At 60.4% G+C, this 227,251-nt stretch carries 210 protein-coding genes, 6 tRNA genes, 1 other RNA gene, 1 pseudogene and 1 riboswitch (2 of these 219 cut by a window edge); of the genes and pseudogenes, 107 read left to right on the top strand and 111 right to left on the bottom strand.

Annotation, left to right across the window (positions count from 1 at the left end):
* The 3 genes in view from pgaC to pgaA are tightly spaced (at most 10 nt apart) and all read right to left on the bottom strand, a layout consistent with a single transcriptional unit that may run on beyond the window.
* Window positions 1-579 carry the beginning of a poly-beta-1,6-N-acetyl-D-glucosamine synthase gene (gene pgaC / locus ACRAWE_RS01900; RefSeq protein WP_063919809.1) on the bottom strand. The gene continues 756 nt to the left of window position 1, outside the view, so only the first 579 of its 1,335 coding nucleotides appear in the window; the start codon lies at window positions 577-579; its stop codon lies beyond the left edge, outside the window.
* Window positions 576-2,582: a poly-beta-1,6-N-acetyl-D-glucosamine N-deacetylase PgaB gene (pgaB, locus tag ACRAWE_RS01895; RefSeq protein ID WP_063919810.1), complete on the bottom strand. Its 2,007-nt coding sequence runs from the start codon at window positions 2,580-2,582 to the stop codon at window positions 576-578. Before pgaB ends, pgaC begins: the two co-directional genes overlap by 4 nt.
* A 10-nt stretch (window positions 2,583-2,592) precedes the next feature.
* Entirely contained in the window at window positions 2,593-5,049 is a 2,457-nt protein-coding gene (pgaA, locus tag ACRAWE_RS01890; protein WP_071892027.1) for a poly-beta-1,6 N-acetyl-D-glucosamine export porin PgaA, read from the bottom strand.
* 581 nt (window positions 5,050-5,630) lie between these two features.
* Here pgaA and ACRAWE_RS01885 point away from each other — a divergent pair.
* The gene (locus tag ACRAWE_RS01885; protein ID WP_019453810.1) at window positions 5,631-6,068 is read left to right on the top strand and encodes a transcriptional regulator; all 438 of its coding nucleotides are present in this window, start codon (window positions 5,631-5,633) and stop codon (window positions 6,066-6,068) included.
* 557 nt (window positions 6,069-6,625) lie between these two features.
* Window positions 6,626-6,700: a membrane protein YpdK gene (gene ypdK, locus ACRAWE_RS01880; protein WP_099782600.1), complete on the top strand. Its 75-nt coding sequence runs from the start codon at window positions 6,626-6,628 to the stop codon at window positions 6,698-6,700.
* A gap of 55 nt (window positions 6,701-6,755) precedes the next feature.
* Here the strand turns inward: ypdK and ACRAWE_RS01875 are convergent, their stop codons facing one another.
* From ACRAWE_RS01875 to ACRAWE_RS01865, 3 genes are all read right to left on the bottom strand, one after another.
* Complete coding sequence (locus ACRAWE_RS01875; RefSeq protein WP_019453811.1) at window positions 6,756-7,280, bottom strand: cytochrome b; 525 nt, start codon at window positions 7,278-7,280, stop codon at window positions 6,756-6,758.
* Window positions 7,281-7,391: 111 nt separating this feature from the next.
* The gene (gene alaC / locus ACRAWE_RS01870; RefSeq protein ID WP_019453812.1) at window positions 7,392-8,621 is read right to left on the bottom strand and encodes an alanine transaminase; all 1,230 of its coding nucleotides are present in this window, start codon (window positions 8,619-8,621) and stop codon (window positions 7,392-7,394) included.
* A gap of 119 nt (window positions 8,622-8,740) precedes the next feature.
* Window positions 8,741-9,280 carry a GNAT family N-acetyltransferase gene (locus ACRAWE_RS01865; protein ID WP_019453813.1) on the bottom strand — a complete coding sequence of 180 codons (540 nt, stop codon included), beginning with the start codon at window positions 9,278-9,280 and terminating at the stop codon, window positions 8,741-8,743.
* A 168-nt stretch (window positions 9,281-9,448) separates the two neighbouring features.
* On the opposite strand from ACRAWE_RS01865, the gene ACRAWE_RS01860 reads away from it, so the two are divergent.
* The 3 genes from ACRAWE_RS01860 (at window position 9,449) to ACRAWE_RS01850 (ending at window position 13,208) form a co-directional block, all read left to right on the top strand.
* Window positions 9,449-10,693, top strand: a complete 1,245-nt coding sequence (locus ACRAWE_RS01860) for a DUF1479 domain-containing protein (RefSeq protein WP_019453814.1) — start codon at window positions 9,449-9,451, stop codon at window positions 10,691-10,693.
* 92 nt (window positions 10,694-10,785) lie between these two features.
* Entirely contained in the window at window positions 10,786-12,477 is a 1,692-nt protein-coding gene (locus tag ACRAWE_RS01855; RefSeq protein WP_432525555.1) for a LytS/YhcK type 5TM receptor domain-containing protein, read from the top strand.
* Complete coding sequence (locus tag ACRAWE_RS01850; protein WP_019453816.1) at window positions 12,474-13,208, top strand: LytR/AlgR family response regulator transcription factor; 735 nt, start codon at window positions 12,474-12,476, stop codon at window positions 13,206-13,208. The genes ACRAWE_RS01855 and ACRAWE_RS01850 overlap by 4 nt, the downstream gene beginning before the upstream one ends.
* 4 nt (window positions 13,209-13,212) lie before the next feature.
* Here the strand turns inward: ACRAWE_RS01850 and ACRAWE_RS01845 are convergent, their stop codons facing one another.
* On the bottom strand, window positions 13,213-13,545 hold the full coding sequence (locus tag ACRAWE_RS01845) for a DUF2502 domain-containing protein (RefSeq protein ID WP_019453817.1): 333 nt from the start codon (window positions 13,543-13,545) through the stop codon (window positions 13,213-13,215).
* Between the two features lie 397 nt (window positions 13,546-13,942).
* Between ACRAWE_RS01845 and ACRAWE_RS01840 the strand changes: the two genes are divergently transcribed.
* Window positions 13,943-15,172 carry an L-lactate MFS transporter gene (locus tag ACRAWE_RS01840; protein WP_019453818.1) on the top strand — a complete coding sequence of 410 codons (1,230 nt, stop codon included), beginning with the start codon at window positions 13,943-13,945 and terminating at the stop codon, window positions 15,170-15,172.
* A gap of 67 nt (window positions 15,173-15,239) precedes the next feature.
* Here the strand turns inward: ACRAWE_RS01840 and glk are convergent, their stop codons facing one another.
* The gene (gene glk / locus ACRAWE_RS01835) at window positions 15,240-16,202 is read right to left on the bottom strand and encodes a glucokinase (protein WP_063919814.1); all 963 of its coding nucleotides are present in this window, start codon (window positions 16,200-16,202) and stop codon (window positions 15,240-15,242) included.
* Window positions 16,203-16,512: 310 nt separating this feature from the next.
* On the opposite strand from glk, the gene ACRAWE_RS01830 reads away from it, so the two are divergent.
* Entirely contained in the window at window positions 16,513-17,760 is a 1,248-nt protein-coding gene (locus ACRAWE_RS01830; RefSeq protein ID WP_432524578.1) for an ion channel protein, read from the top strand.
* Here ACRAWE_RS01830 and ACRAWE_RS01825 read toward each other — a convergent pair.
* Window positions 17,757-18,449, bottom strand: a complete 693-nt coding sequence (locus ACRAWE_RS01825; RefSeq protein WP_019453821.1) for an aspartate/glutamate racemase family protein — start codon at window positions 18,447-18,449, stop codon at window positions 17,757-17,759. The genes ACRAWE_RS01830 and ACRAWE_RS01825 overlap by 4 nt on opposite strands.
* Window positions 18,450-18,516: 67 nt before the next feature.
* Window positions 18,517-18,969, bottom strand: a complete 453-nt coding sequence (locus tag ACRAWE_RS01820; RefSeq protein WP_019453822.1) for a multidrug/biocide efflux PACE transporter — start codon at window positions 18,967-18,969, stop codon at window positions 18,517-18,519.
* A gap of 98 nt (window positions 18,970-19,067) precedes the next feature.
* On the opposite strand from ACRAWE_RS01820, the gene ACRAWE_RS01815 reads away from it, so the two are divergent.
* On the top strand, window positions 19,068-19,958 hold the full coding sequence (locus ACRAWE_RS01815) for a LysR family transcriptional regulator (RefSeq protein WP_025160151.1): 891 nt from the start codon (window positions 19,068-19,070) through the stop codon (window positions 19,956-19,958).
* On the opposite strand, the gene ACRAWE_RS01810 is transcribed toward ACRAWE_RS01815, so the two are convergent.
* Window positions 19,934-21,595 (bottom strand): alpha-keto acid decarboxylase family protein, encoded by a 1,662-nt coding sequence (locus tag ACRAWE_RS01810; RefSeq protein ID WP_432524574.1) that lies wholly within the window; start codon window positions 21,593-21,595, stop codon window positions 19,934-19,936. The two genes, ACRAWE_RS01815 and ACRAWE_RS01810, sit on opposite strands and share 25 nt — an antisense overlap.
* 189 nt (window positions 21,596-21,784) lie before the next feature.
* On the opposite strand from ACRAWE_RS01810, the gene mgrA reads away from it, so the two are divergent.
* Both mgrA and ACRAWE_RS01800 read left to right on the top strand, forming a co-directional pair.
* The gene (gene mgrA, locus ACRAWE_RS01805; protein WP_063919817.1) at window positions 21,785-22,774 is read left to right on the top strand and encodes an L-glyceraldehyde 3-phosphate reductase; all 990 of its coding nucleotides are present in this window, start codon (window positions 21,785-21,787) and stop codon (window positions 22,772-22,774) included.
* 223 nt (window positions 22,775-22,997) lie between these two features.
* The gene (locus tag ACRAWE_RS01800; protein WP_063919818.1) at window positions 22,998-23,408 is read left to right on the top strand and encodes a DUF2502 domain-containing protein; all 411 of its coding nucleotides are present in this window, start codon (window positions 22,998-23,000) and stop codon (window positions 23,406-23,408) included.
* A gap of 40 nt (window positions 23,409-23,448) precedes the next feature.
* Here the strand turns inward: ACRAWE_RS01800 and ACRAWE_RS01795 are convergent, their stop codons facing one another.
* Window positions 23,449-24,684 (bottom strand): Nramp family divalent metal transporter, encoded by a 1,236-nt coding sequence (locus tag ACRAWE_RS01795; RefSeq protein ID WP_019453827.1) that lies wholly within the window; start codon window positions 24,682-24,684, stop codon window positions 23,449-23,451.
* A gap of 377 nt (window positions 24,685-25,061) precedes the next feature.
* On the opposite strand from ACRAWE_RS01795, the gene ACRAWE_RS01790 reads away from it, so the two are divergent.
* Window positions 25,062-26,249, top strand: a complete 1,188-nt coding sequence (locus ACRAWE_RS01790; RefSeq protein WP_004936373.1) for a NupC/NupG family nucleoside CNT transporter — start codon at window positions 25,062-25,064, stop codon at window positions 26,247-26,249.
* Between the two features lie 119 nt (window positions 26,250-26,368).
* Here the strand turns inward: ACRAWE_RS01790 and ACRAWE_RS01785 are convergent.
* Window positions 26,369-26,444: transfer RNA gene (locus ACRAWE_RS01785), tRNA-Ala, on the bottom strand.
* Between the two features lie 59 nt (window positions 26,445-26,503).
* Window positions 26,504-26,579, bottom strand: a tRNA-Ala gene (locus tag ACRAWE_RS01780).
* A gap of 308 nt (window positions 26,580-26,887) precedes the next feature.
* Here ACRAWE_RS01780 and ACRAWE_RS01775 point away from each other — a divergent pair.
* The gene (locus ACRAWE_RS01775) at window positions 26,888-27,673 is read left to right on the top strand and encodes a formate/nitrite transporter family protein (protein WP_432524569.1); all 786 of its coding nucleotides are present in this window, start codon (window positions 26,888-26,890) and stop codon (window positions 27,671-27,673) included.
* A gap of 70 nt (window positions 27,674-27,743) precedes the next feature.
* Here ACRAWE_RS01775 and gltX read toward each other — a convergent pair whose 3' ends face one another.
* The gene (gene gltX, locus ACRAWE_RS01770; protein ID WP_432524566.1) at window positions 27,744-29,159 is read right to left on the bottom strand and encodes a glutamate--tRNA ligase; all 1,416 of its coding nucleotides are present in this window, start codon (window positions 29,157-29,159) and stop codon (window positions 27,744-27,746) included.
* A gap of 294 nt (window positions 29,160-29,453) precedes the next feature.
* Here gltX and ACRAWE_RS01765 point away from each other — a divergent pair.
* The 9 genes from ACRAWE_RS01765 to ACRAWE_RS01725 all read left to right on the top strand — a co-directional run bounded on the left by ACRAWE_RS01765 (window position 29,454) and on the right by ACRAWE_RS01725 (window position 34,381).
* Window positions 29,454-29,529, top strand: a tRNA-Val gene (locus ACRAWE_RS01765).
* 29 nt (window positions 29,530-29,558) lie between these two features.
* Window positions 29,559-29,634: transfer RNA gene (locus tag ACRAWE_RS01760), tRNA-Val, on the top strand.
* Between the two features lie 39 nt (window positions 29,635-29,673).
* A tRNA-Val gene (locus ACRAWE_RS01755) sits at window positions 29,674-29,749 on the top strand.
* Window positions 29,750-29,756: 7 nt separating this feature from the next.
* Window positions 29,757-29,832 (top strand) — tRNA-Lys (locus ACRAWE_RS01750).
* A 75-nt stretch (window positions 29,833-29,907) separates the two neighbouring features.
* A non-coding RNA gene (locus ACRAWE_RS01745) (RtT sRNA) lies at window positions 29,908-30,032 on the top strand.
* Between the two features lie 205 nt (window positions 30,033-30,237).
* Window positions 30,238-31,245, top strand: a complete 1,008-nt coding sequence (fepB, locus tag ACRAWE_RS01740) for a Fe2+-enterobactin ABC transporter substrate-binding protein (protein WP_154746591.1) — start codon at window positions 30,238-30,240, stop codon at window positions 31,243-31,245.
* Window positions 31,246-31,461: 216 nt separating this feature from the next.
* Window positions 31,462-32,517 (top strand): Fe(3+)-siderophore ABC transporter permease, encoded by a 1,056-nt coding sequence (gene fepD, locus ACRAWE_RS01735; protein WP_019453832.1) that lies wholly within the window; start codon window positions 31,462-31,464, stop codon window positions 32,515-32,517.
* Window positions 32,517-33,554 (top strand): iron-enterobactin ABC transporter permease, encoded by a 1,038-nt coding sequence (gene fepG, locus ACRAWE_RS01730; protein WP_063919822.1) that lies wholly within the window; start codon window positions 32,517-32,519, stop codon window positions 33,552-33,554. The genes fepD and fepG overlap by 1 nt, the downstream gene beginning before the upstream one ends.
* A gap of 20 nt (window positions 33,555-33,574) precedes the next feature.
* Complete coding sequence (locus tag ACRAWE_RS01725; protein WP_004936408.1) at window positions 33,575-34,381, top strand: ABC transporter ATP-binding protein; 807 nt, start codon at window positions 33,575-33,577, stop codon at window positions 34,379-34,381.
* Between the two features lie 28 nt (window positions 34,382-34,409).
* Here ACRAWE_RS01725 and ACRAWE_RS01720 read toward each other — a convergent pair whose 3' ends face one another.
* The 3 genes from ACRAWE_RS01720 to budA all read right to left on the bottom strand — a co-directional run bounded on the left by ACRAWE_RS01720 (window position 34,410) and on the right by budA (window position 38,634).
* Window positions 34,410-35,996: an ABC transporter substrate-binding protein gene (locus ACRAWE_RS01720; RefSeq protein ID WP_019453834.1), complete on the bottom strand. Its 1,587-nt coding sequence runs from the start codon at window positions 35,994-35,996 to the stop codon at window positions 34,410-34,412.
* A gap of 140 nt (window positions 35,997-36,136) precedes the next feature.
* Window positions 36,137-37,822 carry an acetolactate synthase AlsS gene (gene alsS / locus ACRAWE_RS01715; protein WP_019453835.1) on the bottom strand — a complete coding sequence of 562 codons (1,686 nt, stop codon included), beginning with the start codon at window positions 37,820-37,822 and terminating at the stop codon, window positions 36,137-36,139.
* A 32-nt stretch (window positions 37,823-37,854) separates the two neighbouring features.
* Complete coding sequence (gene budA, locus ACRAWE_RS01710) at window positions 37,855-38,634, bottom strand: acetolactate decarboxylase (RefSeq protein ID WP_004936416.1); 780 nt, start codon at window positions 38,632-38,634, stop codon at window positions 37,855-37,857.
* A 451-nt stretch (window positions 38,635-39,085) separates the two neighbouring features.
* Here budA and ACRAWE_RS01705 point away from each other — a divergent pair, with 451 nt between their 5' ends.
* Window positions 39,086-39,988, top strand: a complete 903-nt coding sequence (locus ACRAWE_RS01705) for a LysR family transcriptional regulator (RefSeq protein WP_019453836.1) — start codon at window positions 39,086-39,088, stop codon at window positions 39,986-39,988.
* On the opposite strand, the gene eutC is transcribed toward ACRAWE_RS01705, so the two are convergent.
* Both eutC and ACRAWE_RS01695 read right to left on the bottom strand, forming a co-directional pair.
* Window positions 39,967-40,758, bottom strand: coding sequence for an ethanolamine ammonia-lyase subunit EutC (eutC, locus tag ACRAWE_RS01700; RefSeq protein ID WP_019453837.1), 792 nt, complete (start codon window positions 40,756-40,758; stop codon window positions 39,967-39,969). The genes ACRAWE_RS01705 and eutC overlap by 22 nt on opposite strands.
* On the bottom strand, window positions 40,755-42,140 hold the full coding sequence (locus tag ACRAWE_RS01695) for an ethanolamine ammonia-lyase subunit EutB (RefSeq protein ID WP_432524559.1): 1,386 nt from the start codon (window positions 42,138-42,140) through the stop codon (window positions 40,755-40,757). The genes eutC and ACRAWE_RS01695 overlap by 4 nt, the downstream gene beginning before the upstream one ends.
* 159 nt (window positions 42,141-42,299) lie before the next feature.
* On the opposite strand from ACRAWE_RS01695, the gene ACRAWE_RS01690 reads away from it, so the two are divergent.
* Together ACRAWE_RS01690 and ACRAWE_RS01685 are read left to right on the top strand one after the other, a co-directional pair.
* Entirely contained in the window at window positions 42,300-42,848 is a 549-nt protein-coding gene (locus ACRAWE_RS01690; protein WP_432524557.1) for a nucleotidyltransferase family protein, read from the top strand.
* Window positions 42,849-42,900: 52 nt separating this feature from the next.
* A complete protein-coding gene (locus ACRAWE_RS01685) occupies window positions 42,901-43,368 on the top strand; it encodes a FlxA-like family protein (RefSeq protein WP_019453840.1) in 468 nt (155 codons plus the stop codon).
* A 1-nt stretch (window position 43,369) separates the two neighbouring features.
* Here the strand turns inward: ACRAWE_RS01685 and ACRAWE_RS01680 are convergent, their stop codons facing one another.
* Window positions 43,370-44,290 carry a LysR family transcriptional regulator gene (locus ACRAWE_RS01680; RefSeq protein WP_019453841.1) on the bottom strand — a complete coding sequence of 307 codons (921 nt, stop codon included), beginning with the start codon at window positions 44,288-44,290 and terminating at the stop codon, window positions 43,370-43,372.
* Window positions 44,291-44,387: 97 nt separating this feature from the next.
* Between ACRAWE_RS01680 and ACRAWE_RS01675 the strand changes: the two genes are divergently transcribed.
* On the top strand, window positions 44,388-45,380 hold the full coding sequence (locus tag ACRAWE_RS01675) for a bile acid:sodium symporter family protein (RefSeq protein ID WP_019453842.1): 993 nt from the start codon (window positions 44,388-44,390) through the stop codon (window positions 45,378-45,380).
* 27 nt (window positions 45,381-45,407) lie between these two features.
* On the opposite strand, the gene ACRAWE_RS01670 is transcribed toward ACRAWE_RS01675, so the two are convergent.
* From ACRAWE_RS01670 to zipA, 3 genes are all read right to left on the bottom strand, one after another.
* Window positions 45,408-45,623, bottom strand: coding sequence for a DUF3820 family protein (locus ACRAWE_RS01670; RefSeq protein WP_342168960.1), 216 nt, complete (start codon window positions 45,621-45,623; stop codon window positions 45,408-45,410).
* Window positions 45,623-47,644 carry an NAD-dependent DNA ligase LigA gene (gene ligA, locus ACRAWE_RS01665; RefSeq protein WP_025160149.1) on the bottom strand — a complete coding sequence of 674 codons (2,022 nt, stop codon included), beginning with the start codon at window positions 47,642-47,644 and terminating at the stop codon, window positions 45,623-45,625. Before ligA ends, ACRAWE_RS01670 begins: the two co-directional genes overlap by 1 nt.
* A 79-nt stretch (window positions 47,645-47,723) precedes the next feature.
* Window positions 47,724-48,749 (bottom strand): cell division protein ZipA, encoded by a 1,026-nt coding sequence (gene zipA, locus ACRAWE_RS01660; protein ID WP_063919828.1) that lies wholly within the window; start codon window positions 48,747-48,749, stop codon window positions 47,724-47,726.
* 221 nt (window positions 48,750-48,970) lie between these two features.
* Here zipA and cysZ point away from each other — a divergent pair, with 221 nt between their 5' ends.
* From cysZ to crr, 5 genes are all read left to right on the top strand, one after another.
* Window positions 48,971-49,729, top strand: a complete 759-nt coding sequence (cysZ, locus tag ACRAWE_RS01655) for a sulfate transporter CysZ (protein ID WP_019453845.1) — start codon at window positions 48,971-48,973, stop codon at window positions 49,727-49,729.
* Between the two features lie 185 nt (window positions 49,730-49,914).
* Window positions 49,915-50,883 carry a cysteine synthase A gene (cysK, locus tag ACRAWE_RS01650; protein WP_016926786.1) on the top strand — a complete coding sequence of 323 codons (969 nt, stop codon included), beginning with the start codon at window positions 49,915-49,917 and terminating at the stop codon, window positions 50,881-50,883.
* Window positions 50,884-51,282: 399 nt separating this feature from the next.
* Window positions 51,283-51,540 (top strand): phosphocarrier protein Hpr, encoded by a 258-nt coding sequence (gene ptsH, locus ACRAWE_RS01645; RefSeq protein ID WP_004936458.1) that lies wholly within the window; start codon window positions 51,283-51,285, stop codon window positions 51,538-51,540.
* Between the two features lie 46 nt (window positions 51,541-51,586).
* Window positions 51,587-53,314: a phosphoenolpyruvate-protein phosphotransferase PtsI gene (gene ptsI, locus ACRAWE_RS01640; RefSeq protein ID WP_025160148.1), complete on the top strand. Its 1,728-nt coding sequence runs from the start codon at window positions 51,587-51,589 to the stop codon at window positions 53,312-53,314.
* A 49-nt stretch (window positions 53,315-53,363) separates the two neighbouring features.
* On the top strand, window positions 53,364-53,873 hold the full coding sequence (crr, locus tag ACRAWE_RS01635; protein ID WP_004936467.1) for a PTS glucose transporter subunit IIA: 510 nt from the start codon (window positions 53,364-53,366) through the stop codon (window positions 53,871-53,873).
* A gap of 76 nt (window positions 53,874-53,949) precedes the next feature.
* Here crr and ACRAWE_RS01630 read toward each other — a convergent pair whose 3' ends face one another.
* The 10 genes from ACRAWE_RS01630 to ACRAWE_RS01585 all read right to left on the bottom strand — a co-directional run bounded on the left by ACRAWE_RS01630 (window position 53,950) and on the right by ACRAWE_RS01585 (window position 63,483).
* Complete coding sequence (locus ACRAWE_RS01630; RefSeq protein ID WP_025160147.1) at window positions 53,950-55,272, bottom strand: ATP-binding protein; 1,323 nt, start codon at window positions 55,270-55,272, stop codon at window positions 53,950-53,952.
* 6 nt (window positions 55,273-55,278) lie between these two features.
* Entirely contained in the window at window positions 55,279-55,959 is a 681-nt protein-coding gene (locus tag ACRAWE_RS01625) for a response regulator transcription factor (protein WP_025303784.1), read from the bottom strand.
* 255 nt (window positions 55,960-56,214) lie between these two features.
* The gene (gene cysM / locus ACRAWE_RS01620) at window positions 56,215-57,096 is read right to left on the bottom strand and encodes a cysteine synthase CysM (RefSeq protein WP_063919973.1); all 882 of its coding nucleotides are present in this window, start codon (window positions 57,094-57,096) and stop codon (window positions 56,215-56,217) included.
* Between the two features lie 84 nt (window positions 57,097-57,180).
* Entirely contained in the window at window positions 57,181-58,269 is a 1,089-nt protein-coding gene (gene cysA, locus ACRAWE_RS01615) for a sulfate/thiosulfate ABC transporter ATP-binding protein CysA (RefSeq protein ID WP_019453850.1), read from the bottom strand.
* Window positions 58,259-59,134, bottom strand: a complete 876-nt coding sequence (gene cysW / locus ACRAWE_RS01610) for a sulfate/thiosulfate ABC transporter permease CysW (RefSeq protein WP_019453851.1) — start codon at window positions 59,132-59,134, stop codon at window positions 58,259-58,261. Before cysW ends, cysA begins: the two co-directional genes overlap by 11 nt.
* A complete protein-coding gene (gene cysT / locus ACRAWE_RS01605; protein WP_019453852.1) occupies window positions 59,134-59,973 on the bottom strand; it encodes a sulfate/thiosulfate ABC transporter permease CysT in 840 nt (279 codons plus the stop codon). Before cysT ends, cysW begins: the two co-directional genes overlap by 1 nt.
* Window positions 59,974-60,996 carry a sulfate ABC transporter substrate-binding protein gene (locus ACRAWE_RS01600; protein WP_019453853.1) on the bottom strand — a complete coding sequence of 341 codons (1,023 nt, stop codon included), beginning with the start codon at window positions 60,994-60,996 and terminating at the stop codon, window positions 59,974-59,976.
* Between the two features lie 201 nt (window positions 60,997-61,197).
* Window positions 61,198-62,097, bottom strand: coding sequence for a Dyp-type peroxidase (locus ACRAWE_RS01595; protein ID WP_432524544.1), 900 nt, complete (start codon window positions 62,095-62,097; stop codon window positions 61,198-61,200).
* Between the two features lie 177 nt (window positions 62,098-62,274).
* Window positions 62,275-62,862, bottom strand: a complete 588-nt coding sequence (locus ACRAWE_RS01590) for an RpoE-regulated lipoprotein (RefSeq protein ID WP_019453855.1) — start codon at window positions 62,860-62,862, stop codon at window positions 62,275-62,277.
* A gap of 156 nt (window positions 62,863-63,018) precedes the next feature.
* Window positions 63,019-63,483 carry a DUF2919 domain-containing protein gene (locus ACRAWE_RS01585; RefSeq protein ID WP_019453856.1) on the bottom strand — a complete coding sequence of 155 codons (465 nt, stop codon included), beginning with the start codon at window positions 63,481-63,483 and terminating at the stop codon, window positions 63,019-63,021.
* A 176-nt stretch (window positions 63,484-63,659) separates the two neighbouring features.
* Between ACRAWE_RS01585 and ACRAWE_RS01580 the strand changes: the two genes are divergently transcribed.
* Complete coding sequence (locus ACRAWE_RS01580; protein WP_019453857.1) at window positions 63,660-64,058, top strand: YgiW/YdeI family stress tolerance OB fold protein; 399 nt, start codon at window positions 63,660-63,662, stop codon at window positions 64,056-64,058.
* A 42-nt stretch (window positions 64,059-64,100) separates the two neighbouring features.
* On the opposite strand, the gene ACRAWE_RS01575 is transcribed toward ACRAWE_RS01580, so the two are convergent.
* On the bottom strand, window positions 64,101-64,526 hold the full coding sequence (locus tag ACRAWE_RS01575; RefSeq protein WP_004936504.1) for a GNAT family acetyltransferase: 426 nt from the start codon (window positions 64,524-64,526) through the stop codon (window positions 64,101-64,103).
* Window positions 64,527-64,730: 204 nt separating this feature from the next.
* Here ACRAWE_RS01575 and amiA point away from each other — a divergent pair, with 204 nt between their 5' ends.
* From amiA to ACRAWE_RS01560, 3 genes are all read left to right on the top strand, one after another.
* A complete protein-coding gene (gene amiA, locus ACRAWE_RS01570; RefSeq protein ID WP_432524541.1) occupies window positions 64,731-65,612 on the top strand; it encodes an N-acetylmuramoyl-L-alanine amidase AmiA in 882 nt (293 codons plus the stop codon).
* A gap of 65 nt (window positions 65,613-65,677) precedes the next feature.
* Window positions 65,678-66,598, top strand: coding sequence for an oxygen-dependent coproporphyrinogen oxidase (gene hemF / locus ACRAWE_RS01565; protein WP_432524538.1), 921 nt, complete (start codon window positions 65,678-65,680; stop codon window positions 66,596-66,598).
* The gene (locus tag ACRAWE_RS01560; protein ID WP_004936514.1) at window positions 66,598-67,053 is read left to right on the top strand and encodes a YaiI/YqxD family protein; all 456 of its coding nucleotides are present in this window, start codon (window positions 66,598-66,600) and stop codon (window positions 67,051-67,053) included. The genes hemF and ACRAWE_RS01560 overlap by 1 nt, the downstream gene beginning before the upstream one ends.
* Window positions 67,054-67,075: 22 nt before the next feature.
* Here ACRAWE_RS01560 and ACRAWE_RS01555 read toward each other — a convergent pair whose 3' ends face one another.
* The 4 genes from ACRAWE_RS01555 to ACRAWE_RS01540 all read right to left on the bottom strand — a co-directional run bounded on the left by ACRAWE_RS01555 (window position 67,076) and on the right by ACRAWE_RS01540 (window position 73,360).
* Window positions 67,076-69,316 (bottom strand): TonB-dependent receptor domain-containing protein, encoded by a 2,241-nt coding sequence (locus ACRAWE_RS01555; protein WP_432524536.1) that lies wholly within the window; start codon window positions 69,314-69,316, stop codon window positions 67,076-67,078.
* Window positions 69,317-69,439: 123 nt separating this feature from the next.
* The gene (locus tag ACRAWE_RS01550; protein WP_432524533.1) at window positions 69,440-71,566 is read right to left on the bottom strand and encodes a S9 family peptidase; all 2,127 of its coding nucleotides are present in this window, start codon (window positions 71,564-71,566) and stop codon (window positions 69,440-69,442) included.
* 54 nt (window positions 71,567-71,620) lie between these two features.
* On the bottom strand, window positions 71,621-72,418 hold the full coding sequence (locus ACRAWE_RS01545; RefSeq protein WP_019453862.1) for a TonB family protein: 798 nt from the start codon (window positions 72,416-72,418) through the stop codon (window positions 71,621-71,623).
* Between the two features lie 102 nt (window positions 72,419-72,520).
* Window positions 72,521-73,360 carry a ChaN family lipoprotein gene (locus ACRAWE_RS01540; RefSeq protein WP_063919835.1) on the bottom strand — a complete coding sequence of 280 codons (840 nt, stop codon included), beginning with the start codon at window positions 73,358-73,360 and terminating at the stop codon, window positions 72,521-72,523.
* Window positions 73,361-73,537: 177 nt separating this feature from the next.
* Between ACRAWE_RS01540 and mmuP the strand changes: the two genes are divergently transcribed.
* Window positions 73,538-74,947 (top strand): S-methylmethionine permease, encoded by a 1,410-nt coding sequence (mmuP, locus tag ACRAWE_RS01535; RefSeq protein ID WP_015378686.1) that lies wholly within the window; start codon window positions 73,538-73,540, stop codon window positions 74,945-74,947.
* Window positions 74,937-75,875, top strand: coding sequence for a homocysteine S-methyltransferase (mmuM, locus tag ACRAWE_RS01530; protein WP_432524530.1), 939 nt, complete (start codon window positions 74,937-74,939; stop codon window positions 75,873-75,875). Before mmuP ends, mmuM begins: the two co-directional genes overlap by 11 nt.
* Before the next feature lie 9 nt (window positions 75,876-75,884).
* Here the strand turns inward: mmuM and ACRAWE_RS01525 are convergent, their stop codons facing one another.
* The 7 genes from ACRAWE_RS01525 to ACRAWE_RS01495 form a co-directional block, all read right to left on the bottom strand.
* The gene (locus ACRAWE_RS01525; protein ID WP_019453865.1) at window positions 75,885-76,241 is read right to left on the bottom strand and encodes a type II toxin-antitoxin system death-on-curing family toxin; all 357 of its coding nucleotides are present in this window, start codon (window positions 76,239-76,241) and stop codon (window positions 75,885-75,887) included.
* Entirely contained in the window at window positions 76,238-76,447 is a 210-nt protein-coding gene (locus ACRAWE_RS01520) for a type II toxin-antitoxin system Phd/YefM family antitoxin (RefSeq protein ID WP_004936539.1), read from the bottom strand. The genes ACRAWE_RS01525 and ACRAWE_RS01520 overlap by 4 nt, the downstream gene beginning before the upstream one ends.
* Before the next feature lie 109 nt (window positions 76,448-76,556).
* The gene (gene maeB / locus ACRAWE_RS01515; RefSeq protein ID WP_016926766.1) at window positions 76,557-78,836 is read right to left on the bottom strand and encodes an NADP-dependent oxaloacetate-decarboxylating malate dehydrogenase; all 2,280 of its coding nucleotides are present in this window, start codon (window positions 78,834-78,836) and stop codon (window positions 76,557-76,559) included.
* 215 nt (window positions 78,837-79,051) lie between these two features.
* Window positions 79,052-79,225 (bottom strand): Rz1-like lysis system protein LysC, encoded by a 174-nt coding sequence (gene lysC / locus ACRAWE_RS01510; protein ID WP_172837464.1) that lies wholly within the window; start codon window positions 79,223-79,225, stop codon window positions 79,052-79,054.
* Window positions 79,206-79,586 carry a DUF2570 family protein gene (locus ACRAWE_RS01505; RefSeq protein ID WP_063919837.1) on the bottom strand — a complete coding sequence of 127 codons (381 nt, stop codon included), beginning with the start codon at window positions 79,584-79,586 and terminating at the stop codon, window positions 79,206-79,208. The genes lysC and ACRAWE_RS01505 overlap by 20 nt, the downstream gene beginning before the upstream one ends.
* Complete coding sequence (locus ACRAWE_RS01500; RefSeq protein WP_063919838.1) at window positions 79,583-79,984, bottom strand: M15 family metallopeptidase; 402 nt, start codon at window positions 79,982-79,984, stop codon at window positions 79,583-79,585. The genes ACRAWE_RS01505 and ACRAWE_RS01500 overlap by 4 nt, the downstream gene beginning before the upstream one ends.
* On the bottom strand, window positions 79,974-80,300 hold the full coding sequence (locus ACRAWE_RS01495; protein WP_004936551.1) for a phage holin, lambda family: 327 nt from the start codon (window positions 80,298-80,300) through the stop codon (window positions 79,974-79,976). Before ACRAWE_RS01495 ends, ACRAWE_RS01500 begins: the two co-directional genes overlap by 11 nt.
* Window positions 80,301-80,592: 292 nt before the next feature.
* On the opposite strand from ACRAWE_RS01495, the gene ACRAWE_RS01490 reads away from it, so the two are divergent.
* Window positions 80,593-82,092, top strand: a complete 1,500-nt coding sequence (locus ACRAWE_RS01490) for a glycosyl hydrolase family 18 protein (RefSeq protein ID WP_432524524.1) — start codon at window positions 80,593-80,595, stop codon at window positions 82,090-82,092.
* An 85-nt stretch (window positions 82,093-82,177) separates the two neighbouring features.
* Here the strand turns inward: ACRAWE_RS01490 and ACRAWE_RS01485 are convergent, their stop codons facing one another.
* Entirely contained in the window at window positions 82,178-83,119 is a 942-nt protein-coding gene (locus ACRAWE_RS01485; RefSeq protein WP_019453871.1) for a LysR family transcriptional regulator, read from the bottom strand.
* A 404-nt stretch (window positions 83,120-83,523) separates the two neighbouring features.
* Here ACRAWE_RS01485 and ACRAWE_RS01480 point away from each other — a divergent pair, with 404 nt between their 5' ends.
* Window positions 83,524-84,117, top strand: a complete 594-nt coding sequence (locus ACRAWE_RS01480; protein ID WP_019453872.1) for a lytic polysaccharide monooxygenase — start codon at window positions 83,524-83,526, stop codon at window positions 84,115-84,117.
* A 67-nt stretch (window positions 84,118-84,184) separates the two neighbouring features.
* On the opposite strand, the gene ACRAWE_RS01475 is transcribed toward ACRAWE_RS01480, so the two are convergent.
* The 6 genes from ACRAWE_RS01475 to ACRAWE_RS01450 form a co-directional block, all read right to left on the bottom strand.
* Window positions 84,185-85,147, bottom strand: coding sequence for a sugar-binding transcriptional regulator (locus ACRAWE_RS01475; protein WP_063919842.1), 963 nt, complete (start codon window positions 85,145-85,147; stop codon window positions 84,185-84,187).
* A gap of 95 nt (window positions 85,148-85,242) precedes the next feature.
* Window positions 85,243-85,899, bottom strand: a complete 657-nt coding sequence (gene dhaL, locus ACRAWE_RS01470; protein ID WP_432524521.1) for a dihydroxyacetone kinase subunit DhaL — start codon at window positions 85,897-85,899, stop codon at window positions 85,243-85,245.
* 3 nt (window positions 85,900-85,902) lie between these two features.
* On the bottom strand, window positions 85,903-86,904 hold the full coding sequence (locus tag ACRAWE_RS01465; protein ID WP_063919844.1) for a dihydroxyacetone kinase subunit DhaK: 1,002 nt from the start codon (window positions 86,902-86,904) through the stop codon (window positions 85,903-85,905).
* 29 nt (window positions 86,905-86,933) lie between these two features.
* On the bottom strand, window positions 86,934-87,704 hold the full coding sequence (locus ACRAWE_RS01460) for an SDR family oxidoreductase (RefSeq protein ID WP_154746604.1): 771 nt from the start codon (window positions 87,702-87,704) through the stop codon (window positions 86,934-86,936).
* 35 nt (window positions 87,705-87,739) lie between these two features.
* Window positions 87,740-89,008: an MFS transporter gene (locus tag ACRAWE_RS01455; RefSeq protein ID WP_154746605.1), complete on the bottom strand. Its 1,269-nt coding sequence runs from the start codon at window positions 89,006-89,008 to the stop codon at window positions 87,740-87,742.
* Window positions 89,009-89,074: 66 nt separating this feature from the next.
* Window positions 89,075-90,187, bottom strand: a complete 1,113-nt coding sequence (locus tag ACRAWE_RS01450) for an MDR/zinc-dependent alcohol dehydrogenase-like family protein (protein ID WP_063919847.1) — start codon at window positions 90,185-90,187, stop codon at window positions 89,075-89,077.
* Window positions 90,188-90,505: 318 nt separating this feature from the next.
* On the opposite strand from ACRAWE_RS01450, the gene rpiB reads away from it, so the two are divergent.
* The 3 genes from rpiB (at window position 90,506) to tkt (ending at window position 94,121) form a co-directional block, all read left to right on the top strand.
* Window positions 90,506-90,964 carry a ribose 5-phosphate isomerase B gene (gene rpiB, locus ACRAWE_RS01445; RefSeq protein ID WP_063919848.1) on the top strand — a complete coding sequence of 153 codons (459 nt, stop codon included), beginning with the start codon at window positions 90,506-90,508 and terminating at the stop codon, window positions 90,962-90,964.
* Between the two features lie 193 nt (window positions 90,965-91,157).
* Window positions 91,158-92,108, top strand: coding sequence for a transaldolase (gene tal, locus ACRAWE_RS01440; protein ID WP_019453873.1), 951 nt, complete (start codon window positions 91,158-91,160; stop codon window positions 92,106-92,108).
* A gap of 18 nt (window positions 92,109-92,126) precedes the next feature.
* Complete coding sequence (gene tkt / locus ACRAWE_RS01435) at window positions 92,127-94,121, top strand: transketolase (RefSeq protein WP_063919849.1); 1,995 nt, start codon at window positions 92,127-92,129, stop codon at window positions 94,119-94,121.
* Window positions 94,122-94,172: 51 nt separating this feature from the next.
* Here the strand turns inward: tkt and nudK are convergent, their stop codons facing one another.
* On the bottom strand, window positions 94,173-94,748 hold the full coding sequence (gene nudK, locus ACRAWE_RS01430; RefSeq protein WP_432524516.1) for a GDP-mannose pyrophosphatase NudK: 576 nt from the start codon (window positions 94,746-94,748) through the stop codon (window positions 94,173-94,175).
* Window positions 94,749-95,136: 388 nt separating this feature from the next.
* Here nudK and narQ point away from each other — a divergent pair, with 388 nt between their 5' ends.
* Both narQ and ACRAWE_RS01420 read left to right on the top strand, forming a co-directional pair.
* Window positions 95,137-96,813 carry a nitrate/nitrite two-component system sensor histidine kinase NarQ gene (gene narQ, locus ACRAWE_RS01425; protein ID WP_198636990.1) on the top strand — a complete coding sequence of 559 codons (1,677 nt, stop codon included), beginning with the start codon at window positions 95,137-95,139 and terminating at the stop codon, window positions 96,811-96,813.
* A gap of 161 nt (window positions 96,814-96,974) precedes the next feature.
* Window positions 96,975-97,607: a response regulator gene (locus ACRAWE_RS01420; RefSeq protein ID WP_063919850.1), complete on the top strand. Its 633-nt coding sequence runs from the start codon at window positions 96,975-96,977 to the stop codon at window positions 97,605-97,607.
* Window positions 97,608-97,637: 30 nt separating this feature from the next.
* On the opposite strand, the gene ACRAWE_RS01415 is transcribed toward ACRAWE_RS01420, so the two are convergent.
* Window positions 97,638-97,916 (bottom strand): winged helix-turn-helix domain-containing protein, encoded by a 279-nt coding sequence (locus ACRAWE_RS01415; protein WP_004941750.1) that lies wholly within the window; start codon window positions 97,914-97,916, stop codon window positions 97,638-97,640.
* A gap of 291 nt (window positions 97,917-98,207) precedes the next feature.
* Here ACRAWE_RS01415 and acrD point away from each other — a divergent pair, with 291 nt between their 5' ends.
* On the top strand, window positions 98,208-101,345 hold the full coding sequence (acrD, locus tag ACRAWE_RS01410) for a multidrug efflux RND transporter permease AcrD (protein WP_019453878.1): 3,138 nt from the start codon (window positions 98,208-98,210) through the stop codon (window positions 101,343-101,345).
* Window positions 101,346-101,470: 125 nt separating this feature from the next.
* Here acrD and ypfM read toward each other — a convergent pair whose 3' ends face one another.
* A complete protein-coding gene (gene ypfM / locus ACRAWE_RS01405; RefSeq protein ID WP_100396732.1) occupies window positions 101,471-101,530 on the bottom strand; it encodes a protein YpfM in 60 nt (19 codons plus the stop codon).
* 216 nt (window positions 101,531-101,746) lie between these two features.
* Here ypfM and ACRAWE_RS01400 point away from each other — a divergent pair, with 216 nt between their 5' ends.
* Complete coding sequence (locus ACRAWE_RS01400; protein WP_019453879.1) at window positions 101,747-102,226, top strand: tetratricopeptide repeat protein; 480 nt, start codon at window positions 101,747-101,749, stop codon at window positions 102,224-102,226.
* Window positions 102,227-102,235: 9 nt separating this feature from the next.
* Entirely contained in the window at window positions 102,236-102,667 is a 432-nt protein-coding gene (locus ACRAWE_RS01395; RefSeq protein WP_198637021.1) for a GNAT family N-acetyltransferase, read from the top strand.
* A 7-nt stretch (window positions 102,668-102,674) separates the two neighbouring features.
* Here ACRAWE_RS01395 and ACRAWE_RS01390 read toward each other — a convergent pair whose 3' ends face one another.
* Window positions 102,675-103,100 carry a GNAT family N-acetyltransferase gene (locus tag ACRAWE_RS01390; RefSeq protein WP_063919852.1) on the bottom strand — a complete coding sequence of 142 codons (426 nt, stop codon included), beginning with the start codon at window positions 103,098-103,100 and terminating at the stop codon, window positions 102,675-102,677.
* Window positions 103,101-103,618: 518 nt separating this feature from the next.
* On the opposite strand from ACRAWE_RS01390, the gene ACRAWE_RS01385 reads away from it, so the two are divergent.
* From ACRAWE_RS01385 to ACRAWE_RS01365, 5 genes are all read left to right on the top strand, one after another.
* Window positions 103,619-104,170, top strand: coding sequence for a helix-turn-helix transcriptional regulator (locus ACRAWE_RS01385; RefSeq protein WP_019453882.1), 552 nt, complete (start codon window positions 103,619-103,621; stop codon window positions 104,168-104,170).
* A 241-nt stretch (window positions 104,171-104,411) separates the two neighbouring features.
* Entirely contained in the window at window positions 104,412-104,798 is a 387-nt protein-coding gene (locus ACRAWE_RS01380; RefSeq protein ID WP_025159572.1) for an ArsC family reductase, read from the top strand.
* Complete coding sequence (dapE, locus tag ACRAWE_RS01375) at window positions 104,795-105,922, top strand: succinyl-diaminopimelate desuccinylase (RefSeq protein WP_063919853.1); 1,128 nt, start codon at window positions 104,795-104,797, stop codon at window positions 105,920-105,922. Before ACRAWE_RS01380 ends, dapE begins: the two co-directional genes overlap by 4 nt.
* Window positions 105,919-106,593, top strand: a complete 675-nt coding sequence (locus tag ACRAWE_RS01370) for a M15 family metallopeptidase (protein ID WP_154747552.1) — start codon at window positions 105,919-105,921, stop codon at window positions 106,591-106,593. The genes dapE and ACRAWE_RS01370 overlap by 4 nt, the downstream gene beginning before the upstream one ends.
* Before the next feature lie 2 nt (window positions 106,594-106,595).
* Window positions 106,596-106,781 carry a YpfN family protein gene (locus ACRAWE_RS01365; RefSeq protein ID WP_004941720.1) on the top strand — a complete coding sequence of 62 codons (186 nt, stop codon included), beginning with the start codon at window positions 106,596-106,598 and terminating at the stop codon, window positions 106,779-106,781.
* Between the two features lie 30 nt (window positions 106,782-106,811).
* Here the strand turns inward: ACRAWE_RS01365 and ypfH are convergent, their stop codons facing one another.
* The 6 genes from ypfH to dapA all read right to left on the bottom strand — a co-directional run bounded on the left by ypfH (window position 106,812) and on the right by dapA (window position 113,599).
* On the bottom strand, window positions 106,812-107,501 hold the full coding sequence (gene ypfH / locus ACRAWE_RS01360) for an esterase (protein WP_432524510.1): 690 nt from the start codon (window positions 107,499-107,501) through the stop codon (window positions 106,812-106,814).
* Window positions 107,502-107,621: 120 nt separating this feature from the next.
* Window positions 107,622-109,634: a tRNA(Met) cytidine acetyltransferase TmcA gene (locus ACRAWE_RS01355; RefSeq protein WP_432524508.1), complete on the bottom strand. Its 2,013-nt coding sequence runs from the start codon at window positions 109,632-109,634 to the stop codon at window positions 107,622-107,624.
* Window positions 109,635-109,688: 54 nt separating this feature from the next.
* Entirely contained in the window at window positions 109,689-110,555 is an 867-nt protein-coding gene (gene ypfJ / locus ACRAWE_RS01350) for a KPN_02809 family neutral zinc metallopeptidase (protein WP_043140420.1), read from the bottom strand.
* A gap of 209 nt (window positions 110,556-110,764) precedes the next feature.
* A complete protein-coding gene (gene purC, locus ACRAWE_RS01345; RefSeq protein WP_019453889.1) occupies window positions 110,765-111,478 on the bottom strand; it encodes a phosphoribosylaminoimidazolesuccinocarboxamide synthase in 714 nt (237 codons plus the stop codon).
* 170 nt (window positions 111,479-111,648) lie between these two features.
* On the bottom strand, window positions 111,649-112,701 hold the full coding sequence (gene bamC / locus ACRAWE_RS01340) for an outer membrane protein assembly factor BamC (protein WP_019453890.1): 1,053 nt from the start codon (window positions 112,699-112,701) through the stop codon (window positions 111,649-111,651).
* Window positions 112,702-112,717: 16 nt separating this feature from the next.
* Window positions 112,718-113,599, bottom strand: a complete 882-nt coding sequence (dapA, locus tag ACRAWE_RS01335; protein ID WP_029988781.1) for a 4-hydroxy-tetrahydrodipicolinate synthase — start codon at window positions 113,597-113,599, stop codon at window positions 112,718-112,720.
* A 110-nt stretch (window positions 113,600-113,709) separates the two neighbouring features.
* On the opposite strand from dapA, the gene ACRAWE_RS01330 reads away from it, so the two are divergent.
* Window positions 113,710-114,315: a glycine cleavage system transcriptional repressor gene (locus ACRAWE_RS01330; protein ID WP_369795937.1), complete on the top strand. Its 606-nt coding sequence runs from the start codon at window positions 113,710-113,712 to the stop codon at window positions 114,313-114,315.
* Window positions 114,316-114,317: 2 nt separating this feature from the next.
* The gene (gene bcp / locus ACRAWE_RS01325; RefSeq protein ID WP_019453893.1) at window positions 114,318-114,782 is read left to right on the top strand and encodes a thioredoxin-dependent thiol peroxidase; all 465 of its coding nucleotides are present in this window, start codon (window positions 114,318-114,320) and stop codon (window positions 114,780-114,782) included.
* 43 nt (window positions 114,783-114,825) lie between these two features.
* On the opposite strand, the gene ACRAWE_RS01320 is transcribed toward bcp, so the two are convergent.
* Window positions 114,826-115,902: an AI-2E family transporter gene (locus ACRAWE_RS01320; RefSeq protein WP_019453894.1), complete on the bottom strand. Its 1,077-nt coding sequence runs from the start codon at window positions 115,900-115,902 to the stop codon at window positions 114,826-114,828.
* Between the two features lie 806 nt (window positions 115,903-116,708).
* Here ACRAWE_RS01320 and ACRAWE_RS01315 point away from each other — a divergent pair.
* The 3 genes from ACRAWE_RS01315 (at window position 116,709) to ACRAWE_RS01305 (ending at window position 117,982) form a co-directional block, all read left to right on the top strand.
* On the top strand, window positions 116,709-116,957 hold the full coding sequence (locus tag ACRAWE_RS01315; RefSeq protein WP_232807618.1) for a hypothetical protein: 249 nt from the start codon (window positions 116,709-116,711) through the stop codon (window positions 116,955-116,957).
* 30 nt (window positions 116,958-116,987) lie between these two features.
* Window positions 116,988-117,440 (top strand): GNAT family N-acetyltransferase, encoded by a 453-nt coding sequence (locus ACRAWE_RS01310; RefSeq protein WP_019453897.1) that lies wholly within the window; start codon window positions 116,988-116,990, stop codon window positions 117,438-117,440.
* A gap of 113 nt (window positions 117,441-117,553) precedes the next feature.
* Window positions 117,554-117,982 carry a TOBE domain-containing protein gene (locus ACRAWE_RS01305; RefSeq protein ID WP_063919858.1) on the top strand — a complete coding sequence of 143 codons (429 nt, stop codon included), beginning with the start codon at window positions 117,554-117,556 and terminating at the stop codon, window positions 117,980-117,982.
* A gap of 36 nt (window positions 117,983-118,018) precedes the next feature.
* Here the strand turns inward: ACRAWE_RS01305 and ACRAWE_RS01300 are convergent, their stop codons facing one another.
* Window positions 118,019-118,636, bottom strand: a complete 618-nt coding sequence (locus tag ACRAWE_RS01300; protein WP_154747548.1) for a LysE family translocator — start codon at window positions 118,634-118,636, stop codon at window positions 118,019-118,021.
* Between the two features lie 194 nt (window positions 118,637-118,830).
* On the opposite strand from ACRAWE_RS01300, the gene ACRAWE_RS01295 reads away from it, so the two are divergent.
* A complete protein-coding gene (locus ACRAWE_RS01295) occupies window positions 118,831-119,292 on the top strand; it encodes an Lrp/AsnC family transcriptional regulator (protein WP_432524499.1) in 462 nt (153 codons plus the stop codon).
* Between the two features lie 36 nt (window positions 119,293-119,328).
* Here ACRAWE_RS01295 and ACRAWE_RS01290 read toward each other — a convergent pair whose 3' ends face one another.
* Window positions 119,329-120,537 (bottom strand): NAD(P)/FAD-dependent oxidoreductase, encoded by a 1,209-nt coding sequence (locus ACRAWE_RS01290; protein WP_432524497.1) that lies wholly within the window; start codon window positions 120,535-120,537, stop codon window positions 119,329-119,331.
* Between the two features lie 164 nt (window positions 120,538-120,701).
* Window positions 120,702-121,241, bottom strand: a complete 540-nt coding sequence (locus ACRAWE_RS01285; protein ID WP_019452431.1) for an RrF2 family transcriptional regulator — start codon at window positions 121,239-121,241, stop codon at window positions 120,702-120,704.
* Between the two features lie 85 nt (window positions 121,242-121,326).
* Between ACRAWE_RS01285 and ACRAWE_RS01280 the strand changes: the two genes are divergently transcribed.
* From ACRAWE_RS01280 to ACRAWE_RS01260, 5 genes and pseudogenes are all read left to right on the top strand, one after another.
* On the top strand, window positions 121,327-121,551 hold the full coding sequence (locus ACRAWE_RS01280) for a hypothetical protein (RefSeq protein WP_432524494.1): 225 nt from the start codon (window positions 121,327-121,329) through the stop codon (window positions 121,549-121,551).
* A gap of 29 nt (window positions 121,552-121,580) precedes the next feature.
* A complete protein-coding gene (locus ACRAWE_RS01275; RefSeq protein WP_063919860.1) occupies window positions 121,581-123,050 on the top strand; it encodes a beta-barrel assembly-enhancing protease in 1,470 nt (489 codons plus the stop codon).
* A 20-nt stretch (window positions 123,051-123,070) separates the two neighbouring features.
* Window positions 123,071-123,424, top strand: coding sequence for an arsenate reductase (glutaredoxin) (arsC, locus tag ACRAWE_RS01270; RefSeq protein ID WP_019452429.1), 354 nt, complete (start codon window positions 123,071-123,073; stop codon window positions 123,422-123,424).
* 200 nt (window positions 123,425-123,624) lie between these two features.
* Window positions 123,625-123,854, top strand: a pseudogene (locus ACRAWE_RS01265) (hypothetical protein).
* A gap of 13 nt (window positions 123,855-123,867) precedes the next feature.
* Window positions 123,868-124,413, top strand: a complete 546-nt coding sequence (locus ACRAWE_RS01260) for a helix-turn-helix transcriptional regulator (protein ID WP_063919862.1) — start codon at window positions 123,868-123,870, stop codon at window positions 124,411-124,413.
* A 7-nt stretch (window positions 124,414-124,420) separates the two neighbouring features.
* On the opposite strand, the gene hda is transcribed toward ACRAWE_RS01260, so the two are convergent.
* Window positions 124,421-125,122: a DnaA inactivator Hda gene (gene hda, locus ACRAWE_RS01255; protein WP_025159568.1), complete on the bottom strand. Its 702-nt coding sequence runs from the start codon at window positions 125,120-125,122 to the stop codon at window positions 124,421-124,423.
* Window positions 125,123-125,394: 272 nt separating this feature from the next.
* Between hda and ACRAWE_RS01250 the strand changes: the two genes are divergently transcribed.
* Together ACRAWE_RS01250 and ACRAWE_RS01245 are read left to right on the top strand one after the other, a co-directional pair.
* Window positions 125,395-125,910: an E3 ubiquitin--protein ligase gene (locus ACRAWE_RS01250; protein ID WP_154747545.1), complete on the top strand. Its 516-nt coding sequence runs from the start codon at window positions 125,395-125,397 to the stop codon at window positions 125,908-125,910.
* Between the two features lie 32 nt (window positions 125,911-125,942).
* Window positions 125,943-126,191 carry a GlsB/YeaQ/YmgE family stress response membrane protein gene (locus ACRAWE_RS01245; RefSeq protein WP_004941647.1) on the top strand — a complete coding sequence of 83 codons (249 nt, stop codon included), beginning with the start codon at window positions 125,943-125,945 and terminating at the stop codon, window positions 126,189-126,191.
* Between the two features lie 45 nt (window positions 126,192-126,236).
* On the opposite strand, the gene uraA is transcribed toward ACRAWE_RS01245, so the two are convergent.
* Together uraA and upp are read right to left on the bottom strand one after the other, a co-directional pair.
* Window positions 126,237-127,526: a uracil permease gene (gene uraA, locus ACRAWE_RS01240; RefSeq protein WP_004941645.1), complete on the bottom strand. Its 1,290-nt coding sequence runs from the start codon at window positions 127,524-127,526 to the stop codon at window positions 126,237-126,239.
* Window positions 127,527-127,733: 207 nt separating this feature from the next.
* Complete coding sequence (upp, locus tag ACRAWE_RS01235) at window positions 127,734-128,360, bottom strand: uracil phosphoribosyltransferase (RefSeq protein WP_038873707.1); 627 nt, start codon at window positions 128,358-128,360, stop codon at window positions 127,734-127,736.
* 255 nt (window positions 128,361-128,615) lie between these two features.
* On the opposite strand from upp, the gene purM reads away from it, so the two are divergent.
* The 4 genes from purM to ACRAWE_RS01215 all read left to right on the top strand — a co-directional run bounded on the left by purM (window position 128,616) and on the right by ACRAWE_RS01215 (window position 131,372).
* Window positions 128,616-129,653, top strand: coding sequence for a phosphoribosylformylglycinamidine cyclo-ligase (gene purM, locus ACRAWE_RS01230; protein WP_432524488.1), 1,038 nt, complete (start codon window positions 128,616-128,618; stop codon window positions 129,651-129,653).
* Window positions 129,653-130,291: a phosphoribosylglycinamide formyltransferase gene (gene purN, locus ACRAWE_RS01225; RefSeq protein ID WP_432524485.1), complete on the top strand. Its 639-nt coding sequence runs from the start codon at window positions 129,653-129,655 to the stop codon at window positions 130,289-130,291. The genes purM and purN overlap by 1 nt, the downstream gene beginning before the upstream one ends.
* Before the next feature lie 113 nt (window positions 130,292-130,404).
* Window positions 130,405-130,956, top strand: coding sequence for a spermidine N1-acetyltransferase (gene speG, locus ACRAWE_RS01220; protein WP_004941631.1), 552 nt, complete (start codon window positions 130,405-130,407; stop codon window positions 130,954-130,956).
* Between the two features lie 200 nt (window positions 130,957-131,156).
* Entirely contained in the window at window positions 131,157-131,372 is a 216-nt protein-coding gene (locus ACRAWE_RS01215; protein ID WP_154747544.1) for a hypothetical protein, read from the top strand.
* Between the two features lie 218 nt (window positions 131,373-131,590).
* Here ACRAWE_RS01215 and ACRAWE_RS01210 read toward each other — a convergent pair whose 3' ends face one another.
* The 6 genes from ACRAWE_RS01210 to ACRAWE_RS01185 form a co-directional block, all read right to left on the bottom strand.
* Window positions 131,591-131,953, bottom strand: a complete 363-nt coding sequence (locus ACRAWE_RS01210; protein WP_064291283.1) for a DUF596 domain-containing protein — start codon at window positions 131,951-131,953, stop codon at window positions 131,591-131,593.
* Between the two features lie 8 nt (window positions 131,954-131,961).
* Window positions 131,962-138,000 (bottom strand): DUF637 domain-containing protein, encoded by a 6,039-nt coding sequence (locus ACRAWE_RS01205; protein WP_432524482.1) that lies wholly within the window; start codon window positions 137,998-138,000, stop codon window positions 131,962-131,964.
* A 61-nt stretch (window positions 138,001-138,061) separates the two neighbouring features.
* Window positions 138,062-139,729 carry a ShlB/FhaC/HecB family hemolysin secretion/activation protein gene (locus tag ACRAWE_RS01200; RefSeq protein ID WP_432524479.1) on the bottom strand — a complete coding sequence of 556 codons (1,668 nt, stop codon included), beginning with the start codon at window positions 139,727-139,729 and terminating at the stop codon, window positions 138,062-138,064.
* Between the two features lie 189 nt (window positions 139,730-139,918).
* Window positions 139,919-140,731 carry a phosphate ABC transporter ATP-binding protein PstB gene (gene pstB / locus ACRAWE_RS01195; protein ID WP_019452422.1) on the bottom strand — a complete coding sequence of 271 codons (813 nt, stop codon included), beginning with the start codon at window positions 140,729-140,731 and terminating at the stop codon, window positions 139,919-139,921.
* Between the two features lie 28 nt (window positions 140,732-140,759).
* The gene (gene pstA, locus ACRAWE_RS01190) at window positions 140,760-142,409 is read right to left on the bottom strand and encodes a phosphate ABC transporter permease PstA (RefSeq protein WP_432524475.1); all 1,650 of its coding nucleotides are present in this window, start codon (window positions 142,407-142,409) and stop codon (window positions 140,760-140,762) included.
* Window positions 142,406-144,577: an ABC transporter permease subunit gene (locus ACRAWE_RS01185; RefSeq protein ID WP_432524472.1), complete on the bottom strand. Its 2,172-nt coding sequence runs from the start codon at window positions 144,575-144,577 to the stop codon at window positions 142,406-142,408. The genes pstA and ACRAWE_RS01185 overlap by 4 nt, the downstream gene beginning before the upstream one ends.
* Window positions 144,578-144,973: 396 nt before the next feature.
* Between ACRAWE_RS01185 and ppk1 the strand changes: the two genes are divergently transcribed.
* The 6 genes from ppk1 (at window position 144,974) to ACRAWE_RS01155 (ending at window position 154,539) form a co-directional block, all read left to right on the top strand.
* Entirely contained in the window at window positions 144,974-147,037 is a 2,064-nt protein-coding gene (ppk1, locus tag ACRAWE_RS01180; protein WP_033648827.1) for a polyphosphate kinase 1, read from the top strand.
* Between the two features lie 10 nt (window positions 147,038-147,047).
* Window positions 147,048-148,598, top strand: coding sequence for an exopolyphosphatase (gene ppx, locus ACRAWE_RS01175; RefSeq protein ID WP_019452418.1), 1,551 nt, complete (start codon window positions 147,048-147,050; stop codon window positions 148,596-148,598).
* A gap of 181 nt (window positions 148,599-148,779) precedes the next feature.
* Entirely contained in the window at window positions 148,780-148,962 is a 183-nt protein-coding gene (locus ACRAWE_RS01170) for a YfgG family protein (protein ID WP_004941600.1), read from the top strand.
* Between the two features lie 103 nt (window positions 148,963-149,065).
* A complete protein-coding gene (gene mgtE, locus ACRAWE_RS01165; protein WP_063919865.1) occupies window positions 149,066-150,499 on the top strand; it encodes a magnesium transporter in 1,434 nt (477 codons plus the stop codon).
* Window positions 150,500-150,685: 186 nt separating this feature from the next.
* Complete coding sequence (locus ACRAWE_RS01160; protein WP_432524468.1) at window positions 150,686-154,012, top strand: diguanylate cyclase; 3,327 nt, start codon at window positions 150,686-150,688, stop codon at window positions 154,010-154,012.
* Window positions 154,013-154,185: 173 nt separating this feature from the next.
* Window positions 154,186-154,539, top strand: coding sequence for a DNA-binding protein (locus ACRAWE_RS01155; protein WP_025159567.1), 354 nt, complete (start codon window positions 154,186-154,188; stop codon window positions 154,537-154,539).
* A gap of 8 nt (window positions 154,540-154,547) precedes the next feature.
* Here ACRAWE_RS01155 and alkA read toward each other — a convergent pair whose 3' ends face one another.
* The gene (gene alkA / locus ACRAWE_RS01150; protein ID WP_211130094.1) at window positions 154,548-156,038 is read right to left on the bottom strand and encodes a DNA-3-methyladenine glycosylase 2; all 1,491 of its coding nucleotides are present in this window, start codon (window positions 156,036-156,038) and stop codon (window positions 154,548-154,550) included.
* A gap of 164 nt (window positions 156,039-156,202) precedes the next feature.
* On the opposite strand from alkA, the gene yegD reads away from it, so the two are divergent.
* Both yegD and ACRAWE_RS01140 read left to right on the top strand, forming a co-directional pair.
* On the top strand, window positions 156,203-157,555 hold the full coding sequence (yegD, locus tag ACRAWE_RS01145) for a molecular chaperone (protein WP_019452412.1): 1,353 nt from the start codon (window positions 156,203-156,205) through the stop codon (window positions 157,553-157,555).
* Window positions 157,556-157,606: 51 nt separating this feature from the next.
* A complete protein-coding gene (locus tag ACRAWE_RS01140; RefSeq protein WP_063919868.1) occupies window positions 157,607-158,173 on the top strand; it encodes a GNAT family N-acetyltransferase in 567 nt (188 codons plus the stop codon).
* Here the strand turns inward: ACRAWE_RS01140 and ACRAWE_RS01135 are convergent.
* Window positions 158,170-158,787 (bottom strand): pyridoxamine 5'-phosphate oxidase family protein, encoded by a 618-nt coding sequence (locus ACRAWE_RS01135; RefSeq protein WP_019452410.1) that lies wholly within the window; start codon window positions 158,785-158,787, stop codon window positions 158,170-158,172. The genes ACRAWE_RS01140 and ACRAWE_RS01135 overlap by 4 nt on opposite strands.
* A gap of 68 nt (window positions 158,788-158,855) precedes the next feature.
* Complete coding sequence (locus tag ACRAWE_RS01130; protein ID WP_063919869.1) at window positions 158,856-159,809, bottom strand: aldo/keto reductase; 954 nt, start codon at window positions 159,807-159,809, stop codon at window positions 158,856-158,858.
* A gap of 273 nt (window positions 159,810-160,082) precedes the next feature.
* Between ACRAWE_RS01130 and ACRAWE_RS01125 the strand changes: the two genes are divergently transcribed.
* Genes ACRAWE_RS01125 through baeR form a run of 6 tightly spaced genes read left to right on the top strand, consistent with a single transcriptional unit; the run spans window position 160,083 to window position 171,056 of the window.
* Window positions 160,083-161,324, top strand: coding sequence for an MdtA/MuxA family multidrug efflux RND transporter periplasmic adaptor subunit (locus ACRAWE_RS01125; RefSeq protein ID WP_063919870.1), 1,242 nt, complete (start codon window positions 160,083-160,085; stop codon window positions 161,322-161,324).
* Window positions 161,324-164,443 (top strand): MdtB/MuxB family multidrug efflux RND transporter permease subunit, encoded by a 3,120-nt coding sequence (locus ACRAWE_RS01120; RefSeq protein ID WP_063919871.1) that lies wholly within the window; start codon window positions 161,324-161,326, stop codon window positions 164,441-164,443. The genes ACRAWE_RS01125 and ACRAWE_RS01120 overlap by 1 nt, the downstream gene beginning before the upstream one ends.
* Window positions 164,440-167,520, top strand: coding sequence for a multidrug efflux RND transporter permease subunit MdtC (gene mdtC / locus ACRAWE_RS01115; protein WP_432524462.1), 3,081 nt, complete (start codon window positions 164,440-164,442; stop codon window positions 167,518-167,520). Before ACRAWE_RS01120 ends, mdtC begins: the two co-directional genes overlap by 4 nt.
* A gap of 10 nt (window positions 167,521-167,530) precedes the next feature.
* The gene (gene mdtD / locus ACRAWE_RS01110) at window positions 167,531-168,961 is read left to right on the top strand and encodes a multidrug transporter subunit MdtD (protein WP_019452405.1); all 1,431 of its coding nucleotides are present in this window, start codon (window positions 167,531-167,533) and stop codon (window positions 168,959-168,961) included.
* The gene (baeS, locus tag ACRAWE_RS01105) at window positions 168,958-170,340 is read left to right on the top strand and encodes a two-component system sensor histidine kinase BaeS (RefSeq protein ID WP_019452404.1); all 1,383 of its coding nucleotides are present in this window, start codon (window positions 168,958-168,960) and stop codon (window positions 170,338-170,340) included. The genes mdtD and baeS overlap by 4 nt, the downstream gene beginning before the upstream one ends.
* Window positions 170,340-171,056, top strand: a complete 717-nt coding sequence (gene baeR / locus ACRAWE_RS01100) for a two-component system response regulator BaeR (RefSeq protein WP_019452403.1) — start codon at window positions 170,340-170,342, stop codon at window positions 171,054-171,056. Before baeS ends, baeR begins: the two co-directional genes overlap by 1 nt.
* A gap of 7 nt (window positions 171,057-171,063) precedes the next feature.
* Here the strand turns inward: baeR and ACRAWE_RS01095 are convergent, their stop codons facing one another.
* Together ACRAWE_RS01095 and ACRAWE_RS01090 are read right to left on the bottom strand one after the other, a co-directional pair.
* Entirely contained in the window at window positions 171,064-171,453 is a 390-nt protein-coding gene (locus ACRAWE_RS01095) for a type II toxin-antitoxin system VapC family toxin (protein ID WP_025159565.1), read from the bottom strand.
* A 3-nt stretch (window positions 171,454-171,456) separates the two neighbouring features.
* Window positions 171,457-171,720, bottom strand: coding sequence for an antitoxin (locus tag ACRAWE_RS01090; RefSeq protein ID WP_019452401.1), 264 nt, complete (start codon window positions 171,718-171,720; stop codon window positions 171,457-171,459).
* Window positions 171,721-172,058: 338 nt separating this feature from the next.
* Between ACRAWE_RS01090 and ACRAWE_RS01085 the strand changes: the two genes are divergently transcribed.
* The 11 genes from ACRAWE_RS01085 to gutQ all read left to right on the top strand — a co-directional run bounded on the left by ACRAWE_RS01085 (window position 172,059) and on the right by gutQ (window position 181,802).
* Window positions 172,059-172,397 (top strand): YegP family protein, encoded by a 339-nt coding sequence (locus ACRAWE_RS01085; protein ID WP_033644064.1) that lies wholly within the window; start codon window positions 172,059-172,061, stop codon window positions 172,395-172,397.
* 179 nt (window positions 172,398-172,576) lie between these two features.
* Window positions 172,577-173,929 (top strand): tRNA 5-hydroxyuridine modification protein YegQ, encoded by a 1,353-nt coding sequence (yegQ, locus tag ACRAWE_RS01080; protein WP_432524458.1) that lies wholly within the window; start codon window positions 172,577-172,579, stop codon window positions 173,927-173,929.
* A 467-nt stretch (window positions 173,930-174,396) separates the two neighbouring features.
* Window positions 174,397-175,302 carry a lipid kinase YegS gene (yegS, locus tag ACRAWE_RS01075; protein ID WP_019452397.1) on the top strand — a complete coding sequence of 302 codons (906 nt, stop codon included), beginning with the start codon at window positions 174,397-174,399 and terminating at the stop codon, window positions 175,300-175,302.
* 272 nt (window positions 175,303-175,574) lie between these two features.
* Window positions 175,575-176,624 (top strand): class I fructose-bisphosphate aldolase, encoded by a 1,050-nt coding sequence (gene fbaB, locus ACRAWE_RS01070; RefSeq protein WP_019452396.1) that lies wholly within the window; start codon window positions 175,575-175,577, stop codon window positions 176,622-176,624.
* A gap of 235 nt (window positions 176,625-176,859) precedes the next feature.
* On the top strand, window positions 176,860-177,408 hold the full coding sequence (gene srlA, locus ACRAWE_RS01065; RefSeq protein ID WP_004941528.1) for a PTS glucitol/sorbitol transporter subunit IIC: 549 nt from the start codon (window positions 176,860-176,862) through the stop codon (window positions 177,406-177,408).
* A 15-nt stretch (window positions 177,409-177,423) separates the two neighbouring features.
* Window positions 177,424-178,404 carry a PTS glucitol/sorbitol transporter subunit IIB gene (gene srlE / locus ACRAWE_RS01060; protein ID WP_063919872.1) on the top strand — a complete coding sequence of 327 codons (981 nt, stop codon included), beginning with the start codon at window positions 177,424-177,426 and terminating at the stop codon, window positions 178,402-178,404.
* Between the two features lie 22 nt (window positions 178,405-178,426).
* Complete coding sequence (gene srlB, locus ACRAWE_RS01055; protein WP_019452394.1) at window positions 178,427-178,789, top strand: PTS glucitol/sorbitol transporter subunit IIA; 363 nt, start codon at window positions 178,427-178,429, stop codon at window positions 178,787-178,789.
* A gap of 10 nt (window positions 178,790-178,799) precedes the next feature.
* Window positions 178,800-179,579 carry a sorbitol-6-phosphate dehydrogenase gene (srlD, locus tag ACRAWE_RS01050; protein WP_025159563.1) on the top strand — a complete coding sequence of 260 codons (780 nt, stop codon included), beginning with the start codon at window positions 178,800-178,802 and terminating at the stop codon, window positions 179,577-179,579.
* Between the two features lie 45 nt (window positions 179,580-179,624).
* A complete protein-coding gene (gene gutM, locus ACRAWE_RS01045; RefSeq protein ID WP_019452392.1) occupies window positions 179,625-179,981 on the top strand; it encodes a transcriptional regulator GutM in 357 nt (118 codons plus the stop codon).
* A gap of 83 nt (window positions 179,982-180,064) precedes the next feature.
* A complete protein-coding gene (srlR, locus tag ACRAWE_RS01040) occupies window positions 180,065-180,838 on the top strand; it encodes a glucitol operon DNA-binding transcriptional repressor SrlR (protein ID WP_019452391.1) in 774 nt (257 codons plus the stop codon).
* On the top strand, window positions 180,831-181,802 hold the full coding sequence (gene gutQ, locus ACRAWE_RS01035) for an arabinose-5-phosphate isomerase GutQ (protein ID WP_019452390.1): 972 nt from the start codon (window positions 180,831-180,833) through the stop codon (window positions 181,800-181,802). The genes srlR and gutQ overlap by 8 nt, the downstream gene beginning before the upstream one ends.
* A 39-nt stretch (window positions 181,803-181,841) precedes the next feature.
* On the opposite strand, the gene ACRAWE_RS01030 is transcribed toward gutQ, so the two are convergent.
* The 3 genes from ACRAWE_RS01030 to thiM form a co-directional block, all read right to left on the bottom strand.
* Complete coding sequence (locus tag ACRAWE_RS01030; protein ID WP_019452389.1) at window positions 181,842-182,300, bottom strand: inhibitor of vertebrate lysozyme family protein; 459 nt, start codon at window positions 182,298-182,300, stop codon at window positions 181,842-181,844.
* An 84-nt stretch (window positions 182,301-182,384) separates the two neighbouring features.
* On the bottom strand, window positions 182,385-183,185 hold the full coding sequence (thiD, locus tag ACRAWE_RS01025; RefSeq protein WP_063919875.1) for a bifunctional hydroxymethylpyrimidine kinase/phosphomethylpyrimidine kinase: 801 nt from the start codon (window positions 183,183-183,185) through the stop codon (window positions 182,385-182,387).
* Window positions 183,185-183,976, bottom strand: coding sequence for a hydroxyethylthiazole kinase (gene thiM / locus ACRAWE_RS01020; RefSeq protein ID WP_432524452.1), 792 nt, complete (start codon window positions 183,974-183,976; stop codon window positions 183,185-183,187). Before thiM ends, thiD begins: the two co-directional genes overlap by 1 nt.
* A 35-nt stretch (window positions 183,977-184,011) precedes the next feature.
* Window positions 184,012-184,108: riboswitch (TPP riboswitch) on the bottom strand.
* A gap of 11 nt (window positions 184,109-184,119) precedes the next feature.
* Here thiM and ACRAWE_RS01015 point away from each other — a divergent pair.
* On the top strand, window positions 184,120-184,311 hold the full coding sequence (locus ACRAWE_RS01015; RefSeq protein WP_019452386.1) for a hypothetical protein: 192 nt from the start codon (window positions 184,120-184,122) through the stop codon (window positions 184,309-184,311).
* A gap of 132 nt (window positions 184,312-184,443) precedes the next feature.
* Window positions 184,444-185,283: an AraC family transcriptional regulator gene (locus ACRAWE_RS01010; protein WP_063919877.1), complete on the top strand. Its 840-nt coding sequence runs from the start codon at window positions 184,444-184,446 to the stop codon at window positions 185,281-185,283.
* A 6-nt stretch (window positions 185,284-185,289) separates the two neighbouring features.
* Here ACRAWE_RS01010 and ACRAWE_RS01005 read toward each other — a convergent pair whose 3' ends face one another.
* From ACRAWE_RS01005 to ACRAWE_RS00990, 4 genes are all read right to left on the bottom strand, one after another.
* Entirely contained in the window at window positions 185,290-185,610 is a 321-nt protein-coding gene (locus ACRAWE_RS01005; RefSeq protein ID WP_019452384.1) for an AzlD domain-containing protein, read from the bottom strand.
* Window positions 185,607-186,317: an AzlC family ABC transporter permease gene (locus tag ACRAWE_RS01000; RefSeq protein WP_019452383.1), complete on the bottom strand. Its 711-nt coding sequence runs from the start codon at window positions 186,315-186,317 to the stop codon at window positions 185,607-185,609. Before ACRAWE_RS01000 ends, ACRAWE_RS01005 begins: the two co-directional genes overlap by 4 nt.
* Window positions 186,318-186,383: 66 nt before the next feature.
* The gene (gene eno / locus ACRAWE_RS00995) at window positions 186,384-187,637 is read right to left on the bottom strand and encodes a phosphopyruvate hydratase (protein WP_063919878.1); all 1,254 of its coding nucleotides are present in this window, start codon (window positions 187,635-187,637) and stop codon (window positions 186,384-186,386) included.
* Between the two features lies 1 nt (window position 187,638).
* Window positions 187,639-189,336 carry a hypothetical protein gene (locus ACRAWE_RS00990; RefSeq protein WP_432524447.1) on the bottom strand — a complete coding sequence of 566 codons (1,698 nt, stop codon included), beginning with the start codon at window positions 189,334-189,336 and terminating at the stop codon, window positions 187,639-187,641.
* 83 nt (window positions 189,337-189,419) lie between these two features.
* Here ACRAWE_RS00990 and ACRAWE_RS00985 point away from each other — a divergent pair, with 83 nt between their 5' ends.
* Window positions 189,420-189,863, top strand: a complete 444-nt coding sequence (locus ACRAWE_RS00985; protein ID WP_154747528.1) for a hypothetical protein — start codon at window positions 189,420-189,422, stop codon at window positions 189,861-189,863.
* A gap of 51 nt (window positions 189,864-189,914) precedes the next feature.
* On the opposite strand, the gene ACRAWE_RS00980 is transcribed toward ACRAWE_RS00985, so the two are convergent.
* Both ACRAWE_RS00980 and ACRAWE_RS00975 read right to left on the bottom strand, forming a co-directional pair.
* Window positions 189,915-190,313 (bottom strand): aconitase X swivel domain-containing protein, encoded by a 399-nt coding sequence (locus tag ACRAWE_RS00980; RefSeq protein WP_063919881.1) that lies wholly within the window; start codon window positions 190,311-190,313, stop codon window positions 189,915-189,917.
* On the bottom strand, window positions 190,310-191,626 hold the full coding sequence (locus ACRAWE_RS00975) for an aconitase X (RefSeq protein WP_063919882.1): 1,317 nt from the start codon (window positions 191,624-191,626) through the stop codon (window positions 190,310-190,312). The genes ACRAWE_RS00980 and ACRAWE_RS00975 overlap by 4 nt, the downstream gene beginning before the upstream one ends.
* 178 nt (window positions 191,627-191,804) lie before the next feature.
* Here ACRAWE_RS00975 and ACRAWE_RS00970 point away from each other — a divergent pair, with 178 nt between their 5' ends.
* Window positions 191,805-192,230 carry a GNAT family N-acetyltransferase gene (locus tag ACRAWE_RS00970; protein ID WP_019452377.1) on the top strand — a complete coding sequence of 142 codons (426 nt, stop codon included), beginning with the start codon at window positions 191,805-191,807 and terminating at the stop codon, window positions 192,228-192,230.
* A gap of 101 nt (window positions 192,231-192,331) precedes the next feature.
* Window positions 192,332-193,012: a class I SAM-dependent methyltransferase gene (locus ACRAWE_RS00965; RefSeq protein ID WP_432524443.1), complete on the top strand. Its 681-nt coding sequence runs from the start codon at window positions 192,332-192,334 to the stop codon at window positions 193,010-193,012.
* Here ACRAWE_RS00965 and ACRAWE_RS00960 read toward each other — a convergent pair.
* On the bottom strand, window positions 192,989-194,218 hold the full coding sequence (locus ACRAWE_RS00960) for an MFS transporter (protein WP_432524441.1): 1,230 nt from the start codon (window positions 194,216-194,218) through the stop codon (window positions 192,989-192,991). The genes ACRAWE_RS00965 and ACRAWE_RS00960 overlap by 24 nt on opposite strands.
* 94 nt (window positions 194,219-194,312) lie before the next feature.
* Here ACRAWE_RS00960 and ACRAWE_RS00955 point away from each other — a divergent pair, with 94 nt between their 5' ends.
* Both ACRAWE_RS00955 and rluF read left to right on the top strand, forming a co-directional pair.
* Complete coding sequence (locus ACRAWE_RS00955) at window positions 194,313-194,753, top strand: winged helix-turn-helix transcriptional regulator (protein ID WP_432524438.1); 441 nt, start codon at window positions 194,313-194,315, stop codon at window positions 194,751-194,753.
* Between the two features lie 105 nt (window positions 194,754-194,858).
* Window positions 194,859-195,728 carry a 23S rRNA pseudouridine(2604) synthase RluF gene (gene rluF / locus ACRAWE_RS00950; RefSeq protein ID WP_019452373.1) on the top strand — a complete coding sequence of 290 codons (870 nt, stop codon included), beginning with the start codon at window positions 194,859-194,861 and terminating at the stop codon, window positions 195,726-195,728.
* A 146-nt stretch (window positions 195,729-195,874) separates the two neighbouring features.
* Here rluF and ACRAWE_RS00945 read toward each other — a convergent pair whose 3' ends face one another.
* On the bottom strand, window positions 195,875-198,922 hold the full coding sequence (locus tag ACRAWE_RS00945) for an autotransporter domain-containing protein (protein WP_432524435.1): 3,048 nt from the start codon (window positions 198,920-198,922) through the stop codon (window positions 195,875-195,877).
* A 195-nt stretch (window positions 198,923-199,117) separates the two neighbouring features.
* Window positions 199,118-199,432, bottom strand: a complete 315-nt coding sequence (locus ACRAWE_RS00940; RefSeq protein WP_004941478.1) for a lipoprotein — start codon at window positions 199,430-199,432, stop codon at window positions 199,118-199,120.
* A 175-nt stretch (window positions 199,433-199,607) separates the two neighbouring features.
* Between ACRAWE_RS00940 and ACRAWE_RS00935 the strand changes: the two genes are divergently transcribed.
* Together ACRAWE_RS00935 and ACRAWE_RS00930 are read left to right on the top strand one after the other, a co-directional pair.
* Window positions 199,608-200,240 (top strand): response regulator transcription factor, encoded by a 633-nt coding sequence (locus tag ACRAWE_RS00935; RefSeq protein WP_154747527.1) that lies wholly within the window; start codon window positions 199,608-199,610, stop codon window positions 200,238-200,240.
* Window positions 200,237-202,018: a hybrid sensor histidine kinase/response regulator gene (locus tag ACRAWE_RS00930; protein ID WP_063919888.1), complete on the top strand. Its 1,782-nt coding sequence runs from the start codon at window positions 200,237-200,239 to the stop codon at window positions 202,016-202,018. Before ACRAWE_RS00935 ends, ACRAWE_RS00930 begins: the two co-directional genes overlap by 4 nt.
* A gap of 14 nt (window positions 202,019-202,032) precedes the next feature.
* Here the strand turns inward: ACRAWE_RS00930 and ACRAWE_RS00925 are convergent, their stop codons facing one another.
* Window positions 202,033-202,866 carry an enoyl-CoA hydratase/isomerase family protein gene (locus tag ACRAWE_RS00925; RefSeq protein ID WP_025159559.1) on the bottom strand — a complete coding sequence of 278 codons (834 nt, stop codon included), beginning with the start codon at window positions 202,864-202,866 and terminating at the stop codon, window positions 202,033-202,035.
* 123 nt (window positions 202,867-202,989) lie between these two features.
* Here ACRAWE_RS00925 and ACRAWE_RS00920 point away from each other — a divergent pair, with 123 nt between their 5' ends.
* Window positions 202,990-203,352 (top strand): winged helix-turn-helix transcriptional regulator, encoded by a 363-nt coding sequence (locus ACRAWE_RS00920; protein WP_063919889.1) that lies wholly within the window; start codon window positions 202,990-202,992, stop codon window positions 203,350-203,352.
* Between the two features lie 269 nt (window positions 203,353-203,621).
* Here the strand turns inward: ACRAWE_RS00920 and guaA are convergent, their stop codons facing one another.
* Complete coding sequence (gene guaA / locus ACRAWE_RS00915; RefSeq protein ID WP_019452367.1) at window positions 203,622-205,199, bottom strand: glutamine-hydrolyzing GMP synthase; 1,578 nt, start codon at window positions 205,197-205,199, stop codon at window positions 203,622-203,624.
* Window positions 205,200-205,300: 101 nt separating this feature from the next.
* Window positions 205,301-206,764: an IMP dehydrogenase gene (guaB, locus tag ACRAWE_RS00910; protein WP_026036091.1), complete on the bottom strand. Its 1,464-nt coding sequence runs from the start codon at window positions 206,762-206,764 to the stop codon at window positions 205,301-205,303.
* 170 nt (window positions 206,765-206,934) lie between these two features.
* Here guaB and xseA point away from each other — a divergent pair, with 170 nt between their 5' ends.
* The gene (xseA, locus tag ACRAWE_RS00905) at window positions 206,935-208,311 is read left to right on the top strand and encodes an exodeoxyribonuclease VII large subunit (protein WP_038872505.1); all 1,377 of its coding nucleotides are present in this window, start codon (window positions 206,935-206,937) and stop codon (window positions 208,309-208,311) included.
* A 3-nt stretch (window positions 208,312-208,314) separates the two neighbouring features.
* Here xseA and ACRAWE_RS00900 read toward each other — a convergent pair whose 3' ends face one another.
* Window positions 208,315-210,681, bottom strand: a complete 2,367-nt coding sequence (locus ACRAWE_RS00900) for a TIM-barrel domain-containing protein (protein WP_432524427.1) — start codon at window positions 210,679-210,681, stop codon at window positions 208,315-208,317.
* An 11-nt stretch (window positions 210,682-210,692) separates the two neighbouring features.
* A complete protein-coding gene (locus tag ACRAWE_RS00895) occupies window positions 210,693-212,003 on the bottom strand; it encodes an MFS transporter (protein WP_019452363.1) in 1,311 nt (436 codons plus the stop codon).
* A gap of 358 nt (window positions 212,004-212,361) precedes the next feature.
* Here ACRAWE_RS00895 and ACRAWE_RS00890 point away from each other — a divergent pair, with 358 nt between their 5' ends.
* From ACRAWE_RS00890 to ACRAWE_RS00880, 3 genes are all read left to right on the top strand, one after another.
* Complete coding sequence (locus ACRAWE_RS00890; RefSeq protein WP_025159557.1) at window positions 212,362-213,432, top strand: LacI family DNA-binding transcriptional regulator; 1,071 nt, start codon at window positions 212,362-212,364, stop codon at window positions 213,430-213,432.
* Between the two features lie 62 nt (window positions 213,433-213,494).
* Window positions 213,495-214,520 carry a M4 family metallopeptidase gene (locus tag ACRAWE_RS00885; protein WP_432524422.1) on the top strand — a complete coding sequence of 342 codons (1,026 nt, stop codon included), beginning with the start codon at window positions 213,495-213,497 and terminating at the stop codon, window positions 214,518-214,520.
* On the top strand, window positions 214,520-214,861 hold the full coding sequence (locus ACRAWE_RS00880) for a protealysin inhibitor emfourin (protein ID WP_019452360.1): 342 nt from the start codon (window positions 214,520-214,522) through the stop codon (window positions 214,859-214,861). Before ACRAWE_RS00885 ends, ACRAWE_RS00880 begins: the two co-directional genes overlap by 1 nt.
* Before the next feature lie 4 nt (window positions 214,862-214,865).
* Here the strand turns inward: ACRAWE_RS00880 and ACRAWE_RS00875 are convergent, their stop codons facing one another.
* The 13 genes from ACRAWE_RS00875 to pepB all read right to left on the bottom strand — a co-directional run.
* The gene (locus ACRAWE_RS00875) at window positions 214,866-215,087 is read right to left on the bottom strand and encodes a zinc ribbon domain-containing protein (RefSeq protein ID WP_019452359.1); all 222 of its coding nucleotides are present in this window, start codon (window positions 215,085-215,087) and stop codon (window positions 214,866-214,868) included.
* Between the two features lie 13 nt (window positions 215,088-215,100).
* A complete protein-coding gene (locus ACRAWE_RS00870) occupies window positions 215,101-216,057 on the bottom strand; it encodes an AEC family transporter (protein WP_019452358.1) in 957 nt (318 codons plus the stop codon).
* A 99-nt stretch (window positions 216,058-216,156) separates the two neighbouring features.
* A complete protein-coding gene (gene der / locus ACRAWE_RS00865; protein ID WP_019452357.1) occupies window positions 216,157-217,647 on the bottom strand; it encodes a ribosome biogenesis GTPase Der in 1,491 nt (496 codons plus the stop codon).
* Window positions 217,648-217,902: 255 nt separating this feature from the next.
* Entirely contained in the window at window positions 217,903-219,084 is a 1,182-nt protein-coding gene (gene bamB / locus ACRAWE_RS00860; RefSeq protein ID WP_432524419.1) for an outer membrane protein assembly factor BamB, read from the bottom strand.
* Between the two features lie 11 nt (window positions 219,085-219,095).
* Complete coding sequence (locus ACRAWE_RS00855) at window positions 219,096-219,716, bottom strand: YfgM family protein (protein WP_432524417.1); 621 nt, start codon at window positions 219,714-219,716, stop codon at window positions 219,096-219,098.
* A 13-nt stretch (window positions 219,717-219,729) separates the two neighbouring features.
* A complete protein-coding gene (gene hisS / locus ACRAWE_RS00850) occupies window positions 219,730-221,004 on the bottom strand; it encodes a histidine--tRNA ligase (protein WP_025159556.1) in 1,275 nt (424 codons plus the stop codon).
* Window positions 221,005-221,143: 139 nt separating this feature from the next.
* Window positions 221,144-222,265 carry a flavodoxin-dependent (E)-4-hydroxy-3-methylbut-2-enyl-diphosphate synthase gene (gene ispG / locus ACRAWE_RS00845; protein WP_016929756.1) on the bottom strand — a complete coding sequence of 374 codons (1,122 nt, stop codon included), beginning with the start codon at window positions 222,263-222,265 and terminating at the stop codon, window positions 221,144-221,146.
* A gap of 45 nt (window positions 222,266-222,310) precedes the next feature.
* Window positions 222,311-223,285, bottom strand: coding sequence for a cytoskeleton protein RodZ (rodZ, locus tag ACRAWE_RS00840; protein ID WP_063919891.1), 975 nt, complete (start codon window positions 223,283-223,285; stop codon window positions 222,311-222,313).
* Entirely contained in the window at window positions 223,275-224,024 is a 750-nt protein-coding gene (gene pilW / locus ACRAWE_RS00835) for a type IV pilus biogenesis/stability protein PilW (RefSeq protein ID WP_432524413.1), read from the bottom strand. Before pilW ends, rodZ begins: the two co-directional genes overlap by 11 nt.
* Before the next feature lie 98 nt (window positions 224,025-224,122).
* Window positions 224,123-225,319 carry a bifunctional tRNA (adenosine(37)-C2)-methyltransferase TrmG/ribosomal RNA large subunit methyltransferase RlmN gene (locus tag ACRAWE_RS00830; protein ID WP_004941426.1) on the bottom strand — a complete coding sequence of 399 codons (1,197 nt, stop codon included), beginning with the start codon at window positions 225,317-225,319 and terminating at the stop codon, window positions 224,123-224,125.
* A 232-nt stretch (window positions 225,320-225,551) separates the two neighbouring features.
* A complete protein-coding gene (gene ndk / locus ACRAWE_RS00825) occupies window positions 225,552-225,977 on the bottom strand; it encodes a nucleoside-diphosphate kinase (RefSeq protein ID WP_004941424.1) in 426 nt (141 codons plus the stop codon).
* A 162-nt stretch (window positions 225,978-226,139) separates the two neighbouring features.
* A complete protein-coding gene (sseB, locus tag ACRAWE_RS00820; protein ID WP_063919892.1) occupies window positions 226,140-226,970 on the bottom strand; it encodes an enhanced serine sensitivity protein SseB in 831 nt (276 codons plus the stop codon).
* Between the two features lie 89 nt (window positions 226,971-227,059).
* Window positions 227,060-227,251: the final stretch of an aminopeptidase PepB gene (gene pepB, locus ACRAWE_RS00815; RefSeq protein WP_025159553.1), read on the bottom strand. It continues 1,104 nt past the right edge of the window; 192 of the gene's 1,296 nt are visible here — the last part of the coding sequence; the start codon falls outside the window, past its right edge; the stop codon is at window positions 227,060-227,062.

Below are 227,251 nucleotides of genomic sequence, written 5' to 3'. Positions count from 1 at the left end.
CGGATTGCCGGTCACGGCGCCGACGTGCGGATTGGCCAACAGCGGCGCCACCAAATAGGCCGCCGCATCGCGATCCAGCAGCGCATCGCCGTCGATGCACACCAGAAACTCGCTGCGCGCCGCCGCCGCGCCCGCCTGCAGCGCGATCGCTTTGCCCTGATTTTGCGCCAGATGGATCACCCGCAGACGGGGGAACTCCAGCGTCAACTGATCCAGCACCTCGGCGGTGTCATCGCTGGAACCGTCGTTGATGGCGATCACTTCGATATTTTCATAGCGCTGCGCCATCGCCGCCGAAATGGTTTCACGCGCGTTCAATCCCTCGTTGAAACAGGGGATCAGCACGCTGATCGACGGGTTGCCCGGCAGCACCGGCGCGGGCATGTCCGGGCTCCAGCGCCAGTGGCGCTCGCGGTGCAGCCAGAAATAGATGCCGCCGGCGATCCAGATACCGGACATGAACAGCGGCCAGAAAAACACGAAGTTGAGCAGCACTTCGCCAGTAAACAGCAGGACGATGCCGAAAGGCACGCTCAACACCAGACACAGGATAAATAAGGCAATTAAACGATCGGTCATGGCAGTGGGAACCAGGCTGAGGACAACACCGGGCGAACGGCATCCAGCTTAGGCCGATCGTCGAGGAAGTTGTCGGGGTAATAACCAAAGCTCTGAGCGCCATTGCGCTGCAGGCGACGCATCCATTCGGCCAGCAGTTGACCGTCATCCAGGCTGATCCGGCGCTCCTTGCGCCAGTCGACGGCCTGCAACTCAAACACCGTTTTATCGAGCGCGCCGGGGTAAACGGCCACTTTGCCCACCAGTTGATCCAGCCAGCGGCCGCTGTCGGCGCGCGACACGTTTTCCATCAGCGGCATCGCCATCGGCGCCACCCAGTCGTAGGCCTGCAGGAAATCCGCCAGATTCTGGCCGAACCAGGCTTCGCTGGCAGGATCGAGCACCGGCATCGCATAGATGTTGCGCGCGGTTTGCACCTGCGGGCCGCGGATCGCCCGCACCCGCTCGGTCAGCGACTGGGTAAATGCGATCAGCGCCCGGCTCTTGAAGCGCGTCCAGCGCGCCATCGCCTGCGGATCCTGGCGTATCGCCGCCACTGAATCGGCGAAGCCGGCCTGGCGGTAGGCCGCAACGGCGTCGGGGCCAGCGTCTTCGAAGTCCGACAGCAGGGCATCGTCGTGGAACAGTATCCCTTTAAAGGTGGCGTGGGCCGCCAGATCCTCGTAGATCTCACCGATGCGCTGGCGCGCCACAGCGCTGAACGGCGACAGGCGGCGGTACTGCTTGTCGTCTACCGACAGCTGCCCGCTTTGCGGATCGAGGCGCTGTACGCGCGGCACGTCAGAGCCCAGCTCGAACGCCAGCACCGGCATCCAGGCATACACGGCCACGCCGGTGCGCGAAGAGAGCTGCCAGGAGACCCGGTTGAACAGGTCGGCCTTCATCGGCAGCCAGCGGTTGGGGAAATAGAGCTCGCGCACGTTGCCGTCGCCTTTTGGATCGGCGAACGCCTGCAGGAAAACGGTATTGATGCGCAGGTCGTAGATGCGCTGGATCAGCTTGTCGAGGTTTTTGGCCTGCTGCTGCGGATCGGGATCGTAGAGGTAGTCGAGATCGACGTGCGCCACCCGCATGATCTGCCGGTTCTGTATCTGCGTCAGCTGCTGGGCGAAGCTCGTCAGCGACGGATTGCCGGCCACCAGCATGCGCGGCACGTTCTCAGGCGCGTTGACGTCTCCCAGCCCGTTCTCCAGCGTCAGCGCCATGCGGTAACCGTGCTTGCGCGCGATGTCCAGTGCCACGCCGCCGGCCGCGCCGTAAGGCCAGACCCACACGCGCGGCGCCTTACCGGTGGCGGCGGTGATGCGCTGGGTTATCAACGCCACGTCCTTCTCGATACGTTGGCGATATTCCGCCTCGCTTTCGTAGCGGCCCTGTTTGGCGTCATACAGCCGATTAGCGACCGCCGGTTCGGTATTGCCCTGCGGGTTGGCGATGCCGCCGTAATGCGACGCGTAGGTGTGTGCGCCGATCTCCACCAGCCCGGAGTCCGACACCTCCCGCACCTGCTGCCAGGTGAGGAAGCGATCGCGCGGCGTCATCAGGCCGCCGAAGTCGACCGGCTTGCCGGCCGGCGCATCCAGCCAGACGCCGACCGGCGCCAGCACCGCCGGCCAGTTGTAGGCCTTCAGCAGCGGGAAGACCCGGCTGTAGAAGCTGCGGTAGCCGTCGTCGAAGGTCAGCAGCACCGCCTTGTTCGGCAACGCCGGGCCGCCGTTTTGCGCCTGCAGGATCTGCTCGACCGACACCGGCTGGTAGCCGTTTTGCTTCAGCCAGGCGAACTGTTCGTTGAGCGCGCTGGTGCGCACCGACATGTAGCGCTGGTCCGCCGCGCCGTCTTCCACGTCGTGATACGCCAGCACCGCGTAACGGTTGGCCGGCCACGGGCGTTCCATCGGCCCCACGGGGCGCTCCGCCGGCGGCGTGAAGCGCGGCACGTCCACCTGGCTGCAGGCGGTGGTCAGCAACGCGGCCAACACGAAAAGCGAGGATCGAATAAGCATGATTATTCCTTTAAAAACGATAATTCAGATCAAACGTCACGCCGATGTTCCGCTCGCGTTTGCCGTCGTACGGATGCTTCTCAAACTGCAGCATCGCGCCGGCGTCCAACACCCCGTTCCAGCTGATGCGCTGGCCGTAACCCAACTGGGTGATCGGCTTGCGCGCATAGTCCCGCTGCCAATAGCTGCCGGCACCGGCCTGGAACTGCTGGCTCCACTCGGTCTGATAATGGCGATACAGGGTGTGATCGAGCGTTAACGACGGCAGCAGCGTGAAGTCGCGCTTCGGGTTGTAATACGGCACGTTCTCCTGGCTGTTGCGACTGCCGGACAGCGTCAGGTTCATGTCCAGCCGATAGCGGGCGCCGGCGAGCAGCCGTTGCCGCCCTTCCAGGCCGTATTCCAGCCGGTTGTTGCCGTCCGAGAAGTGCGAAGGCGCCACGCTGGCACGCAGCTCGCGGCTTTCGTTCTGCTGCCAACGCAGCCACAGGTTACCGCCGTTGGCGCTGATGCCGTTGGTCAACGCACGCAGCGGCGTCTCGGCCGACAGCCGCGCCACCGAACCGCCGAGGCGCCATTGATCATTCAGGTCATACCAGGATGAGAGACGCAGGCCGAGCTCATTGCCGTGGCCGTAGTTGCGGTTGGCCACCTCGGCCTCCAGCCACAGATCGCGCGAGCGCCACTCGGCGCCGGCGCTGAGATCGCGATTGATGCCCTTGCCCTCCTCGAACTGGCCGGTGTTGAATCCCCAGCCGGTGAACAGCCGCCAGTTGTCGTCGATCGGCGGTGAATAGAGCGCGGCGTGAATGCCGAAATCGTGGCTGCCGCTGACCGGCCCGTCTGAATCGATGCCCTGATTGCCGCTGATGCGCAGTTCAGACATGTGGTGAATGCGGCGCGAACGCTCGAGCTGCTGAGCGGCGACGCTTTCCGGCGCGCGCTGGATGACATCGTCGGCCAGCAAATCGAGCTGCCGCCACGCCTGCAACTCCTGAGCGACATAGCCCTGCTGGATCTCCAACGGCAGGCTGCGCGGCTCCAGCCCTTCCACCTGCTTCAGCTCCTCCTCCGCGCGGCGCGGCCAGCCGCGCGCCAAATAAACGCTGGCCAAGGAGATGCGCAGACCCTGATTGCCCGGCGCCGTGCGCGCCAGATGGGTCAGCTGCCGTTCGGCCTCGGCCAGATCGCGTTGATAAACCCGCGACTGCGCCAACAGCGATTGGCCGACCAGCCAGTCATCGTTGTAGGCCAGCGTCGGCAGCTGGTACAGGCGGGTCGCGTAGGGATAGCGCTGGCTGACGCGCTGCGCCAGCAGCGCCGCCTGATCGATGCGTTCGTTCTCCGCCTGCGCGTAAAACAGATCGGTTTCGTCTTCGGCGGTCACCGCCTGCGGTGCGGCGGCGTTCAGGCGGCCGAAAATGGCCTGCGCCTTGTCCGGCTGCTGCAGATAGAGGTAGGCGGACGCCGCCCAGCGCTGGGCATAATCCGGCACCGTGCGCCCTTCCGCCTGCAGGGTTTGATACTCGCTCACCACGTCGGCCATTCGATAACGCGCCAGCAGCGCGCCAAGGCGATCGATACGCGCCTGTTGGTAGCTGTCCTGCGCCTCCGGCAGCGGCCGCCACTGCGTCAGCAGTTGGTCATAGCGCGCCAGCGCGCGATCGGCGATGACGAAACGTTCCTGTTCGCCGCGAGCATCGATAAACGACAACCGCACCAGCTCGGCGGCTTCATCCGCCTGCAGGCGCCGCTGCTGCACGGGCGGCAATGTCAGCCCCTGGCTTTCACGCAGTGCCGGATCCGCAACCCGATTCGCCGCCAGCAGCGTCACGTAATAAGCCTGAATTCCGGTGTCGGACGGCGTCAGCGCACGGGCATGGGTAACGTTTTCCAGCGCCGCCCAGCTGCGGCCGGCGGTCTGGTCCACATAGGCGCGCGTCAGATACCACGTTGCCGGCTCCAGCAGCTTCTCCGCTTTTGCTGCTTCCGTTTGCGCCTGCACATCCTGCCCGGCATCCGCCAGCGTCATCACATAGCCGCGCTGCAGACCGCCGTCGGCGGGAGCGAGCTGCAACGCCGCACGCCACAGGCGCAGCGACGGTTGCCACTGCTTCAGGTTGCGATAGGCGCGGGCCGCCGTCGCCAGACTGGCGCTATCCCGCTGCAGCGCGGCGCCGTCGGCACGCCAAAGCGCGACCACCTCTTCATCGTGGCCGGCCCAGCCGGCCACCTGGATATAATCGGCTCGCTGCTGCAGGCTCAACCCCTCCCGAGCGCGCCGCTGCGATAAATACGCCAGCACCGGCGCGGTATCACCCGACCTGGCCTGACGGATCAGTGCGTCATAGCGTTCATCCGCCAGCGCGGCGGCCGGCAGGGATAAACCGATAAACAGCAATGACGCCGCATATTTGGTGGCGTGGCGTTCGGTAAAGCGTAATGAACGCGAGTTAACTTTAGGCACGAGGCATTCCTTTAATCCGTGAGCTGCTGTCCTGGCAAAGTGGAAATGCGAGCAGGCACCCGAAAAATCGGCTAAGGCCGTCGGGTAATAAGCATGGAGTAATGAATATTTCTGTCTGGCGCACGCTTAAATAGAATCGAATGCGCCTTTGCCTAAAAAGAGTATTTTATAAATCTGCCGATGAATACCGCAGCCAGGTGATATCTGAATAAAAATGGAATTTCACAATTGTTAATAAGTGAAATAATAAAAATTAAACCCATAAAAATCATAAACATAAATTTATATCATAATCAATATTCTTACTTTCACTCTACCATGTGAAATTGTATAAAAACCGGTGTGATATTTGATTTTAATTATCATTATCACCCATCGACAGGGTTATTAATCCAAGTGACTAATTAAATAATCTTTCTTGCCGGCAAAAATAATAAGAATATTGCTCACCAGAAAATTAAATTTGCCTGCTAATAATTATTGCTTTCAATTTAAATTCCCCTACGGCTACGTTCCTGCTGGCTATCTCCCGGACATGCCGTCACAATAGCGCCTCATTCAGATTTTCATCAGGGATCGCCATGTTCAGCCACTACCCCGCCCATTACCTCTTCGACCGCGACAGCGACGCCTGGCAGATCGGTTTCCACGACTTCCCCGAGTGGCAATCGGCCTGCTATAAACGCGAAGACATCGAGCTGGAAGCGCAGGAAAGCCTGCTGGCCGCCATCGCCGCCGCGATGGACGAAGGGCTGCCCCTGCCCGCCCCTTCCCCTCTGCAAACCGATGACTTGAGGGTACACCTGCCGGCGCTGGTGGCGCTGAAGATCGAGCTGCACAACGCCATGCTGCGCAAAAACATCGGCAAAGCGGCGCTGGCGCGCCAGCTGGGATTCAACGGCGGGCAAATGGAGCGGTTGCTGGATATCGGCTACGCCTCGAAGGTTGAAGCGCTGGAACAGGCGCTGTATCTGTTGGGCTATGAAGTGCGCGTGACAATAAGCGAAGTTTGCCAATAAGTTAGCTGCAGGTAAGCAAAATATTATCCGCAAGGGCTAAATTTTCCCCAGTTGGCGCCGATGTGATCGTTACCTAATCACTTGTCGCAACAACGAAGGCTAAAAATGGAGTGGAGTCGCCGTCATATTTGGGCCGTTATTCTGCTGTCTTGTCTCGTTTTTTGGGCCATTTTGGTGACCGGCATCAACGCCCTCGCCTGAGCGCCTGCCACCGCATTGCCCCCCCCCGATTTTGCAGCCCGCCACGGCGGGCTACTTCCTGTCGCTTGCCGATGAAAAGCGTTATAAAACAGCACAGGCAGGTCAAAAAACAGCCAAAAATTGTGATCAAAAACACAGTATTGAAATCAGACCAGTATTGAGAGTACATTAGCGCCGATCCTGTCGCGGTTCAGATTTTACCTCACGGAGCATGAGGCGCGACAACCGGACAACCCGCGCTCGAGGACGTTGTTCTTTCGCTTGGAAGAACCCGCCCGACAAGCTGGTTGCCCATAAAATACTCAGCACAACAATCGGGATCATTGCTGGCGAGGACTCCAGACAGGAGTTGTTCAGTGAAATATTTTTTGATGGGCGTGTCATTCATGCTGGTTGCCTGGGTTGGCACCTTCATGTTGATGGTTGCCTGACCAGGAATACAGTCAAAGGGACGCGCAAGCGTCCCTTTGTCGTTTCAGTCTACGATTATTTTCCCGGCATCATGCGGCGCAAGGTGTCGTCCTTACGCAGGTAGTGGTGATACAGCGCCGCCAGCGCATGCGCGCCAATGATAAAGTAGCCGATGTTGGCCAACGTCTCATGCACCGTTTTGACCAACTTGCGCATCACCGGATCCGGCGTCACCCATTGCGGTACCGGCCATCCCAGCAACGTCCACGATTTTCCGCCGTAGGCCAGGGTTAACATCCCCAGCAGCGGCAACATCAAGAACACTACGTACAGCAGCCAATGGAAGATCTTGGCGCCCACTTCCTGCCATTCGGCCAACGGTGGCGTGGTCGGCGGCGCCGCGTGAAAGGTGCGCACCGCCAATCGAATCAGCATCAGGGCAAAGACCGACACCCCAAAGTTAAAGTGCAGATTTTTGACCATCGGCGCCCACTCGTCCGGCACCGAATCCTTCAGCAACATCGCCGCATAGGTGAGGATCACCATCAGCAACGTCAGCCAATGTAAAACGATTTGCGATCGCGCGTAGCGGTTGCTCATACACTCTGTCCAAAAAATAAAACTCAGCGTAGTCGAGCATAATGGGGAAATAATGAAGAAAACCTTGGGTCGGAAAAAAATAAGGCCGGGCGGGCGCCCGGCCTGACGGGATTATTTGGCGCCGCCGCCTTTGCCCGGCTTCAGCAGTCCGTCTGCGCGGAACATCGCCTTGATGCCGCGCACCGCCTGACGAATACGGTCCTGATTCTCGATCAGCGCGAAACGCACATGAGTATCGCCGTAATCGCCGAAGCCGATGCCCGGCGAGACGCAAACCTTCGCTTCCGCCAGCAGACGCTTGGCGAACTCCAGCGAGCCGAGGTGGGCATAAGGTTCGGGAATTTTCGCCCACACGTACATCGACGCCTTCGGATTTTCCACCATCCAGCCGGCCTCATGCAGCCCCTTCACCAGCACGTTGCGGCGCTGCCGATACTGTTCGGCGATATCGCGCACGCACTGCTGATCGCCTTCCAGCGCGGCGATGGCCGCCACCTGCAGCGGCGTGAAGGTGCCGTAGTCGTGATAACTTTTGATGCGCGCCAACGCGCTGACCAGCTCGGGGTTACCGACCATGAAACCGATGCGCCAGCCGGCCATGTTGTAGCTTTTCGACAGGGTGAAGAACTCCACCGCAATGTCTTTCGCCCCCGGCACCTGCATGATCGACGGCGCTTTCCAGCCGTCATAGACGATGTCGGCATAGGCCAGATCGTGGATCACCAGCACGTTGTACTGCTTGGCCAGCGCCACCACCCGTTCGAAGAAATCCAGCTCCACGCACTGCGCGGTCGGGTTGGACGGGAAGCCGAGGATCATCATTTTCGGACGCGGAATGGTTTCCCGAATGGCGCGCTCCAGCTCACCGAAGAAATCCACGCCGTCCACCAACGGCACCGAACGCACCTGTGCGCCGGCGATCACCGCGCCGTAAATGTGGATCGGGTAGCTGGGGTTCGGCACCAGCACGGTATCGCCGTGATCGAGGGTCGCCAGCATCAGGTGCGCCAGCCCCTCTTTCGAACCGATGGTGACGATGGCTTCGCTTTCCGGATCGATATCCACCTGATAACGATCGGCATACCAGCGCGAGATGGCGCGGCGCAGGCGCGGAATGCCACGCGAGGTGGAGTAACCGTGGGTGTCGTCGCGCTGGGCGACGGCGCACAGTTTTTCCACGATGTGCGGCGGAGTCGGGCCGTCGGGGTTACCCATGCTGAAGTCGATAATATCCTCGCCGCGACGGCGTGCGGCCATCTTCAGTTCGGCGGTGATGTTGAATACGTAAGGGGGAAGGCGTTCAATGCGCGTGAAACGGCGCTGTGGACTGTTATCAGCCATAGGGGATTCCTCGATAAACGTTAGCGCCCGGACCGTCCGAGCGACGCTGGCCAGCGAACTGACCGAATATCGAACATAGCGCAGCGCCGACGAGCTTGTCGATACCCGGCGCGATATTTTTATTTGCCGCCCTGAAACTCCGCCGCCAGCAGCCCGAACAGCCAGTCGTCTCGCCACTCTCCCGCCAGGCGGAAGTTATCGCGCAGCGTGCCTTCCAGCTGAAAACCGCACGACTCCAGCAGACCGCGCGAGGCGAGGTTGCCGGAGGTCACGGTAGCGGTCAGCTTGTGAAAACCGCAGGCGTTCACCGCAAAATCCAGCACCGCCCGCAGCGACTCCTTGCCATAGCCCTTGCCCTGCCCGGCAGGCAAACTGCCGTATCCCACCTCCGCTTGCCGATACGGCAGCCACTGCGGGCGAAAGCCGGTAATGCCCACCGCCTCCCCGCTGTGCTTCTCACGCATCACCAGGCACAGCCACTGATCTCCGTGTTTGTCCCAGGCCGGCAGCCGCGCGTCGAAACGCTCGCGGATCGCCGCTTCGCTGAGCGGATCGGCGATATAGCGGATCACCTCAGGATCCTGGTAAAGGCGCAGAAACAGCGGCCAGTCCTCGGCGGTTATCGACTGTAAGTGCAGACGTTCAGTGACCAGCTTCATAAAATCTCCGAAAAACGAAAAAGAGGAACTTACGAATGAAAGATATCTCTTTATTTTCCCCGATTGGTTGCCGATAATCATTCACGTTAAAACCACAAAACCATAACGTCTTGCCCGATTCCCTACAACTGCCCGCCGCAGTCACTCACGCGGCACCAGGAGAACACCATGGCCTCTTTAGTCATCGACGATATTCCGCAGGCGATTGTTAACGTCAAGCGCCAGCTGCGCCAGGCATTGCCGAACTACCGCGAAGTCTTTCAGGCGCTGGAAGAGAACATCCGCGGCCAAGTCGAACAGATCCGACGCGAGCTGGCCGCCGGCCACAATCCGGTGCCGCAGATCGACGCGGAAGATATCCTGCAGCAACGCGTCAGCGAGCAGCAGATAGCGCTGATCAAGCAGCGCGGCGCCTGCGCCATTCGCGGCGTGTTTCCGCGCGCCAAAGCCGAGGGCTGGAATCGCGAAATCGGCGACTACCTCGAGCGCAACAACTTCGTCGAGCGGTTGAAAAACGCCGCCGAAGACAACTATTTCGGCAAGCTGGCCGCCAGCAAGCCGCAAATTTACGGCATCTATTGGTCGAAACCGCAGGTTGAAGCGCGGCAGGATGCGCGCATGCACGCAGTGCAGGTGTTCCTCAACAGCCTGTGGGCCACCGAGAGCAACGGCAAACAGCATTTCGATCCGACCCGCGTCGCCACCTACGCCGATCGCACCCGCCGCCGCCCGCCGAACTCCTCGTCGCTGGGCCTGTCGCCGCACGTCGACAGCGGCACCATCGAGCGCTGGCTGGACGAAAACTTCCGCTATGTGTATCGCCACGTGTTCTCCGGCGACTGGCAACAGTACGACCCCTTCGCCGCCGACGGCCGCACCGAGGTGCGCGAGATAGCCTCCCCGGCGGTCTGCTCGATGTTCCGCACCTTCCAGGGCTGGACGGCGCTGACGCCGCAGCGCACCAACGCCGGCACGCTGAACCTGGTGCCGATCGCCAACGCCATGGCCTACGTGCTGCTGCGCGCGCTGCAGGACGACGTCGCCGACGACGATCTGTGCGATGCGGCGCCGGGCCGCGCGCTGTCGATCTCGGAAAAATGGCATCCCCTTTTATTAAGTGGGATTTCCCCTATTCCCGACCTAGAGCCGGGCGACACGGTATTTTGGCATTGCGACGTGATCCACGCGGTGGAGAACGAGCATAACGGCAAGTTCGACAGCAACGTGATGTACATCGCCGCCGCACCGGGCTGCGCGAAAAACGACGCCTACCTGCAGCGCCAACTGCCGAGCTTTATCGACGGCAGAACGCCGCCGGACTTCGCTCCCGACGACTTCGAAGTGGATTTTGACGGCCGCGCCACCGCCGATCTGCTGACGCCGCTGGGCAAAACGCAGCTCGGCATGCGCTGACCGCCGGCCTGAGCCACGGGCCTTTCTCGCTGTGGTATACTGCCGCCATCCGTAGGCCGCAGCGAGAACCCGTCGTGCACCCTTTTTTTGAAATGCTGTTGGCGGTGTTTGATCGCGCCGCGCTGATGTTGATCTGTCTGTTTTTCCTGACCCGCACCCGGCTGTTCCGCCAACTGCTGCAAAAAGAAGATCATACGCCGCTCGAACTCGGCATCGTCACGGCGATCTTCTCGCTGTTTGCGCTGTTCAGCACCTATTCCGGCATCAACGTTGAGGGATCGCTGGTCAACGTGCGCGTCATCGCCATCATGGCCGGCGGCATCCTGTTCGGCCCCTGGGTGGGGATCGTCACCGGCATCATCGCCGGTGTGCACCGCTACCTGATCGACATCGGCGGCATCACCTCGGTGCCCTGCCTTATCACCAGCATCATCGCCGGCATCAGCGCCGGCTACATCAATATCAAGGTGAAAAAAGAGCAGCGCTGGCGCGCCGGCATCGTCGGCGGCATGCTGTGCGAATCCCTCACCATGCTGCTGATCGTGCTGTGGGCCAAACCGACCGAGCTCGGGCTGGATATCGTGTCGCAGATTGCCCTGCCGATGATCCTCGGCACGGTGTGCATCGGCCTGATCGTGCTGCTGGTGCAGAGCGTCGAAGATGAAAAAGAGGTGATCGCCGCGCGTCAGGCCAAGCTGGCGCTGGATATCGCCCACAAGACGCTGCCCTATTTCCGCAATATCAACAGCGAATCGCTGGCCACCATCTGCGATATCATCCGCCAGGACATCCGCGCCGATGCGGTGGCGATCACCGATACCCATCAGGTGCTGGCCTACGTTGGCGTGGGGCGCGAAGCCTACCCGATCGGCCGCGAAGGGCTGAGCCGCGTCACCCGCGAAAGCATTCGCCACGGCAAAATCATCATCAAGAACAACCTGGAAAACCCGGCCGCGCCGCAGATCCATTCGCAGCTGGTGGTGCCGCTGTGGGAAAAAGGCGAAGTGACCGGCGCGCTGAAGATTTACTACTGCCACGCCCACCAGATCACCAACACGCTGAAGGTGATGGCGGTCGGGCTGTCGCAAATCATCTCCACGCAGATGGAGGTTTCCCGCATCGAGCACCTGCGCCAGATGGCGGACAAGGCCGAAATGCGCGCGCTGCAGAGCAAAATTAACCCGCACTTCCTGTTCAACGCGCTGAACGCCATCTCTTCCTCTATCCGGCTGAATCCGGACACCGCGCGCCAGCTGATCATCAACCTGTCGCGCTACCTGCGCTACAACCTGGAGCTGAACGACGAGCTGATCGATATCCGCAAGGAACTGCACCAGATTCAGGACTATATCGCCATCGAACAGGCGCGCTTCGGCGCCAAGCTGACGGTGATTTACGACATCGACGACGACGTCTCGGTGCGCATTCCAAGCCTGCTGATCCAGCCGCTGGTGGAGAACGCCATCGTGCACGGCATCCAGCCCTGCAAGGGGAAAGGGGTGGTGGTGATCGCGGTGAAAGATCAGGGCGACCGGGTGAAAATTTCGGTGAAGGACACCGGCCACGGCATCAACCAGGACACCATCGACCGGGTGGCGCGCAACGAGATGCCGGGCCACAATATCGGCCTGCTCAACGTGCATCATCGCGTGTCGTTGCTGTACGGTGAAGGCTTGCATATTCGCCGCCTGGAACCGGGCACCGAAATCGCGTTTTACATCAGCAAAAACGGCGGCAAACTGCATCAGGAACCGAGCGCGCCGCCGATCGGGGAGGCCTCATGAAAGCCATTATCGTGGAAGACGAATTCCTCGCGCAGGAAGAACTCAGCTACCTGATCAAGAAACACAGCAACATCGATATCGTCGCCACCTTTGAGGATGGCCTCGATGTCCTCAAATACCTGCAGACGCACCAGGTCGACGCCATTTTTCTCGACATCAACATCCCGTCCCTGGACGGCGTGCTGCTGGCGCAAAACATCAGCAAGTTCGCCCATCGGCCGTCGATCGTGTTCATCACCGCCTATAAAGAGCACGCGGTGGAAGCCTTCGAGATAGAGGCGTTCGACTATATCCTCAAGCCTTATCACGAAGCGCGCATCGTCACCATGCTGCAAAAGCTGGAGGCATTGCATCAACGCCCCGCCGGCGCGGCCGAGCCGGCCAGCGCGCCAAGCCGCGGCAGCCACAGCATCAACCTGATCAAAGACGAGCGGATCATCGTTACCGACATCAACGATATCTATTACGCCGCCGCCGATGAAAAGGTGACGCGGGTCTATACCCGCCGGGAAGAGTTCGTGATGCCGATGAACATCACCGAGTTTTACGGCCGACTGCCGGAAGAGCATTTCTTCCGCTGCCACCGCTCTTACTGCGTTAACCTGGCGAAGATCCGCGAGATCGTCCCCTGGTTCAACAATACCTACATTCTGCGGCTGAGCGATCTCGAGTTTGAAGTGCCGGTCAGCCGCAGCAAGGTGAAAGAGTTCCGCAAGCTGATGCGCCTGTAAGCGCTTACCAGCGCGGGCCCGGACGGTAGTAATAGCCCGGCGGCGGCGGTGGCGGCATGCGGTAATGCGGCCGATCGCGCCAGTCGCGCGGCGGCGGCCCGTAGTAGATCACCCGTGGTGGCGGGCCATAGTAGTAACCGCGCGGGCGTTCATACCGGTGGTGATCGGCCCACCAGCGCGGATCGCGCCAGCGATAGCCGTCCCAGTAGTGGCCGCGATTGTCGCGATCGCCGATATGCAACGACAGGCCCGGCACGTTCACGCCGATGGACACATCGGCCTGGCTCGCCAGCGGCAGCGCCAACAGCGCAGCCAGTAACAACAGCGTTTTTTTCATTTCATGGACTCCTGCAGAGCGGACCTTGTCCGATCGCAGATAACATAGTCCCGCGCTCACCGCCGCTCTATAGGCGCAATGCCGATTTACGCCTTTCAGACGCATCCTTCACAATTTCACCACAATCGTTCACCGGCGATTAACAATAAATCGTTGATATCTTTGATGTAGATCACGTGTCACCTGCGGCATTTCACGCGCTTTTCGGCGCAAAAACGGCAACTCACGCCGCATAAAATGCATTTCATTCCTTCCGTCGTGCAACTCATTCCCGATCCGCCGTCCACCGGGAGAGCCGGCCATATAATAAGCCCATACCGCGGGAACGTTGATTCACCCCGCAAATTTCAGCCAGCGGCTCACGCCCGGCAACGCACACACAGGAAGGAGACCGGCCATGAACACCAAACCGGCAAATCGCAGCTTAATCGTTCTCGGCACCATCATCTGTCAGATGGGTCTGGGCACCATCTACACCTGGAGCCTGTTCAACCAGCCGCTGGTCGACAAGTTCCATTGGGGGCTGGCGGACGTCGCCACCACCTTCTCCATCACCAGCTTCTTCCTGGCCTTCGCCACGCTGTTCGCCGGCAAACTGCAAGAGCGTTTCGGCATCCGCAACCTGACGCTGTGTGCCGGCATTCTGGTCGGCCTGGGCCTTATCGCCAGCGCCCACGTCAGCTCGCTCGACATGATCTACCTGCTGGCCGGCGTAGTGGTGGGCTTTGCGGTCGGTATCGCCTACATCTCCACCCTGTCCAACCTGATTAAGTGGTTCCCGGCCAACAAAGGCCTGATTTCCGGCATCTCCGTCGGTGCCTTCGGCAGCGGCAGCCTGCTGTTCAAATACGTCAACGCCGCCCTGATCGCCGACGTCGGTGTTTCCGGCGCCTTCTTCTACTGGGGTGTCATCGTGATGGGCCTGATCGTCGTCGGTTCGCTGCTGCTGAAAGAGCCGGTGCTGGCGACCCGCACCGCACAGCAAGGCGCCAACGGCCTGGGCAACGACTTCAGCGTGCGCCAGATGCTGGCCACCAAAGAAGCCTACCTGCTGTTCACCATCTTCTTCGCTGCCTGCATGAGCGGTCTGTACCTGATCGGCATCGTGAAAGACATGGGCGTTCAGCTGGCCGGGATGGACTTGGCTACCGCCGCCAATACCGTATCCGCCGTCGCTATCTTCAACACCGCCGGCCGCATCATCCTGGGCACGCTGTCCGATAAAGTGGGCCGTATGCGCGTCATCAGCTTCACCATGCTGGTTACCGTGCTGGCGATTGTCGCACTGAGCTTCATGACGCTGAACCACACGCTGTTCTTCATCTGCGTCGGTGCAGTAGCCTTCTGCTTCGGCGGCAACATCACCGTGTTCCCGGCGATTGTCGGCGACTTCTTCGGCCTGAAAAACCACAGCAAGAACTACGGCATCATCTACCAGGGCTTCGGCCTGGGCGCGCTGGCCGGTTCGTTCGTCGCCAAATACTTCGGCGGCTTCCACGCCACCTTCATGGTGATTGGCGTCCTGTCCGCCGCCTCCCTGCTGATTACGCTGTTCATCAAAGCGCCGAAAGCAGTGGAAGTGGAAACCGAAGAAACCGCACAGGCGGCGGAGCTGGCCAAAGCCTGATCCCCGCGAAAACGACAAGGGGCGCAACCTGTGGGTTGCGCCCCTTTTTATTGTTCTGCCGCAGAGCTTACAGCTGCATGCCCAGCGTCTGGCGCAGATGCGCGCCGGCTCCCAGCAGGCCCGGTTGGCCATGCGTGATCATGAACACCGGGATGTCGCGCACATAGTCGCGGAAGCGCCCCTTGTCTTCAAAGGCGGCGCGGAAGCCCGAAGCCTTGAAGAATTCCATAAAGCGCGGCACGATGCCGCCGGCGATGTACACGCCGCCAAAGGTGCCCAGAGTCAGCGCCAGGTTGCCGCCGAAGCGCCCCATGATCACGCAAAACAGCGACAGCGCACGGCGGCTGTCGATGCAGCTGTCGGCCAACGCCCGCTCGGTGATGTCCTTCGGCTCCAGCTTTTCCGGCAGGCGGTTGTCCGCCTTGACGATGGCGCGATAAAGGTTGACCAGGCCCGGCCCGGACAACACGCGCTCGGCGGAAACGTGCCCCACTTCCGCGCGCAGCACCTCCAGAATAATGTCCTCTTCTTCGCTGTTCGGCGCGAAATCGACATGGCCGCCCTCGCCCGGCAAGCTGACCCAGCGGCGATCGACCTGCACCAAATGGGCAACGCCCAGCCCGGTGCCGGCGCCGTACACTGCGATCGGTTTGCCCGGCTGAGCCTCGCCGCCGCCAAACTGCAGCACGTCGTCCGGCGAGAGCATCGGGATCGCCATCGAGACGGCGGTGAAATCATTGATCACCTCCAGATGACTCAGCCCCAGGCTGGCCTTCATCGCTTTGATCGAGAACGCCCAGCTGTGGTTGGTCATCGCCACCCAGTCTTCGGTCACCGGGCAGGCGATGGCGATACAGGCGTCCTGCACCTCGATATCGCACTCTTTCAGGTAGTGGCGGATCACCGCCTCCAGGCTGTCGAACTCCAGGCCGGAATAGGTTTTCGCCTGGGTAATCTCACCCGTCGCAACAGTGCACAACGCCAGGCGGGCATTGGTGCCGCCAACATCACCTACGAGGGCATAGGTCATTGATTTCGTCTCCGTAAAATGAAAAATAAACAGCTGCCCACACTGTAAAATCCTGCCGCAAAAACAACAATCACCCGCCTCGGATCTGCGCCCCAATAGCGATCCGGATCACAAAAAACGTTTCAGCTTGCCCGCCACGCCGCGTTTTGAAACAAATTGCGGCAAAAAACGCCCCCCGGCGACTGTTAACCGTCATCGACGCCGGGCAATATCAGTGCGTGCCTGCACGCCGATAGTCTGGCAAGCTGTGGCCACTGTCCAATCACCCGCTCTCCTTGCCCGGCATGGAGGCATCGACAAGGGAATACCCATGCTGCATCCGCGCGCCAATGCCATGTTGGCCTTTGCTTTGCCTGCGCTGATTATCGGTTCCGCATCCAGTCTGGTGCTGCTGTTGGTGATGAACGTCGCCGCCACACTGCAGCAATGGCTGTGGGTGACGCTGCCCGATATGCTGAGCCTGGACGCCCAGTCGCCCTGGTGGCCGGTCGCGATGCTGACGCTGACCGGCGTGGCGGTGGGCCTGATCGTGCGCTATATGCCGGGCCACGCCGGGCCGGATCCGGCGACGGAATCACTGATCGGCATGCCGCTGCCGCTTTCCGCCCTGCCGGGGCTGGGGTTGGCGCTGATCGTCGGCCTGGCCGGCGGCGTCAGCCTGGGGCCGGAGAACCCGATCACCGCCATCAATATCGCGCTGGTCGCGGCGGCTGGGGCGCGCCTGCTGCCGAAGGTGCCGCGCATGGACTGGATCATCCTGGCGGCTGCGGGCACCATCGGTGCGATGTTCGGCACCCCGGTCGCCGCCGCGCTGATCTTCTCGCAAACCCTGGCGGGCAATAACGAAACGCCGCTGTGGGATCGGCTGTTTGCCCCGTTGGTCGCCGCCGCCGCCGGCGCGGTCACCACCCAGATGTTCTTCGTGCCCAACTTCGCCCTGCAGCTCGACGCCTACGACGTGACGCGGCTGCCGGACATCTTCAGCGGCGCCATCGTGGCGCTGATCGCCATCGCACTCGGCATGGTGGCGCTGTGGTGCTTCCCGCACGTTCACCGCCTGTTCCATTCGATAAAGAACCCGGTGTTGATGTTAGGGCTGGGGGGCTTTGTGCTGGGCCTGCTGGCGCTGGTGGGCGGAGAGATTACCCTGTTCAAAGGGCTGGATGAAATGAAGCGCCTCGCGGCAGATGACGGCTATTCGGTGCCGGCACTGTTGACCATGACCCTGACCAAGCTGGCGGCGCTGGTGATCGCCGCCGCCTGCGGCTTTCGCGGCGGGCGCATCTTCCCGGCGGTGTTCGTCGGCGTGGCACTGGGGCTGATGCTGCACCAGCATGTGCCGGCGGTGCCGGCGGCGATCACCGTCTCCTGCGCCATCATGGGGCTGGTGCTGGTGGTGACGCGCGACGGCTGGCTCAGCCTGTTCATGGCGGTGGCGGTGGTGCCGGATCTGCATCTGCTGCCGGTGCTGTGCATCGTGATGCTGCCCGCCTGGCTGGCGCTGGCGGGCAAACCGTTGATGCTGGTGAACCGCCGGCAGCCGCCGCACGACGATTAGGCCAGCGCGAACGCCGCGGCGGCGCGGGCGTGGATCGCGGTGGTGTCGAACACCGGCACCGACGCATCCCGCTCGCTCACCAGCAAGCCTATTTCGGTGCAGCCGAAAATAATCCCCTGCGCGCCCTGCTGCTCCAGATCGCTGATGATCCGGCGATACTCGTCGCGCGAGGCGTCGCGAATTTTACCCAGGCACAGTTCGTCATAGATGATGCGGTGTACGATGTCGCGATCGGCGCTGACCGGCGTCACTACGTCGATGCCGTGCAACTCCTGCAGGCGGCCGCGGTAGAAGGTCTGCTCCATGGTAAAGCGCGTGCCCAGCAGCCCGACGCGGCGAATGTTTTTTTCCCGCACCTGCAGCGCCGTGGCATCGGCGATATGAATCAGCGGCAGGCCGCTGGCCTGCTCGACCGCCTCCGCCACCTTGTGCATGGTGTTGGTGCAGATCACGATAGCTTCGGCGCCGGCGGCGCGCAAAGCCACTGCAGCGGCGGCCAGCAGCCGGCCGGCACCGTCCCAATCGCCCTGGTGCTGCAAGCGTTCAACCTCCTGAAAATCGACGCTATAGAGCACGATTTTGGCCGAATGCAGCCCGCCGAGGCGCGCCTTTACCTGCTCGTTGATAGTGCGGTAATAAGGAATGGTGGATTCCCAGCTCATGCCGCCCAGCAAGCCCAACACTTTCATCATTCGTTCCTCAGCATTTTCCGACGATCCTCTGACCTTACCTGAGAATCGCCGGGCTGACGACGCCTTATTTGGCGCCGGAATTGATCGGCTGGCGCGCTTCAAACCAGCGCTGGCGCAGCGTGTCGTACAGCCAGTTGTAGGCCATGGTGTACGGCAGGAAGAACAGGAAGAAACCGATTTCCAGCATAAACGCCTGCCCCCAGGAAATGCTCAGCATCCAGGCGGCGATCGGCACCCCGATCAGGATAAAACCGGCCTCAAAGCCGACGGCGTGCAGCGCACGCACTTTCAGGTTACGCACCACCCGGCTGACCGGCCACAGACGGTCGAACACCGTGTTGTAAACCATGTTCCACAGCATCGCGACGGTGGAGAGCATCACCGCCAACGCACCGACCTGCACCATTGAGCGGTTGAGCAGCCACGCGCCCAGCGGGGCGCAAACCATCACGGCGATGGCCTCGAAACCGACGGCGTGGACGATACGTTCAATGAGAGACTTGTTTTGCAGTTGCATACATCACCTTTTATTCGACAGTTGTTGCGAAAGCCAGGTGATTATCATCGCTTTTTTGGGTAGATTAAAAATAGATTCCATCGATAAAGTAGATACATATGCACTACTCACCGGAAGCGTTACAAGCCTTTGTGGAAGCCGCCGCCCTCGGCTCATTTTCCGCCGCCGCGCGCAAGCTGCGTAAAAGCCAATCCACCGTCAGCACCGCCATCGCCAATCTGGAAGCAGACCTGGCCTTGACGCTGTTCGATCGCAGCGCGCGCCAGCCGGTGCTCACCGCCGCCGGCCGCAAAGTGTTGGGGCACGTACAGGAGATCCTGGCCGCCAGCGAGCGGCTCGATGCATTGAGCATTCAGCTGGCGGGCAACGTCGAACCGCGCCTGAGCATGGTGTTTTCCGACACTTACCAGCCCAAGCACCACGACAGCCTGATGCAGCGGTTCGAACAGCGTTATCCGGAGATTGAACTGGAATGGATGATCGCCGAAGAAGGCGACGTCATCGATCTGCTGCAGAGCGGCCGCGCGCACCTGGGCATGGTGGAAGTGCAAAAAACCTATCCGCCGGATATTGCCTTTTCCCGGCTGCCTGAACAGACCGAAATGGGGCTGTTCGTCGCCCATCAGCACCCGCTGGCGCAGGTCGCTGCGCCGACGCCGGAACAGTTATCCAGCACCCGTCAGCTGATCCTGAACACCTACACCGGCGCCGAGGCGGCCAGGCAAGGAGGATTGGTGTGGTCGGCGCCCAGCTATCTGCTGCTGCTGGAGATGGCGGAACAGGGATTCGGTTGGGCGGTGTTGCCGCACTGGCTGGTGCAGCAATACGGCCACGGCAGGCTCACCCAGCTGCGCCCGCGCGGCTGGCCCAAACTGATTTCGGTGGATGCGGTGTGGTCGAAACTGACCCCGCCGGGCCCGGCGGGGTACTGGATGCTGGAGCGGCTGTTGGAAGACGACGCGGCTCAAGCGGCGGCGTTGCGCGAATGAATCACGCGCGAGAGGGTATCGAGCAGTTCGGGGATGTCCCTCTTCGGCAGCATCACTTCGATGAAAGCCAGCCGATCGCCGTCCGCTACCTCACGCAGCGCCTGGCTCAACCCCTCAGCATCGCTGACGCGCAACGCCTTCACCGGCCGATCACCTGCCAGCGCCGCCGGCAGCTGTGTCCAATTCCAAGCCGCAATGTCATTGTAACTCTGCTCCGGCCCGTGGATGGCGCGCTCGATGGCGTACCCCTGATTATTCAGCACGAAGATCACCGGTTTAAGCCCGTCGCGCAGCATCGATCCCAGTTCCTGCACGGTGAGCTGTGCGGCGCCGTCGCCGATCAACAGCACGACCCGACGCTGCGGTTCGGCGGTTTGCACGCCGAACGCCGCCGGTAAGGTATAGCCGATCGATCCCCACAGCGCCTGCACGATCATCCGGCTGCCGCGCGGCAGCGTTAACGTGGCCGCACCAAAACAGGCCGTGCCTTGATCGGCCAGCACGATATCGTCCGGCCGCAGAAAATCCTGCATCTGTCGCCAGAAAGCGTGTTGATCCAGCCCTTCACCCGCCGCTTCCGGCAGCGGCGGGCGGACGATCGTCGGCAACGGCCAGCGCGCCGCCAGCGACAGGCTCAGGCGATGCAGCGCCAGCACGGCATCTCGCATCGGGATGCGGTTGAACCGCCGCCGCCCTACCCAGGCTTCGAACGGCTGGATATCGATGCACTTTTCCATCGGCAGATGATGAGTGAATCCCCCGGTGATGGTGTCGGTGAAGCGCACGCCAACGTTGATCACCACGTCGGCGTTTTCGATCGACTGTTGCACCGCCGGATCGCTGGCGCCGCCGCAGTAGGTGCCGACAAAACCGGCGCGGTTCTCATCCAGCACGCCCTTGCCGAGCAGCAGGCTGGCGTGTGGGATCGCCACTTCCTGCATCCAGCTATCCAGCGCCGTTTCAACGCCGAAGCGATCGGCCAAAAAATCCGCCAGCAGCGACACCCGCCGCGCCCCCAGCAGCTTTTCACGCGCCGCCGCGATAAACGCCCGCAATGCGTTTTGCGACAACCCGGCCTGACGCAGCATCAGCGGCACCGGTTTGGCCGGCAGCGGCGCTTGCGCGACGTCGCTGGGCAACATCAGGTAAACCGGGCGATGTTCCAGCAAGGCAGTAGCGATCAGGCGATCGATCTCCACGGCGGCGTTGTCGGCGGTCAGATTAGCCTGGGCAACGCTGACCTCTTTGGCGATCCGGGCGAAGTGGGTGAAGTCGCCATCCCCCAGCGAATGGTGCAGCAAATCGCCGGCGCGCTGGGCGCGCAGCGCCGGGGTGCCGACGACGTGGATCACCGGCAGATATTCGGCATAGCTGCCGGCTACGCCGTTCAGCGCGCTCAACTCACCGACGCCAAACGTGGTCAGCAGCGCCGCCGCCGGTTTGCAGCGCGCATAGCCGTCAGCCGCATAGGCGGCGTTCAACTCGTTGGCGCAACCTACCCAGCTGACCTGCGGATGCGCAATGACGTGATCGAGGAATTGCAGGTTGTAATCCCCCGGCACGCCAAAGACGTGGCGGATGCCAATCTGAGCCAGACGATCGAGCAGATAATCGGCCACCGTATAGATCTGAGTCATGATCATCACCTGTCTGCAGCTGGAGCGATTATCTTTAAGTATCGAAGATGTTGTTCAAATTTCGAACGATGGCTCTCGCCTCAATCGGCAACCTGGCGTTACATGCCGGCCTTGTGATCCTTCCCCCGGCAGCGCGGAGTGAAAACGCATACACTTAAAGCACTTCACCTCTCGTCGACAAGGATACCCATGTCCTACCAAGCCTCTCCCTCCCGTTATCAAGAGATGGAATACCGGCGCTGCGGCCGCAGCGGACTGAAGCTGCCCGCGGTCTCGCTCGGGCTGTGGCACAACTTTGGTGACGCCACGCTGTATGACAACGCCCGCGGCCTGATCCGCTGCGCCTTCGATCGCGGCATTACCCATTTCGATCTGGCTAACAACTACGGCCCGCCGCCCGGCGCCGCCGAGGAGAATTTTGGCCGCATTCTCCACGCCGATCTGCGGGCCTGGCGCGACGAGCTGATCGTTTCATCCAAAGCCGGTTACACCATGTGGCCCGGCCCCTATGGCGACTGGGGCTCGAAAAAGTACCTGGTCGCCAGTCTCGATCAGAGCCTCAAGCGCATGGGGTTGGAATATGTGGATATCTTTTATCACCATCGTCCAGACCCGGAAACGCCGCTGGAAGAAACCATGGCGGCGCTGGATCTGCTGGTGCGTCAGGGCAAAGCGCTGTATGTCGGCCTGTCCAACTACCCCGCCGAGCGCGCGCGGCAGGCGTTCGACATTCTGCAGCGCCTCGGCACGCCGTGCGTGATCCACCAGCCCAAGTATTCGATGTTGGAACGCGGACCGGAGGCGGGGTTGCTGGATGCATTGACTGAACATGGCGTCGGCGCCATCGCCTTCTCGCCGCTGGCGGGCGGCCTACTGACCGACCGCTACCTGCACGGCGTTCCGCAAGATTCCCGCGCTGCCAGCGGCAGCCGCTTCCTGCAGCCGGAACAGCTGACCGCCGAACGGCTGGACAAGATGCGCCGCCTCGACGCGCTGGCGCGGCAACGCGGGCAGAAGCTGTCGCAGATGGCCCTGGCCTGGGTGCTACGCGGCGATCGCGTCACCTCGGTGCTGATCGGCGCCAGCAAGAATGCGCAGATAGAAGACGCGGTGGGCATGCTGACCAACCGTCGCTTCAGTGAAGAAGAGCTCGCGCAGATCGAGCAAATCTTATTGTAATCGCTTACAAATAACGCCGCTCAATCGAGCGGCCATACCCCAGAAAAATCTCAAATCTCGGCCTGTGGCGTCCTTTTCAGAGTTGTTCTCAGATTCAACCCTAATTGTCGGCGCTATGATGCCGATATTGCAGTAAAAATAATGATAAGGCCGCTTTTTAAACTGATGAACGCGCTTCATAAAGTGATCAACGGCCAAGCCGCGCAAGCGGGAAGGAGAAGTCATGTTTAAACCTCTGCTCTTGGCCGCCATCCTGGCGGCGACGGTGCTGCCCGCCGCACAGCAGGCGCATGCCGAAGGCCTCAGCATCGATCTGATGCCGGGCGTTTCATTACGCATCGGCGATCAGGACAATCGCGGCCGTTATTGGGACGGTTACGACTGGCGCGATCGCGATTGGTGGCGCTCACATCAGGGGCGTTATCTCGGTGACCGCAGCCCGCGCGGCTATTACTGGGATGGCTATCGCTGGCGCGACGGCGGCTATTGGCGCAAGCATTATTACTATCACGAGGGGCGTTACCGTAAGTACGACAAGCACTACGATAAACACCACTGGAAGAAAGAGAAAAAACACCACCACGATCATGACCGCGATCGCTGGCGCCGCCACGGCGACGACGACCGCGATTAACCACGACGGGCCGGCGCAAAGCCGGCCCGCGCTGTTTCGCTTACAGCACGCTGCCGATCAGCAGATAGCCGTTCAACCCAACCACCACCACTACGATCAGTTTACCCAGGTTTTGCACCACCGGACCGTTGACCATCTCGCCCATCAGCGCCCGATTGCCGGTGAAAGCCAGCAGCGGCACCAACGCCAGCGCAATGCCGAAGCTCAGCAACACCTGGCTCAGCACCAGAATGCGCGTCGCGTCCATCCCCAGCATAATGACGATAAACGACGGCAGCATGGTCACCGCACGGCGCAGCCACAGCGGGATATGAAAATGCACGAACCCCTGCATCACCACCTGCCCCGCCAACGTGCCCACCACGGTAGAAGAGAGGCCGGCAGCCACCAGGCTCAGGCCGAACACAGTCGCGGCGGCGTGCCCGAGCAGCGGTTGCAGCGTCAGGTAGGCCACGTCGAGATCGGCGATGCCACTGTGGCCGCTGAAATGAAATGCGGCGGCAGCGGTGGCCATCATCGCCAGATTAACGAAACCGGCGATGGTCATGGCCACGGCGACGTCGACTTTGGTGGCGGCATAGCGCTCCGCCTTGTCGTGCTCGCCGCCGATTTGGGTGAGCGATGAATGCAGATAGATCACGTGCGGCATAATCGTGGCGCCCAATACCCCGGCGGCCAGGAATACCGCATCGCCGTTAGGCAAATCGGGCAGCGCCATGCCCTGCAACAGCGGCGCCAGCTGCGGTTGTGAGAACGCCAGTTCGACGATGTAGGCGGCAGCGACGAACAGCAACAGGCCACCAATCACCAGTTCCAGCGGCTTTTGCCCACGCTTTTGCAGCATCAGAATTAAAAAGGTGGCGATGCCGGTCAGCACCGCCCCCTGCAGCAGGGATACGCCAAGCAGCAACTTAAAGCCGATCGCCGCGCCGATAAACTCAGCCAGATCGGTCGCCATGGCGATGATCTCCGCCTGTACCCAATAGGCCCACACCGCCGGCCGCGGAAAGCGATCGCGAATATGCTCGGCCAGGTTTTTTCCGGTGGCGATCCCCAGCTTGGCGGACAACAGCTGGATCAGCATCGCCATCACGTTGGCCCAGACCACAACCCACAGCAGGCTGTAGCCGAACGAAGCGCCGGCCTGAATGTTGGTGGCGAAGTTGCCGGGATCGATATAGCCGATAGCGGCGATAAAGGCGGGCCCCATCAGCGAGAGTTTGATTTTTCTGGCGGAGCGACCGGAGGTGGTTTCAACCACGCGACTGTTCAGCATATGTTGAACCCTTACTGAAATTACGTTTATCTCCACTCTATATAAATGATAATAATTATCAAGCGCATTTAGAGCGGTAAAACTTATCTCTGTAATAGCCAACATTAACGGTTTTATCGTAGGGTTCAGCGCGGAGCTGGCCGATTTCCGTGCTTTTCTGATGGGATTTTGGCTGCAATACCCCTGAAAGACAGGTTAGCACAAGAATACGAATTTCCTATTCCTGCTTTAACATCTTGATTTTTTATGCTTTTACGCAACACTTTAGGAGAACTCCCACTATGATTTTCCATATTTGCAATAGAAGTCTCGTTTTTAAACGTAGCGTTACATAAAATGACAGCCGAAATTCAGCCTGCCTCAAATTTGGAGCAAACATGTCCCATATTGCGCACTTTGCGTTGGCGATAGTGGTGGTGGCGATCCTGGCCCTGTTGGTGTGCCGCGATCGCAAGAGCATCCGCATTCGTTATGTTATTCAATTACTGGTTATCGAAGTACTGCTGGCCTACTTTTTCCTGCATTCGGAAGCGGGTTTGGGCTTCGTAAAAGGATTCGCCGCGCTGTTTGACAAACTGCTCGGGTTTGCGGGACAAGGGACTGATTTCGTATTCGGCGGCATGGGCGACAAAGGCCTGGCATTCTTCTTCCTGAAGGTGCTGTGCCCGATCGTCTTCATTTCTGCGCTGATCGGTATTCTGCAGTACATCAAAGTGCTGCCGTTCATCATCCGCATTATCGGCACCGTGCTGTCGAAAGTGAACGGCATGGGCAAGCTGGAGTCGTTCAACGCCGTCAGCTCGCTGATCCTGGGGCAGTCCGAAAACTTCATCGCCTACAAGGATATCCTGGGCAAGATGTCGGAAAAGCGCATGTACACCATGGCGGCGACCGCGATGTCTACGGTATCCATGTCCATCGTCGGCGCCTACATGACCATGCTGGACGCCAAGTTCGTGGTGGCGGCGCTGGTATTGAACATGTTCAGCACCTTTATCGTACTGTCGCTGGTCAACCCGTATGACACCAATAAAGAAGAAGAGCTGCACCTCGGCAACCTGCACGAAGGCCAGAGCTTCTTCGAAATGTTGGGCGAGTACATCCTGGCCGGCTTTAAAGTAGCGATTATCGTTGCCGCGATGCTGATCGGCTTCATCGCCCTGATCGCCGCGCTTAACGGTGTGTTCAGCGCCATCTTCGGCCTGAGCTTCCAGGAGATCCTCGGCTACTTCTTCTACCCGTTCGCCTGGATCATGGGCATTCCTAAGCACGAAGCCCTGCAAGTTGGCAGCATCATGGCCACCAAGCTGGTTTCCAACGAGTTCGTGGCCATGATGGAGCTGCAGAAAGTGTCTGCCGAACTGTCGCCGCGCAGCTTGGGGATCCTGTCGGTGTTCCTGGTGTCCTTCGCCAACTTCTCTTCCATCGGTATCGTGGCCGGTGCGATCAAGGGCCTGAACGAACACCAGGGCAACGTGGTGTCGCGCTTTGGCCTGAAGCTGGTGTACGGCTCTACGCTGGTCAGCATCCTGTCCGCTTCCATCGCGGGCCTGGTGCTGGGCTAAGCCTCTCGAACCTACTGCGATAACAAGGCGCCTGCGGGCGCCTTTTTTATTGGCCTGCATCCGATGAAGATGAAAAACGAAAAGCAAAAAGCCGACCCTGAGGTCGGCTTTTTAAATGGTGGTGGAGCTAGACGGGATCGAACCGTCGACCTCTTGCATGCCATGCAAGCGCTCTCCCAGCTGAGCTATAGCCCCACAAAAGTGGTACGCATTGACCGGCGTTACGGTATCCCCAACCTTGCTGAGAAGAAGGTTGGTGGAGCTAGACGGGATCGAACCGTCGACCTCTTGCATGCCATGCAAGCGCTCTCCCAGCTGAGCTATAGCCCCGTTCCACAATCACTTTGTGCTGTGAACGGGGCGCATAATATGAAACCCGCTCAAAGCTGTCAACGGCTAAATTGAATTACTGAACCAAGCGTTGAAAAAGCCGCCAAATCAGCATGTTTGGCGCCAAAAAATCATCACTTTGCGCAGAGTTCAGCCATTTTGAGCGTTACATCTCAAAATGGCGAAAGCCCCTGCATATCACGTTGATTTTTAATTAACGGAATGTTAGTGAAATGCGCTTGAGTCGGACTCCTGCGCGGCATAGACTGCCCGCGCCTTAAACTTCATTACTATAAACCGAGTCCGTCATGTCTTTGCATTCACCAAAAGAAATCGCCACCCTCGCCGTTCAGGCCGGGGTGAACAAAAGCCGCGCCCCTCTCGCTAATCTGTTGATTCTGGGCTTTCTCGCCGGCGCCTTTATCGCTACCGGCTTTCTGCTGGATATTCACGTCATCGGCACCCTGCCGGCCGAATGGGGCTCTTTCGGCGCCCTGTTGGGCGCGGCGGTGTTCCCTATCGGCCTGATCCTCACCATTCTGGCCGGCGGCGAACTGCTGACCGGCAACATGATGACCTTGCCGATGGCCTGGTTCGCCCGCGAAATCCCCGCTATCGCCGTGCTGCGCAACTGGTTTTGGGTCACCCTGGCCAATTTCGCCGGCAGCGTGGCCGTCGCCTACTTCTTCGGCCATCTGCTGGGCCTGACCGAGGGCGCGTTTTTGCACAAAACGCTGGCCATCGCGCAGGCCAAAGTGGATGCGGACTTCCTGCACGCCTTTATTTCCGGCATCGGCTGCAACTGGCTGGTGTGCCTGGCGGTATGGTTAGCCTTCGCCAGCAGGGATGTACCGGGAAAAGTCATCGGCATGTGGTTCCCGGTCATGGCTTTTGTCGCCATCGGCTTCCAGCACGTGGTGGCGAATATGTTCATCATACCGGCGGCCATCTTTGCCGGCGGCATGGGTTGGGAGCAATACCTGCCTAACTTTGCTGCGGTATTCCTCGGCAACGCGCTGGGCGGGGCCGGCTTTGTCGGGTTGATGTATTTCCTCGCCTATCGCCCGGGATTGCCGGCCGGCGAACAAGCCTGATAAACGACAATAAAAAAGCCCCGGGATCACTCCTCGGGGCTTTTTCTTTATGGATGGCGTATCAGCCTAATCAGGCCTGCGCTTCACGCTCGGCGATGTAAGCCAGCGCCATATCGATGCGCTGCAGCGAACGCTTCTGGCCGATCGCATGCACGGTCACGTCCATGCCCGGCGACTGACCGGCGCCGGTCACCGCCACGCGCAGCGGCATGCCAACCTTGCCCATGCCGACGCCCAGCTCGTCCGCCGTACCCTGAATGGCATCATGCACGTTTTCCGGCGTCCAGACGGTGATGGCGGCCAGCTTGGTGCGCACCGTTTCCAGCGGCTGACGTGCAACCGGGCGCAGGTGTTTCTTGGCGGCGTCGGCGTCGAACTCGCTGAAGTCTTCGTAGAAGTAACGGCAAGACTCCGCCATTTCCTTCAGCGTCTTGCAACGCTCACCCAATAGCTTGACGATGTCCTTCAGTTCCGGGCCGTTGCGGGTTTCAAGACCCAGTTGCTCAACGTGCCACGCCAGATGCACCGCCACTTCTTCCGCCGGCATATGGTTGATGTAGTGGTGGTTCAGCCATTGCAGCTTCTCGGTGTTGAACGCACTGGCAGATTTGTTGATCGCTTCCAGCGTGAAGAACTCTTTCATCTCATCGATGGAGAAGATCTCCTGATCGCCGTGGGACCAGCCCAGACGCACCAGGTAATTCAGCAGCGCCTGCGGCAGGTAGCCGTCATCGCGATACTGCATCACGCCCACCGCGCCGTGGCGCTTGGACAGCTTTTTACCGTCGTCGCCGAGGATCATCGACACATGCGCGTATTCCGGCACCGGCGCGCCCAGCGCTTTGAGAATGTTGATCTGGCGCGGGGTGTTGTTGATGTGGTCTTCACCGCGGATCACATGGGTGATTTCCATGTCCCAGTCATCGACGACGACGCAGAAGTTATAGGTTGGCGAACCGTCGGTGCGGCGGATGATCAGATCGTCCAGCTCCTGGTTGCTGAATTCGATCGGGCCGCGAATTTTGTCGTCGAAAATCACCGAACCTTCCTGCGGGTTGCGGAAACGCACCACGTGCGGCTCGTCGTCGGTGTGGCTGCACTGGCTGTCGCGGCAGTGGCCGTCATAACGCGGCTTCTCGCCGTTTTCCATCTGCTTCTCGCGCAGCGCTTCCAGGCGTTCCTTGGAGCAATAGCATTTATAGGCGGTGCCCTGCTCCAGCATCTCGTCGATGACCGCGTTATAGCGATCGAAACGCTTGGTCTGGAAATACGGGCCTTCATCCCAATCCAGGTTCAACCAGTTCATGCCATCCATAATTGCGTCGATCGCGTCCTGGGTGGAGCGTTCCAGATCGGTATCTTCGATACGCAGAACGAACTCACCGCCCGCATGGCGGCTGAACAACCAGGAATAAAGTGCGGTACGCGCGCCGCCGACGTGAAGATAGCCGGTCGGGCTCGGTGCAAAACGGGTTTTGATTTTCATTGGGTTCACTGCCTTATTACGCAACGCGTGTCGGCGGTTGCCGACGATTGCTCGGAATTGAAAAAAGAGTGGACGACATTGTATCACCACGCGCTAATTCCTCAACGCCGACACGATATTGCACCGGTCGATTTCACGCGATTTGCGGCCAGTTCCGCATAACATTGCGCAAAGAATCGGCGTCTCTGGCGATAATTATCGCGCCCTGCCTAAATTTGCGGCGAACGATTGAAATCATTTTAAAAACCGTTGACTCACTTTGAACTATCCCTATAATGCGACTCCAACAAGACGGGGCGATTAGCTCAGTTGGTAGAGCATCTCCTTTACACGGAGGGGGTCGGCGGTTCGAGCCCGTCATCGCCCACCATCTTGTTGAGAAAAAATGAGAACGAATGAGGGTGATTAGCTCAGTTGGTAGAGCATCTCCTTTACACGGAGGGGGTCGGCGGTTCGAGCCCGTCATCACCCACCATCATTCTCTCGTTTAGCAGTAACCTGGAAGTCCTGAAGTGGGTGATTAGCTCAGTTGGTAGAGCATCTCCTTTACACGGAGGGGGTCGGCGGTTCGAGCCCGTCATCACCCACCACTGTTATGGGTCGTTAGCTCAGTTGGTAGAGCAGTTGACTTTTAATCAATTGGTCGCAGGTTCGAATCCTGCACGACCCACCAATTCAGAAAAAAGCGCCTTTTGGCGCTTTTTTCGTTTCTGCGCCACCTGACTCTGCCTTTATCCTCTTACTGACATGGCCCACTGAGTCGTGCGGGTGAGATCCTGCGTTCAGGTTCGAGCATCGCGCAGCGATACGACAACGCGCAACGTTGCCCGCAGGGTGAGGCCACAGGCCGAATCAATCCTGCACGACCCACCAATTCAGAAAAAAGCGCCTTTTGGCGCTTTTTTCGTTTCTGTCACTCGGCTCCCCCGCTTCTTCTTTCTATTCTTTTCTCCACCACATGCTGAGATACGAATGGTTATCATTTTGGCGGCTTGAATGGTAAATTAGCGGGCAACCCCCACGGCCACTCCGCCGTCGGATTGATACGCCTTTGTGCAAGGAAAGAAAGAGCCCGCTCATGACCCTATCCTTACGTCAGCTGTTTATTTCATTCATCGCCGTTTCCACCTTGCTGCTCAGCGGCTGCGGCCCGGACGACAAGAGCGACGAGCAGAAACCGTCCGCCCCCGCTGCCGACAGCAGTTGGCCGCGCACCATCGACAGCGCCAAAGGGAAATTTACGCTGGAAAAACCGCCGCAGCGCATCGTGTCCACCAGCGTCACCATCACCGGCACGCTGCTGGCGATCGACGCCCCAGTGGTCGCCAGCGCCGCCACCAGTCCGAATCCCCTGGTAGCCGATAAACAAGGTTTCTTTACCCAATGGAGCGAAGTGGCCAAACAGCGCCACGTCGAGCGGCTGTATCAGGTGGAGCCGAATGCCGAAGCCGTCGCCGCCGCCGCGCCGGACTTGATCGTCGTCGCCGCAACCGGCGGTGATTCTGCGTTAAAACTGTACGATCAGCTGTCTGCCATTGCGCCGACGCTGGTGCTTGATTACGGCGACAAAAGCTGGCAACAGCTGGCGAGCGAGCTCGGCGAGATCACCGGCCATGAGGCCGGCGCCAAACAGGCGGAAGATCGTTTCGAACAGCGCGTGGAGCAAGTGAAGCAGGCGATTACCCTGCCGCCGCAGCCGACCACCCCGCTGGTGTATGCCGACAATGGCCGCGAGGCCATGCTGTGGACGCCGGGCTCCGCCCAGGGCAAGCTGCTGACCCAGCTCGGCTTCCAGCTGGCCACTCCGCCGGAAAGCGCCAAAGGCAACACCAGCATGGGGAAACGCCATGACATCATCCAGATCTCCGGCGAGAAAATGGCCGAGGGCCTGAACGGTAAAACGCTGATCCTGTTCGCCACCAATGAACGCAAAGTGCAGGAGCTGTTGGCCAACCCGTTCCTCAAGCATCTGGAGCCGGTGGAGCAGCGGCACGTCTACGCCGTCGGCAACGACACCTTCCGCCTCGATTACTACAGCGCTACCAACATGCTGAACCAAATCGAGCAGTTGTTCAAAAAGCCCTGAATCACGCCGTCGGCAGGCCAATCCCCTGCCGACGCTTTCCGCAAACGGATCGGCAGTTCACATTCAATCAATTGAAATATCAATAGTTATTAACATCCTCAACGCAGCTAAACCACGAACCGACGGGTGCATGCGGGCGTAAACTCGTGCTACTATTTGGCGCCCGTTATAAACGCAAATAGCAATGAGAATAAAAATCATAAAGGAGTTACCGGTGTGAACGTACCCACTCCGACTGAGCGGACGCTTTCGTCCGCGCCGCACGCAGCTTACGCCAGTGGCTTCAAACGCATCGCCGGGTTCGGTATCGGTTTGGCGCTGTTGCTGCTGTGCGTCATTGCCAGCCTGATGCTGGGTTCCAAAGCCATTCCTTTCCATACCGTCTGGCTCAGCCTGCAGGGCGTAGCGAGCGGTTCCGACAGCACCATCATTCTCAACGCCCGGGTGCCCCGTACGCTGGCGGGCATTTTGGCCGGCATGGCGCTCGGCGCCGCCGGCGCGCTGATTCAGGCGTTGACGCGCAACCCGCTGGCCGATCCCGGCGTGCTCGGCATCAACGCCGGCGCCAGCTTCGCCGTGGTCATCGGCATCATGTTTTTCGGCGCCGCCACCACCGAAAGCTATATGGTCTACGCCTTCGCCGGCGCCGCCGTCACTACCCTGCTGGTCTACCTGATCGGCACGCTGGCGGGCGGGCGCATCAACCCGGTGCGGCTGACGTTGGCCGGCGTGGCTATCGGCGCGGTGCTGCTCGGCATCACCACCGGGCTGTCGCTGATCGATCCGCAAACCTTTGACCAACTCCGCTTCTGGCAGGCCGGCACGCTGGATATCCGCACGCTGTCCACGCTGCCGGTGACCGCCCCCGCCATTCTACTCGGCTGCCTGCTGACGCTGCTCATCGCCCGGCCGCTGAATACCATCGGCATGGGGGAAGATCTGGCTATCGCGCTCGGCGCGCGCGTGGTGCTGACTCAGGTGATCGCGGTGATCGCCATCACCTTGCTGTGCGGTGCAGCAACCGCCACCGTCGGCCCGATCAGCTTCATCGGCCTGATGGTGCCGCATATCGCTCGTTGGTGGGTCGGCCCCGACCAACGCTGGATCCTGCCCTACTCCATGCTGCTGGCGCCGATTTTACTGCTGTGCGCCGACGTGGTCGGCCGCTTGCTGGCGGCCGGTGAACTGCGGGTTTCCATCGTCGCCGCCTTTATCGGCGCGCCGGTGTTGATCTGGCTGGTGCGACGCAAGAAAACGCTGGGGGGCTTGTGATGAGTCTGCCCCACACTCTGCATATTGGCCGCCCGGACGGCATCATCAACTGGCGCATGCCGCTGCGCCTGCTGCTGGTCAACCTTTCGCTGCTGGCTTTGTGCCTGGCGATGGCGGTTGCCGCGCTGTGCTACGGCACGCTGCAGCTCTCGCTGGAGCAGGTCTTTGCCGCGCTCAGCGGCGAGGCGCCGAAAAACCTGGTGACTGTGGTCACCCAATGGCGCTTGCCTCGCATCGCCATGGCGCTGTTGTTAGGCGCCGCGCTCGGCATGAGCGGCGCCATTTTCCAGTCGATTATCCGCAACCCGCTCGGCAGCCCGGACGTGATCGGCTTTAATATGGGGGCTTACACCGGCGCGCTGATCGCCATCACCCTGTTCAACGGCGGCTACTATTACGTCGCCGGCGGCGCGCTGGCCGGCGGCATTCTCTCGGCGCTGGCCATCTATCTGCTCGCCTGGCGGCAAGGCATTGCCGGCTTCCGGTTGATCATCGTCGGCATCGCCATCAGCGCAGTGCTGGTCTCCACCAACACCTGGCTGATCATCACCGCTTCGCTCGAGCGCGCCATGGACGCCGCCATGTGGCAAGCCGGTTCGCTCAACGGCATGACCTGGCAAAAAGCCCAGCCCGCCACGGCGTTCATCGTGCTGGCGGCGGCCGCCGCGCTGCTGATGGGCAAACGGCTGCAGCTGCTGGAAATGGGCGACGACACGGCGCGCGCGCTGGGCGTCAATGCCGAAAGCAGCCGGCTGTGGCTGATGCTGTTCGGCGTCACCCTCACCGCCGCCGTCACCGCCACCGCCGGGCCGATTTCCTTTATCGCGCTGGCGGCACCCCAGATCGCCCGTCGCCTGGCCGGACAATCCTCGGTCACCCTGACCTCCTCGGCGCTGATGGGCGCGGCGTTGCTGCTCGGCGCCGACGTGGTGTCCCAACATCTTTTCGCGCCGATCCAACTGCCGGTCGGGGTCGTGACCGTCTGCATCGGCGGCCTGTACCTGATTTGGCTGCTCATTCGAGAGGCCCGCAGATGATAATGAAGAGTGATAATGCCATGAGCCACCGCCTGCACGCCTCGCACCTGAAGCTGGGCTACGACAATAAAATCATCGCTGACGATCTGAGCGTGGCGATCCCCGACGGCGCCTTCACGGTGATCGTCGGGCCGAACGCCTGCGGAAAATCGACGCTGTTGCGCGCCCTGTGCCGCCTGCTGAAACCCAGCGCCGGCGAGGTGATGCTGGACGGCAAGAACATCAGCAGCTTCGCCACCAAGGCGCTGGCGCGCGAGCTTGGCCTGCTGCCGCAAACCTCGATCGCGCCGGACAGCATCACCGTGGCGGACCTGGTGTCGCGCGGCCGCTATCCGCACCAAAGCCTGCTGAAACAGTGGACGCAGGCCGACAAACAGGCGGTGGAAGCTGCCATGGCGGCCACCAACGTCAGCCAACTGGCGGACCGCAGCGTCGACGAACTGTCCGGCGGGCAGCGTCAGCGCGTCTGGGTGGCGATGGCGCTGGCACAGCAAACCCCGCTGCTGCTGCTGGATGAGCCGACTACCTATCTGGACATCGCACACCAGATCGAGCTGCTGGATCTGTTCCGCCAGCTCAACCGCGAGCGCGGTCAAACCCTAATCGCGGTGCTGCACGATCTCAACCACGCCTGCCGCTATGCCGATCACATCATCGCCATGCGCGACGGCAAGATCGTGGCGGAAGGGAAACCGGCGGAGATCATCACCGCCGAACTGGTGGAGCGGGTGTTCGGCATGCCGTGCATGATCATCGACGATCCGCTGTCCCACACGCCGCTGGTGATCCCGCGCGGCCGCTACCACTGCGACGCGCCGCAAGCATGAAAAAGGCCGGGTTAACCCGGCCTTTTCGTTATTTCTCCAGCGACACCTGCTTGAAGATGTGTTTGCCGAATGGGTCGATTTCGTAGCCTTTTACTTCCTTGCGCACCGGTTCGAAGATAGTCGAGTGCGCGATCATCAGCGCCGGCATCTGATCGTGCATCATCACCTGCGCCTGCTGGTACATCGCCACCCGTTTGGCGTGATCGTTCTCTTCGCGCGCCTGCAGGATCAGCTGGTCGAACGGTTTGTAGCACCATTTCGCCGAGTTGGAGCCGCCGAGCGAAGCGCAGGTGAACAGCGGGCCGAAGAAGTTGTCCGGATCGCCGTTGGCGGTGGTCCAACCCATCAACGCGGTCTGGTGTTCGCCGTTTTTAATCCGCTGCAAATATTCTCCCCACTCGAAGGTGACGATGTGGGCGCGCACGCCGATTTTGGCCCAGTCGGCCTGAATCATCTCCGCCATGCGCTTGGCGTTGGGATTATAGGGCCGCTGCACCGGCATCGCCCACAGATCGATGTCGAACCCCTGGCCCAGCCCGGCCTCCTGCAACAGCTGCTTCGCCCGCTCCGGCGAATACGGATAGTCTTCAAGCTGCGCGTTGCTGCCCCATTGGGTCGGCGGCAGCAGGTTTTTGGCCGGCTGGCCGGCGCCGTGGAACACCGCATCGATGATCGCCGGTTTGTTGACCGCCAGCGCCAACGCCTGGCGCACCTTGACGTTATCCAACGGTTTCTTCTGGGTGTTGAAGGCCAGGAAGCCGATATTCAAGCCGGATTTTTCCATCACCTGGATGTTGCCGTCCTGCCGCATGCGCGCCAGATCCGCCGGATTGGGGAACGGCATCACCTGGCACTCGTTTTTTTGCAGCTTGGCGTAACGCACCGCCGCATCCGGCGTGATCGAGAACACCAGCCGGTCTATCTGCGGTTTACCTTCCCAGTAGCGATCGAACGCCTTGTAGAGGATTTTCGCGTCCTTCTGGTACTGCACCAGTTGGAACGGCCCGGTGCCGATCGGATCGTTGTCCACCCGCTGTGGCGTGCCGGCCTTCAGCATCGCGTCGGCATATTCCGCCGAAAAAAGGGTGGCGAAGTACATGCCCAGATCGGCGACGAACGGCGCCTCGGCGCGGGAGAGCTCAAAGCGCACGGTGTGGTCGTCCACCTTGACGATCCGGTCGATCAGCGTACCGAACTCCATCGACTCGAAGTTGGTGTAGGCGCCGTTGGAGACGTTGTGATAAGGGTTGTTGGCGTCCTTCTGGCGCATAAACGAGAAGATGACGTCGTCGGCGTTGAAATCGCGGGTGGGCGTAAAATATTTATTGCTCTGGAATGCCACGCCCTTGCGCAGATGGAAGGTATAGCGCTTGCCGTCCTCGCTCACCTCCCAGCTTTCCGCCAGGCTGGGTTGCAGCTCGACGGTGCCGGGTTTGAAATCCACCAGCCGGTTGTAGATCGCCGCTGAACTGGCGTCTACCGTGGTGCCGGAGGTGAACAGCTGCGGGTTGAAGCCTTCCGGTGAGCCTTCGGAACAGTAGACCAGCGTATTGGCCCGCGCGCCGCCGGCAATCGCCAACGCCAGCAGCCCGATCGTTATTGCTTTTCTTTTCATTGCGCTATCCCCAGTGGTGAAAAAACAGCCCAACGGATAGCAATAAATCATGCAGTTAGCGATGTAAAGGACAAATTCCGCGCATAAAAACGGGCAGGCGCGCAAGCGGCCTGCCCCGGTGAAACCGCGCGATGATGAAATTAAATCATCTGGCTGAAGTTCATCTGCGCCATCAGCTTATAGTTGTCGGCATAGTCGACCGGAATGGCCACCACCACCGGCCCCTGGATCGCCATCGCCTTGCGCAGCATCGGCCGCAGATCGTCCACCGACTGTACGGCGAAACCGACCGCGCCGCAGGATTCCGCGTAGGCCTTGAAGTCAATCGGCCCGAACTCCACGCCGGATTTGCGCTGGTATTTGTTCACCTCCTGCATCTCCACCATGTTGTAGGCGTTATCCACCCAGATGACGTGCACGATGTTGTTTTTCAGCCGCACCGCGGTCTCCAGCTCCATGCTCGACTGCATGAACCCGCCGTCGCCGGAGATCGACACCACCTTGTCGCCGGGGCGTACCAACGCCGCGCCGATGGCCCACGGCAACGCCACCCCCATGGTTTGCTGGCCGTTGGAGATCAACAGCTGGCGGGCGCGGAAGCTGTAAAGATAGCGGGCGATCCAGATGTGGAAGCTGCCCATGTCCACGCACAGCGTCACGTCGTCGCTGACGATGTCCTGCAGCTCCTTGACGATGCGCAGCGGGTGGATCGGCATACCGCCGCGCCGCGCGGCGCGCTCCGCCAGTTCAGTGCGTTGACGGCCGAGATCGGTGAGGATCAGTTCCACCTCGGGCGGCACGCAGACAGCCTCACTGAACGCTTCGGTCATCATGTTCAGCGTGGCGCTGATGTTGCCCACCAGCTCGACGTCCGGCCGATAGCAGGTATCGATGTCCGCCGGCAGCACGTCGAGATGCACCAGCTTCAGCCGCCCGTGGCTGTTCCACATGCAAGGATCGTATTCGATCGGATCATAGCCGACGCTCACCACCAGATCGGCCTTCTGCAGCAACTGATCGGCCGGCTGGTTGTTGAACAGACCGACGCGGCCGGCAAAACGGGCGAAGTGATTGACGTCGATCACTCCCGCCGCCTGATAGGTGCCGACCACCGGCATATGGGTGCGGTACAGCAGATGGCGCACCGCCTCGCTGTTCTCCGGCCGGCTGGCCTGCAAACCGAGCAGCAATACCGGGCATTTGGCCTGGCGGATCAGCTTCACCGCCGCCTGAATGTCGTCCGCCGCCGCGGCCCCCATGCGCGGCAAGCGGCAGCCGGCCAGCACCGGCGCCGTGACCGGTTCATTGACGATATCCATCGGCAGGCTGACGAACGACGCCCCCGGGCGGCCGAACTCGGCGCGGCGGAAGGCGTTGGCGATCACCTCGGAAATCGCCGAGCCGGCGTGCACTTCGGCGCAATACTTGGTCACCGGCCGGAACATGCTGACGGTATCCATGCTCTGGTGCGTCTGCTTCAGGCTGTCGGCGCGCTTCACCGCTCCGCCGAAGGCCACCACCGCATCCCCTTCCGAGGTGGCGGTGGCCAGCCCGGTGATCAGGTTGGAACTGCCCGGCCCGGAGGTGACCAGCGCCACCCCGGCCTTGCCGGTCAGGCGGCCGACCGCCGCCGCCATAAAGGCCGCGTTGGCCTCATGCCGCACCACCACTGTTTCGATCGACGGTGCGTCCTCCAGCGAATCGAACACCCGGTCTATCTTGGCGCCCGGAATGCCGAAAACGTGTTTGACGCCCTGCGCCTCCAGGTTTTTCACCACCAAATCGGCGCCGCATTGCCAGTCATTGCCTGTTTTTTCCTGTGCCATGGTTCCACCTCCTAAGAAAACGATCGCCGGGGTTAGCCCTCGGCGGAACGAATCGCGCGGTCCAAATCCTCTGGGCAGAGGTTGGCGCGCAAGAAATCCGCATCATGCGGCAACTGAAGATTCAGACGGGTGATGACGCCGAACTGCAGGCGGCCGTGATCGAGCTGGTAATCCAGCACGTGGCCGCCGCCGCTGCGGTCGTCGGTAACGAAATGTTCGTGATAGCCGGCCACGCCGATGCCCTGCATGTAATCCGGCGAGCGGAAACCGACCAGCGTGCCGCGCCGCTGATGGAACGAGAAGGTCGGCTGCTCTTCTATCGCTTCCAGCATCGGGCGATAGGGCCGTTCCTGACGCGGCACGGTGCGGGTTTCCACATGGCTGAACTCGCCATCAACCCTTACCGCGCAAAACAGGTTCGGCGAGGCGACCTGCTCGTCGATGCACTGGTGCAGCTGCGCCTTGGTGATTGGCCGGTCGAACTGCTGGCTGATGCTGGGCTGGAAAAAGGTGACGACGGCGAAAGGGGTTTTCTGTTGCAGACCGGCTGGGCGGGCGCTGCCGTCGGCGCGCAGCTGGTGTATTTCCTGGTCGAAGGCGATCAGTTCGCCATCCAGATGATTGAAGGTGCCGAGGCCGAAATCGCCGTGTTTGAGCAGCTCGGCAATGGTGGTTTCGCCCTCGTAGACCCCGTCAATGAGCGCGCTCATCAGCGAGATTTGATAGATTTCGCCCTCCCCGGCGTTGATCGACTGCCTGGCGAAACCCTGCGCCAAATGGCGCGCACAGGAACACCCGTGTTTTTCATTCATGACTAACTCCTCCACCAGCGCGGAATCGCGGTTCCGCGCGTTCAAAAGACCCACCGGCGGTGAGCCAAGATGCCGCCCAGGTCGCGTTCATCAGTTGGAACGATTCAGCCTGAGGCGACAAAAAAACCGGCACGGCTGGCCGGCCGATATCCAGAACTCACGGCATAATGCGTGACAGTAAAGGCTCACTAATCATTAATACCGAGTCGGATATCAAATTGAACGGTTAATCTGGTGTTGGAGCGACAATCAACTCCGCAGGCGGCTCGTGCAGCCTGGGAAAAACATCTGTTATTTAGTGCTAAGCGCCGCGAGGTTTATGCGTTTTCTCTCTATACGGCCGGGATGCGGCGGCGTTGAAGCCCGCCGTCAACCCGCAGCCAGAGTAGCCGCAGCGCCGCCGACAGAGAAGCGGGTATTCATAAGAAACGCTTTTGCATATAATGCAAAAATGAATGACGCCCGTTATGTTGAACATCTACCGATCTTTCTCGACGTGGCCCGCCTGGGCAGCTTTTCCGCCGCCGCACGCCGGTTGGGCATGGTGCCCTCCTCGCTGGTGCGCCATATCGACGCGCTGGAAAGCGCGCTCGGCGCCGCGCTGTTCGTCCGCTCCACCCGTGGGCTGCTGCTGACCGACGCCGGCGAGCTGCTGCTGACGCGCGCCGCCGCGCTGATGACGGACATTACCGGTATTCACGCCGAGCTGAGCGCGTTGAACGAAACGCCGCAGGGCACGCTGCGCATCAGCTGTCTGCCGACCTTCGGCAAAACCTATGTGTTGCCGTTGCTGCCGACACTGACAGAGCGCTATCCGCAGCTGTGGATCGATCTCGATCTGACCGAACGCCAGACCGATCCGACGCAGGAACCGCTGGACGCCGCCATCCGTATCGGCGAGCAGAAGGACAGCGCGCTGTACGCCAGCCGTATCGCCACCCAACGCTGGGTTATGTGCGCCAGCCCCGCCTACGTCGCGCGCTATGGTCTGCCGACCGATCTGGAGGCGCTGCCGCAGCACCGGCTGATCGCCCGCTACCACAAACAGCAGCCGGCCTGTTGGGCGCAGATCCTCGACGCGGCGCTGATGAGCCGCTGCACCATGGCGCTGCGCTGCGACGATTTCACCGCGCAGCGTCAGGCCGCGCTGCTCGGCCTGGGCATCGCTTTTCTACCCAACTGGGTGGTGGGGCCGGACGTGCAGAACGGACAACTGGTGCAGATGCTGGAAGATCCGCGCCATGAGCAGCAAGGCATCTACCTGCTGCGGCCAATGGCGAAGGTATCAGCCCGGCTGGCGGCCTTCACAGCCCTGCTGCAGCAAACCATCGGTCAGCCGCCCAGTTGGGCGTAAAGCGGCGTGACCCGATTGTGCAGCGCCGGGTTATCGCTCTCGTCCTTCAGCTCGATGCCGGTCAATCGCCGCTGAAACGCCTGCTCCAGCAGCCAGGCCAGGCGGAACGCCGCCTGCGGATAATCCAGCCCCTCAGGCCGCACGTTGGAGATGCAGTTGCGCTCAGAGTCTCTTCTGTGCGAGTTCGGCTCCCAGGTCAAATAGACGCCCAGGCTGTCCGGCGACGACAGCCCCGGCCGTTCGCCGATCAGTACCGCCACCGCCCGGGCTTGCAGGCATTCGCCGATCTCATCCCCCAGCGCCACCCGCGCCTGATGCGCCAGCGCCACCGGCGCGACGGCCAGCCCCAGCGTCTCGAGATAGGGCAACAGCGCCTGCAGCAACGGCAGCGCCTGGCGATGCACCGCCTTGGAGGAGAGGCCGTCCGCCACCACCAGTAACAAATCGATGCGGCGCGGCGGCAGACCGAGCAGCAGGCTGCGGCTGTCCGGCGCCAGTCGCCGCCCCAGATCCGGCCGACGCAGGTAGGCGGCGCGGTCAGCAGCCTGGCTGCGCACCGCCAGCGAGGGCCAACCGGCCTCGTGCAGATCCGCCGCCAGCCGCTCGCTGTCGAAAGGCTGATGCACCGCGTCGCGCGCCTGGGCATGGGCCAGGCCGAAGCGCAGCAGCTCGTCGGTCGGCAGGCTGGCGCCGGTGCGCCCCAGCGCGATGCGCGCATCGGTAAAGGCGCGCAGCGCATCCCAGCTGTTGACGTGTACCGGTTTGCTCATGTGCGTTCTCCCTGCAGCGCCAGCAACAGCGGGTGATTGGCGGCGGCGTCGCGCAGCCGCCCGAGCTCGTCGGTGATGTTCATCGCCACCAGCCAGGCGGCGAATTCCGGCGCGTGTTTCAGCCCCAGTAGCTCGCGGATATAAAGCGCATCATGGAACGAGGTGCTTTGGTAGTTAAGCATGATATCGTCCGCGCCCGGCACGCCGATCAGGAACGTCAGCCCGGCGGCGGCCAACAGCGTCAGCAAGGTATCCATGTCGTCCTGATCGGCTTCGGCGTGGTTGGTATAGCAGACGTCGCAGCCCAGCGGCAGGCCGAGCAGCTTGCCGCAGAAGTGGTCCTCCAGCCCGGCGCGGATGATTTGTTTGCCGTCATACAGATACTCCGGGCCGATAAACCCCACTACGGTGTTGATCAGCAGCGGCGAAAAATGGCGCGCCACCGCATAGGCGCGTGCCTCGCAGGTTTGCTGATCGACGCCGTGATGCGCGTTGGCCGACAGGCAACTGCCCTGCCCGGTTTCGAAATACATCACGTTATCGCCCAATGTGCCGCGCTTGAGGCTCAGCGCCGCCTGCTGCGCCTCCGCCAGCAGCGCCAGACTGATGCCGAAACCGCGGTTGGCCGCCTCGGTGCCGGCGATCGACTGAAACACCAGATCCACCGGCGTGCCGCGCTCCATCAGCCGCAGCGTGTTGGTCACGTGGGTCAGCACGCAGGATTGGGTGGGAATGGCGAAGCGCTGGATCACATCGTCCAGCATGTAGTTGAGTTTTTCCAGCAGCGGCAGGCTGTCGCTGGCCGGGTTGATACCGACCACCGCGTCGCCGCTGCCATACAGCAGGCCGTCCAGCATGCTGGCGGCGATGCCCTGCAGGCTGTCGGTCGGGTGATTGGGCTGCAGCCGCACGCTGAGGTGGCCCGGCAGGCCGATCGTATTGCGAAAACGCGTCACCACTCGGCATTTCTTCGCCACCAGGATCAGATCCTGATTGCGCATGATCTTGCTGACCGCCGCCGCCATCTCCGGCGTTATGCCGGCGGCCACCTGCGCCAGCATGGCGCTGTCCGCCTGCTCGCTCAGCAGCCAGTCGCGAAAATCGCCGACCGTGAGGTGCGAGATGGGCGCAAAGGCGACGGCATCGTGGCTGTCGATAATCAGGCGCGTCACCTCGTCCTGTTCGTACGGCACCAGCGGCTGCTGCAGGAACGCCTTGAGCGGCAGATCCGCCAGCGCGATGCGCGCCGCCATGCGCTCTTCGGCGCTTTGCGCTGCCACTTCCGCCAGATAATCGCCGGAACGCGCCGGCGAAGCCTTCGCCATCAGCTGGCGCAGGTCGCCGAAGCGATAACCGCGTTGGCCCAACGTTGCCTGATACATAGCCCCCTCCCTTGCCCTGCGTGACGAGATACAAGCCCTGCACCAAGTGTAGTCAGCGGGAGAAGAAAATTATTTTGCCGGCGATCGCCGCCATCATGCTTTCCCCCATTTCACCCACCGCCGCTTCGGGTTACAGTAGCCGCGAAAACGGGAGGGATGATGGATCCGCAACGGCAAATTATCGAATGGCTGCAACAAGATAACACTCGCATGGCGGCCCTGCGCACCGTGCGCAGGCTCGGCCTGAATGACTGGTGCCTCGGCGCCGGCTTTGTACGCAATCTGGTGTGGGACCGGCGGCATGGCTACGCCGTGGCGACGCCGCTCAACGATATCGACGTGATTCATTTCGATGCGGAGCGTGCGCAGGCCGAACGCGATCGCATGCTGGAAGCACGTTTGCAACAGTGGCTGCCGCAGCCGTGGTCGGTCAAGAACCAGGCGCGCATGCACCTGCGCAGCGGCCGGGCGCCCTACCACAACAGCGAAGAGGCCATCAGCTTCTGGACCGAAGTGGAAACGGCGATCGGCGCACGCCTGAACGCCGACGACAGCATCACGCTGGTGGCCCCCTTCGGGCTCGCGGCGCTGTTCAACGACACCATCACCTTCAACGTGAAAAACGGCGACCGCGCCGCCTATGCCCAGCGGGTGCTCGACAAAGGCTGGCTGCTGCGCTGGCCGCATCTGCGGCAGGTAAAGATTTAGCCGCCGCTGCCGATACCCTGAACAGCGATATACCGACTCAGGGAGAGCATCCATGTCGACCACCATCACCATGATAGTACCGATCAAAAATACCGTTCCCGGCGTCAGCAACGTGTTCAGCGCGCCGGGCCATCAGGGCGAACTGCTGATGGCCAAACCGGTCAACAACCAGCCGCAAGGCGGCAAGATGGAGAAAAACGAACGCGCCAACGGCAATGACGAACCGGTCAACCTCAACGAAAGCCGCGCCTCGGCCCGCATCAAGGCGCTGAACCGGCAGATTCAGGCGCTGCAGCAAAAGTTGGTGGAGCTAAAGGACTCCGACGCCGATCCTAAGGAAATCGAAAAGCAGAAGCAGCTGATCGAAGCGCAGATCAAGATGTTGCAGGCAGAAATCGCCCGCATCCAGAAAGAAGAAATGGAAAAGCAGCAGCAGGAGCAGATGGCAAAAGCCGCGGCGCAATCCGGCGACGGCGTAAACCGCCCAACGCCGCTCAACGCTGTGGACGTCTATATCTGAGTCAATATTCCGCGTTTTCCTGCCGGCGCTGTTGCAGCAGCGCCGCCTGCTGACGCGCCACCTGCCAGATGGCCTCCGCCGCCGGCGTCAGCGAACGGTTCTTGCGCCGCACCAGCATCAGAGCACGGTTGATCTCCGGCACCAGCCGCCGCACCCGGAGCCGCCCCCCTTCCGGCAGCGGCAACGCCAACGCCGGGAAAATGCTGATGCCGATCCCCTCCGCCACCATCGGGAACAGCGTCGCCGGATGGCCGATTTCCTGCACTACCTGCGCCTCCACGCCCTGCTGTCTCAGCGCGCTGTCGATCAGCGGTCGGCTGCCCGACGCATAGTCCTGCAACACCAGGCGGCAACCGTTCAGCGCCGACCAATGTACCGCCTGTTGCGCCGCGAACGGATGATCGTCGCGGCACAGCAACAGGAACGGCTCGTGCAGCACCGCTTCGCACTCCAGATCCACCGCCTGTACCGGATCGACCACGATGCCGAAATCCACCTCCGCGTTGCGTACGCTGTGCAGCACCTGCTGCTGCGCCTGATCGCGCAGCATGATGCGGATCTCCGGGTATTCGCGCTCACCGGCGGCGATGCACTGCGGCATCAGATGGGCGGAAATGGTTTGGCTCGTCGCCACCCGCACCGTGCCGCTGCGCTGTACGCCAAAGCTGCGCGCATCCAGCAACGCGGCCTGCAGTTCGTCCAGCAGCCGCTCGACCCGGTTGGCCAGCCGCAGGCCGGCGTCGGTCAGCACCACTTCACGCGTGGTGCGATCCAGCAGGCGCACGCCGACCTCTGCTTCCAGCTCTTTCACGCTGTGGCTGACCGCCGATTGCGTCAGACCAATCGCCTCACCGGCGCGGCTGAAACTGCCGTGGCGAGCGATGGCGACGAACACCCGCAGCTGTTTGAGTGAGTAATTCATGTGTTTTATTCATATATGAATTAAATAAATCAATTTAATTATTATATGCTCACGCGGGAGAATAGCCCCATCGATTTTCTACCCTGAGCGCACCGCCATGAGATTTCTGCCCGATCGTTTTACCCTGACGCTGATCGCCACCGTATTGCTGGCGTCGTTCCTGCCGGCGCGCGGCGAGTTCGTCGGCTGGCTCAACGCCCTGACCATCGCCGCCATCGCCCTGCTGTTCTTCATGCACGGCGCCAAGCTGTCGCGCGAGGCCATCCTGGCCGGTAGCAATAACTGGCGGCTGCATCTGTGGGTGATGTTCAGCACCTTCATCATTTTTCCGGCGCTGGGCATGCTGTTCGCCTGGTGGGCGCCGATCGACGTCAGCCCCGAGCTGTACGCCGGTTTCATCTACCTGTGCATCCTGCCCGCCACCGTGCAATCGGCCATCGCCTTCACCTCGCTGGCGGGCGGCAACGTGGCGGCGGCGGTGTGTAGCGCTTCCGCCTCCAGCCTGCTCGGGATCTTCGTGTCGCCGCTGCTGGTCGGCCTGCTGATGAATGTGCACGGCGATACCGGCAGCCTGCGGCAGGTCGGCTCGATCGTGCTGCAGCTGCTGGTGCCGTTCGTCGCCGGCCACCTGCTGCGGCCGCTGATCGGCGGCTGGATCGAACGCCATCGCCCGCTGATCGGCAAAACCGACCAGACCTCGATTCTGCTGGTGGTGTACGCCGCCTTCAGCGAAGCGGTGACGCACGGCATCTGGCATCAGGTCGGGCTTGGTTCGCTGGCGTTTATCGTCGGCGGCAGCATCGTGTTGCTGACGATCGTGCTGGTGGTGAACACTTACATGGCGCGTTGGCTGGGGTTCAGCAAGGCGGACGAGATCACCATCGTGTTCTGCGGCTCGAAGAAAAGCCTGGCGAACGGCATTCCGATGGCCAATATCCTGTTTCCGGCGGCTCAGGTGGGGATCATGGTGCTGCCGCTGATGGTGTTTCATCAGGTGCAGTTGATGACCTGCGCAGTGTTGGCGAAGAGGTACCAGCGTAAGCGGCAGACGCAACAGGCGGTGCCCAACGCACAGGCGTCGCGCGGGTAAAAAAAAGACGGGCCAAGGCCCGTCAGATCAGCTTTTCTTCAGCGGCTTGACCAGGTGGTCAAGCCCTTCGATTTTAATCGCCAGCGTCATCTCCATCAGCATGCCGAGCTTGCCTTTGGGGAATTCGCCTTTGCGAGCGAACCACAGCAGGTACTCTTCGGGCAGATCGATCAGCATCCGCCCCTGGTACTTGCCGAACGGCATCACGGTATTGGCGATCTCCAGTAGGTTTTCTTTTTCCATCAGTCACCCAGCAGGCGGATCATCTCCGCTTCATCGATCACCGCGATACCCAGCTCCTGCGCCTTCGCCAGCTTGGAACCGGCCGCCTCGCCGGCGATCACCAGGTCGGTTTTCTTCGATACGCTGCCGCTGACCTTGGCGCCCAGCGCCGTCAGGCGATCTTTGGCTTCGTCACGCGACAGCTGGCTCAGCGAGCCGGTCAGCACCACGGTTTTGCCGGCGAACGGGCTGTCTATCTCTTCCGCCACCACCACCACCGGCGCCGGCCAATGAATGCCGATCTCGGCACCCACCAGCTCGTTGATCACCTGCTGATTGAGCGCTTCATCGAGGAAGTTGCGGGTGTGTTTGGCCACCACTTCACCGACGTCCGGCACTTCTTTCAACGCCTCAATATCGGCGGCGAACAGCTTCTCCAGCGAACCGAAATGCGCCGCCAGGTTGGCAGCGGTCGCCTCACCGACCTCGCGAATGCCCAGCGCGTACAGGAAGCGGGCGAAGGTAGTCTGCTTGGATTTCTCCAGCGCGTTGACCAGGTTCTGCGCCGATTTCGGCCCCATGCGATCCAGGCCGGTCAGAATGCCGGCGGAAAGGCGGAACAGATCGGCCGGATTCTTCACGTACTCCTTGTCCACCAGCTGCTCAATGATCTTGTCGCCCATGCCCTCTACGTCCAGCGCGCGACGGGAAACGAAGTGCTTCAACGCCTCCTTGCGCTGCGCACCGCAGATCAGCCCGCCAGTGCAACGCGCCACGGCCTCGCCTTCCACGCGCTCAACGTCGGAACCGCACACCGGGCAATGCAGCGGGAACACCACTTCGCGCGCATCCTGCGGCCGGCGGTCTTCCAGCACCCCCACCACCTGCGGGATCACGTCGCCGGCGCGGCGCACGATCACCGTATCGCCGATGCGCAGCCCCAGACGCTCGATTTCATCGGCGTTGTGCAAGGTCGCGTTGCTGACGGTCACCCCGGCCACCAGCACCGGCTCAAGGCGGGCCACCGGCGTAATCGCGCCGGTGCGGCCAACCTGAAACTCCACTTCGCGCACCACGGTGATCTGCTCCTGCGCCGGGAATTTGAACGCCGTCGCCCAGCGCGGCGCGCGCGCCACGAAGCCCAGCGTTTCCTGCAGGTCGATGTCGTCAATCTTGATCACCACGCCGTCGATGTCGAAACCGAGCTGCGCGCGGTCCTGCTCGACCTGGCGATAAAACGCCAGCACTTCCTCGCTGCCGGTGCGACGCTGGGCGCGATCGCTGACCGGCAGACCCCAGGCTTTGAACTGCATCAGGCGCTCAAAGTGGCTGCGCGGCAGCTCGCCGCCTTCCAGCAGGCCAACGCCATAGCAGAAGAAGGTCAACGGACGTTTGGCGGCAATACGCGGATCGAGCTGACGCAGCGATCCGGCGGCGGCGTTGCGCGGATTGGCGAACACCTTGCCGTCTTTGCGCCGGGCTTCTTCGTTCATTTGCTCAAAACCGGCCTGCGGCATAAACACTTCGCCGCGCACTTCCACCCGGCGCGGGATGTTGTCGCCGGTCAGGCGCAGCGGGATGGCGCGGATGGTACGCACGTTGGCGGTGATGTTCTCACCGGTGGTGCCGTCGCCGCGCGTCGCCGCGCGCACCAGCTCGCCGTCTTCGTACAGCAGGCTGACCGCCAGGCCATCCAGCTTCAGTTCGCAGCAGAAGGTCAGCGGATCGCTGCTCTTGAGCCTATCTTGCACGCGCTTGTAAAACGCCAGGAAGCTCTCTTCGTCAAACACGTTGTCCAGCGACAGCATCGGCACTTCGTGACGCACCTGGTCGAACGCCGCCAGCGGTGCCGCGCCCACGCGCTGGGTCGGCGAATCGGCGGTGACCCACTCAGGATGCGCGCTCTCCAGCTCGCGCAGCTCGCGCATCAGACGGTCATATTCCGCATCCGGCACTTCCGGCGCATCCAGCACATGGTACTGGTATTCATGATGGCGCAATGTGGCTCGTAGTTGATTGATTTGTTGGATTATCGATTCCATGGCTCACCATCAAAGATAAAAAACCCCCGGCTAGCGGGGGCTTTGTTGTTACGGATGTTCAGTGCGCGCGGCAACCCGGTCAGGCGTTGTTTTCCAACACTTCACGGATGCGCGCTTTGTAGGTTTCCAGCTTCTGCGGCGTCATCATGCGGCGCTCGTCGTCCAGCACCACGCCGCCCACGTCGTCGGCGATGCGCTGCGCCGACTGCAGCATCAGCTTGAAGTTCTGATTGGCGTCGCCGTAAGACGGCACCATCATGAACATCGACACGCCCGGCGTGGAGAAGTCGGACATCATGTCAGGATCGAACGATCCCGGCTTGACCATGTTCGCCAGGCTGAACAGCACCGGGCCGCTGCCGGCCGGGCTGATATGGCGGTGGAAGATGCCCATCTCGCCAAACTGGAAGCCCGCCTGCAACACGCTCTGCAGCAGCACTTCGCCGCCGATCACGCCACCCTGATGGGCCGCGACGTGCAACACCAGCACGGTCTCTTTCAGCTTAGCCGGAATTGGCGCAACCGCCGGCTGTTGTGGCTGCGGCGCAGGTTCCTGCGCCGGCTTCGCTGCCGGCGCGGGCTGCACAGGGGCCGGTTCGGCGTGGAATGCCGGTTCCGCCACCTGCGGCGCCTCATGTTCATGCGGCAGATCGTCGACGCGCGGCTCACGGCGCGCGGCCGGTTGCGGTTGCTGCGGCTCGGCCTGTTCTTCGTCCGGCGCGTAGTTGTTCAGCAGGATGTCATCATACTCCGGCCGCTGAGACAGCGGAGGCGGTGTCTGATGAGCGGCCGGCTGAACGGCGCGGGGCGCTGGCGCAGCCGCCGGAGCGGGCTTCGGCGCGGCCACGGGTTCTTCGCGTGCGGCATCGAAATGGCCGAATGACGGCTCGTCTTGCGGGTGAGCGGCGCGCACGCGCACCTCACCGACGCCTTCTTCGAGATCGTCGATCGGAGTTTGTTCACGTTCCTTTTGGGAACGCTTGGCTGGGCGATCGCGGAAGAGCGCTGACCGTTCTTTGCGACTGGTCCACAGACCGTGCAATAACAGCGCTATTATGGCGATCGCGCCAACAACGATTAATATCAGACGCAAATCCTGCATCATTGCTATCTCTGTTGTTCCAATACATTGCCACCGCGGCAAACATTCACTCTTTAACTCTATTTGCCCGCGCACACAAGTGCAAGTCCGTGCTGAACTTTATGCCAATAAAGATGATTATACTGCCTTTTTCTGCTGGTTTTTCAGCCAACCCTACCCTAGCCAGTGGAAAATCATCCCTATATGATAATGATGCCTGTTCAGACAACGAGATAACTTAAGATATGTCCTATACGCAGCCCCCTTCCCGCCCGACCAGCGGCATTCACTATTTTGCCGAAGGCTGGCGCCTGATTTCACGCCCGGGGATTAAACGCTATGTGGTCCTGCCGTTGCTGGTCAACGTGCTGCTGATGGGCTCCGCTTTCTGGTGGCTGTTCAGCCGGCTCGGCGACTGGATCCCGGCGATGATGAGCCACGTGCCCGACTGGCTGCAATGGTTGAGCTACCTGCTGTGGCCGCTGGCGGTCGTTTCGGTGCTGCTGGTGTTCAGCTATCTGTTCAGCACCATCACCAATCTTATTGCTGCACCGTTCTGCGGCCTGCTGGCGGAACAGCTCGAAGGCAGCCTGACCGGCAAACCGCTGCCGGACACCGGCCTGCTCGGCATCGCCAAAGATCTGCCGCGCATCATGGCGCGTGAATGGCGCAAGCTGATGTATTACCTGCCGCGCGCGCTGCTGCTGCTGGCGCTGTATTTCGTGCCCGGCATCGGTCAGACGGTGGCGCCGGTGCTGTGGTTCCTGTTCAGCGCCTGGATGCTGGCGATCCAGTATTGCGACTACCCGTTCGACAACCACAAGGTGAGCTTTGCCGACATGCGCCGCGCCTTGCGCCAGCACAAAACCGACAACCTGCAGTTCGGCGCGCTGGTCAGCCTGTTCACCATGATCCCGATCCTCAATCTGGTGATCCTGCCGGTCGCCGTCTGCGGCGCCACCGCGATGTGGGTCGATCGCTACCGCTCGCAATTCGTCCGATAATCGCCGTTTTTTACCGCCGATAGCGCGGGAATTTTCGACAGGGCGCGCATTTCGCGCCCTTATCATTGTGCTTAAAACTTATTTCCTAATAACATATAGATATACCAATTCTTTACTTCCCTGCCGGTACTGTTAGCGTATGCTTTCGATGTTCCCCACATTTTCATAGAGTTAAAGGACGGGCTATGAGCAAGATATATGAAGACAACTCATTAACAATCGGCCATACGCCGCTGGTTCGTCTGAACCGTATCGGCAACGGACGCATTCTGGCCAAGGTTGAATCGCGCAACCCCAGCTTTAGCGTCAAATGCCGCATCGGTGCCAATATGATTTGGGATGCGGAACAACGCGGCGTGTTGACCGCCGGCAAGGAACTGGTAGAGCCCACCAGCGGCAACACCGGCATCGCGCTGGCCTTCGTCGCCGCCGCGCGCGGTTACAAGCTGACGCTGACCATGCCGGAAACCATGAGCATCGAGCGCCGCAAGCTGCTCAAGGCGCTGGGCGCCAACCTGGTGCTGACTGAAGGGGCGAAAGGCATGAAGGGCGCCATCGCCAAAGCGGAAGAGATCGTCGCCACCGATCCGAACCGTTACCTGATCCTGCAACAGTTCAGCAACCCGGCCAACCCGGCGATCCATGAGAAAACCACCGGCCCGGAAATCTGGGAAGACACCGATGGGGAAGTCGACGTGTTCATCTCCGGCGTCGGCACCGGCGGCACGCTAACCGGTGTCAGCCGCTACATCAAGAACACCAAAGGCAAGGCCATCACCACCGTGGCGGTCGAGCCGACCGACTCGCCGGTCATCAGCCAGGCGCTGGCCGGTGAAGAGCTGAAACCGGGCCCGCACAAGATTCAGGGTATCGGCGCCGGTTTCATTCCGGGCAACCTCGATCTGGACCTGGTGGATCGCGTCGAGAAAATCTCCAACGACGAAGCCATCAGCATGGCGCGTCGCCTGATGGACGAAGAAGGCATCCTGGCGGGCATCTCCTCCGGCGCGGCGGTCGCGGCGGCGGTAAAACTGGCCGAAGAACCGGCGTTCGCCGACAAGACCATCGTGGTGATACTGCCGTCTTCCGGCGAACGTTATTTGAGCACCGCGCTGTTTGCCGATCTGTTCACCGAGCAGGAATTGCAACAGTAATTCCAGCACTGCACAAATCGCTAAAAAAGCACCCTGCGGGGTGCTTTTTTGTGGACTGGATCAAACTTTATAGCAGTCCAAGATTGCTTTTGCCCGTCTCCTTTAGTATTTAACGGTGCATTATTTCGATGCGCAAAATTAATCACCCCCCGAGCCCGGTCAAGGCTGAATCGATTTACTCATCTGTCGCCGACGCGTCGAATCGGGCATAATGGGGAGCGGATTGGAACGACGTCTAAAGCCGAGTTTTTTGATCTGAAGTGCCTAACGCGTCGTTTTCTGTTGCATCAACGTTCGCCCCTGTCCATAGTCAGGCGCTATAACCAGGCAAGCTAAAGTCAGGCCCCTGGGCTAAACTTTAGCACCACAACATTAATCCAATAAGTTGGGGAAACATCAATGTTCCAGCAAGAAGTTACTATTACCGCTCCGAATGGTCTGCATACTCGCCCTGCCGCTCAGTTCGTTAAAGAAGCCAAAGGCTTCACGTCTGACATCACCGTGACCTCCAACGGCAAAAGCGCCAGCGCTAAAAGTCTGTTCAAACTGCAAACTCTGGGGCTGACTCAAGGGACCGTAGTGACCATCTCCGCTGAAGGTGAAGACGAGCAGAAAGCCGTTGAGCACTTGGTAAAACTGATGGCAGAGCTTGAGTAATCGGCCCGTCTTTTTAGTTAACACCAGTCAAGAGTAAGGTAGGGTTATGATTTCAGGCATTTTAGTATCACCGGGCATCGCTTTTGGTAAGGCTCTCTTGCTGAAAGAAGACGACATTGTCATCAACCGGAAAAAAATCTCTGCTGATCAAGTAGAGCAGGAAGTCTCGCGTTTTCTGGCCGGCCGCGCGAAAGCGTCCGAACAGCTGGAAGCGATCAAGACCAAAGCTGGCGAAACCTTCGGCGAAGAGAAGGAAGCTATCTTCGAAGGCCACATCATGTTGCTGGAAGACGAAGAGCTTGAGCAGGAAATCATAGCCCTAATCAAAGATGAGCTGGCCTCCGCAGACGCCGCCGCCTACACCGTGATCGAAGGTCAGGCGAAAGCGTTGGAAGAGCTGGACGACGAATACCTGAAAGAACGCGCCGCCGACGTGCGCGACATCGGCAAGCGCCTGCTGCAGAACATCCTGGGCATGCCGATCGTCGATCTGGGCTCCATTCAGGACGAAGTGATCCTGGTGGCCACCGATCTGACCCCGTCCGAGACCGCGCAGCTGAACCTGGACAAAGTGCTGGGCTTCATCACCGACCTCGGCGGCCGCACCTCCCACACCTCCATCATGGCGCGCTCCCTGGAGCTGCCGGCGATCGTCGGTACCAGCGACGTGACCAAGCAGGTGAAAAACGACGACTACCTGATTCTGGACGCGGTTAACAACAAAATTTACGTTAACCCGACCGCTGACGTTATCGATCAGCTGAAAGCCGCCCAGAACCAATACATCACCGAGAAAAACGATCTGGCCAAGCTGAAGGACCTGCCGGCGATTACGCTGGACGGCCATCAGGTTGAAGTCTGCGCCAACATCGGCACCGTGCGCGACGTCGCGGGTGCAGAGCGCAACGGCGCGGAAGGTGTCGGCCTGTATCGTACCGAATTCCTGTTCATGGACCGCGACTCGCTGCCGACCGAAGACGAGCAGTTCCAGGCTTACAAGGCCGTGGCGGAAGCCATGGGCTCGCAAGCGGTGATCGTCCGCACCATGGACATCGGCGGCGACAAAGACCTGCCGTACATGAACCTGCCGAAGGAAGAGAACCCGTTCCTCGGCTGGCGCGCCATCCGCATCGCGATGGACCGCCGTGAAATCCTGCATGCCCAGCTGCGCGCCATCCTGCGCGCCTCGGCGTTCGGCAAACTGCGCATCATGTTCCCGATGATCATCTCCGTGGAAGAAGTGCGCGATCTGAAAGGCGAAATCGAGACGCTGAAGGCGCAGCTGCGCGAAGAAGGCAAGGCGTTTGACGAGAGCATCGAAGTGGGCGTGATGGTGGAAACACCGGCTGCGGCGGTCATCGCTCACCACCTGGCGAAAGAAGTCGACTTCTTTAGTATTGGGACAAACGATCTAACCCAGTATACTCTGGCGGTAGATCGCGGCAACGAGCTGATTTCTCATCTCTATAACCCGATGTCCCCATCAGTACTTGGCCTGATTAAACAGGTTATTGATGCATCTCACGCGGAAGGCAAGTGGACCGGCATGTGCGGTGAACTGGCTGGCGATGAGCGTGCTACACTGTTGTTATTGGGCATGGGGCTGGATGAGTTCAGCATGAGTGCGATTTCAATCCCGCGCATCAAGAAAATTATTCGCAACACGAATTTCGAAGATGTGAAGGCGTTGGCAGCGCAAGCCTTGGCACAGCCAACGGCACAAGACCTGATGAATTGCGTCAATAAATTCATCGAAGAAAAAACGCTCTGCTAAACTTCCACGACACTGGAACGCCGCCCAATTTAATGCTTAGGAGAAGATCATGGGTTTGTTCGATAAACTGAAATCTCTGGTTTCTGATGACAAGAAAGACACGGGCACTATCGAGATCGTCGCTCCCCTTTCTGGCGAAATCGTCAATATCGAAGATGTGCCGGACGTAGTGTTCGCTGAAAAAATCGTTGGCGACGGTATCGCTATCAAACCGGCCGGCAACAAAATGGTTGCTCCGGTTGACGGCACCATCGGCAAGATTTTCGAAACCAACCATGCATTCTCTATCGAATCCGACAGCGGCATTGAGCTGTTCGTCCACTTCGGCATCGATACCGTAGAACTGAAAGGCGAAGGCTTCAAACGCATCGCCGAAGAAGGTCAGCGCGTCAAGAAAGGCGACGTCGTTATCGAGTTCAACCTGCCTCTGCTGGAAGAGAAAGCCAAGTCGACCCTGACGCCGGTCGTTATCTCCAACATGGACGAGATCAAAGAGCTGATCAAACTGTCCGGCAGCGTAACCGTTGGCGAAACCCCGATCATCCGCATCAAGAAGTAATCGCGGATGATCAATAAAAAACGGCGCCCTCGGCGCCGTTTTTTTTATCCCTTCGGGGTATCCCCATCTCGCTGCGTCATGACGACCAGCGCGGCACGCGCAGAGTGATGATCAGCCCCTCTTTGTCGCCGTTGCGCGCCTCAACCTGGCCGCCGTGCGCCAGCACCACCTTGCGGGTAATCGCCAGCCCAAGGCCGTAGCCCTTGCCCGACAGCGCCGATTTCACGCGCACGAAAGGATCGAAGATGCTCGACAGCTTCGATTCCTCGACGCCCGGCCCCTGATCGCTGACGGCGATCTGAAACTGATTGTCGACGCGCGACAGCGCCACCGTCACCCGCTGACCGTGGCTGGAAAAGCGCAACGCATTACGCACGACGTTATCCACCGCACGCCGCATCAGCTCCGCATTGCCCTTGACGGTGTACTCCACATCCGATTCGGCCTGCAGCACGATATCCACGCCGGGCACCTGAGCCTCGTAGCGCGCATCGCTCACCACCGCGTCCACCAGACCATACAGATCGAAATACTCTTCGTCCGGCAAGCTGCTGTGTTCGGTACGCGACAGCGCCAGCAGTTCGCCGATCATTTTGTCCAACCGCCCCGACTCATGTTCGATGCGCTTCAGCGAGGTTTCGACGTTGCCGGCATTCTGCCGCGCCAGGCCGATGGCCAACTGCAGGCGCGCCAACGGTGAACGCAGTTCGTGCGAAACATCGTGCAGCAACTGCTCACGGGCGCTGACCAGCAGCTCCAGCCGCTCGGCCATGGTATCGAAATCGCGCGCCACGTCAGACAGTTCGTCATGACGCCGCCGCATATTCGGGTACAGCCGCACCGACAGATCGCCCTGCGCCACCCGATCCAGGCCGCCGCGCAGCTGACGCATCGGGCGGGTCAGGTTCCAGGCCAGCACGGCGCTGAACAGCAAACCGCCCAGCCCGCCGACCCACAGCATCGGCGCTGGAATGTTGAAGAAGTGGGAACGCCGCTCCGGCCGATACTCTTCCCGCAGCCCGCGCACGTTATAACTCAGCCAGTACCCCTGCCCTTCTCCAGTTTGCACCCAGGCGGAAATCTCTTTCGGCATCCGCCGCCCTTCAAACACCGGTTCTTCCGGCTCAGGCGGCGGTTGGGTCATCGGCGTAACGGACAGCAGACGCCGATCGTCCTCCGGCCAGTCGCGCATCAGGGCTTCCAGCGCCGGCATGCCGCCGCTGCGCAACTGGGTGGTGGCGGAGGTCAGCAGCAAGCCGATCGCCCGCCGTGCCATGGAATTCTCCGGCGGCACATAGCGGTCGCCATAAAGAGAAAATGCCACCCACAAGGCCTGCGTCATAATGAGGAAGGTCAGCCAAAAGCCGAGCAAAATTTTCCAGAACAGTCTTCCGCGCATGTCTGGTTACCGTATGCGATAGCCGATGCTGCGCACCGTCTCGATGCTCAGCTTACTGCCGGCCAGCGCGCTCAGCTTCTGGCGAATATTGCTGATATGCACGTCTACGCTGCGATCATAGGCCTCGCGCGGGCGCCCCAGTCCTTTCTCGGACAGTTCGTCCTTCGACACCACGCGATCCGGCGCGCGCAGCAACAGCTCCAGCAGATTGAATTCCGAAGCCGTCAGATCAAACGCCTTACCCCGCCATTCGCTGCTGCGGGTAGAAGGGTTCAGCGTCAGCTCGCCGAAGCTGATGGCGGCCTCGTCGTCCGCCTCTTGCGGCCGCTCTTCGAAACGGCGCAGCACCGCGCGCAGACGCGCCACCAATTCGCGCGGATAGCATGGCTTGGGCATGTAATCGTCGGCCCCCATCTCCAGGCCAATCACCCGATCGATGTTGTCGCCTTTGGCTGTCAGCATGATGATCGGCAGCCGGCTCTTTTTACGCACGTCGCGCAGCACGTCGATGCCGCTCATGTCCGGCAGCATGATGTCGAGGATCATCGCGGTATAATCGCCCGACAGCGCGCCTTCGACCCCCGCCTTGCCGGTCAGCACCAGCGTGGCGTCGAAGCCTTCGCCCGTCAGGTATTCGCTCAGCATGGTGCCAAGCTCCAGGTCATCGTCGACCAGTAAAATTTTCATGCCTTGCTCCTTCACCGATTTTCGTTATTTTCCCGCCAATTCCGCCGGCCCGCAGCCGGTTTTACTCAATCCTTACACATCGCTCTTTGCGTCTCGCCACCGTTATTGTGGCCGCTGTTGCGCGATTTCTCTACTTCAGTCAGGGGATTGGCGCGCGAGCAGGCGATAGCCGCCGCTTCGGCGGGCCGGACAGGCAGTCTGTAACAGGGAGGTGAGAAGGCGTTTCCCGGCGGGACGCGCCGCCGGGAGGGGGACTCAGTCGAATACGCCGGTGGAGAGGTAGCGATCGCCGCGATCGCAGACGATCGCCACCACGACGCTGCCGGGGTGAGCCGCCGCGACGCGCAGGGCGCCGACTACCGCGCCACCGGAGCTGACGCCGCAGAAGATACCTTCACGCTGCGCCAACTGACGCATGGTCTGCTCGGCATCGCCCTGTTCGATATCCAGCACCTGATCCACCAGCTCCGGGCGGAAAATGCCCGGCAGGTAAGCGGGTGCCCAACGGCGAATACCGGGGATGCTGCTGCCTTCCGCCGGCTGCAGGCCGATGATCTGCACCTGCGGGTTCTGGCTCTTCAGGTAACCGCCCACCCCGGTAATGGTGCCGGTGGTGCCCATGCTGGAAACGAAGTGCGTGATGCGCCCTTCGGTCTGGCGCCAGATCTCCGGACCGGTGGTGGTGAAGTGGGCATAGGGGTTGTCCAAGTTATTGAACTGATCCAGCACCTTGCCCTGCCCCTGGCGCTGCATCTCCAGCGCCAGATCGCGCGCGCCTTCCATTCCCTGTTCACGGCTGACCAGGATCAGCTCGGCGCCGTAGGCACGCATCGCCGCCTGCCGCTCCAGGCTCATGTTCTCCGGCATCAGCAGCTTCAGCGTATAGCCTTTCAATGCAGCGATCATCGCCAGCGCAATGCCGGTGTTGCCGCTGGTGGCCTCGATCAGCACGTCGCCGGGCTTGATCTCACCGCGCAGCTCCGCCTGCTGGATCATCGCCAACGCAGCGCGATCCTTCACCGATCCCGCCGGGTTATTGCCTTCCAGTTTGACCCATACTTCGCTGCCCGCCTGGGCGGCCAGCCGTTGCAGTTTTACCAGCGGGGTATTCCCGATGCATTGTTCGAGCGTTGTCACGATCTTTGCCTGTGTGTTGTTGATGTACGTAAAGTAAAAAGGCAACCCTGGGGTTGCCTTGAATAAAAGGGCAGCTAAAACCTATCAGGCGCTTTTGGCTAACGCAACAGGTTGCAGCAGTTGATCGCCGGCATACAGCCGCGCATTGAGGCTGCCGACGTAATAGCGGCCGCCGCGCACCGGCGTGGCGTTGCCTTCCGACAGTACCACGCTGATCGGTTCCTGGTGCCAGCCGATCGGTTGCACCGTCAGCTGCCAGAAGTGGCCGCGCGGGCTGACTTCCAGCACCTGTACCGGCAGCGGGCAGCGCTCGCTGCTCTCAGTCGCCACTTCCATTTCCCACGGGCGCAGGAACAGATCGACGCTGCCCTGATGCATCGGCTGGAACGACAGCGGCCACTGGTGCGCGCCGACGAACAGCTGGGAACCGCGAATTTCGCCGTTCAGGCGGTTCACTTCCCCCATGAATTCCAGCACGAAGCGGCTGGCCGGTTCGCGCATGATTTCGATCGGCGAACCGACCTGTTCGATATTGCCCTGGCTCATCACCACGATGCGGTCGGCCACTTCCATCGCCTCTTCCTGATCGTGGGTGACGAACACGCTGGTGAACTTCAGCTCTTCATGCAACTGACGCAGCCAGCGGCGCAGCTCTTTGCGCACCTGCGCATCCAGCGCGCCGAACGGTTCGTCCAGCAGCAGAATTTGCGGTTCCACCGCCAAGGCGCGCGCCAGCGCCACGCGCTGTTTCTGGCCGCCGGACAGCTGCGACGGATAGCGGCTGGCCAGGTGGCCCAGCTGTACCATTTCCAGCAGCTGAGTGACTTTCTGTTTGATCGCCGCGGCGTTCGGACGCTCGCGACGCGGCAGTACGGTCAGGCCAAAGGCGATATTGTCGAACACCGTCATGTGGCGGAACAGCGCATAGTGCTGAAACACGAAGCCCACACGCCTGTCGCGCGCGTGCATGTGGCTGACATCGGTGCCGTGGAAGCCCAGTTTGCCGCCGCTCTGGCTTTCCAGCCCGGCGATGATGCGCAGCAGCGTGGTCTTGCCGGAACCGGACGGCCCGAGCAGCGCCACCATCTCGCCGGAAGCAATATCGAGCGAGATATCGTTCAATACCTTGGTGCGACCGAAGTACTTGTTGATGCCGTTAATCTCAATGCTCATGATTTTCCTCCCGCTCGAGACGCGCGTTCTGGCGTTCCAGACGCCACTGCAGCGCACTCTTCAAAAATAGGGTAACGATCGCCATCAGGGTCAACAGCGCGGCGGCGGTAAAGGAGCCGACGGTGTTGTAATCCTGCTGCAACAGCTCGACCTGCAGCGGCAAACTGTAGGTTTCGCCGCGAATCGAACCGGACACCACCGACACCGCGCCGAACTCGCCGATGGCGCGCGCGTTGGTCAGCACCACACCGTATAGCAACGCCCAGCGAATGTTGGGCAGCGTCACGCGGCGGAACATCTGCCAGCCGGACGCCCCCAGAAGAATGGCAGCCTCGTCTTCCTGGCTGCCCTGGCTGAGCATCATCGGCACCAGCTCGCGCACCACGAAGGGACAGGTGACGAAAATGGTCACCAGCACCATGCCCGGCCAGGAGAACATGATCTGGATGTTATGCGCGTCCAGCCAGCCGCCCAGCAGGCCGTTGCTGCCGTAAAACAGCAGGTAAATCAGCCCCGCCACCACCGGTGAAACGGCGAACGGAATGTCGATCAGCGTCAGCAGCAGCTGGCGACCGGGGAAGGTGAAACGCGTCACCAGCCACGCCAGCAAGGTGCCGAACACCAGGTTGAACGGCACGGTGATCAGCGCGATCAAGACCGTCAGCCAGATGGCGTGCAGCATGTCCGGATCGAGCAAGTTGCTCCACATCGCGCCGAACCCTTTGGAGAAGGCCTCGGCGAAAATCGACATCATCGGCACCACCAGCAGCAGCACCGAAAACAGCGCGCCGATGGCGATCAGCGTCCACTTGCCCCAGTTGACGCGCGGGCGCTCGGCGCCGTTGAAGGCGGAAACATCAGCCATCAGTGCCCTCCTCCCAAACGTCTGCCGAAGCGGCTTTGCAATACGTTAATGCTGAACAGCAGCAGCAGCGACGCCGCCAGGATCACCGAAGCGATAGCGCTGGCCGCCGGGTAATCGAACTCCTGCAAACGTACAAAAATCATCAGCGAGGTCACTTCCGTCTTCCAGGCGATGTTGCCGGCGATGAAAATCACCGCGCCGAACTCGCCCAGGCTGCGGGTAAAGGAAATGGCGGTGCCGGCCAGCAGTGCCGGCGCCACCTCGGGCAACACCACGCGGCGAAAGCTCTGCCAGCGCGTGGCGCCCAGCGTCTCGGCCGCCTCTTCGTATTCCGGCCCCAGCTCTTCCAAAACCGGCTGCACGGTGCGCACCACAAACGGCAGGCTGGTGAACGCCATCGCCACCGCGATCCCAAGCCAGGTGAAGGTGACCTTAATGTCAAAGTGCGCCAGCCACTGACCGTACCAGCCAGTGGTGGAAAACAGACCGGCCAGCGTCAGGCCGGCCACCGCCGTCGGCAGCGCGAACGGCAGATCGATCAGGCCGTCCAGCAGCGAACGGCCGGGAAAACGGTAGCGCGTCAGGATCCAGGCCATCAGCATGCCGAACACCGCGTTGAACAGGCTGGCGACGCCGGCGGCCAGCAGCGTCACTTTGTACGCCGCCACCACCTGCGGGTTGGAAATCACTTCCCAATATTGCGCCAGGCTCATCTGCGCCAGCTGCATCACCAGCGCGGTGAGCGGCAGCAGCAGGATCAGACAGGTATAAAACAGGCTGCTGCCGAGGCTGAGGCCAAATCCGGGCAGCACCCGCTTACTGGACGACAACGCCAACATTTACTTGCGCCCTGCCGCTAACAGCTGATCCAACTCGCCGCCGGTGGCGAAGTGAGTTTTCATCACCTGCGGCCAACCGCCGAACTGGTCTTCCACCCGGAACAGTTTGGTGTCCGGGAATTGCCCTTTCGCCGCCGCCATCGCTTTCTGGTCATAGACGCGGTAGTAGAAGCTGGTGATCACCTGCTGCGCCGCCGGGCTGTAGAGGTAGTTCAGATAGGCTTTGGCCGCCTGCTCGGTGCCGTTGCGCTCGACGTTTTTGTCGACCCAGGCCACAGGAAACTCCGCCAGAATATCGACCGGCGGCACGATCACTTCGTACTTGTCTTCACCGTATTGCTTACGGATGTTGTTCACTTCGGACTCGAAGCTGATCAGCACGTCGCCCAAGCCACGTTCGACGAAGGTGGTGGTCGCGCCGCGGCCACCGGTATCGAACACCAGCACGTTTTTCAGGAAACGAGTCATAAAGGCGCGGGTCTTGGCCGGATCGTTGCCGTCAGCCTGGCTGGCGGCGCCCCAGGCGGCCAGATAGGTGTAGCGGCCATTGCCGGAGGTTTTCGGATTCGGGAACACCAGCTTCACGTCGTCGCGCACCAAATCGTTCCAGGTGTGGATGCCCTTCGGGTTGTCCTTGCGCACTAAAAACGCCATAGTGGAATAGAACGGCGAGCTGTTGTTGGGCAGGCGCGCCTGCCAGTCCGCCGGGATCAGCTGCCCACGATCGTGCAGGATCTGCACGTCGGTCACCTGGTTGTACGTCACCACGTCGGCGCGCAAGCCCTGCAGGATAGCCAGCGCCTGCTTGGAGGAACCGGCGTGCGACTGTTTGATGGTCAGCTTGTCGTTCGGGTGCTGTTGATTCCACTGCTGTTCAAAGCCGGGGTTCAGCGCGACGAACAATTCACGGGAAACGTCATAAGAACTGTTCAGCAATTCCGCCGCCGACGCTGCGCCGCTCGCCAACAGCGCAGCCGCCAGCCAACCTTTCAGCACGAGATTTTTAACCCGGTTTTGTTTCATTCTGCACCTTATCACTGAGTCAGTCCTTCAGGCTTTCGCCTTATTGACGACCAGTGTATTTATAACTCGGTGCGGAGCTGTAACGCTTTTATATACCGTTTAGTGATTTACAAGCATCAAACGCTATAAGGCAGGAAAAGAGCGGCGTTTTCGGGTCGGGAATGCGGGCCGAAGCCGGGCGCGCCGGCTTCGGCAACGGCGTCAAAGTGACAGCAGGCGCGTCAGCGATGGCGCAAAGTAGTAGCTGCCGGTCACCGCTCGGCTGAAACGCAGCATCGCGTCGCGTTTGCCGTCCAGATCGCCGAACATGCTCAGCAGCTGCTGCTCGATATTGTGCAGGCGCGCGCAATAGGCGATGAAGAACAGGCCGTGCTTGCCGCTGGCGGTGCCGTAAGGCAGGCTCTGGCGCAGAATCTTCAGGCCCTTGCCGTCCTCTTTCAGATCGACACGGCTGACGTGCGAAGTATCCGGGCGCTGGTCCGCCGGCAGCTCTTCGCTGTCGTGCTTGGTGCGGCCGATGATCTGCTCCTGCTGTTCGGTGGTAAAACGCTGCCACTGGCGCAGGTTGTGCTCGTAACGTTGCACCAGCACGTAGCTGCCGCCCGCATCCTCTTCACCCTCGGCGATCGTCGCCACTGCCGGGCGCTGGTCGCCCTGCGGGTTTTCGGTGCCGTCGATGAAGCCGCTCAGATCGCGCTCTTCCACCCAGCGGAAGCCATGGGTTTCTTCTTCGATCTTGATGACGTTGCCGAACGCCGCCAACGCGCCCTGCGCCAGCGTAAAGTTGACGTCGTGGCGCAGCGACTGAATGTGGATCAGCATATCGCGCTGGGTGGCCGGCGCCAGTCCTTTGCCGAGCGGCGTAAACGGCTTCAGTTCTTTCGCGCCCTGGCCGCTGGAGAGATCGTGCCAGACGTCATAGCCGAAAGCGATAACCGCGCCGAGGCGCGCATCGGGAAACTGCTGTTGCAGCTCGCTCAACGTCTGACAAAACTGTTTGCAGCCCTGGCGCAAATCGGCGAATTCGCCCTGTACGCTGGCTTCCATAAAAATGGCGAAACGGCAGTGCTCCAGCAGAATGCCGCTCTGAACCTGTGTCATGTTGTTATCCTCAATACCAGAATCCGGCAACAGGTATGGCGGTTGACGCGCGGGTTCCCTGTTACAAACGCGCGCTATGATACCGCAAGCACGGGCGATTGCCTTGCAGCAGCGCAAAGAAAATAGGGGTAATGGCTTGAAAAGGCAGGCGCCGCGCACCGGCGCCCGTTGACAGCGTTACTGCTGCGGTTTGGCGTGCCAAACGATCTTGCTGACCGTCCAGCTTTTCAGGGTGTCGTCCGGCGGGATGATATCCTGCGCCCCGGCCCACTTGCCGCTGAAGATGTAGGTGACGTACTTGCTCTGCTCCGCCACGCACTCCACCTTGCCGGCGTCTTCGCCGCTGCCCGGTTTACAGGAACCGAACGCCTTGCTGTACATGTCGCCGAACGGCGTGCCGAGCTTGTTGCCCCACTCCGTCGCCACTTTAGGATCCATCACGTCCACCCGCTGCAGGCGCCCTTTCGGTTCGCCGGTGATCACCAGCTTCACTTCGTCGCCGGACAGCGCCTGATAGTAAGAGACGATCTGGCCGTTGTTGGTCGCCATGCCGCCGCGCAGGCGGTAGTTGCCGTCCAGCCCGTCGTTGATGGCGCTTTCCGACATCGGCGTGCCGGCGTTGAGCTTGCCGACGCCCTTGGCGCCGACCTCCAGGCTGCTGCCGAACCAGTTGAACGGCGACAGGCTGGACCAGGAGAAATTGGACATGCTCGAACAGCCGGTCAGTAACAGCGGAAGCCCTAACAGCAGGGGGCGAATATTCATCTCTAGCTCCTTAAACATCAATGGCACGGGGCGGTAACCCGCCCCTGCCGCACTCGGCGTTTTGCTGCGTGCCAGCCTCTCACAACGGCCCGCACTACGCCAACGGTTGCCTGCTTGGAGTGCGGAAAATGCGAAAAGTGCCGCACTTCTCGGCAATTAGTCAGCCTGCTCCGCCGGCGCGAAACAGGCTTTCAGGCGCGCATTCAGCAGCAGATAGCTCAGCGCCAGCGCGTCGAACAGCGCCAACGCCAACTCCAGCCCCGGCGCATCGCCGTCCTGGCGCCACAGGCTGAACAGCGAGCCGCCGAGCGACGCCAGCAGAGAGGCTGCCAACACCCAGCGCCAGCCGCGCCACAGCCGCGGCCATTGGTGGCGACGGCCGCTCAGCAAAAACGCCAGCGCCGCCGGCAGACCGAGCAGCATACCGTACCAAAAGCGTTGGGTATCCGGATAAAACAGCGCCAGCAAGCTTTCGCCCTGCTCGCGCGAAGCGCCGGCCATCACGAACAGCAGCCAGGTGCGCGCCTGCAGAATCAGCACGGCCCAAAACCCCAGCGGCAGCCGCAGCGTGCCGTGCTGATCGTAATCGTCCGGGGAAAAGCGGGGTGAGAATGGCTTCAACGGTCGTTCCTTGCCAACAGAATAAAAAGACTATGGCTACAGATGGGCGCCGGCGATGGGAATTTCAATGCGTCGGCTTAAGAAGCTCTTAAGATCGGCGTGTTTTAATCCTTATCACCAAGCAAGCACCCGATATCAGCGGGATGTGATTTTCGATAACGATAAGGAAGCGCAACATGAAAAAACTGACTCTGGCCGCTCTGATCGCGCTGTGCAGCGCACCGGTACTGGCGCAACAAGGCGGGTTCCTCGATCCGGCCGCGCCGCAGGCGCAAACACAGCCTGCTCCGCAGGGCGGTTTCTCCGGCCCCAGCGCGGCGCTGACCACCGTGGACAAGGTGAAATCGCTGAGCGACGACACCTGGGTGATGCTGCAGGGCAACATCGAACAGCGCATCGGCGACGAAACCTATACCTTCCGCGACGCCACCGGCACCCTGACGGTCGATATCGACCGCAAACGCTGGAACGGCCAGACCGTTACGCCGAAAGACAAGGTGCAGTTGGAAGGTAAAGTGGATAAAGACTGGAACAGCCTCGAAGTGGACGTGAAAACCGTCAAAAAGCTGCCGTAATGCGCTGCGGCGGGCGGTGCGACGCCGCCGCCCGCTGCCTGCTCAATATTCCTGATCTTCGATCAGCCGCTTGCCCAGGCTGGTGATGCCCTGGATCTCGTAGCCGAGCTTCTCGTACATCTCGACCACCGTGTCGTTGTCTTCGCGCACCATAATCTGGATCTTCGGGCAGCCACGGGCGATCAACTTCTTCTCCAGACGGTTGATCAACGCATTGGCGATGCCGCGCCCGCGATAGTCGGGATGCACCCCGAGGTAATAAGCCGATCCGCGGTGGCCGTCATAGCCGCCCATCACCGAACCGACCACTTCACCGCCAACCTCCGCCACCAGGAACAGCTCCGGGTCGTGGTTCAGCTTGCGCTCGATGTCCATTTCCGGATCGTTCCAGGGGCGCAGCAGATCGCAGCGCTCCCACAGGGTAATGACTTCTTCAAAGTCGTCTTGTCGAAATACGCGAATTTCCATCGATGTTGGCCGCTGTTAATTAAGGTGTTTATCTGATTATCGCGTGATTATTCACTTACGCAATATCAAACTGCGATTTACCGCGCTATTTGCCCAGAAATCGCCGGTAACAGGCGTAATAAATGGAAATAGTTATCGGGTCGATTAATGATTATCAATACGATATAACGTCGCAAAATAGAAACGTCGATGGAGCGTTGCGTAATGAAAAAGCAGGGTAAACCATTCCTCAATTTTAAACCGCTTGCCGTTTCCCCGACGCGACGCCAACTTTTGCTTTCCGGCCTGGCGGTGGCGCTGCTTGGCGTAAAAAGCCAAAGCGCCAAGGCGGAAGGCCTGCTGCGCAATCAGCACAGCAAACCGACGGCAAAACCGATCGGCGGCAAAAAGCTGGTGATGATCGATCCCGGCCACGGCGGCATCGATTCCGGCGCGGTCGGCCACGAAGGCTCGCAGGAAAAACACATCGTGCTGGAAATCGCCAACCACGTGCGCCGTTTTCTGCATGAGCACGACCACGTCGAAGCGCGCCTGACGCGCGAAGAAGACGAGTTCATTCCGCTGTTCCAGCGGGTGGAGATCGCCCACCAGCACCAGGCCGATCTGTTCATTTCGATTCACGCCGACGGCTTCACCAGCCCATCGGCCTCCGGCGCTTCGGTGTTCGCCCTGTCCAACCGCGGCGCCAGCAGCGCCATGGCGCGCTACCTGTCCAATCGTGAAAACGCCGCCGACGACGTGGCGGGCGGCAAGTACAAGGATCAGGACAACTACCTGCAGCAGGTGCTGTTCGATCTGGTGCAAACCGATACCATCAACAACAGCCTGACGCTCGGCCGCCACGTGCTCGGCCAGATCCGCCCGGTGCACCACCTGCACAGCGACAGCACCGAACAGGCGGCGTTCGCGGTGCTGAAATCGCCGTCCATTCCCTCAGTACTGGTAGAAACCTCGTTCATCACCAACCCGAACGAAGAGCGGCTGCTAGGCACCACCGCGTTTCGCGAGAAAATAGCCCGCGCCATCTCGGACGGCATCATCAATTTCTTCAATTACTTCGATGCCCACCAGCGCAAACCCCGCTGATGCCGCGGGCGGCGAATAAGAGTATACTCAGCGCCTTGTTCAGCCAGACGCTATAAAGACCCCGCATGAGTTTACCTAACATCGCTGAAGTAAAATCCTTCCTGCTGGCGCTGCAGGATCATATCTGCGCGCAGCTCGCCCAGGCCGACGGCGGCGCCACGTTCACCGAAGACCAATGGACGCGTGAAGAAGGCGGCGGTGGCCGCAGCCGCGTGCTGACCAACGGCGCGGTGTTCGAACAGGCGGGGGTCAACTTCTCGCACGTCTCCGGCGCCACCCTGCCGGCCTCGGCCACCGCGCACCGTCCGGAACTGGCCGGGCGCAGTTTCCAAGCGATGGGCGTCTCATTGGTGATCCACCCGCTCAGCCCCTACGTGCCCACCAGCCACGCCAACGTGCGCTTCTTCATCGCCGAAAAGCCGGGCGAAGCGCCGGTGTGGTGGTTCGGCGGCGGCTTTGACCTGACGCCGTTCTACGGTTTCGCAGAGGATGCCGTGCACTGGCACCGTACCGCAGCCGAGCTGTGCGCGCCGTTCGGCGACGAGGTTTACCCCAAATACAAACGGTGGTGCGACGATTACTTCTTCATCAAGCACCGCAACGAAGCGCGCGGCATCGGCGGCCTGTTCTACGACGATCTGAACACCCCGGACTTCGACCACTGTTTCGCCTTCACCCGTGCGGTGGGCCAGGGCTTCCTCGACGCCTATCTGCCGATCGTCGAAAAACGCAAGGCCTTGACCTGGGGCGAGCGCGAGCGCCAGTTCCAGCTGTATCGCCGCGGCCGCTACGTGGAGTTCAACCTGGTGTGGGATCGCGGCACGCTGTTCGGGCTGCAAACCGGCGGGCGCACCGAGTCCATTTTGATGTCGATGCCGCCGCTGGTGCGTTGGGAATATAACTACCACCCGGACGCCGACAGCCCGGAAGCGGCGCTGGCGCGCGATTTCCTGCCGGTGCGCGACTGGCTGCAGGAGCCGAAATGATGCAGATTTGGGTCGATGCGGACGCCTGTCCGAACGTGATCAAAGAGGTGCTGTTCCGCGCCGCCGATCGCACCGCCATCACCGTGACGCTGGTGGCGAACCAGCCATTGCGCACGCCGCCGTCGAAGTACATCCGTTCACTGCAGGTGGCGGCCGGCTTCGACGTGGCCGACAACGAGATCGTGCGCCGCTGCGAAGCGGGCGATCTGGTGATCACCGCCGATATTCCGCTGGCGGCGGAGGTGATAGAGAAAGGCGCGGTGGCGCTGAACCCGCGCGGCGAGCGCTATACGCCGGACACCATCCGCGAGCGCCTCAACATGCGCGATTTTATGGATACCCTGCGCGCCAGCGGCATTCAGACCGGCGGCCCGAACGCCCTGAACCAGCGCGACCGCCAGCAGTTCGCCAACGAGCTGGACAAATGGCTGCTGCAGGCGAAACGGGCGCAGTGACTGCGCCCTGCTCTGCTGCGGTTTAGAAGCGCACCTCCCCGCCGAAGATATAAGTCCGCCCACGGGCGGTGTTGGTCGGCGTCTCATACTGCGACTGCGACGGCAGCGAGTTCATCTTGTTCAGCGCGTCCGAATAGTCTTTGTCCATCAGGTTTTGCACGCTGAGCTTCAGCAACAGATTGCGATTCACCTGATAGGTGCCGTAGAGATCGATAATGGTCGGAATATGCGGTGCCGGCTCTTTCAGCAACTGCTCATTCTCATCGTAATCAGAGTCCGGCGACAGGCGCACCGCTTTGCCGGTGTATTTCACCACCCCGCCCAGCGTCAGTTTCTCGTCCAGCAGGCGTACCCCGCTGTCCAGCGTGAAGTAGAATTCCGGCAGTTCGCTGACATCACCCGCGCCGAACACGTTGCTGGCCTGGTTGGTCGGCTGGGAGGTATGCTCCTTGCTTAACGACAGCTTGGTGAAGGCGAAACCGGCGTCGTACAGCGCTTCGAGCTCCACCCCGCGCATTTTGACCGGTTCGGGGGCGTTGCTGTACATGGTCATGCTGACGTTGACGTCCGCGTTATCCCACTCTTCCTGCGTCGCCTGCGAACGGTTGCACTTCTGGCGGTTTTTACACACCAGGTAGGTTTGGCTGGATATGTAGTTTTTGATCCTGGTTTCGAAATAGACCGCTTTCAGTTGGAAGCTGTCCTGCTTGAATAACAGATCGTGGGCATTGGCATTGAACCCGCCCTGCCAGGTCTCCGCTTTTTCGCCCTTCAGGAACGGGTTCATCGACTGACCGCCGCTGTTGGCGAAGAACACCTCCTGGATATTCGGCCCGCGCATCGACTTGCTGTAGCTGACGAACGGCTGCAGCCACGGCGTGACCTGCGCCGACAGCATTACCGACGGGTTGAAACCCTGTTCATTGCGGGTGATATTGCTGGCGCCCTGCGGGAAGCATTCTACGCGCTCGTCACAGGCCGGCTTATAGCCGGAGAGGCGATAGGCGGTGTAGTTCAGATCGAAATTCCCCTGCCAGATGCCGTAGTTAGCTTGTAACCCGCTGTACAGGCTGGAAATATCCTGCTTGCCCGACATTCCCACCGGCATGCTTTCCGCCTGATCGTCATCCGTCACCAAACCGGAGGCCTTTTTCTTATACTCGTTGCGCACCAGCTTGCCGCCGTAGCTGAAGGCGAAATCGACGTCCTGCAGGCTGAAACGGCTGGTGTTGTTGATATCCAGCGCATCGGAGATGTTTTTCGCCGTGCTGTCGCTGAACCCCGCCATGTTGTCGGACATGAACTTTTGCTCGCCGCGGCTGGTGCTGGCGGTCAGGTTGAAATCTATCAGCTCGGAGAACGGCGCATAGTGGTATTTGAGGTAGAAATCGTCGCTGTCGATGTGGCGGCGGGTGATTTTATTCTGGTAGCTGCGCGCCGACAGTTCGATGCTGTTGAAGGCATCCGGCTTGATGTCCACTTTGAACAGCTGGGATTTCGGGTTCTGGCGGTAGGTTTTATCGACGTTGAACATCTCACTGTCGAAACCGGCGCCGTTTTTGTAGTTGGAGGTGATGGAGCTGCCGCTGATCGCCGCCATCGCCCCCAGGCTGCCGCCGTCGGCAAAGGCGGCGGTTTTGGCGCCGACGGCGATCATGCCGCTGCGGCCGATGCCGTTATTGCCCACCGAGAATTTGGTGCGCACGCCGAACGGGTTATCGGAAAACACCACGTCGTCCACGCCGATAGTGCGGAAGTTGGCGCTGCCCGCCAAGGCGTTGACGCCGTCGGAACCGGTGGCGTTGCCGCGCGCCACGTCGACGCCGACGATAAAGTTAGGATCGATCAGCGCCCCGAACTGGCTGGTGGGCAATCCCCCGTGCGCTGCGTCGCTCGGCGAGTTGCCGTAGTAGTTTTGCGTGATGCCATCGACCATGGTGTTGACCCGGCCGAAACCGCTCAGGCCGCGGATATTGACGCTGACCGATCCCTGGCCGGGATCGATCTGGGTATAGGTGCCCGGCATACTGCGCAGAATGCTGTCCACCGACTCCAGATTTTTGTTTTCGTCGCGCGAGCTGAATGCCCCCGGCCTGGCCAACGCGTCTTTTTCGCTGCTTTTGCCGCTGTCGGCGGCCGAGACGTTGAGCGGGCTGAACACCACGCTGCCTTTATTATTTTCCGCCTGTTCCTGCGCGGCCGCAGCCGGCCCGTGCAGCGCCAGTCCCGCGCCGATCAGGCTCGCTATCATTTTGATTTTCATATATCCCCAGAAATAGCCAATAAGGTTTGATGGCCGACAATGCCCAGCAAAAAGCCCGCCGAAAACGCGGTAAATAAGGTTGTTATTGTTTTATTGCGCCGCAGCAGGCCGCGGCGCTAAAGATTATTTCTGCGCCTGCCGATCCGCCGCCAGAATAAAGGCGTATTCCAGCGCGCCGTTTTCCAGCCGCGCCAGGCGGCCCGATTTGCCGCCATGGCCGGCGGTCATGTCGGTGGAGAGCAGCAGCAGTGAATCGCCCTGTTTGAAACGCCGCAGCTTCGCCACCCATTTGGCCGGCTCCCAATACTGCACCTGCGAGTCGTACAAACCGCTGGTGACCAGTAGGTTCGGATAACGCTGCTTGCGCACGTTGTCGTACGGGCTGTAGGACTTCATCAGCGCATAGGCGGCCGGCTGGTTCGGGTTGCCCCACTCCTCGTATTCGCCGGTGGTCAGTGGAATGCTGTCGTCCAGCATGGTGGTCACCACATCGACGAACGGCACCTGCGCCACCACCGCGTTGTACAGCTGCGGCGCCTGATTGATCACCGCCCCCATCAGCAAGCCGCCGGCGCTGCCGCCCATGGCGTAGATGCGCCCCGGCTGGCCGTAGCCGTCTTTGATCAACGCCTGGGTGGCATCGATTAAGTCGTTGAAACTGTTCGGTTTGTGCGTCAGCTTGCCCTGTTTGTACCAGCTCTGCCCCAGCTCGCCGCCGCCGCGCACGTGGATCAGCGCATAGACAAAGCCGCGATCCAGCAGGCTGATGCGGTTGGCGCTGAATGCCGGATCCATGCTCATGCCGTAAGCGCCGTAGCCGTAGACCAGCAGCGGGTTATGGCCGTTTTTGAACAGCGATGTGCGATACACCAGCGAGACCGGCACCTTCACGCCATCGCGCGCCGTTACCCAGATGCGCTCGCTGTGATACAGGCTGGGATCGACGCCTTTCACTTCCTGCTGCTTGAGCAGGGTACGCTCGCCCTTATTCAGATCCCACTCATAGGTGCGGGTCGGCGTGGTCATCGCCGAATAGCCGTAGCGCAACCGATCGCTGTCCGGCTCCGGGTTATAGCCCAGCCAGGCCATGTAGCTGGCGTCGTCGAACGGGATGGCGCGCTCGGTTTTACCGTCCCAGCTGATTTGCCGCAGCTGTACCAGCCCGTTGGCGCGTTCCTGCACCACCAGCCAGTCACGGAACAGGCTGAAGCTTTCCACCTCGTGCTGCGCCTGCGGCGCAATCAGCGTCTGCCAGGGTTTACCCGCCGCAGCCGTACGGTACAGGCCAAAATTCGGGTCCTGATGGTTGGAACGCAGATAGAACTCGCCGCGGTAGTGATCGAGGTAATACTCGCGGCCGTTTTGTCGGGCGGCGAACAACTGCGGCTCGCGCTGCGGCTGGCTGGCGTCGATCAGGCGCACTTCGGAAGTGGTATTGCCGCTGATGGTGAGTATCAGGTAATCGCGTGAGGATGAGCGGCCGAGGCTGAGGTAAAACGCCGGATCGTTTTCCTGGTACACCAGCTTATCTTGCGCCGTCGGCGTCCCGTACTGATGGCGGTAAACCTGATACGGCAACAGCGTTTGCGGGTGGTTGCGCACGTAGAACAGGGTTTGATTGTCGTTGGCCCACAGCATGTTGCCGGAGGTATTTTCCAGCGTTTCCGGCGACCAGCTGTCACTGCCTAATTCGCGCAGGGAAATGCGGTATTGGCGGCGGCCCTGCAGATCTTCGGCCACCGCCAGACGGCGGTTGTCCCGGCTGACGTCCATTGCCCCCAGTCGATAATAGGCCTGGCCGGCCGCGCGCTGATTGGCGTCCAGCAAGGTTTGCCACGGCGCGTCGGCGGTGAGCGCCTGGCGCTGATACAGCGCGAACTCTTTACCGGCGGCGTAGCTTTCCTGATAGCGATAGCCGTTGAGCTGATAGGGCACCGAACGATCGTCAGGATTCATGCGGCCCAGCATCTCCTGATACAGCGTGGCGCGCAGCTTCTGGTACGGCGCCATCATTTGCTCGGTGTAGCGGTTCTCCGCCTTCAGGTAGTCCAGCACCTTCTGCTCTTTTCGGCTGTCGTCGCGCAGCCAGTAATAATCGTCGATGCGCGTCTCGCCGTGGGCAGTTAGCACTTTCGGCGCGCGTTCCGCCAACGGCGGCTGCGGTTGCGCCAGCGCGGTGCCGGCGACGCCTAAAGAAAGCCAGAACGCGGCCGCAATGCGGCGGCGCGGGGTGAATAACAGCGGGTTCATAATCCCTCACGAAGTTTGAAAAGGCGGACGGCGGCGAGGCGGCGTCTGCCAGCATTAACGGCGGGCGTTCAGCTCCGCCAGATTGAAATCGATCGGCATCGTCACCCTGACGGCCCCCTGCTGCAGCATCTCCGGCGGCGGCGGCGGCAACGGCTGCGCGCGCGACACTACCGCCACCGCTTCCCGATCCAGCGACGCGGTGCCGGAACGCACCTGCAGGCTCACATTCGACACGCGCCCCTGCGCATCGACGCTGAAACTGACCTGCGGCATGCCGCTACGCCGGCGGCTGCGGGCATCCAGGGGATATTCCTTGATGCGGTTCAGCTTGCCCTTCACCAGACTCTCCCACGACAGCTTGGCCTGCGCGTTGCTGTTGGCATCGCTGTTGATCGGCGCGGCGGTTTGGTGGGAGAGCGTCTGCGCCTGCGGCGCGGCGGCGCTGGACGCGGCGGCACTGCGCGTCTCTTTGGCCTGTTCCTGCGGTTTCGGCTGCGCTTTTTGCGGGGGGCGGTGTTCGGCGCGCTTCTTCTGCGCCGTCACGATTTTCGCGTTATCGGCGCGCGCCAGCTTGGGCAGATCCGGCTGTTGCTGCTGCTCAGCGGGCTGCGCCGCGGCGGACTCCGCTTGCTGCACGCCCAACGGCAGCGGCTTGCTTTCCGGCGCTTCAATCTGCGCCGCCCAGCTCATCATCACCGCCGGCGGCGGCAGCACCACCGGTTCCAGCGCCGTCTGCGGCCAATAAAACAGCAATACCAACGCCGCGTGCGCCGCCAGGGCGAGCAGCAGGCCGCGCGCCCAGCGCGGCTGCGGCAGCTCAAAGGCCGGAAGGGAATAAGACTGACTTAACATAGGGGCATTAGCTTGCTTAATTGCGAATGATTGCAGATCACATTTACTAATGATAATCATTTGCAAATATAATTAACACCCCTTTTCACTGTCTTAACGTATTCATTTCACTGATGGTGTGATCCACAGGTAGTCCGCTGTGTTCGCATCAACCTGTACGCCCGGCTCTGCCAGCATCAGCACCGTCGAGGCCGCCGCCGGTTGCAGATCCCGCACGTGCAGCGGCACGCCCACCGATTTGGCGGCGTGATAGCCACCGGCGATCAACAGCGCGGGCGTGGGTGCCGCCAGCAAACGTTCCGCCATACGCCGATCGCGCTGCTGCTGGATCGCCAGCATCGCGTGCAGTTGGTCGGCCTCAATCTTGCCGCCGTGCGAAGTGCGGATGGTCTCTTCCAGCGCCTTGCGCACCGCCGGCTGCGCCGATAACTGCCCCGCCGGGAACTGCGGCTGCTGATAGAACGCCGTAATCTCGCTGCGATCCAGGTTGGCTGACCACAGCGGGTATGGCGCACGCATCGCCGCCATCGTCACCCCGCCATACAGTTCCCACTTCCAGCCCGGCTGCCAGGCGATCAGTTCCGCCACGCGGCCGTCACGCACTGTGGGATCGCTCTGCAGCCACTGCTTGACTTTGTCCACCTGCGCCTGCTGGTTCGGGTTGATCATCTCCATCAGCACGCTGCCCTGCGGCCGCCGCTGCGGCAGCTGCTGCACCAGCCATTGCTCAATCTGATGGTGGTAAGGATTGTCATGCTTTTCCCCGACGATCACCCGCGGCTGCTGCGCCAATCGCGTCAACAGCTGCTCAGGCGTCAGGGTCGCGCCGCTGTGCAGATCGGTGATATTACCCAGGTTGTCGATGCTGTTGGCCGGCGTTTGCACCGAGTTTTGGCTGCAGGCGCCGAGCGCCAACGCCGCCAATAAAATCAGATATCTCATCATGTTGCCCCATTATCGAAAATGGCGACATTATAGATAATAATTATCATTTGCATATAGATCCGACTTAACGATTTTTTTACGTGGCGATCGCCGGTGGCGCATTGCGTTGGAAAGGCATTGCGGGTATAACCAATAGCCATTCAGATATTTAGACGTCTATACGGATAGATTATTATGCACGCATCGGCGCCCGCCGCAGGGCAGTTCAAACGCAGCATGAAGGCCCGGCACCTGGTGATGTTGTCGCTGGGCGGTGTGATCGGTACCGGGCTGTTTTTCAACACCGGTTATATCATCTCTACCACCGGGGCGCTCGGCACCCTGCTGGCCTACCTGATCGGCGCGCTGGTGGTGTACCTGGTGATGCTGTGCCTGGGTGAGCTGTCGGTGGCGATGCCGGAAACCGGCGCTTTTCACGTCTATGCCTCGCGCTATCTGGGGCCGGCCACCGGCTATGCCGTCGCCTGGCTGTACTGGCTCACCTGGACAGTGGCGCTCGGCTCCAGTCTGACCGCCGCCGGATTCTGCATGCAGTACTGGTTCCCGCAGTCGCCGGTGTGGCTGTGGTGCCTGATCTTCTGCGCGGCCATTTTTCTGCTTAACGTGGTGACCACCCGCTTTTTCGCCGAAAGCGAATTCTGGTTTTCGCTGATCAAAGTGGTGACCATTCTGGCGTTTATCATTCTGGGTGGCGCCGCCATGTTCGGTCTGCTGCCGATGAAAGACGGCACCCCGGCGCCGTTCCTGCACAACCTGACCGCTTCCGGCTGGCTGCCGCACGGCACGCTGCCGATCCTGATGACCATGGTGGCGGTGAACTTCGCCTTCTCCGGCACGGAGCTGATCGGCATCGCCGCCGGTGAAACCGAGAACCCGGAAAAAGTCGTGCCGCTGGCGATCCGCACCACGGTGATCCGCCTGATGCTGTTCTTTATCGGCACCGTGTTCGTGCTGGCGGCGCTGATCCCAATGGATCAGGCGGGGATCGTCAAAAGCCCGTTCGTGCTGGTGTTTGAACGCATCGGCGTGCCTTACGCCGCCGATATCTTCAACTTCGTGATCCTGACCGCCATCCTGTCGGCGGCCAACTCCGGCCTGTACGCCTCCGGGCGCATGCTGTGGTCACTGGCCCACCAGCGCACCCTGCCGGCCTACTTCGCCCGCGTCAATGCACGCGGCATTCCGATCAATGCCCTGACCTTCAGCATGCTCGGCGGCGTCCTGGCGCTGCTGACCAGCGTGATCGCGCCGGATACGGTGTTTGTCGCCCTGTCGGCAATCTCCGGCTTTGCGGTGGTGGCGGTGTGGCTGAGCATCTGCGCCGCCCACTATGCTTTCCGCCGCGCCTACCTGCGCAGCGGCCAGCCGATAAGCGGCCTGAAATACCGCGCGCCCGGCTACCCATTGACGCCGATCCTCGGCTTTGCGCTGTGCCTGCTGGCCTGCATCGGACTGGCGTTCGATCCGGAGCAGCGCATTGCGCTCTACTGCGGGCTGCCGTTTGTCGCCCTGTGCTACCTCACCTATTTCCTGACCCGGCGCGCCGGGCAAAAAACCGCTTTGGGAGAACAACATGTCGGTTAACAACCCCGTCGCCCACCTGCTGGCCGAACAGCCCACGCTGATCCTGGACGGCGCGCTGGCCACCGAACTGGAAGCGCGCGGCTGCGATCTGACCGATCCGCTGTGGTCGGCCAAAGTGCTGATTGAAAATCCCGAGCTTATCTATCAGGTGCATCTCGATTATTTCAACGCCGGCGCCCAGTGCGCCATCACAGCCAGCTATCAGGCCACGCCGCAGGGCTTCTTGCGCCGCGGCCTGGATCAGGATCGGTCGCTGGCGCTGATCGCCAAAAGCGTGCAGCTGGCGCAACGCGCGCGCCGCGATTATCTGGCCGAACACCCGCAGGCCGCGCCGCTGCTGATCGCCGGTTCGGTAGGCCCATACGGTGCCTATCTGGCCGACGGATCGGAATACCGTGGCGACTATCGGCTGGCGCAGAATGACATGATCGCCTTCCACCGCCCGCGCCTCACCGCGCTGGCCGCCGCCGGCGTCGATCTGCTGGCCTGCGAAACGCTACCGTCTTTCGCTGAACTGCAGGCGCTGCTGACGCTGCTGCAGGAGTTCCCGACGCTCGGCGCCTGGTTCGCCTTCACCCTGCGCGACAGCCAACACCTCAGCGACGGCACGCCGCTGACGGAGGTCATGTCCGCGCTGCGCGGCAACCCGCAGGTGCTGGCCATCGGTATCAACTGCATCGCGCTGGACAAGGTCGCCCCGGCGTTGCGTCAGCTGAGCGCGCTGGCCGACAAACCGCTGCTGGTCTACCCGAACTCCGGGGAGCATTACGATGCAGTCAGCAAAACCTGGCACGCCTGCGGCAGCGAGCACGGCAGTCTGGTCGATCAGGCGGTAGAGTGGCGCGCGCTCGGCGCACAATTGATCGGCGGCTGTTGCCGCACTACCCCGCAGGATATCCGCGCCATCGCCGCGCGCTGCAAGAAATGAGAAAGGGGGTTATTCGGTTAACCGGCGCAGTTGCTCCGCGGCTTGTTCGACGTTGAGGCGGCCTTGAGCAGCCTCGACCGTGAGTTCAACCAGCTGCGCATCTTCACGCAGTGCAATGCCATTGATACCGAGAAATAACGCCATGCTTTGGAAGGCCGTGCGCTTATTGCCATCAAGAAAAATATGACCATGACTGATAGCAATGAGATAAAGTGCGGCCAAACGGTAAACGTCGGTGACGTTCTCATAGTGGTAAGCATTGAGCACGCGGTTGGCTACGGCCTCAACTTTACTGCCATCCTGGCGGCCGTGAGGCACAATTTCAGCATTGAATTCCGCAATATCCTCTGCGGTCAAAAAGATCATCTATTGGCCAGCGCCTTAATCGTATCCGCGTGTTTAGCCTGAATGCGCGCTTTCACCTTGGCTTTGACCAAAACCTCATAGTCGGCCTTACTGATGATGTAAACCTCATCGTGTCCGCGGCGCGTCACTTCCACCGGCTGTTTTTGCGCTTCCAAAAGCACCTCGGCAAGGTTGTTTCTGGCCGCCGTGTAGCTAATCGTAGTCATTTCCTTTACCTGTACATGTACATGTTTGACGATTATTTGTACCACGTCCGCTGGAAATAAAAAAGCCCCCGGCGCCAAGGGCGCAGGGGGCCAGTCACTCAGCCCGGCCTTACAACGGTTCGGTCTGGGCTTCCACTACCGCCAGCGCCACCATGTTGACGATGCGGCGCACCGAGGCGATCGGCGTCAGGATGTGCACCGGCTTGGCGACCCCCATCAGCACCGGCCCGACGGTCACCCCTTCCGAGCAGGAGACGCGCAGCAGGTTGTAGCTGATGCGCGCGGCTTCCATGTTCGGCATGATCAGCAGGTTGGCCGAGCCTTTCAGCGGGCTGTCCGGCATCAGATCGTGACGAATGCTTTCCACCAGCGCGGCATCGCCGTGCATTTCGCCGTCGATCTCCAGCTCCGGCGCCAGCTCATTCACCAGCTCCAGCGTTTTGCGCATCTTGCGCGCCGCCGGGCAGTCAGACGAGCCGAAGCTGGAATGAGACAGCAGCGCCACCTTCGGCTCAATGCCGAAGCGACGCACGGTCTCCGCCGCCATCAGGGTGATCTCCGCCAGCTGTTCCGGCGTCGGATCGTCGTTGACGTAGGTGTCGGCGATAAAGGTGTTGCCGCTCGGCAGCAACAACGCGTTCATCGCACCGGCGACGTGCGCGCCTTCACGGAAACCGAATACGTTCTTCACCACGTCGTAATGCTCGTGGTAGCTGCCGATGGTGCCGCAGATCATCGCATCCGCTTCGCCGCGATGCAGCATGATGGCGGCGATCAGCGTCGGGTTGCCGATCACCGCGCGCCGCGCCTGCTCTTGCGAAACGCCGCGGCGTTTCATGATCTGGTAGTACTCGCCCCAGTATTCGTTGAAGCGCGGATCCGACTCGTTGTTCACCACTTCGAAATCTTTGCCCGGCGTCAGCTGCAGGCCCAGCTTTTTCAAGCGCATCTCGATCACGCTCGGACGGCCGACCAGGATCGGGAAGGCCAGCCCCTGCGACACCAGCTCCTGCGTGGCGTGCAGCACGCGCTCTTCCTCGCCTTCCGCCAGCACCACCCGCTTCACCTCTTTGCGCGCCTGCGAGAAGATCGGTTTCATGAACAGGTTGGTTTTGTAGACGAACTCTGCCAGCTTCTCCACATAGGCGTCGAAGTCTTCGATCGGGCGCGTCGCCACGCCGGAGTCCATCGCCGCCTTGGCTACCGCCGGCGCGATCTTGACGATCAGGCGCGGATCGAACGGTTTCGGAATGATGTATTCCGGCCCGAAGGAGAGATCCTGGTCGTCATACGCAGAAGCCACCACGTCGCTCTGCTCCGCCAGCGCCAGATCGGCGATGGCATGCACGCAGGCCAGCTTCATCTCTTCGTTGATGGTGGTCGCGCCCACGTCGAGCGCGCCGCGGAAGATGAACGGGAAGCACAATACGTTGTTCACCTGGTTCGGGTAGTCGGAACGGCCGGTGCAGATGATGGCGTCCGGACGCACCGCTTTGGCCAGCGGCGGCAGAATTTCCGGTTCCGGGTTAGCCAGCGCCATGATCAGCGGATCGCGCGCCATGGTTTTCACCATATCCTGCGTCAGGACGCCCGGGCCGGAGCAACCGAGGAAGATGTCGGCGTTCGGGATGGCATCGCCCAACGTGCGCTGGCCGTTATCCTCGATGGCATAGGCGGCCTTGGTCTGCTCCATGTTGGCGTCGCGGCCTTTATAGATGACGCCCTTCGAGTCACAGACGGTGATGTTCTGTTGACGCAGCCCCAGCGCCACCAGCAGGTTCAGACAGGCGATAGACGCCGCGCCGGCACCGGACACCACCAAACGCACGTCGGAGATATTCTTCTTCACCACGCGCAGGCCGTTGAGCACCGCCGCAGTGGTGATGATCGCCGTGCCGTGCTGGTCGTCGTGGAACACCGGGATCTTCATGCGCTCACGCAGTTTCTGCTCGATGTAGAAACACTCCGGCGCCTTGATGTCTTCCAGGTTGATACCGCCGAAGGTCGGTTCCAACGCGGCGATAATGTCGATTAATTTGTCAGGGTTATGCTCATCCACTTCGATATCAAATACATCAATACCGGAAAACTTCTTGAACAAAACGCCCTTGCCTTCCATCACCGGCTTACCGGCCAACGCGCCGATATTGCCCAGCCCCAGTACCGCCGTGCCGTTGGAAATCACCGCCACCAGATTGCCGCGCGCGGTGTATTTGTACGCCGCCAGCGGATCTTCGGCGATCTCGAGGCAAGGCGCGGCGACGCCCGGCGAATAGGCCAGCGCCAGATCGCGCTGGGTCGCCAACGGTTTGGTGGGGGAAACCTGGATCTTCCCTGGGACAGGAAACTGATGGAAATCAAGGGCACTCTGTTTGAGCTGTTCGTCCATTATGGATTCCTTTGTTTTTTGCTTTTATGTTGAGGTAAGGCTTTGAGGCTGCGCCCTGCCGTGGGCCATGGCGCCCAGGTACAATGACAGGGCACAGCCTTGAAGTATAGTGAGAGAAACATCACAAACTTTGAAGCACGCCATAACCTTGGTCGAAATACCGTTTTAAAAGTAAAAAAAGAAGGCCTGCGGGACGAGTCAGAGAAGCGCCGCCGTCAGTGCGACGGCAGCGTGGCGCGCCAGGCGTTGAGCGTCTCCACCTGGCCGGCGCAAATGTGTAACGAGGTTTGTAACGCCAGGGTATAGCTTACCGCATCACCCCAAGTCTCCCCCTGCAGCTGCGGCTGTTCGCAGGGCGCGAACACCGACTCAGGGGGCAACAGCGGCACGGCCTGCGGCGCCGGCGGCTGGGCGCAGGAGCTCAAGCACAGCGCCAGGCAGAGGCCGAGCGGCGCAGGGATCGTTTTTAATCGCTTCACGGTATTTCCTCTGATAAGCGTCGTGTTGCTGGCGCAGCTGCTGTTCCTGCCGCTGCTGCGCCGCCATCAGCGCGCGGTTTTGCGCGTCCTGAGTCTGCAAGGTGGCGATAAGCCCCGCCTGCTGCGCCAGGCTTTTCTGCAATTCCGCCGCCTGTTGCCGCGCGGAGGCCAACTGGTGCGACAACAGCGAGCTATAGCCGCCGAGGCAAATGGCCGCCAGCAACAGCAACAACAACCCGCCCTGCGCCAGCTTCTGCAGCCAGCCGCTCATGCCGGGTAGTCCCGAAACGGCAGCTGGAAGTGCGGGCCATCCTTGAGGGTTTTCCATTCGCCGCCCCATTCGACGTTGATACAGCATTCACGCGCCGCGCGCCGTACCGCCACCGCAATCTGCGCATAGTAATCCCACTCCCAGGAGACCACGCCCGCCGGCATCGCCACCACGTCCACCGCATGGCCGGTCAGGTGGCGGCTGCGCAGCGTTTGGCTGCTGCCGGCACGCACCATTTCCCGCTGGCGTGCCATGCTGCGCAGCCCCTCGCTGACGGAAAACGGCACCAGTGAATAACGCAGCGCCAAACGAATAACGCGCACCAAATCCGGATGCACGCCACGCAGATTTTCTTCGCTGCGGGCGGTAAAGCGAATATCTTCGATGTCATTTAACATTTTTAAACCCCGTCTTTTTACCGATAAATTTTTTAATTAGGGCGTTGATGTAATCCGCCCCCATAAAACCAATCAGTACGCTGGCCAAATTCGCCCATTTTAATTCCAGGCCCATCAGCGCTAACGCATCGCGCACCGTCCAGGCCAACAGCGCACACATCGCCGCATTCAATAAGCGTCGCCGAATGCCCACGTTGCGATAGGCGCCATGTAATAACGCCATCACGCCAGCCAGAATGGCGTTCAATACCGGCTGAAGATATTCACATACTCGCTGGACTATTAAGCCAACAGCGTCAGGCTCTATGCTGGACATAGCTCATCTCCTTTTTATTTTTAATTAAATGCCAATCACGGCCGGTGGGACATCGGATAATCAGAATCTAGTTAAGGATGCTATTACAAAGCAAATGAATAAATACAGGACCTATGGTCGAATTCATTCATGCTGAACGCTGGCACAACAGATTAGCGCCCGTGGATGCGACAGTTAATAAAATTTCATTATTATCGTGATTTATTTCGACTTTTGTTTTTACGAAAAATAAACATTAATGGCGGTGGGAAATACTTCCCCATCATAAAAACATCCACTCTGGAGAAATACCATGTCCACACGCAAAGCCGTTATTGGGTATTATTTTATTCCAACCAACCAAATCAATAATTACACCGAGTCCGATACCTCCATCGTGCCATTCCCGGTATCCAACATCACGCCGGCCAAAGCCAAACAGCTGACGCACATCAACTTCTCTTTCCTGGATATCAACAGCAACCTGGAATGCGCCTGGGATCCGGCCACCAACGACGCCAAAGCGCGCGATGTGGTCAAGCGCCTGACCGCGCTCAAAGCGCACAACCCCAACCTGCGCATCATGTTCTCCATCGGCGGCTGGTACTACTCCAACGATCTGGGCGTGTCGCACGCCAACTACGTCAACGCGGTGAAAACCCCGGCGTCGCGCACCAAGTTCGCCCAATCCTGCGTACGCATCATGAAGGATTACGGCTTCGACGGCGTGGACATCGACTGGGAGTATCCGCAAGCGGCAGAAGTGGACGGCTTCATCGCCGCGCTGCAAGAGATCCGCACCCTGCTGAATCAGCAAACCGTCGCTGACGGCCGCCAGGCGCTGCCGTATCAGTTGACCATCGCCGGCGCCGGCGGCGCCTTCTTCCTGTCGCGCTATTACAGCAAGCTGGCGCAGATCGTCGCGCCGCTCGATTACATCAACCTGATGACCTACGATCTGGCCGGCCCCTGGGAGAAGATCACCAACCACCAGGCGGCGCTGTTCGGCGACGCGGCCGGGCCGACCTTCTACAATGCGCTGCGCGAAGCCAATCTGGGCTGGAGCTGGGAAGAGCTGACCCGCGCCTTCCCCAGCCAGTTCAGCCTGACGGTCGATGCCGCGGTGCAGCAACACCTGATGATGGAAGGGGTGCCGAGCGCCAAAATCGTGATGGGCGTGCCGTTTTACGGCCGCGCCTTCAAGGGCGTCAGCGGCGGCAACGGCGGGCAATACAGCAGCCACAGCACGCCGGGCGAAGATCCGTATCCGAGCACCGACTACTGGCTGGTGGGCTGCGAAGAGTGTGTGCGCGACAAGGATCCGCGTATCGCGTCCTATCGCCAGCTGGAGCAGATGCTGCAGGGCAACTACGGCTATCAGCGGTTGTGGAACGACAAGACCAAAACCCCTTACCTGTATCATGCGCAGAAAGGATTGTTCGTCACCTATGACGACGCCGAGAGCTTCAAATACAAAGCGAAGTACATCAAGCAGCAGCAGCTGGGCGGCGTGATGTTCTGGCATCTGGGGCAAGACAACCGCAACGGCGATCTGCTGGCCGCGCTGGATCGCTATTTCAACGCCGCGGACTACGACGACAGCCAGCTGGATATGGGCACCGGCCTGCGCTACACCGGCGTCGGCCCCGGCAACCTGCCGATCATGACGGCACCGGCCTACGTGCCGGGCACCATTTACGCGCAGGGCGCGCTGGTGTCCTATCAGGGTTACGTCTGGCAGACCAAGTGGGGGTACATCACCTCTGCGCCGGGTTCAGACAGCGCCTGGCTGAAGGTGGGCCGCGTGGCGTAAACCATAAAAAAACCCCGTAGCCGAATGCTGCGGGGTTTTCATTGAGTTAACCGTTTGATTTTCGCGTCCCTTCGTCTCTATTCCTTCAGTTATGGCACCATGGATAACCGCCATCCCGCACCACTTCGCGGCCCATCAGGCTGTAGACATCGCTTTTGCGCGTCAGCCGCTCATGCCACCAGTTAAACCCGGCGCCCTTGCTGGCCGGATGCCACGCCAGCCAAATCATTTCGTCGCCCTTTTGCATCTCCACCGGCACCGTCACCAGTTCACCGCTGGCCAATTCCTTTTCGATCAGCGCAGGCGGCAAAAAAGCGTGGCCGATGCCGCGCTTGAGCAGCGCCAGGTTGCTTTCCACATCGCATACCACCAGTTGACGCTGCAGAGGCAGCGTGCCGTGATTGCGTTTGGGCAGCTCATGGCTGCTGTCGGCGATCACTACCACGATGTCGTTCAGCCGCTGCTTCTTGCATACCGGCTTTCTCTGCGCCGCGAACGGGTGGGAAGGCGATACACACATCACGAAATTGAGCTTGCCGAGCATCAGGGTTTTGGCCTGCACGCTGTCGGGGATTTGGCCGATGGCGATGATCAGATCCGCCCGGTTGTTCTTCAGCGCATCCCAGGTGCCGTTCAACGCTTCCCGCTGCACAGAGATATTGGCGTTCGGGCAATGTTGAATATAGTCGCGGATATCCTGCGTCAGCGTTTCCAGCGGGAAGAAGGTGTCTACCGCCAGGCGGATATTATTGTCCAGCTTGGGGATGTTGCGCACCCGGCTTTCCAGATCCTGCACCGCATTTAAAATCCAACTGCCTTCCTGCAGGAGAAACTCCCCTTCATCCGTCAGGGTAATCATAGGGCCATTGCGATGAAAAAGTTTCACACAGAGTTTGCTTTCAATATTGGAAACCCGATAAGAGATCGCCGAAGGCGTTTTATGCAACGCCTCCGCCGCCATAGAGAAAGAGCCGGTGCTCTTGATGGTGCTGATTATTTTAATCGCGTCCAGGGATAATCTAGTCATACAAATTCCTCTTTAAAATAAAATAAGAAAAATGACACTAAATTCCCGAGGTGGTGGCGCACAAAAATCGATCAAGTCGAACAAGGGTACTCAAGGCAACAAGCAATATACTTCATAAATGAGAGCGCTATCTTAAATACTATTCATCACTACATGATATAAATTTCATCATAGCGCCGTGTTTTTACACTGTGACAGTTAAATAAATTCAGCCTAACGATCAAAGATCGTCATCATAATAATTTTCGTTAATAGCCGTTAAAACATTCCGCTCTATCGCACAACCAGAATGATAAAAATAAAACAAGCCGACAAGAAGGGTTATTCCCAATTGCGTAATTAGTCTCTCATTTTGTCGGTGAAATACGCTCAACTTACAACATAATTTCAGTCAGGAGTGACTTATGAACAAAACTTCCCGTACCCTGCTCTCTCTGGGCCTGCTGAGCGCGGCCATGTTCGGCGTTTCGCAACAGGCGAATGCCCACGGTTATGTCGAGTCGCCGGCCAGCCGCGCCTATCAGTGCAAACTGCAGCTCAACACGCAGTGCGGCAGCGTGCAATATGAACCGCAGAGCGTCGAAGGCCTGAAAGGCTTCCCGCAGGCCGGCCCGGTTGACGGCCACATCGCCAGCGCCAACAAGTCCACTTTCTTCGAGTTGGATCAGCAAACGCCGACGCGCTGGAACAAGCTCAACCTGAAAACCGGCCCGAACTCCTTTACCTGGAAGCTGACCGCACGTCACAGCACCACCAGCTGGCGCTATTTCATCACCAAACCGAACTGGGACGCTTCTCAGCCACTGACCCGCGCTTCCTTTGACCTGACGCCGTTCTGCCAGTTCAACGATGGCGGCGCCATCCCGGCCGCTCAGGTCACCCACCAGTGCAACATACCAGCAGATCGCAGCGGTTCGCACGTGATCCTTGCCGTGTGGGACATAGCCGACACCGCCAACGCCTTCTATCAGGCGATCGACGTCAACCTGAGCAACTAATCCGTCAAAAGGGGGACATCTCTGGAGGGTTCAGCCTGGCGCTGAACCCTTTTTTTTGCAGGTGCCGCTATTGCGACATGTTGAGGATAGTGCGCACATTGAGCGCGCTGGTGGCGATAATATCGATGGCGCCGGTGCGCAATGCCCCCAGAATCGCCAGCGCCTTGGTATTCTCGGAAGCAATGGCGATCACACAAGGAATTTTGCGCAGTTCATCAATGCTCAGCCCGATCACTCGGTCATTCATCACCGTGTCGACGTGCTGCCCCTGAGCGTTGAAAAAGTCATAGCCGGCGATATCGCCGATCACGCCCTGATTAAGGCTGGCGTCGATAATCTCATGCGGCGTGAACCAGCCCAACTTCACCATGTAGCTGTTTTCATTCATATCGCCAATGCCAACCAGCGCCACATCGGCTTTACGGGCGCGATCCAGCGTTTCCTTAATCGTGCCGTTCTGCATGAAAGCCTCTTTCAACGCGCGATTTTCGACGTAGGCCGGAGCATAGAGCGTCTCGCTGCTGCCGCCGAACTTCTTCGCCAAACGCCGGCTGATGTGGTCGGCGTTGATCGCATCGCCCGGACGGTGCGTGCCGCCGATGCCACAGATAAACTTGCAGTTGCGTTCCGTCACGCTGCCGACGTGATCGGCGATCGCCGCCACGTTGCGTCCCTGCCCGACCGCCAACACCATTTCGTCTTTCAACGACATTGCCAGATAGTTGGACACCAGCGCCGCCACCTGTCGCCGCTGCTCCTCTTCGTCCTGATGGTCGAGCGCAATCAGCGCGCGGCTGATGGGAAAACGCTCCAGCATTTGTTGCTCCAGCCGGGTACTGAATACCGGGTGATAACGCACGTTGATCTCGACGATGCCCTCTTCCTTGGCGCGTTTGAGCAAGCGACCGACTTTGATCCGCGAGATGCCGAACTTCTTGGCGATCTCTTCCTGCGTGATCTCATCCTGATAATAAGCCACGGCGATTTCAGTCAGCAGTTCGTTATCCTGGGACACAGTTTGTTTTTCCATCCGTTAGACGTTTCCCCACGGCAGGCCGGTTGATGATGGCGGAGGGACGATACGCCGCCCTCCGACAAGGCTGAATGCCCGCTAGTATAACGCGTTCAAGCGGCAACGGTATTCAGTCGTTGCTCCACCTCGTCCGCCAATCGGGTCAAGAGCAGACAACAAGAGACCGCACCGGCGTCCAGTACGCCGCGCGAACGCTCGCCCAGACGACTGGCGCGGCCGATTTTCGCCACCAGCTCGCGGGTGGAGTCCCGCCCGCGCTCTGCGGCGATTTTCATTTGTTCCAGCGCTGCGGCAAAGTCGTCACAGCGCCCCGCCGCTTGTTCAAATGCCGTTACCGCCGGTATCAGCGTATCCATCAGACACTTGTCGCCCACGCCCGCGCTGCTGATGTCCTGCAGTTCGCTCAATCCGCCGTGCAACATCGCCAGAAACGCCTGCTTATCCAGCACGCTGCGCTCACGAACGCTCTCCGCCATGCCCATGAACAGGCTACCGTACAACGGTCCCATCGAACCGCCGATGCCCTCCATCAGCGCATCCGAAACCGCATCGAACGCCTGCGCCAGCGTGAGCTCGCGGCCGCGAATGGCGTCGCCGCACATCGCGAATCCCTTCGACATATTAATGCCGTGATCACCGTCGCCGATGGCGCCGTCGATTTCGCTCAGGTATTCGCGGTTGCTGACAATGGTTTCTATCAGCCCCGCAACGATCTCACTGCCGTACCGGGTTGAAATTTGTTCCGTCATGATTCACTCCACCTGCGTTAAACCTAAGGATTGCGCCGGCATGTCCAGCAGCGTTTTCAGTTCGTCATCCAGCGTCATCAGCGTCAGCGTCACGCCCATCATTTCCAGCGACGTGAAGTAATTGCCGACGTAGCGCCGATGCACCCGCACGCCTTTCGCCGTCAACCGGCGCTCGATTTCGGCGTAATAGATATACAGCTCCATCACCGGCGTGGCGCCGAGCCCGGAGATCAGCAACGCCACCTCCTGGCCCTGTTCCAGCGGCATGTCGTTGAGCACGAAGTCGAGCATGGTGCCGGCCATCGCCGACGCCGACTGGATCGGCGATACCTCAATACCCGGTTCGCCGTGATGGCCGATGCCGATCTCCATCTTGCCGTCTTCGATATGAAAATTGGGTTTGCCGACCGCGGGAATGGTGCAGGAACTGAGGCCGACGCCGATCGAACGACACCGGTCGATGGCTTTTTGCGCCGCGCCGATCACGCCGTCCAGATCGTAGCCCTTGGCCGCCGCCGCCGCGCCGACCTTCCACATCAGAATTTCTCCGGCCACGCCGCGTCGCTTCTCGATTTCACTGGCCGGCGCCGAGGCGACATCATCATTGGCCACCACGGTTTTCACCCGTATGCCGGCCGCCGTGGCCTTCTTGATCGCCATCTTGACGTTCATGTTGTCGCCGGCGTAGTTGCCGTACAAACAAGCCACGCCGGCACCGCTGTCCGCCGCCTTGAAGGCGTCGAGAAACGCCCCTGCCGTAGGAGAAGAAAAAATTTCGCCAATCGCAACGGCGTCCAGCATGTTCTTGCCGACATAACCCAGGAACGCCGGCTCATGACCGGAACCGCCGCCGGTGACAATGCCCACTTTACCGGCGATCGGCGCCGCCGGGTATTTCAACACCCGCGCATTGTCGGTGGCGGCGTAATAGTTCGGATGGGCCAGCTGATAGCCCTGAATGGCGTCTTCCACTACGTGATCGGGATCGTTAATGATTCTGTTCATCGCGGCCTCTCTGTCGCCTGAATAAGGAATTATTGAATGGTGTATCCGCCGTCGACCACCAGGTTGGCGCCGGTTATCATCGCTGCCGCGTCACCGGCCAAAAACAGAGCGCTGGCGGCGATATCTTGCGGCTCGGCGAAGCGCCGCAGCGGAATTTTCTGCTTCATCTGCTCCGCTACCTCGCCAGACCAGGCTTTGCGCCCCAGCTCCGTCAAAACCACGGTGGGTGAAATGGCGTTGACCCGCACGTTGTACGGCCCCCACTCCAACGCCAGCACCTGGGTCAAGCCGATAACGCCCGCTTTGCTGGCGCAATAGGCCAGGTGATTAGGCAAAGCCACTACGCCGGCCTGCGAGGCGAGATTGATGATGCTGCCGCCGCGCTGGCGAATGAAACGGCGCCCCACCGCCTGGCAGGTGAGAAACACGCCTTTCAGATTGACCGCCAGGGTTGCATCCCACGCCGTTTCCGGCAGCTCCTCGGCCGGATGCAGCGCGACGATACCGGCGCTGTTGACCAGCACGTCCAGCCGCCCGAAATGCGCTTCGGCCTGCGCCACCGCCCGGTCCACCGAGGCCGAATCGGTCACGTCAGCCACAACGCCCAACGCCGCCTCGGCGTGCAGTTGCCGCGCCACTTCCACCACCTGCGGTGCACGGTCAAGCAGCACCACGCGTGCGCCGTTTTGCAGATAGCGTTCGGCGATCGCGAGACCGATACCCGCAGCGCCGCCGGTAATCAACGCCACCTTGCCCTGCAGCGAGAGTTCGCGTGGCGGCATAGTTTGATGATTAATCATAAATTTCCCCTTAAAACTGTGAACTTCACCATCGGTCAGGATATTTTCGCCAAACTCGCGCCGCGTTCTTCCGCCACCGTCGCGTTTTCCTTCGGCAGCGTGACGAATTTCATCAGCACGCCGCTGAACAGGTACAAGCCGGTAAAGATCCAGATCACGCCAACGGTGCCCAGGCTGCCGATAAACAGCCCCACCACCGCCGGGCCGACAAAGGTGCTCAAGCCGGCGCCCAGATTGAGAATCGACATCGCCGCGCCCTTATTGTCCGGCGCCAGCGACGGCATGATGGCCGACAATGGCACGAACGCCGCCAGGCAGGCGCCGAACAAACCGGCGGCGCAAACGGTCAGCAGGTAGTTGGCGCCGAAGAATTGCGGCACGTAGTAGAACATCAGCGTGGTCAGGGCGCAGCCGACGCAGCCGAACCACATCACCACATTGCGCCAGCCGAGACCGTCGCTGATCACGCCGAAAATCAGGTTGAAAATGATGTTGACCGTCCACAGCGCGGCGTACATCTGCAGCCAATGCGTACGGGTGAAGCCCATATCCATCATGTACATCGGCATGAATACGACGAAGCCGTAAGCCGCAGAGGTATTAATGGTGCGCACGATGCCGCCCAGGCCGATCTTCGGGTTTTCGAACGCGATGGTGATGCCTTTCAGAACGTAAGCCAGCGAGGCTTTTTCCCGATTGCCGCGCTCCGCGGTGCCTTCGCTGCGATTGAGCATCAGCGCAATCACCGCGCCCAGCACGACGAAGATAAGCGCGCTCCACAGCGTGTGGATTTCGCCGAGATAAGGCAGCATGATGCTGGAATACAGCACCCCCAACACGCTGAGCCCGCCGCTGTAGACGAACCAGAAAATCCCCACCGCCGACCCCAGCCTTTCCGGCGGCGCCTCATACGCCACCCACACCAGAAAACCGTAAGCGAACAGCGGATAACCCAAACCTCGCAGCGCATAGGTCGGCACCATGATCGACAGGTTGTTGCTCGGCAACCCGAACGTCAGAAAACACACCGAACCGAACAAAAACAGCAGCAAACCCGCCAGCATGACTCGCCGGGCGGTGAAGATCTCCGCCAATACCCCGGAAAACCAGGCGGCGATTGCGGCGGCGAAGCCATAAACGCTGAACAACAACGCCGATTCTTGAATGCTAAGCCCCTTGCCGATCAAATAAGGCGACAGCCATCCTTGCTCCAGCCCTTCGCCCATCATGAACACCAGCACGCCGGCATAGCCCAGCAGCAATTTCGGTGACAGACCAATGCGATGAATCAGTCCATGCAACATAGAACACCCCAGCACATGTGATTATGGAGGCGCGGGCTCGCCCGCACCCGAGGAACGACGCAGGCTTCAGAGGTTTGGATTGAGCACCACTTTGATTGAACCCACGCCGCGCTTCATCAGTTCGAAGCCCTCGGCGAACTGTTCCAGCGGCAACGTATGCGTCACCACGCCTTCGGTCGGCAGATCGCCATTGGCGATGCCTTCGATCACCAGCGGGTAGCAGTAAGGGCCGAGGTGCGAACCGAGCACGTCCAGCTCCTTGCGGTCGCTGATGATGCTCCAGTCGACGGTCACCGGATCTTTGAAAACGGAAAATTCGACGAAGGTGCCGAGCTTGCGAATCAGCGTCAGGCCTTGTTCCACGGACTTTTGCGCGCCGGTCGCCTCGATATAGATGTCGCAACCGTAGCCGTCGGTCATCGCTTTAATGACCGCAGGCACGTCGTCACGGGTCGGATTCAGCGTCACATCCGCGCCGAAGCGCTTCGCCAGGGCCAGACGATCGTCGGACAGATCCAGCACCACCAGCTTCGAGGGCCCGGACTTTTTGATGGCCCCGATCATGCCCAACCCCAGGGTGCCGGCCCCGGCCAACACCACGACGTCCCCCAGCTTGATATTGGCGCGCTGCACCGCATGGAAGGAGCAAGCATAGGGTTCGATCAGAATGGCTTTTTCGATCGGCAGATCGGCCGGCACATGATAGTTGATCGCCTCTTTGGTGAACTTCATGTACTCAGCCATGCCGCCGTTGACGTTTTTCTGGAAACCGTACAGGTCATGCTTTTCGCACATCCAATACTGGCCGCGGTTGCAGAAGCGGCATTGCCAGCAGGGGACAATTTGTTCTGATATCACCCGATCGCCGATCTTGAACCCCTCAACGCCATCGCCATATCCCACCACGTGGCCGATAAATTCATGACCGGGGATCATCGGCGCCTTAATATACGCCGGCTGTTTTTCATCGCCCCAGAAGCTGGGCGCCCCCTCGAACGCTTTAACATCGCCGGCGCAGATGCCGCAGGCCTCGATCTTCACCAGGATCTCTTTCGGGCCAACCTTCGGTACCGGCACCTGTTCCAGGCGGTAATCTTTAGGAGCGTACGCCACTACCGCCTTCATGATCTCGGGGATACCGTCCGCCATTTTCGCCTCTGTTATGCAGGTCTGACACATAGCACTCTCCTCTGGTAGGGTGATTTCTTTTGATCATTAACACAAACAAAGAACAAATGAACACTAACGCCAAGCGTTCAATTTGCCCACAGCGAACTTGTTAAAGTGTGATATCGCTCAAAAACCCACCTACCCAAGGATGAGTAACGCTTTAAAACCCTTAATCAGTGACACAAATCACCTTTTTAGTGGAACAAAGAAGAGCAATACGAAAAAACAAAAGATCATCAATTGAACATTTGATAAAACAGAGATACGGTAATGAACGTGGCGCCACCGAGGATCGCCGCCCTTTTCGTTATCAACCAGGAGACCGCTATGCTGCCTATCGCCATCGGCGCCGATGATGCCGCCATTGAACTCAAGGATCTGATCGTCGCCCACCTGCAACAACGGGATATCCCCGTCATTGACTACACGACGGATCGCGCCGCAGAAGCCGGGATCTATCCCGATATCGCCTATCGCGTCGCGCAGGCGATACGGGAGGAAAAACATCGGCGGGGGATCCTGCTGTGCGGCACCGGCATCGGCATGAGTATCGTGGCCAATAAAGTGCCCGGCATTCGCGCGGCGCAATGTCACGATACTTACTCCGCCCAACGGGCGCGCAAAAGCAATGATGCGCAAATCATCACGCTGGGCGCGCGGGTCATCGGCGCAGAGCTGGCGAAAACCATCGTCGATGCCTGGCTGGAATCGGAATTTGAAGGGGGCGGTTCAGCGCCGAAGGTCGAACGAATCGGCTACTACGAAAACGTGGTCGGGCGGCGTTAAACCGCTTTCAGCCTCGATGGCGGTCGCGCGCAAGCCGCGCTCCGCCTGGGTTTACTCGGCATCCATTGTTATTATCCATCGCAACAATCAGAAAAAGCGCATTTTCATTCCCGACCCGATGATGCAGTGTGTTCCCCCTATGATGAAAAAGGTTCTCATTTCCCTACGTTGAGCTTGGTCAAGGAGCTTATCAATGAATCAATTAGACGCACTCAAGCAGCTGACCACGGTGGTCGCCGACAGCGGCGATATCGAATCCATCCGCCAGTTCGAACCCCAGGACGCCACCACCAACCCTTCGCTGATCCTGAAAGCCGCCGCGCTGCCGCAGTACAAAGCGCTGATCACCGAAGCGCTGGAATATGCCCGCCGCCAGGGTGGCAGCAAGGAAACCCAGCTGATCAACGCCAGCGATAAGCTGGCGGTCAACATCGGCGTCGAGATCCTCAAAAGCGTGCCGGGCCGCATCTCTACCGAAGTGGACGCCCGTCTGTCGTTCGATCGCGGCATGTGTGTCGCCAAAGCGCGTAAGCTGATCGCCATGTATCAAGAGCAAGGCATCGACAAGTCGCGCATTCTGATCAAGCTGGCCTCCACCTGGGAAGGCATCAAAGCCGCCGAAGAGCTGGAAAAAGAAGGTATCAACACCAACCTGACGCTGCTGTTCTCTTTCGCTCAGGCCCGCGCCTGCGCCGAAGCCGGCGTGTATCTGATCTCGCCGTTCGTCGGCCGCATCTATGACTGGTATCAGGCTAAACAGCCTGCCGCCGACTACGATGCCGATCAGGATCCGGGCGTGAAGTCGGTGCGTACCATCTATGAATACTACAAGCGTCATCGTTACCAGACGGTGATCATGGGCGCCAGCTTCCGCAAGGTTGAGCAAATTCTGGCGCTGGCCGGCTGCGATCGTCTGACCATCGCGCCGAACCTGCTGGAACAGCTGAAAAACAGCGACCGGCCGGTTGAGCGCAAGCTGACCCCGTCTACCGAAGGCTTCCACCAACCGGCTCCGCTGGCCGAAGCGGAGTTCCGCTGGCTGCACAACCAGGACGCCATGGCGGTGGAGAAACTCGCCGAAGGCATTCGCCTGTTCGCCGTCGACCAGCAGAAGCTGGAAGACATGTTGGCCGCTCAACTGTAACCGTACTGGAGTTTCGTTATGTCTTCTCGTAAAGAGCTTGCCAACGCCATCCGCGTACTCAGCATGGACGCCGTACAAAAAGCAAATTCCGGCCACCCGGGTGCCCCTATGGGCATGGCGGACATCGCCGAAGTCCTGTGGCGTGACTACCTCAACCACAACCCGACTAACCCGCACTGGGCTGACCGCGACCGTTTCGTGCTCTCCAACGGCCACGGCTCCATGTTGATTTACAGCCTCCTGCACCTCACCGGCTACGACCTGCCGATGCGCGAGCTGGAGAACTTCCGTCAGCTGCATTCCAAAACCCCGGGCCACCCGGAGTACGGCTACACCCCGGGCGTTGAGACCACCACCGGCCCGCTGGGCCAGGGTATCGCCAACGCCGTCGGCTTCGCCATCGCCGAACGCACCCTGGCGGCGCAGTTCAACCGCCCTGGCCACGACATCGTCGACCACCACACCTACGCCTTCATGGGCGACGGCTGCATGATGGAAGGTATCTCGCACGAAGTCTGCTCCCTGGCCGGCACCCTCAAGCTCGGCAAGCTGACCGCTTTCTACGATGACAACGGCATCTCCATCGACGGCCACGTCGACGGCTGGTTCACCGACGACACCGCCCTGCGTTTCGAAGCCTACGGCTGGCACGTGGTGCGCAACGTCGACGGCCACAACCCGGACGCCATCAAGGCGGCGATTGAAGAAGCCCGCAAGGTGACCGACAAGCCGTCGCTGCTGATGTGCAAGACCGTTATCGGTTTCGGTTCGCCGAACAAGGCCGGCACCCATGACGTGCACGGCGCCGCGCTGGGCGCAGCTGAAGTGGCCGCCACCCGCGAAGCGCTGGGCTGGAAATACGCCGCCTTTGAAATCCCGCAGGACATCTACGCCCAGTGGGACGCCAAAGAAGCCGGTCAGGCCAAGGAAGCGGCCTGGAACGACAAGTTCGCCGCCTACGCCAAGGCCTTCCCGGAGCAGGCTGCCGAGTTCAAGCGCCGCATGAACGGCGAGCTGCCGGCCGACTGGAAAGCCGACGCCAAAGCGTTCGTGGAAAAACTGCAGGCCAACCCGGCCAACATCGCCAGCCGCAAGGCGTCGCAGAACGCGCTGGAAGCGTTCGGCAAGGTGCTGCCGGAGTTCCTGGGCGGCTCCGCCGACCTGGCGCCGAGCAACCTGACCATGTGGTCCGGCTCGAAAGCGCTGAACGTTGACCCGGCGGGCAACTACATTCATTACGGCGTGCGCGAGTTCGGCATGACCGCCATCACCAACGGCATCGCGTTGCACGGCGGCTTCCTGCCGTACTCGGCGACCTTCCTGATGTTCGTGGAATACGCCCGCAACGCGGTGCGCATGGCGGCACTGATGAAGCTGCGCAACGTGTTCGTCTACACCCACGACTCCATCGGTCTGGGCGAAGACGGCCCGACCCACCAGCCGGTGGAGCAGCTGGCGAGCCTGCGCGTGACCCCGAACATGAGCACCTGGCGCCCGTGCGACCAGGTGGAATCGGCGGTGGCGTGGCAGTACGGCATCGAGCGCAACGACGGCCCGACCACGCTGGTGTTCTCGCGCCAGAACCTGACCCAGCAGCCGCGCACCGCAGAGCAGCTGGCGAACGTGTACCGCGGCGGCTACGTGCTGAAAGACTGCGCGGGCACGCCGGACGTCATCCTGATCGCCACCGGCTCCGAAGTGGGCATCACGGTGGAAGCGGCGGACAAACTGACCGCGGCGGGCCGCAAGGTGCGCGTGGTGTCGATGCCGTCGACCGATGCGTTCGACAAGCAGGATGCGGCGTACCGCGAGTCGGTGCTGCCGGCGGCGGTAACGGCGCGCGTGGCGGTGGAAGCGGGTATCGCGGACTACTGGTACAAGTACGTGGGGCTGAACGGCGCCATCGTGGGCATGACCACCTTCGGTGAGTCGGCGCCGGCGGAGCAGCTGTTCGCCGAGTTTGGCTTCACCGTGGACAACGTGGTGGCCAAGGCGCAGGCGCTGCTGAAGTAAGCCGCCTGGCGTCAGCCGATAAAAAAGCCGGTCATCATGACCGGCTTTTTTTTATTCCATCACCCGATGAATCTGCAAATACTGCAGCAGCATGATGGTCTTGCCGTCTTTAATCCGGCCATCGGCGATCATCGCCACCGCTTCGCTGAACGGCAACTCGATCACCTCAATATCTTCATCTTCAATGCCGCCGCCGGCCGCACGACGCTCATCGTCATGGTATTCGGCGATAAAGAAGTACACGATCTCGGTCACGCCGCCCGGCGACATGTAGGCTTCGAAGATTTTCTTGACCTCGCCCACCTGAAAACCGGTCTCCTCTACCGCTTCGCGGCGCGCGCACTGCTCCGGCGAATCGGCGTCCAGCAGGCCGGCGCAGGCCTCGAGCAGCATGCCGCTCTCGTTGCCGTTGACATAGGTCGGCATGCGGAACTGGTTGGTCAGCACCACCGTGCCCTTGGCGCGGTTGTACAGCAAAATGGTGGCGCCGTTGCCGCGATCGTAGACCTCGCGCATCTGCTGTACTGAACCGCCGTTTTTGCGTTTCAGATCGAACGTATACTTGTGCAGCACATACCAGTTGTCCGACAGCAGCTCTTTCTTCACATTCTCAATTTTCGACGACATGACCCTTTTCCCTTGGTTGCAACCTGAAAATCATACCGCGATTACGCCACGCAGCGGCAGGCTATTTGCAACAAAAATCGTACCGCGTCCCGCCAGCCAAGTCGGGACTTAATATCGCTTAAAATAATGAAAAATAAGTCGAGCCCAGACGCATTACATTGCATAAAACCCAGTGCGATTCGCCCCCCAAAGACAAATCGCCAGAGGAAATCGACCCGCCGCCGAAAAACAGCGGGCATTTTGCTATTCATTTGATTGTGCAACGACAATTGTTCCCGTTTTGTTGACAACTTGATACAAATCGCGGTGCATTTTAGTTGCAAAAGTTATAGTTTTGCTTTCGAATGAAACTGGCGAAGCGCCTCACCTGAGAGAGAAGGATCCTTGATTGCTTGTTAAACGTACCGTGACCGGCAGCCTGGCCAGGGCGTTGTTCGGCATCGTGATACTGTCGGTGCTCGCCACCGGGTTGGCGTTGACCGCCGTCGCCGGCAGCCAGAGCGACGCAGAAGCGATCAATATCGCCGGTTCGCTGCGCATGCAAAGCTATCGATTGGCCTACGATCTCGACCGGCAGAGCGCCGAGCTGGAGCTGCATCTGCAGCAGTACCGGCAGTCTTTGCAGGCGCCGGCGCTGCACAAGCTGACGCGCTTCTACGTGCCCGCCGAGGTGCGCGATCATTATCTGGGGCTGCAGCAAGCGTGGCAAACGATGGAGCGGCAAATCCGCGACGGACAAGCGGCCGCCTACCGGGCGGAGGTCGCCGGCCACGTCAACCGCGTCGATCATTTCGTTTCCGCCCTGCAGCGCTATTCCGAGTTGAAACTGAGCCTGGTGGCCGTCGTCAGCATACTGGGCTACGCCGCCATCATCGGGCTGGTGTTGTTCTGCATCCGCTTTATGCGCCGCCAGGTGGTTGCGCCGCTGCAGCATCTGGTCGACGCCAGCCAGCGCGTGCAGCAACGCGATTTCAGCCACCCGCCGCTGGACGTGGCGTTGCCGAACGAACTCGGCGTGCTGTCGCAAACCTTCAGCGCCATGTCGGACGAACTGGCCCGGCTTTATCAGTCGCTGGAGCTGAAAGTACAGGAAAAGACCCAGCGTCTGCAGCAGGCCAACGAAACGCTGGAGGTGCTGTATCGCTGTTCGCAAGCGCTGAGCGTGCGCCAGATCGATCAGCAGGCGTTCGAAAATGTGCTGCGCATCGTGCGCCACAGTGAACGGCTGCGCTGCATCCGGCTGAACGTCGTGGACGATCATGGCCAGTGGCAACTGAGCGAAGGAGAAGCGGCGCCGACGCAAGCCTGGGATGCGCTGCCGATCACCCAGGGCGAAAAACCGCTGGGCGAGCTGCGCTGGCAGCCCGAAGCGCACCCGCCACATCCTCAACTGATGCAAAGCCTGGCCAACATGCTGGGCCGCGGCGTCTACTTCAACCGGGCGCAGAAGCAGCACCAGTATTTGCTGTTGATGGAAGAGCGCGCGACCATCGCCCGCGAGCTGCACGATTCGCTGGCGCAGACGCTGTCATTCCTGCGCATCCAGCTGACGCTGCTCAGGCGCACCGCCGATCGGCCGGCGGAGCAGACGATCATCGACGATTTCGATCGCACGCTGGCCGATGCCTATCGCCAGCTGCGAGAATTGCTGGCCACCTTCCGCCTCAACATTCAGGAGGCGGATCTGAACGCCGCGCTGGAGCAGCTGTTGCAGCCATTAAAGGCTCTAACCACCGCACGGATTCAGTTACACTGTCGGCTGTCATCGCAGGCGCTCAACGCCCAGCAGCAGGTGCACGCGCTGCAGATCGTGCGCGAGGCGGTGCTCAACGCCGTCAAGCACGCCGGGGCGGACGAAATCGCGGTTTGTTGCGAGGTCAACGCCGCGGGCGACAACCTATTCAGCATTACCGACGACGGTTGCGGCATCGCCAGCCTGGAGGAGCCGGAAGGACATTATGGTTTGACCATCATGAGCGAACGTGCAGCGCGATTGGGAGGAACGCTGCGTATCCGGCGCAGAAGCAGCGGCGGCACGGCGGTCTGCCTGACCTTTCCGCCCTGACCTCGCGGCTGTTCACCTTGCGTTACGGTTGCCGCCAGCCGGAATGCCGCCCGATCAGGTTTTCGGCGCAGATTGCCGCTATTTTTGAAGAGACAGTCCCACTGTGAAGCACGCCGTAGGGCGCGTTTGAGTGGCTTTACTTGCTACAGGGAGCATATTTCATGGTGATGAAGCAATACCGAGTCATGATCGTTGACGATCATCCGTTGATGCGGCGCGGCATCAAACAACTGCTGGGACTGGATGCGCGATTTGAGGTGGTGGCGGAGGCCGGCAACGGCAGCGAGGCGGTTGCGCTGGCGCTGCAGCACGCCCCGGACGTGATCTTGTTGGATCTGAACATGAAGGGCATGTCCGGATTGGATACGCTGCAGGCCCTGCGTGAGGAAGGCGTGGACGCACGCATCATCGTGCTGACGGTCTCCGACGCGCGCAGCGATCTGTATGCGCTGATCGATGCCGGCGCCGATGGCTACCTGCTGAAAGACAGCGAACCGGAGCAGCTGCTGGAACACATCAACGCCGCCGCCGAAGGGCAGAATGTGATCAGCGACGCCATGGCGGATTACCTGCTTGCACGCGGCGAGCAGCGCAATCCCTTTGCCGCCCTGACCGAACGCGAGCTGGACGTGTTGCAAGAAGTGGCGCGCGGCCTGTCCAACAAGCAGGTGGCAGCGCAGCTGCATATCTCTGAAGAAACGGTGAAAGTGCACATTCGCAACATACTGCGCAAGCTGGACGTGCGTTCCCGCGTGGCAGCGACGGTGATGTACCTGGAGCAGAAGAACCAATGATCGCCCGCCCCGGCCGTGCGCCGGGGCAGCTTACTCGATGGCGCTGAGCAGCGCCTGATGATGCTGGTGCACCCAGCTCTTGTTGAACGGCCCCCAGCTTTCCAACTGATAGAAACCGTCATTATTGCGCACACCCTGCTGCACGAACTGCAGTTCGACGCCCATGCCGGGCAGCGCCTTCAGCACATCCTGCAACGTGCGGCGCGGCCAACCGGTCAGCGCCATCAACCGCGGCACATTGGGCCGCTCACTGTGGCTGATCAGCCAGCACAAATAAAGCCGACGGGCAAATACCGGGTTAATTCCCATGCCAAGCTCCTGCTGTAAAGTGAGTCCGGTTTACTTTCCGGTTCCCTGCGACGAAGGGGCGCGCAAGGCCTTTGATAGTAATAAAAATGTCTTAATAGACGGCAATAACCGGCGCCAATGCGCCAACGCGGTTTCCCGCTACCGTTATTTACACTATCTCCTTTTTTTCTCCACGCTTTACTCGGCTATCCCGAGTAAAGTGCAATAGCGCCGGAATCCTTCCCTGCCGCTGAAATGTATAATTCTGATGCGTTTTAAAGATAGAACAAGTCATAACGAGGTTCGCGCTGCATGGCCAATTTTTTTATTGATCGCCCGATTTTCGCCTGGGTACTGGCAATTATTCTTTGCCTGACCGGGGCGTTGGCGATTTTTTCTCTGCCGGTGGAACAATACCCGAATTTAGCGCCGCCGAACGTGCGCATCAGCGCAACTTACCCAGGCGCTTCGGCGCAAACGCTGGAAAACACCGTCACGCAGATCATTGAACAGAATATGACCGGGCTCGACAACATGATGTACATGTCGTCGCAGAGCACCAATACCGGTCAGGCGACCGTCACGCTGACCTTCGAAGCCGGCACCGATCCCAACGAAGCGATGCAGCAGGTGCAAAACCAGCTGCAGGCGGCGATTAAACGCCTGCCGCAGGCGGTGCAGAATCAGGGGGTTACGGTCTCCAAATCCGGCGATACCACGCTGATGATGGTGGCGTTCGTCTCCACCGACAACAGCATGGACAAGCAGGACATCGCCGATTACATCGTCTCCAACCTGCAGGATCCGCTCAGCCGCATCAACGGCGTCGGCAGCATGGACGTGTACGGTTCGCAATACGCCATGCGCATCTGGCTCGATCCCAACAAGCTCAACAGCTACCAGCTCACCACCCAGGACGTCGTCAAAGCCATTCAGTCGCAGAACGCCCAGGTGGCGGTCGGCCAGCTGGGCGGCACGCCGTCGGTCGATAAACAGGCGCTGAACGCCACCATCAACGCCCAGTCGCAGCTCCAGACGCCGGAGCAGTTCCGCCAGATCACTCTGCGCGTCAACCAGGACGGGTCGCTGGTGACGCTGGGCAACGTCGCCACCGTCGAGCTGGGCGGCGAGAACTACAACTACCTGAGCCGCTACAACGGCATGCAGGCCGCAGGCATGAACATCAAGCTGGCCTCCGGCGCCAACGAACTGCAGACCGACCAACTGGTGAAGGACAAGATCGCCGAGCTGTCGCAATACTTCCCGCACGGGCTGGAGGCCAAAGTGGCCTATGAAACCACCCCGTTCGTCAAAGCCTCGATCAAGGACGTGGTGAAAACGCTGCTGGAAGCCATCCTGCTGGTGTTCCTGGTGATGTATCTGTTCCTGCAGAACTTCCGCGCCACGCTGATCCCCACCATCGCCGTGCCGGTGGTGCTGATGGGTACCTTCGCCATCCTTTCCGCCTGCGGCTTCAGCATCAACACCCTCACCATGTTCGCCATGGTGTTGGCGATCGGCCTGCTGGTGGACGACGCCATCGTGGTGGTGGAGAACGTCGAACGCGTGATGAGCGAGGAAGGCCTGCCGCCGCGTGAAGCCACGCGTAAATCCATGGGGCAGATCCAGAGCGCGCTGGTCGGCATCGCGCTGGTGCTGTCGGCGGTGTTCGTGCCGATGGCGTTCTTCGGCGGCACCACCGGCGCCATCTATCGCCAGTTCTCCATCACTATCGTTTCCGCCATGGTGCTGTCGGTGCTGGTGGCGATGATCCTGACGCCGGCCCTGTGCGCCACGCTGCTAAAACCGATCGCCAAGGGCCATCACCACGGCAAGCGCGGCTTCTTCGGCTGGTTCAACCGCATGTTCAACCGCAACGCCGAACGCTATGAGCGCGGCGTGGGGCGGATCCTGCACGCCAGCGGCCGCTATATGGTGATTTATCTGCTGCTGCTCGGCGGCATGGCGCTGCTGTTCATCAAGCTGCCGACCTCATTCCTGCCGCAGGAAGACCGCGGCATCTTCACCGTGCAGGTGCAGCTGCCGGCGGGATCGACCCTGCAGCAAACCTCCAAAGTGGTGGAAAAGGTCGAGCAGTATTTCCTCACCGAAGAGAAACAGGACGTGCTGTCAGTATTCGCCATCATCGGCTCCGGGCCCGGCGGCAACGGCCAAAACGTGGCGCGCCTGTTCGTGCGGCTGAAAGACTGGGATCTGCGCACCTCGGGCGCCAACAGCTCGTTCGACATCATCGACCGCGCCACGCTGGCATTCAACAAGATTAACGAAGCCCGGGTGATCGCCAGCAGCCCGCCGGCTATCACCGGCCTCGGCAACTCCTCCGGCTTCGATATGGAGTTGGAAGACCACGCCGGCCTCGGCCACGCCAAGCTGATGGCGGCGCGCGATCAGCTGCTGCAGCTGGCGGCGCAAAACCCGCTGCTGTCGCGCGTGCGCCACAACGGCCTGGACGACAGCCCGCAGCTGCAAATCGATATCGATCAGCGCAAGGCCCAGGCGCTGGGCGTATCGATCGACGACATCAACAACACCCTCTCCACCGCCTGGGGCTCGACCTACGTCAACGACTTCGTCGATCGCGGCCGGGTGAAAAAAGTCTATGTGCAGGCTGCGGCGCCGTTCCGCATGCTGCCGGATGACATCAACAAATGGTATGTGCGCAACAGCGCGGGCGGCATGGTGCCGTTCTCGGCCTTCGCCACCTCACACTGGGAGTACGGTTCGCCGCGGCTGGAGCGTTATAACGGCAGCTCGGCGCTGGAGATTGTCGGCGAGGCGGCCAACGGCGTCAGCACCGGCACCGCCATGGCGGAAATGGAGAAACTGGTCAGCCAACTGCCGACCGGCTTTGGTCTGGAATGGACAGCAATGTCCTATCAGGAACGGCTGTCCGGCTCGCAGGCGCCGGCGTTGTATGCCATCTCGCTGCTGGTGGTGTTCCTGTGCCTGGCGGCGCTGTACGAGAGCTGGTCGATACCGTTCTCGGTGATGCTGGTGGTGCCGCTGGGGGTGATCGGCGCAGTCGCCGCCACCTGGTTGCGAGGGCTGGAGAACGACGTCTATTTCCAGGTCGGCCTGTTGACCATCATTGGGCTGTCGGCGAAAAACGCCATTCTGATCGTCGAGTTCGCCAATGAGCTGAACCATAAAGGGCAGGATCTGATGTCGGCAACGCTCGACGCGTCACGCATGCGTCTGCGGCCGATCCTGATGACCTCACTGGCGTTCATCTTCGGCGTGCTGCCGATGGCCACCAGCAGCGGCGCCGGTTCCGGCAGCCAGCATGCGGTCGGCACCGGGGTGATGGGCGGCATGATCTCCGCCACCCTGCTGGCGATTTTCTTCGTGCCACTGTTCTTTGTGCTGGTGCGGCGCCGATTCCCGGGTAAAGCGCATCCGGCCACCACGACAACAGCCGCCGGCGAGTGATCGGCGGCGCATAAAAAAAGCAGCGTCGGGTTACCGATGCTGCTTTTTTCGAACGATAATCTCGTTCCCAAGGTGTTTCAGTGACTTTCCAATGACTCAACCTTGCCATCTGCTTCAACGCTGTGTCAGTTGCCCAACATCTCATCAATGAAGTCTTTCCAGTTTCCTAATTCACGATCAACCATAATACTTTACAACCTCAATTATTTGACGAAGCGGATTCTACGCCTGTTTTTTGACCATGTGAAGGGAAACGGGAACGATGCCGGGCCCGAAAACCGGGGTTAGCGCACATTTTCGTATTTATCTGATCAATGTGCAGTGCAGCTATTCCCTTGTGATATCAATTTCTCCACGATAGCGTGTAAAAGGTATAAAAATACGCCAATGGAGCCCAGTTCATGTCCACTTCTTTGTCTCTCTTAGAGTTAAAAACGCAGGGGCGCTATCAGGAAGCCACTGCGCTGGCATTACGGCAACTGGCGGAGGAGCCGGAAGCGGCAACGCTGCACTTTCAGTTGGCCTGCCTGTATGACGTGCAGGGCCTGGAGCAACAGGCCATCCCCCACTACCTCGCGGCGCTGGCTCGCGATTTGCCGTCCGCCCAGCGCCGTGAAGCCTGGCTGGGTCTCGGCAGCACTTACCGCGCTCTGGGTGAATATCCGGCTTCGCTGCGCGCTTTCGACGACGGCCTGAGCGAGTTCCCGCAGGCCAAAGAGCTGATGCTGTTTCGCGCCATGACCCGGTACAACCTGGGGGACGGTAAACAGGCCGTGGCCGATCTGTTGCTGCTGCTGGCGGAAACCTCGTCAGATGCCGACATCCGCAGTTATCAACGCGCCATTCGGCACTATGCCGCCGATCTCAGTCTTATTGGTTAGAGGAAAGCGATGGAAATCATCACGGATATGAGCCGCCGCGCCGTCGACTGGCAACGGCTGTGTGAATTGCTGGAGGCTGCCGGGCTGGGCAAACGCGATCCTCATACGCTGCAACGCGTTTACCAGCACAGTCAGTTTTGCTATTGGGGATTTATCGGCGATGAGCTGATAGCCACTGCGCATGCCATCAGCGATCTGACATCGGTCGCCTATCTGGCCGACGTGGCGATCGATCCGCGCTTTCAGGGGCAGGGGTTGGGGCGCCGGTTGATGGATCGGGTGATGCAAGATCTGGCGCCGCTCGGCAAGATATTCATCTATTCGGTGCCGGAAAAACTGGCTTTCTATAAGAAGTACGGCTTTCACGATTTAACCACCGGCATGGTGTATGCGGACGGCGCCTCCCTGCAGCGTCTGCAACAGGGGGGCTACGTGCGTTAAGCGCGCATCACAGCGTTTTGGTCATAAACACCCGGCTGGTACCCGGCGGCAGGCATGGCACCTCCCCCATTCGCCGCCAGCCATGCCGTTGATAAAAGCCCGGCGCCTGAAAACTGATGGTGTACAACACGGCGGAAAGGCAACCCCGACGGCGCCCTTCCTGCTCGAAACGGCGCAACAGTTCGCTGCCCACCCCCGCGCCGCGCAGCGCCTCCGGCAGATAAAAGAGCTCAAGAAACAGCAAGCCCAGCGAGGATCGTCCGGTAATCCCGCCCAGGACTTCACCGCTGTCGGGATCTTTTATCACCACCGCCAGCGGCTGGCGATCGCCGTAGCCGATATATTCATCGTTAAAACGGTCCAATCCGTCCGCAATACAGGACGTTATTTCCGATGTTACCCGATCGGAAATTTCGATATGGTATTCTTTCACGCCAACTCTCCGTATCAATCAACTGCGTTTGCGTTCCGATCGCAGCTTAAAACATCGCATTCTCTTTGTTTAGATTTATCTTCGCGTCAATTTTGGCGACATTACCTTATCTCCATAGCCAACGATTAAAATAAAGCCGCTATCGTCGGTAAAAACAAGAAACTTCTTAGTTATTAACCCATTAAGGCAGTGATTGCCACCCTTGACGATCGATAAAAACGATCGAATAAAAAATAATGATAGCCAATCCCTATGTTAATTCCTTTTAATCCTCGGGGTATTAATAGAGGATTTCTATTCTGTTGAGCGTTTCCCGAGCAGAGTATTGATTAAAAATAAAATTTACTCTTTATAAATCATGGTAGTATATGAGGCTTACCTTGCTTGCCGCGTCCGAGGAGGCGTCTCTGCCTGCGGCGCCAGATCAATTCAATATGAAATTATTTATATTATTTGTTTTTTTATGTTTTAAGATATCAATCCTCACCGGGAAATAGAAAGTAAAGGATTATAATAAAATGGAAATTGATATTTTCAGCGAGTGTACCTATACCGCCATCGGCATCCGGCAGCTTATCACCCAAACCTGGGGAGAAAAACGTGCGCCTGCCGGCTTTAACCGCAAAAAGGTCTGCTTTATCGATGTCACCCTCGACAATTTTGAAGCGCGCTACCGCGACGAATATGCCAACCCTAACACCTATAAAATAGTCATTATCACCGACTGTCCGCATGAAATGGTTATTGTCGACAGAAAGACCATTATATTATCAAACCTTATATCATTGAGCCGCTTCAGCCACCTGATCGGCGACTTATATAAGCGTTACAGCCACTATACCGAGCCGCCGCAACTCTCTCAGCGCGAGTCGCTGTTCCTCTCGGAATGGTCGACGGGAAAATCGCTGAGCGACATCAGCCATGCCATGAATATCCAAAGTAAAACCGCCAATCATTACAAATCGCGAATCATGAAAAAACTCGGCGCCAGCCGAATAAAACCGCTGTTGCATATTACCCGCGTACGGTGTTTAACCGATCGTTTAAACATAAGAATAAATAAAGAGTAGCCTTCTCTCCCTCAGCTCCGTCCATACGACTGGGCCTTTCGCCGGCGCCTTTCACTAGCGCCGTCGGCGAAGGCAGCCATGTAACTGCGTCGCCGGCCTCATCAATCGCACTACGGGCGCATCGTTGCTGGATCTCGTCGCTGCTTTACTGGCATTATCTCTGCTATCGCCGGGCGGCGAGAGGGCCAAAGATCGCGCCCGCCGCTCAGTATCGACTCGACGAGACAGGTAGCTTTACGCCATGGCAAATAAACCGCAACAGACAACGCTGACGATGTACGGCATCAAAAACTGCGACACCATCAAAAAAGCCCGCCGCTGGCTGGAAGATCAGGGCGTGGCCTATCATTTTCACGACTACCGCGCCGACGGCCTGGATGAACAACGGCTACGCGGCTTCGTCGCACAACTGGGCTGGGAGCCGCTGCTCAATACTCGCGGCACCACCTGGCGCAAGCTGGATGAAGCGCAGCGCAACGCCTGCGATAACGCCGATGCCGCCATCGCGCTGATGCTGGCGCAGCCGGCTATCATCAAACGCCCGCTGCTGGACGCCGGCGACGGGCGCGCCCTGCTCGGCTTCAACGCCGACGCTTATCAGCAATTTATTGCCGAGGTTGCCGTATGACTTGCCCGGTTATCGAACTGGCCCAGCAGTTGATCAAACGCCCTTCTCTCAGCCCGAATGATGAAGGCTGCCAGCAGCTGATGATTGAACGTCTACAGGCGATCGGCTTCACCGTCGAGGCGATGGACTTCGAAGACACCCAAAACTTCTGGGCATGGCGCGGCGAAGGACAAACCCTGGCGTTCGCCGGGCACACCGACGTGGTGCCGACCGGCGATGAAAAACGCTGGGATAACCCGCCGTTTGAACCGACGATCCGCGACGGCATGCTGTATGGCCGTGGCGCAGCGGACATGAAAGGGTCATTGGCCGCGATGGTAGTGGCGGCGGAACGCTTTGTCGCCGCTAATCCGCATCATCAGGGCCGCCTGGCTTTTCTGATCACCTCAGATGAAGAGGCCAGCGCCACCCACGGCACGGTTAAAGTGGTTGAAACGCTGATGGCGCGCAACGAGCGATTGGATTACTGCCTGGTCGGTGAGCCGTCCAGCACCGAGCGCGTCGGCGACGTGGTGAAGAACGGCCGTCGCGGTTCGATCACCGCCAACCTGCATATCCACGGCGTACAGGGGCACGTTGCCTATCCGCATCTGGCGGACAACCCGGTGCACCGCGCCATGCCGGCGCTGAATGAACTGGTGGCGATCGAATGGGATCGCGGCAACGAGTTCTTCCCGCCGACCAGCATGCAGATCGCCAACGTGCAGGCCGGCACCGGCAGCAACAACGTGATCCCGGGCGATCTTTATGTGCAGTTCAACTTCCGTTTCAGCACCGAACTCACCGATGCGATGATCAAACAGCGCGTGGAAGAGCTGCTGGAACGCCATCAGCTGAATTACAGCATCGAATGGCGCCTGTCCGGCCAACCCTTCCTCACCTCGCGCGGCGCGCTGGTGGATGCGGTGGTCAACGCCGTCGAGCACTATTCAGAATTGACGCCGCAGCTGCTGACCACCGGCGGCACCTCCGATGGCCGCTTCATCGCGCAAATGGGCGCGCAGGTGGTGGAGCTGGGGCCGGTCAACGCCACCATCCACAAGGTCAACGAATGCGTCAACGCCGCGGATCTGCAGCTGCTGAGCCGCATGTATCAACGCATCATGGAGCAATTGGTCGCATGATCACCGCAGAGATGCTCACTGGCCGCTCGACCGAACATCTGACGCCGCTGAGCGGCAACCATCGGCTGCAGCCGCAGGCGGCCAGCGCCTTCCTGGCGATGCAACAGGCGGCGCGCGCGGCGGGATTCGATCTCCAGCCCGCCAGCACCTTCCGCGATTTCGATCGGCAACTGGCTATCTGGAATGGCAAATTCTGCGGCCAGCGGCCAGTATTAGATAAGGACAGCCGGCCGATCGACGTCGCGCCGCTGTCCGCCGCCGAGCGCTGTGAGGCAATCCTGCGCTGGTCGGCCCTGCCGGGCGCCAGCCGCCACCACTGGGGCAGCGATCTGGACGTGTACGACCCGTCGCTGCTGCCGGAAGGGCAAAAGCTGCAGCTGGAGCCGTGGGAATATGAGGAAGGCGGTTATTTTGCGCCGCTCAACCAATGGCTGACGGCGCATATGGCCGAGTTCGGTTTCTACCGCCCCTTTACCGAAGACTGCGGCGGCGTGGCGGTGGAGCCGTGGCATCTGAGCTACCGGCCGCTGGCGCAAGAGGCCGAACATTTGCTGACCCCGGCGCTGTTGCTGGCGGCCTGGCAAGACAAGGAGGTCGCCGGTGCCGAATGGCTCGAACGCCATCTGCCATCGATTTTTTCGCGTTTCATACGCAGTGAAGGAAAGGAGTAGCTATGCAATGGTTAGCTGATTACTGGTGGATTATCCTGCTGGTTCTGGTGGGGATGGTCGTCAGCGGCATCAAGGAACTGCGCCGCGTTGACGTCAAAAGCTATCTGGCCAACAAGCCGGAGATACCGCCGCACCGCGACAACAACGCCCAGTGGGATGACGAAGACGACTGGCCGAAAAAGAAATGACAACAGGGCGCTCATCGGCGCCCTGAGTTTTTAACGGAAGGCGATCAGCTCGCCGCGCTTGCCGGACAACGCCTCGTCCCAGTAGCGCTGCGGCACATAGTAATGCAGCCTTTCCAACGCGGCGTTCATCATGTCCTGATTGATCGCATGCCCGACGTTCTCTTCCACGTCCAGCGTGAAATCCACGCCGTTGGCCCGTAACGCATCTGCCGCCGCGTGAGCGTGTTGCACCGCGATCACCGCATCCTCCTCGCCGTGGATCAAATGCACCACGCTGTCGCCGAAAGCCTGCTCAGGCAGCCGGGCGAAACGCCCGCTGAACGCCACCACGCGCCCGGCCAGCCGGGTTTCGGCTTTCAACGCCTCCAGCGCCATGATCGCCCCCTGCGAGAACCCTACCAGAGCAGTAGCGGCATAGCCCACGCCGCTCAGCTGCTGCCAATGGCGCACCACGGCCACAAACTGCGGCATCACTTCAGCGATGCGCGCCGCTCGGTTCTCTTCGGTCACATCCTGCACCGAAAACCACTGGCGCCCGGCGCCGTTGCCGAAAGCGTCGGGGCCACCGATGCTCACCACCTGTGCCTGGGGAAAATCTTTGGCGAAATAGCGGCCGATCTCCCCCATCGCCACCGGGTTGTCGCCGACACCGTGAAACAGCAAGATCAGCTGCGCCGCCGGGGTTGCCGGGCTTTGGACAACGAAATGCTCATGTTTCATCGATGACTCCTTAATAGTATTCAAATCTGGCGCAGCGACAGTCGTCGCCGCACCGCTGACAGCTACTATACGCCGCTGAGAAATCGGGAAAATCGGGTTTTATTGAGCGAGTTCTTCAATTTATTGCAACGACTGCGACCAGTCGCGCCAGTAGCGGCAGTGCTGCGCATTCAGCTGCTCCAGCGCCTGCGCCGTTTCGTGTCGCCAGTGGCGCAGCAAGGCTTTCTGGCCGTTGACGCCCGCCTGCTCCGCGCAGGCCGCCGGAGATTGCCGCCGTTGCAGGTGGCCGCGCAGCGCAGGCAGCGGCAGGTTGCTGGCCAACAGCAAGCGCTGCAACGCCCCCAGGCTGGCTTCGAGCGGCCGATGGGCGAAGGCGAAACCGGCCAGTTCGCGCCAGTCCTCTTCGCCGAGCGACGTGTCGCCGTCATCGCCCGGGATCGCCAGCACGAGTTCGACACGCTGCCGCAGCCAGGGCCAGTCGCGCGCCAGGTGCTTGTGCGCCGCATGTCGCAACGCCTCCCCTTGTTCGCTCAAAGGCAAGATGGCCATCGCGGTATAGCAGCCGCTGCTGGCCTCCGGCTTGCTGCCGATGCGCACCAGCTCGAACCCGCAGGATTGCCAAAAGCGCCATAGCGGCTCGGTATAGCCGAAGCTGACCGACAGGAAATCCAGCCCCTGCGCCTGGCGGCGTTGCCGCTCGACCAGCTGACGCGCAATGCCCTGTCGCCGCAACGCCGGCAGCGTCGCGATGCGGGTAATGCGCCGTGAGCGCAGCGTCGGCGCCCACCATTGTCCGCCATGGGCCGCCAACGACTGCGCCACCAGATTGCCGCGCGGCCGGCGCCGGCCGGCCCACACCTCGTGCGCCAACTCGGCGCTCAATCCGCCTTCGTCCACCAGCCACACGGCGCCGACCACCTCCAGCCCGGCCTGCGCCAGCCCGAAATGCATGCCGGGCGCGTCCATCAGCCGGCGCAAATCCAGAGGCGAGGTGCGGTAATGCGCGCTGCTCAGCAACGCGTAGAAGCGCGCCAGCCGCTGCGGCTCGGCGCACAGCTCAGGCTGTTCCGCCTGGCTGTAATGGATCGTCTGGCCATCCGCCGGCCAGACGGGCAGTTCGTTGAACAACAGCGCATTGTCCGTTACCCGCTCCAGCGCATCTCCCAGCGCCCAGCGCATCGGCTGTTGCAGGCTAAGCGGCTGGTAGGACGGCAGCCCGGCGCAAAATTTCAGTAAAAAACCACGACCGGTGCCTTCATAGCCCTGCACCGTGGTGGTTAACAGCACGCGCGGGAAATAGCCGATCAGCTGCTGCAACAGCGGCGCGGGGATCGCCGCCGCCTCATCCACCAGCAGCCACCCCACGGCGCTGACGTCCCCCTCCCGGCACTGCGCCAGCAAAGCATCGGGAGCCCAAAACTGCGCGCGCCCCTGCGCCCATTCCCCAGCCACCTGCGTAGCGGCGCGGCTCGGCCCGGTGATCCAGCAGATCAACGGCGACTGCGCCACCAGCATGCCGGCCAGCGTCGATTTGCCGCGGCCGCGGGCGGCGGTCAACACCCATACGCCGGATTCGGCCTGCAGCAGCGTCGTCAGTATCGCCCGTTGTTCGTCGGTCGGTTGGCCATCCGGCGGCCGCCAGTCCGCGCGCGCCGGCAGCGCGGCCAGCGCCAGAGGCGCATCCTGCCGCCAGACAGTCACTTCGCTGTCGTCAGCCAGATGGTGCTGCAGATGGTGAATGAAATGCGGAGTGGTGATCGGCTGCGGGCAATCGCTCCAGCGCAGGCTGTCGCCGTCCGGCTGCTGCGGCCATTGCCGCCATGGCGGCGTCAGCAGCAGCAGCCAGCTGCCGGCGCGCAGCGCGCCGCACAGCGCCGCCAACGCTTCCACGTCCAGCGACTGGCCGGCGTCGAACACCGCGTGCAGCCGCTCTTGCCCCAGCAATTGGCGCACCGCGCCGCTCGCCAAAGCCGCCTGACCGGGCGGCGGGTTTTCCCCCACCCACGGCCAGTCGCCCGGCAGCGTCACCGCCAGCCGCTGCGCCTGTTCGCGGCACCAGTCGGGCTCACCGCTGAGCACCAGCAGGCGCCGGATGCCCTGCCGCCGCATGAGTTGTTGCGCTGCCTGTAACATAAGGCTATCTCAATCCGAAAAAAATGCCGGAGTCAGGCTCCGGCACTTGAGGCGTTAACGGGATGCGAAGGTGTTGCAGGTATTGGGATCGCCGCTGTCGAAACCCTGTTTAAACCAGGTGTAGCGCTGCTGCGAGGTGCCGTGGGTGAAGCTGTCCGGCACCACACGCCCCTGGCTCTGCTGCTGCAGGCGATCGTCGCCAATCGCCTGCGCGGCGTTCAGCGCCGCCTGCAGGTCGCCCTCTTCCAGCATCTGCTGCTTCTCGGCGTATTTGCCCCACACGCCGGCAAAACAGTCCGCCTGCAGTTCCATTTTCACCGACAGGCGGTTTACTTCCGCCTGGCTGGCGCCCTGCTGCATCTGGCGCACCTTCGGCTCGATGCCCAACAGGTTCTGCACGTGGTGGCCGACTTCGTGCGCCACCACATAGGCCTGGGCGAAATCACCGCCGGCGCCCAGCTTGGTCTTCATATCCTGATAGAAAGACAGATCGATATACACCGTTCTGTCGCCCGGGCAGTAGAACGGCCCCATCGCCGCCTGACCGGTGCCGCAGCTGGTGCGCGTCACGCCGCGGTACATCACCAGCTTCGGCGGTTGATAGGTTTTGCCCATGCGCTGGAAAATCTCTTTCCAGTTATCCTCGGTCGAGGCCAGCACCACCGAGGTGAACTTGGCCAGCTCATCATCTTTCGGGCTGATGTTGGCGCTCTGCTGTTGACCCTGCGGTGCGACGTTACCGCCGTTCAATAGCGGTGACAGATCGATACCGTAATAGCCGGCCACCAGCACCACCACCAGAATGACAATTCCGCCCTTGCCGCGCGGCACGCGAAAGCCGCCGCCACCGCCGCCCAAACCTGAAGATTGCCCGCGACGATCCTCAACATTGTCACTTTCCCGACGCCCTTGCCAACGCATAAATATACTCCAGATATTTCCACTGCTCGTTGAAGTTGCGCCGCGATCGTAAGCGCAAAGGCAGCTTCAAGCCTGAGTGGGATAGGTTTTAGTCATCTCGCATCCATCATTATAAATGGTCTGCCGCGGAGGAAATGTAGAAATTTTCTGGAAAAACGCAGAATAGCGGGGCGATCCGGCCGGATCGCCCCGAATGGCGGTGCCAACGCTTAGTCGAGCTTCACGCCGATGCGGCGCGCCACTTCTTCGTAGGCCTCGATCAGGCCGCCCAGGCTTTGACGGAAGCGGTCTTTGTCCATCTTGTCCAGGGTGTTTTTGTCCCACAGGCGGCTGCCGTCCGGCGAGAATTCATCGCCCAGCACCACTTCGCCATTGAACAGGCCGAATTCCAGCTTGAAGTCGACCAGGATCAGGCCGGCGTCGTCGAACAGCTGGGTCAATACCTCGTTGGCGCGGTAGCTCAGCTCACGCATGCGCGCCAGGTGCTCTTTGCTCACCCAGCCGAAGGTTTCGCAGTAGGATTCGTTGACCATCGGATCGTGCATGGCGTCGTTTTTCAGGAACAGATCGAACAGCGGCGGGTTCAGCACCAGGCCTTCTTCGATGCCCAGACGCTTCACCAGCGAACCGGCGGCGCGGTTGCGGATCACGCATTCCACCGGCACCATGTCCAGTTTCTTCACCAGCACTTCGTTGTCGGACAGCAGACGCTCCATCTGGGTCGGGATGCCGGCTTCTTCCAGTTTGCTCATGATGAAATGGTTGAACTTGTTGTTCACCATGCCTTTGCGATCGAACTGCTCAATGCGCTGACCATCCAGTGCTGACGTATCGTTGCGGAACTCCAACACCAACAGATCGGGATTCTCGGTGGTGTAAACGGTTTTTGCCTTTCCGCGATACAGCTCAGCTAGCTTTTGCATCTTACTTACTCCAGTGATGTATCCCCGTTGTCTCCCGAGCGCGGCCCGAAATTAGGGGGTATAGAATTGACCTAATGAATTCTTTGGCGTGCCGGACACTATTGTGCCAAACCTGCGACGCAAACGATACCGTATAGACAAAACAAAAAGGGGCCGAGGCCCCTTTTTGATTATTTAACGCTGGTTTTACTGAAGGCAGACTGGAATGCCGCCACCAGTGCGTCGTTTTTCGACTGGGTGAGCGGTTTGCCTTTCGGATCGATAAATTGCAGGCTGGTGCGGTTGTTGAGATCGCCGACCTGCAGTTTGTAATCGCCTTCCGCCAGTTCAGGATCCTTGACGCCCAACGCATCCCAATCGCTGCTGCTCAGGGACTTGTAGGTCACGGCGACGGTGCCCTGCGGACGGCTGCGGTCACCCACTTTCATCCCCAGTTTTTCGAGCGCCGCCGGCAGGCGATCCCACACTACGGTGTACGGGCCGCGCACCACCAGCATCGGCAGGCCGGTGTCATCGGCGCCGCTCTGCACATCCAACGCGCCGAAACGGCTGGCCGTCTGGCTGCTCGCCAGGTTGTCCTGCTTGTCCAGGCCTTCGATCAGGGTGTTGATCATCATGCCGTTGTAGCGCTGGATCTCAGACTGATCGGTCACCTGCTCGGTCTTGCCCTGCTGCTGCAGGCCAACGCTTTTCACCACCAGCGCCTGCTGGTAGCCCTGTTGCTGCACGCTGATCTGATAACGGCCTTCGTACTGGTTGTCTTCGTCCAGACGGTTCCACTTCACCCAGTCGGTGGTCAGGGTCTGACCGGCGTCCTGGCGGGAAGCGATCGCGATGTTCTTCGCCTGCAGCAGGCTGACCACGCGCGACCACAGGTTCTGGTTCTGCGGGCTGTTTTCCAGCAGCAGCGTGCCGCTGTCGCCGGCGTACTGCGCGCGCGAACCGCTCAGCAGCGCCAACGGCTGCACCGGCGGACGAATGTCCAGTTGCTTGCCGACGTTGCCTTGCAGCGTCGTGGCGGGAACGTCATAGTTGCCGCTCTGCACCGGCAGGATCATGCCGGACGGCGCGTTCAGCGCCTTGAGCGGAGCCGCGTCGAGGTAAGCCTCGTCGCCGCTGACCTGGCGCTTGTAGCGCTGATCGCTGCTGCAGGCCGCCAGCATCATCACCAAAGAGATGCCCACTACTTTTGCTACCGTCGACTTTTGCAATGAATAAGCCATCAAATTTCCCTTAGAGTTACAGCAAACCGACGCTTTTCAGCGCGCGCTCCACCACCGGGCGGGCGGCTTCGCTCAACGGCGTCATCGGCAGACGCAGCGTATCGGTTGCCATCAATCCCAACGCCTTACAGGCCCACTTCACCGGAATTGGGTTTGCTTCTACAAATAGATCCTGATGCAACGGCATCAAGCGCTGATTTAAGCGGCGCGCTTCGGCAAATTTGCCCTGCGCCGCCAGCGCGCAAAGTTGCGCCATCTCGCGCGCGGCCACGTTGGCCGTCACGGAAATCACCCCTTTGCCGCCCAGTTGCATGAAGTCCAGCCCGCTGGCGTCGTCGCCGCTCAGCAAAATGAAGTCTTCATCGTCAACCAGCACTTGGATCTGACTAACGCGACTTAAGTTCCCCGTCGCTTCTTTTACAGCAACAATATTCTTGATTTTCGCCAGCCGAGCGATGGTCGGCGGCAGCATGTCGCAGCCGGTGCGCGAAGGCACGTTGTACAGGATCTGCGGCAGCTCGGTGCTCTCGGCGATCGCCTTGAAGTGCTGATACAGCCCTTCCTGCGTCGGCTTATTGTAGTACGGCGTCACCGTCAGACAGCCCACCACGCCGGTGTTGGCGAAGCGGGTGGTGAGCGCGATGGCTTCGGCGGTGGCGTTGGCGCCGGTGCCGGCGATCACCGGAATGCGGCCGTCGGCCAGCTCCAGCGTCTGCAGCACCACGTCAACGTGCTCGTCATGGGCAAGCGTTGCGGACTCGCCGGTGGTCCCTACGGAAACGATCGCCGCGGTGCCACTGGCTACATGATAATCGATCAATTTTTTTAGGCTCGCGCGATCGACAGCACCTTTGTCGTCCATCGGCGTAACCAGTGCAACAATACTTCCCGTAAACATTGGCCGTCCCCTCCACAAACAAGTCACTCATGGTACTTTTGCTGCCTATCCAAAAGCAAGCGCACAACCGCGTTGTAAGCGCTTGGCAGGCGGTTTTTTTTATGTTTACCATGGTAACCCCATTAAGCACGACAGGAAGCGCCATTTTGCCTCAGTCAGACGAACACTATCTCGTGATTACCGCGCTCGGCGCCGACCGCCCCGGAATCGTCAATACCATCACCCGCCACGTCAGCAGTTGCGGATGCAATATCGAAGATAGCCGTCTGGCCATGCTGGGAGAGGAGTTCACGTTCATCATGCTGCTGTCCGGCAGCTGGAACGCCATCACCCTGATCGAATCCACCCTGCCGCAAAAAGGCGCGGAGCTGGAGCTGCTGATCGTGATGAAACGCACAAACTCGCACGAAAGGCCGCCGATGCCGGCCACGGTGTGGGTACAGGTTGAAGTGAAGGACTCGCCGCACATCATCGAACGTTTTACCGATCTGTTCGACTCCAGCCAGATGAACATCGCCGAGCTGGTATCGCGCACGCAGCCGGCGGACGGCGACCTGCCGCCGCAGCTGTATATCCAAATCACCGCCCACAGCTCCGGCGATCGGGACGCCTCAAATATTGAGCAAGCCTTCCATCGCCTATGTACAGAATTGAACGCGCAAGGCAGTATTAGCGTGGTGAACTATCCACAGCATGATGAAAAAGATGGAGAGTAGTGATGAGCCCATTGAAAGCCGGTGACACAGCGCCGAAATTTAGTTTGCCTGACCAGGACGGTGAGGAAATTAATTTGGCCGACTTCCAGGGACAGCGAGTATTGGTCTATTTCTATCCGAAGGCGATGACGCCGGGCTGCACCGTGCAAGCCTGCGGCCTGCGGGACAACATGGAAGAATTGAAAAAGGTCGGCGTCGAAGTGCTGGGCATCAGCACCGACAAGCCGGAAAAACTGTCGCGCTTCGCCGAAAAGGAGCTGCTCAACTTCACGCTGTTGTCTGATGAAGATCATCAGGTGTCGCAACAGTTTGGCGTGTGGGGCGAGAAAACCTTCATGGGCAAGACCTACGACGGCATTCACCGCATCAGCTTCCTGATCGACGGTAACGGCAAGATTGAAAAAGTGTTTGATGACTTCAAAACCACCAATCACCACGACATCGTGCTGAGCTACCTGCAGCAGTAATCCTCACGAAGCGCAGCGCCTGCTGCGCTTCGTCTCTCCCCGGTCAGTCGGCCTTGTCTTCCAGTTCCACCCGCAGTTCATCCGGCCAGGCGTGGATCACCGCCTTCACCAGCGTCGCCAGCGGTATGGCGAAAAACACCCCCCAGAAGCCCCACATGCCGCCGAACACGATCACCGACAGGATAATCACCAGCGGATGCAGGTTGACCGCCTCGGAGAACAAAATCGGCACCAGCAGGTTGCCGTCCAGTCCCTGCACCACCAGATAGGCGACGATCAGCGTCCAGAAATCGGCGCCGACGCCCCACTGGAACAGCGCCACCACCACCACCGGTATGGTGACCAGCACCGCGCCGATGTAGGGGATCAACACCGAGAAGCCCACCAGCACCGCCAACAGCAGCGAGTAGCGCATGTCCAGCACGGCGAACACCAGGTAGGTCGCCACGCCGACAATCACCATCTCCAGCACCTTGCCGCGGATGTAGTTGGTGATCTGTTGATTCATCTCGTTCCAAACCTGGCCGGCCAGACCGCGATTGCGCGGCAGCACGCGGCGCACCGCGTTCAGCAGTTGCTCTTTGTCCTTCAACAGGAAGAACATCATCATCGGCACCAGGATCAGATAGATAGCCAGCGTCAGCAGGCCGACCAGCGATGCCAGCGAGAATTTCACCACCGATTCGCCCATGCCGGACAACCGGCTGCGCAAGTTTTCCGCCATCATGTCGATGATGCCGGCATCCACCAACGCCGGATAACGCTTCGGCAGCGTCGCGGCGAAGTTATAGAACTGATTGAGCATGCCCGGCAGATCGCTCATCAGATTGATGCCCTGCTGCCAGGCGGTCGGCGCGACGACGAACACCAGCAGCATGGCGACGCCCGCGAACACCAGCAGCATGATGCTCGCCGCCCAGGTGCGCGAACAGCCGATGCGCTGCAGGCGCGCGGTCGGCCATTCCAGCAGATAGGCCAGTACGATGGCGACCAGCAGCGGGGTCAGAATGCCGTGCAGAAAATAAAGAATGAGGAAGCCGGCGACCAGAATCACCAGCAGCGCGATAGCCTGCGGATCGGTGAAACGGCGGCGGTACCACTGTAATAACATCTCCAGCATCAGAGCGGGCTCCTCGAGATTTGACGGGCGGGCATGACGATTCCTGTGACGGGCCTGGTTAAAGCATAGATAGAACGGGCGCACGCGGGGTGCAAAGCACTCAGAGTACCCAAAGTTCGCCATACATCAACAGCGATTTGGCTGATTTTATCGCGCGGGCAGGCGATCGGCGCAAAAATCCGCAGACGCCGGTGAACGGCCCCGGGAGGGGCCGCTGAAGATTACAGCGAGGTACTGATGGAGAGAGGCGAACCGACCGCCAATGCGAACAACAACACACAGCCGATCGCGATTGCCGCCGCCAGATCATTTTTCATTGTCCCGTCCCTTGATGCTTAAAGTGATTATCGCCACGAACTCTGTCGGTTCTTACGTTGATAGCCTTTTTCGATGCACGCCGTTAAAAACCCCCGCCAGGGCGGGGGAGAAAACGTTCTGGTGCATCAAGTATTACAAGGAGGTCATGAGGGATTGCTAACCCTAAATGACTATTTCAAGCTAGGATTATTCCCAGAACATGGCAAGCGATCGCGTCGAGGTTATCCGCACTTTGAGATAAACCTCATAAAAAAATCCCGCACGGCAGCGGGATGAAGGGATGATAACGTCATGAATTTCTTGTACGAACAATGAGGCGGTATTGTCGTCATTTGGCGACAATACCGCGCCGTCACGGTGCTCACAAGGGAAATTTGACCGCCGGCAGGAAATCAGAATTTCGCCAATGCACGCGATCGTGAACCATTCGGCATCAGCGAAAAGAAATGAGATTTTCGTCAGACAGTCGCCGGAAAAAAACCGGTAGCATGGCCAACATAATCCCAGATGCGGTTGGGGGAGAGATGAACAACAAGCCGTTTGAATTTGATGAAGCGATCTGCCTGGCGATTGGGCGTGGCGTCTGTGAGGTCGTGAAGATAGGGGATGAAATCAGCGTCTTCTCCCTATTGGAAGCTATCGAAGGTTTCATCGAGCGGCAGGCGCTCAGCGAAAGCGAGGTCGCGGCGGCGGACGACGCGCTGGATCTGATCACCGGTTTGGTCCACCGCCAATAGTGATTCATTAACAAACAGAGAAGGAATACCATGGCAATACCTTCCCCACTGGTCTGGCAGCGTGCAGACTATCTCGTCAGTACCGATCCCGCCCTGCTGGATCTCGACGCCATTCATGCATTTCTGACCCGTTCGTCCTGGGCGGAAGGGATCGACAAAGAGACCGTCCGCCAGTCCCTCGCCCACAGCCTGTGCTTCGGTTTGTATCACGACGCCAGGCAGATCGGCTTCGCCCGGCTGGTCACCGATTACGCCACCTTCGGCTATCTGTGCGACGTGTACGTGCTGGAGACGCATCAAAAAAGCGGGTTGGGCCTGTGGCTAACGGAATGCTGCCAGGCCCATCCGCTGATGGCGACACTGCGACGAGTCATGCTGGTCACCAGCACCGCTCCCTGGCTCTACGAAAAAGTGGGCTACACCGCCATCAACAACCCCGATTTTGTCTGGCAGATCGCCCGGCCGGACATCTATCGACGTTAAATTTTCAGTCAAGTCACCCCGCTCCCCCTCTTTCCCCGCGCCATTGAAAGCACAGTGGTCAAGGGGCATGCCGGGCGACAAATTTTACCTTTCGCCCCTTTCAAGGAGAATCTATGCCCGTTTCAGCCCGTAACCAATTAGCCGGTACCGTGTCTTCCGTCGCCAAAGGCGCCGTCAACGACGAAGTGGAGATCACCCTGCCGGGCGGTGAGAAACTGGTGGCCATCGTGACGGTGCAAAGCCAACAGTCGCTGGGATTAACCGTCGGCAAAGAGGCCGTCGCACTGATTAAAGCGCCCTGGGTGATCCTGGCGACGGAGGATTGCGGCTTGCGTTTTTCCGCTCGCAACCAGTTTGCCGGGGAAGTCATTGCGGTTGAGCACGGCGCGGTCAACGGCACCGTCCACCTCAAAACGGACGCCGGCTTTGTGCTGACGTCGGTGATCACCAATGAAAGCCTGCAGGAAATGGCGCTGAAGAACGGCTCGCGCGCCATCGCGCTGATCAAGGCCTCATCGGTGCTGCTCGCGGTCAGAGACTGATAGCGCCAGGCCCGCGCAAGCGGGCTGTTCAAACCGCTATTTCAGCGCCTGCTCGGCCAGCAGCCCGAGGGCGATGAGGATCATCGCCGCGCCGGAAATGCGCCCCACCACCTTCGCGGCCTGCGGACGCGTGCGCAGCACCGACTGTGAACCAAACCCCACCAACAGATACACCAGGCCGCAGCTGATCAAATGCACGACGCCCAACGCCAGCATCTGCATCGGCACCGACCATGCGGCCCGGGCGTCGGTAAACTGCGGCAGCAGCGCCAGAAACAGCAGAAACACCTTGGGGTTCAGACCGCTGACGCACACGCCCTTGCCGGCCCAGCGCAGCCAGGAGTCGGAACGCTGATCCTCGCCGGCGCCCGGCACCGGCGGGTGCAGCAGCATGTTGAAGCCGATCCACAGCAGGTAAGCCGCCCCCAGCAAGGTGAGCGCCGTCAGCGCCAGCGGGTTGCCGACCAGCAGCGCGCCGACGCCCGCCACCACGATCGCAATCATCAGCAGGTGGCCGAACAGCAAGCCGGCGACGGCGGGTACCACCACGCGGCCGCGAATGCCCGCCGAGATCACATAAGCCCAATCCATACCCGGCGTGATCACCAACAGAATCGACACCGCCCAAAACGCGGCGAACAACGCGAGCGTCATGCCGGCACCCTCTCAAACGCGCCGCGCCACACCGAACAAAGAACCATTGCGCTTTCCTCGTGGAAGAAGAGCGGCCTCCGCCTGCCGCGGTGGCCGTCAAAACCGTTCAACAGATGGCAAGAATATCCTCAAGGCGTTAAAATGTGCTTTCAATTACTTGCCTGAAATCGGTGCAAACGGGGAAATTTTTCCAAATGGATAAGATTAATCGCAAAATTCTTGCTGAATTGCAGGTTGACGGCCGTTTGTCGGTGACCGAGCTGGCCGAGCGGATCGGGTTGAGCGTCTCCCCCTGCCACCGCCGGGTGCGCGCGTTAGAAGAGTCCGGCGTGATCAGGGGTTACCGCGCCCAGCTCGATCCCGGCAGCCTGGGCTATAACTTTTCTGCTCTGGTGTTCGTCACCATGCGCGAAGGCGATCGCCGCGCCGTCGAAACCTTCGAAAATGCCATGGTGGACATTCCCCAGGTGGTACAGGCACAGCGGCTGTTCGGCGATCCGGACTATCTGCTGCACGTCATCGCCCGCGATCTCCCCGCGTTTCAGCAGCTTTACGACGAGAAGCTCTCCGCCCTGCCTGGCGTGCAGCGCCTGAGCTCGACGCTGGTGATGAAAACCGTGGTGCCGGAGCGTTCGTTCCTGCCGCTGGGCAAATGACGACGGGAGCGCTGCCGCTCCCGTTTTTACTTCCCTTTAAGGCACAATCACGAAATCCGGATTGGCGACGGCAAACAATGCCTCGCGATCCGCCGCCGGTGGGTAAATCCACTGCGTGTTGATCTCCTGCTTAATCTTTTTGCCTTCCTGGCGGGTTAAGCGCACCTGGCGCTGCCAGCCTTCGGTATAGAGCGCGCCCCAGGGCCCCAGATCCAGGCAGGTCACATACTTCGGCTGGCTGTACGGATGCACCGGCAACCCCGCCAGCTCCGCCGCCGCATTGTGGCCGGCGACGCGGCCAAGGCTCAGCGCATGCTGGCAGGTCATCAGGTTGTGATTGCCAAGATCGTCGGTCGCCGCTTTCACCGTATCACCGGTCACGAAAATGCCCGCCGCCGCCGGCGCGCGCAGGAAGGCGTCGCCGATCACCCGGCCGCTGCCGTCGCGCTCGCCGGGGATCTGCTCGGTCAGCGGATGCGCCCGCACGCCCGCCGCCAGGATCACCGTGTTGGCGGCGATGCGTTCGCCGTTCGACAGCGTGGCTCCCTCGGCGTCGATAGCCGAGACGCGCAGGCCGGCCCGCATTTCCACGCCGCACTCGGTCAGCGCCTGTCGTATCACCGCCCCCGGCTCTTCGCCCATTCCGGCGCCCACTTCCGGTGCGGTATCGACGATCACCACGCGCACTTTCTCATCTTTGCCCAGCGCATCGCGCAACCTTTGCGGCATCTCCGCCGCGCTCTCCAGGCCGGTCAGCCCCGCGCCCACCACCACGGCGGTGTTGCGCGCCGGCGTCGAAGGTTTGGCCGCCAGCGCTTTGATATGGGCGTCCAAACGCTGCGCGCTTGCCAGCGTATCGACGTTGAACCCGTATTCGGCAAAGCCCGGCACCGCAGGAACGGCAAGCCGGCTGCCGGTGGCCCACACCAGGCGATCGTAGGCCAATTCAAGGCATTCTCCCGCCACCGGCGCCACCGTGAGCGTTTTGGCGGCGGCATCGATGCTTTCGACCGTTCCGGCCAGATGCCGCACGCCAACGGCGGCGAGCTGAGCGGAAATGTCCGGGTTCATGTTTTCCAACACCGCTTCATACAGGCGCGGGCGGATGGTGACCGTTGGCGTCGGCGAGACCATGAGCACCTCGATATCGTCATGCTTACCGGCGAGGGTAATGGCGCGCATGGCGGACACGGCGGCCCAAAAACCGGCAAAACCGGAACCGGCAATCACTATTTTCTGCGTCATGGGATGACTCCTTCATACAGGGTTAACCGGGCGATAAGGCTTGCCCGCAGTTTTTTCGGATGAACGATGCCGTTCCGCTCCCGTAACAGGGTGCAGAAGGCCCGCCCGCCCCTTCCGAGGAGGCGGGAATAAGTGTGTTTGCTTTCTTAAAGGAAAGGCGGAGCTTAGGTCTTGGCGCGCGCCGTTTTGCCGCTGCGCGCGGTGCGCTCCGTCATGCGCTCGTCGAGCCAGACGTTGACTTCACCGAAGAAGCCCTGCGGCGCCTTGCGGCCAAAGCGGGCGGCGACGTCGCCGAGAGTCTGCGCCGCCAGCGCATCGCGCATCGCCTTCTCCGCCTGCAGCATCACCGCATGAATAGCGCATTTGCCGGAGACAGCCCAATCCGGCGGGGAATCGTCGAACACCGCGCAGCGCCCGCGCACCTCCTGGCAATCGAACAGCGGCTTGTGCCCCTCGATGGCGTCGATGATCGCCAGAAAGCTGATCTCGTCCGCCGGACGCGCCAGCCGGTAACCGCCGCGCACCCCTTCGCTGGCGGCGACGATCCCCGCCTTTTCCAGCTTGGGGAAAATCTTGGCCAGAAAGCTGGGGGAGATGCCCTGCAGCTCAGCGAGTTCGCGGCTGCTGAGCGCGCGCTGGTTATCGCCGACCAGCCACAGCAGGCAGTGGATGCCATATTCAACGCTGGTTGTGATGTACGCCATATGTCCGTTTCGATCGTCAGTGAATCTTCAATAACGCAGACTATATGAGTCTGCGTTTATCTTGTCAATAAAACACGGATCAACTTTGTCCGCGTTTTATTGGCGATTCGTTCGGCTGACGGCGAAGAAAACGTCCTTCGAAATGAAAAATAAAACATTTTTGCCCGATTCGCGCCCGGCTAACGTTTCCTTGTCGGCGGCGGCTGACTATGATGTGATGAGCGCCGCCGCCGTGGTTTGTGAGCCGCCGCACTTTCATGCGGATTGCGCGGTGGGAATAAAGAACTCTTGTCTGCTGCTGACGTCTTAGAAATGATTATTTAAGGGAAACGCCTGACTATGACCAACCGGTTGACCAAAACCGCGTTAGCGGTGCTGCTGCTCGGCACGCTGAACGCCACCGCCCTGGCGCCAGCACAGGCGGAAAGCCAGGACCAGTTGCCGGACATGGGCACCTCCGCCGGCGGCACCCTGAGCATCGGACAAGAGCTGGCGATGGGCGATTTCTACGTGCGCCAACTGCGCGCCAGCGCCCCGCTGATCAACGATCCGCTGCTGAGTCAGTACATCAATCAGCTTGGCAACCGGCTGGTGGCCAGCGCCTATTCGGTGCGCACGCCGTTCCATTTCTATCTGGTGCGCAACGATGAGATCAACGCCTTCGCCTTCTTCGGCGGCAACGTGGTGCTGCACTCCGCGCTGTTCCGCGTCAGCGACAACGAAAGCCAGCTGGCTTCGGTGCTGGCGCACGAAATCTCGCACGTCACCCAACGCCACCTGGCGCGCGCCATGGAAGATCAGCAGCGCAACGCCCCGCTGACCTGGGTGGGTGCGCTCGGTTCCATCCTGCTGGCGATGGCCAACCCGACCATGGGCATGGCGGCGCTGAGCGGCACCCTGGCCGGCACCCAGCAAGGCATGATCAGCTTTACCCAATCGAACGAACAGGAAGCCGACCGCATCGGCATTCAGGTGCTGCAGCGCGCCGGTTTCGATCCGGAAGCGATGCCCGACTTCCTGCAGAAGCTTTCGGATCAGTCGCGCTACGCTTCCAAGCCGCCGGAAATGTTGCTGACCCACCCGTTGCCGGACAGCCGCCTCTCCGACGCGCGCAACCGCGCCAACCAGATGCCGAAACACATCGTGCAGTCTTCGCAAGACTACCTGATGGCCAAGGTGCGCTCCCTGGGCATGTACAGCTCGGAAGGTTACGGCCTGAACGAAGAGCTGCTCGGCTCGCTCAGCAGAGGCAATGTGCGTGAACAGGCAGCCGCCAAATACGGCCGCGCCATTCTGTTCTATGAAGCGAAAAAATACGACGACGCGCGCAACATCATTCAGCCGATGCTGGCGCAGGATGCGAAAAACGTCTGGCTGATCGACCTGATGACCGATATCGATCTCGGCCAGAAACGCGCACCGCAGGCCATCGCCCGCCTGCAGGCGGCCAACGCCGCCCAGAACAACAATCCGGTGCTGCAGCTCAACCTGGCCAACGCCTATGTCGAAGGCAATCAGCCGGCGCAGGCGTCGAAGATCCTGAACCGCTACACCTTTGCCCATCCGGACGATCCAAACGGATGGGATCTGCTGGCGCAGGCCAGCGCCGCTCAGGGGCTGCGCGATGAGGAGCTGTCGGCCCGCGCGGAAAGCCTGGCGCTGACCGGCCGGCTCGATCAGGCCATCGGCCTGCTCAGCAACGCCAGCTCGCTGCAGAAACTCGGCAGCCTGAAACAGGCGCGCTACGATGCGCGCATCGACCAGCTGCGCCAACTGCAACAGCGCTTCCGCCAATACCAGCGCAGCTGATTCAACAAGGAATGAACGCCATGAAAAACGTCACGATTTACCACAACCCGCGCTGCTCCAAGAGCCGTGAAACCCTGGCGCTGCTGGAGCAGCACGGCGTCGAGCCCAAGGTGGTGCTGTACCTCGATACGCCCCCTACGGTCGATGAGCTGAAAAAGCTGTTGAAGGAACTGGGCTTCGCATCGGCGCGCGATCTGATGCGTAAAAAAGAAGACCTGTACAAGGAGTTGAAGCTGGCGGACGAAAGCCTGAGCGAAGAGCAGCTGCTGGCGGCGATGACGGCGAATCCGAAACTGATCGAGCGCCCGATTGTGGTGAAAGGCAGCAAGGCGCGCATCGGCCGCCCGCCGGAGCAGGTGCTGGAGATTTTATAATCGTCCGGCAAGTCTCTTATTGAACCGCAAAATACCAATAGCCCTGAACAGGGCTATTTTTAATTGCTTGTTATATAAATATTTTTCGTCATCATCGCCCTCTCCTGCTGCTATGCTGCGCAAACGCCAAGTCTCACGGTGACACAAGCGTTGACAACCGTCAACACCCCATCTACCCTGATCGCATCACTGGACGAGCGATGAAAAAACACCCAGACAAGCACATCCAGGCGGCGTTAGCTTACGCCCTTTCTCAGGGCTGCATTTTCGCCCAGGCAGGGGACATGCTTTTGGCCGGCTGCATTGTGCCTTTGCCGGGCACCAAGAACATATGATGAGCATCTGGAGCACGCCGAAAAACCCAGAGCTGCATGCCAAACAGATCCGGCGTAAAGTCGATCACTGCCTGGCGCTGTCACAGAAAAAATAGCCGGAGAATCACCATGACGCTCTATCACTTCTCATTGACGTTGAGCGGGGTCAACGCCGACACCGCCGGGCTGGAGGATGCGCTGTTTGCGGCAGGATGCGATGACGCGCTAATCTGTTTCTACGGTAAAGCCGTCTATCTGGAATTTGATCGAGAAAGCGATAACTTTGCCCACGCCATTTGCAGCGCCATCAGCGATATTGAATCGGCAAATATTGGCGCCAACGTGATATCGGTGGATTCCAGCCTGGTAGGGGTAAGCGATATTGCCGAGCTTACTGAACTGTCTCGTCAGGCAATCGCCATGTTAAAAGACGGTACTCGCGGCCCCGGCGGTTTCCCTTCCCCGGTTCAACGGCTCGGCGGTACCTCACCGCTATGGCGCTGGGCTGATGTGGCGGCCTGGTTGGCACAACAGGGGAAAATCGACCCAAGGCTCGCAGACAATGCGCAGTGTCTGGAACACATCAACCTCGCTTTGCAACTGCGCGGCGATCGGCAACGCCAGCAGGTTGAGCACTACTGCTCCCTGCTGGAACACGCAGAAAAACAGGCTTGATGGCTCGTTACAGCCCCAGAATCTCTTTAACGAACGGGATGGTCAGCTTGCGCTGGGCGGTGATCGAGGCGCGATCGAGCTGATCGAGGGTCATAAACAGCGTGCGCATCTCGCGATCCAGCCGCTTCAGCAGGAAGCGACCCACGTCTTCCGGCAGCTCGAAGCCGCGCAGCTTGCCGCGCAGCTGCAGCGCCAGCAGTTTCTCTTCGTCCGACAGCGGCTGCAGCTTGTAGATCTGCCCCCAGTCCAGACGCGAAGCCAGATCCGGCAAACGCAGGTTCAGTTGGCGCGGCGGGCGATCCCCGGTGATGAACAGACGGGTGCGGCCGGTTTCCAGAATGCGGTTATAGAGGTTGAAGATCGCCATCTCCCACTCTTCATCGCCGGCGATGCACTCGATGTTATCGATGCAGACCAGCGCCAGCTGCTCCATGCCGTCCAACACTTCAGGCACGAAGTAAGCGCGCTTGTCGAGCGGCACATAGCCCACCGCTTCCCCTTTCTGCGAAAGCTCGGCGCAGGCCGCATGCAGCAAATGGCTGCGCCCGCCGCCTTCACGCGACCAAAAATAGATATAGCTGCCATGTTCCTGACGGACGGCGGATTGGATCGCGGCTAATAGGGATGGGTTCTCGCCCGGATAAAAACTGGCGAAAGTTTCATCATCGGGAAGATAAAGTGGCAGTGAAAGCTGTGCCGGCGTATTCAGAGAAGCACCTCAACCAAAACTGGCAGAAAAACGCGGGCAGTTTAACACAGAAAACGGCCGCTGTTGAACCGGCAGGATCTTATGCCGCAATAGTGAGCAATGCCTTAGCGTCGTTTAATCGATTGCGGCTCCCTCACCGGCAAGAATAGTCTGATATCAAACCCTAACCCCATGCCTACGCAGGTTAAATTTGTAATTTAAGTAAAACCTGACCTAGTATAGGTAGGCAAAACGCAATCACCATCAACAAGGTTTCTGCAAGGATATAGACGATGAAAGTATGGAATAAAGTGCTGTTAGCCTCCTTTATCGGGTTGTTGGTTGCCGGCTGTGATGACTCCTCCAAGGTTGACGCCAACCTGGATAAAGCCAAAGACAGCGCCGAGCAGATGAAAGACGCCGCCCAGAAAAAAGCGGACGATCTGACGGACAAGGCAAAAGCGACGGCGGATGAAATCAAAAAAGAGGCCGCCACGCAGGCTGACCAGCTGAAGGACAAAGCCTCGGCGATTAAAGATGAAGCCGCCAAGCAAGCGGACGCCATCACCAACGACGCCAAGGCCAAAGCCGCCGCGCTCAAAGATGACGCCGGCAAGCAGAGCCAGCAGTTGGTGGATCAGGCCAAGGCCATCAAGAATGACGCCATCAACGGCGCCAACGATCTGACCGAGCAGGCCAAGGCGAAAACCGAAGCCATCAAGAACAGCGCCGAAAACAAAGCGCAAGAGTTGAAACAAGAGACCGATGCGGCGGTGAACGGCAATACACAGCCGGCCACCCAGCAGTAAGCCATACTCAGCCACCAAGAGAGGAGCAGTAAATGGGGATTATTTCCTGGATTATCTTCGGCCTGATCGCCGGTATTTTGGCTAAGTGGATCATGCCCGGCAAAGACGGCGGCGGCTTTATCCTGACCGTTGTGCTGGGGATCGTCGGTGCCGTGGTCGGCGGCTATATCAGCACCTTCTTCGGCTACGGCAAGGTTGACGGCTTCAACTTCGGCAGCTTCGTGGTGGCGGTCATCGGCGCCATCGTGGTGCTGTTCGTGTACCGCAAAATTCGCAGCTAAGGCGAATGACCTATCAAAAGGGCAGCCCACGGGCTGCCCTTTTCGTTACTTCTGCTCGGCCGGTTCGTCCGGCGCGTCAAGCACCTCTTCTTCCTTGCGGAACAGGCTGATGACCTTGAACAGCAGGCTCAGGCCGATGCCGACGATGGTCGCCAGCGCCATGCCTTTCAGCTCCGCCGCGCCGATGTGCACCTTGGCGCCGCTCACGCCGATGATCAGAATCACCGAGGTCAAAATCAGGTTTTGCGCTTTGTTGTAATCCACTTTGGATTCGATCAGCACGCGAATGCCCGAGGCGCCGATCACGCCGTACAGCAGCAGGGAAACACCGCCCATCACCGGCACCGGCACCGCCTGGATCGCCGCCGCCAGCTTGCCGATGCAAGACAGCAGGATAGCCAATACCGCCGCGCCGCCGATCACCCAGGTGCTGTAAACCTTGGTGATGGCCATCACGCCGATATTCTCGCCGTAGGTGGTGTTCGGCGTGGAGCCGAAGAAGCCGGAGAACACCGTCGAGATACCGTTGGCGAACATCGAGCGGTGCAGGCCCGGATCGCGGATCAGATCTTTTTTCACGATGTTGGCGGTCACCACCAGGTGCCCGACGTGCTCGGCGATCACCACCAGCGCCGCCGGGAGGATGGTGAAGATGGCGAACCACTCAAAGCGCGGGGTGTAGAAGGTCGGCAGTGCGAACCAGTGCGCCTCGCGGATCGGGGTCAAATCCACCACGCCCATGAAGAACGACAGCGCATAGCCCACCAGCACGCCGATCAGGATCGGGATAATCGCCAGGAAGCCGCGGAACAGCACCGAGCCGAGCACCGTGACCGCCAGCGTCACCAGAGAAATGGTGATGGTGGTCGAGTCGGCGCTGGCGCCTTCCGCCGGCAGCAGCCCCGCCATGTTGGCCGCCACGCCTGCCAACTCCAGGCCGATGACGGCAACGATCGCCCCCATCGCCGCTGGCGGGAACATCACGTCCAGCCAGCCGGTGCCGGCCTTTTTCACGATCAGTGCCACCAGGCAGAACAGCACGCCGCACATGATGAAACCGCCCAACGCTACTTCGTAACCGAGCGGCAACAGCAGCAGCACCGGCGAGATAAACGCGAAGCTGGAACCGAGATAGGCCGGGATCTTGCCTTTACAGATGAACAGATACAGCAGCGTGCCGATACCGTTGAACAGCAGTACGGTCGCCGGGTTGATCTTGAACAAGATAGGCACCAGCACGGTGGCGCCGAACATGGCGAACAAGTGCTGGAAGCTGAGCGGAATGGTCTGGAGCAGCGGCGGGCGCTCGCTGACGCCGATGGCGCGACGGGTCATGTGTGCTTTTCCTCTGAGTCATTAATCGTTATGCAAGCTGAATTGTCTATGCTCAATGGATTTCAAGTTACAGCCAGGCGGCCAGGGCAATAATCCCCAGGAGCTTATATCAAATAAGTGACTGGGGTTATTGCCTGCAGCCAACAACGCTGTAGCTTGAAAGACGAAGAGCATAAAAAAGCCGACTCGTTAAGTCGGCTCAAATGTTTACTTGGTACCAAATATCTTGTCGCCCGCATCGCCCAGGCCAGGCACGATGTAGCCCTTGTCGTTCAGGCACTGATCGATGGAAGCGGTGTACAGCTCAACGTCCGGGTGCGCTTTCTCCAGCGCGGCGATGCCTTCCGGCGCCGCCACCAGCACCAGCACCTTGATGCTGTGGCAGCCGGCTTTTTTCAGCAGATCGATAGTAGCGATCATCGAACCGCCGGTGGCCAGCATCGGGTCGACGACCAGCGCCATGCGCTCTTCGATGTTGGAAACCAGCTTCTGGAAGTACGGCACCGGCTCCAGGGTTTCTTCGTCGCGGTAAACGCCCACCACGCTGATGCGCGCGCTCGGCACGTGCTCCAGCACCCCTTCCATCATACCCAGGCCTGCGCGCAGGATAGGCACCACGGTAATCTTTTTCCCTTTGATCTGTTCCACTTCAACTGGCCCGCACCAGCCTTCGATGGTGACTTTTTCCGTCTCCAGATCGGCGGTCGCTTCATAGGTCAGTAAACTACCCACTTCTGAGGCCAGCTCACGGAAGCGTTTGGTGCTGATGTCATTTTCACGCATCAGGCCAAGCTTGTGTTTTACCAGCGGGTGTTTCACCTCAACGATCTTCATCATTTTTCTCCTATTAAGGTGGTTGCGGCCAAAAAAATCGCGGGATTATACCTCCTTTTTTTCGCCGCGCCACCCACAATAGCCCGATCGGGATCAACAAAAGTTTGAATATCAGTATAGATGACGAAAAAGCAGAGCCGGTTCACAAGCCGCTCGCAAACGTTTGCCTGCGCTGTTAGAATTGCCGCGCCTTATTCCGGAATCAACATCGGAAGCACAGTTTTCAAACCGCAAATCGTCGTGGGGAATCGCGCAGTGACCGACAAAACCTCTCTCAGCTATAAAGACGCAGGTGTCGATATCGATGCAGGCAACGCATTGGTAGACCGCATCAAAGGTGTAGTTAAACAGACCCGTCGCCCGGAAGTGATGGGCGGTCTGGGCGGGTTTGGCGCCCTGTGTGCGTTGCCGCAGAAATACCGCGAGCCGGTGCTGGTTTCCGGTACCGACGGCGTGGGCACCAAGCTGCGTCTGGCGATGGATCTGAAACGCCACGACACCATCGGCATCGATCTGGTGGCGATGTGCGTCAACGATCTGGTGGTTCAGGGCGCCGAGCCGCTGTTCTTCCTCGACTACTACGCCACCGGCAAACTGGACGTAGACACTGCGGCCAGCGTGATCACCGGCATCGCCGAAGGCTGCAAACAATCCGGCTGTGCGTTGGTGGGCGGCGAAACCGCTGAAATGCCGGGCATGTACCACGGCGAAGACTACGACGTGGCTGGTTTCTGCGTCGGCGTGGTCGAAAAATCCGAGATCATCGACGGCAGCAAAGTGCAGTCCGGCGACGCGCTGATCGCTCTGGGCGCTTCCGGCCCGCACTCCAACGGTTACTCGCTGGTGCGCAAGATCCTGGAAGTGAGCAACACCGATCCGACCGTGACTCAGCTGGAAGGCAAACCGCTGGCCGACCACCTGCTGGCGCCGACCAAGATTTACGTGAAGTCCGTGCTGGAGCTGATCGAGAAGGCGGACGTCCACGCCATCGCTCACCTCACCGGCGGCGGCTTCTGGGAAAACATTCCGCGCGTGCTGCCGGAAGGCATGCAGGCGGTGATCGACGAAGCCAGCTGGCAGTGGCCGGCGGTATTCACCTGGCTGCAGCAGGCCGGTAACGTCAGCCGTCATGAAATGTACCGCACCTTCAACTGCGGCGTAGGCATGGTTATCGCCCTGCCGGAAGCCGAAGTGGAAGCGGCCATCGCGCTGCTGACCGCGGCAGGTGAAAAAGCGTGGAAAATCGGTAAACTGACCGCCTCTTCCGACGAACAACAAGTGGTCATCAACTGATGAAAAAGATCGTGGTGTTGGTCTCCGGCCAGGGGAGCAATCTCCAGGCGCTGATTGACGCCTGCCAGCAGGGTCGCATCACCGCCGAGATCGTGGCGGTGTTCAGCAACAAGGCGCAGGCTTACGGCCTGCAACGCGCCGAGGCGGCGGGCATCGCCGCCCAGGCGCTGGATGCCAAGGCTTACGCCGATCGCACAGCGTTCGACGCCGCGTTGGCGGACGCCATCGACCAGTACCAGCCCGATCTGGTGGTGCTGGCCGGCTACATGCGTATCCTCAGCCCGCAGTTCGTGCAGCGCTATGCCGGCCGCATGCTGAACATCCACCCTTCCCTGCTGCCGAAATACCCGGGGCTGCATACCCACCGTCAGGCCATCGACAACGGCGACAGCGAACACGGCACCTCGGTGCACTTCGTGACCGAACAGCTCGACGGCGGCCCGGTGATCTTGCAGGCCAAGGTGCCGATTTTCGCTGACGATGAAGAGGATGACGTGGTTGAACGGGTGCAAACCCAGGAACACACGATCTATCCACTGGTAGTGAGCTGGTTCGTCGACGGCCGCCTGGCGATGCGCGATGGCGCCGCCTGGCTGGACGGCGAACGCCTGCCTGAGCAGGGTCACGCCGCCGACTGATGCGCGCAGCCTGAACCTTGCCTAAACGGCGCCCACGCGGCGCCGTTTTTTTTCGCCTTCATCCATTCTGTGAAGTTATACTTTGCACAATTTCACGGCACAGAGGAGCCCACATGTCCAGCACTGCCAGCGTCAGGTTACGCCCATTGGAACGGGACGATCTGTCGTTCGTCCACCAGATGGACAACAACGCCAGCGTTATGCGCTATTGGTTTGAAGAACCCTACGAAGCCTTTGTCGAGCTTTCCGATCTCTACGACAAACACATCCACGATCAGAGCGAGCGCCGCTTTATCATCGAGCACGAAGGCGCCAAGGTCGGCCTGGTGGAGCTGGTGGAGATCGATCACATCCACCGCCGCGCAGAGTTCCAGATCATCATCGATCCCGCCCACCAGGGCAAAGGCTACGCCAGCACCGCCGCCCGTCTGGCGATGGACTACGGCTTCTCGGTGTTGAACCTGTACAAGCTGTACCTGATCGTCGACAAGGAGAACCCGAAGGCGATCCACATCTACAGCAAGCTGGGCTTCAACGTGGAAGGCGAGCTGATCGACGAGTTCTTCGTCAACGGCGAATACCGCACCGTGCTGCGCATGTGCATTTTCCAGCCGCAATATCTGGCGAAGTTCAAAACGCCCAATGATAAGCCGCTGGTGAAGTGAGGCTTAGCGAGAAAAAGAGAAAACCCGCCCAGGCGGGTTTTTTATTGGGAAATAAGTGGCTAGTATTAAGGGATGCTCTTTATCGTCAGGAAATAGCCTGATGAATAAAAAAATTAATAATATCCCCCAAGATAATTAATCGAAAAATAATTAATAGTGATAGTAAGAGTAACCCTCTGCCTCTACAAAGGAAAAATGCCATGACGACCGTCTCAAACCTGCTGCTTTTTATCGGCCTGACGATGCTCGCCATCGCCGCCGGGCTGAATACCTATAGCGGCTACGCGCCTGCAGATCCCAATAGCACTCAGCTATTTTCCCCGCTCTGGTGGACACGCTGGTTCCCGCTCTATGCCTCGGGGGCTGCGTTGCTGCTGGTAGGGGTGGTGCTGCGAGTTTCGGGGCGGGGACGATAAAAACCCAATTTCATCGCAGATATTGCAGAACGATATATGCGCCATATTCATTATCTAAGCGAATACTTCTGCAATGTGCATATATTGCAAACCGAATTATTTTAAAACACTAATAAAATCAATGCATTATATTTTGATTGCTGCGTAATAAAAAACCCACTTTTGCGGGTTTTTTATCACCGGTTAACAGCTTATCACGCTACTAACAGTATCAGTAACTACGTCCAATCTTGGTATCCGTCTTCATGAATCCAGACAAGGCCACCAGGGCATTCCTCTTCATAGAACCAAATGTCTTCATTTTTTGTTTTCCATTCCTCTTCTGTCTTAGGGAATACAGCTTTGTAATGTGTTAACTGTTCTTCAATGTCTCCCTCAAGGAATTGGCCATGTTTGCCTAACCTTACTCTCCCTTCAGCCATAAGGTTATTAATTAATTCGAAAAAATAGTTTTTCTTTTCTTCGTAGGACAATGTATTCCTATCAAAATTATCAGCTCTCATAGCTGACCATACGGTTCCAATGGAAGCACCGTCCAACTCTTCACTAAACAGTTTGTATTGTTCATCGCTATACAACATGGTTGCCCTCATCGAAATTTGATTTCTACTCTTTTTTTCACTTTACCTTGAAGCGCATTCAGCTGTTCATTATCTATGATATCAATCGTCCAACGTGCTTTGGTATCTTCCTTGCTACTTGAAACACTCCTAAGAGTTAATTTCTCACCTGTTTTTTCATTTAAAACCACCGTCCATAGTGCATCTTTTCTGACTTCTATTAATGGTTTCCCTCCGGCAAGAGATTGCGCATAATCGAAGATCGCCTGTTTCGATAAACTCTCAGTGGCAAACACTTTTGTATTACCTTGCTTGTTGCTGCCGCCCTCACCTAACACCTGCTCAAACTGCTGACCAAATACGTTCAGCTTACTGTCGTTCTGTTTCGGATCAAATACCTTGACCAACTGGTTAGTGTTAACCTTCTGCATGTCCCGCAGATAATCTGCCGTTTTAGTCGACAAATTCGTCCCGGCTGCCGTTTCTGCTTTGATAAAATCGGCAACCGGCTGAGTGTTGAACGTTTTTGTTTTGTATAGTTCGTCGGAAGCGTTCACCAGCTGTCGGCTCAACTTCCTCACGCTGTCTTCGGTCTTACCCAAAATCAATGTGCTGCCGGTCGTTACGGCTCCCGTACCAATGATGGCCTCAGGTGCAACAATATCTGCCGCATAAATACCGGCTTGGTTCAGGCAAAGCGCGGGGTTGGTTTTGCAACCGGCAATCGCCAATCTTGCAGCCAGAACCAATTCTGGCGCAGCTCCCACCAGCGTCATTCCCCCCGCAGTAAGTACCAGACCGCCACCACCGACGGTCGCCACTATTGCGGCAGCCTCTCGGCGAGCCACAACACGTTTTGCCGCAGCAACATCGCCTTTATCAGCGGCTAAAATATCTTTCTGATTATCCAGCGCATACTGCATCAACATATGTTCGGTCATGTTGTAGCGATAAACCGACTGCGCGCTGTCTGCAGCACTGTAGGCGCCTTCCGGCGTATGTGTTGTCAACGCCCCGGTCAAAGCCCCGATTACTCGTGCCGTTTGCTCTTTTACTTCATTGCCGTTTAACGCTTCCTGCAGACGATAGAGCTGGCGTTCCTTTTCGTTGAGATTGGCCGGTTCGAACAACGTGCTCTGCATAACGACGCCGGCCAGTTCCGCCGCCAGCGCCCCGGCAGCAGCCCCTTTACCATCGCCGCGCCCGATTTCCGCGGCGATGCCTGCCACAACCGCATGACTGACTGACTTCCCGGCCGCACCCAGAACTTCGCCGTTATCCCCAATCAGGTTGGCGCCTTCGGCTTGAACCTGGCTGCCGATGTTCGCCAGCAGCGCATTGGTCAGGTTGTCCTTGAAGCTACCACCATTGATGGCGGTATTCAGGCTGGAGCTGATGACCGATTGTCCGGCCACCCGCTGCGCCACCTTGCTCCAGTCGCCGTTGCTCAGCTGCGGCAATTTAACGCTGTTCGGGTTAAGCGGTTTGCCCGCCGCGTCCTTGCTCCAGCCCATCGCGCTGTCGAAGCCGTTGAGCGCGCCGCCGATCGCCATCGCCGTGGCGGTCGCCTTGACGTTTTCATTGCTGCCCAGCGCCTGCAGGGTTTTCGACAGGTTGCCCTGGTTCTCCACCAGCGCCACCGCCGCCTGGGAGGCCAGCGAAGACATCCCGGCCGTGACCGCGCCGCTGGTTATCGCCCCGCCGCCCACGGCGCCGGAAACGCTGGAAGCCGCCGTGGCCGCCAGTGAACTGCCAGCGGTCACCGCCGCGGCCGCAATGGCGATCACCGCCGCCACCGCCGGGTTCAGGTGCTGGCTCTTGTAATCCCAGCTGTCGTAAGCGTCTTTGACCTTGCTCCACTGCACGTCGTTGCGCTTGTTCAGATCTTTGACCCAGGTGGTGCCCGGCGTATTGCCCAGGGCGTCGATGGCGCTTTGCAGCGCCTGGCCGTTTTTCACCTTCACATCGGCGCTAACACCCTTGGCGGCCTCTACGGTCAAGGCGCCACCGGTATGGATGCTCGGCAGCACCCACTTATTGTCTTCGTACCCTTTATTGGCCTGCTTGATAAAGAAGCCTTTCGAATTGCTGACGGTCTGTTCGAAAGAGGTGTTTTTCACCGCGCGGAAGTTAACCTGTCCACGGGAGCTGGTCAGGCGCGCGTTTTGCCCGGCGGCGATTTTGCTGGCTTCATAGGTGCTGTCGTCGCGGCTCATCAGCGTGATATTGCCGGCGGCGGTAAACTCGGTAACCTTGTTGGTTACGTCATGGCGGGTCTGCTTAACCTCGGTTTTCTTGCCCCACCATTTGCGTTTGGTTTCCTTTTTCTCGTAGTGGCTGGACTCTTCCATCGCCTGGGCGTAGAGATAGCCGCCCTTGGCGGCGATATCCAAGGAACCGGTGCGGATCGCCAGTTCACGATTTCGAGCATCTTCCTGCTCTTTACGTTGTCTTTCCGCATCATGTTGGCGCTGTTTTGCTGCCAGAGCCACATTAAGTTGATTTTCGGCATCATTTTTTTCTTTCGTCTGTTGCAGAGTCTGCTGCTGGGCCTGGTCAAATGCATGTTGGGATGCATTTAGCACACTTTGCGCGTTTTTTATCGCATTCTGGCGGTCTATTAAACGCTGACGAATCTTGTCATATTCTTCTATGGTCGCTTCTTTTATCGCGTTACCGACTTTGACGCCGTCTTGAGTCGGTGCAGTGACATCTCCCCATTGAAGGACATTATTAACAAACGCCCGGCCCCCTTCTCGTAATAACCGCTCGAGGTGTGCCTGATTATCAATCAATGCCGAAGCGTCAAAGTGAACGCCCCCTCCGCTATAAACCGGCACTGAAACGAACCGGGATGATGATGACGTAATTGGATGTGCGGCAGCATCAAATAACGACAAGGTATCAGGGTGCTGACGTGCGCTACCCAATGCGTGTTTACTTGCATTTAGTTGGTTTTCGGTCTTAGTCCTATTATTTATCGTCTGTTCAAGTCGTTGCCTAGCCTCCTGAACCCGGCGTTCAGCCATTGAAAATGCAGAGTCAACCCCAGACAGGTCGATAGAAATACCTATCTGTCCAAGTTGTCCCTTAGACAGGAGTTTGGTGGCCTGAAAGAGAATGCTGCCGCCGGAAATTACCGTCATAAGGCCGCCGGCATTCAGCTCGGTCCCTTGCTGGGTGCGAGTTTCGGTAAATTCGTTGCCACCTTCTCGGTAAGTGTGGTTTTGCACCGCCTCGAAGCGCATATCGCCGCCGGAGGATAGCGTCATATTGGCGCCCGAAGTCAACCTGGCGCCGTAAGTCAGCAGTTGGTTATTCGCCGCCGCAGTCAGGTTTTTCCCGGCGCTGAGAGTAGTGACCACATGGCGGTCGTCTTTATTGTTGTCGTTGGTGGCATCAATGGCGGAATAGGCCAGATTCGATAACCATAAATTCTGCCCGGCCAGCAACGTGATGTTGCCGTTAGCGGAAAGCGCGCCACCCTGGGTGCCGATGTCGCGAGCCGAGTTAATCAGCAAATTGCCGCCGGCGTGTACCTGGCTACCCAGTTCAGGCGTGCGGGACACAGGGAAAAGCGCATTGAATCGGCCGTCAAGCTCACGGTAGTTAAGATCGGCGTTATGGGCGGCTAACAGCGTAACGTCCTTGTCCGCATTAATCTTGGTGCCGCGTAGCGCCAGATAGCCACCGCTATTGAGCAGCACCGAACCCGTTGCCCTTATTTGGCCACTGGCCAACAGTTGGTTGAAATATTCTTGCCGTTTAGCCGGAGAAACCGGCCCCCCTAATAGCGGCCCCTCCAACAACGCGCTGTTTTTGACGATTGCAATGCTGCCGTTAGCCGTCATGGCGATATTGCGGCTTTGCGGCGCCAACAGCGTATTCAGCAACGTAATGGTGCTGCCAGCCGTGAGAGACAAATCGCGTGAAGCCTCAAGGCTGCCCAACCAGCGAGAACCGTCAGGGCGGAAGTAGTGAGGTTTCTCACTGGAATGTATTTTTATCTCACCGTTTTTGGCGTTTAACGTGACGTCCTGCCCTTTCAGCTCACTTTGCCATGCGTCGATAGCGTTGACTGCCGTCAGAGACAGTTCTTTTCCGGCGGCCAAAATGCCTTGCCCAAGAACAATCCGATCTTCGGCAATCGCGGTGATATTGCCGTCAGCACGAATGATGTCAGTATTGATGATATTCGCAGCATGCAGAACAATGTTCTGCGCCTTTAAGGTTTCAGGACGTTGTAATGCTCTCACTTCATAGGGTTTATTTTCTTCTGGCGTTTGGTTTTTTATCTCTATTTTATCTTTGAAATCCGCCACCAAACTTTTTCCAGCACTTAAACTAATACGCTGTAAAACGTAGCCTACAGAATGCCAAGCCTGAACACTATCACCTCGGGTAAAGTAATTGGTTATACGTAACTCTTTAGCCGTTAATGGATTAAATGTCACTCCCCCATGTTCTTTATTGGATTTTTCATCAGGAATATAGCGAATGTAATTCAATAATGTGCCTGTAGAAGTTTGCGTATTGATAAAGCGCTGCCCCGTCAAAATAAGGTCTAAATTAGCACTCAACACACTATTATTATTATCTAATTCATCTCCATAGATATAAAGGTGCTTACCAGAAGAGATCTCTGCAGGCGCTGAATTTCCCACCACATCAAACCGAGTCTGCTGGTCGTTAACCAATACCCCCCGCTCAATATTGCTAAAATCCGCTTTTCCAAACCATTTTTCAGGTAATGGCGACGTCAACTCAGCGGTAATAATTACCGGATAATCACCGGTTTCTGCCATGACGTTCGCCACTTGCATATTTTTATCAGTTGATGTCGGTATTAGCTTAGTTTTACTAATACTCTCGACATCTCTTTTATTGCGAACCTGTTCGGCACGTATCACCAAGTCGCCGCTGTTGGTCAGGATTTTCGCCGAACGGTTCTCGACGGATTTAGCCTTGTTGCCCTGCGCATCCTTTTGGATCCACATATTTTTATTGGCGTGCAACTTGGCGTTTTCCCCCGCGTTGCGGATATGGTCGCCAAAGATACGCATATCGCCGCTGGTGCTGGTTTGCCCGTCATTCACCAGCGTCGTCGTCGCCAACGTGGCGTTGCCGTCCGCCTGCACGACAGCGCCCGGCGTAATGTGCAATCCCTTGGCGCTGACATTAAGATCACCCTTGCTGTGCGTGGTGCCGTTAAGCACCAGGTTACCGTTAACGCTCAGCGTAATATCCCGCTGTTTGCTGGTGAGGTCTTTCAGGTTCACCCCCACCCCATCCTCGTTGGCCACCAGGCGAATTTTGTTGGCGTACATGCCGCCCAGCGCTTTGGTATCGACCGCCAACTGCGGTTTGGCCCCCTCACCGGCAATCGGTTTGATGCTGCCGTCTTTGAAGCTGACGCGGTTGGCGCCCTGGGTCAGCGACAGATTTTGCGCGTTGATCTTGCCGTTCAGCTCGGTGGCGCGGCTGATGATATCGACGTAGTCGGCACCGCTGCCGTCCAGCCCTTTACCGCCGATGGTGACGCCGCCTTTTTTCACCTCCAGCGCTTCCAGCGCGCCCTGCTTGTCGAACTGCGGTTTGCCGGTGGTCAACGTCACGCCCGGCGCGTTGATAAAGCCGCAGCCGTCGCAGGTGATGCCATTCGGGTTGGCGATCATCACGTTGGCCTTGTTGCCGAACACCTCGAGCTTGCCCTGTAGCTCGGAACGACTGCCGCCGGTGACTTCGTTGATGATCAGCTCCGCGGCCTTGCCTTTGAGATTGCCGTTAGCATTCAACTGCCCGGCCAACTGCGACTGACCGCCGCCGGTGGCGTTGTTCAACACAGCTCCGGGGGCTGCCACGTTGAAATCTTTATAGCTGTTATGCGAAATGCCCGCCGCATTGGGCGTAGCGATATTGACTACCGGTACATTACCCTGCTGTACCTGTGTATTGCCGTTGGCAACGTTGATGCCGGCAGCGAATGCCGGGTGCAACGGCTGGAAAGCCGTCAGGTAGATCAGCAAATAGCTGGCGCCTCGCGCCAACGGAGGGTTGAGCTTATCCATATTCATTCCTTCGAAAGGATGTTGTTTTGAACGCCGAGGGCGTTCCTGCTGTGTGCTGGCGTTATAACGTGACGGTGGCTTGCCAGTAGGCCACCCAACGATCCGGTTGCAGGCTGTCTGGGTGCGTCAACGGTTTACCGACGGTGACCGCCTGATTGAACCAGCGGCCGCTTAGCGTGGCGCCCAGCGCCGCACCGACGACGCTGCCGCCGTCTATCTGCCCGGCGCGCCCCTGCAGCCAGCCGGCGTCTAACGCACCGGTCAAAGAGAGCGCCCCCAGCCCCGGCAACGTCCGCCATTGCCAATTGAGTTCATTGCGCCAGTACGCACCGCGATTACCGGTCAGGTACTGCTCCTTGAAGCCACGCACCGAGTATTGCCCACCGATGGAAATGCGTTCCCCGGCATACAGGTTGTCTGCGCTGGTTTGTCCGTAGGCCGAGGTCAGGTAGTAGAGAGAGGGTGCGAGCGGATAGAAATAGCTGGCGCTGAGACCAAGCTTGCGGAACTCGCTGCGCGGCGCTCCGTCGCGCTCCGGATCGTCGGCGGTAGCGCCCAGCATGCGCAACCCGCGGCTTACCGTCGGGTTCAGCGTCATATAGCCGCCGCCCGCGACCGCACTGTAATTGAGGCCCAGACTGGCGATGCTGAGCGTCGGGCTGCTGACGCCCAACCGTTCCCCCGCCAGCTTATTTTCCGTGGTACGCCGCGACAGCCCGATATCGACGGCCAGCTTACGTTTGCCATCCCGCAGCAACGTGCGGTTGGCGCCCAGACGCTGGGTCTGGTTATTGCCCTGATAGCGGTAAGCGGCACCGCTGAACGGCACCTGCTGGAAAAAATCGTTCCAGGCGTACTGGTAGCTGAACAGCCAGTAGCCATAGGGTAAGGTGACGCTGCCGTTCAGGCTGCGGCTGCGATGATGCGGGCTGAAATCGTTATTGCGCGCTGCGGAAAACGACCATTGATCGGCGAGACGCAGCGGATTATCCAGCGAGAAGGCGGCGTTCATCTGCCCGGTGCCGGTGCTTTTCTGGCCGCTGTTATCGGCGCCGAAAGAGAAAGAGACCGGTGCGCGCGTGGCGCCACGCAGCAAAACCACTTTGGAAAAGCCGGGTTGCTCGCCAGGTTGAATATCGATAGTCACCTGTTGCGACGGCAGGCGGTTGAGCTGCTCCATGCCCTGCTCGATATCGCGCAGATTCAATACGTCACCAACCAGGTCGGGAAACGCCATCTTCAACGCCAGCGTCTGCTCACCGTTTTGCGTGATGGACTCGATTCGCCCTTCGCTGGCGCTGACGGTCAACACGCCACGGGAGATATCCTGCTCCTGCAACCAGGCCTGCGAGGTGACGTAGCCGCGTTGCAGATAAGCATTGGTGGTTTCGCGCACCAGGCGGTTGATGTGCTCCAGCGTCAGACAACGCCCCTGATACGGGCGCGCCAGGCTTTCTTTTACCGACCAGGAAAGATGTTCGGCGCCCTCAAAAACAATCTGCCGCACCGGCTGGCAAACCGCCCCTGCGGCGGCCGGCTCAGGCAGCGGTAACGCCGGCAGTTCAACGTTATTTTGCAGCGCCTCGCGTTGCTGCTGGGCCTGTTCCAGCAACGTTTTCTGCTGTTGGGTAATGCTGTCGCGGTCAGCAGGGCTGGTGATTTCCGCACACCACGCCGCGCTGCAAAACGCTAATAATAGCGACCAGGCGCCAAGCCTCCATGCACACATTCAAACACATCCATTTACACTGATTTACACAGATTGGCGAATTATAAACAATTCGCTGGCTCCGTCCATGCAAATGAGAATTATTTTTATTAATGTAGCCAGTGAAAAGAGGTGCTTGGCGCGTTAGCGAGAAAATCGGAGGAAACACAAAGACGGGAAAAGGGGCGCCGTATGCAACGCCCCCAGAATTCACCCATATCGCCCGGTAATATAATCCTCGGTGCGGCGCTGGCGCGGCGAGGTGAAAATCGCGTCGGTGTCGTTGTACTCCACCAGCCGGCCCTGATGAATAAAGGCAGTGTAGTCGGAAACCCGCGCCGCCTGCTGCATGTTGTGCGTCACCAGCACCACGCTGTAGCGCTGTTTCAGCGCCGAAATCAGTTCCTCAATGGTCAGCGTGGAGATCGGATCCAGCGCCGAGGTCGGCTCGTCGAGCAGCAACACCTCCGGCTCGATGGCAATGGCGCGCGCGATCACCAGGCGCTGCTGCTGGCCGCTGGACAAGCGGAACGCATTTTCGCGCAGCCGGTCCTTCACCTCATGCCACAGCGCGGCGGCGCGCAGCGAACGCTCCACCGCTTCATCCAGCAAGCGCCGGTCGCGCACGCCCTGCAGCCGCAGGCCGTACACCACGTTTTCATAGATCGATTTCGGGAACGGGTTCGGCCGCTGGAACACCATGCCCACCCGCCGCCGCAGCGCCGCCACGTCGATCTGCGCGCCGGAGATCGCCGCGCCGTTCAGCTGCAGATCGCCCTCGATCCGGCAGTTGTCCACCAGATCGTTCATGCGGTTGAAACAGCGCAGCAGCGTCGATTTACCGCAGCCCGAAGGGCCGATCAGCGCCGTCACCCGGTGTTTCGGGATGCGCAGCGAAATATCGTGCAGCACCTGTTTGTCGCCATAAAACAGGTTCAGGCCGTTGACCGCCAGTGCGGTCTGTTCATCGTCGAGATGCTGGACATCCAGCCGGGGCAAACTGCCTGGCGTCATCAAACCCATTACGCACTCCCCAAAAATAGCGTCATTGTTACTGCGACCATGCTCGGTACCGCTCCCTCAACGAATGGCGGATGCCCATCGCCGCCAGATTCAAACTCACCACGATCGTCACCAGCAAGAAAGCGGTGGCGAACACCAGCGGCCGCGCCGCCTCTACGCTCGGGCTCTGGAACGCCATATCGTAGATCTGGAAGCTCAGGTGCATAAACTTCCGCTCCAGGTGCAGATACGGGAAAATCTCGTCCACCGGCAGCACCGGCACCGATTTAACTACCCCCACCAGCATCAGCGGCGCCGTTTCCCCGGCGGCGCGCGCCACCGCCAGAATCAAGCCGGTCATCATCGCCGGCGCCGCCATCGGCAGCACGATGCGCCACAGCGTCTCGGCCCGGCTGGCGCCCAGCGCCATCGAGCCCTGCCGCAGCGAGGTGGGAATGCGCGACAGCCCTTCCTCGGTGGCGACGATCACCACCGGCAGCGTCAGCAGCGCCAGCGTCAGCGCCGCCCACAGCACGCCGGGCGTACCGAAGGTCGGGTTGGGCAAGGACTCAGGATAGAACAGCTGATCGAGCGTGCCGCCAATCATGTAAACAAAGAAACCGAGGCCAAAAACGCCGTAGACGATCGAAGGCACCCCGGCCAGGTTGACCACCGCGATGCGGATCACCCGCGTCAGCAGATTGTTGCCGGCATATTCGTGCAGATATACCGCCGCAATTACGCCAAACGGCATCACCACGATCGACATCAGGATCACCATCAAGACCGTGCCGAAAATGGCCGGGAACACCCCGCCTTCGGTGTTCGCCTCGCGCGGGCTGTCGGTGAGGAACTTCTTCACCTGATCGCCCCAGTGCGCCAGTTTCTCGGTGGTGCTCATGGCGTTCGGGTACCAGGCATCGCGCACTTGGCTGAGCGGAATGGTCAACGTCTGGCCGTGCATGTCGCGCAACAGCAGCGCGTCACGCTGGCGATCGCGGTTCAGCCCCGCCAGGCGTTCGGACAGCTGCTGGTACTGCCGCTGCAGCTCCAGCCGCTCGGCCTTGATACCGTCCTGCGCACGGGCGTCCAGCTTATCGTCGCGCTGCAAACGCTTTTCCCGCAGCCGCAGCACGTCAAACTGTTGATTGATGCGCGCCATATCGCGGAATTGAATGTCATGCGCCTGGCGCGAGAGCGCGGCGATCTGCGGCAGCCGCTGCTGCAACGCCTGCCCCAGATTGCGGCCGGTCAGCGGTTGCCCATCCTCCAGCAGCCCCGCCAGATAGCCGTAGGCGGTGCCGTGGCTGTCGCGCTCCAGCACCAGCAGGCTGCGCGGCGTGCTCTGGCTGCGGATATCGCTGGCCAGCAAAGTGCGGAAATCTTGCCCCTCGCGCTCGCGGTTGCCGACTTTGATCAGGTAACGCTCGACGTTCTGCGCCTCGCCCGGTGGCGTCACGCCCGCCTCCGTCAGCTGGCGGCGCGAAATGCTTTGCTGCTGATACAGCTCGCCGATCACCGTCACCGGCCCGGCGCCGTTCTGATTCAGCTCAAACTGATAGACCGGGCTCGGCCAGAAATAGCGCATCCCTTGCCCGGCCAGCAGCAGCAGGATGCCGATCAGCGCCAACAGGCTGACGGCGACCGAACCGGCGGTCAGCCATATCCACGGCGACCCGCTCTTCACCCAGTTCTTCATGGCGCCTCCTGATTCGGCGTGTAGCGTTTGCGCAGCCGCAGGCGCACCGCCTCCGCCAGCGTGTTGAACACGAAGGTGAAGACAAACAGCACCAGCGCGGTCAGGAACAGCACGCGGTAATGGCTGCTGCCGGAAACCGCCTCCGGCATCTCGATGGCGATGTTGGCCGCCAGCGCCCGCAGCCCCTGGAACAGGCTGCCATCAATGATCGGCGTGTTGCCGGTGGCCATCAACACGATCATGGTTTCCCCCACCGCGCGGCCAAAGCCGATCATCAGCGCGGAGAAAATGCCGGCGCTGGCGGAAGGCAGCACCACCTTGATCACCGTCTGCCATTGAGTGGCGCCCAGAGCCAGCGAGCCCTGGCTCAAGGTGGCTGGCACGCTGAACAACGCGTCCTCCGCCAGCGAGAAGATGATCGGCACCAGCGCGAAGCCCATCGCCACGCCCACCACCAGCGCATTGCGCTGATCGTAATTATCTCCCAACCAGAAGTGCAGCGGCTCGCCGAACAGCGCTACCTCCAGCCACGGCCCCAGGCTGAACGCCAGCCACACCGTCAACGCCAGCAGCGGCAACAGCAGCAGCAGATCGACGCCCGGCCGACAGCGCGGCATCAGGCGATGAGTCAACGCGCCGCACAGCAGCACCGCCGCCGCCAACAGCAGCGGCAACGCCAGCACCGCCAACAGATACTGCTCGATGATCGGCGCCAGCCAAATGCCGGCCACCAGGCCGATCACCACCGTCGGCAGCGCGCCCATTACTTCGATGGCCGGTTTGATCACCCGCCGCAACCCCGGCGTCATAAAGTAAGCGGTATAGATGGCGCCGGCCAATGCCAGCGGAATGGCGAACAGCATCGCGTAAGCCGCCGCCTTGAAGGTGCCGAAGATCACCGGCATCAGGCTGAATTTGGGTTGGTAGCTGTCTTCACCGGAGGTCGACTGCCAGACGTAGGCCGGCTGCGGGTAATTCTCATACCACACCTTGCCCCACAGCGAACGCAAGGTGACGTCCGGGTACGGGTTGTCGAGCGCATAGCGCTGCCAGCCTTTGTCGCTCTCCAGCAGCAGGCCATCGCCGCGCGGTGCGAACGCCATCTGCCGCACCTCGGCACCCAAACGGGTATTCAGCAGCGGCTGTGGTTGAATGGTAGAGAATAGCGAGAAACCGCCGTCGGGCCGCAGGGTGGCGAACACCCGGCGGTAAGGCTCGGCCACCGTCAGCTCCTGCCCGTCGGCGCCGTGGTCGAAATGCTGCACCGGCGTCAGGCGCCAGCGCCGATCTTTTTCCACCTCGAACCACTCGCGCAGATTGCCGTCGGCACCCTTGATCAGCAGCGCGCTGCCGCCGGGCAGCGCCGTCATTTGATACGGGGCATATTCGCCCAAGGTGCGCGTTTCACGCAGCTGCAGCTGCGCGCCGTCGATTTCATAACGCGCCAACCGGTTGCCGGTCAGCAGGTATAGCTGGCGGCCATCCGGCGTCAGCACCAGTTGCTCTCCGCCTTGCTCCAGCGGGCGCTCGCTGAACTGCGGCGGCCGATCGGGGCTGAAGCGGCCGAATACCAGGCGCCGATCGTCGGTCACCCCGGCCAGCAGATACTGCCCGCGATGCGCATCCGCCAACGATAACAGCTTCAGCGGCTTACGCTGCGGATCCAGCGCCAACGGCTGTTGCCCGAGCGGGAACAGCCACTGCGGCCGACCATTTTCCGCCGTGGCGAAATCCGCGCGCGCCACCACCAACCGGCCGTCGGCCTGCGCCAGCGCAAACAGATCGCGCTCACCGGCAGCCTGCGCGAGCAGCGCCGGTTTGGCCAACAGCGTTTGCTGCGCCAGCGGCGTCTGAGCCTGCTCGCCCTGTCTCGGCGTCAGGCGATAAAACTGCCCCGCGCCCTGCGCGTCGATGCGATAACCCACTCGCTGCTGTACGTCCATACCCAGCGCCAACGCCGGGGCCGACACTGCGATCGGCAGCGGCTGCGCCTGGCCGAGCGAGGCCGGTTTGAACAGCGGCAGCACGGCAAACAGCAGATAAACGAAGATCAGCATCAACGTCATCAACACCATCAGCCCGCTGGCGGTCACTGCCGCCTGCACGCCACGGTCGATGCGCCCGCGCAGGCGATCTCGGGGATGTTGATTTGCCGTCGTCTGTGTCATGTCTCTCGCTGTCGCTGAAGTAATCGGGCTTGCGCCGTAAGATAACCGGGCATCTTATGTCAGTTTTATGACGTTTGCATGACAAAGTTATCCGGCACAATTCAGGTTTTTTACACTGCAAACAGACAATATGACGTTGATATATTGCTAAAAAATGACCATTAACACGCTTGATAACGCCAAAAATAAGCCAGCTAACCATCATTTCATGCTGTTCACATCGCCGTTGCGCGTCCCGCCTCAACGAAAATTTATTGCCGCCGAAAAACACCGCGCGCCAACGCAATGGATATGTTGGACTTTCCTGTCAATCTCTCGCAATAATGATGAAGGACACTAGAGCGGCATCCGGGCGCTGCGTCCCGGATCCTATTCTAAAATTGAACTGGAGTGGCAATGGGTCAGGAAAAGCTCTACATCGAAAAAGAACTAAGCTGGTTATCCTTTAATGAACGCGTGTTGCAGGAAGCCGCAGATAAGAGCAATCCCCTGATTGAACGTATGCGTTTTCTGGGCATTTACTCCAACAACCTCGACGAGTTCTATAAAGTCCGCTTCGCCGATCTCAAACGGCGCATCCTGATCAGTGAAGAGCAAGGCTCCGCCGGCGCCTCACGCCACCTGCTGAAAAAGATCCAGGCCAAGGTGCTGAAAACCGATCAGGAGTTCGATGGCCTGTATAACGATCTGCTGCTGGAAATGGCGCGCAATCAGATCTTCCTGATCAACGAACGCCAGGTGTCCGAAAACCAGCAAATCTGGCTGCGGCAATATTTCAAGCAGCATCTGCGCCAGCACATCACGCCGATCCTGATCAACCACGACACCAATCTGGTGCAGTTCCTGAAAGACGATTACACCTACCTGGCGGTGGAGATCATTCGCGGGGCGCGCATCGACTATGCGCTGCTGGAAATCCCGTCCGACAAGGTGCCGCGCTTCGTCAATCTGCCACCGGAAGCGCCGCGCCGCCGCAAGCCGATGATCCTGCTCGACAACATTCTGCGTTACTGCCTGGACGATATTTTCAAGGGCTTCTTCGATTACGACGCGCTCAACGCCTATTCGATGAAGATGACCCGCGACGCAGAGTACGATCTGGTGACCGAAATGGAATCCAGCCTGCTGGAACTGATGTCTTCCAGCCTGAAACAACGCCTGACCGCCGAGCCGGTGCGCTTCGTTTATCAGCGCGACATGCCGAATGAAATGGTGGAACTGCTGCGCGGCAAGCTGGGCATCTCCAACTACGATTCGGTGATCGCCGGCGGCCGCTACCACAATTTCAAAGATTTCATCAGTTTCCCGAACGTCGGCAAGGCCAATCTGGTCAACAAGCCGCTTCCGCGCCTGCGCCACATCTGGTTCGACGGTTTCCGCAACGGCTTCGACGCCATTCGCGAAAAGGACGTGCTGCTCTACTACCCGTATCACACCTTCGAACACGTGCTGGAGCTGCTGCGCCAGGCGTCGTTCGATCCGAGCGTGTTGGCTATCAAGATCAACATCTACCGGGTGGCGAAAGATTCGCGCATCATCGAATCGATGATCCACGCCGCGCACAACGGCAAAAAGGTCACGGTGGTGGTCGAGCTGCAGGCGCGCTTCGACGAAGAGGCCAACATCCACTGGGCGAAACGCCTGACCGAAGCCGGCGTGCACGTGATCTTCTCGGCGCCGGGGCTGAAAATCCACGCCAAACTGTTCCTGATTTCGCGCCGTGAAGGCGATGAAATTGTGCGCTATGCTCATATCGGTACCGGCAACTTTAACGAAAAAACCGCGCGCATCTACACCGACTATTCGCTGTTGACCGCCGACTCACGCATCACCAACGAGGTGCGCCGGGTATTCAACTTTATCGAGAACCCCTACCGGCCGGTCACCTTCGACAACCTGATGGTGTCGCCGCAGAACTCGCGCCTGAAGCTGTATGAGCTGATCGACAACGAAATCGCCAACGCCCAGGCCGGGGAACAGGCCGGCATTATGTTGAAAATAAATAATCTGGTGGATAAAGGGCTGGTAGATCGGTTATATACCGCGTCCGGTGCCGGCGTGAAGATCCGCCTGCTGGTGCGCGGCATGTGTTCCCTGATTCCCAACCTGCCGGGGATCAGCGACAATATTCAGGTGATCAGCATCGTCGATCGCTTTTTGGAACACGATCGGGTTTACGTTTTCGACAATAAAGGTGACAAACGGGTGTATCTGTCCTCCGCCGACTGGATGACCCGCAACATAGATTACCGTATCGAAGTGGCGGTATCGCTGCTGGATCCGGCGCTGAAACAGCGCGTTCTGGACATTCTGGAGATCCTGTTCAGCGATACGGTCAAAGCCCGCTATGTGGATAAAGAACTGAGCAACCAGTACGTGCCGCGCGGCAATCGCCGCAAAGTGCGCGCCCAGGTGGCTATTTACGAGTACTTAAAAGCTCTGGAACAACCAGGACAGTAGGCCAGCAACTATGCCGCTAAAAAACACTGCAACGAACAAACCGCAGGAAATCGCCGCCATCGACCTCGGGTCGAACAGTTTCCACATGGTGATCGCCCGCGTCGTCAACGGCGCCTTACAGGTATTGGGCCGTTTAAAACAGCGGGTGCATCTCGCCGACGGATTGGACAGCAACAACGTACTCAGTGAAGAGGCGATAGAACGCGGCCTGGCCTGCCTGGCGCTGTTTGCCGAGCGGCTGCAGGGCTTCCCGGCGGATAACGTCACCATCGTCGGCACCCATACCCTGCGTCAGGCGGTGAACGCCGAAGTGTTCCTCAAGCGCGCAGCCAAAGTGATCCCCTACCCGATCGAAATCATCGCCGGCCAGGAAGAGGCGCGTCTGATCTTCATGGGCGTGGAGCACACTCAGCCGGAGAAAGGCCGCAAGCTGGTAATCGACATCGGCGGCGGCTCCACCGAGCTGGTGATCGGCGAAGACTTCGAGCCGCTGCTGGCGGAAAGCCGCCGCATGGGCTGCGTCAGCTTCGCCCAGCTGTTCTTCCCGGGCGGCGAGATCAGCAAAAACAACTTCCGCCGCGCGCGCTTGGCGGCGGCGCAGAAGCTGGAAACGCTGGCCTGGCAGTACCGCATTCAGGGCTGGCAGTATGCGCTGGGCGCCTCGGGCACCATCAAGGCCGCCCATGAAGTGCTGGTCGCGATGGGGGAAAAAGACGGTCTTATCACCCTGGAGCGTCTGGAAATGCTCGCCGAGCAGGTGCTGCAGTTTAAAAGCTTCAGTTCGCTGAGCCTGCCGGGGCTGTCGGAAGATCGCCAGTCGGTGTTCGTGCCGGGGCTGGCTATCCTGTGCGGCGTGTTCGACGCGCTGGCGATCCGCGATCTGCGCTTGTCCGACGGCGCGCTGCGCGAAGGCGTGCTGTATGAAATGGAAGGCCGTTTCCGCCACCAGGACATCCGCAGCCGCACCGCCAAAAGCCTGGCCGATCACTACAACATTGACCGCGAGCAGGCCAAGCGGGTGCTGGAAACCACCGAGCTGCTCTACTCGCAGTGGATGGCGCAAAACACCAAGCTGGCGCATCCACAGCTGGAGGCCCTGCTGAAATGGGCCGCCATGCTGCACGAGGTGGGGCTGAGCATCAACCACAGCGGCATGCACCGCCATTCGGCCTACATTCTGCAAAACTCCAACCTGCCTGGCTTTAACCAGGAACAGCAGCTGCTGCTGGCGGCGCTGGTGCGCTTCCACCGCAAGGCGATCAAGCTGGAAGAGCTGCCGCGCCTCAACCTGTTCAAGAAGAAACACTACCTGCCGCTGATCCAGCTGCTGCGTCTGAGCACCCTGCTCAACAACCAGCGTCAGTCGACCACCACGCCGGAAACGCTGCGTCTGACCACCGACGACAACCACTGGACGCTGCGCTTCCCGGCCGGCTACCTGGCGCAGAACAACCTGGTGCAGCTGGATTTCGAACGCGAGCAGGCCTACTGGAACGACGTCGTCGGCTGGAAGCTGCTGATCGACGAAGAAGGTTCGCAAGACGAACAGCGCTCCGCCTGATCCCCCGCCCCCTGCCAGACAGGGGGTTTTTCTTTCCGCCTTCGCCCCGCCAACCTAAACGAAACCCTAATACGCCACGCCGCACGCCGGAAAAAAATGGACAACTTTTGTCATCAGCGCCTAAAATCCGGTTACAAATTCTCGAGCGAATAACACAGGACACCGGCATACCGGGTGATATATGCGCAAGAAAACCACCGGACAGATGACGAAGATAGTGTTGTTTATCAGCTTTATCATTTTAGTCGGCCGACTGCTGTACGCCGCCGTGGTGGCGGTGCCTCATCATCAGGAAAAAAAGCAGGCCGCTGCGCAAAACGCCGCCGAAGTCAGCGCGCCGCAACAGGACGCCTCCTCTGAATAACCGCCGCGCCCCGTCCGTTTCATAAAAATGACTCCGGCACTCGCTATGCTCTATCTTTTAATGAGCCTGCGTCAGGAACGCCGAGCGCCCGTTAAGGAACACCATGTCAGCCGCAACCCATAACGTCAAAAAAGTCGCTGAACATCGCCAGCGCATTCTCACTTTGCTGTTGAACAATAAGGAATTGGTCGACGGCATCCTCGGCCGGCCAGGGGATGAACACGCCCTCAGCCAAAGCGAACTGCTGAACCAGACGGCGGAAATTACCGGCCTGCTGGACGACATGCACGCTGCCGACCTGGCGGACCTGCTGGAAGCCTTGCCGCAGGACGAGCGCATGGCGCTGTGGCGGCTGGTGGGCAACAGCAAGCGCGGCCAGACGCTGGTGGAAGTCGCCGAACCGGTCTGGGACAGCCTGATCGAGGAGATGAGCGACAAAGACCTGCTCAAAGCGATCAAAACGCTGGACGTCGACGAACAGGCCTATCTGGCGCAATACCTGCCGCGTAACCTGATGGGCCGGCTGCTGACCTCGCTGGAGCCGGAGCAGCGCGCCCAGGTGCGCGAGATGAGCCAATACGCCAAAGACAGCGTCGGCTGGATGATGGATTTCGAACTGGTGACGGTGCGGCCGGACGTTACGCTCGGCGCGGTGCACCGCTTTTTGCGCATGCGCAAAACCATTCCCGATGCCACCGATAAACTGTTCGTCACCGACCGCAAAAACACCCTGCTGGGCGAGCTGCCGCTCACTGCGGTGCTACTGAATGACCCGGAGATCCCGGTGCGCGAGGTGATGGACAGCGATCCCGCCACCTTTCAGCCCGAAGACAAGGCCGATGAAGCGGCCGGCGCGTTCGAACGCTACGACCTGATCAGCGCCCCGGTGGTTGACGCCAAGGGCAAACTGATGGGCCGTTTGACCATCGAAGAGATCGTCGACGCCGTCAACGAAGAGAGCGATACCAATCTGCGCCGCATGGGCGGTTTGAGCCCGGAAGAAGACGTGTTCGCCCCGGTCAGCAAAGCGGTCAAGACCCGCTGGGCGTGGTTGGCGATCAACCTTTGCACCGCGTTCGTCGCCTCGCGAGTGATCGGCCTGTTCGAACACACCATTTCCCAACTGGTGGCGCTGGCAGCGCTGATGCCGATCGTCGCCGGCATCGGCGGCAACACCGGCAACCAGACCATCACCATGATCGTGCGCGCGCTGGCGCTGCACCAGATCGAAGTCGGCAACATCTCGCGCCTGATGCTCAGAGAGCTGGGGGTGGCCATCATCAACGGCGTGGTGTGGGGCGGCATCATGGGCGTGATCACCTGGCTGCTGTATGGCGACGCGGCGATGGGCGGCGTGATGACGCTGGCGATGCTGCTCAATCTGCTGCTGGCGGCGCTGATGGGCGTGGTGATCCCGATGACCATGCTCAAGATGGGCCGCGATCCGGCGGTCGGCTCGAGCGTGCTCATCACCGCGCTGACCGATACCGGCGGCTTCTTCATCTTCCTTGGCCTCGCCACCCTGTTCTTGCTGTAATACGCTAAAAGCCGGCTCCGCGCCGGCTTTTTCGCCATTCTGTCGCCGGGCTTGCGTTAACGCAGTAAAGTCGGCCTTCCCGGTAGGTTTTCCTCGCGCGCTGTACTACCCTTTGCCAATAAATCGCCTTAATTCATCCATGTGATGAATCAATTACTGACAGAGGCCCCACCGGTAGGGATGTCTATGGATATCAGCGCACCGAGCTATTTCGGCACACACAAAGGCACCATGCTGACGCATTCCCTGCTGGTGGCGCTGGCGACGTTTCTGCTCGCCTTGCTGAGCCTGTCGCTGTCCAGCGAAGCGCATCATTTTACGCCGCTGTGGTTCCCAACCGCCGCCGCCATCGCGGTGCTGTACCGGCATCCTCCCCGCCATTGGGGCCTGCCGCTGCTGGCCAGCGGTCTGGGCATCGTACTGGCCAGCTTCGCGCTGCTTGGCATCAGTATCCTGCCCGTCAAACTGGCCGCCATCAATCTGTTGGAGGCGGCGGTTTGCGCCCAGTTGCTGCGCCGCTCGCTGCCGGCGAGCGATCCGCTGAGCGATCTGAGCAGTTGGCTGCGCTTCGTGGTGTGCGCGGTGATTTTTACCCCGCTGTTCAGCGCATTGCTGGCCACCGTTGCGGCACCGGCGCCAGATCAGCCATTTTGGCAGCCTTTCGGCACCTGGTTCATTTCCGAGGCGATCGGCGTACTGTCGCTGGCGCCGCTCGGTCTCAGCTATCACCGCCGCACGCTGGCGACGTTAAACCTCTACCCGCTATTGCTGACGCTGATGCTCACGCTGGTCTTCAGCTATCTGGCGTTAATCTACCTGCCGTTTCCGTTCACCTTCGTCATTCTGCCCCTGCTGTGGGCGGCCATCGCCCTGCCGCGCTTCGAGGCGTTTACCGTCTGCTTTTGCACTATTTTGCTGATCACCGTGATGATTTCTCTGGGGCTGGCGCATTTTCAGACCGCCAATAGCCGCCTTGGCGATCTCGGTCTCTATCTGCCGATGCTGCTGATCCTGGTGCCGGCGCATGCGATGGCGATGGTGATGCACACCTTCCGGGTGGAGAAACAGCACATCGTCGAGAGCGAAAGCCGCTTTCGCAGCGCGCTGGAGTATTCCGCCATCGGCATGGCGCTGGTGTCGCCGGAGGGGAAATGGCTGCAGGTCAATCAGGCGCTGTGCAAACTGCTCGGCTACACGCCCGAACGACTGCATCGCCTGACGTTCCAGGCGATCACCCATCCGGACGACCTCAACGCCGATCTGAGCCAGTTGCACGATCTGCTCGACGGCCATATCAGCAGCTATACCATGGAGAAACGTTATATCCGCAGCGACGGTCAGACCGTTTGGGCGCTGCTGGCGGTATCGCTGGTGCGCGACGCCGAGGGCCAGCCGCTGTACTTCATCTCCCAGGTGGAAGACATCAGCGGCCTCAAACGCAGCGAGGCGGAGAACAACCGGCTGGTGGAGCGCATTACGCTGGCCAACCAGGTGGGCGGCGTCGGCATCTGGGAATGGGTGATGAACCAGGAAAACTTCACCTGGGATCAGCGCATGTTCGAACTCTACGATCTCAGCCCTGACCAAGCGCCGACGCTGGCGCTGTGGCGCACCCTGCTGGTGCCGGAGGATCGCGATCGCACCGACCGTGAACTGGCCGAGATCCTGGCGCAGCCGCGGCCGTTCGTCATGGAATTTCGCATCATCACGCGCAGCGGCAAACTGCGCCATATTCGTGGTCAGGGCAACGTGATCCTCGACGACCAGGGCCGCCCGCTGCGCCTGATCGGCACCAATATCGACATAACCGAACTCAAGAGCCTCGCCGAGGCGCTGCACGAAGAGAAAGAGCGGCTGCACATTACCCTCGACGCCATCGGCGAAGGGGTGATCTCCACCGACAGCCACCAGCGCATCACCTTTATGAACCCGGTGGCTGAGCAGATGTGCGGCTGGCCGCTCGACCTGGCGATCGGCATGCCCGTCGCTGGCGTGGTGCGCCTGACCAACGGCAAAGAAGGCCCGGAAATCGAAAACCTCACGCAATATCCGCGCCAGTGGCCGGCGGATTACGCACTGGTGCTGCACAGCCGCGACGGACGTTATTTCGACGTGCAGCAGTCGGCCTCACCGCTCAAAACCCTCGACGGCGAAACCATGGGCGCGGTCATGGTGCTGCAGGACGTCACCGCTTCGCGCGAACTGATGAAAAAGCTCAGCTACAGCGCCTCGCACGACGCGCTGACCGGCCTGCCGAACCGCACCCGCTTCGAGAAACAGCTGAAGGCAGCGATCGTCGCCGGCGGGGAACCGTCGTCGTCGCATTCGCTGGTGTTCCTCGATCTGGATCGGTTCAAGGCGGTGAACGACACCGCCGGCCACGCGGCGGGCGATGCCTTGCTGCGGGATATCGCCCAGCTGATGCGGCACCAACTGCGCGGCAGCGACTGCCTGGCGCGTTTGGGCGGCGACGAGTTTGGTCTGATCTTGTTCGACTGCCGGCTGGAGCAGGCCAAATCGCTGATGCAGCAGGTGGTCAACCAAATCAGCCAGCACCCGTTCTATTGGGAAGGGAAGATTTATCGCGTCGGCGCCAGCGCTGGCATCACCCGCATCGACGGCGACGCCAAAAGCAGCGAACTGTTGGCGCAGGCCGATATCGCCTGCTATACCGCCAAACACCACGGGCGCGGCCAGGTTTATCTGTACGAAACGCGACAAAAACAGCTGCTGGAGCGGCAACATGAGTTGCTGAACCCGCAGGAGGTGCAGGCGATCGTCAGCGAGGGGCAGTTGCGGCTGTTGACCCGCGCGGTCGCGCCGCCGGCGACGCCGCTGTCGGCCGCGTTCCACCAGGTGAAGCTGCAGGTGATGGCGCCGGACGATCGGCCGTTGCCGCACGAGGCGTTCATCGCCGCCGCGCAGCTGTATGGTCTGATGCCGGACATCGACCGCTGGACGGTCGCACAGCTGCTGGTGAAGCACGCTGACGACATCAAACGCAAAGGGCTGTCGCTCGCGCTGCCGCTGGCCACCGACAGCCTGCTGAGCACCGACTTCCAGCACTACCTGACGGAAACGGTGCGCGCTTCGTCGCTGCCACCGCAGGCGCTGCTGTTTAGCGTCGATGAGGCCGTGGTGCTGGAACACGCCGCGCAGTGCCGGGCGTTTCTCCGTGGCCTGCAGCAGCGGGGCTGCCGGCTGATCGTCAACGGTTTCGGGCATAACATCAATGCCTTCGATGAGCTGAGCGATCAGAAGATCGACATCATTCGCATCGATGAACGCTTTATCACCAACGTGCACTGCAACCAGATGGATGAGCTGATGGTGTCGATGCTCAACGGCGCGGCGCATCGGATCAAGGCGCAAACGCTCGCCGGGCCGGCGCATCAGCCGGTAACGCTGCAGGCGCTGCGCGACGTCGGCGTCGATCTGGCTGACGGCGACCTGGTGGCGCTGGAGCAGCCGCTGACGGTGTTGCTCAGCGACGGCTACTTCGGCATCCGCTAACCCGTTTCCCTCTTCCACCGCCGTCTCGCGCTTCACATTCTGTTAACCGATACGAGATTAGTGATATAAATAACACCTTAAGCTTAAACGATTAAGTAAGATGAAACGCCCATGCGGACATCGGCGTATTCGTTGATTTACCTCGACATGTGATGGCTCAGAGACAAGGGACTATGGAAAAGAAATGGTTTTCCGCCAGGGAACTGATGGGTAAGGCGGGGTTGCCCTCAACCCCGCAAGGGGTCAATCTGATGGCCCGGCGCGAAGGCTGGGTCAGTCGCCGCCGCAGCGGCGTACAGGGCAAAGCGCTGGAATACCATATCGACAGCCTGCCGTTCAGCGCGCGCAGCCTGTCGGCCTTGCGCGAAGCCGACCATCCGGACTACGACGTCAAACGCCAGGATCCGGTGCGGGTCTGGATCGAGTATTACTACCACCTGACGCCGGCCGAGCGGGAAAAGCTGCTGGCGTTCCTGATGCGTGAAGGCATGAGCCGCCTGCTGCAGCTGATCGACGCCCCTCGCTAGCCCCGCCTTCAGCGCTCCCCTTCCGGCGCCCATGCGTCGTTGTGCCACAGATGCAGCGTGGCGTAAGAACGCCACGGGCGCCAGCGTTCGGCGTAACGTTCAATCTGGCGCGGCGTCATGCCGGGGAAACGCTGTTTGATCAGGTAGTCACCGGCCAGGAACACGTCAGGCCACGACCAGGCGCGCATCGCGATATAGCTGGCGGTCCAGCCGCCGATGCCCGGCAACGCGGTCAACGCCTTGATCCCCTGTTCAATATCCAGCACGTTATCGAGCTGCAACCGCCCTTCGCCCAACGCCCGAGCGATCTCGATCAGCGCCGCCGCACGCTTTAACTGTACGCCTAGCGGGCGCAGCGCTTCGGGCTGCAGCTGTGCCACCCGTTCGGCGGAAGGGAAGACATGGGTGATGCCCTCATGCGGCGTGTCCAGGGCTTCTCCCCAACGTTCGGCCATTCGTCCGGCGAAGGTCGCCGCCATTTTCACGCTGACCAATTGTCCCAGCACCGCACGCACCGCCTGCTCGAAACTGTTCACGCAGCCCGGCAGACGCAGCCCCGGCGCATCGGCCGCCAGCGAGCCCAGCGCCTCATTGATGCGGTCCGGCGCGGCGTCCAGGTCGAACAGCAAGCGCACGCGGCGCAGCACCTCCGTCGTCACCAAACTGAGCGCGGGTGCGATCTCGACCCTGACCCGGTTGCGTTCTTCTTCCGGCTGCACGCTGACCCAACCGCGGTGTTCCGTGCCGCCCTGGCTGACGGCGATCGAGCGCAGATAGCGGCGCCCTGCTACCCGTTCCACGCCCTGCACGGCGCGCGCCTGCAAGAAGTTCAGCATGCGATCCCAATCATAGGGCGGCCGATAACCCAGGTGAAACACCAGCCCGCTGGCGGCGGCCCGTTCACCGCGCGCGCCGCAGCTGCGCAGCGCCGACGGAATCAGGCGATAGCGCGCCTTGAACAGCTCATTGAAACGCCGCAGGCTGCCGAAACCGGCGGCGAACGCCACTTCGCTGAGCGGCAGGTCGGTATCCGCCAACAGGCGTTTGGCCTGCAGCAGCCGGTGCGACTGGGCGTAATCGATCGGCGAAGCGCCAAACTGTTCGGCGAAGATGCGCCGCAGGTGGCGATCGGAAATACCCAGCCGCGCCGCCAGCGCTTCGCAACTGTGCTCGGACAAATAGCCCTGCTCGATGAGCTGTACCGCCACCTGCGCATAACGGTTGCCCAGATCGATCAGCGCCAGGCCGGGCGCCAGCTCTGGCCGGCATTTAAGGCAGGGGCGAAACCCCGCCAGCTCGGCCGCGGCCGCGCTCGGATAAAAGGTGCAGTTTTCCCTCTTCGGCGTGCGTGCGCTGCACACCGGGCGGCAATAAATGCCGGTGGAGGAAACGCCGACAAAAAAGCGGCCGTCGAATTTTCGGTCACGCGCGCGCAGCGCGTCGTACAACGCTTGCTGTTGAGTATTCATGGCAACGCTCGGGTTCGGTTTTTTCTGCATTATGGGACTCGGCTGACGCGCTGACGTGCGGAATTCGGACATTAAGTTAAGCATGCCGCCGCCGCGCCCGCTAAATTTTTCGACACTCGCGCATCGGCGCATTGCCCGCCGGCCCCGTCTCGGGTAAAGTCGCCCCCCTTCATTGGCATGGGGACTAAAAAGAGATGTTTATTGGATTCGATTACGGGACGGCCAACTGTTCCGTTGCAGTGATGCGCGACCACGGCCCCGAGCTGCTGACGCTGGAGAACAACGCGCCGTATCTGCCTTCGATGCTGTGCGCACCGACCCGCGAAGCGGTGAGCGAATGCCTGCACCGCCATTGGCAGGTGCCGACCGGCAGCGAAGAAAACCAGCAGCTGCTGCGCCGCGCCATCAGTTACAACCGCGAAGAAGACATTCCGGTCGGCAGCGACAGCGTGCTGTTCGGCCTGCAGGCGCTGGCGCACTACATGGAAGATCCGGAAGAGGTGTACTTCGTGCGCTCGCCGAAGTCCTTCCTCGGCGCCAACGGCCTGAAGCCGCAGCAGATCGCGCTGTTCGAAGATCTGGTGTGCGCCATGATGTTCCACATCAAACGCCAGGCGGAAAACGTGCTGCAAACCGGCATCGATCAGGCGGTGATCGGCCGGCCGATCAACTTCCAGGGCATCGGCGGCGAAGAGGCCAACCGGCAGGCGCAGGGCATTTTGCAGCGCGCCGCCGAACGCGCCGGTTTCAAGGAGATTGAATTCCAGTTCGAGCCGGTGGCGGCGGGATTGGACTTCGAAGCGACGCTGAGCGAAGAGCAAACCGTGCTGGTGGTGGACATCGGCGGCGGCACCACCGACTGCTCGGTGCTGCTGATGGGGCCACAGTGGCGCGACCGCGCCGATCGCCAACAAAGCCTGCTGGGCCACAGCGGCTGCCGGGTCGGCGGTAACGATCTGGACATCATGCTGGCCTTCAAACAGCTGATGCCGCTGTTTGGCCTCGGCGGCGAAACCGGGAAAGGCATCGCCTTGCCGGCGCTGCCTTACTGGAACGCGGTGGCGACCAACGACGTGCCGGCGCAAAACGACTTCTACAGCGCCGCCAACGGCCGTGTGCTGCGCGATCTGATCCTCGACGCGGCGGAGCCGGAAAAGGTCAAACGCCTGCTGAAAGTGTACCAGCAGCGCCTGAGCTACCGACTGGTGCGTGCGGCCGAAGAGAGTAAGATAGCGTTGTCCGGCCAAACGGCCATCAGCGCGCCGCTCGGCTTCGTGCAGGCCGATCTGGCGGAAAGCATCAGCCAGGATCAGCTCGCCGACGCCATCTCGCAGCCGTTGATGCGCATTCAAGAGCAGGTCAGCGCCGCGTTGGCCAGCAGCCAGACCGCGCCGCAGGTGATCTACCTGACCGGCGGCAGCGCGCGTTCGCCGCTGCTGCGCGCCGCGCTGCAACAGCAGCTGCCGGGCATTCCGATCGTCGGCGGCAACGACTTCGGCTCGGTCACCGCCGGGCTGGCACGCTGGGCGCAAACGCTGTTCCGTTGACAGCCCAAGGGCGCGGCTCGCCGCGCCCTCGTTCATTGGAGGCTATGCATCATGTCACCCCTTCTTACCCTCGACAGCGCCAGACTGCGGCTGCGCCCCTGGCGCGACGACGACCTGCCGGCCTTCGCCGCGCTGAATGCCGATCAGCAGGTGATGCGCTATTTCCCGGCGACGATGACGGCCGAGGAAAGCCGCGCGCAGGCCGAGCGCATCCGCGCCGCCATGCAACAACAGGGCTGGGGGCTATGGGCGGTGGAAGTGAAAGGCGGCGCATCCTTTATCGGGTTTGTCGGCCTGGCGGTGCCGGGCGACGATCTGCCTTGCTCCCCCTGCGTGGAGATCGGCTGGCGGTTGGCGGCGGCCCACTGGGGCAACGGCTACGCCGCTGAAGCGGCGCGCGCCGCGCTGGAGTGCGCCTTCGGCACGCTGCACCTGCCGGAAGTGGTATCCTTCACCGCCGAAGATAACCAGCCGTCGCGCCGGGTGATGACGCGCATCGGCATGCAGTTCGACGGCGAAACCTTCCTGCACCCGCGCCTGCCGGCGGGCCATCCGCTACAGAAGCATGTTTTATACCGGCTAAGCCGGCAAACATGGCGCGCACGCCACGGCGATTAATACAGCGTATCCTTCAGCCGCTGCGGCAACGCACTGTCATACTCCTCGCCGTCGAAGCGCGTTTGGCTGACCGCGGCCAAAATATGGCCGGGGCTGGGCAACGCCGAACGTTCGAGGCGGCTGCCCTCTTCCCATAATCCTGAACGCAGGATCGCCCGACTGCACTGGAAAAATACCGCTTCGACACGAATACGCAGCACCGAACGCGGCAGCTGGTTGCGGTAGGCAAAGCGCTGCAGCACCGCCGGCGCGACCACAATCTCCGCCCGCCCGTTAATCCGCAGCGTTTCGCCGATGCCGGGGATCAGCAGCAGCAGCGCCACCCGATTGTCGTGCAGGATATTGCGCAGGCTATCGATGCGGTTATTGCCGCGCCGGTCAGGCAGCAGCAGGGTTTTCTCGTCTTCGATATGAATAAAACCGGCCGGATCGCCGCGCGGGGAGACATCCATGCCGTCCGGCCCAACCGTCGAGAGGGCGGCAAACGGCGCCGCCTCGATAAATGGACGGTACGCCGGGTGGATATAGCTGACTTCTTTAAAAACCGAGGGCGCGCCGGGTTTGCCGTACAGCTGTTCCAGCGTCGCGAGGTCGTTGATGGTATCACCAGTCATTGCGGTTTCCTGAATGGGCCATGTTGACCCATTCAGCATAGAGCAAAATCGCCGCCGGGTAATGCGCCTTACCAGGCGCTGGCGAGGTTCAGCACCTGGATATCCTCCGCATCCAGCGTCAGGCGAGTGGCGCTGACCAATTCATCCAGCTGTTGCAGCGAGGTCGCGCTGACGATCGGCGCGGTGACGCTTGGGCGCGCGATCAGCCAGGCCAACGAGACCTGCGCCGGCGAGGTGCCATGTTTGCTCGCCACCTGATCCAGCGCCGCCAGAATGCGGAAACCACGCGGGTTAAGGTAGCGCTCGACAATGCGATCGCCGCGCTGGCTTTTACCTTCGTCCTCTTTACTGCGGTATTTGCCGGTCAGGAAGCCGCTGGCCAGCGCAAAGAAGTTGATCACCCCCAGCCCGTGGCGCTGCGCCACGCCCTCCAGCTCGGCCTCATAGCCTTCGCGCGCATACAGGTTATATTCCGGCTGCAGGGTTTCATAACGTGCCAGCCCGTGGCTTTCGCTCACCCGCAGCGCTTCTTCCAGACGATCCGCCTGATAGTTGGAAGCGCCGATCGCCCGCACCTTACCGGCCTTGATCAGCGCATCGAACGCCGCCAGCGTCTCTTCCAGCGGCGTATCGCGGTCATCGTCGTGCGATTGGTAAAGGTCGATATAATCGGTTTGCAGACGGCGCAGCGAGTCTTCCACCGCCTGCCGAATATAGCGCGGCGACAGCCCCTGCTTACCCTCACCCATCGGTTTGCCCACCTTGGTGGCGATGATCACCTGGTCGCGCTTGCCGCTCTTCTTCAACCATTCGCCGATGACGGTTTCCGATTCACCGCCCCGATTGCCCGGCGCCCAGCTGGAATAGACGTCGGCGGTATCGATAAAGTTAAGCTGATTTTCCACCAGCGCATCCAACAGGCTGAAAGAGGTCGCCTGATCCGCCGTCCAGCCGAACACGTTGCCGCCGAAGGTCAACGCCGGCACCTGAATGCCCGAACGGCCCAGTTGTTTCTTGCTCATGATAGAGGCTCCATGGAGTTGAATGATTTACTGGTTAATTATTAGCTTTAAAAATAAAAAGCCGTTAAAACTCATTGGCTATAAGCAAAAACCCAACGCTTATAAACATAGCAGGCGACAATCGTTAACTTATTCGGAAAATGCTGACGGTTCCTCCTTATTTCCTTCATTTTTATGCCGCTTTGACTAGCTAAACTAGTATTCTGTAAGGAGTGTCATTTTTGTGGCAATGCGTGCGCACACGCTTGTCCTCTGGAGAGAATTTTCGCCGCCATGAAAGCAAAACCCCAACGTCGTTCCCTGATGCTGCGCCTGCTGGTTGCCGCCATCGCGGTCATCGCTGCCGTACTGATTTGGCGCCACTTCAACGCCGCACCGCCGGCGGCTGAAACGCCGACGGCCGCTCACCATGCCGGTGGCGCCAAAGGAGCGGCTGCCGGTGGCAAACGGCGCGGCAATCTGTCGCCGGTTCAGGTGGCCACGGCCACTCAGCAATCGGTGCCGAGCTATCTGATCGGGCTGGGCACTGTTACCGCCGCCAACACCGTTACCGTCACCAGTCGGGTCGACGGCCAATTGATGGCCCTGCACTTCACCGAAGGGCAGCAGGTGAAGGCCGGCGATCTGCTGGCGGAGATCGATCCCCGTCCGTTCCAGGTGCAGCTGACGCAGGCCCAGGGGCAGTTGGCGAAAGACCAGGCGACGCTGGCCAACGCCCGGCGCGATCTGGCGCGCTATCAGCAACTGGTGAAAACCAACCTGGTTTCCCGCCAGGAACTGGATACCCAGGTCTCGCTGGTGCAGCAGACCGAAGGATCGATCAAGGCCGATCAGGGCGCGGTGGACAGCGCGCAGCTGCAGCTGACCTACAGCAAAATCATCGCCCCAATCTCCGGCCGCGTAGGCCTCAAGCAGGTCGATATGGGCAACTACATCACCAGCGGTTCTACGGCCATCGTGGTGATCACGCAGACGCATCCGATCGAGGTGGTGTTCACCCTGCCGGAAAGCAACATCAGCGACATCATGAAAGCGCAGAAAGCCGGGCCGGTCAGCGTCGAGGCCTGGGGACGCACCAACAAGACCCTGCTGGCGCAGGGCAACCTGCTGAGTCTGGATAACCAGATAGACACCACCACCGGCACCATCAAGCTAAAGGCGCAGTACGCCAACCAGGACGATGCGCTGTTCCCCAACCAGTTCGTCAATGCGCGGCTGAAGGTCGCCACGCTGCAAAACGCCATCGTGGTGCCGACCGCCGCCGTGCAGATGGGCAACGAAGGCAACTTCGTCTGGACGATGGACGACGAGAATAAAGTCAGCAAACGCCTGGTCACCGTCGGCATTGAAGACAGCCAAAACGTGGTGATCGCCAGCGGCCTGAACGCCGGGCAGCGCGTGGTAACCGACGGCATCGATCAACTGACGGAGGGGATGAAGGTTGAGGTGGTGACGCCGCAAACCAAAGCGGCCGACGGCAGCGCCGCGCCGCACGCCAAGCGGGAGAAAGCCTGATGCAGGTGATGACGCCGAACCCCGGCGGCGGCCCGTCCCGCCTGTTTATTCTGCGCCCGGTCGCCACCACGCTGCTGATGGTGGCGATCCTGCTGGCGGGGATTATCGGCTACCGCGCGCTGCCGGTGTCCGCCCTGCCGGAAGTGGACTACCCGACCATTCAGGTGGTGACGCTGTACCCCGGCGCCAGCCCGGACGTGGTGACCTCCGCCATCACCGCGCCGTTGGAGCGCCAGTTCGGCCAGATGTCCGGCCTCAAGCAGATGCTGTCGCAAAACTCCGGCGGCGCCTCGGTGATCACCCTGCAGTTCCAACTGGCGCTGTCGCTGGATATCGCCGAGCAGGAAGTGCAGGCGGCAATCAACTCCGCCACCAACCTGCTGCCGACCGATTTGCCCTACCCGCCAATCTACAGCAAGGTTAACCCCGCCGATCCGCCGATCCTGACGCTGGCCGTCACCTCTACCGCCCTGCCGATGACGCAGGTGGAAGACATGGTGGAAACCCGCGTGGCGCAGAAAATCTCCCAGGTGACCGGCGTCGGCCTGGTCACCCTTTCCGGCGGCCAGCGCCCGGCGGTGCGCGTAAAACTCAATGCGCCGGCGATGGCGGCCAACGGGCTCGACAGCGAAACCGTGCGCACCGCCATCACGGCCGCCAACGTCAACTCCGCCAAAGGCAGCCTGGACGGCCCGACCCGTTCGGTTACCCTGTCCGCCAACGATCAGATGAAGTCCGCCGATGAGTACCGGCGGCTGATCGTCGCCTATAAAAACGGCGCGCCGATCCGCCTGCAGGACATCGCCACCGTCGAGCAAGGGGCGGAAAACACCCGGCTCGCGGCCTGGGCTAACAAGCAGCCGGCGATCGTGCTGAACATCCAACGCCAACCCGGCGTCAACGTCATCACTACCGCCGACAGCATCCGTGAGATGCTGCCGACGCTGATTAAAAGCCTGCCCAAGTCGGTCGACGTCAAGGTGTTGACCGACCGCACCACCACCATTCGTGCCTCGGTCAGCGACGTGCAGTTCGAGCTGCTGCTGGCGATCGCGCTGGTGGTGATGGTGATCTACGTGTTCCTGCGCAACGTGCCGGCGACCATTATCCCCAGCGTGGCGGTGCCGCTGTCGCTGGTTGGCACCTTCGCCGCCATGTACTTCCTCGGTTTCTCGATCAACAACCTGACGCTGATGGCGCTGACCATCGCCACCGGCTTCGTGGTGGACGACGCCATCGTGGTGATCGAGAACATCTCGCGCTACATCGAGAAAGGCGAAAAACCGCTCGACGCCGCGCTGAAGGGAGCCGGCGAAATCGGCTTCACCATCATCTCGCTGACCTTCTCGCTGGTGGCGGTGCTGATCCCGCTGCTGTTCATGGGCGACATCGTTGGCCGCCTGTTCCGCGAGTTCGCCGTGACGCTGGCGGTGGCGATTCTGATCTCCGCCGTGGTGTCGCTGACGCTGACGCCGATGATGTGCGCCCGCCTGTTGAACCATGAGTCGCTGCGCAAGCAAAACCGTTTCTCCGCCGCCTCAGAACGTTTCTTCGAGCGCGTGATCGCCGGCTACGGCCGCTGGCTGAAAGTGGTGCTCGCCCACCAGTGGCTGACGCTGTGCGTAGCGTTGAGCACCCTGGCCGTCACCGTGCTGCTCTACCTGTTCATTCCCAAAGGCTTCTTCCCGATTCAGGACAACGGCCTGATCCAGGGCACGCTGGAAGCACCGCAGTCGGTGTCGTTCAGCAAAATGGCGGTGCTGCAACAACAGGTCGCCGCCCAGGTGTTGGAGGATCCGGCGGTGGAGAGCCTGACCTCGTTTATCGGCGTCGACGGCACCAACGCCGCGCTCAACAGCGGCCGGCTGCAGATCAACCTGAAACCGCTGAGCGAACGCAGCGACAGCCTGCAAACCATCATCGATCGAATGCAAGAAAAAGCGGCGGCGCTGCCCGGCCTGAAACTCTATCTGCAGCCGGTGCAGGATCTGACCATCGATACCCAGGTCAGCCGCACGCAGTACCAGTTCACCCTGCAGGCGATGTCCCTCGAGCAGCTCAGCCAATGGGTGCCGCAACTGGTCGATGAACTGCGGCAAACCCCCGAACTGCAGGACGTCAGCAGCGACTGGCAGGATCAAGGGCTGGAAGCTTACATCAACGTCGATCGCGACTCGGCTTCGCGCCTCGGCATCCAGATGAGCGACGTGGACAGCGCGCTGTACAACGCCTTCGGCCAGCGCCTGATCTCCACCATCTACACCCAAGCCAACCAGTATCGCGTGGTGCTGGAACATGACGTGCAGGCGACGCCAGGGCTGGCGGCGCTGAACGATATCCGTCTCACCAGCAGCAGCGGCGCCGTGGTGCCGCTCAATACCATCGCCAAAATCGAGCAGCGCAACGGGCCGCTGGCGATCAATCACCTCGATCAGTTCCCGGCGACCACCGTCTCCTTCAACGTGGCGGAGGGCTACTCGCTGGAAGAAGCGGTCAACGCCATCACCCAGGTCGAGAAGACGCTGGCGATGCCGAAAGACATCACCACCAAGTTCCAGGGGGCTACCCTGGCCTTCCAGGCCGCGCTCGGCAGCACGCTGTGGCTGATCCTGGCGGCGGTGGTGGCGATGTATATCGTGCTCGGCGTGCTGTATGAAAGCTTCATCCATCCGGTCACCATTCTCTCCACCCTGCCGACCGCCGGGGTCGGCGCGCTGCTGGCGCTGATGCTGGCGGGCAGCGAGCTGGACGTGATCGCCATCATCGGCATCATCCTGCTGATCGGCATCGTGAAGAAAAACGCCATCATGATGATCGACTTCGCCCTGGCCGCCGAACGCGAGCAGGGTATGAAGCCCTATGACGCCATCTATCAGGCCTGCCTGCTGCGCTTCCGGCCGATTCTGATGACCACGCTGGCCGCCCTGCTCGGCGCGCTGCCGCTGATGCTCAGCACCGGCGTCGGCGCGGAGCTTCGCCGGCCGCTCGGCATCTGTATGGTCGGCGGCCTGATCATGAGCCAGATCCTGACGCTGTTCACCACCCCGGTGATCTACCTGCTGTTCGATAAACTGGCGCGCAATACCCACGCCAAAGAAGAAGCGCGGGAGACACCGTGAAATTCTTCTCGCTGTTTATCTTCCGGCCGGTGGCCACCACCCTGTTGACGCTGGCGATCGCGCTGGCCGGCGCGCTGGGCTTCAGCCTGCTGCCCGTCGCGCCGCTGCCGCAGGTGGATTACCCGGTGATCTCCGTCACCGCCACCCTGCCGGGCGCCGATCCGGAAACCATGGCGACCTCGGTCGCCACCCCGCTGGAGCGTGCGCTCAGCCGCATCGCCGGGGTCAACGAAATGACCTCGATGAGCTCGCTCGGCAGCACCCGGGTGATCCTGCAGTTCGATCTCAGCCGCGACATCAACGGCGCCGCGCGCGACGTGCAGGCGGCGATCAACGCCGCGCAAAGCCTGCTGCCTTCCGGCATGCCGAGCCGCCCAACCTATCGGCAGATGAACCCGTCGGACGCGCCGATCATGATCCTGACGCTCACTTCCGACACCTACAGCCAGGGCCAGCTTTACGACTTCGCCTCCACCCAGCTGGCGCAGAAGATCGCCCAGACCGAGGGCGTCGGCGACGTCACCGTCGGCGGCAGTTCGCTGCCGGCGGTGCGGGTGGAGCTGAATCCTTCCGCGCTGTTTAACCAGGGCGTGTCGCTGGACAGCGTGCGCCAGGCCATCAGCAACGCTAACCTGCGCACGCCGCTCGGCTCGACCGAAAGCCAGGACAAGCGCTGGCAGATCCAGAGCAACGATCAGATCAAAAAGGCCGAAGGTTACAAGCCACTGATCGTGCATTACAACAACGGTTCCGCCGTCCGGCTGAGCGACGTCGCCAACGTCATCGATTCGGTGCAGGACGTGCGCAACGCCGGGATGACCAACGCCCAACCGGCGATCCTGCTGGTGGTCAGCCGTTCGCCGGACGCCAACATCATCGCCACCGTCGATCGCATCCGCGCCGAGCTGCCCGACCTGCAGGCCAGCATTCCTGCCTCGATCAAACTGAACATCGCGCAGGATCGCTCGCCGACCATTCGCGCTTCGCTGGCGGAAGTGGAGCAGTCGCTGGTCATCGCCATCGCGCTGGTGATCCTGGTGGTGTTCGCCTTCCTGCGTTCCGGCCGCGCTACGCTGATCCCCGCCGTCGCCGTGCCGGTGTCGCTGATCGGCACCTTCGCCGCCATGTACCTGTGCGGTTTCAGCCTCAACAACCTGTCGCTGATGGCGCTGACCATCGCCACCGGCTTTGTGGTGGACGACGCCATCGTGGTGCTGGAAAACATTTCCCGCCACGTGGAGGCCGGCATCAAACCGCTGCAGGCGGCGCTGCAGGGGATACGCGAGGTCGGCTTTACCGTGCTTTCGATGAGCATGTCGCTGGTAGCAGTGTTCATTCCTCTGCTGCTGATGGAGGGGCTGCCGGGGCGTTTGTTCCGCGAGTTCGCCGTCACCCTGTCGGTGTCGATCGGGCTGTCGCTGATCATCTCGCTGACGCTGACGCCGATGATGTGCGCCTACCTGCTGCGCCCGCAGCCTGAACGCGCGCAGCAGCGCGTGCGCGACTTCGGCAAGCTGTTGATGAAACTGCAGCAGGGCTACGGCCGCTCGCTGCACTGGGTGCTCGACCGCGCTCGCTGGGTGCTGGCGATCCTGCTGGCGACGGTGGCGCTCAACGTCTGGCTGTACATCAGCATCCCGAAAACGTTCTTCCCGGAGCAGGATACCGGCCGTCTGATGGGCTCCATTCAGGCCGATCAGAGCATCTCGTTCCAGGCGATGCGCCAAAAACTGCAGGACTTTATGACCATCGTGCGCGACGATCCGGCGGTGGAGAACGTCACCGGCTTCACCGGCGGTTCGCGCACCAACAGCGGTTCGATGTTCATCGCGCTTAAACCGCTGTCCGAACGTAAAGAGAGCGCGCAGCAGGTGATCGCCCGCCTGCGCGCCAAGCTGGCGAAAGAGCCCGGCGCCAGCCTGTTCCTGATGGCGGTGCAGGATATCCGCGTCGGCGGCCGGCAGGCCAACGCCAGCTATCAGTACACGCTGCTGTCGGACGATTTGAGCGCCTTGCGCACCTGGGAGCCGAAAATCCGCACCGCGCTGGCCGCCCTGCCGGAGCTGGCGGACGTCAACTCGGATCAGCAGGATAAAGGCTCGGAGATGGATCTGATTTACGACCGCGACACCATGTCCCGCCTCGGCATTTCGGTGTCGGACGCCAACAACCTGTTGAACAACGCCTTCGGCCAGCGGCAGATCTCCACCATCTATCAACCGCTCAACCAATACAAGGTGGTGATGGAAGTGGCGCCGCCCTACACCCAGGACGTGAGTTCGCTGGACAAAATGTTCATCATCAACAGCGAAGGCAAGGCGATACCGCTCTCCTACTTCGCGCACTGGCAGCCGGCCAACACGCCCCTGGCGGTCAACCACCAGGGGCTGTCCGCCGCCTCCACCATCTCGTTCAACCTGCCGCTCGGCGCCAGCCTGGGCGACGCCACCGACGCCGTCACCCGCGCCATGACCCAGCTCGGCGTGCCGCCCACGGTGCGCGGCGCCTTCGCCGGCACCGCCCAGGTGTTCCAGGACACCCTGAAATCGCAGGTGATCCTGATCCTGGCGGCGATCGCCACGGTGTATATCGTGCTCGGCGTGCTGTACGAGAGCTATATCCACCCGCTGACCATCCTCTCCACGCTGCCTTCCGCAGGCGTGGGGGCGCTGCTGGCGCTCGAACTGTTCAGCGCGCCGTTCAGCCTGATCGCGCTGATCGGCATCATGCTGCTGATCGGCATCGTGAAGAAAAACGCCATCATGATGGTCGACTTCGCGCTCGAGGCGCAGCGCAACGGCGGCATCAGCGCCCGCGAGGCGATTTTCCAGGCCAGCCTGCTGCGTTTCCGGCCGATCATGATGACGACGCTGGCGGCACTGTTCGGCGCGCTGCCGCTGGTGCTGGCCAGCGGTGACGGCGCGGAGCTGCGCCAGCCGCTCGGCATCACCATCGCCGGCGGCCTGGTGATGAGCCAGTTGCTGACGCTGTACACCACGCCGGTGGTCTATCTTTACTTCGACCGACTGCAGGCGAAGTTCCGCCGTAACAAGCAACTGGCCCCGCTGCCGCACTAATGGCCGACCGATGCTGATGAAACACACCGCCACGGTACGCTGGCAACTCTGGATAGTGGCGTTCGGCTTCTTTATGCAGACGCTGGATACCACTATCGTCAACACCGCCCTGCCCTCGATGGCCGCCAGCCTGGGGGAGAACCCGCTGCGCATGCAGTCGGTGATCGTCTCCTATGTGCTGACGGTGGCGGTGACGCTGCCGGCCAGCGGCTGGCTGGCGGACAAGGTCGGCGTACAGCGGGTGTTTTTCAGCGCCATCGTGCTGTTTACCCTCGGCTCCATCCTCTGCGCCCGCTCGGAAACCCTGAACGAACTGATCGCCTCGCGCGTGATTCAGGGCGTCGGCGGCGCAATGATGGTGCCGGTCGGCCGCCTGACGGTGATGAAGATCGTACCGCGCGAGCAGTACATGGCGGCGATGACCTTCGTGACGCTGCCGGGCCAGATCGGCCCGCTGATGGGGCCGGCGCTGGGCGGCTTTCTGGTGCAGTACGCCAGCTGGCACTGGATTTTCCTGATCAATATTCCGGTAGGCATCGTGGGCGCCATCGCCACGCTGCTGCTGATGCCCAACTACCAAATGCAAACCCGGCGTTTCGACCTCAGCGGCTTTATCCTGCTGGCGATCGGCATGGCGTCGCTGACACTGGCGCTCGATGGCCACAAGGGCATGGGGCTGTCCGGCGCCGCCATCGCCGGCCTGGTGGCGCTGGGCGCAGCGGCGCTGTTGGGGTATGTTTGGCATGCCTACGGCAATAGCCGCGCCCTGTTCTCGCTGCGGCTGCTGCGCACTCCGACCTACAAGATCGGGTTGCTGGCCAGCCTGTTGGGGCGCATCGGCAGCGGCATGCTGCCGTTCATGACGCCGCTGTTCCTGCAGGTGGGCATGGGCTTCACGCCGTTCCACGCCGGGCTGATGATGATCCCGATGATCATCGGCAGCATGGGCATGAAGCGCATCGTGGTGCAGGTGGTCAACCGCTTCGGCTATCGCAACGTGCTGGTGGCGGCCACGCTGCTGCTGGCGCTGGTCAGCCTGAGTTTCCTGCTGGCGGCGATGCTCGGCTGGCTGTGGCTGCTGCCGGTGGTGCTGTTCTTCCAGGGGATGGTCAACTCGCTGCGCTTCTCGGCGATGAACACCCTGACGCTGAAAGACCTGCCGGACCGGCTGGCCAGCAGCGGCAACAGCCTGTTGTCGATGGTCATGCAGCTGTCGATGAGCCTTGGCGTCAGCGTCGCCGGCATCTTGATCGGCAGCTTCGCCCATCACCAGGTGGTGGCCGACAGCCCGGCCATCCACAGCGCATTTATCTACAGCTACTGCTGTATGGCGTTGATTATCGCCCTGCCCGCGCTGGCCTTCGCGCGCGTGCCGGCCGATAGCGCGCCCAACCGCACGCTGACCAAAGAGCCGGGTACCGGCTCAACGAGGTTGCAATGAAGATAGGCATTACCGGGAAACTGTTCCTGGCCATTTTCGCTACCTGCATGCTGGTGTTGATCACCATGCATTGGGGGGTGCGCGTCAGCTTTGAACGCGGCTTTATCGATTACATCAAGCACAGCAACGAGCAGCGCATCAACATGCTGAGCGAAGCGCTGGAGGAGCAGTACAGCCGCCACGGCAACTGGATATTCCTGCGCAACAACGATCAGGTTATCTACCAGATCATGCGTTCGTTCGAACAGAACAGCGACAGCAGCCACAACCTGCCGCCCAAGGGCTGGCGCACCCAGTTTTGGGTGGTGGACAGCCAGTTCAACCGGCTGGTGGGCCACTCCGGGCCGGTGCCGAAAGAGGGGCCGCGCCACCCGATCCGCTATAACAACACCATCGTCGGCTGGGTGATCACTACCCCGGTCGAACGCCTGACGCGCAACACCGATATCAACTTCGATCGCCAGCAGCGGCGCACCAGCTGGATTATCGTCGCGCTCTCCACCTTGCTGGCGGCGGCGGTGACCTGGCTGCTGTCGCGCGGCATGCTGGCGCCGGTCAAGCGCCTGGTGGCGGGCACTCATCGCCTGGCGGCGGGCGACTTCACCACCCGCGTGACGGTCAGCAGCCAGGATGAGCTGGGCAGGCTGGCGCACGACTTCAACCAGTTAGCCACCTCACTGGAGAAAAATGAGCAGATGCGCCGCGCCTTTATGGCCGACGTGTCGCATGAGCTGCGCACGCCGCTGGCGGTGCTGCGCGGCGAGCTGGAGGCGCTGCAGGACGGCGTGCGCCAGCCGACGCCGGCGTCGCTCAGCTCGCTGCAGGCCGAGGTGTCCACCCTGACCAAACTGGTCGATGACCTGCACCAGCTTTCGCTTTCCGATCTCGGCGCGTTGGCCTATCGCAAGTCGTCGGTAGACTGCGTGCATCTGCTGCAGGTTGCCGTCGCCGCCTTCCGCGAACGCTTCCGCGCCAAAGGGCTGGAAATCGTCACGCATCTGCCGCCCCAGGCGCCGCTGTTCGGCGATCCCGATCGCCTGAACCAGTTGTTCAATAACCTGCTGGAAAACAGCCTGCGCTACACCGACGCCGGCGGCCGGTTGGAAATCAGCGCCGAGCTACAGCCGGGGCGGCTCTTCCTCTACTGGCAGGACAGCGCGCCGGGCATCAGCGATCAGCAACTGACGCGCATTTTCGAACGTTTCTACCGGGCGGAAGGCTCACGCAACCGCGCCAGCGGCGGTTCCGGCTTGGGTCTGGCGATCTGCCACAACATTGTGGAGGCGCACGATGGAAAAATCCGCGCCGAGCATTCGCCTTTAGGCGGCGTGCGCATTACAGTAGAATTTGCTACCCCGATAAAAAATAAGGCGCCCTGATGGACATTCAGAATCAACCTATGCAGATCATGATTGTTGAAGATGAGCCCAAGCTGGGTCAGTTGCTGGTGGATTATCTGCAGGCGGCGGGTTACGCCACCCGCTGGCTGACCAACGGCAGTGAGGTGGTGCCGACCGTGCATCAACATCCGCCGGCGCTGATTTTACTCGATCTGATGCTGCCGGGCGCCGACGGCCTGACTGTATGCCGCGAGCTGCGCCGCTTCAGCGACGTGCCGATCGTGATGGTGACGGCGAAAATCGAAGAGATCGACCGCCTGCTGGGGCTGGAGATCGGCGCCGACGATTACATCTGCAAACCCTACAGCCCGCGCGAGGTAGTGGCGCGGGTGAAAACCATCCTGCGCCGCAGCTATCGGCCGCAGGATAATGCGCGGGAAGATGATCTGCTGCACATCGATGAACCGCGTTTCCAGGCCAGTTATCAGGGGCAGCTGCTGGATCTGACGCCGGCGGAGTTCCGCCTGCTGAAAACCCTGGCCAGCCAACCGGGCAACGTGTTTTCGCGCGAACAGCTGCTGAACAACCTGTATGACGACTATCGGGTAGTCACCGACCGCACCATCGACAGCCACATCAAAAATCTGCGGCGCAAGCTGGAGCTGATCGACGGGGAGAAATCCTTTATCCGCTCGGTATACGGCGTGGGCTACCGCTGGGAAGCCGACCCTTGCCGGCTGGTGAATGGGGTTTAGGGGGAAATCAGCGCGTCCAGTCCTCAACAGCCAATCCGGGCACCATGGCGAATGCGCGATCGTTGGTCACCAGCGTCGCGCCACGGCTCTGCGCATGAGCGGCGATCAGTTGATCCATCGCGCCCATGATTTTCCCCTTTCTCTCCATGTTTGCCCGCATTTCACCGTAACAGCGGGCAGCCTCGCTATCCCATGCATAGACCGTTACCGCGGCAATAAAGGCCTCGACCATGCTTTGCAACGCCTTGTTCCGCCGTTTAGCCACACCGTAAAGCAGTTCCGCCTCCGTGACGCTGGAAATACATACGGCAGAAGGCGGGAGCTTTTCCATGACGTTAAGCACCTGCGGATGCTGCCGAAACAAGTGGCTGACGGTGTTGGTATCAAACATGTACATCGCCTATTCGTCCTCTGAGAATGGATCGCGGTCTGCAACCCCTTGCTGACGATCTTCCGCGCCAAGAAACTCTTGCGGCACAGGCGTTTGGGCGATAATGCTCAGCAGCGGCGCCCAGCTGTCCGGCTTTGCTGGATATTTGGATAAAATCACGTTGCCCTCCCGATCGCGACGGATATAGACACGATCCGTATCAAATTCAAACTCCACCGGTAACCTCACCGCCTGATTTCTGCCGTTTTTAAACAGCTTTGCGATTCTTTCCATCTCGACACCTCCACAGCTGGCATAGGCCAAAGCATATGCCTGTAGCGTGTCGATGCCAAGATGTATCGCTCATTTTTCATCCACATTGACGAAACGGCCAAACACTAACGCACAATTTCACGGGTTGAAACCCTGTTCCCCTCGTTATGCGGTGCACTGCGCAATCACCGCGCCTTTCCTTAGCTTCCCGTGCGGCGGCGGGCTCACCGAATGAAAACTCCGCGCCGGCGCAAAAAAATTGCGCATTTTTTCGACTAAGCTGCGGTGAGGTTTAGCCGCCGATTTTCAAGCGATTGGCTACACTTACATCACGAATCGGAACCTACAGGAGAAGAACCATGGCAATCGGTCATTACGAGCTGAAAAAAGCAAAGAACGGACAGTACCACTTCAACCTGAAAGCCAGTAACGGCGAGATCATTCTGGCCAGCGAGATGTACGCCAGCAAAGCGTCAGCGGAGAACGGCATCGCCTCGGTGCAGACCAATTCGCCGCACGAAGCGCAGTTTGAACTGAAGCACAGCACCAGCAATCAACCCTATTTTGTGCTGAAGGCCAAGAACCATCAGGTGATCGGCGTCAGCGAAATGTACAGCTCCGAAAGCGCGGCCAAAAACGGTATCCAGTCGGTGATAAAAAACGGCCCGACCACCGATATCCGCGATTTGAGCGCCTGATCCCTCCGTTTCGCCCGCGCGGTGGCCGCCATCGCGCGTTTTCCGTTTGACCGGGATCAATCTCCCCTGAATAAATCCGGTTAACTGCTGATTTTTTGCCGCGCCGCCGCTACAATTCCCCGCTTTTACTGCGCCATCAGGTGGCGCGGTACTGACCTGAAATCAGACCGAGACACACTATGTTTACACCGGAACTTCTCTCCCCTGCCGGAACGCTGAAAAACATGCGTTACGCCTTCGCCTACGGCGCCGATGCGGTTTACGCCGGCCAGCCGCGCTACAGCCTGCGGGTGCGCAACAACGAATTCAACCACGAGAATCTGGCGCAGGGCATCAACGAAGCGCACGCGCTGGGCAAAAAATTCTATGTAGTGGTCAACATCGCCCCGCACAACGCCAAGTTGAAAACCTTCCTGCGCGATCTGAAGCCGGTTATCGATATGGGCCCGGATGCGCTGATCATGTCCGATCCCGGCCTTATCATGATGGTGCGCGAAGCCTTCCCGCAGATGGACATCCACCTGTCGGTTCAGGCCAACGCCGTTAACTGGGCGACGGTGAAATTCTGGAAACAAATGGGCCTGACCCGCGTGATCCTGTCGCGCGAACTGTCGCTGGAGGAGATCGCCGAGATCCGCGCCGAAGTGCCTGATATGGAGCTGGAGATCTTCGTCCACGGCGCGCTGTGCATGGCCTATTCCGGCCGCTGCCTGCTGTCCGGCTACATCAACAAGCGCGATCCCAACCAGGGCACCTGCACCAACGCCTGCCGCTGGCAATACAAGGCGGAAGAAGGCAAAGAGGACGACACCGGCAATATCGTGCACCTGCACGAGCCGATCCCGGTACAAACCGTTGAGCCGACGCTGGGCATCGGCGCGCCGACCGATAAGGTGTTCATGCTGTCTGAAGCGCAAAAGCCAGGCGAATATATGAGTGCCTTTGAGGACGAACACGGCACCTACATCATGAACTCCAAGGATCTGCGCGCCATTCAGCACGTGGAGCGTCTGACGCAGCTCGGCGTGCACTCGCTGAAGATTGAAGGCCGCACCAAGTCCTTCTACTACTGCGCGCGCACCGCCCAGGTCTACCGCCGCGCCATCGACGACGCCGCCGCCGGCAAGCCGTTCGATCCGACCCTGCTCACCACGCTGGAAGGCCTGGCGCACCGCGGTTACACCGAGGGCTTCCTGCGCCGCCATGTACACGAAGCGCAGCAGAACTACGAATACGGCTCCTCGCTCTCCGAGCGCCAGCAGTTCGTCGGCGAGTTCACCGGCGGGCGCCGCGAAGGGTGGGCGGAAGTCGACGTGAAGAATAAGTTCTCGCTCGGCGACAGCGTCGAGATGATGACGCCGGGCGGCAACGTGCTGTTTACGCTCGAAAGCATGCAAAATAAGAAAGGTGAGCCGATTGAAGTGGCGCCGGGCAACGGCCATATCGTTTATTTGCCGATCCCGCAGGATATCGATCTCAATTATGCTTTGCTGATCCGCAATTTGGCGGAAGAAAATAGCGCCCAGGCATAAAATGAATCGCCACCATACGGTGGCGATTTTTAGCAAATATTAGAATTAGATCACATCAATATGCTCGCAGCTTGGTTACTATCACGCTGCTTAAAACGAACAACGAAAATATTTGCATAGCAATACTAGGAACCACCTCCTTAGCCGGCCCAATCTCCCTTGGGCTGGCTTTTTCTTTGTGGGGCCACTCTATTTTCACCACAGCACCTATTTTCATTATCTTTTCCCGTTATCCATTTTAATAAGAATAATAACGTCACATCGATATATAAATAACGCTATAGCGATTAATCCCGCCTTCATTAAAATTTTTCTTGTTGCCCGGTAAAATTCAGATAAATTCGCACCGCTTTCATATTCACGGCGATGCGGGAAATAAGCGGAATTAGCTGAATATTCTGATGGCCTGACGGCGTCGGCTGGTTTATCTTGGGACCTTCTTGGTTTTCCGCCGGAGGATATCGGCAATGGCTCACCCCCCACATGCAACAGCCCTGCTTATTATCAACGGCAAGGGTGCCGGCAACGAAGAATTGCGCCAGGCGGTCAAACGGCTGCGCGCAGAACAGGTGACGCTGCACGTACGCGTCACCTGGGAGCACGGCGACGCCGCGCGCTACGTCTCGGAGGCCGCTCAGCTTGGCGTCGATACCGTCGTCGCCGGCGGCGGTGATGGCACCATTAACGAGGTGGCAGCCGCACTGGTACAGTTGCCGACGCACGGCCGACCCGTGCTGGGCATTCTGCCGCTCGGCACCGCCAACGACTTCGCCATGGCCTGCAATATTCCCCCTTCGCCGGAACAGGCGCTGCAACTGGCGATCAAGGGCCGCTCGGTGCCTATCGATCTGGCCAGGGTCAACGGCGAACGCTACTTCATCAACATGGCCACCGGCGGCTTCGGCACCCGCATCACCACCGAAACGCCGGAGAAGCTGAAGGCGGCACTGGGCGGCGTTTCCTACTTCGTCCACGGCTTACTGCGCATGGATACGCTGCAGGCCGATCGCTGTGAAATCCGCGGGCCGGACTTCCGCTGGGCCGGTGAAGCGCTGGTGATCGGCATCGGCAACGGTAAGCAGGCCGGCGGCGGTCAGGAACTGTGCCCCACTGCGCTGATCAACGACGGCCTGCTGCAGCTGCGTCTGCTGATCGCCGATGAACTGCTGCCGGCGCTGGTCGCCGCCCTGTTCAACGACGAAGAAAGCAACAGCATCCTCAGCGCGGCGCTGCCTTGGCTGGAGATCGACGCGCCGCATGAAATAACCTTCAACCTTGACGGCGAGCCGCTCAAAGGCCGCCATTTCCGCATCGAAGTGTTGCCGCAGGCCATCGAATGCCGCCTGCCGCCTAACTGCGCCCTGCTGGGCTGATTCTGTCGGGCGCAGCCGCTGCGCCCGATCGCCCTGCAGAACACCGAGTGGTTCGAGATCGAATAATCAACCGCTTGGCAAGCCGGGGGCGATCGTCCCCACGTATTTGGCCGCGCAAATAGCATTTCTTCTCAATCGCATCTATTGTTTGTCCTTGCCGGAGCAAGTTCGGTAGCATCGCTTTACAGCTTCAATCACCGCTTTTTTACTGCGCCGGTGGTCAAAAACCCATGCATTGCCGGTGTATGAAGAAGCTTAATCGGGAGTGAATCATGACTGATATTGTGCAGTTGCTAGGAAAGGAAGCGGAAGATCTGCTGCAACACCGCTGTACCACTATCCCCGCCGAGAATCTCTACCTGCCGGGCGCCGACTTCGTCGACCGCGTAATGATCGATAACAACCGCCCGAACACGGTGTTGCGTTCGATGCAAACCCTGTTCAACCACGGCCGCCTGGCCGGCACCGGCTACCTGTCTATCCTGCCGGTCGACCAGGGTATCGAGCACTCTGCCGCCGCGTCGTTCGCCGCCAACCCGCTGTATTTCGATCCGAAGAATATCGTCGAGCTGGCGATTGAAGCCGGCTGTAACTGCGTCGCCTCCACCTACGGCGTGCTGGCGTCGGTATCGCGCCGCTACGCGCACAAGATCCCGTTCCTGGTCAAAATCAACCACAACGAAACGCTGAGCTACCCGACCCAGTACGACCAGACCCTTTACGCCAGCGTCGAGCAGGCGTTCAACATGGGTGCGGTGGCGGTCGGCGCCACCATTTACTTCGGCTCCGAGCAGTCGCGCCGCCAGATCGAAGAGATCTCTATCGCCTTTGAGCGCGCGCATGAGCTGGGCATGGTCACGGTGCTGTGGGCCTATCTGCGTAATCCGGCGTTCAACAAGGACGGCGTGGACTACCACTCCAGCGCCGATCTGACCGGCCAGGCCAACCACATCGCCGCCACCATCGGCGCCGACATCGTCAAACAAAAAATGGCGGAAAACAACGGCGGCTACCGCGCGGTGAAATTCGGCTATACCGATGACCGCGTCTACGACAAGCTGACCACCGATCACCCGATCGATCTGGTGCGCTACCAACTGGCCAACTGCTACATGGGCCGCGCTGGGCTGATCAACTCCGGCGGCGCCGCCGGTGAGAACGATCTGCAGGAATCGGTGCGCACCGCGGTGATCAACAAACGCGCCGGCGGCATGGGCCTGATCCTGGGGCGCAAGGCGTTCAAGAAATCGATGAAAGACGGCGTAGCACTGATCAACGCCGTGCAAGACGCCTACCTGGACAAGAAGGTCACCATCGCCTGATGTGACAGACCACCTATCCCAAAGCCCGGCTCGCCGGGCTTTTTTGTGCCCGTCCCCCACTTTTCAAGCCGCATACCTTCTCTTTCTTTCACTTTAAACTTTCAAAATAAAATATTTATCTTTCAAATTGTGATCTATTTAAAACAAATAGCCCAACAAAGTGACTACTGTAAGGCCCATGGCGACAGAGCCGCCGTTCGCTCCAGGCCATATAAGTCCATTACAGGAGAACATAATGATTGAGCTAATCACCCACGGCGCCGAGTGGTTTATCGGCCTGTTTCAGAAAGGCGGTGAAGTGTTTGTCGGCATGGTGACCGGCATTTTACCTTTGTTGATCAGCCTGTTGGTTATCATGAACGCACTGATCAAATTTGTTGGCCAGGAACGTATCGAACGATTGGCGCAGCGCTGCGCGGGCAACCCCGTCTCGCGTTATCTGCTGCTGCCGCTGATCGGCACCTTTGTCTTCTGCAACCCGATGACCCTCAGCCTGGGGCGCTTCATGCCGGAGAAATACAAGCCGAGCTACTACGCGGCGGCCTCTTACAGCTGCCACTCGATGAACGGTCTGTTCCCGCACATCAACCCCGGCGAGCTGTTCGTTTACCTCGGCATCGCCAGCGGCCTGACCACCCTCGGCCTGCCGCTCGGCCCGCTGGCGGTGAGCTATTTCCTGGTGGGGCTGTTCACTAACTTCTTCCGCGGCTGGGTTACCGATCTCACCACCAGCCTGTTCGAACGCAAGATGGGCATCCGTCTGGATCGCCAGGTGCAACTTTAATTCGTGGAGTGCAGCATGAGTGCTTATATCCGTATTGAAAAAGGCGCCAGCGGCTGGGGCGGCCCCCTGGAACTGCCGATCGAACCCGGCAAGAAAGTGGTGTACATCACCGCCGGTACCCGGCCTTCCATCGTCGATCGCCTCAGCGAATTGACCGGCTGGCCGGCCGTCGACGGTTTCAAAGAGGGCGAGCCGCCGGCGGACGAAATCGGCGTGGCGGTGATCGACTGCGGCGGCACCCTGCGCTGCGGCCTGTACCCGAAACGCCGCATTCCGACGGTCAACATCCACGCCACCGGCCAGTCCGGCCCGCTGGCGCAGTTTATCCTCGAAGACATCTATGTCTCCGGCGTGCGCGACCACAACATCAGCCGAATCGAAACGGCGGAAACCCCGCCCGCCGCCGCCGTGGCTGCGCCGCCCAAAGCGCGCGACTACGACACCAGCAAGAAGATCACCGAGCAAAGCGACGGGCTGCTGGCGAAGGTCGGCATGGGCATGGGCTCGGTGGTGGCGGTGTTCTTCCAGGCCGGGCGCGACACCATCGACACCGTGCTGAAGACCATTCTGCCGTTTATGGCGTTCGTCTCGGCGCTGATCGGCATCATCATGGCCTCCGGCCTCGGGGACTTTATCGCTCACGGCCTGACGCCGCTGGCCAACAGCCCGATCGGGCTGGTGACGCTGGCGCTGATCTGCTCGTTCCCGCTGCTGTCGCCGTTCCTCGGCCCCGGCGCGGTCATCGCCCAGGTGATCGGCGTGCTGGTCGGGGTGCAGATCGGCCTCGGCCATATTCCGCCGCAGCTGGCGCTGCCCGCGCTGTTCGCCATCAACGCGCAGGCCGCCTGCGACTTCATTCCGGTCGGCCTGTCGCTGGCGGAAGCCAAACAGGACACCGTGCGGGTCGGCGTGCCGTCGGTGCTGGTCGGCCGCTTCCTGACCGGCGCCCCGACGGTGTTGATCGCCTGGGCCGCCTCGGCCTTCATTTATCAATAGTGTGATTTTCAGGGAGACGTTCATGCACACCATTTTTCATACCACCATCACGCAAATCGGCGGCTGCGCCCGCGAGGCGTTGCTGGACAATATGCTGATCACCTTTCGTGAAGGCGCGCCGGCGGACATCGAAGAGTTCTGCTTTATCCACCGCCACGGCGCGACCGCCGGCGAACTGCAGGTGGGCGGCGTGATGGAGCTGGCGCAGCGGCGCTACGCCATTACCGCCGTCGGCAGCGTCGCCACGCAGAATCTGCGCGAGCTGGGCCATATCACCGTACGCTTCGACGGCGAAGCCGAAGCCGAATTTCCCGGCTCGATCCACGTATCCGGCCCGACGCCGACCGATATCCCGTTGGGCAGCACGCTGTCATTTATCGCATAAGGAGTAGACCATGTCTGAAGTAGCTGTAGTGATTGGCGGCGGCCAAACGTTAGGTGCATTTTTGAGCCACGGGCTGGCGCAGGCCGGTTATCGGGTGGCGGTGGCCGATCTGAACGCCGACAACGCCAATCGGGTGGCGCAGCAGATCAACGAAGAGTACGGCTCAGGCAGCGCCTGCGGTTTTCAGGCCGACGCCACCGACGAGCAGAGCGTGATCGCGCTGGCGGCGGCGGTTGACCGGGCGTTCGGTCAGGCTAATCTACTGGTGTACAGCGCCGGCATCGCCAAGGCGGCGCCGATCACCGATTTCCCGCTGGGCGACTTCGATCGCTCGCTGCAGGTGAACCTGGTGGGCTATTTCCTCTGCGCCCGCGAGTTCTCGCGGCTGATGATCCGCGACGGCATCGCCGGGCGCATCATTCAGATCAATTCTAAATCCGGCAAGGTCGGCAGCAAGCACAACTCTGGCTACAGCGCCGCCAAGTTCGGCGGCGTGGGGCTGACGCAGTCGCTGGCGCTCGATCTGGCGGAGTACGGCATCACCGTGCATTCGCTAATGCTCGGCAACCTGCTGAAATCGCCGATGTTCCAGTCGCTGCTGCCACAGTACGCGCAAAAATTGGGCATCGCGCCGGATCAGGTGGAGCAGTACTACATCGACAAGGTACCGCTGAAACGCGGCTGCGACTACCAGGACGTGCTGAACACCCTGCTGTTCTACGCCAGCGATAAGGCCTCTTACTGCACCGGCCAATCGATCAACATCACCGGCGGCCAGGTGATGTTCTGACGCCAATCGACGCCCCCTTCAGCAGAGGGGGCTAAGGAGAACTCCATGACACAAGCTCTGATCGCCTTCGCGCTGCTGGCCTGGCTGCTGCAAATCGCCTTCGGCTGGTGGCAACTGCAGCGCTTCAACCGCGCCTTCGACGGCCTGTGCCGGCTGGGCGTCGTCGGCGTCGGCCGTTCCGGTGGCCGTTTTCGCCCGCGAGTGGTGCTGGCGCTGGCCTTCGACGCCGATCGACGGGTGTGCGGCAGCCTGTTGCTGCGCGGCCTGACCGTTTTCGCCCGGCCCCGCCCGCTGCCTCGATTGCACGGTTTGCATCAGCAGGATTTACGCCCGGATGTGATCTTCCCCGAGGATCGCGCATGCCAGTCTGCACTATCGTTAGCGATTGAACCCAAATCGTGATATTTTCACATTAAAAGACATTACCTTTCATAGTGAATTATTCAGCGAGAGGAAATGCCCAACTCTTGTGAACGGGAATCGCGATGAAACCAAAGCAGCGGCAGGCCGCTATCCTTGAATATCTGCAGCGGCATGGCAAAACGGCAGTGGACGCCCTGGCCGAGCATTTCTCCACCACCGGCACCACCATCCGCAAGGATCTCACCCTTCTGGAAGAAGAAGGCGAGGTGATCCGCACCTACGGCGGCGTGGTGCTCAGCCGCGACGACGGCGATCAGCCGATCGACCGCAAAACCCATATCAACACCGAGAAAAAACGCCAGATCGCCAGCGCCGCCGTGGCGCTGATCGCCGACGGCGACTCGCTGATCTTCGACGCCGGCAGCACGGTGCTGCAGATGGTGCCGCACCTGGCGCAGTTCAATAACATCACGGTAATGACCAACAGCCTGACCATCGTCAACGCGCTGGTGGAGCTGGACAACGATCAGACTATCCTGATGCCCGGCGGCACCTACCGCAAGAAGTCGGCCTCGTTCCACGGCAGCCTGGCGGAATCGGCGTTTCAGCAATTCAGCTTCGACAAGCTGTTTATCGGCGCGGACGGCGTCGATCTCAACGCCGGCGTCACCACCTTCAACGAAGTGCACAACGTCAGCAAGGCGATGTGCGAAGCCGCCAGCCGCATAATTCTGTTGGTAGACTCCTCGAAATTCGGCCGCAAGAGCCCGAACGTGGTGTGCGAACTCAGCGCCGTCGACACGCTGATCACCGACAGAGACATCAACCCCGATTACCTCGCCGCCCTGCAGGCGAAAGGCATCAATATCTTTCTGGTAGGAGACCCCGATGAGTAACGCCAACGCCCTGCTCGCCTTCGCCCGCGAAACGCTGGAGATCGAGCTGACCGAAGCGCAGCGCCTGCTGGCGCGCCTCGACGACAACTTCGTCTGCGCCTGCGAGCTGCTGCTGAACTGCCGTGGCAAAGCGGTGATTTCCGGCATCGGCAAGTCCGGCCATATCGGCAAGAAGATCGCCGCGTCGCTGGCCAGCACCGGCACGCCGTCGTTCTTCGTGCACCCGGCGGAAGCGCTGCACGGCGATCTCGGCATGATCGGCGCCGACGACGTGGTGGTGTTCATCTCCTACTCCGGCCGCGCCAAAGAGCTGGACCTGATCCTGCCGCTGCTGGCGGAGAACGGCATTCCGGTGATCGCCATCACCGGCGGCAAAGAGTCTCCTCTGGCGCAGGCCGCGGCCTGCGTACTGGATATCGGCGTCGAGCGCGAAGCCTGCCCGATGGGGCTGGCGCCGACCTCCAGCGCGGTCAACACTCTGATGATGGGCGACGCCCTGGCGATGGCGCTGATGCGCCAGCGCGGTTTCAACGCGGAAGACTTCGCCCGTTCGCACCCGGGCGGCAGCCTGGGGGCGCGCCTGCTGAACCGCGTGCATCACCTGATGCGCACCGGCGATCGCCTGCCGCGCGTGAGCGAAAGCGCCAACGTGATGGAAGCGATGCTGGAACTGAGCCGCACCGGGCTCGGGTTAGTGGCGGTCTGCGACACGCAGCAACGGGTGGTGGGGGTGTTTACCGACGGCGACCTGCGCCGCTGGCTGGTGAAAGGCAATAGCCTGCAGGATCCGCTCAGCCCGGCGATCACCCGCCCCGGCTATCGGCTGCCGGAGCAGTGGCGTGCCGGCGAAGCGCTGGAAGCGCTGCACGAACAGCACATCAGCGCAGCCCCGGTGGTCGATATGGACGGCGTACTGGTGGGGGCGCTCAACCTGCACGATCTGCATCAGGCCGGCATCGGCTGATCGGTGCTGGGAGCGCCTGCAGCGGCGCCCCCAGCCAGATTATTTCCAGTCAGGATTGTTCTCGAACTGCTGCTTCAGCAGCGCCTTCATATCTTCATCCGGCTTACCGAGCCACTGGTACTTGGCGTACTTCTTCGGGTGATCGACGGCTTCCGGCCGGTCCGCCACCTCGACCCGCACGCCCCAGGCCTGGGATTTATCCGCGCTGAACGCCACGATTAAAAAGTTGTTGCCGCAGTCGTGCGGTTTGCACAGGTTGCCGACCAGATACTCTTTGCCCTTCCAGTTCAGATTCTGCGCCGGCGTAGAGGTGCCGACGCCCTTGCGCGCCCAGCCCGGCATCCGCGCCTGGCCTTTCACCATATTTTGCCAGCTGGCCTGATACCCCGGCTGCTGAATCAAATCCGATGTGGTGACGATCTGCTGGGCCAAGCTGCCCGCGCTGAAGCTAAGCAGTACGCCGAAGAGGGCGCAACGCAGCGTCTGGTGTCCCGTCATAGTGCTTCTCCCTAGGTTAAATCAGGTTTCGCCCGTAAAACCGGGCCTGAACTAGTCAGACCACGGTTGCGGCAAAAAGTTGACTCACCACCAGGCGTGGAAATGATGCACCGGCCCGATGCCGTGCCCCACTTCCAGCGTATCCGCCTGTTGCAGCGCTTTTTGCAGGTAGTCCTTGGCGGCGGCTACCGTCGCCGCCCAGTCGGCATGGCGCGGGCGCAGCGCCGCCAGCGCGGCCGAGAGCGTGCAACCGGTGCCGTGGGTGTGGCGGGTGGCGACGCGCGGCGCGGTAAAGCGCTGCTCGCCTTCTGCGGTAAACAGCCAGTCCGGGCTCTCGCTTTCGCTCAGGTGGCCGCCCTTCATCAACACCGCCTGGCAGCCCATCGCCAGCAGCGCCCGCCCCTGTTCGCGCATCTGCGCTTCATCTTCCGCCGGCGCGCACGCCAGCAGCGCCGCCGCTTCCGGCAGATTCGGCGTAATGATCGACACCAGTGGCAACAGCTCGCTGCGAATCGAGGCCACCGCCTCTGGCGCCAGCAACGGATCGCCGCTTTTCGCCAGCATCACGGTATCCAGCACCACGAACTCCGGCCGATAATGGCGCAGGCGTTCGGCCACCGCCTGCACGATGTCGGCGTTGGCCAGCATGCCGATCTTGACGCTGTCGATGCGCACGTCGCTGAACACCGAGTCCAGCTGCGCGGCGACGAACGCCGGATCGATGTAATACACCGACTGCACGCCGCGGGTATTCTGCGCCACCAGCGCGGTGATCACCGAAGTGCCGTAGGCGCCAAGCGCCGAGAAAGCTTTCAGATCGGCCTGAATACCGGCGCCGCCGCTGGGATCGGTGCCGGCGATGGTCAGCGCGTTGATACGATTCATCACAGATCCTCCCCGCGCAGTTGATACAACGCGTCGAGGAACGCCGGTGTAAAGCTGCCCGGCCCGGCGGCCTGTTTGGCTGCGAGGCCGCCGCAATGGGACATCACCCGGCAGGCGGTCGCCACGTTGTCCAGGCGATCGCCCGGCAGCGCGCAAAACGCCGCCACCACCGCCGACAGCGCGCAGCCGGTGCCCACCACCCGCGTCATCAGCGGGGAGCCGCCTTCGATCGCCCAGTCGCGCTGGCCGTCGGTGACGTAATCCACCACGCCGGTGACCGCCACCACCGCGCCGCTGCGCAGCGCCAGCTCACGCGCGGCGGGCAGTGCCGCCAGCGAATCGTCACCGCTGTCCACGCCGCGGCCGCTGGCCAGCAACCCGCTGAGCGCCATGATTTCCGAGGCATTGCCGCGTATCGCCGCCGGTTGCTCGTCCAGCAGCTGTTTAGCGAAGGCGGTGCGGTAGGAGAGCGCGCCGACCGCCACCGGATCCAGCGTCCAGGGCTTGCCGGCCTGATTGGCGGCGGCCACCGCCGCCCGCATCGATTCGGCGCGCAGCGCGTTGAGGGTGCCGACGTTGATCAGCAGGCCGTCGGCCAGCGCGCTGAACTGCGCCGCTTCTTGCGGCTCCACCACCATCGCCGGGGAGGCACCGAGCGCCAGCAACACGTTGGCGGTCAGCGATTGCACCACTTCGTTGGTCAGGCAGTGGATCAGCGGAGGCCGCTGTTGGAATTGGGTTAGACAGGCCGCGGCGCGAGCGCCGGGTAGTGCATCAGGTCGAGCGATCATATTCCTCCCAACCGGCGTTCAAGAAGGCGGCGCCGGTTGGGCGGCCGTGACTTCCCTACGCTGGCATTATCCAGATCAGGTAATACGGGTATTTCTCAGCCTTCACCAGGAAGGGCACCCCGAGTCATGAAAATCAATAGGTTGTGATCAACGCTGCGTTAATCCCTGAGCGGGATCATGCCAGCGGCGGCGCGGACAAACAAGCGATTAAATTGGCCGAGCGCCTGGCGGAGCAGACGCTGGGCAGAATGTGGCAGAAGCGGCCCGCCGTCGGCCTGCGGCCCGAAAACATCAAGTTTACTGATAATAAAAAAACTGACCGATGCCGTCATTGAGGCGGGAAAACACGCTCACTCCTTATCAAACCGGAGCGAAAACGTGACCTGATGCAAGCGACGCAAGCACGGGCTAGACACAACTCATCAATTCTCATTACTATAGCCACACATTTTATGAGTCATGATGCTATGCCAGAAATCACTGAATCCATCTTCGTCAATTCAGATCTGCTTAATGAACATTTTGACCCCGACGCCATCGATACGCCCATCGTGTCGATCTACGCCACTTTCTCAGATGAGAAAGAACATTCGTTACGTTCAAGAATGCATTCGCATGCCAAAGGCCAGCTGGTCTACGTCAAATCGGGCGCCGCTATCGTCATGCTGGAAGCGCGCATTTGCTCCGTGTTGCCGCATCAGTTGCTTTGGATCCCCGGCGGCGTTGCCCACAATGTGATCCTGCGCGACAACGTCGATTTTCGCGCCGTCTATCTCGACCAACAGCGCTTCGCGCCGCTGTCGAAAAACGTCGAGGTCTTTACCCTCACTCCGCTGCTGGAAGAGGTTATCGAAACCATGTGCCGTTCCCCTTTCCACACCGACTGGATGGCGGGAACCGAGTTCCATCTGCAATCTCTGCTCATCGACAAAATCCGCGTCGCCGCCCATTCCCCCGCCTGGCCGGCCTTGCCGAACGATGCCCGGGTGCGCAATTACCTGCAGTGTTACCATTTGAAAGGTGAAATGGTGCCGCGATTGAATGAGCTGGCGTCCCATTGCGGCGCTTCCGAGCGCACCATCCATCGTCTGTTCGTTCAGGGAACCGGCATGTGTTATCAGCAGTGGCGCCAGCAGGTGCGTTTGAAACTGGCCCTGGAGTTGCTGACCACCGATAAACCGATCACCGAGATCGCTCACTATCTCGAGTTCTCCACCACCAGCGCCTTCATCTCCTTTTTCAAACACCACCGGGACGTGACGCCGAAAAAATACCGCGACCAATTGCACAAGCCCAACACGCGCTGAGCGTTGTCAGCCAAGCCCGCGAATCAGCCAAAACGCCGCCATCCCGAGCAACAGCATCAAGGTGGCGTTGCGCGTTTTCCACATCACCAGCGTCGCCACGATCGCCGCGCACAGTTTCGGCGCGCCTTCGGCCGACAGCGCCGAGGGTGAAGCGATCAGGGCCGGCACGATCAGAGACACGATGGCCGTGGCCGGGATCAGTTTCAACCATTCGCCCACCCGCTCGGGAAACGGCACACGATCGTTGAGCCACAAAAAGGAATAACGCAGTAAAAACGTGCCCAGCGTGCTGATGGCCAGCACCCATAGAATCGTCGTCTCGCTCATGACGGCTCCTCGCTGCGTTGAGGCCCTCTGCCCTTGTGATACAAACCGCCGGCCAAGACGCCCGCGGCCATCGAAAACAAGAACCCCAGGTTATAGGGCCATCCGCAGGTAAAGGCGGAAACCAGCCCGGCAACCGCGGCCGCCACCACGATGGGGGCGTTTTTCAACATTGGCACCAGGAGCGAGATAAAGCACAGGGTGATGGCGAACTCCAGATGCCAGGCGGCGGGAATTAACGGACCGGCGAGGATCCCCGCCGCCGTCCCCGTTTGCCACACCAGCCACATCGGCAGCGCCGTGCCGAAGTAATACAGCGTTTTTTCTTTCGCGCTCAGCGGCTGGGCCTGGCAGCGCAAAAACGTCAGCGCGTAAGTCTGGTCGATCAATACCTGCGCCGCCGCCAGCTTGGTCAGCGGGCTGAACTGGAGCCTGAGCTGAGACAGCCCGGCGCTGTAGATGGCATAGCGAAAATTGATCGCAATGTGCGTGACGATCACCACCAACGGTGCGGCGCCGGCCGTCATCAGCGTGGCAGCGGCAATTTGCGAAGCCCCGGACATTAACAACAACGACGACAGTTGAGCCACCCAGGGCGTCATTCCCGCCTGAATGGCGCTGACGCCGGTCAGGACGGCGAAGGGCAGCAAACCCAGCAACAGAGGCATGGCGTCTTTACTGCCCTGAACAAAGAAAGGCATCGGCTTCATGGTAGGCTTCTCGTGGATCCCCCTTGCCCACAGCAACGGGGCAAGGGGTAAAAAGCGCGGGCGGGTTCAGACGGCCTGCGCATCGGCGATCGCATCCTGCAACCGCAGCAGCTGATTGTATTTGCCCATCGCCTCGGTGCGCGCCAGCGAACCGAACTTCACCTTGGTGGCGTTCAGCGCCACCGCCAAATCGGCAATGCTGGTGTCTTCGGTTTCACCGGATCGCCGTGAGAACACGACGCCGTATCCGGCTGCCTTGGCTGACGCCACCAGGCTCATGGTTTCGCTCAGCGTGCCGACCTGATTCGGTTTCACCAAAATGGAGTTGGCCATCTTCAGGGCGATGCCCTGTTCAAAACGCGCCAGATTAGTCGTGAACAGATCGTCGCCCACCAGCTCGATTTGGCCACCCAGCCGCCGCGTCAGCGCAATCCAGCCCTCGAAGTCGTCCTCCCCCAGCGGATCTTCCATCAGCACGATCGGATAGCGCTCGCAGAGCGACGCCAGGTAATCAATAAAGGCCGTGGTCGTCAGCGTCCGCCCTTCCGCCGCCAGGTGATAGCGGCCATCTTTAAAGAACATCTCGGCCGCGATGTCCATGCTCAAGCCGACGTCCACGCCCGGCTCATAGCCCGCTTTGCCGATGGCTTCCAGCAACAGCGCCAGCCCCTGCTCATTGGAGCTCAGCGGCGGCAGAAATCCCCCCGTGCCGGAAACGCCGGTGCCGATCCCGCGCGCCATCAGCAGGGCTTTCAGCGCCATATGCACGTTTTTACCCACCTGCAGCGCCGCTTCAAGATGCGCCGCATTCAGCGCGATCACCTGATAATCCTGAAAATCGCAGTTGCCGTCGCCATGCATGCCGCCGGACAACATCGAGAAAATGGGCTGCGGCATGGATTTCGCCTGCCCGCGGCTGACGTAATCGCACAGCGACTGATTGCTGTGCACTGCCGCCGCATTCGCCACCGCCAGCGACACGCCGAGGATCGCATTGGCCCCCAGCCGGCTTTTGTTGGCGGTGCCGTCCAACGCTATCAGCATGCGGTCTATCTCGTCTTGCGCATAGGGCGACATGCCGCGCAGCCGCGGCTTAATCACGGTGTGCACGATGTCTATCGCCCGCAAAACGCCCTGCCCGCTGAAGCGCCGCGGATCGTTATCACGCACCTCGATCGCCTCATGCTTGCCCTTGGAACACCCCGTTGGAATGATGCTGCGGCCACGCTTGCCGCTGTCCAGCACCACTTCGACCTCCAGCGTAATGTCCGCGCGTGAGTCAAACACTTCACGCGCGCGTATGTCCATAATGGTCGGCATGCTAGTGATTCCTTAAGTTTGCTGGCGCGGCCCGGAAGTCTTCAAGGGTGCGCGCAAGTTGCCCGCCGGGCAGCGTCAACGGCGTGAGCACCGCATCGCAATAGAGGCCCCAGCTCGCCAGAATGGCGGAATGCCCGCCCCGCCCCCCCGCGACCACCAGATCGATATCCTGGGCGCTGCGCGTCGCCGGCATGGGATCGCGGCCGGCAAACTGCGCCGGCCTCACGGGCACCAGACCTTTGCCCTGCACGGCGCCAAGCGGGTTATGGATATGTGCGTGCAGATATTCCCGCAGCGCGCTCTTGCTCCAGCCCGCGTTATGCAGCATCTGGGCGTGATCGGGCGTCAGGACAATCAAAATCCGTCCCGGAATGTACGCATTCATGCGCCCCAGGTGGGTGGCGCTGTCGACAATCACGTCGAGCAGGCTGCCCGCCGTTTGGCTCAGAAAATCAACCACGTCGGTCGGCGGTTCCGCCTTCATCAGATACACGCTGGTGGCTTCAGGCCCGAATCGTTCTTCGTTCAAGGTCGGCCAGGGGCTGTTGACCAGGCTTTCCGCAAAACAGTAAGTAAACTCGACCGGCGAGCCGAGGCAGCCCAGATCCGCCTTGCCCGGGTAGGCGCGGCACACGTTGAGGATGGTCAGGTTAACCGCACGGCCAATGGTGGCGTTGGCCCGGAACCCCGGCCCCATACAGCCCTGGCCGGAACTGATCCCCAGTTCAGCGGCGATCGGCCCGCTGACCAACACCAGATTGCCGCCGTTGTACGAGGTGGTGATGGATTGCTGGAAGTTGAATGCGGGATCGGCCATCGCGCGCAGCGTCGCCGTCACGATAGGTAAGAATGCGGGTTTGCAGCCGGCCAGGATGCTGTTGATGACCACATCGCGCACCCGAATGTCTTTGCCCGAGGGGCCCGCTTCCGGGATCAGCACGGTATCCAGCGGTTCGGGGCAGTAGGCCAGCATGGCGGCAAAACGCGCCGGCGTCGGCGGGATCACCGGCAAACCGTCACCGATAGACTGGCGTTCATACTCCGCCATCAGCGCGTCCAGGCCGTGGTAAGGCATCATGTCCGCCCCGGAATGGCCTCGGTCAAGATCCATTTTCGGATGAAGCGCCGCGGCGGCAGGCCTATCGCCGGCGCCGGTGAGCGCCTCCAGAACGTAAGTGCGCCGGGCGTCAACCTGCCGGCGAATATCGCTGACGGAGCTTGCCTGATAGATGTCGAGACGGCAAATGCACAGCTGCCCCGCTCGATAATGGGCCACGTGCTCGGCCAGATTGTCGCCGGGGGGCGAGGCGATCAATAACGTGGCGACGCCCCTTTTCTCCAACTCGATGGCGAGGATGGTGGTCATCACCGAAGTGCCCATGTCCGCTAACGCCACAACGGCGGCCTGCACCCCTGTTTGCGCCAACTGGTCAGCCAACACGCGGATCTGTGCCGTCATCGTGCCACGCACGGACTGACGAACATGTTCGATGTGATGAATGCCGAGTTCATTCAAGATCGTTTCAAGACGGGTGAATATTTCGCGGTAATGACAGAAGTCCAGCTTGGTATTGTCAAAAAACAGGACTTTGCCATCCCGTAATGCCTGCAGACTGGGGCGCGGCGCCAACTGTAATTCGTAAAAACGGTTCTCTCCACGCGGATCGAAAATAGCTTCGGCCAACTCATTGTTCATCATTATCATTGTTCACCCTGAGGTTTTCGGGATGAAAATAGTAGCAAGCCGTCTAAATGGCGAAATATAAGAAATACGCCAGTTAATTGCCAAAGTCCGCCAAGCTAAGACCGCCTGCCGCGCTTTCACCTTTTCATCGGCGGGCATTTGCTTTACTCTGGGGCGGCGTATTTCCGCCCGCCGCGCGTTTTGGACAGACTACCATGCATCGACTCTACACCTACCTTTGCGCTATCCATGCGCTGCCGTCACCGGTGAAAACGGTCAAGACCACGGAAACCCTCGAGCGTTTCCCCGAGGGGGAAAACATGATCGAAGAACGCGAGATCCTTTACACCTTTAATAATGGCGTGCAGGTTTTATATAAAATGGAATCCGATACCTTCCAGTCGGATGATATTTGCCGGGAATGCTGGATAAGTTATGACGTGGTGCATGATGGCGGATACGCCATCTCGCCGCAGAAAAAGCAGTTTTATAACCGCTGCCAGGAAAGTTTCTGGCTGAAAATGCAGGCTGACCGCGATTGAAAATATAACAGCGCCAGCCATTCTCCAACCGGCGCTTTATTGATCCGTTGGCTAACCCGCCTCGATGGCGATATCTTCACCGTCGATCGCCACCCGTTGACCGTGCTTGAACAGCGCCAAGACGTCCTCGTCGAAGCGGTCAAAAATGGGGATGTCTATCGCCATCGCCGACTCAAACAGAATCGGATCTGCGTGATTGCAAATAATTGCCGCCGGGGCGTTGCCCTGCTGAAACGCCTCGTAAATTAAAAACGGCGCCATGGTTCCCCCTTTGCCGCCCGGGCACACCAGCGCCTTGCCCGCCAGCGACTCGCCATAGCGCGGATGATGCGGGATCAGCAGCGCCCCGGTCTGAGGATCAAAGTCGCCGATAAACGAAAACGCCTGTTCGACGAGAAACACCTCGGCAACCACCCAACCAGGGTTCAGCGGTCTGGCCTGTAATTTCATGCGGTCACCTGCGGTGTGAGAGGGGTGGAGTCAAGCAATGACCGGATGCAGCATTCGATGTCCGCAACGCCTACGGAGAGGCGTTTCTGGTTCAGCTGCGAGATGTAATGAGCGGCTTTCATCGACGACGTCATAACGGCGTTCACCTGCGCGGGTATAGGAGAGTCGGGAATGGTAGACATGCAGGCGCTGACCATGACACCGCCCGCACGCTCAATGGCCGCCACATAGCCCATTTCCCTGGCGAGCTGATATTGCTGATGCGCCAGGCCAATCCACAAATGTTTATGGCGCGGGATCTGCCGCCCGGCCAGTAGCTTAGCGAGTAAACGGATCTCCTGAATGCTGAGGTGCGGGCACCCCAGCACCACCATATCGGTCGCCGCCACCTCCCGCTGCGCCGTCACGCCGGCCAGTGGCGACAACAGGGGCCCCCCCGCCCCGCTCTGCGGCGCATAAAGCGCCAGCGAGCGCCGCAGGATCTCGCGATCGACCGAGATCTTTTTCACCGGGCGGCGCCCGCCTAGCGCTTCTTTCAGCGTGCCGGCTTCCGGCGTGACCCCGAGAACATGACAGACCCCCACGGCCCCCGTGACCGTCAGCGGGATCATGATCTGCTTGAGAAAGTCCATGCCAAGTTCACGATCGATGCCGTCGATCACGATATTGTGCGATTTGGCCTGCGCCCCCAGGTAATAGCCGATCGCGCTGAGCTCGGTTTTTGAGAGCCGATTCGCATCGAGGCCGTCAAACGTGACCGATACCTCCGCCAGCCGGTTGCTCTCCAGGAACAAACCATAATAAGGCGAACGCCCCGTAATGGCCGCCGCCAGCGTAAGCAGCGCCCCGTCTCGATTGCAGCGCGCGCCGATCGTCGAATTCACCAATACCTGGCCACCGGAACCGATCCAGGAGACGTAGTCGCCTTTTTTCGGCAGGCTGCCCACCATCGCCGGGTAGCAGGTGTAGGTTTGGTTAAAGCCCTTCTCCGCGAACAGGGCCGCCCGGCGTTTCACATCGGGCAGTTTCGTCTGCGCATACTGCGTATCGATACCCATCGCTGGCCAGGCGCTGGGGCAAAGCGCCGACATGTGGGGATGCAAGGTGGTCATGACCGGCAGTGTCTCCACCCCCTCCGTCAGCGTTTCCAGCAGCCCCAAGGGTATATTGGGAATAACGTGTGCGCTGGCGATATTGACCAGCTTCGGCGCGCCAAAAGCGTTCGAGAAATTGACGAGCACCTGCATGCACTTTTGCGCGCCTGGCCCGGCCGCGCCGGCAAGATATGCCCGATCCGTTTCGGTGAGTTGCATAAGTCACTGATTCCTTGGAAGGAGCCCCAGAGCGGCCCCTGCAATATTGAGCGTGACGAAAAATTAACACCACAAACAGAATGGAAATATCAATAATCAGAAGATTAATAACAATAAGCGGCCAACTTGCGCCACGGCGATGCGCTATAGTTGGAAGCACAAACCACCGGGAGATGCCATGCAGATAAGACCTTACCAAGAGGCCGATCGCCCCTTCTTGCGCACGCTATACCTGGCATCGCGCAAGGCGGCGTTCGGTTGGCGCGATACCTCAAACTACCAGTTGGAAGATTTCGACAGCGCGACGCTGGGCGAAGCGATTTGGGTGGCGGAAGACGGCGGCACGCTGCTGGGATTCGTCTCCGTCTACCGCGAAGACAACTTCATTCATAACCTGTATGTCGATCCCCATCAGCCGCCGCGCGGCGTCGGCAGTGCGTTGCTGCAGGCGGCACAAGCTACCTTCACCGCCACCGGCTCGCTGAAATGCCTGGTGAAAAATGAAAAGGCGCTGGCGTTCTACCGCAAGCACGGCTGGCGCGTCATCTCTACCGGCAACGACGGCGAAGAAGATTATTACCTGATGCATTCGCCGGTTCGTTAGCGCCGCATGTCCTGTCACAGAATCCATTAACGATAATGGATTTCATTACCATTTAGGCATACCCTTCTTTGCTTCTCTCGATGAACTTTGCAAGGAAGGTTATGCAACATCAAACGGATACTCGCTTCCCCGATGCTGCGGCGGCAGACTACGATCGCCGTATTCTGACCCTGGTGCCCGGCTATCAGTTTGCCCAGGCGCTGCTGACGGCGACGCTCGTGCAGACGCTGCCGAATGACGCCACATTGTTGTTGGCCGGTTGCGGCACCGGCAGCGAACTGGAGGCGCTGGTCGCCGCCAACGTAAGCTGGCGTTTCAGCGCCGTGGAACCCTCCGCCGGCATGCTGGCGGCCGCACGCGCCAAGGCCGAAGCCGCAGGTTACACACAGCGGGTGAGCTTCCAGCCAACCCTGCTGCAACAAGCGCCGCAAACTCGCCACGACGCGGCGGTGTGCTCATTGGTGCTGCACTTTATCGCCGACGATGGCGCAAAACTGGATTTCCTGCGGCAGTTGGCACAGCGTCTCTCCCCCGCCGCACCGCTGCTGCTGTTCGACTATCAACCGGAGGGCCTGCCCGCCAGCCACTACCAACACTGGCTGCAAAGCACCGGGCATTCGGCGGCGCAGGCGCAGGAAACGATCGAACGCATCCGCCGTAACTGGCACCCGATGACGGCGGCGCGTAGCCGTCTCCTCCTGGCGGAAAGCGGCTTCACCGCGCCTCAGGCGTTGTGCGGTGCGCTGGGGTTCCAGCTTTCACTGCTCCACCGCCGCAGCTGAGCCCGGCATCCGGCGCAGCGTCAGCCACCAAAACAGCAACGCGCTCAGGCTGACGCCAGCACCCAGCCAGCAGACGCCGCGCCAGCCCGCCCAGGCGTACATATGGGTGCCGGCAAAGGCGCCCAGCCCGCTGCCGACGGCGTAAAACAACATGTAGCAGCCCACCAGGCGGCTGTGCGACTGAGCGTGGGCGCTGAAGATCATGCTCTGGTTCAGTACGTGGATCGCCTGCCCCGCCAGATCCAACAACACAATGCCCGCCACCAGCCAAGCCAGGCCGCTGCCGAGCAAACCGAGCGGCAGCCAGGCCAGCGTCAACAGCAGCAGACACACGCCGCTGGCCGCCTGCCCCAGCCCGCGATCCGCCAGATGCCCGGCGCGCACCGCCGCCAGCGCCCCCACCGCGCCGACCAGGCCGAACGCCCCCACCGCCGCATGCGTGAAGTTGAACGGCGCCTGGCTCAGCGGCAACACCAGCGAACTCCAAAAGAGGCTGAAGGCGCCGAACATCAGCAGCGCCAGCATGCCGCGAATTTGCAGCGTGCGATCATGCCGCAACAGGGTCAGCATTGAACACAGCAAGGCGGGATAACTCAGCGTGCTGGGAGAGGTGCGCGGCGCAGGCAGCAGGCGCGACAGGATCGGCAGCAGCACCAGCGTCACCCCAGCGGAAAAGAAGTACACCGTGCGCCAGCCGCCGACGTCCGCCAGCGCGCCGGACAGGGTGCGCGCCAGCAGCAGCCCCAACACCACGCCGCCCTGCGCTGCACCGACCACCCGTCCGCGCTCCTGCGGCGCCGCCAGTGCGGCGGCGAAAGCGATCAGCCCCTGCGTCATGGCGGTGCCCAGTAACCCCACCAGCAACATGCCCGCCAGCAGCCAAGGCGCGCCGTGCGCCCACCCCACCAGCAGCAGCGCGCCGATCAGCCCCAGCTGTTGCCCCGCCAGCAGCCGATGCCGGTTCAGCCGATCCCCCAACGGCACCACCAACAGTAGCGCCAGCGCACAGCCCAGTTGGGTCACGGTGATCACCATACCGACCGCCGCCAGACTGATGGAAAAATCACGGGCGATGGCGTCCAGCAGCGGCTGCGCATAGTAAACGTTGGCCACGCTAAAGGCGCTGGCGGCGGCCAACAGCAGCACCAGGGCGGCCGGCAGGCGCCCCAGCGCCGCACAAGGAGGATCCAGCAGTTTGTCGCTCATGCACACCTCAGTCTGGTTTCATTATTAAACCCAATGAACTTTAGGCGTGGAGGTTTTATAATGCAACCAGAATGTGCAGCTGGAGATAACCGCCGTGAAACGTAAAAGCCTGGAAGACGCGCCCTGCCCGGTGGCGCGCACGCTGGATGTGATTGGCGACTGGTGGTCGCTGCTGATCGTGCGCGACGCCTTCGACGGCGTCACCCGTTTCAGCGAGTTTCAAAAAGGGCTGGGGATGGCGAAGAATATCCTTGCCACCCGGCTGCGCGCCCTGGTGACGCACGGCGTGCTGGAGATCGTGCCCGCCGCGGACGGTAGCGCCTATCAGGAATATGTGCTGACCGAGAAAGGCCGCGCGCTGTTTCCGGTGATCGTCGACCTGCGCCAGTGGGGGGAGGATCATCTGTTCGCCGAGGGAGAACCGCATTCGACGCTGGTGGAAAGCGACAGCGGCCGCCCCGTACCGCGCCTGACGCCGATCGGCAGCGCCGGGCAGACGCTGACCCCGCTCAATACCCGGGTGGTGAAGGTATGAAGGGTCTTAATAAGGCCTGCGTTACCTTGCGCTATTGCATCTATTCTCGAACAGCTTCCGCAATCCCCTGCGGGTAATGTATAGTCCGCGTTTTACGGAGATCCCATGCTGACTAACTCATCCATTCGTCTGAACAAATACATTAGCGAGAGCGGCATCTGCTCACGCCGCGACGCCGATCGATACATCGAACAGGGCAACGTTTTCATCAACGGTAAACGCGCCACCGTTGGCGCTCAGGTATTTGCCGGCGATGTCGTGAAGGTTAACGGCCAGCTGATCGAACCGCGTAATGAAGAAGATCTGGTGCTGATTGCGCTGAACAAACCGGTCGGTATCGTCACCACCACCGAAGACGGCGAACGCGACAACATCGCCGACTTCGTCAACCACAGCAAACGTATCTTCCCGATCGGCCGTTTGGACAAGGATTCGCAGGGGCTGATCTTTCTGACCAACCACGGTGACCTGGTCAACAAGATCCTGCGCGCCGGCAACAATCACGAGAAAGAGTATCTGGTGACGGTCAACAAGCCGGTGACCGACGAGTTTATTCGCGGCATGGGCGCCGGCGTGCCGATGCTGGGCACGGTGACCAAAAAGTGCAAGGTGAAGAAAGAGGCGCCTTTCGTGTTCCGCATCACGCTGGTGCAAGGGCTGAACCGCCAGATCCGCCGCATGTGCGAACACTTCGGCTACGAGGTCACCAAGCTGGAACGCACGCGCATCATGAACGTCAGCCTGAAAGGGTTGCCGCTGGGCGAGTGGCGCGATCTGACCGATGACGAGCTGATTGAGCTGTTCAAGCTGATCGAGGGCTCTTCGTCCGAGGCCAAGCCGGCGAAGAAAGCCCCGGCCAAATCCGCCCCGGCGAAAAAGCCGAGCGCCGGTGGGCCAAAAGGCGCCGACAAAGCCGCTGCGCCGGCCGGCCGCAAACGCTTTACCCAGCCAGGGCGCAAGAAAAAAGGGCGTTAATCCCCCGCTCGCTCTCGCCAAGCCCACCCACCATGGCGCGGGCTTTTGTATCATAAAAGTCCGTCGCAAGTCGCCGCTGAGCTCTCACCATAAAAAAGGCCCGCATCAAGCGGGCCTGTAAGTACCAGAGAAGTTCAGAAGAAAAATCAGAACGACCAGCGCAAATTGGCGTTGACCGAATTGACGCGGGTATCTGCGCCAAATTGCCCCTGATAGCCGACATCCAGCGTCGCGGCGCGCGACAGCTTCACGCTCACGCCGATATCGCCCACCATCACGTTGTCATCCACGGCCTGGCCCTGCGTGACGAACGCGTCGCTGCCGGCAAACGCCATGCGCGATGAGGTGTTCTTATCGCCGTAGGCATGCTGCCAGCCGAGCGAGCCGTAAAGGCTGACGTTCTTCGGCAGTTCGGTCACGCCGCGCACCCCGAGCGTGGAGTAGAAGGTGTTCATCGTTTCATTGCGCACGCTCAGCGCCGCCGCGCCGCCCGACTCCTGGAAGCTGTCGGTATGCAGGCGGATATAACTCAGATTGATGAACGGTTCGATGTTCATCTCAGGCTGGCCGAAACGGTAACCCGCTTCGGTGAACGCCAGCAATGAGTTGGCATCGTAGTCCGACTTCAGCCGATCCGAGAAGCCGCTGAAATCGACGTTGCGCTTGCCTTCAATCTTGTGCCAGGTGTAACCCAGCGCGCCGCGCAGCGAGAACGCATCCTGCTGCCCTGCCGCATACAGGCCGAGGTGGTAGTTGTCGGTATCGGCCTTGGAACGGCGGCTGTCGACGTCATAATCGCCTCGGCTGTAGCCGAAGTAGCCGCCGATGCGTACGTTATGATCGGTCAGCTTGCGATCCGCCCCCAACAGGAAGCCGGTGGTATTGCCGTCCAGCTTGCCCACGTTGCCGTTGCCGCTGTTTCTGCCCCAGGAGCTGAAGGTCTGCCCCCAGACGCCGCTGTTTTGCGCCGGCACCGGTTGCACCAGCGACATCGCCAACGGCGGCACCGGCAGGCTGTCGTTGTCGAACAGGCGCAGCATGCGCTGGTTCAGCACGTTGAACAGCTGGGTGCTGCCGGCGATCAGGTTAGACTGCATCGACGGATAGACTTCGCCGGACAGCTGATTGAACGCCTCGCGCGCTTCCGGCGCGCTCAGCAGCAGCAGCGAGTTATACAGCGCCAGCGAAGGGCCGCTCTGCGTCAGCGTTGAGAGCGCACCGGCGGTATTCCATTGGTTGCCGCTCTCGGCCACCGTTTGGAAAATGCCCGGTTTGCCGCTGCCCGGATTCTCACCGCCTGGGTTTTCACCCCCCGGATTCTCGCCCCCCGGATTTTCACCGCCTGGGTTTTCCCCGCCCGGATTCTCGCCCCCTGGATTCTCACCGCCTGGGTTTTCCCCACCCGGATTCTCGCCGCCTGGATTTTCACCGCCCGTATCTTTCTGCGCGATGGTCAGATCGACGGCGTTGGCACTGTGGTTCAACGCCACATCGAGGAAAGCAGACTTGGAGACCGCCGCCGCGAACTGGCCATCAATGCCGCCGTCCGAGGTCAGAATGCGGTAGCTTTGGCCGGTTTTATAGCTGGTTTGCGGATCCAGCGCCGTAACCTGCACCTTGGCCCGATCGCTGATGGTGGTTTTGCCCGCCACCAGCAGCTGGTCACTGCGGCCGTCGCCGGCGATATCGACGTCATAGAAGGATTCGCCGATAAAGTTCAGGTAGCGTTTAAGCGTCAGCGTGCCGATATTGCCGTCGCCGGGCGAGATATGGCCGCCGGACTGGATCTCGGTCTGGCCCAGCGTGCCGTTGCCGCCCAGCGTGCCGCCGGCCTTGATCGAGGCGGCGCTGCTGTAGCCCTGCCCGTTATTGACGTCGGAACCCGCCGTCGCGTTGAGGATCAGCGTGCCGCCGTTCTCGGCACCGAGAGTTTGGATCTCGAAGATATCGTCTTCTTTCTGGGTATTGATGTCGCTGGCGATGATGAGCTTGCCGCCGCGCGCGGTGACGTTGGCCTGCAACTCAGTGAGATCGCCGTTCAGCGTGGTGTGCCCGGCGGTGTTGATCACCTCGCCTTCGCCGCTCATCTTGTTGCTGAAAACGTAATTGCCGTCGGTATGGTTAAAGTACACATAGCTGCGGAACAATCCGCCCCGCAGGGCGATCGCCGTCTGGGCATCGATGGCTCCAGCAGCGCCCGCCGCGCCGAGCGTCGGCTCGGTCAATCCGGTGCCGGTATCCATGTTGCCGCGGCTGCCGATAATCAGCGCGCCGCGGTTCGAGCCGGAGCCGGTCTTGCCCAGCACCACTTCGTTGGCGCCGGCGGAGAATGTCCCGCCGTCCATGACCGCCAACACGCCGTTGCCGTAATCGCCGACGTTGACGCTGCTGCCGCTGGTAAAGCGCGAGCCGCTGCCGGCGACCACCAGCTCGGCGGTTTTACGCGCGCCGGAGACGCCCGCCACCTGAATATTACCGACGTTGACCACGCCGCCGTTCAGCACATCCAGATCGCCGTAAAGCGTGAGCGCGCGGCCAACGTTCCACTGGGAATTGGCCCCCGTGACCGTGGCTTTCGGGCTCAGCGTATCGGTCTCGTTCGGCCCGCTGCCATTACCGATGCGCGCGTCAAAGGCGGTGTTCAGCACCGCGCCGTCTTCAATCGCCAGCGTGGATCGCGCCCCTAAGTCGGTGCCGACGCTGAGAAAATTGCTGGTGACGCGGGAACCCGCGCCGGTGGCGATCAGGTGGCTGTCATAGCCACGCGTGGTACCGACCACGATCTCTTTTGCGCTGGCCAGCGCGCCGTCTTCAACCCGCAAGGTGCCCCGCCCCAGATTCAGGCCGCCGCGCAGTACGAACTGATCGTTCACCGCGTTCAGCTCGGCGTTCGGCCCGCGGACCGTGACCAGGCTGTCATGAATTTGGCCGTTGAACATCCGGCCGATATTGATGTTATAGGCGCTGATCTTGCCATTATCGATCAGCAGGTTGCCGCTTTGATTACGGCCGACGTAAACGTCCCCGGTGTAGGCCAATGATTCGGTAATGCGTGAGTCGCCGTCAAAAATGGCATCGTCTGCACGAGCGAGATCGGCGGGCGCCAGCATCAACAACGGCGCGGAAAATAGAGCGAGGTAAAGTTTGGAAAGCGGCGTTTTAACCGCTAAAGGGTGCGATGTCTTGTCATTCACGGGCTATCTCCGTACTCATTAGCGTGATGTCGCGGAATTTATTGTTATCGAGAAACTCAATGCGCTAGAGGAGGTATGAGGCGTTATTCCGCGCACGCCGGTTTATTGATCGTCGAAGCAAAAGCTTATTGCCCCCCGGCGCTGGCGCTCCGACGATGGAAAACCAAGAAGCGGTAATACCGCCCCCAAAGCGAATTATTTATGCGTGACGACCGGCGTACAGGTCGGCGCGCTCAGCGATGGCGAGGAACCTAAAATTCCCGGCATCATCAACGACGAGCAATCGAAAATTCGGCCCTTTTCCGTGGTGGCGCGATATGAAAGTTTTTGCCCGCCCAGCGCATCCGGCTGCGCGCCATTGACGTTGGTCACGGTAATTTCGTCCGATGAGCCGAGGCCCAACATTTTGGCGGTTTCCGCCTGCAGCAGCGGAATGGCCTGATCGGTTTTCAGGGTGGAACAACCGGCTAGCATCATCGTAACGGTTAAAGCGATAAGTGGTTTTTTCATAAATTATCCTTTATAACCAATCAGTTGAATTTATTGATTGGCTTTATGTTTTCTCTTATCCAAATCCTCGAATAATATATTTCCCTTTCCTAAACGAAAAAACCCTCCTAAAGTAGGGAGGGTTGATAATAATTCATCAGACCTATCTGATATTTGAAGGCGAAAGGAGAATCCTTTGGGGCAGGATTATGCGTTGGTCGTTGATGACCATCCATTGGTAGCAAGCGGCATCGCTAATTTTCTCAGCACGCATTGCCGATTCAAACAGGCGCATGTGGTGACCAATGAGGAAAATTGCTACCGTCATATTAGGGAAAATGGCCCACCGCGTTTACTGGTGATCGATTTCTGGCTCTCTTCCGCTACGGCGTTGAAATTACTCAAGGAAGTCAAACAGCTTTATCCCCAGGTGCGAATACTGGTGGTGAGCGGCGACGAGAATAACGATATCTGGCAGAAAGTGCATAATGCCGGTGGGCACGGATTTATATTAAAAAACGAGCCACCTGAATTATTCGCCAAGGCAGTTTTTGCGCTAAATGACAATCAGGAGTGGTTCCCCGAAGAGAATGAAACCATCGCTAAAAACAACCACGATCATTTAAATAAATTCAATTTAACACCACGGCAAATTGACGTGTTAAATATGATGCTGCGCGGCCTGCCAAATAAAAGGATCGCAGCGCAGCTGTCTATTTCCGAGCCGACCGTCAAAGAGCATATCAGCAATATCTTGAAAAAGATCGGCGTCAACAGCCGGGTGGAAGCCATCACGCTGTTGCACGGCAAGCGGGAGCCGTCGTCATGAGGTTTTTCCAGAATTTACAAAATGATGGCATTTCGTCGCGCGCGCAGATCCGCCTGCTGGATAACACCTTCATGCGGTTGGTGTTCAGCTTTACCGCCGTGCCTTTCGTCGGCATCCCTTTCGCCATCTGGATTTATTTGCTGGGCGATGAGCTCGGCCCAACCATTACCTGGATCATCGTTTACCTGCTATGCGCCGTGGCGATCCGAATAGGGTACCGCCGCTATCAGCGCGAGGCTAAAGAAAATGATGAAGACACCGTGCTGCGCCGCTGGCTGCCGCGCATTAATAAGGTGGCCTTTATTCACGGGCTGGGGATCTCCTCACTCTATTTAATTACCCCACAGACCCATAACTTTGACTTTTTTCTGCTGCTCAATATCAGCATCGCCGCGATCGTCGCCGCCAACGCCACGCACCTGACGCCGGTCATCAGCACCTTTACCCGCTTTTTCTTCGCTTCCTGGGGGCTGCTGAACATCGGCATCATCTGGCGGCTGGAAGACGTGATGTTCATCGTGCTGATGCTGAACTTGCTATACGGCTTCGCCATTTACCGCCACGCGTTAACCTCGCATGCGTTCTTTATTCAGCAGGCGCTGCTCGAAGAACAAAGCTCGCGCCTGGCGGAGCAGTTCCGCCAGGCCAAAGAAGAGGCGGAACAGGCGCTGCTGGATAAGAACCAGTTCCTGACCACCGCCAGCCACGACCTGCGCCAGCCGGTGCACGCCATGGGTTTTCTGATCGAAGCCATCATCCACAAAAACCGCGACGACAGCCTGACGCCACAGCTGCTGGATCTGCAGCAGAGCGTGCGTTCGGTGCATTTGATGTTCAATTCGCTGCTCGATCTCAGCAAGATCGAATCCGGCAACGTGCGCACCGCCGCCACCCATGTGGATATCGGCGCCCTGCTCGACTCGGTGATCACCCTGTTCCGCGAAGAGGCCAACAGCCGCACCCTGGCGCTGCGCACCTGGCGGCCCAAACGGCGCATCAGCGTGATGGGCGACCCGCTGCTGGTGCGGCAATCGCTGATCAACCTGATCCAAAACGCCCTGCGCTACACGCAACGGGGCGGCGTGCTGATCGCCATCCGCCCGCGCGGCGCCGAGTGCCTGGTGGAAGTGTGGGACACCGGCGTGGGCATTGCCGACGAAGAGAAAAGCAAAATCTTCTCCCCTTACTACCGCCCCGAGCTGGCGTGGAAGATAGACAGCGCCGGCCACGGACTGGGGCTGGCGGTGGTGGCGCGCTGCGCCAAGCTGATGAAGGTGAAGTACGGCATGCACTCCGTCGAAGGCAAAGGCTCGCGCTTCTGGATGCGCTTCACGCAATACAGCGGCGAAGATAAAGCGCCGGAAACCGCCGCCGCCTACGACAACACCGCCACGCCTACCCGCTATGCGCCGCTGCGAGGCGCCTGCCTGGTGGTGGACGACGATCCCTTGGTGACCTCCGCCTGGGAGAGTCTGATGAGCACCTGGGGCATCACCGTGCGCTGCGCGGCCTCCGCTGAGGAAGCCTTCGCCATCGTCGACGGCGGCTTCACGCCGTTCGCCGTGCTGTGCGACCAGCGCCTGCGCTCCGGCGAGAGCGGCTTCGACATCCTGCAGGCGCTGTTCGAACGCCTGCCGGACGTAAGCGGTGCGATGGTCAGCGGCGAGTTCAACTCGCAGATATTGCAAGAGGCCGAGCAGGAAGGCTATCTGGTGCTGCGTAAGCCGCTGGAGCCGGCCAGGCTGCATGCGCTGCTGACGCAGTGGGGGGCCGGCTAGCGCGATGCGGTACCTTAGCGGGCAAGATGGCGCAGCAGGCTTTCAAGGTTGCGCTCCCCCTCCGGGGTTTGCGCCCCGGCCTTCAGCCCGCCGCGAATCAACTGTTCCGCAGCCGGGCGGGCAAACAATCCCGCCCAGGCGTCGTGCTCGCGATAAAAACCAGCCTGCAAATCCGGTGCGGGCATCGCCTGTTTGGCCGCTGCAATCACGCCCTCAGGCAGTGCCGCGATATTGCGCGCTAGCCGATCGACGAAATCATCCAGCTCGGCGGCAGGCAAGGCGCGGTTAATCCAGCCATACCGCTCTGCGGTAGCGGCATCGATAAGGTCGGCGCCCAGGATCACTTCCAGAGCGCGGCCGCGAGTCATTCGGCTCGTCAGATACTGCGTCGCGCCACCGCCGGGCGTAATGCCCATCAAGGCTTCGCACTGGGCCAGCCCCGCCAGCTCTTGTGCGGCGAAAGCCATATCGGCCGCCGCAACAAACTCGGCCCCGCCGCCGCGCGCCAGCCCGCTCAACTTAACGAGAGTGACCTGCGGCTGGCTGCGAAGCAGTTCGCCAAACGCCTGGAACGGATTTAGCCCCTCCGGCGCGTTGCTCGCCAGTTCGTCGAAAGCGTGCGGCTCATCGATCAAGGTCATGTCGACGTGAGCGATGAAAAACGCTGGGTTCGCGCTCTGGAACACCAACACGCGCGTATCCGGATCGTCACGCACCGCCAGCAATAAACGGCTGATTTCCGACATCAGCGCCACATCAAGCACGTTTACCGGCGGGTTATCGATAGCGATGGTCATCACGCCGTGCGCATGAGACAGCCTGAGTTTGCTGAAATCTGTATCTGTCATCTCAATGTCCTTTTACCTGGGGGTACAAGTGCGGGTTTTTCGCGCCATGTGTCGAATGGTATACTTTGCATACCTGGCGTCAATTACGCACCTTAAGCATCCCAGGGATGCAGGAGGATACCGATGGAAAAGAACGACCTTGTTTACCGCGCTGACTGCCCAAGCCGCATAGTGCTCGATCAGATTGCCGATAAATGGTCCATGATGGTGCTGGAAGTGCTGCGCGAGCCGCAGCGCTTCAACGCCATCAAGCGCCGTTTGGACGGCGTCACGCAACGCGTGCTGACCCAGACGCTGCGCAAGCTGGAACGCAACGGTATGGTGCATCGCAAAGTGTTGGATGGGCGGGTGCTTGGCGTTGAGTATTCGCTGACGCCGCTTGGCAAATCCCTGCAGGGGCCGTTCTCGATACTGTTCGACTGGACGTTGGGGAATATCGAGGCGATTCAGGAGTGCCAGCGCAAGTATGATGAGCAGGACGAGTGATGCGGTCCCCCATAGATAGGTTCAGAGAGATCGAGCATGGCCCGTTCTTTTTAACGTAACCGATGGTCTCTACTTTCTTCATGCCCCCTGGCGCTATCAATCATCCCAAGGTCTGAACATAGGCCATATTTAGACCACAAACGATGTTCGGCTTTACTTATGGCTGGCATCAGGCAGAAAATATTTGGCCATATAAAGAAAAACCCCCTGTAAAAACAGAGGGTTTCAGTCACGTCGGCCTAGTTACGAACAGGCTGTGAAGGGATTAATCATTCCCACTCAATCGTCGCCGGCGGCTTGCCGCTGATGTCGTACACCACGCGGGAGATGCCGTTTACTTCGTTGATGATGCGGTTGGAGACGCGGCCGAGGAAGTCATACGGCAGGTGCGCCCAGTGCGCGGTCATGAAGTCGATGGTTTCTACCGCACGCAGGGAGACCACCCAGTCGTATTTGCGGCCGTCGCCCATCACGCCGACCGAACGCACCGGCAGGAACACGGTGAACGCCTGGCTGACTTTGTTGTACAGGTCGGCTTTGTGCAGCTCTTCGATGAAGATGGCGTCTGCGCGGCGCAGCAGGTCGCAGTACTCTTTCTTCACTTCGCCCAGCACGCGCACGCCCAGACCCGGGCCCGGGAACGGGTGGCGGAACAGCATGTCGTACGGCAGGCCCAGCTCCAGGCCGATCTTGCGCACTTCGTCTTTGAACAGCTCTTTCAGCGGCTCGACCAGGCCCAGCTTCATCTCTTTCGGCAGGCCGCCCACGTTGTGGTGCGATTTGATCACGTGCGCTTTGCCGGTGGCGGAAGCGGCGGATTCGATCACGTCCGGGTAGATGGTGCCCTGCGCCAGCCATTTCACCTGCTCTTGCTTGCAGGCTTCTTCGTCGAACACTTCAACGAACACGCGGCCGATGATTTTACGCTTGGCTTCCGGCTCGTCCACGCCCGCCAGTGCGGTCAGGAAGCGGTTTTCCGCCTCGACGTGCACGATGTTCAGGCCGAAGTGGTCGCCGAACATTTCCATTACCTGCTTGGCTTCGTTCAGGCGCAGCAGGCCGTTGTCGACGAACACGCAGGTCAGGCGTTTGCCGATGGCGCGGTGCAGCAGCATCGCGGTCACGGAGGAGTCGACGCCGCCGGACAGGCCGAGGATCACGTGGTCTTCACCCACCTGCTCGCGGATGCGCTCGACCGCATCTTCGATGATGGTGGCCGGGGTCCACAGGGCTTCACACTGGCAGATGTCCAGTACGAAACGCTCCAGCATGCGCTGGCCCTGACGGGTGTGGGTCACTTCCGGGTGGAACTGCACGCCGTAGAAACGTTTTTCTTCGTTGGCCATAATGGCGAACGGGCAGGTGTCGGTGCTGGCGATGGTCACGAAGTCGGACGGGATCGCTGTCACTTTGTCGCCGTGGCTCATCCACACGTCCAGCAGCGGTTTGCCGGCCGGGCTGATGGCGTCTTCGATGTCGCGCAGCAGCGCGCTCTCTTTGACGATTTCCACCTGCGCGTAGCCGAACTCGCGTTCGTTGGAGCCCTGCACATGGCCACCCAGCTGCATCGCCATGGTCTGCATGCCGTAGCACACGCCCAGCACCGGCACGCCGGCGTTGAACACGTAGTCCGGTGCGCGCGGGCTGCCGGCTTCGGTGGTGCTTTCCGGGCCGCCGGACAGGATGATGCCGCTTGGGTTGAATTCGCGGATCTGCTCTTCGCTAACGTCCCAGGCCCACAGTTCGCAGTAAACGCCGATTTCGCGCACACGGCGGGCGACCAGTTGGGTGTATTGCGAACCGAAGTCCAGTATGAGGATGCGATGCTTATGGATATTTTGTGTCATTGAGGCGAATTCCAGCAACAAGAGAAAAAGAGCGAAAATGTGTGTTTCGGGATGGGGCTTGGCGCCCCACCCCGGCCTCTCACTCAGGAGAGGTTAAGGCATTAGCCCATGCGGTAGTTCGGTGACTCTTTGGTGATGGTCACGTCATGCACGTGGCTTTCCTGAATGCCGGCGCCGCTGATGCGCACGAACTCCGCCTTGGTGCGCAGATCGTCGATGGTGGCGCAGCCGGTCAGGCCCATGCAGGAGCGCAGGCCGCCCATCTGCTGGTGCACGATGGCTTTCAGCATGCCTTTATAGGCCACGCGGCCTTCGATACCTTCCGGCACCAGTTTGTCGGCGGCGTTATCGGTCTGGAAGTAACGGTCGGAAGAGCCTTTGGACATCGCGCCCAGCGAGCCCATGCCGCGGTAAGATTTGAACGAGCGGCCCTGATACAGCTCGATTTCGCCCGGGGACTCTTCGGTACCCGCCAGCATGGAGCCGACCATCACGCAGGATGCGCCCGCGGCGATCGCTTTGGCGATGTCGCCGGAGAAGCGGATGCCGCCGTCGGCGATAACCGGGATGCCGGTGCCTTCCAGCGCTTCCACCGCGTCGGCGATGGCGGTGATCTGCGGCACGCCCACGCCGGTCACGATACGGGTAGTACAGATAGAGCCAGGGCCGATACCGACTTTCACCGCGCTCACACCGGCTTCAGCCAGCGCTTTGGCGCCCGCTGCGGTCGCGACGTTGCCGCCGACGATCTGCAGATCCGGGTATTTGGCGCGGGTTTCGCGAATGCGCTGCAACACGCCTTCGGAGTGGCCGTGCGAGGAGTCGATCAGCAGAACGTCAACGCCCGCTGCCACCAGCGCGTCAACGCGCTCTTCGTTGCCGGCGCCGGCGCCAACCGCCGCGCCTACGCGCAGACGGCCGTGCTCGTCTTTACAGGCGTTCGGCTTACGTTCCGCTTTCTGGAAGTCTTTAACGGTGATCATGCCCAGCAGGTGGAAGCTGTCGTCCACCACCAGCGCTTTCTCTACGCGCTTTTCGTGCATTTTCTGCAGCACCACGTCGCGTGCTTCACCTTCTTTCACGGTGACCAGGCGATCTTTCGGCGTCATGACTGCGGTGACCGGCTGGGTCAGATCGGTCACGAAACGCACGTCGCGGCCGGTGATGATGCCGACCAGCTCGTTGTCTTCGGTAACGACCGGGTAACCGGCGAAGCCGTTGCGCGCGGTCAGCTCTTTCACTTCCTGCAGCGTGGTGGTCGGGGTAACGGTCTGCGGGTCGGTGACTACGCCGCTTTCATGTTTCTTCACGCGGCTGACTTCTTCAGCCTGACGCTCGATGGACATGTTTTTGTGGATGAAGCCCAGGCCGCCTTCCTGCGCCAGCGCGATGGCCAGGCCGGATTCGGTAACGGTATCCATGGCTGCGGACAGCATAGGGATGTTCAGGCGGATGGTTTTGGTCAGTTGGGTGCCGAGCTCTGCAGTGTTAGGCAGAACCGTGGAGTGGGCTGGAACCAGGAGGACGTCGTCAAACGTCAGAGCTTCTTTAGCGATACGTAGCATGGGCAATATCTCACCAGGGTGGGCTGTGAAAAAGATAAAATATTGCCGCGGCATTATACAGAGCGGAATCGGTTGCCTCCAGCACTTTCTTACAAAAAGTCTTGATTACCTTTTTCAGCCATGTAGTATCGACCAATTAAGTGATTGTTTTGAAATTTGATCTGGGTCACATGACGCTACCTGTTTCGCCTTCCATTTTTACCGTAAGCCGCCTCAATCAGACGGTTCGCCAACTGCTGGAAATGGAAATGGGGCAGATTTGGCTCTCCGCCGAGATCTCCAACCTCTCCCAGCCCGCCTCCGGCCACTGGTATTTCACGCTGAAAGACGACCGCGCCCAGGTGCGCTGCGCGATGTTCCGCAACAGCAACCGCCGCGTCACCTTCCGGCCGCAAAACGGCCAACAGGTATTGGTGCGCGCCAGCATCACGCTGTATGAACCGCGCGGCGACTATCAGCTGATCGCCGAGAGCATGCAGCCCGCCGGCGACGGCCTGCTGCAGCAACAGTTCGAGCAGCTGAAACAGCGCCTGAGCGCCGAAGGGCTGTTCGATCAGCAGTTCAAGCAGCCGCTGCCCGCCCCGGCCAAACGCGTCGGGGTGATCACCTCAGCCAGCGGCGCGGCGCTGCACGATATTCTGCAGGTATTGCAGCGGCGCGATCCGTCGCTGCCGATCGTCATCTATCCCACCTCGGTGCAGGGCGCGGAAGCGCCGATGCAGATCGTGCGCGCCATCGAGACCGCCAACCGCCGCGACGAATGCGACGTGCTGATCGTCGGCCGCGGCGGCGGTTCGCTGGAGGATCTGTGGAGCTTCAACGACGAACGCGTGGCGCGGGCGATCTTCGCCAGCCGTATTCCGATCGTCAGCGCCGTCGGCCATGAAACCGACGTCACCATCGCCGACTTCGTTGCCGACCTGCGCGCGCCGACCCCATCCGCCGCCGCCGAACTGGTCAGCCGCAATCAGCTCGAGCTGTTGCGCCAGCTGCAGTCGCAGCAGCAGCGGCTGGAGATGGCGATGGATTACTACCTGGCGCAGCGCCAGCAGCAGTTCACCCGCATTCACCACCGTTTACAGCAGCAGCATCCGCATCTGCGCCTGGCGCGCCAGCAGACGCTGCTGTTCAAGCTGCAGCGCCGGATGGAAGACGGCATGCAGCAACAGCTGCGCCTGGCCGCCCGCCGCAGCGAGCGCGCCCAGCAGCGGTTGGCGCAGGTGCAGCCGCAGGGCCGCATTCACCGCTACCAACAGCGCGTGCAGCAGCAGGAATACCGTCTGCAGCAGGCGATGGAGCGGCAGCTCAACGCCTACCGTCAGCGCTTCGGCGTGGCCTGCAGCCAGCTGGAGACCGTCAGCCCGCTGGCGACGCTGGCGCGCGGCTACAGCGTGACGCAAACCCCGCGCGGCGAACTGCTGAAAACCACCAAACAGGCGCAGGTCGGCGAACTGCTGAAAACCCGTCTGCAGGATGGCTGGGTGGAAAGCGAGGTGAAAACCATCACCGTCGCCAAAAAGCCGCGCAAGAAACGCGCGGCCGAATAGCCCCTACCCCAGCGTAAAGCGCTCGCCCGGTTCGCCGTTCACCCACAGCGCGCGCGTTTCGCCTTCCGGCAGGCTGAGCGTCAGCGTGCGCCAGGCCGGGCGGAAACGCCCTTCCGTCGCGATATCCAGCATGATGCGCTGATTGTCGCAGCGCATTTCCCAGCGCAGCCACAGCGCATCGCCCTGCCGCCAGCCGTCGCTTTCGCCGTCGTCCTCAAACAACAGCCCGCTGCTCACGCCGCAGCCCTTGAGCGGAAACAGCCGTAGCTCGCGCCGATCGTCGGCAGCCACGTCCACATGCGCCAGCCGCTGCGACAACGGCAGCGCCGCCCCGGCGCGCACCAGCAGCGGCAAACGCTCCAGCGGCGCCGCCAGCGTCATCGTCTGGCCGCCGTCGAACCACTGGCCGCTGTAGAAGCAGTACCAGCCTTCGCCGTTGTCCGGCAGATATACCGAACGTCGGCGCAGCCCCGGCTCCACCACGCTGGCCACCAGCAGATCGCGGCCGATCAGAAAATCGTCGTTCTCGCCAAAGGTGCGCGCATCCTGTTCGTGGTCGAGGAAGGTCGGGCGCAGCATCGGCTCGTCTTCGGCGCAGGCCTGCCACAACAGGGTGTAGAAATACGGCAGCAGCCGGTAACGCAGGTTGATCGCCTCGCGCACCGCCGGGGTGGCGCTCGGGTACATCCAGGGCTCGTTGACCGTGGCGTCGTCGTTCCAGGAATGAATGGTGAAACGCGGATGCATCACGCCGTTTTGCACCCAGCGTACCAGCAGCTCCGCGTCCGGTTTGTCGCCGGAGAAGCCGCCGACGTCGTGGCCGAGGTTATACAACCCGGACAGGCTCATGCCCAGCCCCATGCGGATGTTGTAGCGCAGCGTCTGCCAGCTGGTGCGGTTGTCGCCGCTCCAGGTCTGCACATAGCGCTGCATGCCGGCGCAGCCGGAGCGCGAGATCAGGTACGGCCGCTTCTGCGGCGCGAAACGCTGCTGGGCCTCCATCGAGGCGCGCATCATCAGCAGCGGCATCACCGGGCGAATGTGCTTGATGGCGATCGGCCGCCCGAAGCCATGGCAGCGCGCTTCGCCGTCCCACACTTCGTACTCGTTGTTGTCGTTCCAGGTCGAGTCAATGCCCATCTCCAGCAGCTGCTGCGTGACGCCCTGCTGCCACCAGCGCACCGCCGCCGGGTTGGTGAAGTCGAGGTGCGATCCTTCGTCATCCCAGAAGCTGGAGCGCTCGGGCGCGTCGCTTTGCGAGTCGCGGATAAACAGCCCCTGCGCCGCCACCTCCCGGTACTGCGGGTGATCCTGCAGCAGGCACGGTTTGATGTTGGCCGCCAGCCTGAGGCCGGCGTCGTGAAACGCCTGGCTGAGCAGCTTGGGCTGCGGCACCTTGTCGTAATTCCAGTTGAACACGTAGCGCTTGTGGTTAATCGAGGTGTAGCCGGACGACAGCTGGAAGGAGTCGCAGGGAATGGCGTGTTGACGGCACAGCGCGATGAACTGCTGCAGCTGCTGCTGGGCATCCGGCGCGTCGGTGTAGTGCATGGTCGAGCCGCTGTAGCCCAGGCTCCACTTCGGCCCGAAGTGGGTGCGGCCGGTCAGGCGCACGAAGGCCTTGGTGACGTCCAGTACCTGCGGCCCGAGGAACAGGTAGTAATCCAGATCGCCCGCTTCGGCCTGATAGCGACGATAGGCCGCGTGGTAGTTGTCGATCTCGTTGCCCAGATCCAGCCAGCAGCTGCTCAGGTTATCGTAGAACAGGCCGAAGCTCGCCTCCGGCCCGCGGGTGATGGTGAACGGAATGTGTTTGTACAGCGGATCGGTGCTGGCGGCGTTGTAACCCATGGCATCCAGGTTGCGCATCTCGAAGCGGCGGCCGGTGCGCTCCAGATCGCCGGCTTTCTCCCCCAGGCCGTAATAGCGCTCATCGGCGAAACGCCGCTGGTAGTGCGCCACACCGTCGCCGTGCGCATTGAGCAGGTAGGCGCTGGTCGGCCGATCCGCCGCCAGCGGCCGCCATTCGCCGGCGGCGTTGCAATACTCCCACGCCAGCCACAGCGGCTGATGCACCGTCACGCGCAGCAGCGGCGTGCTGACCACCAGCCGATCGCCCTCCTGGCGCAGCTGATAGCCCGGCAGGCTGAAACCGGCGACGCTGAGCCGTTCGCGCCCCTCCCAGGGCACATCCTCCTGCGGCGCGATGCTCCAGGTGCGATCCAGCGTCAGCTCACCGTCGCGTTTGATCAGCACGCGGAACAGATCTTTTTCCAGCACGTACAGACAGAAGCGGTGGCGTTCATCGACCAGCAGCTCAATATGGTCGGCATGCTGCGCCACCAGCGTCCAGTTTTTCAACGTTTTCATAAGTATTCCACTTAGCTGTGTGAAGGGGTTTTGTTACCGCCGCGCTCGGCGATCAGGGCAATCAGGAACACAGCGCCGATCAGATCGAAGAAGCCCATGGCGATGAACAGCGGGTTGAAGCCGATGGTGTCGGACACCGCGCCGATCAGCAGCGTGAACAGGAAGCTGGCGATCCAGGCGCTGGAGCCGCGCATGCCGTTGACCGTCGCCATCTGGTTTTTATCGAACGACTCCACCACCAGCGCGCTGAGCATGCAGGAGATCACCTGGTGGCCGAAGCCGCCGATCGAGATCAGCGCGATCGCCACATAAGGATCCTGGGTGATTGCCACGAACGCCAGCGACACCATCAGGAAGGCGCCGGTCACCGAGCTGGCGACCACCGAGTTGACGCGGCTGCAGCCGAACCATTTGCGATACAGGGTGGTGAGATAGCCGCTGGCGACGCTGCCGATGTCCGCCGCCAGGAACGGCAGCCAGGCGAACATCGCGATCTGTTTCAGATCCATGCCGCGTTCGGTAGCCAGGTACAGCGGCACCCAGAAGCTGAACACCGCCCAGGCCGGCTCGGCGAGAAAGGCCGGGATGGCGATGCCGTAGAATTTCTTGTTCTTGCACAGGCTGGCCAACGAGGTGAGGAACGGCAGCTTCGGCAGCACCGGTTCGTTGTCTTCCCGGATCAGATCCAGCTCTTGCTGGCTGAGGTTCGGGTGCTGCTGCGGCGAGTGGTAGAACAGCCACCACAGCACCACCCAGATCAGCGCCAGCCCGCCGGAGAACAGGAACGCCCCCTGCCAGCCGAAGGAGACATGAGCGATGACGATGATCGGCGGCGCCAGCATGGCGCCGATGGAGAAGCCGACGCCCGCCCAGCCGGCGGCGATCGGCCGCTCCTTCTTCGGGAACCAGTCGGAGATCGCCTTGGCGTTGGCCGGGGTGGCCGCCGCCTCCGCGCCGCCCATGAAGAAACGCAGAATGGCCAGTTGCAGCCAGCTGCCGGCGCCGGCGTGCAGCATGCATACCACCGCCCAAATGCCGGCGCAGATCAAAAAGCCCATCTTCAGGCCGATCACGTCGATCAGCCAGCCGCAGATCGGCTGAAACACCGTGTAGGCCAGCTGGAACGAGGCCACCACCCAGGCGTATTGCTCGGTGCTCATGTTCAGACTGGTTTTCAGCTCCGGCGCCAGAATGCCCAGCGAGTTGCGGGTGATGTAGTTGACCGTGACGCCCAGCAAGAACAGCGCCAGCATCCACCAGCGCAGCGATTTGAACTTGCGCCGGCCGCTCTGCACGACCGCCTGATTGATCTCCACACTCATCGATTCTCTCCCCGCGGCCGCCGGTTACGACGACGCGCGTTTCGGTAGGTACGTTGCGCTATCAAAAAAGGAGCGGTGAAAACGGGTCGGCGCCGTATCGTCGGCCGACGGACAGTCACAACCCCATGATTTATTTTTTGTTTTCTTTTTTGCACACCGTTAAAATTGGACTGACAGGTCGCCAAAATTGGTGTACCAATGCAGACTACTCAGCGATAGCGCACAGCGAAACGGGGTTTTTTGCAAAGATTTTCACAGGCGGGTGAAAAAATAGTCATAATGGCCGGCAAAGCCGGTCAAGATGCTGAAAAGCCGCAGTGAAAATATTCTCACGGATGAATTTGAAGGAGATCACAAAATGAACGGAAAGCTGAAAATCCAGGAGATCGCCCGCCAAACCGGGCTGTCGATCAGCACCGTTTCCCGCGTGCTGGCGGGCAAGGCCAACACCAGCGCCGAGGCGCGCCGCAAGGTGCTGGACTGTGCGCAGCAAAACGGCATTCTGCAGGGCATTTCCAGCGGCCGGCTGATGCTGAACAACGTGATGGTGTTCGCGCCGCAGCGCGCGTTCGACGTGCGCACCGATATCTTCTATTACAAGGTCATTCAGGGCATCGCCGCCGCGCTGATGCAGCACGAGGTGCGCATCCGCTACTGCGGGCTGGAAGAGCAGCACAGCGACGGCGCGCTGTTTCTGGAAAAGATGAGCGATCCGCATACCGAAGCGGCGCTGCTCATCGGCATCGACGACGAGCATATCCACACTCTGGCCGCCGACCTGCACAAGCCGTGCGTGTTGATTAACTGCAGCGATCGGCAGATGCGGCTGGACAGCGTTTCGCCGGATCATCAGCTGATCGGCGACTACTCCGCCAGCTACCTGTTCCAACAGGGGCACAGCCACATCCTCAATCTGCAGTGCCTGCGCCGCCACACCATGGAGCTGCGGCTGGCGGGCATCCGCCAGGCCTACGATCGGCATCACCTGCCGTTCGACGATGGCCGCCATCTGGTGACCACCTCCGGCTTCGGCAGCGAAGAGGCCGAGCAGGCGCTGACCACCTATCTGAACCGCGCCCCGCTGCCGACGGCGATCCTGGCCGGCGGCGACTACATGGCGGTCGGGGCGGTCAAGGCGCTCAATAAACTGGGGCTGAGCGTGCCGGGCGACGTCTCGGTGATGAGCACCGACGGCTTCAACCTGGCGGAAATCCACGACGTGCCGCTGACCTCGGTGCAGGTGCCGCGCGATGAGCTGGGCTACGAGGCGATCCAGCTGCTGCAGCGGCGCATGCTGCGCCCCGACGCGCCGCCGTGCAATCTGCTGCTGCACGGCCGGCTGGCGGTGCGCGCCTCAGTGCGGCGCGTCAGCCCGCACAAGAGCGCGCCGGCGGTGAGCACGCATAACCACAGGCTTTATGACGAGTAGACTACACTTAGGCTCAGTGCATTCATTCGATGAGGTAAAATTTTTGCCTAAGGAGAGCCACTATGTCAGCCCAGCGCATGCGTTCCGTCATTCCTCCCTACATGCTGCGCCGCATCATTGAACACGGCAACGCCCCGCAGCGCGACTGCGCGCTGCACACCCTGAACCACGTGCAAAGCCTGCTCGGCAACAAGCCGCTGCGTTCACCGACCGAAAAGAACGCCAGAGCCGGTGAAGCGATCCGCGATATCTACGACGCCCAAAACGGCACCCAACTGCCCGGCAAACAGGTGCGCAAAGAGGGGCAACCCAGCAACCACGACGTGGCGGTGGAGGAAGCCTACGACTACCTCGGCGTCACCTACGATTTCTTCTGGCAGGCCTACCGCCGCAATTCGCTGGACAATAAAGGGCTGCCGCTGACCGGCAGCGTGCACTACGGCAAGGAGTACCAGAACGCCTTCTGGAACGGCCAGCAGATGGTGTTCGGCGACGGCGACGGCGAGATCTTCAACCGTTTCACCATCGCCATCGACGTAGTCGGCCACGAGCTGGCGCACGGGGTGACCGAGAGCGAAGCCGGGCTGATCTACTACCAACAATCCGGGGCGCTCAACGAATCGCTGTCCGACGTGTTCGGCTCGCTGGTCAAGCAGTTCCATCTGCAGCAAACCGCCGATAAAGCCGACTGGCTGATCGGTGCCGGGCTGCTCGCCAAGGGCATCAAAGGCAAAGGGCTGCGTTCGATGTCGGCGCCCGGCACCGCCTACGACGACCCGCTGCTGGGCAAGGACCCGCAGCCCGCCAGCATGCAGGATTATATTCAGACCAAGGAAGACAATGGCGGCGTGCACCTCAACTCCGGCATTCCCAATCGCGCCTTCTACCTGGCGGCAACCGCCCTGGGCGGCTTCGCCTGGGAGAAAGCCGGCTACGTTTGGTATGACACGGTGTGCGACAAAGCGCTGCCGCAAAACGCCGACTTCGCCACCTTTGCCCGCGCCACGGTGAAACATGCGCAAGCGCGTTTCGATCAGAGCGTGGCGGACAAGGTGCAGCAAGCCTGGCATCAGGTGGGGGTGGAATAATGAAACCGCTGCCGACGCTCAATCAGGATACGGTCATTGAGCTGGCGCGCGAGGGAGGCTTCGCCTACATTCCCAAACTGGCGGGCCAGCGCCGCATCGCGCTGGCCGATATCACGCCGGAGCAGCGGCAGCGTCTGAATCAGTTGCTGAACCAGACGCTGCCCTATGCGCAGGAAGAAGGCCAACCCGCCTCCCCCGGCTGTGGCGACCAGCGCTATTACCGCGTGCAGATCAACTACACCAGCCCCACCCTGAGCAGCGAGATCGTGCTGCTAATCCCGGAGAGCAGCGCGCCGCAGGCGCTGGTGGATCTGTGGAAAACCGGCCAGGTGGATGAGTGAGGGCTTACAGCGGCTGATAGCTGAAATTCACCCGCTTTTTGGAGATCAGCCCGTGCCCGTTCTGGCACAGGTAATCCACCGCCCCGCAGGCTTTCAATTCTTGCAGCGGCTGCCCGCATTCCGGGCAGCTCGCCAGCTGCCGATAATCGCGCTGACAGGCTTCACAATGGTAGTGACCCGCTACCCAATTCATGATCTGACGGCATTGCGGACAGTGCGCTTCCATAACGACTCCCAAATTAAATCGCGCCCCATGAGCGCAGGAAATAGATCCCCAACGCGGTGGTGAAGAACGAACCGACGGTGGTGATGGCGATAATATTGGCCGCCAGCGTGGCGTTGCCGCCCATGGCGCGCGTCATCACATAGCTGCCTGAGGCGGTCGGCGTGGCGGAAAACAGGAAGATAATCCCCAGCGCCGCGCCCTGAAATCCGCACAGCCAGCCGGCCAGCGTCATCAGGAACGGCACCAGAAACAGCTTCGCCGCCGACGACAGCGCCGCCACGTTGGACGAGCGGAACATGGCGCGAAAATCCAGGCTGGCACCGGTGCACAGCAGCGCCAGCGGCAGCGACAGCGCGGAGATATAGCTGCCGGTTTGGCGAATCACGGCCGGGATGCCCAGCCCGGTTTGCGCATACGCCAACCCGCACACCAGGCCGATGATCAGCGGGTTGGTGACGATGCTGCGCAGCAGCGACAGGTGGCTGATTTTCTTGCCCTGTCCGCCCTGCAAGCTGCGCGTGAGGGTGATGACCGACAGCACGTTGAACAGGATCACCGTCACCGTCAGGTACAGCGAGGCGAGCGCAATGCCTTCGCTGCCATAGGCGGTCATGGCGTAGGCCAGGCCGACGATGGCGGTGTTGGCGCGAAAACCGCCCTGCACGAATACCCCGCGCTCACGCGGCTCTTTCACCAGCCACCTGGCCGCCAGCTCCAAGAGCAGGAAGGTCGCCAGCGTGCCGACTGCGCCGAACAGCACCAGCGGCAGGTTACCGAGCAGCTGTGGGTGGTTGGTGGCGATGCTGAAAAACAGCAGGCACGGCAGCGCCAGATTGAACACCAGGCGGGTCGCGCCGTCGACGAAGCGATCATCCATCAGGCGCCAATGGCGCAGCAGGATCCCCAGCAGCATCATTAACAGATTCGGCACGGTGACGTTGAACGCAAAACTCCAGGTTTCCCAGGACATGGTGTTCCTTCAGGCAGGCGAGGTAATCTTCAGATAATAAAACGATTTCGGGCCAATAAAAAAGGGGCGCGGCATCACTGCCGCGCCCCTCATGAGCAATTACTTGCTCTTTTTCAGGTGGCTCATCAGGCGCTTGCGCTTGCGCATCTGGGTCGGCGTCAGCAGGTTGCGTTTGCCGGCGAACGGGTTGTCACCCTCTTTGAACTGGATGCGGATCGGCGTCCCCATCACGTTCAGCGAGCGGCGGAAGTAGTTCATCAGATAGCGCTTGTAGGAATCGGCCAGATCGCTGACCTGGTTGCCGTGGATCACCACGATCGGCGGGTTGTAACCGCCGGCGTGGGCGTATTTCAGCTTCACACGGCGGCCGCGCACCAACGGCGGCTGATGATCGTCAACCGCCATCTGCATGATTTTGGTCAGCATCGAGGTGTTTACGCGACGGGTTGCGCACTCGTAGGCTTCCTGTACCGATTCGAACAGGTTGCCGACGCCGCTGCCGTGCAGCGCGGAAATGAAGTGCACTCGCGCGAAGTCGACGAAGCCCAGACGCAGATCGAGCATCTCTTTCACGTGCTCGCGATCTTCTTCGCTCATGCCGTCCCACTTGTTGACCGCAATCACCAGTGAGCGCCCACTATTGAGGATAAAGCCGAGCAGCGAGAGATCCTGATCGGAAATGCCTTCACGCGCGTCGATCACCAGCAGCACCACGTTGGCGTCTTCAATCGCCTGCAGGGTCTTGATCACCGAGAATTTCTCGACGGTTTCCGTCACCTTGCCGCGTTTACGCACCCCGGCGGTGTCGATCAGCACGTATTCACGTTCGTCGCGCACCATCGGAATATAGATGCTGTCGCGGGTGGTGCCCGGCATGTCGTACACCACCACGCGCTCCTCGCCGAGGATGCGGTTAGTGAGCGTAGACTTACCTACGTTCGGGCGGCCGACGATCGCCAGCTTGATCGGCAGATCCTGCGGATTGAACTCTTCTTCCGGCTCTTCGTCTTCTTCGCCTTCCAGCGTTTCACCGTTTTGCTCGGCCCAGTAAGCGGCGTTGGCCTCTTCCTCGGTCAGCTCGACGTCTTCCGGTTTTTCCGGCACGAACGGCACCAGCACGTGTTCGATCAGCTGGGTCACGCCGCGGCCGTGAGAAGCGGCGATAGCGAACACTTCACCCAGGCCGAGCGAATAGAAATCAGCGGTGGCGGTGTCCGGATCCAGACCGTCGGTTTTGTTGGCTACCAGGAAGGTCGCCTTCTGGCGGCTGCGCAGGTGCTGGGCAATGCCCTGATCCGCCGGCATCAGGCCGGCGCGGGCGTCGACCATGAACAGCACGATGTCCGCTTCTTCGATCGCCAGCAGCGACTGACCGGCCATGCGCGTTTCTACGCCGTCTTCGGTGCCGTCGATACCGCCGGTATCGACGATGATGAATTCATTGCCTTCGATTTCAGCACGACCATACTTGCGGTCACGCGTCAGCCCCGGGAAATCCGCCACCAGCGCATCGCGCGTATGGGTTAAACGGTTGAACAAGGTGGATTTACCCACATTCGGGCGCCCGACCAGCGCGACGACAGGTATCATTGTTGAAGCCTCATTACTTAATAATCAATGCGTTACTGCACTGTGGATAGACACCAGCGGTGCAGCTTATAAAATACGAAACGGCCCCTGAACACTCAGGAGCCGTTTTCCCCTTCATCTTTCGCGCCACAGCGGCGTTGTCTGCACACCTTCGCCCCGGTCACTCAGTTCACTAAGCTCCCGAGGACTCATGCGCTTGCCGCCTGGCTGCAACCCGAAAGCTTTCGGGTGCAAGAAGGGTCACGACGAGCGGCGTTAGCGGGTGAAAGCGTAAACTTTCCCGCCGCGAGCCTGGATGACCAGCTTGTCGCTGGCCACCATCGGCGCAGACAGGAAGCCGGAGCTGTCCACTTCCTGCTGGGCGACAAAACGACCATCGGTGGTGTTGATCCAGTGCAGATAGCCTTCGGCGTCACCGGTCACCAGATAACCATTATACATCACTGGCGGCGTCAGGTTACGGTGCAGCAGATCGCTCTGCGTCCATACGGTCACGCCGCCTTCGGTGCTGAGCGCCACCACGCGATCGTTCTGGTCGATCAGGTAGATGCGGCCCGCGTCGACGATGAAATCATTCACCGAACCCAGTTCGCGTTTCCAGATGATCTGACCGGAACGCAGATCCAGCGCCGTCAGGTTGCCGTTGTAACCCAGCGCGTAGACCACGCCGTCAACGATCACCGGCGTGGTGTCCACGTCGTTCAGGCGATCAATTTCGGTTGCGCCGCTCGGCTGAGAGATGCGCTGTTGCCAGATAATCTGGCCCTGCTGCATCAGCACCGCGCTGACGCGGCCGTTGTCACCGCCGACGATGGCGGCGCCAAAGGCGACGGCCGGCGCGGATTCACCGCGCAGCGACAGCGAAGGCATATCCAGGTTAACCGTCCACTTCACCGCACCGTCGGCTTCGTTCAGCGCCTGCAGCATGCCGTTGGAGGTATGCACCAGCACCATGCCGTCGCTGACAACCGGACGGGAGATCGCTTCGCCGGCCACTTTGGTCTGCCAGGAGATGGCGCCGTCGGCGGTGTTCAATGCGTAAACCACCGCTTTTTCGCTGCCGACGTAAACCTTGTCACCCGCGACCGTCAGGCCGCCCGACAGCAGCGCAGACAGGTTGCTGGAGAAGAAACCGGTTTTCTCGGAGAGATTGACCTTCCACTTCTCGTTGCCGCTGTCAGCGTCCATCGCTTTCACGATGCCGAAGCGATCGGCGGCGTAAATGGTGCTATCCTGATAGGCCGGACGCAGGTGGGAGTAATACTCACCGATACCGTCGCCCACCGAGGTGCTCCACGCCTTGTTCGGCGTAAACTGATTTTCAACTTTCGGCAACGGCGACATGGTAACCACGTCTTCTTCGCTGTTAAACAGCGAGCAACCACTCAGCAAGGCAGCGGAAACCAGTCCGACCAAGAGTGTTTTACGCAATTGCATGGGAATTCCCCTTAGCTGGACAAGTTATTCAATTTCATGCGCAGCAGAACCTGCAGCGCCTGAGAAGCGTTGGACTCAATGCCTTTGCTGTAAGCTTCGCGCGCGCCCTTGGCGTCGCCCTTGGCCAGCAGCACGTCGCCGCGCACATCCTGCATCATCGCCGCCCAACCTTCGCCTTTCACGCCATCCAGCGTTTTCAGCGCTTCATCCAGCTTTTTCTCCTGCAGCTGGACGCGCGCCAGACGCAGATCGATCATCGCCAACAGGTTGTCGTCTTTGCTCTGGCCCTGCGCCAGCGCCAGTTGTTGTTCCGCCTTGGCGAAATCATTCTGTTCGACAAAATGCTTGGCCAACTGCAACGCGGCCAATACGCCGTAGCTGTTGCTGTTAGCCTGGACAAATTTCTCCGCGGCGGCCACGTCATCCGGTTTGCCGGCCGCCAGACGATCGCTGGCTTCCTGATAGGATTGCGATGCAGCCATCATGTTGGAGTTTTCATGGCTCTGCCAGTAACGCCAGCCAACCAGGGCACCAATTCCGAGCACCACGCCCACCGCCAGCGCTTTGCCGTTTTCGGCAAAGAACCGACGCAGTGCGTCGACTTGTTCGTTTTCAGTGGTATAGACTTCCACGGTGTCCTTCTCCTTAACCTAACATCAAAGCCAGACGCGCAGCGACTTCGCTTTGCGCCAGCGTTTCTTGTTCACCACTGCGCAGGTCTTTCACCACTACCTGCTGCGCCGCCACTTCGCTCTCACCCAGGATCAGCGCGATGCGCGCGCCCCATTTGTCCGCACGGGTGATCTGCTTTTTGAAGTTGCCGCCGCCGTAATTGGTCATCAGCTTCAGCTGCGGCGCCGCGTCACGCACCTGTTCAGCCAGCTGCATTGCCGCGCTCTGGGTGCCAGCGCCGGAAGAGATGACGTACACGTCGATAGCCGACGGCGCCTTGAATTCCGGGTTAACCGCCTGCACCAGCAGCACCAGACGCTCGAGGCCCATGGCGAAACCGACCGCCGGGGTGGCGCGGCCACCCAGCTGCTCGACCAGGCCGTCGTAACGGCCGCCCGCACAGACGGTGCCCTGCGCGCCCAGGCTGGTGGTCACCCACTCAAACACGGTGCGGTTGTAGTAATCCAGACCGCGCACCAGGCGCTCGTTAACGGTATATGGGATACCTGCCTGCGCCAAAAGTTCACACAGACCGGCGAAGTGAGCGCGGGATTCTTCGTCCAGGTACTCGGACAGGCGCGGCGCGTCGTTCAGCAGCGCCTGCACCTCAGGATTCTTGGAGTCCAGCACGCGCAGCGGGTTGCTGTACATGCGGCGTTTGCAGTCTTCGTCCAGCACCTCGACGTGCTGCTCGAGGAACGCCACCAGCGCGTCGCGGTAGTTGGCGCGCGCCTCCAGCGAACCGATGGAGTTCAGCTCCAGCTTGACGTGCTCGGCGATGCCCAGCGCTTTCCACCAGCGGGCGGTCAGCAGGATCAGCTCGGCGTCGATGTCCGGGCCTTGCAGGCCGAACACTTCCGCGCCCAGCTGATGGAACTGGCGATAGCGGCCCTTCTGCGGGCGCTCGTAGCGGAACATCGGGCCGATGTACCACAGACGCTGTTCCTGATTGTACAGCAGACCATGCTCGATGCCGGCGCGCACGCAGCCAGCCGTCCCTTCCGGACGCAGCGTCAGGCTTTCGCCGTTGCGGTCTTCGAAGGTATACATCTCTTTTTCCACGACGTCGGTCACTTCGCCGATCGCGCGTTTGAATAGCGGGGTCTGCTCTACAATCGGCAACCGGATTTCGCTGTAACCGTAGCTGCCCAGCACCTGCTTGAGGGTGCCTTCAATACGCTGCCATAATGCCGTTTCTTCCGGCAGGTAGTCGTTCATGCCGCGAATGGCTTGAATGTTCTTTGCCACGTGAGTTCTCTGTCCGTTGTCTGTAAAAATGAACCCGATTATAGGGACTTTGCCGCCCGGTATTCAACGCGGATGCGGTTTTCTGCCCTTCAGGTTCATAAACAAGCGGGCCAACAGGCCCGCCGTGTAGCGATAACGCTTATTTTTCCAGCAGGTTGACCGTGATGCGGTTGCTTTCGTCCATCATCGCGGCCTTGGCGCGAATCTTCGCTTCCAGCTGGTCGATCATCTGTTCGTTGTCGAAACGCTCTTTCTGACGCACGCCGTCTTCATAGAAGCCGCTCTTCTTGTGGCCGCCGGTCACGCCCATGGTGGACACCAGCGCTTCGCCCGGGCCGTTCACCACGCAGCCGATGATCGAGACGTCCATCGGCGTAATGATGTCTTCCAGACGCTGCTCCAGCGCATTCACCGTGCCGATCACGTCAAATTCCTGACGCGAACAGGTCGGGCAGGCGATGAAGTTGATGCCGCGCGCGCGGATGCGCAGCGACTTCAGGATGTCGAAACCGACCTTCACCTCTTCAACCGGATCCGCCGCCAGCGAGATGCGCAGGGTGTCGCCGATGCCTTCAGACAGCAGCATGCCCAGGCCGATGGCCGACTTGACCGACCCGCTGCGCGCGCCGCCGGCTTCGGTGATACCCAGATGCAGCGGCTGATCGATGCGCGACGCCAGCAGACGGTAGGATTGTACCGCCAGGAACACGTCCGACGCCTTAACGCTGACCTTGAACTGGTCGAAGTTGAGGCGATCGAGGATGTCCACGTGGCGCATGGCGGATTCCAGCAGCGCTTCCGGCGTAGGTTCGCCGTACTTTTCCTGCAGGTCTTTCTCCAGCGAGCCGCCGTTGACGCCGATGCGGATCGGGATGTTCTTGTCGCGGGCGCAGTCCACCACCGAGCGAATGCGCGATTCGTTGCCGATGTTGCCCGGATTGATGCGCAGGCAGTCTACGCCGTATTCGGCCACCTGCAGCGCGATGCGATAATCGAAGTGGATATCGGCGACCAGCGGCACGTTGACCTGCTGCTTGATCAGCTTGAACGCCTCGGCGGCGTCCATGGTAGGAACCGAAACGCGGACGATGTCGACGCCCACGCGCTCCAGCGCTTTAATCTGATTAACCGTTGCTTCAACATCGGTGGTACGGGTGTTGGTCATCGACTGCACGGCAATCGGCGCGCCATCACCAATAGGCACCTTGCCGACGTAAATGCGCGTTGATTTTCGACGGTTGATGGGCGCTTGGTTATGCATTACTTACTCTCCATTGCTGCTCTGACATCACGACCAGCCGCGCGATTACTGCGCGGCGACGGTCAGGCGAGCAACACGGTTTGACTTAACGAACCGGCTTAAATCGACCGGCTTACCCTGATACTGGATCTGTACTGCCGCCGGCGCGCCGATGGTCAGTTTGTACGGCGCCGTGCCGGTCAGGTTCAGCTTGCCGCCCTTCTTCTGGGTGCCGCTGAACAGTGTTTTACCGCTGGCGTCGCTCACCTGCAGCCAGCAGTCGGCGGAGAAGTCCATCACCAGCGCGTTCGGATCGGCCGCCGGCGCAGCCACGCCCGCATCGGCGGTCGGCAGCGGCGCTTGTGCCGCCGGCGCGGTTTCCGGCAGGGTGGTCTGGCTTGGCGACACCACGGCAGGCTGCTGCTGAGCCGCGCCTGGCGCCTGGGCGGTAGCCGCCGGCGCCTGAGCCGCTGCGCCGGTATCGGCCGGCGCAGCGCTGTTGTCGGTCAACGGCACGTTGGTGCCGGCGTCGGCGTTGCCGTCGGTCAGCGGCACGGACTGCCCTTCGTTATTCTGTGAAAGCTGCGCCGAGGATTGATCGGCCATAGTGGCGATCTCTTCCTGCTGCGCCTTGTGGTTTTGCCACCACCAGGCGCCGGTCAGGCCGATCACCACGAACACGATAAGCCAGGTGAAGCTCATCAGCCAGCCGTCGCGTTTCTTGCGGCGCTTGCCCAGCGAGAAGCTTTGCATCGGCGCCACTTTCGCCATCTTCAACGGCGCCTGCTTGGCCAGCATCGGCAGCAGTTCGTCTTCCGGCAAATGCACCAGCTTGGCGTAGGAACGGATGTAGCCGCGCACAAAGGTGGACGCGAGGTCAGCGGAAACGCTGTCTTCCTCGATATCGCGCACGGTGGACATTTTGAGACACAGGCGTTCTGCAACGGTCTGTTGGCTCAGCCCGAGTTGCTCACGGGCCTGACGCAGGCGCTGGCCCGTCGTCATGGATACGGTTTTATCTTGGGAGGCTTCAGTATTCATTAGCTAAGAACTGCTGGTACTGTTTGGATTGTGGAAAACTTCGCGCTAGCTGCTTGCCATAGCGTTGAACGCTATCCTGACGGCCGGCTAACGCGGCGAAACGAATCTGTAACCATAAGCTGCTGGCGCTGGCCGGCAGAACATGCTGATAAACATCCAATAAAAGTTGCGACTGGGCGCGCTTCCCTTCTCCAAATTGCTTTTCGGCCTCCGCCAACAGCGGAGTGCCTTTGTCCGGATCGACCTTCAGCGCGCGGCTCAACAGCGTGCGCGCCTCATCGTTTTGTCCGGCCTTGAGAAAACAGTAACCTGCGTTTTCCAGGCTGTCGGCAACCTGGCCATAATCGGGCGCCAGCGCCGCAGCGCTAAACTGCTGTTGCGCCGGTACATACTGCCCTAAACCGCAAAGAAACGCACCGTAATTATTCAGTACGGTGCCATTGCCTGGCGCAAGTTTGAGCGCTTGCCGATAACGCTGTTCGGCCGCGGCGTTTTCACCGTTCCGCTGCGCATAAAGCGCCATGCCCAACTGCGTGCGGTAATCCTGCGGGGCCGCGTCCAGCGCCTTTTCCAGGTTCTGGCGCGCGGCGTCCATGTCGCCTTGCTGCAGGTACTCCAGCCCCAGCTGCAGGCGCGTCTGGCCCGCCTCAGAGATCTGTGCTTCCTTTTCCGGCGCTGAACCGGAACACCCGGCCAACAACCCGGCCGCCAGCCACACACCCCACAGTTTCAGCTTCATGCCCGCATTCATTTCCTTATCGGCCGTCAGCTAACGCCCACCAGCGACACGCTTTCGCATAACAGGCTGTTAGATAACAAAAAATGGTGCTATAGGATTCAGACCGCTCGTACGTTGATAGGTTCCCCGGCCATTTTCTTCTTCAGGGTACGCTTGGTACGGTCGATCACTTCACCCGCCAGTTGCCCGCAGGCGGCGTCGATATCGTCACCACGGGTTTTACGAACAATAGTCGTAAAGCCGTATTCCATCAACACCTTGGAGAAACGATCCACCCGGCTGTTGGAGCTGCGGCCGTATGGAGCGCCCGGGAACGGGTTCCATGGGATCAGGTTGATCTTGCACGGCGTGTCTTTCAACACTTCCGCCAGCTGATGCGCGTCATCGGTGCTGTCGTTGATATGATCCAGCATCACGTACTCGACGGTGACGCGGCCCTGGTTAGCGTTGGATTTCTCCAGATAGCGACGCACCGCGGACAGGAAGGTCTCGATGTTGTACTTGCGGTTGATCGGCACGATCTCATCGCGGATGGTGTCGTTCGGCGCGTGCAGCGAAATAGCCAGCGCCACGTCGATCATGTCGCCCAGCTTGTCCAGCGCCGGCACCACGCCGGAGGTAGACAGGGTCACACGGCGTTTGGACAGGCCAAAGCCGAAGTCGTCCAGCATGATTTCCATCGCCGGCACCACGTTGTTCAGGTTGAGCAGCGGCTCGCCCATGCCCATCATTACCACGTTGGTGATCGGGCGTTGGCCGGTCACCTTCAGCGCGCCGATGATCTTCGCCGCGCGCCACACCTGGCCGATGATTTCCGACACGCGCAGGTTGCGGTTGAAGCCCTGCTGCGCCGTCGAACAGAATTTGCACTCCAGCGCGCAGCCTACCTGCGAGGAGACGCACAGCGTCGCGCGATCGGCTTCCGGGATATACACGGTTTCGACCTGCTGATCGCCCACCTTGATCGCCCACTTGATGGTGCCGTCGGCCGAACGCTGTTCTTCCGCCACTTCCGGCGCGCGGATTTCCGCCACGCGCTGCAGCTTGCCGCGCAGGACTTTGTTGATGTCGGTCATCTGCTCGAAATCGTCGCAGCAGTAGTGGTAAATCCACTTCATCACCTGATCGGCGCGGAACGGTTTTTCGCCCATTTCGGCGAAGAACTCACGCATTTGCTGGCGGTTCAGATCCAGCAGGTTGATTTTGGCCGCAGCCGGTTGCTCCACGTTAACGGAGGGGGTAGTCAGCGAATTATTTTCAGACACGGTGTGCTCGGACGTGATGGGTTCTAACATAATGATCTCTGGCCTCGTTATTACACGTTATGGCGCTAAAGAATGGAAAGTAAGTTGTGCATTTCAGCCCGCATGATTCGGGTGGCGGCACTAAAAACACGCCCCTGACAAGTCGTCTTATCAGGGGCGCGGCATTGTACAAATTTTAGTAGCGTGTTTCTATGGCTGAAAGGCATTCAGGGCATTTTTATTGTTTCAGCCGGTGAATGCCTGGTTATCAGCAATGGCACGATTAACGTGCGCAGATTTCGCTTTCGTTGAAGAAGTAAGCGATTTCACGCTGTGCGGATTCAACGGAGTCGGAACCGTGAACGGCGTTAGCGGTGAAGCTGTCCGCGTAGTCGGCGCGCAGGGTGCCGGCCAGTGCGTTGTCCGGGTTGGTTGCACCCATGATGTCGCGGTTGCGCTGCACGGCGTTTTCAGATTCCAGAACCTGCACCATGATTGGGCCGGAGGTCATGAACTCAACCAGACCGTCGAAGAATGGGCGGCCTTTGTGCTCAGCGTAGAAGCCTTCAGCTTGCTCGCGAGTCAGACGCAGCATTTTAGCGGCGATGATTTTGAAACCGGCGCGCTCGAAACGCGCGTAGATAGCGCCGATGTCGTTGTTGGCTACAGCGTTTGGTTTAACGATGGAAAAGGTACGTTCTACGGTCATGATGGCCTCTGTATGACTTCCAAAACAGGCCGGTCTGCAATGTTGCCGGCCTTCTCAAGTGGCGCAGATTATATGTGCGCCGTTAACGCTTGCCTACGGGAAAATCAACATTTCATTAAAAAAATATGATCTTCATGGGCCATTTTCGACAACGTGGCGGCGCTACTGGGTCTTGTCGGTCGACGGGATCAAATTGCGCAGCCAGCTGCCCCAGCGGCGCTGATAAAACGGTTGCGTATGGGAGATCAGGTAGTGGCTGATGCCTCGCTCTTTCTCCGACACCAGGCAGAAATCTACCGGTTCGTCGTTCGGCGCCGTTTCGCTGGCGACGCTGCCGGCCTCGTTGATCAGCGCCTCGATCTCCGCCGGCTCGGCGTCCACTTCCAGCCCGATCAGTAAATTCGGCTTCTCGTCCGCCGCCTGGTCGTGCATCAGCGCCAGAAACGCGCGGCGCACCGGCTTGCGCTGGCTGAACAGCGTGGTCAACGCATCCACCATCGCCGACGGATATTCCTCGGGCTGCCCCAGCAGGATTTGGGTCTCTTTGTCGACGTAATGCTCCACCGGTTTGACGACGCCGCCGGTCGCCAGCAGCATCGCCACCTCTTCCGGATAAAACTCTTTGCCGTATTCCGCCTTCGGGTTGAGGAACAGATCCGCGCCCTGGGTAATCTCGAACAGCACCCGCGCCGGCATGGCGATAAACGGCTGTTCGTCCTCAACCGCCTTCTGCAACGCATCCAGCGAAGTGAAGAACGGAATGATGCTGCCGCCGTCCTGCTTTTCCCAATGCTGGATATTGACCGGCGTATCCGCGTTCAGCGTGATGTCGCCATCCTGCTGCACCTGCTCGCTGTCGCCGAGGATCAGCACCGTGGCGTCGAGCAGTTCACGGAAGAACGCCGGGCGATGGGCCGGCTCCGTCACCGCCAGCTTCAGCAGGCGTTCAAGTTCGTTCTCGCTCGGGGCGGCATCGTGATGATGGGCACTCATGGCAAACTCCAGGGATCAAAGAGCGAGGCCCAGCATGCTGGGCCTCGAAGATAATGCGCATTCTAGCGCCCGACGCGGCGGGCATTCAATTATTTGGCTTTGCTCAGCAGCAGATTGGCCAGGGTGCGCACGCCCAGACCGGTCGCGCCGGCCGACCACTGCTCCACCGCGCCTTTGCGGTAGGTGGCTGAACAGTCGATGTGCAACCAGCCTTGCTGGTAGTTTTTAACGAAGTGCGACAGGAAGGCCGCCGCGGTGCTGGCGCCAGCGGTGTAGGCCGG

This window comes from Serratia sp. BFP-2025 (genome assembly GCF_050880365.1).
In the GTDB taxonomy this organism is placed as follows: domain Bacteria; phylum Pseudomonadota; class Gammaproteobacteria; order Enterobacterales; family Enterobacteriaceae; genus Serratia; species Serratia surfactantfaciens.
Note: the sequence above shows the minus strand (reverse complement) of the source record. Positions and strands in the feature narration are given on the sequence as shown.

Bases quoted from the DNA above. Each gene is read 5' to 3' on its own strand.
- pgaB (WP_063919810.1), bottom strand. From the start codon at position 2,582: ATGCTTATTCGATCCTCGCTTTTCGTGTTGGCCGCGTTGCTGACCACC.
- ACRAWE_RS01885 (WP_019453810.1), top strand. From the start codon at position 5,631: ATGTTCAGCCACTACCCCGCCCATTACCTCTTCGACCGCGACAGCGAC.
- ACRAWE_RS01875 (WP_019453811.1), bottom strand. From the start codon at position 7,280: ATGAGCAACCGCTACGCGCGATCGCAAATCGTTTTACATTGGCTGACG.
- alaC (WP_019453812.1), bottom strand. From the start codon at position 8,621: ATGGCTGATAACAGTCCACAGCGCCGTTTCACGCGCATTGAACGCCTT.
- ACRAWE_RS01865 (WP_019453813.1), bottom strand. From the start codon at position 9,280: ATGAAGCTGGTCACTGAACGTCTGCACTTACAGTCGATAACCGCCGAG.
- ACRAWE_RS01860 (WP_019453814.1), top strand. From the start codon at position 9,449: ATGGCCTCTTTAGTCATCGACGATATTCCGCAGGCGATTGTTAACGTC.
- ACRAWE_RS01855 (WP_432525555.1), top strand. From the start codon at position 10,786: ATGCTGTTGGCGGTGTTTGATCGCGCCGCGCTGATGTTGATCTGTCTG.
- ACRAWE_RS01850 (WP_019453816.1), top strand. From the start codon at position 12,474: ATGAAAGCCATTATCGTGGAAGACGAATTCCTCGCGCAGGAAGAACTC.
- ACRAWE_RS01845 (WP_019453817.1), bottom strand. From the start codon at position 13,545: ATGAAAAAAACGCTGTTGTTACTGGCTGCGCTGTTGGCGCTGCCGCTG.
- ACRAWE_RS01840 (WP_019453818.1), top strand. From the start codon at position 13,943: ATGAACACCAAACCGGCAAATCGCAGCTTAATCGTTCTCGGCACCATC.
- glk (WP_063919814.1), bottom strand. From the start codon at position 16,202: ATGACCTATGCCCTCGTAGGTGATGTTGGCGGCACCAATGCCCGCCTG.
- ACRAWE_RS01830 (WP_432524578.1), top strand. From the start codon at position 16,513: ATGCTGCATCCGCGCGCCAATGCCATGTTGGCCTTTGCTTTGCCTGCG.
- ACRAWE_RS01825 (WP_019453821.1), bottom strand. From the start codon at position 18,449: ATGAAAGTGTTGGGCTTGCTGGGCGGCATGAGCTGGGAATCCACCATT.
- ACRAWE_RS01820 (WP_019453822.1), bottom strand. From the start codon at position 18,969: ATGCAACTGCAAAACAAGTCTCTCATTGAACGTATCGTCCACGCCGTC.
- ACRAWE_RS01815 (WP_025160151.1), top strand. From the start codon at position 19,068: ATGCACTACTCACCGGAAGCGTTACAAGCCTTTGTGGAAGCCGCCGCC.
- ACRAWE_RS01810 (WP_432524574.1), bottom strand. From the start codon at position 21,595: ATGACTCAGATCTATACGGTGGCCGATTATCTGCTCGATCGTCTGGCT.
- mgrA (WP_063919817.1), top strand. From the start codon at position 21,785: ATGTCCTACCAAGCCTCTCCCTCCCGTTATCAAGAGATGGAATACCGG.
- ACRAWE_RS01800 (WP_063919818.1), top strand. From the start codon at position 22,998: ATGTTTAAACCTCTGCTCTTGGCCGCCATCCTGGCGGCGACGGTGCTG.
- ACRAWE_RS01795 (WP_019453827.1), bottom strand. From the start codon at position 24,684: ATGCTGAACAGTCGCGTGGTTGAAACCACCTCCGGTCGCTCCGCCAGA.
- ACRAWE_RS01790 (WP_004936373.1), top strand. From the start codon at position 25,062: ATGTCCCATATTGCGCACTTTGCGTTGGCGATAGTGGTGGTGGCGATC.
- ACRAWE_RS01775 (WP_432524569.1), top strand. From the start codon at position 26,888: ATGTCTTTGCATTCACCAAAAGAAATCGCCACCCTCGCCGTTCAGGCC.
- gltX (WP_432524566.1), bottom strand. From the start codon at position 29,159: ATGAAAATCAAAACCCGTTTTGCACCGAGCCCGACCGGCTATCTTCAC.
- fepB (WP_154746591.1), top strand. From the start codon at position 30,238: ATGACCCTATCCTTACGTCAGCTGTTTATTTCATTCATCGCCGTTTCC.
- fepG (WP_063919822.1), top strand. From the start codon at position 32,517: ATGAGTCTGCCCCACACTCTGCATATTGGCCGCCCGGACGGCATCATC.
- ACRAWE_RS01725 (WP_004936408.1), top strand. From the start codon at position 33,575: ATGAGCCACCGCCTGCACGCCTCGCACCTGAAGCTGGGCTACGACAAT.
- ACRAWE_RS01720 (WP_019453834.1), bottom strand. From the start codon at position 35,996: ATGAAAAGAAAAGCAATAACGATCGGGCTGCTGGCGTTGGCGATTGCC.
- alsS (WP_019453835.1), bottom strand. From the start codon at position 37,822: ATGGCACAGGAAAAAACAGGCAATGACTGGCAATGCGGCGCCGATTTG.
- budA (WP_004936416.1), bottom strand. From the start codon at position 38,634: ATGAATGAAAAACACGGGTGTTCCTGTGCGCGCCATTTGGCGCAGGGT.
- ACRAWE_RS01705 (WP_019453836.1), top strand. From the start codon at position 39,086: ATGAATGACGCCCGTTATGTTGAACATCTACCGATCTTTCTCGACGTG.
- eutC (WP_019453837.1), bottom strand. From the start codon at position 40,758: ATGAGCAAACCGGTACACGTCAACAGCTGGGATGCGCTGCGCGCCTTT.
- ACRAWE_RS01695 (WP_432524559.1), bottom strand. From the start codon at position 42,140: ATGTATCAGGCAACGTTGGGCCAACGCGGTTATCGCTTCGGCGACCTG.
- ACRAWE_RS01690 (WP_432524557.1), top strand. From the start codon at position 42,300: ATGGATCCGCAACGGCAAATTATCGAATGGCTGCAACAAGATAACACT.
- ACRAWE_RS01685 (WP_019453840.1), top strand. From the start codon at position 42,901: ATGTCGACCACCATCACCATGATAGTACCGATCAAAAATACCGTTCCC.
- ACRAWE_RS01680 (WP_019453841.1), bottom strand. From the start codon at position 44,290: ATGAATTACTCACTCAAACAGCTGCGGGTGTTCGTCGCCATCGCTCGC.
- ACRAWE_RS01675 (WP_019453842.1), top strand. From the start codon at position 44,388: ATGAGATTTCTGCCCGATCGTTTTACCCTGACGCTGATCGCCACCGTA.
- ACRAWE_RS01670 (WP_342168960.1), bottom strand. From the start codon at position 45,623: ATGGAAAAAGAAAACCTACTGGAGATCGCCAATACCGTGATGCCGTTC.
- ligA (WP_025160149.1), bottom strand. From the start codon at position 47,644: ATGGAATCGATAATCCAACAAATCAATCAACTACGAGCCACATTGCGC.
- zipA (WP_063919828.1), bottom strand. From the start codon at position 48,749: ATGATGCAGGATTTGCGTCTGATATTAATCGTTGTTGGCGCGATCGCC.
- cysZ (WP_019453845.1), top strand. From the start codon at position 48,971: ATGTCCTATACGCAGCCCCCTTCCCGCCCGACCAGCGGCATTCACTAT.
- cysK (WP_016926786.1), top strand. From the start codon at position 49,915: ATGAGCAAGATATATGAAGACAACTCATTAACAATCGGCCATACGCCG.
- ptsH (WP_004936458.1), top strand. From the start codon at position 51,283: ATGTTCCAGCAAGAAGTTACTATTACCGCTCCGAATGGTCTGCATACT.
- ptsI (WP_025160148.1), top strand. From the start codon at position 51,587: ATGATTTCAGGCATTTTAGTATCACCGGGCATCGCTTTTGGTAAGGCT.
- crr (WP_004936467.1), top strand. From the start codon at position 53,364: ATGGGTTTGTTCGATAAACTGAAATCTCTGGTTTCTGATGACAAGAAA.
- ACRAWE_RS01630 (WP_025160147.1), bottom strand. From the start codon at position 55,272: ATGCGCGGAAGACTGTTCTGGAAAATTTTGCTCGGCTTTTGGCTGACC.
- ACRAWE_RS01625 (WP_025303784.1), bottom strand. From the start codon at position 55,959: ATGAAAATTTTACTGGTCGACGATGACCTGGAGCTTGGCACCATGCTG.
- cysA (WP_019453850.1), bottom strand. From the start codon at position 58,269: ATGAGCATTGAGATTAACGGCATCAACAAGTACTTCGGTCGCACCAAG.
- cysW (WP_019453851.1), bottom strand. From the start codon at position 59,134: ATGGCTGATGTTTCCGCCTTCAACGGCGCCGAGCGCCCGCGCGTCAAC.
- cysT (WP_019453852.1), bottom strand. From the start codon at position 59,973: ATGTTGGCGTTGTCGTCCAGTAAGCGGGTGCTGCCCGGATTTGGCCTC.
- ACRAWE_RS01600 (WP_019453853.1), bottom strand. From the start codon at position 60,996: ATGAAACAAAACCGGGTTAAAAATCTCGTGCTGAAAGGTTGGCTGGCG.
- ACRAWE_RS01595 (WP_432524544.1), bottom strand. From the start codon at position 62,097: ATGACACAGGTTCAGAGCGGCATTCTGCTGGAGCACTGCCGTTTCGCC.
- ACRAWE_RS01590 (WP_019453855.1), bottom strand. From the start codon at position 62,862: ATGAATATTCGCCCCCTGCTGTTAGGGCTTCCGCTGTTACTGACCGGC.
- ACRAWE_RS01580 (WP_019453857.1), top strand. From the start codon at position 63,660: ATGAAAAAACTGACTCTGGCCGCTCTGATCGCGCTGTGCAGCGCACCG.
- ACRAWE_RS01575 (WP_004936504.1), bottom strand. From the start codon at position 64,526: ATGGAAATTCGCGTATTTCGACAAGACGACTTTGAAGAAGTCATTACC.
- amiA (WP_432524541.1), top strand. From the start codon at position 64,731: ATGAAAAAGCAGGGTAAACCATTCCTCAATTTTAAACCGCTTGCCGTT.
- hemF (WP_432524538.1), top strand. From the start codon at position 65,678: ATGAGTTTACCTAACATCGCTGAAGTAAAATCCTTCCTGCTGGCGCTG.
- ACRAWE_RS01560 (WP_004936514.1), top strand. From the start codon at position 66,598: ATGCAGATTTGGGTCGATGCGGACGCCTGTCCGAACGTGATCAAAGAG.
- ACRAWE_RS01555 (WP_432524536.1), bottom strand. From the start codon at position 69,316: ATGAAAATCAAAATGATAGCGAGCCTGATCGGCGCGGGACTGGCGCTG.
- ACRAWE_RS01550 (WP_432524533.1), bottom strand. From the start codon at position 71,566: ATGAACCCGCTGTTATTCACCCCGCGCCGCCGCATTGCGGCCGCGTTC.
- ACRAWE_RS01545 (WP_019453862.1), bottom strand. From the start codon at position 72,418: ATGTTAAGTCAGTCTTATTCCCTTCCGGCCTTTGAGCTGCCGCAGCCG.
- ACRAWE_RS01540 (WP_063919835.1), bottom strand. From the start codon at position 73,360: ATGAGATATCTGATTTTATTGGCGGCGTTGGCGCTCGGCGCCTGCAGC.
- mmuP (WP_015378686.1), top strand. From the start codon at position 73,538: ATGCACGCATCGGCGCCCGCCGCAGGGCAGTTCAAACGCAGCATGAAG.
- mmuM (WP_432524530.1), top strand. From the start codon at position 74,937: ATGTCGGTTAACAACCCCGTCGCCCACCTGCTGGCCGAACAGCCCACG.
- ACRAWE_RS01525 (WP_019453865.1), bottom strand. From the start codon at position 76,241: ATGATCTTTTTGACCGCAGAGGATATTGCGGAATTCAATGCTGAAATT.
- ACRAWE_RS01520 (WP_004936539.1), bottom strand. From the start codon at position 76,447: ATGACTACGATTAGCTACACGGCGGCCAGAAACAACCTTGCCGAGGTG.
- maeB (WP_016926766.1), bottom strand. From the start codon at position 78,836: ATGGACGAACAGCTCAAACAGAGTGCCCTTGATTTCCATCAGTTTCCT.
- ACRAWE_RS01505 (WP_063919837.1), bottom strand. From the start codon at position 79,586: ATGAGCGGCTGGCTGCAGAAGCTGGCGCAGGGCGGGTTGTTGTTGCTG.
- ACRAWE_RS01500 (WP_063919838.1), bottom strand. From the start codon at position 79,984: ATGTTAAATGACATCGAAGATATTCGCTTTACCGCCCGCAGCGAAGAA.
- ACRAWE_RS01495 (WP_004936551.1), bottom strand. From the start codon at position 80,300: ATGTCCAGCATAGAGCCTGACGCTGTTGGCTTAATAGTCCAGCGAGTA.
- ACRAWE_RS01490 (WP_432524524.1), top strand. From the start codon at position 80,593: ATGTCCACACGCAAAGCCGTTATTGGGTATTATTTTATTCCAACCAAC.
- ACRAWE_RS01485 (WP_019453871.1), bottom strand. From the start codon at position 83,119: ATGACTAGATTATCCCTGGACGCGATTAAAATAATCAGCACCATCAAG.
- ACRAWE_RS01480 (WP_019453872.1), top strand. From the start codon at position 83,524: ATGAACAAAACTTCCCGTACCCTGCTCTCTCTGGGCCTGCTGAGCGCG.
- ACRAWE_RS01475 (WP_063919842.1), bottom strand. From the start codon at position 85,147: ATGGAAAAACAAACTGTGTCCCAGGATAACGAACTGCTGACTGAAATC.
- dhaL (WP_432524521.1), bottom strand. From the start codon at position 85,899: ATGACGGAACAAATTTCAACCCGGTACGGCAGTGAGATCGTTGCGGGG.
- ACRAWE_RS01465 (WP_063919844.1), bottom strand. From the start codon at position 86,904: ATGAACAGAATCATTAACGATCCCGATCACGTAGTGGAAGACGCCATT.
- ACRAWE_RS01460 (WP_154746604.1), bottom strand. From the start codon at position 87,704: ATGATTAATCATCAAACTATGCCGCCACGCGAACTCTCGCTGCAGGGC.
- ACRAWE_RS01455 (WP_154746605.1), bottom strand. From the start codon at position 89,008: ATGTTGCATGGACTGATTCATCGCATTGGTCTGTCACCGAAATTGCTG.
- ACRAWE_RS01450 (WP_063919847.1), bottom strand. From the start codon at position 90,187: ATGTGTCAGACCTGCATAACAGAGGCGAAAATGGCGGACGGTATCCCC.
- rpiB (WP_063919848.1), top strand. From the start codon at position 90,506: ATGCTGCCTATCGCCATCGGCGCCGATGATGCCGCCATTGAACTCAAG.
- tal (WP_019453873.1), top strand. From the start codon at position 91,158: ATGAATCAATTAGACGCACTCAAGCAGCTGACCACGGTGGTCGCCGAC.
- tkt (WP_063919849.1), top strand. From the start codon at position 92,127: ATGTCTTCTCGTAAAGAGCTTGCCAACGCCATCCGCGTACTCAGCATG.
- nudK (WP_432524516.1), bottom strand. From the start codon at position 94,748: ATGTCGTCGAAAATTGAGAATGTGAAGAAAGAGCTGCTGTCGGACAAC.
- ACRAWE_RS01420 (WP_063919850.1), top strand. From the start codon at position 96,975: ATGGTGATGAAGCAATACCGAGTCATGATCGTTGACGATCATCCGTTG.
- ACRAWE_RS01415 (WP_004941750.1), bottom strand. From the start codon at position 97,916: ATGGGAATTAACCCGGTATTTGCCCGTCGGCTTTATTTGTGCTGGCTG.
- acrD (WP_019453878.1), top strand. From the start codon at position 98,208: ATGGCCAATTTTTTTATTGATCGCCCGATTTTCGCCTGGGTACTGGCA.
- ACRAWE_RS01400 (WP_019453879.1), top strand. From the start codon at position 101,747: ATGTCCACTTCTTTGTCTCTCTTAGAGTTAAAAACGCAGGGGCGCTAT.
- ACRAWE_RS01395 (WP_198637021.1), top strand. From the start codon at position 102,236: ATGGAAATCATCACGGATATGAGCCGCCGCGCCGTCGACTGGCAACGG.
- ACRAWE_RS01385 (WP_019453882.1), top strand. From the start codon at position 103,619: ATGGAAATTGATATTTTCAGCGAGTGTACCTATACCGCCATCGGCATC.
- ACRAWE_RS01380 (WP_025159572.1), top strand. From the start codon at position 104,412: ATGGCAAATAAACCGCAACAGACAACGCTGACGATGTACGGCATCAAA.
- dapE (WP_063919853.1), top strand. From the start codon at position 104,795: ATGACTTGCCCGGTTATCGAACTGGCCCAGCAGTTGATCAAACGCCCT.
- ACRAWE_RS01370 (WP_154747552.1), top strand. From the start codon at position 105,919: ATGATCACCGCAGAGATGCTCACTGGCCGCTCGACCGAACATCTGACG.
- ACRAWE_RS01365 (WP_004941720.1), top strand. From the start codon at position 106,596: ATGCAATGGTTAGCTGATTACTGGTGGATTATCCTGCTGGTTCTGGTG.
- ypfH (WP_432524510.1), bottom strand. From the start codon at position 107,501: ATGAAACATGAGCATTTCGTTGTCCAAAGCCCGGCAACCCCGGCGGCG.
- ACRAWE_RS01355 (WP_432524508.1), bottom strand. From the start codon at position 109,634: ATGTTACAGGCAGCGCAACAACTCATGCGGCGGCAGGGCATCCGGCGC.
- ypfJ (WP_043140420.1), bottom strand. From the start codon at position 110,555: ATGCGTTGGCAAGGGCGTCGGGAAAGTGACAATGTTGAGGATCGTCGC.
- purC (WP_019453889.1), bottom strand. From the start codon at position 111,478: ATGCAAAAGCTAGCTGAGCTGTATCGCGGAAAGGCAAAAACCGTTTAC.
- bamC (WP_019453890.1), bottom strand. From the start codon at position 112,701: ATGGCTTATTCATTGCAAAAGTCGACGGTAGCAAAAGTAGTGGGCATC.
- dapA (WP_029988781.1), bottom strand. From the start codon at position 113,599: ATGTTTACGGGAAGTATTGTTGCACTGGTTACGCCGATGGACGACAAA.
- ACRAWE_RS01330 (WP_369795937.1), top strand. From the start codon at position 113,710: ATGGTAACCCCATTAAGCACGACAGGAAGCGCCATTTTGCCTCAGTCA.
- bcp (WP_019453893.1), top strand. From the start codon at position 114,318: ATGAGCCCATTGAAAGCCGGTGACACAGCGCCGAAATTTAGTTTGCCT.
- ACRAWE_RS01320 (WP_019453894.1), bottom strand. From the start codon at position 115,902: ATGCTGGAGATGTTATTACAGTGGTACCGCCGCCGTTTCACCGATCCG.
- ACRAWE_RS01315 (WP_232807618.1), top strand. From the start codon at position 116,709: ATGGCCAACATAATCCCAGATGCGGTTGGGGGAGAGATGAACAACAAG.
- ACRAWE_RS01310 (WP_019453897.1), top strand. From the start codon at position 116,988: ATGGCAATACCTTCCCCACTGGTCTGGCAGCGTGCAGACTATCTCGTC.
- ACRAWE_RS01305 (WP_063919858.1), top strand. From the start codon at position 117,554: ATGCCCGTTTCAGCCCGTAACCAATTAGCCGGTACCGTGTCTTCCGTC.
- ACRAWE_RS01300 (WP_154747548.1), bottom strand. From the start codon at position 118,636: ATGACGCTCGCGTTGTTCGCCGCGTTTTGGGCGGTGTCGATTCTGTTG.
- ACRAWE_RS01295 (WP_432524499.1), top strand. From the start codon at position 118,831: ATGGATAAGATTAATCGCAAAATTCTTGCTGAATTGCAGGTTGACGGC.
- ACRAWE_RS01290 (WP_432524497.1), bottom strand. From the start codon at position 120,537: ATGACGCAGAAAATAGTGATTGCCGGTTCCGGTTTTGCCGGTTTTTGG.
- ACRAWE_RS01285 (WP_019452431.1), bottom strand. From the start codon at position 121,241: ATGGCGTACATCACAACCAGCGTTGAATATGGCATCCACTGCCTGCTG.
- ACRAWE_RS01275 (WP_063919860.1), top strand. From the start codon at position 121,581: ATGACCAACCGGTTGACCAAAACCGCGTTAGCGGTGCTGCTGCTCGGC.
- arsC (WP_019452429.1), top strand. From the start codon at position 123,071: ATGAAAAACGTCACGATTTACCACAACCCGCGCTGCTCCAAGAGCCGT.
- ACRAWE_RS01260 (WP_063919862.1), top strand. From the start codon at position 123,868: ATGACGCTCTATCACTTCTCATTGACGTTGAGCGGGGTCAACGCCGAC.
- ACRAWE_RS01250 (WP_154747545.1), top strand. From the start codon at position 125,395: ATGAAAGTATGGAATAAAGTGCTGTTAGCCTCCTTTATCGGGTTGTTG.
- ACRAWE_RS01245 (WP_004941647.1), top strand. From the start codon at position 125,943: ATGGGGATTATTTCCTGGATTATCTTCGGCCTGATCGCCGGTATTTTG.
- uraA (WP_004941645.1), bottom strand. From the start codon at position 127,526: ATGACCCGTCGCGCCATCGGCGTCAGCGAGCGCCCGCCGCTGCTCCAG.
- upp (WP_038873707.1), bottom strand. From the start codon at position 128,360: ATGAAGATCGTTGAGGTGAAACACCCGCTGGTAAAACACAAGCTTGGC.
- purN (WP_432524485.1), top strand. From the start codon at position 129,653: ATGAAAAAGATCGTGGTGTTGGTCTCCGGCCAGGGGAGCAATCTCCAG.
- speG (WP_004941631.1), top strand. From the start codon at position 130,405: ATGTCCAGCACTGCCAGCGTCAGGTTACGCCCATTGGAACGGGACGAT.
- ACRAWE_RS01215 (WP_154747544.1), top strand. From the start codon at position 131,157: ATGACGACCGTCTCAAACCTGCTGCTTTTTATCGGCCTGACGATGCTC.
- ACRAWE_RS01210 (WP_064291283.1), bottom strand. From the start codon at position 131,953: ATGTTGTATAGCGATGAACAATACAAACTGTTTAGTGAAGAGTTGGAC.
- ACRAWE_RS01205 (WP_432524482.1), bottom strand. From the start codon at position 138,000: ATGGATAAGCTCAACCCTCCGTTGGCGCGAGGCGCCAGCTATTTGCTG.
- ACRAWE_RS01200 (WP_432524479.1), bottom strand. From the start codon at position 139,729: ATGTGTGCATGGAGGCTTGGCGCCTGGTCGCTATTATTAGCGTTTTGC.
- pstB (WP_019452422.1), bottom strand. From the start codon at position 140,731: ATGGGTTTGATGACGCCAGGCAGTTTGCCCCGGCTGGATGTCCAGCAT.
- pstA (WP_432524475.1), bottom strand. From the start codon at position 142,409: ATGAAGAACTGGGTGAAGAGCGGGTCGCCGTGGATATGGCTGACCGCC.
- ACRAWE_RS01185 (WP_432524472.1), bottom strand. From the start codon at position 144,577: ATGACACAGACGACGGCAAATCAACATCCCCGAGATCGCCTGCGCGGG.
- ppk1 (WP_033648827.1), top strand. From the start codon at position 144,974: ATGGGTCAGGAAAAGCTCTACATCGAAAAAGAACTAAGCTGGTTATCC.
- ppx (WP_019452418.1), top strand. From the start codon at position 147,048: ATGCCGCTAAAAAACACTGCAACGAACAAACCGCAGGAAATCGCCGCC.
- ACRAWE_RS01170 (WP_004941600.1), top strand. From the start codon at position 148,780: ATGCGCAAGAAAACCACCGGACAGATGACGAAGATAGTGTTGTTTATC.
- mgtE (WP_063919865.1), top strand. From the start codon at position 149,066: ATGTCAGCCGCAACCCATAACGTCAAAAAAGTCGCTGAACATCGCCAG.
- ACRAWE_RS01160 (WP_432524468.1), top strand. From the start codon at position 150,686: ATGGATATCAGCGCACCGAGCTATTTCGGCACACACAAAGGCACCATG.
- ACRAWE_RS01155 (WP_025159567.1), top strand. From the start codon at position 154,186: ATGGAAAAGAAATGGTTTTCCGCCAGGGAACTGATGGGTAAGGCGGGG.
- alkA (WP_211130094.1), bottom strand. From the start codon at position 156,038: ATGCAGAAAAAACCGAACCCGAGCGTTGCCATGAATACTCAACAGCAA.
- yegD (WP_019452412.1), top strand. From the start codon at position 156,203: ATGTTTATTGGATTCGATTACGGGACGGCCAACTGTTCCGTTGCAGTG.
- ACRAWE_RS01140 (WP_063919868.1), top strand. From the start codon at position 157,607: ATGTCACCCCTTCTTACCCTCGACAGCGCCAGACTGCGGCTGCGCCCC.
- ACRAWE_RS01135 (WP_019452410.1), bottom strand. From the start codon at position 158,787: ATGACTGGTGATACCATCAACGACCTCGCGACGCTGGAACAGCTGTAC.
- ACRAWE_RS01130 (WP_063919869.1), bottom strand. From the start codon at position 159,809: ATGAGCAAGAAACAACTGGGCCGTTCGGGCATTCAGGTGCCGGCGTTG.
- ACRAWE_RS01125 (WP_063919870.1), top strand. From the start codon at position 160,083: ATGAAAGCAAAACCCCAACGTCGTTCCCTGATGCTGCGCCTGCTGGTT.
- ACRAWE_RS01120 (WP_063919871.1), top strand. From the start codon at position 161,324: ATGCAGGTGATGACGCCGAACCCCGGCGGCGGCCCGTCCCGCCTGTTT.
- mdtD (WP_019452405.1), top strand. From the start codon at position 167,531: ATGCTGATGAAACACACCGCCACGGTACGCTGGCAACTCTGGATAGTG.
- baeS (WP_019452404.1), top strand. From the start codon at position 168,958: ATGAAGATAGGCATTACCGGGAAACTGTTCCTGGCCATTTTCGCTACC.
- baeR (WP_019452403.1), top strand. From the start codon at position 170,340: ATGGACATTCAGAATCAACCTATGCAGATCATGATTGTTGAAGATGAG.
- ACRAWE_RS01095 (WP_025159565.1), bottom strand. From the start codon at position 171,453: ATGTACATGTTTGATACCAACACCGTCAGCCACTTGTTTCGGCAGCAT.
- ACRAWE_RS01090 (WP_019452401.1), bottom strand. From the start codon at position 171,720: ATGGAAAGAATCGCAAAGCTGTTTAAAAACGGCAGAAATCAGGCGGTG.
- ACRAWE_RS01085 (WP_033644064.1), top strand. From the start codon at position 172,059: ATGGCAATCGGTCATTACGAGCTGAAAAAAGCAAAGAACGGACAGTAC.
- yegQ (WP_432524458.1), top strand. From the start codon at position 172,577: ATGTTTACACCGGAACTTCTCTCCCCTGCCGGAACGCTGAAAAACATG.
- yegS (WP_019452397.1), top strand. From the start codon at position 174,397: ATGGCTCACCCCCCACATGCAACAGCCCTGCTTATTATCAACGGCAAG.
- fbaB (WP_019452396.1), top strand. From the start codon at position 175,575: ATGACTGATATTGTGCAGTTGCTAGGAAAGGAAGCGGAAGATCTGCTG.
- srlA (WP_004941528.1), top strand. From the start codon at position 176,860: ATGATTGAGCTAATCACCCACGGCGCCGAGTGGTTTATCGGCCTGTTT.
- srlE (WP_063919872.1), top strand. From the start codon at position 177,424: ATGAGTGCTTATATCCGTATTGAAAAAGGCGCCAGCGGCTGGGGCGGC.
- srlB (WP_019452394.1), top strand. From the start codon at position 178,427: ATGCACACCATTTTTCATACCACCATCACGCAAATCGGCGGCTGCGCC.
- srlD (WP_025159563.1), top strand. From the start codon at position 178,800: ATGTCTGAAGTAGCTGTAGTGATTGGCGGCGGCCAAACGTTAGGTGCA.
- gutM (WP_019452392.1), top strand. From the start codon at position 179,625: ATGACACAAGCTCTGATCGCCTTCGCGCTGCTGGCCTGGCTGCTGCAA.
- srlR (WP_019452391.1), top strand. From the start codon at position 180,065: ATGAAACCAAAGCAGCGGCAGGCCGCTATCCTTGAATATCTGCAGCGG.
- gutQ (WP_019452390.1), top strand. From the start codon at position 180,831: ATGAGTAACGCCAACGCCCTGCTCGCCTTCGCCCGCGAAACGCTGGAG.
- ACRAWE_RS01030 (WP_019452389.1), bottom strand. From the start codon at position 182,300: ATGACGGGACACCAGACGCTGCGTTGCGCCCTCTTCGGCGTACTGCTT.
- thiD (WP_063919875.1), bottom strand. From the start codon at position 183,185: ATGAATCGTATCAACGCGCTGACCATCGCCGGCACCGATCCCAGCGGC.
- thiM (WP_432524452.1), bottom strand. From the start codon at position 183,976: ATGATCGCTCGACCTGATGCACTACCCGGCGCTCGCGCCGCGGCCTGT.
- ACRAWE_RS01010 (WP_063919877.1), top strand. From the start codon at position 184,444: ATGCCAGAAATCACTGAATCCATCTTCGTCAATTCAGATCTGCTTAAT.
- ACRAWE_RS01005 (WP_019452384.1), bottom strand. From the start codon at position 185,610: ATGAGCGAGACGACGATTCTATGGGTGCTGGCCATCAGCACGCTGGGC.
- ACRAWE_RS01000 (WP_019452383.1), bottom strand. From the start codon at position 186,317: ATGAAGCCGATGCCTTTCTTTGTTCAGGGCAGTAAAGACGCCATGCCT.
- eno (WP_063919878.1), bottom strand. From the start codon at position 187,637: ATGCCGACCATTATGGACATACGCGCGCGTGAAGTGTTTGACTCACGC.
- ACRAWE_RS00990 (WP_432524447.1), bottom strand. From the start codon at position 189,336: ATGATGAACAATGAGTTGGCCGAAGCTATTTTCGATCCGCGTGGAGAG.
- ACRAWE_RS00980 (WP_063919881.1), bottom strand. From the start codon at position 190,313: ATGAAATTACAGGCCAGACCGCTGAACCCTGGTTGGGTGGTTGCCGAG.
- ACRAWE_RS00975 (WP_063919882.1), bottom strand. From the start codon at position 191,626: ATGCAACTCACCGAAACGGATCGGGCATATCTTGCCGGCGCGGCCGGG.
- ACRAWE_RS00970 (WP_019452377.1), top strand. From the start codon at position 191,805: ATGCAGATAAGACCTTACCAAGAGGCCGATCGCCCCTTCTTGCGCACG.
- ACRAWE_RS00965 (WP_432524443.1), top strand. From the start codon at position 192,332: ATGCAACATCAAACGGATACTCGCTTCCCCGATGCTGCGGCGGCAGAC.
- ACRAWE_RS00960 (WP_432524441.1), bottom strand. From the start codon at position 194,218: ATGAGCGACAAACTGCTGGATCCTCCTTGTGCGGCGCTGGGGCGCCTG.
- rluF (WP_019452373.1), top strand. From the start codon at position 194,859: ATGCTGACTAACTCATCCATTCGTCTGAACAAATACATTAGCGAGAGC.
- ACRAWE_RS00940 (WP_004941478.1), bottom strand. From the start codon at position 199,432: ATGAAAAAACCACTTATCGCTTTAACCGTTACGATGATGCTAGCCGGT.
- ACRAWE_RS00930 (WP_063919888.1), top strand. From the start codon at position 200,237: ATGAGGTTTTTCCAGAATTTACAAAATGATGGCATTTCGTCGCGCGCG.
- ACRAWE_RS00925 (WP_025159559.1), bottom strand. From the start codon at position 202,866: ATGACAGATACAGATTTCAGCAAACTCAGGCTGTCTCATGCGCACGGC.
- ACRAWE_RS00920 (WP_063919889.1), top strand. From the start codon at position 202,990: ATGGAAAAGAACGACCTTGTTTACCGCGCTGACTGCCCAAGCCGCATA.
- guaA (WP_019452367.1), bottom strand. From the start codon at position 205,199: ATGACACAAAATATCCATAAGCATCGCATCCTCATACTGGACTTCGGT.
- guaB (WP_026036091.1), bottom strand. From the start codon at position 206,764: ATGCTACGTATCGCTAAAGAAGCTCTGACGTTTGACGACGTCCTCCTG.
- xseA (WP_038872505.1), top strand. From the start codon at position 206,935: ATGACGCTACCTGTTTCGCCTTCCATTTTTACCGTAAGCCGCCTCAAT.
- ACRAWE_RS00900 (WP_432524427.1), bottom strand. From the start codon at position 210,681: ATGAAAACGTTGAAAAACTGGACGCTGGTGGCGCAGCATGCCGACCAT.
- ACRAWE_RS00895 (WP_019452363.1), bottom strand. From the start codon at position 212,003: ATGAGTGTGGAGATCAATCAGGCGGTCGTGCAGAGCGGCCGGCGCAAG.
- ACRAWE_RS00890 (WP_025159557.1), top strand. From the start codon at position 212,362: ATGAACGGAAAGCTGAAAATCCAGGAGATCGCCCGCCAAACCGGGCTG.
- ACRAWE_RS00885 (WP_432524422.1), top strand. From the start codon at position 213,495: ATGTCAGCCCAGCGCATGCGTTCCGTCATTCCTCCCTACATGCTGCGC.
- ACRAWE_RS00880 (WP_019452360.1), top strand. From the start codon at position 214,520: ATGAAACCGCTGCCGACGCTCAATCAGGATACGGTCATTGAGCTGGCG.
- ACRAWE_RS00875 (WP_019452359.1), bottom strand. From the start codon at position 215,087: ATGGAAGCGCACTGTCCGCAATGCCGTCAGATCATGAATTGGGTAGCG.
- ACRAWE_RS00870 (WP_019452358.1), bottom strand. From the start codon at position 216,057: ATGTCCTGGGAAACCTGGAGTTTTGCGTTCAACGTCACCGTGCCGAAT.
- der (WP_019452357.1), bottom strand. From the start codon at position 217,647: ATGATACCTGTCGTCGCGCTGGTCGGGCGCCCGAATGTGGGTAAATCC.
- bamB (WP_432524419.1), bottom strand. From the start codon at position 219,084: ATGCAATTGCGTAAAACACTCTTGGTCGGACTGGTTTCCGCTGCCTTG.
- ispG (WP_016929756.1), bottom strand. From the start codon at position 222,265: ATGCATAACCAAGCGCCCATCAACCGTCGAAAATCAACGCGCATTTAC.
- rodZ (WP_063919891.1), bottom strand. From the start codon at position 223,285: ATGAATACTGAAGCCTCCCAAGATAAAACCGTATCCATGACGACGGGC.
- pilW (WP_432524413.1), bottom strand. From the start codon at position 224,024: ATGAAGCTGAAACTGTGGGGTGTGTGGCTGGCGGCCGGGTTGTTGGCC.
- ACRAWE_RS00830 (WP_004941426.1), bottom strand. From the start codon at position 225,319: ATGTTAGAACCCATCACGTCCGAGCACACCGTGTCTGAAAATAATTCG.
- ndk (WP_004941424.1), bottom strand. From the start codon at position 225,977: ATGACCGTAGAACGTACCTTTTCCATCGTTAAACCAAACGCTGTAGCC.
- sseB (WP_063919892.1), bottom strand. From the start codon at position 226,970: ATGAGTGCCCATCATCACGATGCCGCCCCGAGCGAGAACGAACTTGAA.